The following is a 230,686-nucleotide window of genomic DNA, read 5'->3' as shown; positions in this document are numbered from 1 at the left end:
TTTACTTGTGATCCAGATAACGTTGAAAAGTTAATTGCAAAGGTTCTTGAAGAAATTGAAAAAATCAAGATTGAAGGAGCTACTAAAGAAGATATCAATAAAATTAAAGAAGCAGAACTAGCTAATACAAAAGAATACTTAGAGATGAATAGTTACTGGATATATAAACTGAGAGAAATGCATGAGTATGGCTTAAAACAAGAATCTATTTTAGATTACGAAACAAATATTAATAAAATTGACTCTAAAATGTTTCTTGATGCAGCCAACAGGTATTTCAATAAGAAAAATTATGCAGAGTTTATTTTAATACCAGAAAGTTCTAAAAAGTAATAAACTTTGTTCTAAAATATAAAGCTTTAAGATTAAAAAAGGCTTGTAAGCTTAAAAGTTCACAAGCCTTTTTGTTTTTTATAAGTACAAATTGTTTAAGAAACTCCAATAGTTGTAGCTTCTAATGTGGTTTTTAGTGCTTTCAATTATTGATTTGATATAGTATATTTTAATTATAGCTAAATAATTAAATTAACCCCTAGATAAATAGCATGTTTTGTTAGGATGACACAAAGCTATTTTAGAATAATTTACTGAATTATTTTTTTTCTATATAAAAATAAGATCTTCTATTTTGTTGATGTTCTTGTTCGGTACACTTTTTTTGATTTAGATCATTGCACTTGTTTAATAACTGTTCTTCTCCGTAACCAACAGCACTTTTAATCCTTTTTGGAGAAATGCCTCTTGATAATATATAGTCTCTTGTAGATTTGGCTCTTTTGTCTGATAATAATTTATTATATGTTTGGGATCCTCTACTATCGGTATGAGACTCAATTCTTAAACTTATATCAGGGTTGTCTTTTAAGACAGAAACGATATGTTCTAACTCGTATTCGGCGTCTTCACGAATATTATATAAATCAAAATCAAAGTAAATAGGGTTTATAATGATTTGATCATCTTTTATTAAAGATTCAAGTTGGATGTTCTCAGTAATTAATCTTTTGTTAATGTTAAGTGTTTTTGTTTTTTTTTGAGAGTTTCTATAATCTTTTTTTGAAGCAACGACCACAAAATTCTTTTCACAATCTATTTTTTCAAATAAATAACTACCATCTTTATTAGTTGTTTTAGTAAAAATGGGTTCTCCTTGTTTGTTTATAAGCTGAACGGTAGCATTGGGAATAGGGTTTCCTGTTTTTGAGTCTGAAATAACTCCTTTAATGTTTTCTTTACAATCGTATATTTTAAAACTATAAATATCATCATCTCCTTTACCTTCTTTTCTGTTGGAAGAAAAGTAACCTTGAGTATGCTTGTCGTTAATAATGAAAGCAAAATCATCAAAAGGACCATTAACAGGACTTCCTAAATTTACTGGTTTTGTATAAGAGTTACTAGTGATTTTTGCCTCAAAAACATCTAAACCTCCTAAGCCAATATGTCCATCAGAAGAAAAATATAAAACATTATCATTACCTATAAAAGGAAACATTTCTTTACTTTCTGTATTAATAGTTTTGCCCAGATTTTCAGGTTTTCCATAGATATCGTTTTCTAAAATTGCTATTTTATAAATATCGGTATCTCCGTAGCCATTTGGCATATCAGAAACAAAATAAAGTGTTTTTTCGTCAGGACTAAGGGCAGGATGTCCGCAAGAAAAACTATTACTATTAAAAGGTAGTTCTTTTATATCTCCCCAAAAATTTCCTTTTTTAGTAGCTTTATAAATTTTAAGGTGAGAAATATTATTTTTATCTCCTATTAATCGCTTGCCATCAAAGTTATCTCTGGTGAAGTAAGCTGTTTTTCCATCTTTAGAAACAACAATATTTGATTCGTGATATTTAGAGCTTAATTCTTCAAGAATGATAGGTTTACCCACATCCAAAACTTTAATGGAATCGTTATTTTGTTTTGCTTTATAAATGTTTAAATATGGTTGCTTATTCCATCGATAGAGTTTTTTACCTTTTTCTTTTTTGGGTTGGGTAGAAGAAAAATATAAGTGATTATCATAAATGTATCCACCAAAGTCTGAATAAGAAGTGTTGCTAGATAGGTTGTGGATGTTTATATATGTCTTTTCTCGATTAGAGTATTCAACAAAATAATTAGTGTTTTCTTCTAAAGCCTTCACACGACTATCGTTTTTGTTTAATTTTAATAGCCACTTGTCAGATTCTTTTATTTTACCATTAGTTTTTAAAACTTGGGCATATCTAAATATATGTTTAGGTTTAGCAGAATTTTCGTATAGTTTCATTAACTCTTGATAGTTTTTTTCTGCCATAACATATTTAAAATTAAAGTAGTAAGAATCTCCTAATCTACTTAATACAGTATAAGAATTATCTCCTTTGTTGTATATGGATTGATATAATTCAGCAGATTTTTTATAAGAAAACTCTTCAAAATATCTATTAGCAGCATACTTTCGTTGGCTATTAATGGTTATTGGTATAAATACTATTATAAGTAAAAAATGTATTGCTTTTTTCATTTTATTTATAATTTAAAAGAATCTAGGAGACTTCATTGCTAGCTCTTTGAATATTTCCCATTTAATCATTAATTCATAGGTTCCAGAATTGTAGTTGCTGTAATTAGAGGTAGTGAGGTCGTAGGCTAACCCTATGTGTAAATTTCTAGAAGCTTGAAGTCCTATCAAAGCACTAATAGAATCATCCCACCTCCAAGCTATACCTGCTGTAAATTTTTCATTGAAAAGGAAATTAGCTGATACATCTAGGGATAAAGGTGCACCATTTACAACTTTTGTTAAAAATGCGGGCTTAAACTTAATACTTTCGTTTAAATCAAATACATATCCACCAATTAAAAACAAGTGTATTCGTTCTTTTGCGACATCACCTCCATTATTAGAGTCATCATAATGATCTGTGTTAATAAAATTAGGAATAGCTGCTCCCAAATACCAGTTAGAAGTATAGTAATAAATACCAGCTCCAATAGTTGGTAAAAATCTATTAATGTTTCCAGTTAGACTTTTATCGTCTCGATCCTTAACAATACCTTTGTTCCAATCAACATTTAAATGTCTTGCTCCAAGTTTCAACCCAAAAGCTAAATTTCCCTCATCACTGGTACGAACTGTATAAGAAGCATTGATATCCAGAAAAATCTCATTGGCGGGGCCTATTCTATCGTTAGTAAGGTTAATACCTAACCCAACGCCGCTAAAGCCTAGAGGAGTATCGAAACTTAGCGTTTGAGTGTCAGGAGCACCTTCAATACCAACCCATTGAGTTCTTGCAAGAGCATTTATTATAGTGTGTCCGCTTGATCCAGCATATGCAGGGTTCACACTCATAGTGTTATACATATATTGAGTATATTGAGGGTCTTGTTGAGCATTTACATTTATTAATATTTGTATTAAGAATATTAATGTGTATAGGTGTTTTAATTTCATATTATTTTTTTTATCTATTAATGTATAACCAGCCTACTTTTGGTTTTGATCCATCACCTAAATCGATAACATAGAAATAGGTGCCTGAAGGTAATTTTTCATCAACATTAATTGTTGTTCTTCCATTAGAAGTTCCGTTAAAAACAACGTCTTTATTGTTATAGCCAGAGGCTTTGTATACAGTGTTACCCCATCTGTTGAAAATCTCAACAGTATTATTACTATATTCAGGTCTGTCTATACAAGAGATGAAGAAAATATCATTATCACCATCACTACCAGGAGTCATGATGTTATAGGGAGTACCACATGGTTTTGTGTTAGGGTCCAGATAGTCAGGAATACCATTGTCATCGGTATCAAGAGCATCGTTGGTTGTTGGGTCAGAGTCACCAGGATTTTCATCTGAAGTATTAATACCATCGTTGTCATCATCAATATCTTGAAAATCTGGAATACCATCTCCATCATTATCAGGAATGTCTACAGGGGTACCTCCGTTATCTGTGTCATAAGTATCATCCAAACCATCTCCATCTGAGTCATTTCCAGAAGGAAGGCTATCAGGTATCCCATCACTATTATCGTCATTTCCTTCAATAACATCTGGAACTCCATCATTATCACTATCAGTATCAAGACTATCAGGTATACCGTCTTCATCAGTATCTATGTTGCCATCTCCTTCATCGGTATCTAAAATTCCATCATTGTCATCATCAATGTCGGTAATATCAGGAATTCCATCATTATCAGAGTCTAGTAAACTGTATGAATGAGTATCAGTAGCAGAAGCAGTATTTCCAGCAGTATCAGTAGTAGTAACACTTGCTTCTACAGTCGTATCTGTATCAGCTGCTAAGTCTGATCCTGGAACATTGATGCTGTAGTTTCCACTGGCGTCTATCGTTCCTGTATAGGTATTCCCATTGATTATTAAGGTTACAGTATCACCCGTATTAAAGTCACCAGTTACAGTTCCAGTCACAGGGATGTCAGTTCCAGCTTCTACTGCGTCAATGATATTGTCTGGAGTGATGTCATCAATAACAATAGAAAGGGTAGGAGCTGTGGTATCTACATTATACAGGTGAGTATCAGTGGCTGAAGCAGTATTTCCAGCAGTATCAGTAGTAGTAACGCTTGCTTCTACAGTCATGTCTGAGTCAGCTGCTAAGTCTGAGCCTGAAACATTTATGCTGTAGTTTCCACTAGCGTCTACCGTTCCTGTATAGGTATTTCCATTGATTATCAAGGTTACAGTGTCACCCGTATTAAAGTCACCAGTTACAGTTCCAGTCACAGGGATGTTAGTTCCAGCTTCTACTGCGTCAATGATATTGTCTGGAGTGATGTCATCAATAACAATAGAAAGGGTAGGAGCTGTGGTATCTACATTATACAGGTGAGTATCAGTAGCAGAAGCAGTATTTCCAGCAGTATCAGTAGTAGTAACACTTGCTTCTACAGTCGTATCTGTATCAGCTGCTAAGTCTGATCCTGGTACATTTATACTGTAGTTTCCACTGGCGTCTACCGTTCCTGTATAGGTATTCCCATTGATTATTAAGGTTACAGTATCACCCGTATTAAAGTCACCAGTTACAGTTCCAGTCACAGGGATGTCAGTTCCAGCTTCTACTGCGTCAATGATATTGTCTGGAGTGATGTCATCAATAACAATAGAAAGGGTAGGAGCTGTGGTATCTACATTATACAGGTGAGTATCAGTGGCTGAAGTAGTATTTCCAGCAGTATCAGTAGTAGTAACACTTGCTTCTACTGTCGTGTCTGTGTCAGCGGCTAAGTCTGACCCTGGTACATTGATGCTGTAGTTTCCACTGGCATCTACGGTACCGGTGTAGTTGTTTCCATTGATTACTAAGGTTACCGTGTCGCCGGTATTAAAATCTCCGCCTACTGTTCCGGTGACTGCAATGGTTGTTCCTGCTTCTGTTGCATTGACAATGTTGTCTGCCGTGATGTTGTCTACACTTATGGTAGGAACTGGAGCGGTCGTGTCTACATTATAAACATGATTCGTGTTTGCACTTCCTGCATTCCCCGATCCGTCTGTTGTCGCTACACTTGCTTCTACTGTCGTGTCTGCATCGGCTGCTAAGTCTGACCCTGGTACATTGATGCTGTAGTTTCCACTGGCATCTACGGTACCGGTGTAGTTGTTTCCATTGATTACTAAGGTTACCGTGTCGCCGGTATTGAAATCTCCGCCTACCGTTCCAGTGACTGCAATGGTTGTTCCTGCTTCTGTTGCATTGACTATGTTGTCTGCCGTGATGTTGTCTACACTTATGGTAGGAACTGGAGCGGTCGTGTCTACATTATAAACATGATTCGTGTTTGCACTTCCTGCATTCCCCGATCCGTCTGTTGTCGCTACACTTGCTTCTACTGTCGTGTCTGTGTCAGCAGCTAAGTCTGACCCTGGTACATTGATGCTGTAGTTTCCACTGGCATCTACGGTACCGGTGTAGTTGTTTCCATTGATTACTAAGGTTACCGTGTCGCCGGTATTGAAATCTCCGCCTACTGTTCCAGTGACTGCAATGGTTGTTCCTGCTTCTGTTGCATTGACTATGTTGTCTGCCGTGATGTTGTCTACACTTATGGTAGGAACTGGAGCGGTCGTGTCTACATTATAAACATGATTCGTGTTTGCACTTCCTGCATTCCCCGATCCGTCTGTTGTCGCTACACTTGCTTCTACTGTCGTGTCTGTGTCAGCAGCTAAGTCTGACCCTGGTACATTGATGCTGTAGTTTCCACTGGCATCTACGGTACCAGTGTAGTTGTTTCCATTGATTACTAAGGTTACCGTGTCGCCGGTATTGAAATCTCCGCCTACCGTTCCAGTGACTGCAATGGTTGTTCCTGCTTCTGTTGCATTGACTATGTTGTCTGCCGTGATGTTGTCTACACTTATGGTAGGAACTGGAGCGGTCGTGTCTACATTATAAACATGATTCGTGTTTGCACTTCCTGCATTCCCCGATCCGTCTGTTGTCGCTACACTTGCTTCTACTGTCGTGTCTGTGTCAGCAGCTAAGTCTGACCCTGGTACATTGATGCTGTAGTTTCCACTGGCATCTACGGTACCAGTGTAGTTGTTTCCATTGATTACTAAGGTTACCGTGTCGCCGGTATTGAAATCTCCGCCTATCGTTCCAGTGACTGCAATGGTTGTTCCTGCTTCTGTTGCATTGACTATGTTGTCTGCCGTGATGTTGTCTACACTTATGGTAGGAACAGGAGCGGTCGTGTCTACATTATAAACATGATTCGTGTTTGCACTTCCTGCATTCCCCGATCCGTCTGTTGTCGCTACACTTGCTTCTACTGTCGTGTCTGTGTCAGCAGCTAAGTCTGACCCTGGTACATTGATGCTGTAGTTTCCACTGGCATCTACGGTACCAGTGTAGTTGTTTCCATTGATTACTAAGGTTACCGTGTCGCCGGTATTGAAATCTCCGCCTATCGTTCCAGTGACTGCAATGGTTGTTCCTGCTTCTGTTGCATTGACTATGTTGTCTGCCGTGATGTTGTCTACACTTATGGTAGGAACAGGAGCGGTCGTGTCTACATTATAAACATGATTCGTGTTTGCACTTCCTGCATTCCCCGATCCGTCTGTTGTCGCTACACTTGCTTCTACTGTCGTGTCTGTGTCAGCAGCTAAGTCTGACCCTGGTACATTGATGCTGTAGTTTCCACTGGCATCTACGGTACCAGTGTAGTTGTTTCCATTGATTACTAAGGTTACCGTGTCGCCGGTATTGAAATCTCCGCCTACCGTTCCAGTGACTGCAATGGTTGTTCCTGCTTCTGTTGCATTGACTATGTTGTCTGCCGTGATGTTGTCTACACTTATGGTAGGAACTGGAGCGGTCGTGTCTACATTATAAGCATGGGTCGTGTTGGTGGAGCAAGTTGCATATGAAAGGAAACTAGCCTCTACTGTCGTGTCTGCATCGGCTGCTAAGTCTGATCCTGGAACATTGATGCTGTAGTTTCCACTACCGTCTACCGTTCCGGTATAGCTATTTCCGTTGATTGTTAGGGTTACGGTGTCTCCTGTATTGAAATCTCCGCCTACGGTTCCGGTGACTGCAATAGTGCTTCCTGCTTCTGAGGCATTGACAATGTTGTCTGCAGTAATATCATTTATAGTTAAGCTAACTACTCCTCCTACGGTAATGGTTGCTGTAGCAGAAGTAGCTTCAGTACAGGCACCACTTTGTACGATTGCACGGTATTGCGTGGTGGTGGTAAGGTTGGTTGCTGTTAAGGTCGTGGTGGTATTTGCAATATCGGTATCAGTGGTAAAGTTATCGGTAGAACTTTCCCAACGGATGATATTTCCTGTCTGTCCACTTAGGGTCAGTGTTGTTGAATTGGTTCCGGTACACACATTGGTACTTCCCGCAATGCTTCCTCCCACCGAAGTCGGATCTACAGTAATGGTTGCTGTAGCAGAAGTAGCTTCAGTACAGGCACCACTTTGTACGATTGCACGGTATTGCGTGGTGGTGGTAAGGTTGGTTGCTGTTAAGGTCGTGGTGGTATTTGCAATATCGGTATCAGTGGTAAAGTTATCGGTAGAACTTTCCCAACGGATGATATTTCCTGTCTGTCCACTTAGGGTCAGTGTTGTTGAATTGGTTCCGGTACACACATTGGTACTTCCCGCAATGCTTCCTCCCACCGAAGTCGGATCTACAGTAATGGTTGCTGTAGCAGAAGTAGCTTCAGTACAGGCACCACTTTGTACGATTGCACGGTATTGCGTGGTGGTGGTAAGGTTGGTTGCTGTTAAGGTCGTGGTGGTATTTGCAATATCGGTATCAGTGGTAAAGTTATCGGTAGAACTTTCCCAACGGATGATATTTCCTGTCTGTCCACTTAGGGTCAGTGTTGTTGAATTGGTTCCGGTACACACATTGGTACTTCCCGCAATGCTTCCTCCCACCGAAGTCGGATCTACAGTAATGGTTGCTGTAGCAGAAGTAGCTTCAGTACAGGCACCACTTTGTACGATTGCACGGTATTGCGTGGTGGTGGTAAGGTTGGTTGCTGTTAAGGTCGTGGTGGTATTTGCAATATCGGTATCAGTGGTAAAGTTATCGGTAGAACTTTCCCAACGGATGATATTTCCTGTCTGTCCACTTAGGGTCAGTGTTGTTGAATTGGTTCCGGTACACACATTGGTACTTCCCGCAATGCTTCCTCCCACCGAAGTCGGATCTACAGTAATGGTTGCTGTAGCAGAAGTAGCTTCAGTACAGGCACCACTTTGTACGATTGCACGGTATTGCGTGGTGGTGGTAAGGTTGGTTGCTGTTAAGGTCGTGGTGGTATTTGCAATATCGGTATCAGTGGTAAAGTTATCGGTAGAACTTTCCCAACGGATGATATTTCCTGTCTGTCCACTTAGGGTCAGTGTTGTTGAATTGGTTCCGGTACACACATTGGTACTTCCCGCAATGCTTCCTCCCACCGAAGTCGGATCTACAGTAATGGTTGCTGTAGCAGAAGTAGCTTCAGTACAGGCACCACTTTGTACGATTGCACGGTATTGCGTGGTGGTGGTAAGGTTGGTTGCTGTTAAGGTCGTGGTGGTATTTGCAATATCGGTATCAGTGGTAAAGTTATCGGTAGAACTTTCCCAACGGATGATATTTCCTGTCTGTCCACTTAGGGTCAGTGTTGTTGAATTGGTTCCGGTACACACATTGGTACTTCCCGCAATGCTTCCTCCCACCGAAGTCGGATCTACAGTAATGGTTGCTGTAGCAGAAGTAGCTTCAGTACAGGCACCACTTTGTACGATTGCACGGTATTGCGTGGTGGTGGTAAGGTTGGTTGCTGTTAAGGTCGTGGTGGTATTTGCAATATCGGTATCAGTGGTAAAGTTATCGGTAGAACTTTCCCAACGGATGATATTTCCTGTCTGTCCACTTAGGGTCAGTGTTGTTGAATTGGTTCCGGTACACACATTGGTACTTCCCGCAATGCTTCCTCCCACCGAAGTCGGATCTACAGTAATGGTTGCTGTAGCAGAAGTAGCTTCAGTACAGGCACCACTTTGTACGATTGCACGGTATTGCGTGGTGGTGGTAAGGTTGGTTGCTGTTAAGGTCGTGGTGGTATTTGCAATATCGGTATCAGTGGTAAAGTTATCGGTAGAACTTTCCCAACGGATGATATTTCCTGTCTGTCCACTTAGGGTCAGTGTTGTTGAATTGGTTCCGGTACACACATTGGTACTTCCCGCAATGCTTCCTCCCACCGAAGTCGGATCTACAGTAATGGTTGCTGTAGCAGAAGTAGCTTCAGTACAGGCACCACTTTGTACGATTGCACGGTATTGCGTGGTGGTGGTAAGGTTGGTTGCTGTTAAGGTCGTGGTGGTATTTGCAATATCGGTATCAGTGGTAAAGTTATCGGTAGAACTTTCCCAACGGATGATATTTCCTGTCTGTCCACTTAGGGTCAGTGTTGTTGAATTGGTTCCGGTACACACATTGGTACTTCCCGCAATGCTTCCTCCCACCGAAGTCGGATCTACAGTAATGGTTGCTGTAGCAGAAGTAGCTTCAGTACAGGCACCACTTTGTACGATTGCACGGTATTGCGTGGTGGTGGTAAGGTTGGTTGCTGTTAAGGTCGTGGTGGTATTTGCAATATCGGTATCAGTGGTAAAGTTATCGGTAGAACTTTCCCAACGGATGATATTTCCTGTCTGTCCACTTAGGGTCAGTGTTGTTGAATTGGTTCCGGTACACACATTGGTACTTCCCGCAATGCTTCCTCCCACCGAAGTCGGATCTACAGTAATGGTTGCTGTAGCAGAAGTAGCTTCAGTACAGGCACCACTTTGTACGATTGCACGGTATTGCGTGGTGGTGGTAAGGTTGGTTGCTGTTAAGGTCGTGGTGGTATTTGCAATATCGGTATCAGTGGTAAAGTTATCGGTAGAACTTTCCCAACGGATGATATTTCCTGTCTGTCCACTTAGGGTCAGTGTTGTTGAATTGGTTCCGGTACACACATTGGTACTTCCCGCAATGCTTCCTCCCACCGAAGTCGGATCTACAGTAATGGTTGCTGTAGCAGAAGTAGCTTCAGTACAGGCACCACTTTGTACGATTGCACGGTATTGCGTGGTGGTGGTAAGGTTGGTTGCTGTTAAGGTCGTGGTGGTATTTGCAATATCGGTATCAGTGGTAAAGTTATCGGTAGAACTTTCCCAACGGATGATATTTCCTGTCTGTCCACTTAGGGTCAGTGTTGTTGAATTGGTTCCGGTACACACATTGGTACTTCCCGCAATGCTTCCTCCCACCGAAGTCGGATCTACAGTAATGGTTGCTGTAGCAGAAGTAGCTTCAGTACAGGCACCACTTTGTACGATTGCACGGTATTGCGTGGTGGTGGTAAGGTTGGTTGCTGTTAAGGTCGTGGTGGTATTTGCAATATCGGTATCAGTGGTAAAGTTATCGGTAGAACTTTCCCAACGGATGATATTTCCTGTCTGTCCACTTAGGGTCAGTGTTGTTGAATTGGTTCCGGTACACACATTGGTACTTCCCGCAATGCTTCCTCCCACCGAAGTCGGATCTACAGTAATGGTTGCTGTAGCAGAAGTAGCTTCAGTACAGGCACCACTTTGTACGATTGCACGGTATTGCGTGGTGGTGGTAAGGTTGGTTGCTGTTAAGGTCGTGGTGGTATTTGCAATATCGGTATCAGTGGTAAAGTTATCGGTAGAACTTTCCCAACGGATGATATTTCCTGTCTGTCCACTTAGGGTCAGTGTTGTTGAATTGGTTCCGGTACACACATTGGTACTTCCCGCAATGCTTCCTCCCACCGAAGTCGGATCTACAGTAATGGTTGCTGTAGCAGAAGTAGCTTCAGTACAGGCACCACTTTGTACGATTGCACGGTATTGCGTGGTGGTGGTAAGGTTGGTTGCTGTTAAGGTCGTGGTGGTATTTGCAATATCGGTATCAGTGGTAAAGTTATCGGTAGAACTTTCCCAACGGATGATATTTCCTGTCTGTCCACTTAGGGTCAGTGTTGTTGAATTGGTTCCGGTACACACATTGGTACTTCCCGCAATGCTTCCTCCCACTGAAGTCGGATCTACAGTAATGGTTGCTGTAGCAGAAGTCGCTTCAGTACAGGCACCACTTTGTACGATTGCACGGTATTGCGTGGTGGTGGTAAGGTTGGTTGCTGTTAAGGTCGTGGTGGTATTTGCAATATCGGTATCAGTGGTAAAGTTATCGGTAGAACTTTCCCAACGGATGATATTTCCTGTCTGTCCACTTAGGGTCAGTGTTGTTGAATTGGTTCCGGTACACACATTGGTACTTCCCGCAATGCTTCCTCCCACCGAAGTCGGATCTACAGTAATGGTTGCTGTAGCAGAAGTAGCTTCAGTACAGGCACCACTTTGTACGATTGCACGGTATTGCGTGGTGGTGGTAAGGTTGGTTGCTGTTAAGGTCGTGGTGGTATTTGCAATATCGGTATCAGTGGTAAAGTTATCGGTAGAACTTTCCCAACGGATGATATTTCCTGTCTGTCCACTTAGGGTCAGTGTTGTTGAATTGGTTCCGGTACACACATTGGTACTTCCCGCAATGCTTCCTCCCACTGAAGTCGGATCTACAGTAATGGTTGCTGTAGCAGAAGTCGCTTCAGTACAGGCACCACTTTGTACGATTGCACGGTATTGCGTGGTGGTGGTAAGGTTGGTTGCTGTTAAGGTCGTGGTGGTATTTGCAATATCGGTATCAGTGGTAAAGTTATCGGTAGAACTTTCCCAACGGATGATATTTCCTGTCTGTCCACTTAGGGTCAGTGTTGTTGAATTGGTTCCGGTACACACATTGGTACTTCCCGCAATGCTTCCTCCCACCGAAGTAGGGATAATTGTAAGGGATGCTTCATCTGAAGCTAAAGTCTGACAGGTGTTAAGTGTACTTGTTACTATTAACCTATATTTATTATTGGAAGCTGTTATTGGTGGATTGGTTAAGGTTAATGCAGGGGTAGTTGCATTGCTATATATTCCTCCATTAGATATACTATTCCAAGCTCCGACACCTCCTACTTGCTCTAGCCATTGATATACCAATCCAGTTGTAGTACTTGTACTACCACTGTAATCCGGATTTGTTCCTGGGGCGGTTCCTGTATAAGTAGTTGTACTTAAAGAGCTTGCTGCGGCTGTAAAAGTAACATTGCTCCCTAAACATATAGTACTATCACTTGGTTGTGTGTCCATTTGTATTTGAGTAGCAACAATTTCATTACCTGTGGTCTCTTGTCCTTGATCACCTCCTATATCTGATGCTCCAGAAGCATTTACAAGGTTAGGAACTCCATTGCTATCGATACTTCCTTGAGCTGCTATATCTATTCTTCCATTTCCGTCTAACTGACCAGAAGAAACATTTTCACTTGCTTCTACTGCATCAAAGCACCCATCATTATCACTATCTAAATCTAAATGATTCGGAATTCCATCATTGTCGGAATCTAAAAAACCGCCACATATTAGAGCTAAGTTGATAGGAGATTTTGTATTTCCAGATTTTAGATCAAGTTTTAGCGATGTTGTGGTTGTTTTAATTTCCCAAGCTTCAGATGCTGAAATAGCACCTAAGGCATCAAAGTTCAAAATGCCACCAGAGTTAGAATTAATCATTAAATCACCATTTGGGTCGGCTACAGTAAATTCTCCTGTTGAAGTTAATTCCCAAGTATCCCCTGTATCAAAATTTCCAGTTATACCAATTTCATGCTTTAGAGAAACTGTTACTGGGGATGAAAAAGTAAAAGTTGCTGTTCCTCCTTGAGTGATTAAGATATCTCCATTAGCATTACCTTCGTCTACTGTACCTGTTGTAGTAATTGTTACATCTATTATTTTTTCTGTATCTTGATCAAAATAACTTCCAGAGGTTAAGGTAGTTCCAATTCCTGTTAAATCTAATGGGGTTCCTGCGCAAGCTAATGATTCTTCTGTGTCTAATATTCCATCATTATCATCATCTAAATCTAGCCTATCGGCTATTCCATCACCATCAGGGTCTGTCCCTGATCCATTAATAGTAATTACTAAATTAGCTGTATCTGAAGACACTCCGTCGGAAATTTCATAAAAAAATGTATCTGTTAATGTTTGACCTACGAGTAAGCCTGCTACTGCTGGGTTTGATGTATCAACAATATATTCATAACTTCCATCTGGATTCATTATTATTGACCCGTAAGTTCCAGGGTATAAAATATTTAAATTTCCGGCATTTAGGTTACCTAATGTAGTACCAAGTCTTATGGTGGTAACAGAGCCAGAACCTTGCCAGTAAATATCTGAAACACCAGCAATTTGTCCAAGAGGGTCAGGATCTGTAACATTAGGTCCATAATTATAGCTTAATCTTAATTGATTAATTGGCTGTTCAAAAAAAACATTGATATTTCCTGTAGCATCACTAGGTATTGCGCTACCTATTCCATAAAAAGTATTACTTCCTGAGTTAATTACTCCACCTGTTGTAACAAATTTATAAGTTGAATTTATACCATCTAAATTACCTTCAATTTTTATTTGATCTTGCCAAGAACTTCCTTGTGAAAAATCAATATCTGTTAGTAAGAAACCTAAATTAAAAACAGGTTGATCAAAATCTATAACTAAAACAGTGTCATCAGTTGGGTTAGTTGTTCCGTCTATATTATATATTAAATAACCTGTATGACCTCCGTTGGTAGTATAATCTACTGTTTGGTTAAAGGATGTACCAAATCCTCCAGGGTCTAAAGTAGTAAAAGAAAGCCCCACGCCACCAATAGTTTTTGTTTTTCCATTTACTGTTTCTCCATTTGTAAAATTGCTTTCCCAAACTAAAGTAGATAAGCCTCGATCTACGGTATCAGAGCCCCCAGTTCCAGGATCGGTTATTACATTACCTGTGGCACTTGCATCGATAAAAGCAGTTAAAGAATCTGTGTTATCTATTGCGTCAGGGGCTTCATCTACTCCGTTAATTGTTATGGTTAATATACCATAATCTTTTATACCAATGGCATCAGCTACAGTATAAGAAATAATATCATCTAAACTCTCTCCGTTTCTTAAACCTGTAACAGAAGCATTTGTTTCATCTACATCATAAGTATAAGTACCATTTGCTTGTATTGTAATGTCTCCATATAAAGTAGTATAAGTGTTGTTAACAGCTGAAGGATAGACGTCTACTTCTGTTACCGATATGGCAGTAGAGCCAGAGTCATTAGTAAGAACATTACCTGTAATAGTTCCAGTAGAATTAGCAAGAATACTATCAGCTTCATCTACAACTGTTGGGGGAGTAGTGTAGATTCTTATAATGGTTTGTGCTGAGGTAGAATCTCCATTTGTATCAAAAATGGTAACATCCATTGTGCGTACCCCATCTGTATATGGGCTTTGCAAGTCTCCATAAAACAAGGTGGATAAAAACGTTTCAAACTCAGAATTAGAGATAGGATTTCCAGAGGTTTCTACAATATTAAATGTTGTGTTTGTTAGTTGTGTAATTTGTATTGTTGAACTCCCTATAGTATAGGTAAATGGACCAGATACCGGTAATTGTAACCATAATAAATCAAAACCACCGCCATTATTAATAGCTAACAATTCACCAAAAGGAGTATCAACAATTCCAGAAAAACTTATTGTTGCACTTAAAACACCTGTATCTGTTGTTACTTTTGGATCTACAGTTACAGGGAAAATGTTTGATGTTGTTGGCTGTAGTTGGAAATCATAATTATTTCCTGGTGTTATAGAGTTTAAATCTAAAGTTGGTGTAGCCATCATCATCATACTAAAAGTAGATGAAAAGGATCTTTGATTTAAATTACTATTAGTTATTTTTTTTGTTAAAAAAGAACTACTTATAGGGTTAACTAGATTGTTTGATGAGGATAATTTTGTGTCTTGAGGTGGTTTATAGGATAAGGTTTTGTTGAGATTACTTCTTTTTAATTCTTCTTTTATGATTACTTGCGAACTAAGGCTAATAGTAAATGTTAAGAAAATTATATATAATATGCTTTTATATACACTATAGTGAGGGTGTTTATTTTTCATATAAAGCTTTTTTTGTTTAAAGTGGAGGGTTATGCAGGATTGTAATTACATGTTACTTAATATATGAATTAAATAACATAGTAAACTTTATTAACTATATTGATAATGTAATCTATGTATAAATAGAATATAAAAACAAACTAAATAGTTAGTTGTTTTTTATACTTAGTTAATTGTGGCTCATAATTATGTGAAAATTGTATGAGGATATTTAGAATCAATCTCACAAACTTCATTGAAAGAATTGAGAAGATTTAGTAAATATGTTTTTTTCTTTTTTGAAAGCCTAATAGTTTTCTCTTTTCTAAAGGTAGGTAGTTGAATTTTCCAAAGAAGAAGAATTATAGGATTTAAGATAAATCTTATAATGCTAAAATTTTGATAATAAATGTGTTTCATGTTGGGAGACTTGATTTTGTTTATATATTATGATAATGTTATGTCATCTTTTATTTTATTTAATAGACAATTAAGAGAATAGAAATTTTTTAAAATACCAGTATAAATATATAAAAAATAATTTAACATTTTTTTATGTTTAAATATTTTTTGCATAGAATAGTGGTTTGTTAATTAAAGGAGTGGGAAAGGTGAGGATAGACTTTTAATTATTTTTTTCATTATTATGAAATAAGAGATGTTCTTAAATCGTAAAACTATTTTTAAGAAAATTGTTGTAGGAGTCATATTATAATAATGTTAATGCGCAAAATAAATGAGGCTCGATAAAATTAAAAAGAAGATGAGAATTAGTTATGTATCTAAATATTTTAGTTTAAGCTATTCTATTCAGTTGGTCATTTTTTTTAGAATTGGGAGGTACTTATTGGATAGTATTTTGAGTTTTTACCCATGACTTAGCTTTTTAGTGATTGAAGGCTATTCCTATATTTTTTGTAGGAACAACACTAAGGATAGTTACCAATCAATTATCTCCAAAAACGAATTTAACACTAACAAGAGTTAGTTGTATGGGAAGCTTAACTGATTGTTTTTAGTTGTAAAAAATACTTTTCATAAGCTCGCAAATGGAGAAAAAAAATAAAAGTATTAGATTAGATTTCTAGAGCTTTGTGTTAATCATAATAATTTAAATACCTTTAGCAGAAAAAGATACTTTTATTTTGATAACTACACTACTTATAATTTTATATGTAGCTATTATTGCTACAGTTGCTGTTATTATTATTAATACCTCAACACCACCAAAAGCAATAGCTTATCTATTTTTGCTGATTCTGTTTCCTGTAGGAGGTATTATTATTTATTTAATGGTTGGAATAAACCATAGAACGTATAAGTTATATAATAAAAAGTTAGAAGTAGACAAAAACATTTTCTTCGACCTTAAAGAGAAGCTAAAAAAGTATAATGAAAAAATACTATCAACGTCTAAAAGCCATTTAGGACATTTTTATAATCTGACGAAGTTTATACATAAAGAAAATATTTTAACTAGTAATAACAAAGTTAATTTACTAATAAACGGGGAACGTAAGTTTCCAGAAGTTATAAAAGTATTAAAAGCTGCAAAAAATCATATACATATAGAATATTATATTTTTCAAAATGATACTATTGGTAAGCAAATAGGAGATGTTTTAAAAGAAAAGGCTAAAGAAGGAGTTAAAGTACGTTTTATTTATGATGATTTTGGAAGTAAAGATATTCGTAAATCGTTTGTGAAGTCTTTAATTGATAGTGGGGTGGAGGCGTACCCTTTTTATAAAATTAAATGGTTATTGTTAGCTAATAGAATTAATTACCGAAATCATAGAAAAATTATTGTTATAGATGGTAAAGTTGGTTTTGTAGGAGGTGTTAATGTTTCTGAAAGGTATATTAATCCTAATAAATTTAATTGTTACTGGAGAGATACACATATTAAAATAGAAGGACTCGCTGTTTTAAACTTACAACGAGTTTTTTTAGCGGATTGGAATTTTTGTGCTAATCAAAATGTTATTATAGAGGAAGAGCTTTTTCCAGCGGGAGATCAAGTAAAAACAAATGAACATAAGCAATTAGTTCAAGTAATTTCTAGTGGACCAGATTCTGATCATCCAGACATTATGTATGCTCTTATTCAAGCAATTTTATTGTCAAAAAAAGAAATCTTAATCACAACCCCTTATTTTGTCCCGAGAACTTCTTTTTTAGATGCTCTTAAAATAGCTAGTTTGAGTGGGGTTAAAATAAAACTATTGGTACCAAGTATTTCAGATTCGAAATTAGTTAATGCAGTGTCAAATTCTTTCTATAAAGAAGTGTTAGAAATAGGAGTGGAGGTGTATAGATATAAAAAAGGATTTGTGCACGCGAAAACAATTGTATTTGATGAGTTAGTTTCTTCTGTAGGAACAGCAAATTTAGATGAACGTAGTTTTGATTTAAATTTTGAAATTAACGCATTAGTTTATGATAAAGATTTTGCAAGTCAGTTGAAAAATGCTTTTATGGAAGATTTAAAAAACAGTGAGAAAATAGACTTACATCAATGGAATAATAGACCTGTTTTAATACGTTTTACAGAGAGATTAGCTAGATTGTTAGCTCCTATTTTGTAGTTAAGTTACAAAAGAGTAACGATAAAACTCCTTAAGGAAAAGAAGTTTTATCGTTATTTATTCTTCAAAAAGAGCTTTTTTGAGTTATTCTTTAATTATAAACATGGATCTACGATTCAGTTGATGTTCGTCTTCACTACACTTAGTTTGGTTATTACATTTGTTAATAAGTTTTGATTCTCCATATCCTTTTGCACTTAGCCTTGTTATATCAATTCCTTTTTTAAGAAACCAATCTAATGTAGCTTGTGCTCTATTTTCAGATAATCTTGAATTGTAAGAATCATTACCTCTAGAGTCTGTATGTGATTCTATATGAATTTTTAAAGTAGGATATTCTTTTAATGCGGCCAAAATTTTAGCCAGTTCAATTTCTGCATCAGGGCGAATATTAGATTTGTCGTAATCAAAATAAATAGGTTGTAACGTTAACTTACACCCTAAATCATTTGGAGGGCAAGGGTCAGAAAGCTCTAAAGCTAAAGGCATGTTTAGTTTAATAGGCATTTTAATAGTTTTTGGGTTGCTAGGGGTTTCTATAACTTTTTCTTTCGGAAAATATTCCTTTTTCTTTGCCCTTAGGGTATATTGTTCTTGGCAATCCAATAAGAAAGAAAAAGTAGCATCATTACCTACAGTCATTGTTTTTACTTCCTTGTTGTTACTATCTATTAAAGTAACTTCTGTATTTGGAATTAGTTCACCAGTTTTTTTATCAATCACAGGTCCTTGAATGGTGATTTCACAACGTTCCCAAATTTGATAAATATCGTCACTTTTACTACCTTCTTTACCATCACGATTAGATGTAAAATACCCTATTCTATCTTCTTTTATAATGAAGCCAAAATCGTCTTTTGAGCTATTTATAGGTTCTCCAAAAGTAGATATTTCACCATGAGAATCTTTTGTTAGTTTTGTAACAAAAATATCTAAACCTCCCATACCTGATGAATGCCCATCACTAGAAAAATACAAATCGTTATCGTCACTTACAAAAGGGAAAGTTTCCCTTTCAACAGTGTTAATCTTGTTACCAAGGTTTATAGGATTTGTATAAATGTCTTCTCCTAAAATTTTGACATACCAAATATCGGACATTCCTAAGCTACCAGGCATATCTGATGAAAAGTAGAGTTTGTCTTCTTCAGGGTTAAGGGCTGGATGTCCAACAGAGTAATTATCGTTGTTAAAAGGAAGTTCTTGTATACTTCCCCAAGTATTACCTTTTTTAGTTGCTTTATATATTTTGAGTCTAACAACATGATTTTTATCTTTTTTCTTTTTACCATTTAAATAATTATTCCTAGTAAAATACATAGTGTTTCCATCTTTTGTAAAAATAGCGGTAGATTCATGGTAAGGTGAGTTAATACTTCTGTTAAAAGCTTTTACTTTACCAAAGTTCATATCCTTATCTAAAGGAACTTGATATAAGTTAAGAAAAGGTTGCTTATCCCATCCAGCAAGCTCAGTAGGATGTTCTTTTGATAAAGTTGGATCTTTTCTGCTTGAAGCAAAAACAATATTATTGCCATAAAAGGCTGGACCAAAATCTGAATACTCTGTATTGACAGGAATTTTCTCTATTTCAAAAAGTTTATCCTGAACCCCTTTTTTAAATAAAGTGTCAGCAACATTTCTATAGGATTCTAAAGGGATGGCTTTACCTCCTTTTAATCTGTAAATTTCCATGAGCTTTTCAGCCTCTTCAGGTTGATTAATGCTTTTTAAGCATTGAGCTGCTCTAAAATAATCAACTGTAAGGGCTTCATTTGGAAATCGGTCTATTAAATTGTAGTACCATTTTGCAGCACTTGAATAATTACTATTAAAATAGTACGTATTTCCCAGTTTTCTATAAATTTCAGCTGATCCATAGTCTTCTTCAACGACCTTTAAATAGATTTTTTGTGCATCTATAAAATCATACGTATTGTATTTGATGTTTGCCTTTTCAACTAGTGCAATTTGAGTAAAAGCGTTTGTATTTGTTAAGGCAGTTAAAAAATAGAATATTAAATAATGCTTTTTCATGATATTAAGAGTTTAAAAGAATCTTGGTGTTAGTATACGTTCAGGGTTATTAAAGATGTCAAATCTTAAAAAGAATTCATAAGAACCATTACTATGGTCTTCGATATCTGTAGTTTGAAAATCATATCCCATTCCTAAGAATAACTGATTAGTTATTTGAAACCCTGCCATGGCGCTAATTGCAGCATCCCATCGATAAGAGGCTCCAAGGGTAAATTTATTGTTGAACAGAAAATTTGCAGATAAATCGGCTTGCAGAGGAGATCCATTAACCCACTTAAACATAGTTGCAGGTTTGAGTTTTAGGTTTTCACTAATATCAAAAACATAACCCGCTATAAAGAAGTAATGTAAACGTTCTATGGCTATGGCATCTTCATTGTTGTTATTGACGCTATCTGAATTATAATGTTTTGAATTGAAAAAATTAGGTACTGATAATCCAAGATAGAGTCTGTCGTTATTATAGTAAATACCTGCACCTATTTGAGGTTGTACTTTTTTATCAATGTTTTCTGCAAATTGCCAATCGTTTTCATCATATATGTTTAGTTTTGAGTAATCTACGTCTAGTATACTCAGTCCTCCTTTAATACCAAACGATATTCTTGAACGACCTGATAAAAGTAATGAGTATGCATAATCTATTGTAATACCTGTTTCGTTAGAAGGACCTATTTTATCATTAATAATAGAAAGTCCTATTGCGTTTCGTTTTAAGGTACCCAAAGGCATATTAAAAGTAAAAGTTCCGGTATTTGGAGCTCCATCAAATCCAGCCCATTGTGTTCTGTATAGTAACCCTAAACCAAGAGCATTTTTTGAACCAATATAACCCGGGTTTACAACTTGGGTGTTATACATGTATTGTGTATACTGTGGGTCTTGTTGAGAAAAACACACATTTACACTAATAATTATTAATAGTAATATAGAATAATGTTTCATTAGGTTTAGTGGTTTTTAGTTTCTTTTTAGATATAAATATCCTTTATCAGTCATGGCTTCTTGATCGGAGTTCCATCGTGTTAGTATATAGAAATAGGTACCTGTGGGTAGTTTTTGATCTTTACTAACTGTTGTACGTCCTTCAGAGATTCCTCTAAATAAATTTCCGTTAATTCCATAAGCATCAGTTTGATAAACTAAAACACCCCATCTATTAAAAACTTTTAAATTATTGTTAGGATAATTTTCAATACCATTAATGCGGAAGAAATCATTAGCCCCGTCTTCATCTGGAGAAACAGCATTAAAAATTTCAAAAGGAATTTCTTCGACGGGTAGGTCTGTTATTGTAGGATCATCTGGATCACCATCATTATCAATATCAATATCGTCTAAGTTGTTTGGATCGTCAGAAGTATCAGTTACAGAACCTCCTGAAGAGTCTTCAGCTGTAACCAATGCTTGATTGGTAACAGACTCGTTTGTTAAGTCTTGTTCAGTTATAACATAAATAGCAGTAAAGGTTGTACTATCAACTTCGCCAGGCAATAGTTGAGGAATGGTGCTACCGTTAATTGTAATTCCAGGTAAGTTATCTTGTAAAGTAATATTATATAAAACTGAATCTCCAGTATTGTATATGATAAAACTATATGTTATGGTTTCTCCAACATTAGCATATCCATTTCCATTAGCATCATTAAAGGTGCTTACTTTTTCAAGAGAAATACTGTTATTAGGTTGACACAATGTAGTTTGGGTTTGATCGTCTTCAAGAATACTATTGTCATCAGATAAATCACTTACATTGTTACCACTAATACTTGTACCTGTAACAGTTGCTTGATTACTAACTGAACCATTATCAATATCAGATTGTGTAATAGTGTAACTAGCAGAATAACTCCATGTTTCATTTATATCAAGTTGGTTGTTGCTATTGATATCACCTGAGGCAAGGGTAATTGTCCCGCCTAACATTGGGTCGGTTAGAATCATGTTGGTAATAGTAGTGTTTCCTGTGTTTGTAAGAGCGAAATTATAGGTTATTGTTTCTCCTACATCGCTACAACCATCATTGTCCTCATCATTGAAAGTAGCAGTTTTAATTAAGGCAATTCCATCAGACTGACATAGATTGGTTTGTGTTTGATCATCTTCAAGAGTACTATTATCATCAGACAAATCACTTACATTGTTACCACTAATACTTGTACCCGTAACAGTTGCTTGATTGGTTACTGAACCATTATCAATATTTGCTTGAGTAATTGTGTAATTGGCAGTATAACTCCAAGATTCATTAATATCAAGTTCATTATCGTTATCAGTATCCCCTGAAGCAAGGATAATTGTACCACCCAACATTGAGTCAGTAAGAACTACATTGGTAATGGTAGTGTTTCCTGTGTTTGTAAGGGTAAAACTATAGGTAATGGTTTCTCCGACATCGCTACATCCATCTGTGTTTTCATCATTGAAAGTAGCCGTTTTAATAAGAGCAATACCATCTGATTGACACAGTGTAGTTTGTGTTTGGCCATCTTCAAGTATACTATCATTATCAGATAAGTCGCTTACATTGTTGCCGCTAATACTTGTACCCGTAACTGTTGCTTGATTGGTCACTGAACCATTATCAATATTTGCTTGAGTAATGGTGTAATTAGCAGAATAACTCCAAGTTTCATTAATGTCAAGTTGGTTGTCACTATCGGTATCGCCTGAGGCAAGAGTAATTGTACCACCAAGCATTGGATCAGTAAGAACTACATTGGTAATAGTAGTGTTTCCTGTGTTTGTAAGGGTAAAACTATAGGTAATGGTTTCTCCGATATCGCTACATCCATCTGTGTTTTCGTCATTGAAAGTAGCTGTCTTAATAAGTGCAATACTATCGGATTGACACATTGTAGTTTGTGTTGGGTCGTCTTCAAGCACACTATCATTATCAGATAAGTCTGTAACAACGACAGCTTGCGATGACTCTCCGCTTGCGGTAGCTTGATTCGTAATTGACCCATTATCAATATTGGTTTGAGTTATGGCATAATCAGCTGTATAAATCCATATTTCACCTACATCAAGTGTGTTGTTTGTGTTCAGGTCTCCTGAATTTAGTGTAACAGGTCCGCCTAATAAAGGATCATTTACAGTTACATTAATTAAACCAGTATTACCTTGATTTGTAACCGTCATTGTGTAGGTTATTGTTTCTCCGACATTGCTACAACCATCTGAGTTTTCATCATTAAAAGTGGCTGTTTTAACAATAGCAATGTCTGGTGCTTGACATAAATCAATCGTAGTGATATCATCTTCCAGGATACTATTGTCATCAGATTGATCACTAACTGTACCTCCAGAAAGAGTACTAGCTTGCACTGTAGCTTGATTTTGTACAAAAGTGTTTGTAATATCTAGCGGAGTAACAATATAAGAACCTGTATATATCCAAATTTCATCAACATCTAACTCATTGTCAGAGTCAGTATCTCCTGAGCTGTAAGAAACTGTAAGTAAAGGGTCGGTTACAACTATTGAGTTTAGTGTTGTGTTTCCTGTATTTATAACAGAAAGGGTAAAAGTTATTGTTTCTCCGTTATCGCTACAACCATCACCATTTTCATCATTAATGGTTCCTTGCTTAATAAGTGCAATACCTTCATTTTGACATAAATTGGTTACTGTAGGGTCGTCTTCTAGAGTACTGTCGTCATCAGACAAGTCGCTTACGTTAGTTCCTCCTGTACTTACCCCTGTTACAGTGGCTTGACCAGTAACAGAGCCATTGTCAATATCGTCTTGAGTGATAATATAGTCTAGTGAGTATACCCATGTTTCGTCAACATCTAGTTCATTATCACCATCAGTATCACCAGAGTTTAATGTTAAAGGGGAAGGAGAAATAGGGTCTGTTAATTCAACGTTTGTAATACTAACATTCCCTGTATTGGTTACGGTATACGTATATGTAATTGTTTCGCCTGGATTTGAGCATCCGTCACTATCTGTGTCATTAAAAACACCTTCTTTCAATAAAGCAATACCAGCTTGTTGACAAAAAGTTGAGTTAGTAGCATCTATATATCCACCATAAACTTCGATTGAATTTACAGCGGCAACTAATGAGTTTACTGTTAATTGAATTTCGTCAAAACCTGTGCTAGTATCAAAAGCTACAACATAAAAACTATCTGTGCTAGTTGGAGTAATATTTACTAAACCCAGAGCTTCAAGAGCGAGTAGGTTGTTTGCTGTTTGTTGCTCTTGTTGAACGCCATCAAGATAAGTTGTAATTGTGAGTGTGTTCAATAAATCTGCCTGAAGTAAGTCGTTTGTATCTCTAATTATAAAACCTGCTTGTGTACCAGCAGGGTAATCAACAAGTACATCTTGAACTGAAATTGAAGCGCTTCCAGCTACACCAGCCATAATATTTATGAGTGCATAATCAGAATTGTCTTCAGATATAATATTTACGGCATTATCAACTTCGCAAGCGATACAAGCAACACCGTCGGTTCCTGTATTTTCGTTGTTAATAATAACCGAACTACTAGGATTTGATATTACGTAAGGTTCATCACAGTTAATCGTTCCTGGACAGAAAGATTGAAGTACCATTCCATAAACTCTGGTACTACCTAGGTTTAAAGAAAGAGTTTGTGTCATAGAAAGTTGTACTTCATCAAAAGGAGCGGTAGTAATAAACCCTAATCGTACAGATTCACTTCCCGTTAATAATAAACCAGAATAAATTGGGAGCAATTCGGTTGTGCCTGTTTTAGATTCAACAAGTGTTCCATCTAAATAGGTTGAAATGGTTATAGCATCAAACAATTGAGTGTTTAAAAGTGTAGTATTTTCAATGTCAAAACCAGCAAAAGTATTTGCGGTGTAATCGGTAATTTCATTTTTATAGGCTATAGTAGCTGTACCTGCAACACCTGCTAATAAATCTATAGAAGCATAGTTTGAAGTATCAGAATCAATAGCATTATTTGTGTTGTTAACACTTCCTAGTGTTAAAAGCCCTCCAGTTCCTGTGTGTTCTTCTACAGCTCTTACAGGAAAGTTTGGTTTAGTAAGTTGGGTAGCGGTATTACAAGCTAACTCAGGTCCTTCACAAAATCTATTAGTTACGGCAGCATAAACATTAGTTGTTGAAGCAACTCCTGCTAAACTTGAAATAGAGATTTCAACAGCATCATAATTCATAGAGGTGTAAAAGCCGACATAAAATTGATCTTGACCTAAAATAGGACTGTCTAAAGCAAGTAAAGAAGTACTTGTGTTAGTTTCTTGTTGTACACCGTCAAGATAGGTTGTTATGGTAATAGCATTTAAAAGATCAGCTTGAAGAATGGAAATGTTTTCTATTAAGAAACCTGCATAACCACCTGATTCGATAAACTCGCTAGCTGTATTATCAGTTACAGTTAATGTATGTGTTACTCCAAGACCAATAAGTGTTGATACAGAAGCAAAGTTAGAAGGATCTGTGTCTATAATGTTGCTAGCATCTGAAATGCCACAACCTACTACACAGAGTCCAGAAGTGTTTTCATCTACTGTTAAATCTGTAAAATTATCATTTGTTACTGCTACAGGATTTTCTGTATTACAGGGAACAGGGTATTGTACTCCGTCTGTATAAATAATATACTCTGCTGTTGATTGACATCCGCTAGCATCTGTTACTGTTACATTATAGCTTCCTTGAGTTAATCCAGAAATAGAGGAAGATGTTTGGTCTCCGGGGCTCCATAGATAAGTGTAAGGAGGTGTTCCTCCAGATACGGATAAAGAAATGCTTCCATCTGAAGCTCCGATAGAGGTTTCTTTTGTTGTGTTACCTAATATTTTTATGGAATTGTCTACATAACTACCATAAACCTCAATGCTATTAATAGTAGCAGCGAGTGAACTAACTGTAAGTTGAATTTCATCATATTCAAGTGAAGTAGAAAAGCCAACCAAATAAAAACCATTAGTTGTAGAAGGAGTTATATTTATTAAACCTAATGCTTCGAGAGCTAGTAAATTGTTTCCAGATTGTGTTTCTTGTACTGAACCATCTAAATAAGTTGTTATAGTTAGAGAATTTAATAAATCTAATTGTAAAAGGTCATTTGTATCCCTAATAACAAAACCAGCAGCGCTTCCAGAAGGAAAATTACTTAGAACATTTTCAACTGAAATAGAAGCTGTACTTGCAACACCAGCAGTTACATTTATCATAGCAAAGTCAGATTCACTTTCGCTAATAACATTTGTTGCGTTATCTACTTCACAAGCTACACAAGCTACTCCGTTTACACCAGTGTTTGTGTTATTAATTATTACAGGTTGAGAAGGATTGTTTAATAATGTAGCAGTATCACAGTTTAAATTCCCTTCGCTAAAAGCCTCTAATATAAGACCATAAACTCGAGTACTCCCTAAGTCTAAAGTAAGAGTTTGTTGAATGGATAATTGAGCTTCATCAAAAGGTAATGAAGTAACAAAACCTACTTGAGAGCGTTCAGTACCAGTAAATAATAAACCACTGTCTACCGATAATAATTCAGAGCTACCTGTTTTTACTTCCTGTTGAACACCATCTAAATAAGTTGTTATGGTAATTCCATCAAGTAGTTCAAGATTTAAAACAGAAGCATTTTCAATGTCAAAGCCTACATACGTTTGTGCAGGATAATTTGTCAGCTCATCTTTTATAGACATACTTCCAGTAGCTATAACACCTAAAGTAAAATCAATACTAGTGTATGAGTTGCTATTAGAGTCTACCGCAGCATTAGTATTGGTTACGCTACCAACATTTAAAACACCTCCCATTCCAGTATGTTCGTCAACTACACGAGCAGGAAAATCAGGTTTATTAATCAAAGTAGGAGTATTGGGTTCTAAATTAGGGCCAACACAAAAACTATTAGTAACCGGATAATAAATATTAGTACTAGAAGCAATACCTGCTAAACTAGCTATTGAAACTTCAATGCTATCGTAGTCTAAAGTAGTGTAAAACCCCACGTAGAATTGATCATTATTTAATAGAGAACTACCAAGTGTTACTAACGAAGCTCCTGAATTAGTTTCTTGAGGAACACCGTTTAGGTAGGTTCTTATGGTAATAGCTCCTAGTAAATCTATTTGAGCAACAGAGCCATTTTCTATTAAAAAACCGGCATAGCTTCCTCCTTCAAAAAATTCATCCGTGGTATTATCTGTTACTGTTATTGTATGAGTTACACCTAAACCTAAAAGTGTAGAAATAGTAGTGTAGTTTGAAAGATTTGTGTCTGTCAAATTGTTGAGGTTTGAAATACCGCAACCCAATAAACAAAGTCCATTAGTATTTTCAGTTACAGTTAAATCAGTGAAACTAGATGAAGAGATAGCAATAGGAGCATCGGTATTACAGGGAACAGTAATGGGAGGAGAATAATTAATATTATTATTACTCGAATTTTCTTTTTTGACAAAAGAGGATAATACTAAGAGCAATAATATTAATTCAACAAATTTGAATCTTTTATAATTTTTTAGTAAGAGTAAATACGTTAGAGTAATTCTTTTCATAATAGTTGACTAGTTAGGTGTTATAAATAACTATCAAGCTTTAATTAGTGGTTGGTAAGCAAGGATAGTATTATGCGATTTGTAGTTTAGTAAACATGTTTAGTTTTTATTTACTAATACAACAAATAGTAATTCAGGTTTTTTTATAGAGCTATTAATAATTCTAAATAATAATTACTTATGAATTTCAGGTTAATGAAAATCTTAAAAGTAACTGTATAGTTAATTATTAGTATAGCAGTATGTGGAATATGGATTAAGGAAAAACTAATAGTTTAATTATAGCTAACCTTTTGAATAAGAAAAAAAATAAATAATCATAACACGAGAGACTTAAATTAAAAATAGCTTAAACATATTCTCAGTAAAACTTAAAAAAGCTTACCTAGTTTACAACAGTTAATAATGCATTATTAACAGTCAACAGTATTTTAACTTTAAGGGGAGAAAAAATTATAACTTTTAATTACATCATAATAAATTTCTTTTAGATCTTTTGTGAAGATAGTGAAAAAAAATATTATAAACAAAAGAAAGAGAGTTTGTTAGTAGCTTTTGTAAGCTTTGAAAATAGAGATGATAGAATAAAGGAAAGTGTATTAAGAATGTATTAACATTTTTTTAACTTCGATTAGTTCGGTTTGTTCCGAACTGAAGTTATTTTTGCATGCAAATTTTTTATGGAGATGAATCAAGTAGAAAAGAAAAAATGTGAATTGGTAGAGAAATTGGGAATTTTTTTAGAAAAAAAAGAACAGTTAGCCCCAGTTGCAGCAAGAATACTTTCACATATTATTTTAACAGGAAAACAAGGAGCAACCTTTGAAGATTTAGTATCTGGTCTTTGTGCTAGTAAAAGCACAATTTCAACACACCTTAATCATTTACAAGGTTTAAAACAAGTAAGTTACTTTACAAAAACAGGCGATAGAAAAAAATACTTTATTCTAAATAGCGATACAATGCTAAAAGGAATAAGTAATATGATAGAAGAGTGGGAAGGAGAAAAAGAACTACACATAGAAGTTAAAGAATACAAAGAAGACATTAACAAAACTCTAAAAGAAGAAGATAGATTTGATCTTGATTTCCACGATAGTTTTATTGAGTTTTTAGATGGAGCAATTGCGTCTGTAACTAAATTAAAAGAAAAAATTATAAACCACAAACAATAACTATATATACATAAAATGAAATATCAACACATATACGGTATTGCTATTCTTAGCATTGTTGCATTATTTTTTACAAGTTGTGAAAAACAACAACAAAAACAACAACAAATGCCAACGCTACCTTTTCCAGTAGTAAAGGTTGCAAAAAAATCAATAACAAATTACCAACAATATCCTGTAACTATTGAAGGAGAAGTAAATAGTGAAATAAGACCTAAAGTTTCTGGATATGTAAAAAACGTTTTGGTAAAAGAAGGTCAAAAGGTTAAACAAGGACAATTGTTGTTTAAGTTAGAAACGCAATCATTAAGTCAAGATGCTGAAGCGGCAAAAGCAGTTGTAAACACAGCACAAGTAGAAGTTAATAAGCTAAAACCATTAGTAGAAAAAAATATTATTAGTCCAGTACAATTAGAAACGGCAAAAGCTAATTTGGCACAGGCTAAAAGTACATATAATAGTGTTATAGCTAATATTAACTACGCAAATATAAAAAGTCCTGTAAACGGGTTTGTAGGTTCAATTAATTATAGAAAAGGTGCTTTGGTAAGTGCACAAAGTGCAATGCCACTTACAAAAGTAGCTTCTATAAAAAATGTATATGCATATTTTTCTATGAATGAAAAAGAGTTTTTAAACTTTATCTCTTCCGCTGAAGGAGAGACAATGGATGAGAAAATAAAAAAGTTACCACCAGTAAAATTATTATTAGCTAATGGTAAAGAGTATGAGCAAACAGGAGCCATTGAAACCATTGCTGGTGATATAAATCAGCAAACAGGAACTATCAGTTTTAGAGCAAAATTTGATAATAAAGCAGGTTTGCTACGTAATGGAAGTAGTGGTACAATTTTAATACCTCAAGAGCATAATGATGCGTTGGTTATACCATCAGAATCTACATTTGAGCGTCAAGGTAAGGTATATGTTTATATCGTAAATAATGATTCTTTGGCAGAAAAAACTATTGAAGTTGAAGCCCAAATAGGAAAGCTTTATGTAGTAAAATCAGGGTTAACAACAGAACAAACAATCTTAGCTAAAGGCTTAAATAAAGTTCGATCTGGAGCAAAAATAAAACCTATTCCTACGCCTTTAGATAGCATAGTAAATTCATTCGATACGGTATTTAAATAATTAATAAAACCAGTTATGTTACAAAAATTTATAGAGCGTCCGGTACTCTCTACAGTAATTTCTATTATTATAGTAATATTAGGAGTACTGTCATTAACACAATTACCGGTAACGCAATATCCAGATATTGCACCACCAACGGTGCAGGTTACTGCTTCTTATCCAGGAGCTAGTGCCGAAACAATTTTAGAAAGTGTTATTGTTCCTATAGAAGAACAAATAAACGGAGTAGAAGGAATGACCTACATGACTTCTACTGCAAGTAATACAGGTACAGCAAGTATTCAAGTTTTCTTTGAACAGGGATATGATCCAGATATTGCAGCTGTAAACGTACAAAACAGAGTCGCTAGAGCCAATGCGTTATTACCTTCTGAGGTAACAAGAGCAGGAGTTATTACAGCAAAACAACAAAACTCAGCATTATTATATGCTGCAGTTTACTCTACAAATCCTGAGTATGATGATGTTTTTATTCAAAATTACTTAAATATAAACGTAAAACCAGAATTACAACGTGTATCAGGGGTAGGAGCAGTAAACGTGTTTGGGGCAAAAGACTATTCGATGCGAGTGTGGTTAGACCCAGCAAAAATGGCATCTTATAAGTTAGAACCTAGAGAAGTAATTGCAGCGATTAATGAACAAAGTTTAGAGGCAGCAGCTGGGTCTTTAGGACAAAACTCAGGAGAGTCTTTTGAATATGTAATTAAATATAAAGGACGATACAAAACTGCAAAAGAATACGAAAACGTTGTTGTAAAAGCTCTAGGGAATGGGCAGTTTTTACGTGTTAAAGATGTAGCAAAAGTAGAGCTAGATGCATTTTCATATTCGTCATTATCACGTACAAACGGGAATCCAGCACTTAACTTTGGTGTTTTTCAAACACCTGGATCTAATGCACAAGAAATTATTGAAAACATCTATGTAAAACTAGAAGATTTAAAGAAAGATTTTCCTGAAGGATTAGATTACATTATTAATTATGATACCAATAAATTCTTAACAGCATCTGTAAACAAAGTAAAAAGTACTTTAATAGAAGCCTTTTTGTTAGTGTTTGTAGTAGTATTTATCTTCTTACAAGATTTTAAGTCTACCTTAATACCCGCAATAGCGGTTCCAGTATCAATTATTGGTACCTTCTTTTTCTTAAATCTATTTGGGTACTCTATCAACTTATTAACCCTATTCGCTTTAATTTTAGCAATTGGAATTGTGGTAGATGATGCTATTGTAGTAGTAGAGGCGGTGCATGCTAAACTGGAAGATGGAGCAGAAAGTGCAAAAAAAGCATCAATTTCAGCGATGAGTGAAATCAGTGGTGCTATTGTGTCTATTACGTTAGTAATGGTGGCGGTTTTTGTACCAATTACGTTTATACAAGGTCCATCAGGAGTATTCTATGAGCAATTTGGGGTAACACTAATGGTTGCTATTTTAATTTCAGCAGTAAACGCACTAACACTAACACCAGCTTTAAGCGCATTACTATTAAAACCACATAACGATACTCACAAGAAAAAAGGACTATTACAGCGATTTTATGATGCATTTAATGCAGGATTTAATGCGGTAACTAATAAATATACTAAATCTTTAGGGTTTTTAGTAAAGCACAAATGGGTAACAGCAGGTATTTTAGGGTTAAGTGTTTTGGCTATTGTATGGGCAAGTAATACGATACCTACAGGATTTGTACCTTCGGAAGATAGAGGTGTAGTCTTTATGAATGCTGAATTACCTGCAGGTTCTTCTTTAGATAGATCGTATAAAGTAACAGAAAAGTTATATGAAAGTATTAAAGAAATAGAAGGAATCAAAGGGGCATCGTTTATTAGTGGAAGAAACTTTTTCTCAGGAGAAGGAAGTTCGTACGCAATGGGCTTTATTATTCTGGAAGATTGGAGTGAAAGAGAAAGTGATGCTGAATCAGTTAAAAGTATAGTAGGTCAACTTTTTGGTAAAGCAGCTATGATACCAGATGCAAACATTATTTTCTTTACCCCACCAAGTGTACCAGGTTTTGGTAGTGCAGACGGTTTTGAAATGAGATTACTAGATCGTGCAGCCAAACCATTAACAGAAATGGATGCAACAGCCAAACAATTTGTTGGTTTGTTAAATCAACAACCAGAAATAGCGTTTGCTTCTAACTCTTTTGACACTGGATTCCCTCAGTTAGAACTAGATATAAATGTAGAAAGAGCTAAAGAAGCAGGAGTATCAACAAGTGCTATCCTTTCAGCTTTACAAGGATATATTGGAGGAAATTATGCAGCTGACTTTAGTAGATTTGGAAAACAATTTAGAGTTTTCGTACAATCGTTGCCTGAAGACAGAATAAATGAAGAAAGCTTAAATAGCATGTTTATAAAAACACCAAGTGGAGAAATGACACCAATCTCTCAATTTGTTAGTTTAGAACGTGTATATGGACCACAAACAGTTAATCGTTTCAACCTGTTCAATTCAGTAACAGTAAATGGAGGAATCACACCAGGATTCAGTACAGGAGACGCAATTACTAAAATAAATAGTTTAGCAGAAAATAATTTACCAGAAGGATATAGTGTTGCTTATTCTGGAATCACTAGAGAAGAGATAGCATCATCAGGACAATCTACCATTATTTTTATGATTAGTATTCTGTTTGTGTATTTCTTATTAGCAGCACAATACGAGAGTTATCTATTACCACTATCAGTAATTTTATCATTACCAATTGGGGTAGCAGGAGCATATTATACAACATATTTAGCAGGGTTAGAAAATAACATCTATTTCCAAATAGCTTTAATTATGTTACTAGGATTGTTGGCTAAGAATGCGATTCTTATTGTAGAGTTCGCAATACAGCGTCGTAAGCAAGGAAATAGCTTATACGATGCTGCTATTGAGGGAGCAAAAGTACGTTTAAGACCTATTTTAATGACTTCTTTTGCCTTTATTCTAGGGTTATTACCATTAGTGTTAGCAAAAGGAGTAGGAGCTGAAGGGAATAATTCTATCGGTACCGGTGCTGCAGGAGGATTATTAATTGGTACTTTAATAGGGGTATTTGTTATTCCTGTATTATTTGTAATATTCCAATGGTTACAAGAAAAAGTATCAAGTAAACCAGCTGTTGTTGAAATTAAAGAAGATTAATTATGAAATTTATTTTAAATAAAACTTTGGTTGTAGTCATTATGGCTACAACCCTACAAAGTTGTTTCGTAGCGAAGGATTATGTGCGACCTGAGTTAAAAGAAACAGAACATTTGTATAGAACAGATAATTTACCAAAAGACAGTATCTCAATGGCAGATGTGTCTTGGAAAGATATGTTTACTGATGCTCATTTGAAAGAATACATTGATGAAGGACTTCAGAATAACTTAGATATCCGTGTAGCCATACAACAAATGGCTGCTGCTGAAGCTTACATGAAACAAGGTAAAGCAGGGTATTTACCTACTTTAAGTGTAGGAGCAAAAGCTACACATCAAGAATTAGCAAAAAACAGTCAGTTTGGATCTTTTTTTAATGGTAGTATAGATCAATATGAAATTACAGGAAACCTTTCTTGGGAAGCTGATATATGGGGTAAAATACGAAGTAATAAACGAGCAGGAAAAGCAGCATATTTACAAAGTGTAGCTGCTCACCAAGCAGTAAAAACTCAATTAGTTTCAGCAATAGCAACTACCTATTATCAGTTAGTAGCTTTAGATGCTCAATTAGAAATTACTGAACAAACTATTGAAACCAGAGAGAGTAGTGTAAATACTATTAAAGCTTTAAAAGAAGCAGGTCAGGTTAATCAAGTAGCTGTAGACCAAAATATAGCACAATATAACAATGCAAAAGCGTTAAAGGTAGATTTAGAAGCTTCTATTTTTAAAACAGAAAATGCCTTAAACTTGCTATTAGGAAGAACATCAGTAGTTGTTAAAAGAAGTAAACTTTCACAACAAGAGTTAGATGTTACTATAAAACTAGGTGTTCCTACTATTTTGTTAAGAAACAGGCCAGATGTAATGGCTGCTGAATATGGATTAATTAATGCTTTTGAAATGACAAATGTTGCTAAAAGTAATTTCTATCCATCGTTAACTTTAACTGCAACAGGTGGTTTTCAGAGTTTAGATTTAGATGAATTACTAAGTACCAATTCCTTATTTGCTAATATTATAGGAGGCTTAACACAGCCTATCTTTAATCAAAGAAAAATAAAAACGCAGCACGATGTAGCTAAGGCACAACAAGAACAAGCATTGTTAAGTTTCAAAAAGACTTTGTTAACAGCAGGGAATGAGGTTTCAAATGCACTTTTCGATTATAATGCTGAAACCGAGAAGTTTGAATACAGACAAAATGAGGTTGAAGCTTTACGAAGAGCAGAAACTAACTCTGAGGAATTGTTAAAAAATGGGTATGCAAATTATCTTGATTTATTAACAGCAAGAGAAAGAGTTTTGAACGCAGAAATAAACGTTATAAATAACAAATTAAATCAATTATTAAGTACAGTAAATATATATAAAGCTTTAGGAGGAGGATGGAAATAAAGTAGGGTTGATTATGAATAATAGGGAAAAACTTATCAATGTTGCAAAAGAAAAATTTATAGCATTTGGTAGTAAGCATACTACAATGGATGAAATAGCTGAGTTACTTGGAATTTCAAAAAAAACTATTTATGCATGCTTTTCTTCAAAAGAAGAATTGATAATTGAAAGTATCAAAGAATTAATAAATGAATTTAAAATTGATATAGAACCTATTTTAAAATCTGATAAATCAGCATTAAATAAAATAATAGAAATATATGAGGTAATTTTTAAATACGTAATAAAGTTTAAACCTTCTTTTATTTTTGGATTAAAAAAATACTATCCCAATGCCTATGATGCCTATATAGAAGTAACGAAGAATGTTGTATCTAAAGATGTGATAAATTTACTAGAAGAGGCTAAAGTAAACGGAGAAATAAGGAAAGATGTAGATCTTGAGCTATTTAGTAAATTGTATCTAAGTAATTTAGAAGGGAGATTGTTTAATGCTGACAACTTATTTAAAAATTACCCAAGAGAAGTCTTACTTGAATATATGATTATAAATAATTTAAACTCTTTAAAGCCTAGCAAATAAGAACATAAATTTTTGTGGTTTTTGATGAAAAGTGTCGTGTAGTATGTTATCATATCTACAAGACACTTTTTTGTATTGAAAAAATGATTTATAGATGGAAAAAGAAAAAGTATTTTTGACGTATTTTTGTAATAAAGTAACAGAAATTGTTAAAAAAAATAACTACATATTTATTACTTAGTATTACAACTTTGTTTTATAGCCAGGATAAAACAGGATTGCAGTTCTTAAATATTCAAAAAAAAGCAGAGAATTATTTAGAAAAACTACAAGAAAATTATACAGAAGGAAATTATAAGCTTCATAAAATTTATAGTGACTCTTTATACAATATATCTAAAAAGAATAACCTGAAAGCATTACAAGTAAAAGCAATGGTTAACCAGGCAATAAGCTTAAACATGCAAACAAAATATGTAGAAGGTATAGCACTGTATAAAGAGGCATTAGCTATTGCTAAAACGATACCAGAAAGCAAACAAGCTGAAACTGTTGTGTTAGTTAACTTAGGAAATATATATAATAATGTAGAACTTTATGAAAAGAGTATAGAAACCATGAAGATGGTGTTAAAGCAAGCAGCCTATACTGAAAAACCAAAGTTAATAAAAATGGCTGCGTTGAACGGATTATCGATAAGTTATTCAGCTTTAAATAAAGAAGAAAAATCATTACTATATGCAGAACAAGTAAAAGAAATAGGAGAAGAAACAGGTAATGAAAATATCATTTTAACATCCTTAAACCATATTAGTAGTTCCTATTATAAATTAGGAGCGTATCAAAAATCTATTGAAACAGCAAACAAAGCAACAAAATACAAGTCTTTTGAGAAAAATACTAGGGTAAAAGCATGGCTTTTAGTTAATTTAGGAGTCGCAAATTTAAAACTAGAGTTTTATAGTGAAGCAGAAAAATACTTAAAACAAGCGTTAAGCATAGCTTCTGAAAAAAGTATAGAAGAAATTGAAATGATATGTTATGAAAACTTGACTACGATATATCAAAAATTAAACAAAACGACAGCTTACTTAAATACAGAAAAGAAATATAATGAGAGTCGAATAAATTTTCTTAAGAATCAAAAAAAAGCGATAACAGAAGAGCTAAAGGCAGAAATTAAAGCAAAAGAAGAAACTATTTCAGCACAAGAAAATACAGAAGCTTTACTCTCAGACCAACAAAAAACAACCTTGTGGTTTAGTGTGTTATGTATGATTGGTTTAGGTGGGTTATTTTGGATTTATATAAAAAAGAATGAAGAAGAAAGTGCTATTGAAGAAATAAAAGAGCAAACAAAAGAAGTAAAAGTAATCCAAGAAAAATATAAAAATTCTTCATTATCAAAAGAAGATAGAAGCTCTTACAAACAAAAAATATTAAAGGAAATTGAAGAAGAAAAAATATACTTAAACCATAACTTAACTCAAGCAAGTTTTGCTAAAAAATTATCACTAAGCAGTCATCATTTGTCTGAAGTGTTTTCGTTTGAATTTGACAAGAATTTTTATCAACTCATCAATTCATATCGAATTAAAGAAGCCAAGAAAATGTTACAATTATCTACAAGCAAAGACCACAAAATACTCGCTGTTGCTTACGATTCTGGTTTTAAAAGTAAAACTACTTTCAACCGTGTGTTTAAAGAACAAACAGGTTATACCCCATCAGAGTATCGAAAAAAACTAATAAATTAGGTTCCACTCTATAGAATGATACTTCTATAACAATCAACGGTTATATCTTGCGCCTCATTACTTAATATAAACGATATTATTAAGTAATACTTAGCTTTTATTTTATATATGAAGATTCAGTTTGAGTTGGTAATATCACCAAACAAACAACACCTATCAAACCAATATTTAATGGCTGGGTAGTTCTTACTTTATGTAGTATGTAAAAAAGCTTGATTAAAATAGAAGTGTTAAAAATTATATTAAAAAGAATGAAGGCATTAATAGGTAAATTTTTAAGAAGTGGTTTAGTAGTACTTTTTTTAATTTTAAGTAGTCAATTGTTTTCGCAGTCGTTCACTTCTTTATGGAACACGGCAAATATTAGTACTGGCTCTTCTGGAGTTAATGAAATAAGCATCCCAACGAATTCAGCTTACACGTATTCATACACCGTTGATTGGGGTGATGGAAATATTGATTCAAACGTAACAGGAGACATTACCCATACTTATGCCGCACAAGGAACTTATACCGTAAGCATTAGCGGAACGTTTCCTGCAATTTATTTTAATAATACTGGAGACGTTGACAAAATTATCGAAATCTTGTCTTGGGGTACTATTCAATGGCAAAGTATGGAAAGCGCATTTTATGGATGTTCAAATCTAAATTTTGATGCTATTACTCCACCAAATTTAAGTCAAGCTACTAGCCTACAAAATGCTTTTAGAGATTGCTCATTGTTTAATGGTATTATGAATAATTGGGATGTAAGCACCATAACTAATATTTCAGGGTTATTTATGAATTGCGAAATTTTTAATAGACCTTTAGATCAATGGGACACATCTAGTATAATAGACATGTCTTACACTTTTTATAATGCAAGGGAATTCAACGAACCATTAGATAACTGGAACACATCAGCAGTAACTACTTTAGAAAACTTTTTATATAGAGCCCGTAAGTTCAATCAAAATATTAATAACTGGAATGTAGTTAATGTTGTTAATATGGAAGGAGCCTTTTACGATACAAGTGCATATAATCAGCCAATGAATAATTGGAATGTTGGTAATGTTATTAATATGAGTAACACTTTTAAAGATTCTAGCTTTAATAGTCCAATAGATAACTGGGATGTAAGTAGTGTTATAACAATGGCGGGAATGTTTAGTCAATCTAAATTCAATCAACCCATAAATAGTTGGAATGTTAGTAATGTAACAAACATGTCTAAGCTATTTTTTAGAAACAGAACCTTTAATCAACCTTTAAATAACTGGGATGTAAGTAATGTTACAAATATGTCAGGTATGTTTGATGGATGGGCTTGGGGAGCAGTTTTTAATCAACCTATAGGTAATTGGGATGTAAGTAATGTTACTGATATGAGCTATATGTTTCGAGATAACTCAGGTTTTAATCAACTTTTAGGCAGCTGGGATGTGAGTAATGTTGTTACGATGAGAGGAATGTTTGAAGGCGCCACTGTTTTTAATCGAGATATTAGTTTGTGGAATGTTAGCAAGGTTACCAATGTAGAAAGTATGTTTGAAAGAACAGAAGCTTTCAATCAACCATTGAATACTTGGGATGTGAGCAATATTACTAATATACGCAACATATTTCAACGAGCAGAAGCTTTTAACCAACCTTTAAATACTTGGGATGTAAGTAATATCACTGATTTTCAATATATGTTTGATAGAGCTACGTCCTTTAACCAAGATATAAGCAGTTGGCAAACAGGAAATGCTAGAAACATGTCTTATATGTTTAATCAAGCTACTTCATTTAACCAAGACATAGGAGTCTGGGATATATCTAGTGTTACAAACATGACAAACATGTTATCGAATAGCGGTATTTCTCAAGAAAACTATGATAATATTCTTATAGCTTGGAATGCTCAAACAGTTCAAAATAATGTTGATTTAGGGGTGACGAATCTAAATTATTGTGATGCATTAAACCAAAGACAAAGTTTAATTGATAATAACGGGTGGACTATATCAGGAGATATTGTAAACTGTTCTTATGTATTATGTACTCAAATAACAATGCCGCAAGCAGGTGACACGCAAGTGCCTGCAAACAGTGATATTCGTTGGAATCCAGCTCCTAATGCTACAGGATATAGAATTAGTGTAAGAAGAGAAAACGGAGCGACTTCACAGGTTATATATAATAATGAAGATGTAGGAAATGTTGTAGGAGTGGACTTTACCAATGAATTTATAGCAGGAGATACTGTATATGTAACAGTTGTTCCGTATAACGATGAAGGACCAGCTACAGGTTGCCAAGAAATTAGTTTTACAGTAATAGAAAGTTGGGTAAATAGCCCAGATGCATTCAAGCTTACTTATGACACAAGCATACAAGTATTAAGTTATACTAGTCCTACGAATCAATTAGAAATAGAAACAAATTCAGGCTACCCACACTATCTTACTTATAACTATTCTATAGATTGGGGAGATGGACAGTACAATCATAATGTAACAGGGAATATTACACACACATATCTTACCCCAGGTATTTATACCGTAAGTATTATAGGCGTTTTTCCTTCTCCTAAGCATGAGTATGTAGGTGATTCTCATAAATTATTATTTATAGACCAGTGGGGTAATCAAGTTTGGGAAAGTATGAACGAAGCTTTTTATGGTTGTGGAAATATGGAGTACAATGCTACAGATATTCCTAATCTTAGCAATGTAATAGATATGGAAAGAATGTTTAGCTCATGTAGAAAATTTAATGGAAACATAAATAATTGGAATGTAGGTAGTGTAACTAACATGCGTGGTATGTTTAGTGGAACTTCAATTTATAACCAACCACTTAATAATTGGGATGTAAGTAATGTTACTGATATGAATTATATGTTTGGTGGAGCTTTAGAGTTTAATCAAGACATAGGAAATTGGAACACAGGAAATGTTGCAGATATGGGAGGTATGTTTCAAAATGCAGAAGTATTTGATCAGAACCTTAATAACTGGAATGTAAGTAGTGTTACAGATATGAGTAGCATGTTTGAAAGAGCAGAAGCATTTAACCAACCACTTAATAATTGGGATGTAAGTAATGTTACCAATATGTCTGAAATGTTTAATGGTTTTATTTCAAACATGGCTTTTAACCAAAATATTGATAATTGGAATGTAAGTAATGTTACAGATATGTCTGAAATGTTCCAGAGATGTGTTGATTTTAACCAACCTTTAAACTCTTGGAATGTAGGTGCTGTTACAAACATGACTTCGATGTTTGAAAGCGCATATGTATTCGATCAACCATTAGGTAATTGGAACGTATCTAAGGTTACTAACATGGAGAGCATGTTTCAAAGCGCTAGAGACTTTAACCAGAATATAAATAGTTGGAATGTAACCAATGTAACGAACATGAGTTTAATGTTTTACAATGCTCAAATGTTTAACCAACCATTAAATTCTTGGGATGTAAACTCAGTAGTTAATATGTCAGGTATGTTCCGAAGAGCAGAAGCATTTAATCAGCCATTAAACTCTTGGGATGTAAGTGCTGTTGCTAACATGAGTCAAATGTTTCAAGAAGCCACAGTTTTTAATCAACCATTAAATTCTTGGAATGTAAGTTCAGTAACCTTAATGCCTTCGATGTTTGAAGAAGCTGTTGCTTTTAATAGTCCGTTAGAAAACTGGAATGTTTCTGTAGTAACAAACTTTGAAGCAATGTTTAAGAATGCAGAAATATTTAACCAACCCTTAGGGAATTGGAATACAGGCGAAGCACAAACAATGGCTGAAATGTTTCATGGAGCGTCTGCATTTAATCAAGATATTAATAATTGGAATGTATCTTTTGTAACCACTATGCAAGAAATGTTTCGAGGAGCAACGTCTTTTAATAGACCATTAGATTCTTGGAATGTAGCATCGCTAACTAATATGCAAGGCATGTTTCAAACAGCAATAGCTTTTGATGGTGCTATTGGAAGTTGGAATATTAGGAGAGTAACCACCATGCAAGACATGTTTAATGGTGCAATAAACTTTAATCAACCAATGAATAATTGGAGGCCAACAGCAGTAACGAACATGGATAGAATGTTTCAAGGTGCAAGTTTGTTTAATCAACCTTTAAACCAATGGTTATTAAATACGTTATCGATGAACGCTATGTTTAATAACGCTACAGTTTTTAATCAAGATTTAGGTGATTGGAATATTAGTGGTGTAACTAACATGCAGAACATGCTAGATAATACAGCTCTTACTAGAGTAAATTACGACAATACGCTTATTGCATGGTCTGAACAAACACTAACACCTGGAATAAATATAGGAGCTAACACTCTTCCCTATTGTGATGCTGTAGAAGAAAGACAATTAATGATTGATAATTTTGGATGGTCTTTTACAGGTGATGTCTTAGATTGTCCTATTCCAGAATGTACACAGTTAATAGCGCCTTTAAATGGAGCAACAGATGTTCCTGTAAATACAAATTTAACTTGGGAATCTGTTTTGTATGCACGTGAGTATGCTTTAACAATTAGAATTGAACCATCTGGAACCATAATAAATGAAACTGTTGTAAATGCCACCACTTATGAATTTGCTACAGATTTTTCAGGAGGAGAAACAGTTCATGTTACTATTGTACCTTCAAACGAAAATGGAGATGCAGTAGGATCTTGTGCAGAAGAAAGCTTTACGGTGTCTACAACTCCATCAACAGTACCAGATTGTACCAGCTTAACCTTACCACTTGCTGGTGGTACAGATATATCTGTAAGTACAAACTTAGAATGGAATGTTATAAGTAATGCAGATGGATACAGGCTTACAGTAGGAACTACTTCAGGTGGAATAGATATTCTTAATAGTATTGATGTAGGTAATAGTACAACATACGATTTACCTGTAGATTTACCAGAAGACACCGATATTTTTGTAACTATAACTCCTTATAACGATAAAGGAGATGCAACAAGTTGTGGAGAAGAGTCTTTTAAAACAGAGTTTATTCCAGTAGTACCTAGTTGTACAAGTTTAGTGAATCCTATAAATGGATCAACGAATGTTCCGTTGAATACTGATATTTCTTGGAATGAAATTACAGAAGCAACCGGGTATTTAGTAAGTGTAGGAACTACTCAAGGAGGGATAGAGGTTATGAATAGTATTGATGTAGGAAACATAACAACTTATAGTTTTACTCAAGACTTACAAGCAAATAGAATACATTATGTTCGTATAATTCCATACAATGATGTAGGAGACGCTACAGGTTGTGTAGAAGAAAGTTTTACTACTGGAGATGCAGTGGTAAGTGTACCAAACTGTACCACAATAACAGTTCCAAGTAACGGAGCAACGAATGTTAGTGTTAGTACAGGAATTACTTGGAACGCAGTAGCTGATACAGATGGGTATTATATATCAATCGGAACAACCTCAGGCGGAACTGATATTGTGAACAACGAATCAGTAGTAGGAACGAGCTATACTTTAGCTAGTGATTTACCAGAGAACACGACAATTTATGTATCAGTAATTCCATACAATTCGGTAGGAAGTGCTACAGGGTGTTCAGAAATTAGCTTTACTACTGAAATAGTACCAACCGCACCGAATTGTACCACAGTCACAGTTCCAACCAATGGAACAACAAATGTTAGTGTTAGTACAGGAATTAGTTGGGATGCAGTAGCAGATGCTGACGGATATTACCTATCAATTGGAACAACTTCAGGCGGAACTGATATTGTAAACAACGAATCAGTAGTAGGAACGAGCTATACTTTAGCTAGTAATTTACCAGAGAATACAACAATTTATGTATCGGTAATTTCATACAATTCGGTAGGAAGTGCTACAGGATGTTCTGAAATTAGCTTTACTACGGAAATAGTACCAACCACACCGAGTTGTACCACAATTACAGTTCCAAGTGATGGAGGAACTAATGTAGCAGTCGATACAAATATTACTTGGAACGCAGTAGCTGATACAGATGGGTTTTATATATCAATCGGAACAACCTCAGGCGGAACTGATATTGTGAACAACGAATCAGTAGTAGGAACGAGCTATACTTTAGCTAGTAATTTACCAGAGAACACGACAATTTATGTATCGGTAATTCCATACAATTCGGTAGGAAGTGCTACAGGATGTTCTGAAATTAGCTTTACTACAGAAATAGTACCAACCTCACCAAATTGTACAACAATAACAGTTCCAAGTAATGGAGCAACGAATGTTAGTGTTAGTACAGGAATTAGTTGGGATGCAGTAGTAGATGCCGATGGATATTATGTATCAATCGGAACAACCTCTGGTGGAACCGATATTGTAAACAACGAATCAGTAGTAGGAACGAGCTATACTTTAGCTAGTAATTTACCAGAGAATACAACAATTTATGTATCGGTAATTCCATACAATTCGGTAGGAAGTGCTACAGGATGTTCTGAAATTAGTTTTACTACGGAAATAGTACCAACCACACCGAGTTGTACCACAATTACAGTTCCAAGTGATGGAGGAACTAATGTAGCAGTCGATACAAATATTACTTGGGACGCAGTAGCTGATACAGATGGGTATTACCTGTCAATTGGAACAACTTCAGGTGGAACCGATATTGTAAACAATGAGCTAGTGATAGGAACAACATACAATCCTACGAGCGATTTACCAGAGAATACAACAATTTATGTATCAGTATTACCATATAAGTCGGGGGGCTTAGCAACGGGCTGTGGTGAAGTTCGTTTTACCACAGAAACCGTTGCAATTATACCAAACTGCACCACAATCACAGTTCCAACTAATAAAGCAACAAATGTTAGTGTTAGTACTGGAATTACTTGGGACACTGTTTCAGATGCCGATGGGTATTACCTGTCAATTGGAACAACTTCAGGTGGAACCGATATTGTAAACAACGAGTCAGTAACAGGAACGAATTATACTTTAACTAGTGATTTACCAGAGAACACCATAGTTTATGTATTAGTAACTCCATACAACTCGCTAGGAAGTGCTAATGGGTGTTCTGAAATTAGTTTTAGAACTGAAGCAAGCTTAGTAGGGGAAACCAAATACGGTTTTTCTCCAAATGGTGATGGAGTAAATGACTTTTGGGAAATAAAGGGAATTGAAGAACATCCTAATAATATAGTAACTGTTTTTAATAGGTGGGGAGATATGGTTTTTCAGATGAAAGAATATGATAATCAATTTAATGTTTTTAGAGGCGTAGCCAATAAGCTAACGGGTATGGGAGGTGATAAGTTACCAGCAGGGACATACTTTTTCAGTATAAAAATTTCAACAGAGGGGAAATCAAAAGAAACAAAAGGGTTTTTAGTTTTAAAAAGATAAGATGAAAGAGATAAGGAACTATATTTTACTGTTTATTTTTATGATGGTACTTCAAAATAATTGGGGACAACAAACAGCTTTGTATCCAGAGTATAATTATAATCCGTTTATTATAAACTCTGCCTATACGGGAATGTCTGATGGAGCAGAAATTACACTTAGTAATTATGGCTATATAAATAGTATTGAAGGAAGCCCCAGAACATTGTCATTAAGCTTTCATACTCCGATTGCAAGAAAAAAAATGGGGATAGGTGGGGCTATTGTACGAGATAAAATAGGGGTAAGTACTTATACAAATGCGTATGCTTCATATTCATATAAAATATTTTTTGATACGGAGATTGATAGACCTTATTGGCAACATTATAACGAACATGTAATATCGTTTGGACTAACAGCAGGAGTTCAACAGTTTCATGAAAATCTGTTAGAGCTAGGAATTACTGATGATATAGAGTTTTCAGAAAACATGAATGTAACGGTACCAACTGTAGGTATTGGATTTTTATACAATCATGCAGATTTTTATGCAGGAGTTTCACTGCCAAATCTTTTAGGAGATAAATTAGCATCAAGAGATGATTTAGATATATCAAATCCTGTTTATGGTTATTTCGGATATCGTTTTTTTACCAATCGATTTGAGGAAGTAATGATTAAACCTAGTGTTTTTTTGAAATATGAAGGGGGAGCACCTATGCAGATTGACGCAAATGTTGCTGTTAACTATAAAAACAAATTTGAAATCGGTACGGGCTATAGAAGTAGTTCCTCAATTAATTTTTTAGCAGGTATTTATGCTCTAAAAAACTTAAAGTTTGTGTACTTCTACAATGCAGCATTTAGTGATTCTGTGTTAGGAAACAGTCATGGGGTTATCCTTTCGTATGTTTTTGAGAAAAAGCGCAGGTATTAAAAAGGAATGTTGGAATTACCTAAAGCTCCAATTTTTATAATTAGCAGAAGCCTCTAGTTGGTTTTCAATAGTATCAGGTAATTCAGGGAAGAAATCAATACCTGTCTTTTGTTCTAATTCATCGATAGAAACTACAAAGTCAGATAGAGGTTTATTACTTTCCTTATGGGGAAGTAAAAAGGCAATGGCTTTAATTTCAGGTTGAGTATAATCTAGTAAAACCTTATAAAAATAATTAGGAACACTTACTTTTTCCTTTCCTATAGTTTTCAAATTAGGTTCTAAAACACCACCAGTAACAACATACAAGTGATTATATTTTTTAGCCCAATAACGAGTTTTTTGCTCTAGTTTATTCCAAATACCAGCATTAAACTCATGGTTTTGAGGAGAAATGTTTGAAGTGTAAAAAGTTTCATCATGAGCACTTTTAGAGGCACGTCTATCACCAGCAGGACATAAATGTCCTTTGTCATAACCAGATCTTTTATAATTCCTCCAATCTGCAGATTTTGTCTTCACCTTGGGGTCTACAATAAAAAATGGACGCTTACGATTGGTATAAGCAATATCACTTTTATCTAAAGGATAAGCAACCCATTCAGCTTGCTCGTGTTTTTCGCTATATGATAACTGGTAGCCATTATGTTTTATAATGACTCCAGTTGTTGAGGTAGGAAAGTAATTGAAGTTATTAGTTTTATTACTGGCTGTTTCTGTTGTAGGTTCAGAAAAGTTCTTAGCTTCTTCTTTTTGTTGTAACCAATAACCTACAAGTAAAGCAACAATGGTAATAACAACCTTTATTTTCCTTGAAGTACTCATTTAATTACTTAAAACGATTTCTTTAAAGTCTTCAGTTTTTTCAACTTCGTTAAAAATCTCTTGAAATTTAACAGGAGGTACTGTTAATTTACGCTTAACCAAGTCTAACCAAGCACCATAAACAGTGATAATTGCAGAAAGTTTACCTGCTTGATTAAAAACTTCATGTTGAATTTTCCAACGTTCACCTTTTCCGGATAAACCAGTAACTTTTAAGTTTACAGTTATGTCTTCTCCCATGTGTATTTCACGTAAAAACTTGGTGTTTTCTTCAAATAAAATAGGACCAACTTTTTCCTTAGTAAAATCTTGAACAGTTACATTATGCTCTTTAAAAAAACGTAAACGTAATTCAGCAGCGTAATCATTGTATGCGGTATGGCGCATGTGTATGTTGGCATCAAAATCTGCCCATCTTGTTTTAAACTCAACACTAAAACTCATATCAAAAAAATTTAAGAAAGCGAATTTACAAATTTTAAGCTTTCACATCTAAAGCATCACGAAGTGTATTTCCAATTAACATAAATGCCATTACTAAACTCATAATTGCTAATCCTGGAATCAATGCTAAAAATGGTTTGCCCAAAATGATATAATTATAATGATTTTTAATCATAGCACCCCAAGAGGGAGTAGGAGGTTGGGCTCCAATACCTAAAAAACTCAGTCCGCTTTCAATTAAAATAGCAGCTGCAAAATTTGCGGCGGAAATTACAATTATAGGAGCTAAAATATTAGGTAAAATATGTTTGAAAATAATTCTAAAATCAGAAAAACCTAAAGCTTTGGCAGCTTCCACATATTGCTGCTGTTTAGTAGTGATTACTTGACCCCGAACTACACGAGCAACCTCTACCCACATAGTTAAACCCACTGCAATAAAAACTTGCCAAAAACCTTTACCCAAAGCCAAAGTAATAGCGATTACTAATAAAAGTGTTGGAATGGACCAAGTGATATTGATAACCCACATAATAAAATCATCAATTTTTCCACCAAAATAGCCAGCAATAGCGCCAATAGGAATTCCTATTAAAAGCGAAATAAACACAGCTATAAATCCAATAAAAAATGAAATTCTAGCACCAATCAACAACCTGCTTAATAAATCACGACCATATTTATCAGTTCCTAAATAAAATGTTTTTTGTTGAATGTATTGTTTATAGGAAACAGGAAGTTCTTTGGGTAAACCATCGGAATATTTAATAATCTCTAATTGATTGTTTTTAACAGAAAATGATTTTATAGGTATTTCTGTTGCTGAATGTTGTTTTCCCATCATAAAAACAGAAAACCACGATTGTTGATTTTTTACTTCTGAAGGAATGCTTAATAGTTGCACAGAAAAACCAGGAGGTTTCGAGTGAATTTCTAAATGCATTTGATTAGCAGAGTTGCTGTTGTCTGGAGCTAAAACATAGCAAAAAACAGCAATAAATCCACATAAAATAATATACCCAAAACTAAACATACCTGTTTTACTACGTTTAAATTTTTGGATGGCTATTTGCCATAAAGATGTACCTGTATTATTATTCACTCTTTTGTATTTCTTTCAAGTTATTGATATCAATACTTGATGGATTTTGAAAAACTTCCAAATCAAAATATTTTACAGAAGCTAAAATATGATCAAAAATGTTCGCCATAACACGTTCGTAATCTACCCAATTTTTTTCTCTACTAAAGGCATAAATTTCTAGTGGAATTCCGTTAGGAGTTGGCTCTAACTGACGAGACATTAACAACATATCTTGATTTATTTTTGGATGATTTTCAATGTATTTATCCAAGTAAATTCTAAAAGACCCAAAATTGGTTAAGTTTCTACCGTTTAATATTACAGATTTGTCAATATTGTTTTCTTCGTTGTATTTTTTTACTTCCTTGCTACTTTTTTCAATATAGTCAGAAATTAACTCAATCTTTTTAAAGCGCTCAATATCTTCATCGGTAAGAAAGTGAATGCTATTTATTTTAATTAAAATTGATCGTTTTATACGTCTACCACCTGAAGTATTCATTGTTCTCCAGTTCTTAAAAGAATCGGATGTTAAATAATACGTAGGAATGCTAGATATTGTATTATCAAAATTTCTAATAATTACAGAGGTAAGGTTAATTTCAACTACATCACCATCAGCGCCATATTTTTCCATGGTAATCCAATCTCCAATTCTAACAGTATCATTTACTGCTACTTGAATGCTTGATACAAAACCAAGAATGGTATCCTTAAAAATTAATAATAATACTGCTGAAAAAGCACCTAATGCAGTTAAGAATCTAATTAAAGGTTTTCCAGTTAATACAGAAAAAGATGATATAGCAGCAATAAGCCACATGATTACCATGAAAATTTGCACATAGCTCTCTAAGGGTTTGTCTTTGAAAGCATTTGTGGTACGAAGAAAATCTTTAACACTTAGTAGAATACTACGTATAAACCAAATAATAGCAAAAATAATGGCAATAGTAGCAATACGTTCAGCGTAGGTAAACAGGTTAGGGAAATCGACTAAAATATCTTTTAAAAAATTAAAAACAATAGTAAGAATAACAATTCTTGAAAGGTTTAAAAAGGTTTTGTTTTTAATAAGCATATCATCAAAACTAGTTGATGTTTTTGCTGCCATTTTATTAACTGTTCTTTTTCCAACGTATCTAAAAACTTTGAATAAGATATAACCTAAAATTCCAAACACAATAAGATTTGCAAATAAATTTAGGTATGTAGCTAATGTTTCTGAAAGTGAAAGCTGTTCTTTAAAAATTTTATAAAAAAACTTGTTTAACATAAAGTAATATTCGTTTAAAATTTGCTGATTTCTTCACCTATTTGTAAGTCAAATTTTTTTCTAAACCAATATATAACAACATACAAAACAGGAGTGTCAAGAGCTGCTATAATGACTTTAAATAAAAAACCGCTAAGTAAAAGGCTACCAAAAATACTCCAAGGAAGTATTTTAAAAGAACTCAATAAAAATAATACGGTAAAAGTATCTATAAATTGTGACAAAAAGGTAGAAAAATTATTGCGAAGCCATAAATGTTTTCCTTTAGTTAATTTTTTCCAAAAATGAAAAATTCGAATGTCTATAAACTGAGCAGCTAAGTAAGCTAGCATAGAAGCTAGTACAGCAAAAGGAGAAAGCCCAAAAACTTTGGTAAAAGTTTCGTCGCCAATGGGAGAGTTATTAATTGCAGGAGCATAATCAGCTACTAAAATAATTAACATAGAAAAAAAGGAAGCAAAAATTCCTGCTACAACAACTCTGTTGGCCTTTTTCTTACCATAAATTTCAGAAAGAATATCTGTAATTAAAAAAGTAATAGGATATGGAAGTATTCCAACAGATACTTCAAAACGAAATAAATTAAAGGGGTCCCAATAAAAAAACTTCTGAAAAATAAGGTTTGAAGTTACAAGAGAGGCTATAAATAACGAAGCTAAAACTAGGTAAATAAGTTGTGCTTGAGATTTTTGTTGTACAGTCATAAAACGAAGATAGTAATTTTAAAAGTTGTATGTTTGCAAGGTTAAATAAACAACAAAACAAACAAATGAAAGCGTATATTTTTCCAGGTCAAGGAGCACAATTTACAGGAATGGGGTTAGACTTATATGAAAACTCTCCATTAGCTCAAGAACTTTTTGAAAAAGCAAATAATATATTAGGTTTTAGTATTACTGACGTAATGTTTGAAGGTAGTGCTGAAGAATTAAAACAAACCAAAGTAACACAACCAGCTATTTTTTTACACTCAGTAATTTTAGCTAAGGTTTTAGGAGACGATTTTAAACCAGAAATGGTTGCTGGTCACTCTTTAGGAGAATTATCAGCGTTAGTAGCTAATGGTGTATTGTCTTTTGAAGATGGATTAAAATTAGTTTCTAAGCGTGCTTTAGCAATGCAAAAAGCATGTGAAATTCAACCATCTACTATGGCAGCTGTGTTAGGATTAGAAGATGTTGTAGTTGAAGAAGTTTGTGCTTCGATTGATGGAGTTGTGGTAGCAGCAAACTATAATTGTCCAGGACAATTAGTAATCTCTGGAGAAATTGAAGCTGTTGAAAAAGCTTGTGAAGTATTAAAAGAAAAAGGCGCTAAAAGGGCATTACTTTTACCTGTAGGAGGAGCATTTCATTCACCAATGATGGAACCAGCTCGTGAGGAGTTAGCTGCAGCTATTGAAGAAACTACATTTAACGAACCTATGTGTCCAGTATACCAAAATGTGGTAGCGAAAGCAGTAACTAACCCTGCTGAAATTAAAGAAAACTTAATAGCGCAATTAACAGCGCCAGTAAGATGGACACAATGTGTGCAGGCAATGATAGCTGATGGTGGTACTGAGTTTGTTGAAGTTGGTCCTGGTAAAGTATTACAGGGATTAATGCGTAAAATTGATAGAAGTGTAGCTGCTAGTGGTGCTTCTTTAGCATAAATAGTAAAAACAGATAGTATAGAAAATCCCGTTCTTTTGGAACGGGATTTTTGTTTTTTGAAAAAGAAAATTGTTATCTAGCTAAAACACAATCTTCACAATCTTTAACTTCACCATAATAGGTTTCTCTGTATTTGTGTACCGTTTCCAGAGGTATAATATTTAAAAACATTTTTTTAATGTAGGTAACATTAGTATGAAGTTTACCCATTTTTCTTGAAAATCGTTTTTCCAAACGTGTTTCTCTTTTAATTTTAATCAATTTCATTATTCTAGTATCATTTAATTAGAGTACAAAGCTAATAAGCTTAAAGCGTGATGTCAATTAATAATCGTTAAAACATTAAAAATCAACTAATAAATATGTGTTGTTAAATTTAGAGTGTATTATTTTAAGAATATGATAATAGGAAGTAGAAACAATTTACAAATTAGAGGTGTAAAAAGCTGTTTTTTGCTAAAATGAATAAAAAATCACTCAAAAATGATTAAAAACAACCAAAAATGAGTGATTTTTTGTCTTTTTATATAAGAAATCTTAGCTTCTGATATCTAAGGTTTGGGATATTTGTGCTTTTTTTGGAGCTAAAAGAATTAAATAAATTAATAAGATTACTCCTAACAATAAAAAATCAGGTTTTAAAATTAAAATCAAAAAACAAGCACCTTCAATAATAGCCCATCTAGCTATAGAAGCAGACTGATAAATAGCAAGTTTCTCTTCATTACTAGCATCTTTTTGAATGTTTCTCAACATGTTTTTAAAGATGAAGTTACTAGCAACATAAGCTATTGCAGGAATAAATGCATAGAACAAAGATGAGTCATCAATCACCATGTCAAACATGGTCTTGAAATTACCTAAAAATGTAAAAGCAAGAGTAATTCCAGCAATTAAGGCAAGGTGAATAATTTTTAAAGTTTTAATTTTTTGATTCATAAGATTTCAATCCAAGTTATTGAATAAAATCATTCACAGTTTTAGTAATAAACGCTAGCTGCTCTTCATCTAATTCTGTATGCATTGGCAATGAAATAACTTCATCTATTAATTGATTGGTAACAGTGAAGTCATCTTCATTATATCTATCATCTTGATATGCTTTTTGAGCATGTAACGGAACAGGATAATAAATAGCATTTGGAATTCCGTTATCTAATAAATGTTGGTGTAACTCATTACGTTTTCCGTTAGTAATTCTCAATGTATACTGATGGAAAACATGCGTTGTAAAATCGCTAATAGTTGGTGTGATAATATTTGGGTTGTTAGTAAATGCGTTTGAATAATATTCAGCAGCTTTTCTGCGGGCATCACAATAGCTATCTAATAAAGGTAACTTAGCTTTTAATACAGCCGCTTGAATAGAATCTAAACGAGAGTTTACTCCAACTACATCATGGTAGTAGCGTTTGTACATTCCGTGATTAACCATTCCGCGAAGTGTATGTGCTAATTCATCATCATTGGTAAAAATAGCTCCACCATCACCATAGCAACCTAAGTTTTTAGAAGGGAAGAAAGATGTTGTTCCCACATTTCCAATAGTTCCAGCTTTTTTCTTAATTCCGTTAGAAAAAGTATAATCTGCTCCAATAGCTTGAGCATTATCTTCTATTACTAATAAGTTATGTTCTTTAGCAATTTCTAAAATAGCTTCCATATTAGCACATTGTCCGAATAAATGAACAGGAACAATAGCTTTTGTTTTAGGGGTAATTACCTTTTTTAGAGCTTCAATGTCAATATTAAAAGTATCAGGTTCAACATCAACTAAAACAGGAGTTAATTTTAATAAACCTATAACCTCAACAGTTGCAGCAAATGTAAAATCAGCTGTAATCACCTCGTCACCTGGCTCTAAACCTAAGCCCATCATAGCTATTTGTAACGCATCAGTACCGTTAGCACACGGAATTACATGTTTAACGCCTAAATAACTCTCTAAATCAACTTGAAAATCACGAACATAAGGTCCGTTAATATATGCTGAAGAATTTAAAACTTCTTGAATAGAAGCATCAACCGTATCTTTAATTTTTTGATATTGACTTTGTAAGTCAACCATTTGAATTTTTCTCATTTTGACATGATTTTATAAACATCAAAAATACAAACTATCTTTGATTGTTACGAGGTCTTTAGGCAAAATAATATCTATTAATAATTCAAAATTTAATAGATATATTTAAAACAAGAAAGACGAAGTATCGTTATTTTTACCAAAGATTATTAATTAATGAAAGAATCTAAACGTAAAATAGCTTTTAAGGTTTTAGTGGGTTATGCTACCCTAGCGGTTTTAGCGGTTATTTCAGGAATCTTGTTGTTTTCTGAAATAAAAACATACATAGAGATACAAAAACAAGGAGTTTCTGATAGGAATAATATTATACAAACAGGAGGGTTAATTGCTGATATATATGAAAATGAAAATTTAGGGAGAGCCGCCATTCAGTTAAATTCTTATAAACGATATAATGAATATGTTACCGAGAATAAATTATTGTTGAAAAAAATTGACTCACTTAACTTCATAGCAAAAGACGTATCTAAAACATTTATTTTAGACAGTGTTAAGCTGGTTTTAAATAAAAAACGAAAAAACATAACAAGTTTAAGAAGGTTAAACCAAAGGAATGCTTCGGAAAAATCAATAGATGAGGCTATAGACAAGCTAGGGTCTATAGATTCTTTATTAGGCAAAGGTTCAGTAAAAGATCTTGTAGATAATCCAGATGTTTTTAATAAGAAAACAGGATTAAGTTTAGAAAAGTATTTACGCCTGTTTGATAATGAAGAAGAAGGAGAAGAGAAGCCTGTTAATGTTGAAGAACAAAAGAAAATTGACTCATTAGTTTCTGCATCTAAAGAAATACTTCAAAAAGCGCAGAGAGAAACAGTTATTAAACGTAGATTTTTGAGAATAAAAGAGAGAGAATTAATTGAAAATGATATTATAATTTCAAGAAAATTACGAGAGGTTTTAAATGTACTAGAAAAAGATGTTATTGTTAATGCTAACATAGCTCATAAAAAACATGAAGAAACGTTAGAACGTAGTAGAAACATAATTCTATTAGCAGCTGGAGTAGGTTTTGTAATAATTATACTTTTTTCAATAATAATTTTAAATGATTTTTGGAGAAGTCAGCATTACAGGCAAGAACTGGAAAGTGCAAATGCAGTAACCTCGTCACTTTTAAAAAGTAGAGAGCAGTTAATATCTATGGTAAGTCATGATTTAAGAACTCCTTTAAGCACAATTACCGGTTTTAGCGAGTTATTACAAAAATCAATTACTAGTACTAAAGAGAAAAATTATGTGGTGCATATACAAAATGCATCGGTTTACATGGGACAGCTTGTCGGCGATCTTTTAGAGTTTTCTAAATTAGAGAATAGTAAAATAACTATTGAAACTATTCCTTTTGATTTAAAAAGAAATATAGAGGAAGTAGCTAATAGCGCTAAAAGCCTTGTTCAAAATAAACCAATTTCAATAAATGTAAATCATGATGAAAATATAAATTCATTAATTGTTAGTGATCCTTTTAGAATAAAACAAATACTATATAATTTAGTAACTAACGCATGTAAGTTTACAAAAGAAGGTTCAATAACAATAAAAAGTAAGTTAAGAAGCGTAAAAGAAAAAAAATATATAGAGATTAGAGTGATTGATACTGGAGTTGGAATTGGAAAAGATGAACAAGAAAAAGTTTTTAAAGAATTTACGCAAGCACATGAAAAAGAGAATAGGCAAAATGGATTTGGGTTAGGTTTGACCATTTCTAGAAGACTAGCAGAACTTTTGGGAGGATCTTTAACTTTACAAAGTAGTTTAGGAAAAGGCAGTATATTTTCGTTGTTCGTGCCTATTACTTTTGCTGAAGAAAAATTAAATATAAAAGAGATAAGTTCACAAAATAAAAGCCTTAATATTAATGCTATAATAGTTGAGGATGATGCTTCTTTGAGAATACTTTTGAAAAATGTTTTAGAAGAATTAGGAATAGTGGTAACTTCTTTTAGTAATGCGCAAGAGGCACTAAGTAGAATAGATAATATTATCTATGATTTAGTGCTTACAGATATACAACTTCCTAAAATGAATGGTATTCATTTTATGGAAACCTTAAAAAAACACAAATCTTACAAAGGTCAGCCCATTATAGCAATGACAGGGAGAGCAAATTTATCGGAGAATGAATATGTTAAAAATGGTTTTTCAGATGCCATAATAAAACCATTTCACGCTAAAAAATTGGAAGAAATTTTACAGCGATTTTTTGATTTCAAAGCCCAGGAAAAAGATGTGGTTATTAGTAAGATTGACAACGAAATAACAACAAATAGCTTTGATATTACTTCCTTGAAAACATTTTTGAATAATGACGAAGTAGAGATAAAGAAAATATTAAAATCTTTTTTAAAAGATACCGAAGATAACTTATTGCTATTAAAAGAGTTGATTGATAACAATGATGCGAAGGGGGTTAATGACGTTAGTCATAAAATGTTGGGAATGTTTAGGCAATTAAAAGCTACTAGGTTAATAACTTTTTTAGAAGAATTTGAGGTTAGTAAAGAGATAAATAAAACCTCATGGAAAGATTTTGAAAAAGAATTAGAAATCTTTTTAGTAGAAATAAAAAAGTATCTTAACTAATATTATGCTCTTTCAGTTTATTATACAAAGTCTTTCTAGTAATATTTAAAAGCTTTGCAGCTTTAGTTTTGTTGTTTTTAGCCTCATGTAAAGCCCTAATAATAAGTTTTTTTTCATTTTCCTTGGTAGAAAATTCATTAGGGATGCTGTATTGATCTTCAGTGTTTTTTAATTCTTCAGGCAACACTTCTTTTTCTATAATTTCTGTCTGAGATAAAAGTGTAGCTCTTTTGATAACATTAGATAACTCTCGTAAGTTCCCTGGCCAGTTATATTGTTGAAATAAAGTTAGTACTTCATGAGAAAAGCCAACGATTGATTTATTGAGTTGTTTGTTGGCTTTTTCTAAAAAGAAATCGGCATAAAGAATTAAATCGTCTTTTCTATCATTTAGATTAGGGACTTTAATAGAAAACTCATTTAAACGATGGTATAAATCTTCTCTAAAATTACCATTTTCAACAGCTGATAATAAATCTTCATTAGTGGCAGTAATTAAACGAATATCTACCATAATTTCCTTACTGCTTCCCACAGGTTTAATCTTTCTTTCTTGTAAAGCACGTAAAAGTTGTACCTGACTTTCGTAATTTAAATTTCCAACTTCATCTAAAAAAAGAGTACCTCCATTCGCTGCTTCAAAATGCCCTATTTTATCATTTATAGCTCCTGTAAATGATCCTTTTTGATGTCCAAAAAATTCACTTGAGGCAATCTCTTTAGGTATAGCTCCGCAATCCACGGCAATAAAAGGCTTATCTTTACGTAAGCTTTGAGTATGAATTGTACTAGCTACAACTTCTTTACCTGTGCCACTTTCACCTGTAATAAGAACAGACATGTCAGTTGGAGCTACTAAATGGATGTGTTCATAAAGGCTTTTAGAAGCTGCGCTTATACCGGTAACGATATGAGAATTAGAAACTTTTTTATCTTCTTTTTTAGGTTCAGTAATTTGTTCGGTTTTAACTTCCAGAGCATTATTAATTACTTCTAAAACTTCATCAGGATTAAAAGGTTTAGAAATATAATCAAAAGCACCTTGTTTCATAGCTTGAACGGCTGTTGATACTTCAGCATAACTCGTCATTAAAACAACAGGGATGTCGCTATCAGTGTTTTTACTTTGCTTTAATAAATCAATACCATTACCGTCAGGAAGGCGTAAATCAGTAAAAATCAAATTATATGAATTTTCTTTCAATAGAGTAGAGGCATTTTTAATTGTATAACTAACCTCGACAACATATTTGTGTCGTTCTAAAAAATGTTTTAACATGTTAGAAAATGTAACATCGTCTTCTACCAATAAGATATTTTTCATAAAAAAGGTTGCTCTAAATTGTTCAGATAAAAATTCTCTGTAAAAATAAAAAGAGCGTTTTATATGAAAACGCTCTTTTGCTAATAAAATTGAGGAGGGAAATAAAAAAATTACTTTTTAGTATTGTTTACTTCTTTTTCATTTAACAAATTACCTTCTTTATCAATGTAAATAGTCTTCTTGGTGCTTCCTTCACTAACCTCTAGTTTGTACTGCTCTTTTTCATTAATAAAAGCTTTACTTAAGGTAGCCTTAGGGAAACTTTCTTTAATAGAATTAACCAACGCTGCTGGTAATTTATCTAAAGATATTTCTTGGAATCCATCAGCCACAACTGTGTGAATTGGAGTAATAGGTGTAAGAGTGTTGTTTACTGTTGCGTAAGTTGAAACACCTGTTAAAATTGCTACTGCTAAGATTAATTTTTTCATGATATTAAGTTTTTAAGTTATAATTATTAATTGTTGTAATACTACAAGGGAAATTTATGTGTTTACTTTACTTCTTTAGCGTCTAACCAGTTTCCGTCTTTGTCGGCGAAAACGGTTTTGTTACCATTTTCTAAAGAAATTTCTAACTTGTATTGTTCTTTACTGTTTACAAAAGCTTTTCCTAGTGTACCTTTAGGAAAACTCTCTTTTACAGCATTCACTACAGCTGAAGGTAATTTATCTAAAGATATTTCTTGAAATCCGTTCTCTACAACTGTATGAATTGGAGTAATAGGTGTAAGAGTGTTATTTACTGTTGCATAAGTTGAAACACCTGTTAAAATTGCTACTGCTAAGATTAATTTTTTCATGATATTAAGTTTTTAAGTTATAATTATTAATTGTTGTAATACTACAAGGGAAATTTATGTGTTTACTTTACCTCTTTAGCGTCTAACCAGTTTCCGTCTTTGTCGGCGAAAACGGTTTTGTTGCCATTTTCTAAAGAAATTTCTAACTTGTATTGTTCTTTACTGTTTACAAAAGCTTTTCCTAGTGTACCTTTAGGAAAACTCTCTTTTACAGCATTCACTACAGCTGAAGGTAATTTATCTAAAGATATTTCTTGAAATCCGTTCTCTACAACTGTATGAATTGGAGTAATAGGTGTAAGAGTGTTATTTACTGTTGCATAAGTTGAAACACCTGTTAAAATTGCTACTGCTAAGATTAATTTTTTCATGATATTAAGTTTTTAAGTTATAATTATTAATTGTTGTAATACTACAAGGGAAATTTATGTGTTTACTTTACCTCTTTAGCGTCTAACCAGTTTCCGTCTTTGTCGGCGAAAACGGTTTTGTTGCCATTTTCTAAAGAAATTTCTAACTTGTATTGTTCTTTACTGTTTACAAAAGCTTTTCCTAGTGTACCTTTAGGAAAACTCTCTTTTACAGCATTCACTACAGCTGAAGGTAATTTATCTAAAGATATTTCTTGAAATCCGTTCTCTACAACTGTATGAATTGGAGTAATAGGTGTAAGAGTGTTATTTACTGTTGCATAAGTTGAAACACCTGTTAAAATTGCTACTGCTAAGATTAATTTTTTCATGATATTAAGTTTTTAAGTTATAATTATTAATTGTTGTAATACTACAAGGGAAATTTATGTGTTTACTTTACCTCTTTAGCGTCTAACCAGTTTCCGTCTTTGTCGGCGAAAACGGTTTTGTTGCCATTTTCTAAAGAAATTTCTAACTTGTATTGTTCTTTACTGTTTACAAAAGCTTTTCCTAGTGTACCTTTAGGGAAACTCTCTTTTACAGCATTCACTACAGCTGAAGGTAACTTATCTAAAGATATTTCTTGAAATCCGTTCTTTACAACTGTATGAGTTGGAGTAATAGGTGTAAGAGTATTATTTACTGTTGCATAAGTTGAAGCTCCTGCTAAAATCGCTACTGCTAAAATTAAATTTTTCATGATATTAAGTTTTTAAGTTATTTACATATTTGTTTATTGTATAGAAATAAATATGCCATCGACTTTAATTAAACCTTTAAAAACTTTAACGTGTTGATTTTTAATAGTATATTGTTTTTTTAGGTTTGGGCAGATAATAGCTTTATGTGTAAAAAGTGTATAAGTAAAGAGTAGAAGTGTGTAAAAATTACACTATTTACCCAAAAAGAGGAACAATAAATAAATCTGTTATCTTTGAAGAAAATCATCCCTAATGAAGTTATTAAAAAAGTCTTTAAAAATTGTTTTACTACTTTTAGTGTTATTAAGTGTTGGAATTTGGCTATTTACAAAAACTCTGCATCCAACTTATAAAGGAGAGTTAGAACTTAACTCAATTTCAGATAAAGTTACAGTGTATTATGATGAGGTTGGAGTACCGCATATCAACGCGCAAAATCAACTAGATGCTTATACTGCTTTAGGATATGTACATGCACAAGATAGATTGTGGCAAATGGAGCTTATCAGAAGAATTTCAGCTGGAAGATTAGCAGAAGTTTTTGGAAAAGATTTGGTAAGAGTCGATAAATTTTTCTCTGGATTAGGAATTGAAGAAGCTGCTGAAAAAACAATTCAAGAATTAGATAAAAATTCAGAAACGTATAAATTAACGGAAGCATATTTAAATGGGGTTAATCAGTTCATAGAAGAAGGAGCAACGCCCTTAGAATTTTATTTAGTAGGATTGGATAAAGAAAATTATACAATTAAAGATGTGTATAATGTTTTTGGTTATATGGCATTTAGTTTTGCAATTGCCCATAAAACTGATCCGTTGTTAACTGAAGTAAAAGAAAAGTTAGGTGAGTCTTATGTAAATGAGTTGTTGAATTCTTTCGATAAAAATTTAACACTGAATAAGACAACTAATAAAGGTACAATTAAAGCAGAGATGTCTATAGCGGTAAGCAAGATTGTAGATCAGTTGCCAGTTGCACCTTTTATAGGAAGTAACTCTTGGGTAATTGCACCACCTAAAGCCAAAAACGGTAAGGTAATTTTAGCGAACGATCCACATATCGCATTTTCTCAACCATCTGTTTGGTATCAAAATCATATAAAAACTCCAGACTTTGAAATCTACGGATTTAATCTGGCTTTGATGCCATTTCCGTTGTTAGGACACAATAAAGAGTATGCTTACGGATTAACAATGTTAGCAAATGACGATTTGAACTTTTATATAGAAGAAAACAATCCAGAAAATTCAATGGAGTACAAAACACCTAATGGATACCAGAAATATGAGTTATGGGACAAACGTATAAAGGTTAAAGGAGGAAAAGATACTACATATCAAGTGAAAGTTAGTAAACATGGCCCGATTATGAACGGATTAATAGAGCATGTAACAGATGAAAGACCAATTGCAATGAACTGGATTTATACGCAACTGCCTAATCAATTATTAGAAGCATCACATAAAATGTCGCATGCAAATTCGTTACAAGACTTTAAAACAGGAACCGCCAAAATTCATGCACCAGGATTAAATGTAATGTATGGAGATAAGAAAGGGAATGTAGGTTGGTTTGCATCGGCTAAATTATATCAATTAAGAGATAGTTTGTCTTCTAAAACGTACTTAAACGGAGCTTCTGGTAAGGATGAAATTGTAGAATATTTAGATTTTAAAGATAATCCGCAAGCGGAAAATCCTAGTTGGAATTATGTGTATTCAGCAAATAATCAACCTGATTCTGTGAGAGGTAAGTTATATCCGGGATATTACCAACCAGAAGATAGAGCAAAACGAATTGTTCAGTTATTAGAATCTAAAAACGATTTTACGAAAGAGGATGTAGCTGAAATGATTTATGATGTAACCTCACCTGTAGTTCCAGAAATTGGGAGAGAATTGTTAGCAAGTGTAGATAAGTCGTCACTATCTCCTTCAGCTAAAAAAGCATATTCAGTGTTAGAAAAGTGGGATGGAGAGTATTTAAAAACCAACGTAGCTCCGACTATTTATAATCGATTTTTGTATGAATTTTTAACTGCTACTTATAAAGATGAGTTAGGAGATAGCTTTCAGTTGTTTATTGATACGCAATTACAAGATCAAGTATTAGCACAACAAGCTAAAAGAGAGCAATCGGTTTGGTGGGATAATATTTTAACAATAAATAAAGTTGAAACTAGAAATGAAATAATTACCATAGCTTTTCAAAAATCCATCACATTTTTACAAAATCAATTAGGAGAGAATGTAGATAATTGGACGTGGAATCGCGTAATTTCAGTGGAATACGAACACGCTATTGGTAAAGCGGGAGGTTTGTTGCGTAAGTTTTTCAATGTAGGTCCGTTTGAAACTATTGGAGGAAATGAGGTGATTAACAACCAGATTTTTAAATTGGATAGTACAGGGGTATATAAAATCCATGGAGGACCTTCAACACGTAGAGTCATTGATTTTTCTGATGTAGAGAATAGCATTGCGATTTTACCTACAGGACAATCAGGAAATGTGTTTAGTCCATATTACAAAGACCAAGCACAAAAATATGTAGATGGTGAGTTTGTAAAAATGAGCCTTAATGAGACAGCTATAAAGAAGAGCGCAAATAAGTTGGTGTTTTTACCGAAGTAAAGAGTAAGTGTAGATTAGAAAATAAGAAAATATTATTATAAAAAAGGAAAAGAGGCTTAAGCCTCTTTTCCTTTTTTATAATATAAGAATCTTGTTAAGCAACACATGTTCCATTAGAGCATGTTCCTGATCTTAAAACATATCCGTAACCATCACTGGCAGGTACAGCCATATTGGCGCATTGACTATTAAAAGAACAGCCGCAAGAAGGGTCATATTGAGTTTCATTTAGATTGTCACAATATTCATCATAGTGGCGTGGGTAAGTTAATCCTCCTTTTATTTGTTTTTGATCAGCTTTGTTTAAAACTTTACCTAAGGTTAAAATTGATTTTTTCATTTTCAAAATAATTTAAATTTTTATATATTCCTTGAACATTTAAAGACACTCAAGGTCTATGTCTGTTTTTTATTTCAATAGATGTGAAAAAATAAACGAACTAACTTTTAATTAGAATTAATTATCTTGGGAACAAAGAAATATCATAGTTAGTTATAGTCAATTTTTACAGCTTTTTAATTTTTTTTGAATTTAATAGGAAACTAATATAATAAAAATTACTTTCTGTAACAGGTAAGATTTAAAACTTTGTTTTTGAAAAGTTATTAAGCTAAAAACGTATAGCTTTTTAATTTTTTCGTAATAAATCGTTAAGCTAATTTCTTCTTGAAGGTGGTTGATTTAATAGAAGAGGATATTAAAATTTGTTATAACACTCATAAAATAATGAGAAATTGGTTTATTTCTGGGTTAAACCTCTTTATAAACCTCCTCAAAAGGAATTCTAAAACGTTCTCCATATACACCTTCTGGTTTACGAATACCACAAGAAACAATCATATTAATTTCTGCACCAAAAGGTAGTTCTAGCAAACGTTTTACACGCCAAGTATCAGAGCCTTCCATAGGGCAGGTGTCGTAACCTTCAGCAGCCATAGAGAGCATGAATGTTTGTGCTGCCAATCCGCAAGTTTTGTGAGCTACAATGCGCATATCACTATTACGAACTTCACGGTAAATAGGTCGGAAAAGTCCAACAAAAAGAATCATTAAGTATTTAAGATAACCAACAATTCCGAAGATGTCAAAGTAGGTAAACGGAATTAATTTTCCGTAGTAGTTACGCGCTACTTTTTCTCTACTTCGTTGTTCTGATTTCGGATTGTTTTTACCAAAAACTTCATCCATAAAAGCTAAGTTAGCTTTGGATCTTTTACGCCACAAATCTTTACGAGTCACAAAAACCACTAGTTGCTGAGCAGTTTTAGCTGCATTTTGATTAAAGCATAATGGAGCCATTTTTTTTATAATTTCTTTATCAGTGATATGATAAAACTCCCACAGTTGCATGTTGCTACTGGTAGGAGCTAAAATAGCTTGCTCTAAACATTTTTTTACAACAGCAGTGTCTATCGGTTTTTTAGGGTCATATACTCTTACTGAACGACGGTATTTAACTGCTTCGGATACGGTTTTTTCACTCATTTATATAGGTGTCTTGATTCTTGTGTCTATTTGTCTTTTATCTAATTTATCCTAGTTTCATTAAGGTTTTTAATTGCTTTAATTTTCCTTTGTATGGAGCATATCGAGTAGGAACATCTAACCAAGTTCCGCGAGAAACCACTCCTTTATGATGAGAAAACGTATCAAAAGTTTTTTTTCCATGGTAACTGCCTATACCGCTTTCACCAACGCCACCAAAAGGTAACCTATGATTAGCAAAATGTACAGTGGTATCGTTTATGGTTCCACCTCCAAATGAATAACGTTGAATCATTTTTTTAGTAAATGAATTTCTATTGGTAAACACATATAAAGCCAGAGGTTTGTCGTATTTAGTAGTGATTTTTTCAATGTCAGCTTCATTTTCGTAAGAGATTAGCGGGAAAATAGGTCCGAAAATCTCACCTTTCATGACTTCACTATCTAAATCAGGTTCGTCAATTAATGTAGGAGCAATGTAGCGATCGTCTCTATCAGTTTGTCCGCCAATCACACACTTTTCATTTTCTAGCATCAAAGCTAAACGATCAAAATTACGAGTGTTAACAATACGTGGAAAATCTGGAGAGTTTTGAGGGTTTTTTCCGTAAGTTCTAAAAATTTCATCTTTAAATTGTTGTATAAATTGCTCTTTTACTGATTTGTGTATCAATAAATAATCAGGAGCAATACAAGTTTGCCCACCGTTAATGAATTTTCCCCAAACCAAACGTTTTGCAGTCAATTTAATATTGGCAGTTTCGTCAACAATACATGGACTTTTTCCTCCAAGTTCTAGGGTAACAGGAGTTAAATTATTAGCAGCTGCTTTGGCGACAATTTTACCAACAGGAACACTGCCTGTAAAGAAAATATAATCCCAACGTTGCGCTAGCAATTCTGTAGAAACATCGATACCACCTTCAACCACAGCTACATGGTTTTTATCAAATACAGCTTCAATAATTTCTTTGGTAATTTTACTTGTATGCGGTGTCAGTTCCGAAGGTTTCAATACTACAGTGTTACCTGCTGCAATAGCACCTAATAATGGTGCGAATGCTAGTTGATACGGGTAATTCCAAGGAGCAATGATAAGTACAGTTCCGTAAGGTTCTTTATAAATTTTTGCAGAGGACGGAAAATTTAGTAACGACGGTAATACACGTTGAGGTTTACTCCAAGAGTGTATATTTTTTATGGCCATTTTTAATTCAGCCGAAACAATAGAAGTTTCGGTCATTACTGCTTCGTATTCTGGTTTTTTAAAGTCATCATGTAGTGCTTTTATGATGTCTTTTTCTCTTGCAACAAGTTCTTTTTGTAATCTTTTTAAGGTACTTTTTCTAAAAGAAATATCTTTGGTTTGTTGAGTAGCAAAATAGTTTTTTTGCGACTGAACTAATTCGGGAATATTCATAAGCTATAAGTCTTGTATTTTTTTATTCATTATTGAAAACCATAATGGAGGAACCAAGGCTACCAGCATCATACCCGGGTATCCTGTTGGCATTTGTGGGCTTTCTGGTAATGATTTTAAGAGCTGATAATGTTTGCTTCCGTTATAGTGATGGTCGGAGTGACGGGATAAATTAAACAACATTAACATACCAATTCTGTGATCAGAATTCCATGAATGCGTTCTTTTTACACGCTCATAACGACCTTTTTCATTCTGTTTACGTAGTAGTCCATAATGTTCTATATAGTTTACAGTTTCAAGTAATAAAATTCCAAAAACAGCAGCGGTGATAAAAGCTAGTAATGCTTTTAATCCGAATAAAAAGAAAATACCAGCTAATAAAAGAATGTTACAGAGTGTGTAAATGAGCATTCTATTTTGTAAGTGAAACCAGCTTCTTTCTGAATTTTTTAAACGTGTATTTTCCACTTCCCAAGCTTGATAATAGCTTTGAAAATGAGAACGAATCCAAAACAGGTAAACAATTTCATTTCTTCTTGCAGTTGCGGCGTCTTTTGGAGTGGCTACATTAAAATGATGTCCTGCATTATGGTAGGGTAGAAAGTGGGTGTCTAATGAAGTTAGTAGTAAAATTTCTCCTAAAAGCTCATCAAAACGGTTGTTTCTATGTCCTAACTCATGCCCAACATTAATACCAATAACGCCACATAGCAAGCCCATAGCTGAGATTTTTCCTATATATTCTAAGATAGTTAATTGTGTGTCTTTCATTATCCATAAAAACCACACTAGGAAAACTAATTGAATAGGTACCATTGCGTATAGAATATAGGTGTAGAGTCTATTTTCTTTTTCTTGCGCTTCTTGTTCTTTATTGAAATTATTTTTATCAGGTTTAAAAAGTAATTCGAGAAGAGGAACTAAGCCGAAGAAAACAAGTAAAGGTAAAAGTGTTAACCATCCCATATTTGTAAACGAAATGTAAACAGTGATAGGGAGTGTTAAAATCGTTAAAAATTTAAGAGCTTTCATCTTGGGTGAAATTTGTCTAAATATACAAATTACAAACAAGCATCCCAAACGGGGTCAGAAGGAGTTGGAGCGGTAACCTTAATAGGTTCTTTGCTAACAGGGTGTGTAAATTGAATTTTTCGAGCATGTAAATGAATACTTCCGTCTTTGTTGCTTCTTTTAGCACCGTATTTTAAATCTCCTTTTATAGTAGAGCCAATGTTAGAAAGCTGTACGCGAATTTGATGGTGACGTCCAGTTTCCAAGTCGACCTCTAATAATGAATAATTATCTAGTTTTTTAAGCGTTTTGTAGTGAAGTATAGCTTTTTTACTTCCGTTAACCTCTTTAGTGTAAGCGGTCGATTTGTTATTTTTTGGATTCTTTTTTAAGTAATTTGTTAAGGTATCGGTTGCTTTTTTAGGTTGCTGTTGAACCACTGCCCAGTATGTTTTTTTAATGGTTTTGTCACGTAACATTTTATTTAGTCGTTCTAAGGCTTTTGAAGTACGTGCGTAGATAACGATACCTGTAGTAGGGCGATCTAGCCTGTGAACGGTTCCTAAAAATACGTTTCCAGGTTTGTTGTATTTATCTTTAATGTATTCTTTAACAACATCTAAAAGTGGTTTGTCGCCTGTTTTGTCACCTTGCACTATATCACCAGCCCGCTTATTAATCACTATAATGTGATTGTCTTCATGTAAAACTTGTAAGTTTTCTTTTGTAGAGTGCATTATTAATACTTCCCTTAAGGTATGGTGAAAATTATTTAAAATTCTCCGCTACATCTTCGTTAACTTGATCAATAAAGTTTAAAAACTCATCTCGCCCCATTCCTGTAGAAGATGAGGTAACAAAAGAAATTGGTAATTCCTCCCAGTAATTTAATAATTTCTTTTTGTAAGTGGTAATTTGTTTGTTGAGTTTAGAGCTCCCTAGTTTATCAGCTTTGGTAAAAACAATACAAAACGGAATGCGGTTTTCACCTAAAAACTGCATGAATTCCAAATCTATTTTTTGTGGATCGTGGCGAGAATCGATTAAAACAAAAGTACAAACCAGCTGTTCACGTTCTTTAAAATAGTTTTCAATAAAAAATTGAAAAATTTGACGCTTTTTTTTAGAAACCTGTGCATAACCATATCCAGGAAGATCTACTAAAAACCATTCGTTATTAATTTTAAAATGGTTAATAAGTTGTGTCTTCCCTGGTTTACCAGAGGTTTTTGCCAAATCTTTACGCTCCATCAACATATTGATTAATGAAGATTTTCCGACATTTGATCGACCTATAAAAGCGTACTCAGGTATTCTGTCTTTAGGAGCCTTGGTAACATTGCTGTTACTCATTACAAATTCAGCAGATTTTATTTTCATACTATAATTAAGCTAGTTTAGCTGTTATATTTCGCGTTTAGAAAGCCACCCTTCTAAAATTTTATTAAATTCTTCTGGTGTTTCCATCATAGCTGCATGTCCGCATTTGTCAATCCAGAATAAATCGGCATCAGGTAAAAGTTTTTTGAAGTCTTCAGCAACTTCAGGTGGAGTAACACTGTCTTGTTTTCCCCAAATTAAACAGGTAGGTTGTTTCATGTTGGGTAAATCTTTAGCCATGTTATGACGAATGGCACTTTTAGCAATAGCTAGTGTTCTAATCAAGGTATTTCTATCATTTATAACATCGTACACTTGATCAACAAGTTCGTCTGTAGCAATGGCTTTATCATAAAAAACATCTTGTGCTTTTTTTCTAACAAACTCCTTGTCACCTCTTTTAGGATAGCTATCTCCCATTGAGTTTTCGTATAATCCAGAACTACCTGTTAAAACTAATGCTTTAACATCTTCAGAATAATGTTTTGTATAGTATAAAGCTATATGTCCGCCTAGAGAATTTCCTAGTAGAGTAACATTTTTAAGCCCTTTATACTCTATGAAATCATGTAAAAACTTGGCTAAATTTTTTACATTAGTTTTAAGGAGGGGTAATGTGTATAAGGGTAACTCTGGTATAAAAACTTGATATCCTTTTTTTGAAAGATGATTAAAAGTGGAACCAAAATTACTAAGAGCTCCCATTAACCCGTGAAGAATGATAATTGGGCTTCCTTCTCCTGCTTCAGCATATGTAAATTTGTCTTCTTTCTTTAAAAATTCAGTCATATATGTTTTTGATTTGACTTAACCACAAATGTAGTTCTTTTTTATCACTTTTTCATTTTTATTATTTACTGTGTAGGCGAGTCTTTTAAGTGGTTTATTTTGAGTTTTTTATCTCCAGAAGTAAAACTTATCAACAAAGTGGTAAAAAGTGGTAAAAAGTGGTAAATATTTTTTATTTTTGATGCAAACTATAGATTCTTTACGTGGTAAGTTTAATTGGAACATATGAGTGCAAGGTAGATGCTAAAGGGAGGTTGATGATGTCGTCAGCGTTCAAGAAGCAATTGTCTTCTGTGTTGCAAGAAGGGTTTGTGATTAAACGTTCTGTTTTTCAGTCTTGTCTGGAGTTGTATCCAATGCAAGAATGGAATCTGGTAATGGCAAAAATCAATAAACTAAATCGATTTGTAAAGAAAAATAATGATTTTATCAGAAGGTTTACTGCCGGTGTGAAAATGGTGGATGTAGATGCTTCAGGGAGGGTCTTGATTCCGAAAGATTTATGTCAGTTTGCGGGTATTGAAAAGCAAGTGGTGCTCTCTTCTGCAGTGAATATTATTGAAATTTGGGATAAGGATAAGTACGAAAAAGTAATTGATGATGCTGTTGTTGATTTTGCTGAGTTAGCAGAAGAAGTAATGGGTAATACGGAAGTAGATGAGTTATCATAATCCAGTTTTATTGAAAGAAAGTGTTGATGCGCTTAGTATAAAGGAAGATGGAGTTTATGTGGATGTTACCTTTGGAGGAGGGGGGCATTCTAGAGAAATATTAAGTCGATTAGGTGAAAAAGGAAGATTGTTTGCCTTTGATCAAGATCCTGATGCGCAACAAAATAAAATTGACGATCCACGTTTTGTGTTGATTGGAGAGAATTTTCGATTCATATCGAGGTTTTTGCGCTTTTATGGTGTTAGGAAAGTAGATGGGGTGCTGGCTGATTTAGGAGTGTCTTCACATCAGTTTGATGAAGCGGAAAGAGGTTTTTCTACTCGTTTTGATGCAGATTTGGATATGCGAATGGATCAGAAATCTGAATTATCAGGAAAAAAAATAATCAATACCTATAGTGAGGAAGATTTGGCGGATGTGTTGTTTTTGTATGGGGAATTGCGGAATGCGCGAACCTTGGCGAAAACTATTGTTGAGGCAAGAGTTGATAGAGAAATTAAAACGAGCTTTGAGTTAAAAGAAGTGTTGCAAAAATTTCTTCCGAAAGCAAAAGAACATAAAATACTAGCGCAAATTTTTCAAGCAATACGAATAGAAGTGAATCAGGAGTTGGAGGTGTTGAAAGAATTTTTGCAGCAAATCCCAGACTTGTTAAATGAAGAAGGTAGATTGAGTGTGATTTCATATCATTCTTTAGAAGATAGGTTGGTGAAACGATTTATAAGGACCGGATTGTTTAGTGGTGAACCAGAAAAAGATTTTTATGGTAATACCAGTGAACCACTTAAAAAAGTTGGTAAAATGATTGTGCCAACAAAAGAGGAGATAAAAGAAAATAATAGAGCACGTAGTGCGAAACTAAGAATAGCAACATTAAAGTAATGTCAATAGTAAGAAAGGGTATATACGATCTTTTAAGAGGTAGTTTTCTTACGGATGAAAGCTCGTTTAAGAATTGGCGAATTTTGATTTTTACAGTTGTTTTACTATTAGTGATGATCTATAGTTCGCATAGTGCCGATGCAAAAGTGGTGCAAATAGCAGTGCTTAATAAGAAGAAAAGAGAGTTGCGGGCTGAAGATGTGGACACGAGTACTCAATTAATGCGAATGAAGTTAGAGAGTAGTATTCGAGATAAAGTAAAAAACAAAGGGTTGTACCCTGCAAAAAAACCGCCCCAAAAAATAAAAGTAACATATAATAAAGAGTAATATAAAATGGTAGTAAAAAAAGGCATATTAAACAAACTCTACGTGATTGTTGTTTTAATGACGCTTTTCTTTGTAGTTATCATTTTTAGACTTTTTAAACTTCAATATGTAGAAGGAGATAAGTATAGGAATCTTTCTGAAGAAGAAACAGTTAAAAACGATACTATTTTTGCAAATAGGGGAAATGTGTATGCGGCAGATGGAAATTTGTTAGCAACCTCTATGTCAAAATTTACCATTCGAATGGATGTGGTGGCGGTAGATTCTGAGATTTTTGAAAAAAATATCCGAGCACTTTCTGAGTCGCTTTCTGGATTGTTAGGGAAATCAGCTAGTTACTATCAAAAGAAGTTGCGTAATGCAAAAAAACGTAGAAACCGATATTTGTTAATAGCCCGTAATGTAGGATATAATGATTATGTGAAAATGAAAAGCTTTCCCATTTTTAATAGAGGGGTGTATCGAGGAGGCTTTATCGCGGAACAAAAAACAGTGAGAGTTCACCCAATAGGAAAAATAGCTGAACGTACAATTGGTTACGATGATTACAGAGGTGGGGCAGGAATTGAAGGTGCTTTTGCGGATTATATGCAAGGTGAAAACGGTTGGCGTTTAAAACAAAAGATAGCTAAAGGGCAATGGAAGCCTATTAATGATGTAAATGAGAAGGAGCCTGTAGATGGAAGTGATGTAATTACTACAATAGATGTAAACGTTCAAGATATAACGCATCATGCTCTGTTAAGACAGATGGAGTATTTTGAAGCAGATCATGGTTGTGCTGTAGTGATGGAAGTGGAAACAGGAGAGATTAAAGCGATTTCTAATTTAGGGAGGACTTCTAAAGGAAGGTATTACGAAAAAAGAAACTATGCTGTTTGGGAGAGTCACGAGCCTGGGTCAACTTTTAAGTTAGCTAGCTTAATGGTGGCTTTAGAAGATAAAGTTGTAGATACTTCAACTGTGGTAGATTGTGAAAAAGGAAGAATTTATATTAATAATCGTAAAGTAGAAGATAGTAAAAGAGGAGGGTACGGAAAAATATCATTAGGAAGGGTATTTGAGGTTTCTTCAAATGTTGGAATTGTGAAAACAATACAAAAGTACTACGATAAAAATCCTAAAAAATTCACGGATAGAATTAAGTCTTTTGGGTTGGATCAATTAACAGGTGTTAAAATCAAAGGAGAAGGAAAGCCTTATATACCAGAACCAACAGAGAAAAGTTGGAGCCCTATTTCATTAGAGTGGATGGCTTGGGGTTATGGGGTTTCTCTTACGCCGTTACAAACACTAGCGTTTTACAATGCAGTCGCAAATGACGGAAAGTTGGTAAAGCCATATTTTGTAAAAGAGCTAAGAGTAGGAGGTAAAGTTGAAGAAAGCTTTGGAACAGAAGTAGTAAAAGAAAAAATAGCATCACAAGAAACCTTAGATAAAGTACGAAAAGTGATGGAAAATACTATAAAATACGGAACAGGTAAAGGAATTTATTCACCAAACTTTTCTATGGCAGGAAAAACAGGAACGGCAAAAAAATACATTCCTAGAACTAAAAATGCTAAGGGAGAATATGAAGGAGGATATTATTCAAATCAAAAGTATGTGGCTTCTTTTGCAGGTTTCTTTCCCGCAGATGAACCAAAATACTCTTGCATTGTAGTAGTTCATAGTCCTAAAAAAGAAAAAGGATATTACGGGGCTACGGTTGCTGCTCCTATATTTAAAGAAATAGCTCAAAAAATTTATACGTCAACAGCAATTAATAATCAGCTTGTTTCTGATGATATTTCAGAAGAGGTTCTTGAAAGGGAGTATCAAGAATACTATCAAAAACTAAGGAAGTATAAAACAATTATGCCTAAAGTTTTAGGTATGAGTGGAATGGATGCAATTGCATTATTAGAGAATATGGGGTTAAAAGTTAAATTTTCAGGAGTAGGAAAAGTAACAGAACAGTCCATAGATAGGGGGCAAAAAGTCTCAAAAGGTGCAACGATATATTTAAAATTATCATAGTTGAAGAAATTAAAAGACATATTATATAAGGTAGTGGTAAAAGAAGTTTACGGGAACACTGATATTGATATAAGCAATATTCAGTTTGATAGTAGACAAGTGCAGGAAGAGGATGTTTTTGTAGCTCAAAAAGGAGTAACAGTGGACGGGCATCAGTTTATAGCGAAAGCAGTATCGTTGGGTGCTAAGACTGTTATCTGTGAGTCTTTACCAGAAAATAAAAATGAAGAGGTTACTTATGTTAAAGTAGAAGATTCTAATGCGGCATTAGCAATAATAGCAACAAATTATTATAACAACCCGTCAAAAAGCTTGCAGTTAGTAGGAGTAACAGGAACAAATGGTAAAACTACAATTGCAAGCTTATTGTACCAACTGTTTAAAAAAGCAGGATATAAAGTGGGGTTGTTATCAACTGTGCGAGTAATGGTTGATGAAGAAGAATATAAAGCAACACATACAACACCAAACTCACTAGCGATAAATAACTATTTATCAAAAATGGTAGAAGCTGGAGTTGATTATTGTTTTATGGAGGTAAGTTCTCATGGAATACATCAAAAACGTACTGAAGGCTTAGAGTTTGCAGGAGGAGTGTTTACAAACTTATCGCATGATCATTTAGACTACCATGAAACATTTGCAGAGTATCGGGATGTTAAAAAATCGTTTTTTGATTCATTGCCAAAATCAGCATTTGCCTTGGTGAATATTGATGATAAGAACGGGCAAATAATGTTACAAAACACAAAGGCAAATAAACAAACTTATGCATTAAAAACATTAGGAGATTTTAAAGCAAAAGTGTTAGAAAAACGTCTTTCAGGAACCTTGTTAACAATCAACGGAATAGAGGTTTGGACAAAGTTGATAGGTGAGTTCAATGCCTACAATTTATTGGCAATATATGGGGTGGCAGAGTTATTAGGACTTGAGAAAATAGAAATTTTACGAATTATAAGTGAGTTAGAAAGTGTAAGTGGACGATTTCAATATACAGTTTCAGATGATGGAGTTACGGCCATAGTAGACTATGCACATACACCTGATGCACTAAAAAATGTATTACAAACTATTAACGACATCCGAACAGGAAATGAAACTGTGATTACAGTTGTAGGTTGTGGTGGAGATAGAGATACAACAAAGCGTCCTAAAATGGCATTAATTGCTTCTCAGTTGAGTGATCAAGCTATTTTTACTTCAGATAATCCTAGGACAGAAGACCCTCAATCGATAATTGATGAAATGGAAACTGGAGTTGCGGCAGAAAACTATAAAAAAACACTATCAATTGTAGACCGAAGACAGGCTATAAAAACAGCTTGTAAGCTAGCAACTTCAGGAGATATTGTACTTATTGCAGGAAAAGGTCATGAAACCTACCAGGAAATAAATGGTGTTAGGCATCATTTTGATGATTTAGAAGAAGTAACCAACTATTTTAATCAACTAAAAAAACACTAACGAATGCTGTATTATTTATTTCAATATTTAGAAAGTGAATTTAGCTTAACAGGAGCAAGTGTGTTTCAATTCATCACATTTCGATCTGCAATGGCATTCATATTGTCTCTGTTGATTTCAACCATTTTTGGTAAAAAAATCATTAACTACTTAAGAAGGCAGCAAGTAGGTGAAACAGTAAGAGATTTAGGTTTAGATGGTCAAGTACAAAAAGCAGGAACACCAACTATGGGAGGTGTAATTATAATCCTTGCAACATTAATTCCTGTGTTATTTTTAGCAAAGCTAGAAAATATATATATCGTTATTTTATTGATTACGACTGTTTGGATGGGGCTTATTGGTTTTGCGGATGATTATATAAAAGTGTTTAAAAAAGATAAAGCGGGATTAAAAGGAAAGTTCAAAGTTTTAGGACAAGTAGGATTAGGTATAATCGTAGGTTCTATGCTGTATTTTCACCAAGATGTAACCATCAAAGAACAACTGCCTACTTCAGAACAAGTTGCGCAAGTAGATGGTAAAAAGAAAGTGTTTGGTGAGGCTCATAAATCGACAAAAACAACAGTTCCTTTTTTAAAGAATAACGAGTTAGATTATGCAAAAGCATTAAGCTTCTTAGGAGATGGATATGAAAAATATGGATGGATAATCTTCATTTTTGTTACCGTTTTTATCGTTACAGGAGTTTCGAACGGTGCGAATTTAACAGATGGTATTGATGGATTAGCGGCAGGTTCATCAGCAATTATGGTAATAACGCTGGCAATTTTTGCATGGGTATCTGGTAACATCATTTTTGCAGACTATTTAGATGTAATGTACATTCCGAAGTCTGGAGAAATGACTGTTTTCATTTTAGCGTTTGCAGGAGCTTTAATCGGTTTTCTATGGTATAATACCTATCCGGCACAAGTGTTTATGGGAGATACTGGAAGTTTAACTATTGGAGGTATCATAGCTGTAATAGCTATTGCCATAAGGAAAGAATTGTTACTGCCAGTTTTGGCTGGAATATTTGTAGTCGAGAATTTATCGGTAATACTACAAGTTTCATGGTTTAAGTACACAAAGAAGAAGTTTGGAGAAGGAAGACGAATATTTAAAATGTCTCCTCTACATCATCATTATCAAAAACTAAACTATCACGAAAGTAAAATTGTAGTACGCTTTTGGATTGTAGGAATTTTATTAGCGGTATTTACCATAGTAACATTGAAGTTAAGATAAAGGAGACTTTGGAGTTGTGATTTAAGATATAAGACTGAATGAAAGAACAGATTAAAAATAGAACTAAACAATTTGCTATTGATTGTTGGAGGTTATGTAAAGAGTATCCTAAAACAAGAGAATTTGATGCATATTGTAGACAATTGATAAGATGTTCTAGTTCGGTTGGAGCTAATTATAGAGCTGCTTGTAGGGCAAAATCTTCAGCTGACTTTATTCATAAATTAAAAATTGTTGAAGAAGAAGTAGATGAAAGTATGTTTTTTTTAGAGGTTTTTATGTCAATCCATGAAAATAATCAAGAAGAATTGAAAAGGTTGCATAATGAGGCAAACGAGTTGATTTCAATTATTGTAGCTTCTATAAAAACAGTTAAAAGTAAATCATCAATCAATAAATCTAAAATCATTAATTAAAAATGAAAAGATTAGTTGTGCTTGGTGGAGGAGAAAGTGGTGTAGGAACAGCGCTTTTAGGGAAGCAAAAAGGATATGAGGTTTTTGTTTCAGATAAAGGAGGTATAGCAAAGCGGTATAAAAAAGTTCTTTTACATAACTCAATCGATTTTGAAGAAAATCAGCATACAGAAGATAAAATTCTAAATGCTGATGTGGTAATGAAAAGCCCTGGAATTCCAGAGAAAGTTACACTTGTGCAAAAGTTGGTTTCAAAAGGAGTTAAAGTGATTTCAGAGATAGAATTCGCTGCTCAGTTTACAGAAGCAACTATTGTGGGAATTACAGGCTCAAACGGAAAAACAACCACAACCATGCTGGTACATTATGTGTTAAAAAAAGCAGGTTTAAATGTGGGAGTTGGAGGGAATATAGGTGATAGCTTCGCTGAACAAGTGGTTGAAGATAAGTATGACGAATATGTATTGGAATTAAGCAGTTTTCAGTTAGATGGAATTGAAAATTTTAAACCACATATTGCAATAATCACCAATATAACACCAGATCATTTAGATCGATATGAATATGAATTTGATAACTATATAAACTCAAAATTCAGAATTACAAAAAATCAAACGAAAGATGATTTTTTAATATATGATGCTGATGACGAAGCAATTCAAAATTGGTTAAAAAATAACAAAACAGAAGCAACGCTAGTGCCATTTTCAATGGAAAAAGAATTAGAGTACGGGGCTTTTTTAAGACAAGACACGATAATAATGAAATTTAATACAGAAGAAAAATTAATGAAGGTTTCTGAGCTAACATTACAAGGAAAGCATAACACTAAAAATGCAATGGCTACATCAATGGCAGCAAGGTTATTGAAAGTAAGAAAAGAAACAATTGCAGAAAGTTTGTCTGATTTTGAAGGAGTAGAACATCGTTTAGAAAAAGTGCAAAAAGTAAATGGAATTGAATTCATTAACGATAGTAAAGCTACAAATGTAAATGCGGTCTTTTATGCGTTGGAGTGTATGGACAATCCAACAGTTTGGATTGTAGGAGGGGTTGATAAAGGAAATGATTATACAGATTTACTACCTTTAGTAAGAGAAAAAGTAAAAGCAATAGTTTGTTTAGGGTTAGATAACCAAAAAATCATAGACACTTTTGCGAATGTAGTAGATGTTATGGTAGAAACTGCTGGAGCAGAAGAAGCAGTAAAAGTAGCTTATAAAATAGCGCAAAAAGGAGATACAGTATTGTTGTCACCAGCATGTGCAAGTTTTGATTTATTTGATAGCTATGAAGATAGAGGAAGAAAATTTAAAGAAGCTGTAAGAAATATATAAAGTACACTAAAGATTGATGAAAAACATCTTTCGACATATTAAAGGAGACCGAGCCATTTGGGCTATAGTTGCGATGTTGGCAATATTTTCATTTATGCCAATATACAGTGCAAGTACCAATTTGGTATACGTAGTAGGAAATGGATCTACCTTAGGGCATTTAGTAAAACATATTGTATTATTAATTACAGGTTTTGCAGTCATTTATGGAGTACATAAAATACCATATAGATATTTTAGTGGAGGTTCTGTATTAATGCTTCCTGTAGTTGTTTTACTGCTGGTTTTTACCTTAGCACAAGGAACTACCATTGGAGGAGCAAATGCAAGTAGATGGATTCGTATTCCGTTTGTAGGTATTGGATTTCAAACCTCTACATTGGCAGGTTTGGTATTGATGGTATATGTTGCTCGATACTTGGCAAAAAATAAAGAAAAAGTAATTTCTTTTAAGGAAAGTTTGTTGCAGTTATGGCTTCCAGTAGGTTTAGTATTGGTGTTAATATTGCCAGCAAACTTCTCAACGACAGCCATGGTGTTTTTTATGATTTTAATGGTCTCGTTTATTGGAGGATATCCACTAAAATATATAGGATATATATTAGGAATAGGACTTTTTGCTTTTCTGTTTTTTATCTTAGTAGCTAAAGCATTTCCAGATGCAATGCCCAATCGTGTAAACACATGGAAAAGTAGAATTGAAAGCTTTTCTCAGTCTGATGGTGAAGAAGATTACCAAGTAGAAAAAGCCAAAATAGCAATTGCAACAGGAGGAGTAATAGGAAAAGGGCCAGGGAAAAGCGTACAGAAAAACTTTTTACCACAATCCTCATCCGATTTTATCTATGCAATTATAGTTGAAGAATACGGTTTTGCTGGAGCGATAGTGGTAATATTTATTTATTTCTTGTTGCTTTTCAGAATCTTAATAACTGCCAAAAAGGCTACAACCATATTTGCGACTTTATTAGTTGTAGGTGTGGGAATTCCCATTGTTTTTCAAGCAATGATTAACATGGCGGTAGCAGTGAATATTTTACCAGTAACAGGACAAACACTCCCGCTAATTAGTAGTGGAGGTACCTCAATTTGGATGACATGTTTCGCATTAGGAATGATTTTAAGCGTAAGTGCTTCTAAAAACGAAACTGAAGAAACAATTTTAGATGATAACCCTTTAGATATTTTACATGAAACGCTGGACTAAAAATACAGATGTATGGGTAGGAACTATTATGAGCGTTACATACAACACTGTTAACATAAAAAAGACTGTATGAAACAATCGATTAATATCATAATAAGTGGTGGAGGTACAGGAGGTCATATTTATCCTGCAATAGCAATTGCTAACGAAGTAAAAGTTCGTTATCCAGAAGCTAACATTTTGTTCGTAGGAGCAAAAGATAAAATGGAAATGGAAAAAGTTCCACAAGCAGGATATGAAATCAAAGGATTGTGGATTTCAGGAATCCAAAGAAAACTAACTTTAAAGAACTTAGTGTTTCCTTTTAAACTCTTAAGTAGTTTATGGAAAGCATATAGAATTATACGAAAATTTAAACCAGATGTTGCTGTGGGTACTGGAGGCTTTGCAAGTGGACCAACGTTAATGATTGCTAATAGAAGAGGGATACCGACCTTAATTCAAGAACAAAACTCGTACCCAGGAATAACAAATAGATTGTTAGGAAAAAAAGCGCAGAAAATATGTGTTGCATATGATAATTTAGAACGCTTTTTCTCTGAAGATAAAATAATAAAAACGGGAAATCCAGTTCGTCAAGATTTACTATTTATTCATACGAAAATAGAAGAAGGAAAAGAGTTTTTTGAATTAGATACATCAAAAAAGACAATTTTAATATTAGGAGGAAGTCTTGGTGCTCGTAAAATAAATCAGTTGGTAGAAGAAAATTTAGACTTCTTCAAAAAACAAGGAGTTCAATTGATATGGCAATGTGGTAAGCTGTATTATGAAGAATATAAAAAGTATGATGAATTAGAAAATGTTCAAGTGCATCAGTTTTTGAATAGAATGGATTTAGCCTATGCAGCTGCAGATTTCATCGTGTCGAGAGCAGGAGCAAGTTCAGTATCGGAATTATGTATAGTAGGGAAGCCAACTATTTTTATTCCATCACCAAATGTGGCAGAAGATCATCAAACAAAAAATGCAAAATCTATTGCCGACAAACATGGGGCTCTAGTAGTTAAAGAGAGTGAATTAGATACTTTTCCTGTCGTATTAGAAACTTTATTAAAAGACAAAGGGAAACAAGAAAGTTTAAGTGAAAACATTAACGAGTTAGCGTTGCCAAATGCAACAAGTAATATCGTTAACGAAATAGAAAAATTAATTAGTTAGTGAATTTAAAAACGATACATAACGTTTATTTTATTGGTATTGGCGGAATAGGAATGAGTGCCTTAGCTCGCTATTTCTCTGTCAATGGAAAATTAGTTGCAGGCTACGATAAAACACCAACACCTATCACTAAAGGTTTAGAAGAAATAGAAATTGAAGTAAGTTTTGAAGATGAAGTAAAGAATATTCCAATTTCATTTTTATATAAAGAAAAAACATTGGTGGTATATACACCAGCAGTTCCTAAAAATCACTTACAATTAAATTATTTTAAAGACAACGGATATACCGTCTTGAAAAGAGCAGAAGTGTTGGGAGAAATTACAAAGAATACTTTTTGTTTGGCTGTAGCAGGAACGCATGGAAAAACAACAACTTCTTCAATTTTAGGACACATTATGCAACCAGAGAAAGCAACTTCGTTTTTAGGAGGTATTGCAGAAAACTATGATTCTAATTTAATTTTAGGAGAAGATAGGATCTCTGTTGTTGAAGCCGATGAATTTGACCGTTCGTTTTTAAAATTATCACCCAATATTGCTTGTGTAACCTCTATGGATGCTGATCATTTAGATATCTATGGAGAAAACGAATTCTTACAACAATCATTTAGAGATTTTGCAAGCAAAGTTTCTGATACTTTAATTGTCGCAAAAGGGTTGCCTTTAAAAGGTTTAACATATGCTGTTAATGAAGAAGCAGATTACAAAGCTTATAATGTAAAAATAGAAGAAGGTAAATATGTTTTTGATGTAAAAACACCAACATCGGAAATTAAAAATGTAGCATTTCATTTACCAGGAAATCATAACATGATGAATGCTTTAGCAGCATTAGCTATTGCAGATGTGTATGGAGTGTCTTTAGAGAAAGTTAAAAAGCAATTAGGAAGTTTTAAAGGAGTACAACGTAGGTTTTCGTATAAGATAAAAACAGAAGATGTTGTGCTAATTGACGATTATGCGCATCATCCTACTGAAATAAAAGCAGTAGCGCAATCTGTTAGAGAAATGTATCCCAAAGAAAAGGTATTAGCTGTATTTCAACCACACTTGTTTAGTAGAACAAGGGATTTTGCAGATGATTTTGCTAAAGCATTATCGTTGTTTGATGAAGTGTTGTTATTAGATATTTATCCAGCAAGAGAATTACCGATAAAAGGAGTTACCTCAAGTTGGTTATTAGAGAAAATAACCATTGAAGCTAAAAAACTAATCTCTAAAGAAAAATTAAGTGACGAAATTATAAAGTCAGAGTCAAAAATTATAGTAATGTTGGGAGCAGGGGATATTGGTTTATTAGTTAATAAGGTAAAAAACAAATTAGAAGAAAAATATAAAAAATAGAATGAAAAAATTAGCAACATTTTTATCTTTTTTCTTGCTGCTGATGTTTTTGATGTTTTTGTATGGTTTTACAACTAATAGAAATGGATCAAAAAAAGTAAAAAGCACGGTAGTAGAGTTTGCTGCTGGAGATAATAACTTTTTGACACACAGTATGGTTGATAAAATGTTAATACAAAATGATGAATTTGTTAAAAACCAACCAAAAAGATTGGTAGATTTACATTTTCTAGAAACTAATGTTTCGGCGAACCCGTATGTTGAAAAAATAGCTGTGTTTTTAACCATAGATGGGGTGTTAAAAACTACCATAAAACAACGAACACCGATAGCTAGAATTGTTGATAAATACAAATCTTTTTATGTTGATAAGTATGGGGTTAAAATTCCGTTATCTACAAATTTTTCAGCAAGAGTACCATTAGTTTTAGGAGTGAGGGAGCCAGAAGAAATCAAAGAATTAACAACGTTAATAAAAACCATAAATAGTAGTAGTTTTTTTGCTAAAGAAATTATTGCTATAGAAAGAGACGCCCAAAGCGAATATACATTTACAGTTCGTAGTGGTGACTATAAGATAATTTTTGGAGAGTTAATAGATGCCTCAATAAAGTTTAAAAAGCTAACAGCATTTTATAACAAAGCATTTACAGACAAAACCATTAATAATTACAAAGCTATAAATGTAAAATACCACAACCAAGTTGTGTGCACAAAACAAAATCAAGATGGAGAACAATAAAATAGCAGTTGGTTTAGATATTGGTACAACCAAGATTGTTGCCATGATTGGTCGTAAAAACGAATACGGTAAGCTTGAAGTTTTAGGTATTGGTAAAGCGAAAAGTTTAGGTGTAAAAAGAGGTGTAGTCAATAATATTACGCAAACAATTCAATCTATTCAGCAAGCAGCTGAAGAGGCAGAAAGTATTTCGGGATATAAAATAGAAAATGTTGTTGTAGGTATTGCTGGACAACATATACGTAGTTTACATCATAGCGACTATATAACTAGAGAAAAATCAGAAGAGGTAATTGACAGAACTGATATAGAAAATTTAGTGAGTCAGGTACACAAATTGGTTATGTTACCTGGTGAAGAAATTATTCATGTATTACCACAAGAATTCAAGGTAGATAGTCAGCCAGATATCAAAGAACCTATAGGAATGTATGGAGGAAGGTTAGAAGCTAATTTCCATGTTGTAGTAGGTCAAGTATCTTCCATTCGAAATGTAGGAAGGTGTATTAAAAGTGCAGGTTTAACTCTCTCAGATATTACACTTGAACCACTAGCCTCAGCTTCGGCAGTGCTTAGTCAAGAAGAAAAAGAAGCTGGAGTAGCACTAATTGATATAGGTGGCGGAACTACAGATTTAGCAATATTTAAAGATGGAATTATTCGTCATACAGCAGTTATTCCCTTTGGAGGTAATGTTATTACAGAAGATATTAAAGAAGGTTGTTCAATAATTGAAAAACAGGCAGAATTATTAAAAATAAAGTTTGGTTCAGCATGGCCCGGAGAAAACAAAGAAACAGAAATTGTTTCGATTCCAGGGTTAAGAGGAAGAGAACCTAAAGAAATTACACTTAAAAATTTATCAAAAATAATTCACGCAAGAGTTCAAGAAATAATTGAACACGTATATCTAGAAATTAAGAACTACGGACACGAAACTCAAAAAGGAAAATTAATTGCAGGTATTGTATTAACAGGAGGTGGAGCTCAATTAAAACATTTACGTCAGTTGGTAGAATATATTACTGGAATGGACGTTCGTATTGGATATCCTAATGAACATTTAGCTGGAGATTCTGATGAAGTATTATCGAGTCCAGCATTTGCAACAGCTGTAGGATTGTTAATGGAAGGTTTACAAAAAGAAGCAGAAGAAAAAGTAGTTATTGAAGAAACACCAGAGGTGTTAGTAGAAGAAACTATTGAGGAAGAAAAAGAAATTATAGAAGAAGTTCAAGAAGAGAAGGAACATAAAGCGAAAAAACCTAAATCTTTTTTTGATAAGTTCACAGAACGATTCAAAGAATTTTTAGATAACGCAGAGTAATTAGTATATATAAGAATACTCCTAATTAATCCCCTAAAAAGGAGTGTAAAATTGAATAAGAATTAATAAAAAAGAAAAGTTATTATGAGCGCAGAATTTGATAACATTTCATTCGACATGCCAAAAACACAATCGAATGCCATTAAAGTAATTGGTGTTGGTGGGGGAGGAAGCAATGCTGTAAACCACATGTATAGTAAACAAATTCACGGAGTAGATTTTGTAATTTGTAATACAGATGCACAAGCATTAGAAAACAGTCCTATACCTAATAAGGTTCAATTAGGAGCACACTTAACTTCTGGTTTAGGTGCAGGTGCTAATCCAGAAATTGGAGCACAAGCAGCGGCTGAAAGTATACAGGAAATTCAACAAATGTTGAGTACACATACCAAAATGGTGTTTATCACCGCAGGTATGGGAGGAGGTACGGGTACAGGAGCAGCTCCTATTATAGCAAAAATAGCTAAAGATATGGATATTTTAACGGTAGGAATCGTTACGATGCCATTTCAATTTGAAGGACGAATGCGCTCAAAACAAGCTCAAAAAGGAATTGATGATTTACGTGATAATGTAGATTCATTAATTGTTATCAATAATAATAAACTGCGCGAAGTTTATGGTAACTTAGGTTTTAAAGCAGGTTTTTCTAAGGCAGATGAAGTATTAGCAACAGCAGCCAAGGGTATAGCAGAGGTAATTACCCATCATTATAAGCAAAACATCGATTTACACGATGCTAAAACAGTACTATCAAACAGTGGTACAGCAATTATGGGATCTGCAAAAGAAACAGGAGCAAACAGAGCTAAAAATGCTATTGTAAAAGCATTAGACTCTCCTTTGTTGAACGATAATAAAATTACAGGAGCTAAAAATGTATTACTATTAATCGTTTCGGGAGGAAATGAAGTTACGCTAGATGAAATAGGAGAAATTAATGATTATATTCAGGATGAAGCAGGTTATGATGCCAATATTATTATGGGTATTGGAGAAGATGAATCATTAGAAGACGGAATAGCTGTAACCGTTGTAGCTACGGGTTTTGCTGCTGATCAGCAAGGGAATATAACCAATACTGAGGTGAAAAAAATAGTTCATACTTTAGAAGATGAACAAAAGGCAACTTATAATTTTGGAGATCAACAAGTACAAACTTCTACACCAATTAATGAGCCTATAAAAAACAAGCCATCAAATAAAGTTATTCATGTTTTAGAGGAAGAAAAAGTTGAACCAAGAGCTGAAATTATTCCAACAACACAAGCAATAAAAAATATAGATGTTACATACGATGAAATTGAAATAGAAACAGTTTCTGAAGACGATTTCATTATTACTAATATAGCCGAACCTAAAGTAGAAGAAAGAGAAGTAAAAGAGCAATCAACACAACAAGACTTGTTGTTTGATTTACCATTAAATTCTTATGAAGAAATAAAACCAGCATCTCATCTAGTTGAAACGTCTAACGAGATTAAAAATATCGAAGTAGAAGCTGAAGAAGTAAAGTACCATAAGGTTGAAAAGCGCTATGTATTAGATGACTTCAGTGCACAACCAACAATTGGTAAAAGCTCTACTCCGATAATTAAAGACCAAGTAGAAGAGGAGTTACAATTTGAGGTAAAATCTCAAACACAAGAAAAAATTAATAATATAAACACTACAAGTGAAGAAGTTTCTCCGTTAGATTTAACAATTTCTGAATTGCAGAAAAGAGCTAAGGAAAGAAGAGAGAAAATGAAGGGTTTTAATTATAAATTTAATGATCAGGTTAGTAAAAATATAGATGAAATAGAACGTCAACCAGCATATAAAAGATTAGGAGTTGATATTGAAGCAGGATCAGATATTAGTAAATCAGATACAGCATTGAATACAGATAATAACGATTTATTACGTTCTAATAATTCGTTTTTACACGATAATGTAGATTAATAAAAGAATAACACTTATTTTTAAAATCCCGATTTATCGGGATTTTTTAATACTTTAAAATATAAAAATATGAGTTTGCAAAAGCAGGTAATGGATAAAATGAAAGAAGCTATGAAGTCTAAAGACACGGTAGCTTTAACGGCTTTAAGAGCATTAAAGTCAGCTTTTATGTTAGCAAATACCGAAGCGGGAGCAGGAGAGCTTACAGAAGCAGAAGAATTAAAAATTATTCAAAAGCAGGTAAAACAACGTAAAGATAGTGCTACTGTGTTTACAGAACAAGGACGTAATGATTTGGCTGAACCTGAATTAGCTGAAGCGGCTATTTTAGAACAATTTTTACCTGAAGCTTTAAGTGAAGAAGAAATTGGAAATATTGTAGAGAAAACTATTGCAGATGTTGGTGCTGAAGGAATGAAAGATATGGGAAAAGTAATGGGAATTGTATCGAAGCAATTAGCAGGACAAGCAGATGGGAAAACAATTTCAGCAATTGTAAAAGCTAAATTGGCATAACAATTATTTTATAGACTCAGTAGTTCAACTGGATAGAACATCAGATTTCGGCTCTGAGGGTTGGGGGTTCGAGTCCTCTCTGGGTCACTAAAAATAGAAAAGAGATTGTTATAGTAACAATCTCTTTTTGATAAAAACAATCTTTTTATGAGAACAAAGTTTAGTTTTTACCTACTATGTTTTAATACTTATCCCAAAATATTTTAGTAGTCATTAAATCTCCTCCTATTTTTGCTGAAGCAGTCTCATAATTCGTTTTGTTAAGTGTTGCTTCTAAATGAGAATAGATATTCCTAACAGGTACTTTGCCATCTGCTTCAGATACAGCATTATCAGGAGCTTTTATGTTTGGAAAGTCCAGTCTACGATATTCAGTCCAAGCTTCAAAGCCTCTATTATAATAAGATATCCATAATTGATACGCGATTTTTTCTTTTGTGCTACCAGACGCAGTATTAAAAGAAACATCAGGTCTATTTAAGTAGTTTTGCTTATCTAAAGAACTTACATTCCAATAGTCCATGCTAGCTTCAATTCCTTGCATATAATAGGTGGCACTTGTTCCTCCAACATCAAAACCTCTATTAGCAGCATCAGCTAATAAAAATGATGTTTCAGCAAAATCAAACAAAACACCAGGCAAAGAAGGATCTCTAAATATTTCAATATTTGTATTAGATGTATTTTGATACCCACCTCCACTGGGACCTATTGCGTATGGATAACCAACATATTCTCCATTTATTTTTGAATTAGAATTAAAAAAAATATCTCTTCTAGGGTCTTTTTTTGAATTTAACTCATCTACTAAAAACTTTGTTGGAACATAATGATTTTCAGTTGTAAGAGCTAGAAAAATAGGATTCCTTTGACCAGAGACAGAATAATATTGTAATAGTGCATTTTCAGAATTATTAGATATTACTCCAGATTTAAAGGCGCTTTCAATTAAATCTTTAGCATCAGAGTTAAGTTCAGGTATATCTGCTAAATGAAGTCCTAACTTTAGCTTAATACTGTTAGCTAGTTTTTTCCATAGATTAACATTTCCTCCATAAATTAAATCTCCAGAAGAAAAACTAGATTCATTCGTGTTTAGCTGATTAATGGCTTTGTTAAGACGATCTGCTAAGCTTAAATAAATTTCTTGAGCATCATCGTATTTAGGTTTTGGATATTTTACAAAATCTAAAGCTTCAGTATATGGTACATCACCATATAAATCAACAAGTGTTTGAAAAACGGCAATCATTTGTATTTCTACAATAGCAATTTTGTTTTGCTTTTCAGCTTCTTTGTTAGGTGTTACATTTTGTGATATTATTATCTCTTTTGCGTTTTTAAAATCAGTTAAAACATCTCTATAAAGTAGATTCCAGAAACCTGTACCAATATTTCTTTTTGTTTGATTATATCTGTCTTCATCAACAAATTCGGTATTAGTCCAATACTGAACATATTTTCTGAAATTATTAGAGTTAGGGTTTGTATTTGTTAAGAAATACATGTAGCTCACTTGAGATTGCGTCATAAGAGCTTCAGGTAATACAGTTTCATACCCTTTAGTGTCAGTATTTAGGTTTTCAATATCATTACAAGAAGAAAATAATAAAGTTATTCCTAATCCTAATATTACAGTTCTTTTTATTTTATCGACTATTTTCATATCTATTAAAATTGAGCTTTTATGTTAAAACTATATTCTTTAGTAGTAGGTAATACACCTGTTTGGAAACCTTGTAGGTTACCAGAAGAAGCACCAGCTTCAGGGTCTGCATATGGTAAATTTTTATGTATTATCCATAAGTTGCTACCACTTGCTGTAAAAGAAAGGCTATTGAGAAAAGTGTTTTTTAAAAATTTCTTAGGAAGATTGTAACTAAAAGAAACTTCTCTTAATTTAACAAAAGAAGCATCATATACATACCCCTCATCTGGGGTATTTGCACCTAAATCATAATCAACAGGAACAATTTTGGTATTTCTAGTGCCATCTGAAAGCACTCCATCTAATATAATTCCTCCACTATTTTCATCGTTTGTAACAGAGTTTCTTTTAGGGTTTCCTAAGTGATTATTTCCAACACTACTTTGGTAAATACCAGTTTGTGCTCCGTATTTTTGATCTAAAGACCATACATCTCCTCCTTTTTTAACGTCTATTAAAAAACTAAAAGAAAAATCTTTGTATTTGAACTTATTGTTTATACCACCAATCCAATCAGGATTTATGTCGCCTATGATTTTACTGTTTTCAATATCGTAGTAGCCGTTTTCTTTTATAGCTTTTTGATTGTTAATGTATTTGAATCCTGAGCTAACCATTTGTCCAACAGGTTTACCTACTTCTGCAACTAGAGACACTCCTTGAAATCTTCCAATTTCAAAACGACTATCATTTTCATTAAGGCTAATAACTTTATTTTTGTTGGTAGACCAATTAATTTGAGATTCCCATGTGAAATTATCTGTTTTTATAGGGGTAGCATTTAAGCTGACTTCAATACCCTTATTTTCGACATTACCAGCGTTAACCCATGCAGATGTACTTCCTGTAGCTCCCGTTACACCAACAGACATTATTTGATCTGTAGTGTTGGTTTTGTATAATGAAAGATCTAACCCCAATTTATTATTAAACATTTTTGTTTCTAGACCAATTTCATAACCTTTAGTTTTTTCGCTTCTTAAGTTTGGGTTTTTTCTGCTGTTTTCTGTGGAAAATTGTATAGCATCTCCAAAGTTTGAATATTTAATATACTGAGAGTTAAGTACAGCAAAAGGAGCATCGTTACCTGTTTCAGCATAATTAAGGCGCAGTTTTCCAAATGAAAGCCAGTTAGCTTTCAAGTGTTTGCTAAAGATATATGTAGCAGTTAGAGAAGGATAATTATAAACATTATTTTCTTTAGGTAAAGTAGAAGACTGATCAACTCTGTAGGTAGCTTCTAAAAAATAAGTATCATAAAAGCTCAAAGAAGCGTTTGTATAAATACTATTAGTACCAATTGATGATATAGACTCAGATAAAGGGTCTGGATTTTGAACAGAATTGTTTATGGCGTAGATGTTAGGTATAACTAAGCCGCCTTTTGTAATAGCGTAAGTATAATTGCTTTTTGTTCTTCTTACGTTTCCTCCTAATAATGCAGTGAAACTTATATTGTTGGTAATTTTTCCTTGAGCATTAAAAATTAAATCTAAGTTGAACTCCCTAAAGTTTTTATCAAATCTAGAGTATTGCCCTTTAAGTTCAGGTTGTCTTTTAGAGCCAACAGCTATTGTTTCTTCTTGAGTTTGATTATAAGAATCAATACCACCTCTTCCGGTAACACTTAACCAGTCTTTTATTTCAGTTGTTAAACTAAAATTACCGAAAAAGCGGTTTCTTCTTATACTTCCTATATTATTCTTTCTTTGAAAATAAGGATTGTCATGAAATGCAACATTTAAATCGTAAGGTCCATATACACTCCAAGTTGTGTTTAGTTGTGTTTCTTTATAAGCTGTTTTTAAATCAGCAAAGTCAACACTAGAAGAGTACCATTGTCTTACACTACTGAGGTAATTGTTACCACCAGCACCATATCCAGTTTCATTAAGACCTCTACCATGGGTTTTATTGTAGTTAGCAGATGCAGTAACAGTAGTTTTATTACTTAGCTTATAGCTTCCTGATAAGTTAAAATTATCTCTTTTGTAACTACTGTTTGGTAATATTCCTTGATTTAAATCATATTTAGAATAACTAAAACGAAAACTTCCAACTTCATTATTACCAGAAATAGAAATGTTATTGTTAAAAGTAATACTTTTTGTGTAAAAGCTATTAGCATCATTTTTAGTAGCCGTCCATGGTGTTGCTTTACCGTAGGTAGAAAGTTCAGGAAAAAAAGAGTTCCACCTGTATACTAATAAATTAGGGTCGTAAGCAGGCCCCCATGAAGCATCATCTGTAGGCTCATAAGGGTGAGAACCACTGCCTAAATCGATATTTCTTGAAGGGTCTGAAAAAGAATTCCACCAACCACTACCATATTCTTTTTGATATTTAGGTAAGGTTTTAAAATCTACAGCTCCAATTGTTACGCCACTATTAATTGTAATACCTAAACCCTTACTTTTTCCTCCTTTTTTAGTGGTAATTATAATAACACCGTTTGTAGCTCTTGAACCATATAAAGCAGAAGCAGCAGCTCCTTTTAATACATTCATAGTTTCAATATCATCAGGATTGATGTCAGCCACAGCATTACCAAAGTCATATCCTCCTGTGTTACCTCCGCTTTTTTGATCAGCAGTATTTGTGTTATCATTATTTAACGGGACTCCGTCAACTACCCAAAGAGCTTGGTTGTTACCAGTTAAAGATGTTGTTCCTCTTATAATTACATTGGTGGATCCTCCAATATTACCATTTCGTCTAATTTGTACTCCAGATATTTTACCAGAAATAGAATTAGCTATGTTTCCTGAATTTACCTTAGTTAGGTCGTTTCCTTTGATTTCCTGTGTAGCGTATCCTAAAGATTTTTTTTCTCTTTTTATACCTAAAGCTGTAACAACTACTTCATCTAAAACATTTTCGTTTGTAGACATAGTTACACTTATCACGTTAGAGGATCCAACTGTTTTTTCAATAGTTGTCATTCCTACAAAACTAAATATTAAGATATCATTTTCTTTAGCCTTGATAGAGTAGTTACCATCAAAGTCTGTTTCTGTACCTTTTGTGGTACCCTTAATGAGTATACTTACCCCTGGAAGCCCCCCGGATTCATCTGAAACTACCCCAGATACTGTTTTTTCTTGAGCAATTACAATTGATGTAACAAGAAAGAACAGTAGTAACAATTTTGTTTTCATATTTTTTAAAAAAATTAAGTTTATTTTGTAAATAAATAAAAAACAAATTGTTATTATTGTTGTTTTGTTAATATAGTATTGTTATTAGTTATAATAGTTTAAGTTTTGTTCTTTTTAATGTTTTTTTAATTGTTTTTTACTTTAAGATGTTGTTTTTTAGAACCTATTACTGTTTTGGAGTTTTTTAATCTTGTTTTATTTAATAAATAGTATAGAGGTTACTATTTTGTATTTATTCTAATTATAGAAGTTAATAAGAATGTAGATAGGTTTATTAATTTAGTATAAGGAATCAATACTAGTTAAATGTTCTCTTAAAATATTTTCCTTAATTTCTACTGAATTTTTAATTGTATAATAATTATTATAATAAATTAGTTGTAGCGTTATGGAGAGTAATAAGTGTTTCTTTGTTGAATAATTTTAACTGTTTTTTAGGGTTTATATTTTTTGTTTGCTTATTTCAGAAGCTGTTTTATTGAAAAAAAATATTAACTCTGTCATAAAACTCTCTAATGTTGGATATCTATCTCTATTATTATCATATCTTTCTAGTTCTTTGACTAGCTCATGAGTCCATAAAAAACCGCTATTTAATTGCTCATTCAATTCGTTTTCGATTGTTTTTTTATCATAATTATGGTCCTTCATATATTTAATAACAGTCGCTCTAACCAACGCTTCATCATACATAGTTTTCCAATTACCATATGCTTGTTTATTCATTTTATCTTTTACTTTATCAAAGATGATTGTCCCGCTTTCTTGTAGTTCAGAGCGGTGCTTTTCTATAATATGATTTACAAATGAGTGATTGAATTCATGTAAAATAGTTGGAAAATAATCGTTCACTTCATATTTAGGCATACCTAAGTTATCAACACTCCACGTTCCCATTATAGCATAGATCACCTCATTTCCACCCGGATAAATTATTTTTGGACCATAGCTCGCTCCTCCATTTCCCAAGGCATTTATAATTTTAAATTCTCCTTTTGGGTCTTCTCCATAAAATTTTTGATACCATTCTAGGTCTAAATTTTGATAAACTTTTTTAAATCTATTTGATGCAGCTTTGTAGAGTTCTTTATTGTTATTAAAAAAAGTTTCACAGTCGGCATCAATATAAAATTCATTTAACAGTTTTAAAAACTGTGTAGAGCCTTCTTTACTCCATGGTCTTTCTAGTGATTTATTTGAAAAAGGCACTATCATAGCTTTTGTATTTTGAGGTTCAGTTATATGTATAGCCATACTCATAACTGAACTAAAACCAATTCCTTTTTCATGTAATTCACTTTTTACATACTTAATTAAATCGTGACTTTTAAATTTCTCAAAATGATTTTGAATGCTTTCAACATACTTAGGAAAAAGATTTTGACTATATTCATGGCTGTCTGCAAGCCTAAAAACAATGCTTAATAACTCTATACGTTTATCTACTTTTGGTTCTTTTAGTATTGTTTCTTTTTGTTCGCTTACTTTTTTTTTCTCTTGAGAACAAGCACTTAAAGTGATTAAAATCAAGAATATTCCTATTATTTGTTTCATCTTTTGTTTCAATATCTAATCTTAATGAGTTATTGTTTTGCTTTTGAGGGATACTACCCTCGGCAATACTTTTTTATGAAAATGCTTAGAACTGGCCAAAACTAGACTATAATATACATAACATGCCCATCAGTATATGGGCATGTTTTCTTATTTGGTTTATATTGATAATTTTGTTCTAACAGCCCTTTTAAAAACTGGTCGCTATTTTAGATGTTTTAGAAAAACCAAGGTTGTATAACCCCGGTTTTAATGAACACAACTTTTACAAAATATATCTTTACTCCTCTATCCTACGCAGCGAGTGCCAGTTGGTTATAATAACAGAAGTAGCGGGAGCATCTGAATCACTTATAATTCCGTACGGAAAGTTTAATTGTGCAGTATTCCCACTTCCATCCGTATTTCCACGACCATTACCACCGGCAACGGTAACCAGTTCTAACCGTGAGGTTCCAAACCCGCCACCACCGCTGGTAACGACGGATGTCACTTTTCGGATAGCATGGTTGCCTCTGTCAGCAATATACAAATCCGTTATGCCAGAACCACCTATCGTTATTTGCTGGGGGCTATTTAATTTTCCTGTATTGACAGCTCCGTCTTGAAACCCAAAGCTATTTGGATCACCAGCATGTAAACGTACCGTTACACCTCCATTAATAGTTCGGATTACATGGTTACCATTATCACTAACATAGAATGTTCCTCTAGTATCTACTGTAATATCTACAGGGTTATTAAATCGTGCCTCGGCTATTCGGTCGCCATTTACATAACCAGCATTGCCAGGGCTGCCTGCATAAGTGGTGACGACCGCGCTTGGTGTAATTCTTCTAATGGTATGGTTGCCAGAATCGGCCACATAGATATCACTGCCCGAAAAGCACAGCCCACTTGGATTGGAAAAAGAGGCAGCCGTACCTGTGGCATCCACATTGCCAAAATTGCCAGATCCTGCAAATGTAGTTACCTCTCCTGCTGGGGTAATTTTTCTAATGACATTGTTCCCTGTGTCCGCTACATAAACCGTTCCATGGCTATCAACAATAATATCTCTGGGGGCATTGAACATAGCAGCCGAACCATTGCCGTCTGCAAAGCCTTGGGTAGAACCAGCAAAGGTTGTTACTTCTAGCGTATTTCTGTTTATTCTTCTAATCCTATGGTTCATTTCATCTGCCACATAATACAACCCTCCATGTTCTGCAATACCTCCTGGTGAATTAAAAAGGGCATTAATACCGTCCCTATCGCCAGAGCTACCACTGGTAGATCCTGAGAAAGTACTTACAGTGGCACTGCTTCCGTTTTCATCTACATCGGTTACTTTTATTGTAAATGTTTCTTCGGTAAATAAGGCTTTATCATCTGTAACTCTTACGGTAATGGTATGAGAAGTATTTGTTTCGTAATCTAATGATTTACCTGTTTTTAACGTGATTTTTCCCTGATTGTCAATTTCAAAAAGTTGATCAGGGTCTGAGGTAATACTGTAATTAATAACATCATTTTCAGGATCAACAGCAACTATTTCAGCAATAATATCATCATCATTTATATTTTCTGCCACGTCATTAACAAAGGAGCTGTCGGTAATAGCTGGAGCCTCATTTACATCTGTAATATTTATAGTGATTGTTGCTGTACTGGTGTAAACTCCATCACTAACAGTTATCTTTAGTTCATGTTTGTTCTTAGATTCAAAATCAAGAGACTTTCCCGTAGCCAACTGTAGCTTTCCTTCATTTGTAGAGGTGAATGTAAAAAGACTATTGTCATCAAGAGTAAAAGTGATTGTGTCATTATTAGGGTCTGAGGCAATTACAGTTGCTAAGGTAACCCCTGTAGTCGCATCTTCTGAAACCTCAAAACTTTGATCGTTAATTTTTGGGGCTTCATTTTCAACTACATCGGTGACATTGATGGTCATAGTGGCAGAAGCTTTGTCTTTACCATCACTTACTTCAACCGTAATTTCGTGTTTGGTTTGGGTTTCATAGTCTAAACTTTTGTTAGCAGCAATGCTTAGTTCTCCAGAAACATTAACAGCAAATAAGTTGTTGTCATTTTTAGTAATTTTAAATGTTAAGTCGTCTTTATTAACATCGGTAGCAGTAATAATACCTATTTTGGTGTTAGCTGCTTTATCTTCTGCTACGGCGAAGCTTTGTGCTTTAATTACAGGAGGTGTATTTTGTGGTTCATCGTCTTTACTACAAGAAATAAGCTGAATAGCAATAAAGCTTAGTAATATCCCTTTTTTAAATAATTTCATTTTGATCTTTTTTTAATTAATAGTACAAGAGTACTTTTATATGTAGATATTTTAAAAAAACAGTTTACGAAGAGTAAATTGAGTTTGTAAATTGAAAATGTAAATTCAAGATAAACCATGAACCCCCTAAAAATCAATTGATTTTTAGGGGGCATGTTTTATGAAAGACGATTACTAATTTGCTATTCGTACAATAAATTCTTTAATTTTTTTTTGAGACATTGCTTTTACTTTTGTGTAATTTTTACTATAAAAATTACTGTATGCAAAGTTAGTCCAATCTGCATCTTGCTTATTGGCTGCCATTACCATAACAAAACTTTCTTTATCATATGAAATTAAAAAAAGACCAATATTATTATAAAAAACTGGCCTGTTCAGCTCTTTACTTTCTGCTTCTTGATATTTGTAAATTGCAGGGATACATTTTTTACAAGCAGCTACGGCTACTGTTTTTGTAGTACCTAATAAGCTATATTGAAAAAACTTAGTTTTGGTTTGCTTATTTCCAACAGTTCTTTCTCCTTCAAGTAAATGATAAAGACCATTAATATTTTTAGTAGGTACTTCATTTTGAGTATAGACTGTAATGGGGAATATAAATACGAGAATATAGTTGAAAAATTTCATGTTATTTTACGATTACTGACCTTTCGCAGCCAGAATTAGCATTGTACAATTGTAAACCCGAACCACCACTATTTGGATTAAATTTATAAGAATAACTGTAAGAACAATTAAATTTAGAAGAGCTATTGGCTCTTATAGTGGTTGAGTTTTTACTACCCGCTTTAAAAACATAAATATCTTTACCAGTTCGGTTTATAAAAGTTACGGTTGTTAAAGCATTTCCCTCATCCATAGCTTTCATACGAGCTTGATGCTCTTTCAATTTTTTGTATTCAGGAGTGGCTCTGATAGAATCATTGTAACGTTTTATTTCATCAGCATCCATTTTTTTTGCTTTTTTAATAGCGCCTATTTTAGCTTTGTCTTTTGCTGTTAAAGGTATTGCTTGCTTTTTTTTCATAGCAACTACATAGTCGTTAAACTTTTTATCGAGGTTTAAAGATGTAAGATATTTGTAAGTAGGTGAAGAAGGGACTGATGAGTTTCTGGCTGATTTAATTTTAGCTTTCATTCTAGAAAGGAACCCTCCCTTTTTCTTTTTAGGAGTTTTAGCTGTAGCTTTTCTGTCTTTTACAAGCACATAAACCGAAGTTACATTTTCCATACTAGGGGCACTTCCGTCGTATATTTTTCTTAATTCAAATAGTAAATCATCAATTACCATATAACCTTTTTTTGTATAACCGTGTTTTATACTCATAGGATACACATAATTGTCTATGGTGCCATAATCACTTAGTTCGGTTTCACGAAAAGCTCGTTTGTTTTCACTAATAAATCTAGCTTCAAAACCAACAGGAATGCCCGATGGGGTGCGCTCTAATTCAATTTTAACAGGCAGATAGTCTGTATTAAAATTATAAGTACCATCGCCTTTAGCTACTAAACCACCAAAACCTTGGTAGGTAGCTCCATCTCCATTGTTTTCTAGTGCTTCAAAAAGAGTTTGTTGTGCTTGTATTGTTATTGTTAACAAAGTTAATACACTTAGTAAGAATATTTTTTTCATCTATTATTTTATTATATTGATTTTCTGATAAGGACTGTATCTTAATTCACCTGTTGTAAAACCTTTTAATCTTAAAAAGTAATTCCCTGTACTTGGAATATAGGTTGAAAAATTTGAAGTAATAAAAGAGTATGCCCAGGTGTTTCCTGATAAGAAACGAGTAGTAGCAACTTCTCCTAATTTATTTAAACTTAAATCATATATTTCCATACTTATGGTTAAGTTGTTAGCAATAGCAGAAGCTGCAGATGATCCAAAGTGAAAATCGAATTGCTGACGGGTACTTAAACCTAATTCGGTTAATACTGTTGAGGTTGAAGTTCTATTGCTTAGGAAAAAGAAGTGATATAAAAAATCATCTTCATCTCCATCAACCATAATATAAGGTCTGTTAGGTGAAGTAGGAGGTATGCTTATTTCTAATTCTGTGTTACTTTCTTTTTCTACAATAAAAGCTTTGTAAATGTCTGTTTTAGCTTTAAAATGTTCTTTTATAAAATTTAAGATACTAATATTTGCATTAGCATCATCAACTTTTGAAAACTCAAGAGGTAATGTATATTCTTGTTTTAATACATCTCCTTTAATTTTTATTTCATAATTGTAATCACTATTATATCCTTCAACCGAAACTTCTGAAACCCAAAAATTATTAATTACATCTCCTAAATCATAAATGAAATAGGTGTCTTTGAAGTTAGCAAACGTTTTTGTGAAATAGGCTTTTGTGATACTTTTGTTTTTAGGAGTATCAACTACATTGTCATCATTATTTCCACATGATATTAATTGTAGTCCAATCATTAAAATAAATAATCTTTCTTTTAAACTTTTCATTTTTACTATTTTTTAGTATTAGATATGCAATAGTAGTTGTAAAGGATTATTTTGTAAGAAAATGTTTTGTGAACAGCAAAAAGAGTTTATGAATAGTTTTTTACAAGCAGGTAAAAAGCGATGTTAATTTAGAATAGATACTTAAAAGGCATGGTTACAATTACTCTTGTGCCATTAGGATTGTTGTTTTTATAAATATCTTCAATAACAAAACCTATTTTAGTAACATATTGTTTTTGAAAAATTTCTAAACGTTTTTTTATGGAGTTCAACGCAAAAGATTCATGACGGTTTCCTTGGCGGAGATTAATTTCTTTACTTTTCTTTCTTCCAATACCGTTATCAGTAATAATACATTGTAAGGTGTTTTCTGATAGATTGAAGGTGATGTCTAGTTTTTTTTCTCCTTCTTTATGTAGTAAACCATGTACTAAAGCATTTTCAATAAAAGGTTGAATTAATAAAGAAGGAACTTCTAATTCTTCATGAGAATCGTAGGTAATGGTGTAGTTAAAGTCATCACCAAAACGAAGTTTTTCTAGTTGGAGATATACATTTAAAAATTCTAACTCTTTTTCTATAGGAATAAAATCTTGATTTGTATAGTTTAAGGTGCTTCGTATAAGTTTAGCAAATAATACAATATAGTCGTAGGAAGCATCAGTGTCTTGTTGTAAAACTAAATCTTGAATAGAGTTTAACGCATTAAAAATAAAATGCGGATTCATTTGTGAACGCAAAGCAGTTAAATTAATAGCGATCAGTTCTTTTTCTAAAGATATTTTTTCAAGTTGGGCAATGCGCTCTTTTTCCTTTTTTAGCATTGCTTGTTTAAAGTATAAAATAGTAGCTCCTAAAATAATAGAAACAATTAATAAGATAAACCATAACGTTTTCCAAAATGGTTTTTTAATAAAAAAGTGTAGCTCTTTTATTTCATAGTTAGTACTTGTACTATTTAAAAATGGGTGTACTTGAAAGGTGTATTCACCCGCGGGTAAACTATTGTATTTTATTGAGTTTTCACCAATAGCTGTAGTTAACCAAGCATCGTTATATCCTTTTAAACGATATTTATACGTTCCTTTTTGGTTAAACAAAAAACCATTAACATTAAAATTTATTCTTATTGCGTTTTGATTATACCTTAAGGTATAATTTGAAGTAATTAGGGTGTCTTTTTCATTAATTTCTATAGCACTAAAATATACTTTAGGATGTAATGTTTTAAAAGCATTGTTTTTATCAATGGAAAATAACCCTTTGTCAGATGAGAAATAGATTTTGTTACCAATTATTTCAATACTAGAAATATTGTATGATTTAATACCGTCTCGCTTGGTAAGTGTTTTGAATTTGTGGGTGAGGATATCGAGTTTTTGAATACTGTTTACACCTACAATCCATAGATTATTTTGGTCAGCTTTAATTTTTTCAATAATATTTGAGGTTAAGCCATTTCGTGTGGTATAATGTCGAATTACTTTGCCATTTTTAATTCCCAAAAGGCCATTTTTAAATGTGGCAACCCAAATAATACCATTAGCGGTTTGGGTTATCGATTTACTATAGATGGGTTTTTTATTGTTTACAATTATTTGTTTGTTCCAAAGGCTATCATATACAGCTAATTCGTCAACAAAGGCAACATAAACTTGGTGTTTTATTTCGTCATAAAAAGAATCGTAAGTTCTTTTATTTGTTGAAATAAATTTTTCTTTACCGTTGTAATTAGCATTTTTTAATAAAACAACTTTGTTATGGTTGGTATATAGTAAATCGTTGTGAGCTAAGAATGAAAAACTTTTTGCAGCATCAAAAAATCTAGTTTTTTCAAGGGTTAAATTTTTATAATCTAAAATATAACTTCTAAACCCCTTACTAAGGTAAATTTTTTGCTGATTAGGGTTGTATTTTAGTTTAGATAATTTTCCTTCGTTAACAGGTAAATTAATAGTTTTAGAAGTATGGGAGTTGGTATTATAAAAAATAACATTTCCACGGTTACTCCCCATAACCAAGGTACTATCGTTTATTTTGTCTAATGTTTTTATATTTTCCTCTTTTAGAGGAATATTACAGGTTTCTATATGAATATTTGGAATAATATAAACACCATTATTTAAACTAGTAAGCCAATAATTATTGTCTTTATCTCTAATGATTTTGGTAATGTGTTTGTCTGTTAAAAATCTTTTTTTTAGTTGAAAAGCAGCGTTTTTGAAAGCAAAAACCCATACTCCTTGATTTGTTGCTATCCAAGTTTCATCGTTATGCTCAAAAATAGTATAGAGCTTTATTTTTTCAAGAGATTTTAGCCCTTTTACAGATTCTAATTTTTTTTGAGAGAAGTTTAATTTATAAAAGCTGTTTTTTTTGTTTCTTATTTGGGAGTATATGTAAGTTGAGCTTGTTTTAAAGATAATAGACTTTCCCAAACTTATAGCGTTACCTTTTTTTCCTTTATAAGGAAGATTGGTTTCTATTAGTGAAGTTATACTGTTGTCTTTGTTTATTGAAATAATAGAATCGATGGCTCCTGAATAAATCGTATTGTTAAAAGAAAACGGAGTTCCAAAACCTTTTTTAGTAGTATGTTGTTGTATTATTTGTTTAGTTTTTAAATCTATTTTGTAGATCGTTTTTACAGTAAAAACCCATAAAAAATCATTTCGTATTACAAAATCACCCAGTTCACCATTTAAATAACCACTTAAGTCTTTAAATAAATGTAGCTCATCGTTTTGGGTATAGAAAAACTGACCAGAAATATTATTGCACCAAATTCGTCCTAAGTTATCTTCTTGAGTATTAAATACAGAAGCTCCACGTTGTAAAGGATTACTATAGTTTTTAAAGGTTTTACCATCGTATCTATACAATCCTTTGTTTGCACATAGCCATATAAAACCTTTACGATCTTCATGAATGTTATAGAATTCATTATCGGGAAGTTTATTTTTTTCAGATAATTGTATAAATACAGGATCTTGTGCTTTTGTTGCTATTGAAGTACAAAGAATAAGTAATAAAAGAAAATACTTTATTAAAAGAAATGATGGTTTATGACTAAATACTACTTTCAAAGCTACTTATTCTTGATCTAGAAATTTTAGCAGTAATAGCTCCATTATCTAGAGTGAGGTTTAAAGTTGTTTTGTTTAAAAACTCAATGTAAGTTAAATTAACAATCCACGCTCTATGAGAACGGAAGAAAGAAGGCTCTTCAGACAGTGTGTTTTCGAAAAATTTTAAATTTTTACTAGCGATAATAGTTGTTTTATTCACAACGTGTATTTTACTATAAGCTCCGTCAGCTTCAATAGCAACAATGTCTGTTAAATTAAGAATATGTCTATTCCCTAATTCAGGGATAACAATTTTTTTATAGTTTTTATCTTTTATAGTTTTAAGAAGTGCTTGATAGTCAACTAGCGAAGCTTCTTGATGTAGTTTATGCTCTAGTTTTTTAAGAGCTATATCTAGTTTATTTCTGTCAATAGGTTTTACTAAATAATCAATAGCATTTAACTCAAAAGCTTTAATAGCATAGTGATCATATGCAGTAACAAAGATAATTTCAAATGATATAACATCAAAAAACCTTGCGATTTCATAGCCCGCATAATTAGGCATCTGTACATCTAAAAACACCACATTGGGTTGTAGTTCTTTTATTTTTTGAACACCAGACTCTAAGTTATTACAAGAATCGAGAACAGTAATATTGATAGATGCTCTCTCTAGTAAGTTAGATAAAACATTTCTAGCACTTTGTTCATCATCAATAAGGATTGCTCTAATTTCATCCATAAAAACAAATATAGGGATAGTACGTTATATAATTATCAGTATTTTACGAAAGAAAAAATGGGTTTATGAGAAAGAATTAAATAGTAGGAAGAAGGTTTGTTACTAAACTATAAATAGAAATTTGTTGCTGTAATTATGGAGCATTTTTTTGAAGCTCCAGAAGATTTACAACAACAATTCCCACAATTGTGTAAAAAAAATCAACTTATGTTGAATTATTCTATAGAATAAATTAATCTTTTACTTTAAAAACCTTGGTTAAAATATCATCTAGTAAACACCATTTGGTTAATGATGATTGTAATAAGTTGGCTCCTACAAACGCAGTGAACCATAACCAATTACTATTTACTTTAATTGCTAGGATTAAACTAATAAGTATAAAAGTTCCAGCAATACCACGTACAATTCTATTTTTCATGTTATTTATAATTTTTACGTTCAATTAAATAATATACCAAAGGCACTACCAACAAGGTAAGTACTGTAGCTGTAATGGTTCCTCCCATTAAAGAGATGGCTAACCCTTGAAAAATAGGGTCGAATAAGATTACAAATGCGCCAATAACTACCGTACCTGCTGTTAATAGGATAGGAGTGGTACGTACTGCACCAGCTTCAATCACAGCTTGCTTTAGCGGAACTCCTTCTGCTAAACGTAAGTTGACAAAGTCAATAAGTAAGACGGAGTTTCGTACCATAATTCCTGCGAGGGCAATCATTCCAATAAATGAAGTTGCAGTAAAGTAAGCATCCATCATCCAGTGTCCTAAAATAATTCCTACCATTGATAAGGGAATGGCAACCATCATTACTATTGGAGCTTTAAAGTTTTGGAACCATCCTACAATTAACATATAAATAATGATGATAACTCCTAAAAAGGCAATTCCTAAATCTCTAAACACCTCTAAGGTAATTTGCCATTCACCATCCCATTTTACGGTGTAATCATCTTCAAAATCGGGTTGTTTAATGTATAATTCGTTCAATTTATATCCCTTTGGAAGTGGAATTTCTTTCAACTTTTCTTCCATTCCTAAAATAGCATAGGCAGGACTTTCTAGCTCACCAGCCATATCAGCCATAACATATACTACACGTTTTTGATTCTTTCTGTAAATACTTTTTGCACTGTTTTTTTCTTCCACAGAAACTAAATCACTTATAGAAACTAGGTTGCCATGTTGCGATTTAATTTGTAACTGAGCAATATCTTGCACAGAAGACTTCTCTTTTTCATCCAAAGCAAACACAATTCCTACTTGATTAGAGGCGTCTTCATCATACAAGGTTGAAACTGCTTTGTTGGATAATGCCATGTTTAACGTATAAGCAATTTGCTGAGGTGCTACACCGTATAGCATCGCTTTTTCTTTGTCAATTACAAACTCATATTCAGTTTGATTGTCTTCTACCATCCAATCGATATCTACTACATCGGTTGTATTGTGTAAGATATTTTGAACTTCGTTGGCAATTTCAATTTGCTTTTCATAATCTGGACCGTACACTTCTGCAACAATAGTTGATAATACAGGAGGTCCAGGTGGAACTTCTACTAATTTTACATTGGCATTAAATTTAGCTGCAATAGCTTGAATTTCTGGTCTGAACAATTTTGCAATATCATGACTTTGTTCACTTCTATCATGTTTATCAGTTAAGTTAACTTGAATATCCGCCATATTGCTACCCCCGCGTAAGTCGTAATGACGAACCAATCCGTTAAAGGTAATTGGAGCAGAGGTACCTACATAACTTTGGTAGTTTACCACTTCTGGTCGTGTAGCTAGGTATTGTGCAATTTCTTTAGTTACCGCATCGGTACGTTCTAAAGTAGTACCTTCAGGCATGTCAATGACTACTTGAAATTCGTTTTTGTTATCAAAAGGCAACATTTTTACAGCGACTGATTTGGTAAAGAATAACGACATAGAACCTAGCAGTAGAGCAATAGTGATTCCTAAGAATGCCCAACGTTTGGTTTTATTTTCAATAAGCGGACGCTCGAACTTCTCATATAATTTATAGATTAGCGTGCTTTGCATTGCTTTGGTTTCGTTTCCTTCAAAGGTTTCTTCAGTATCGTGCTTGTCTTTTTCACGTAAGAAAATATATCCTAAATATGGAGTAATCGTTAGGGCAACAAATAGTGATAAAATCATAGCGATAGAAGCTCCAATTGGCATCGGACTCATATAAGGTCCCATCAATCCAGAAACGAATGCCATGGGTAATACCGAAGCAATTACGGTAAAGGTGGCTAATATAGTTGGGTTTCCTACTTCATTAATAGCGTACAAGGCAGCTTGCTTAAACGGTAGTCGCTTCATTTTAAAATGCCTGTGCATATTTTCAGCAATAATAATGGAGTCATCTACCACAATACCCGTTACGAATACCAAGGCGAACAAGGTAATTCGGTTTAAGGTATAATCTAACATGTAGTAACTTAGTAAGGTAAGTGCAAAGGTGATGGGAACCGATAAGAATACCACTAAACCACCACGCCAACCCATGGCTAACATTACCACTAAGGTTACAGCGATAATTGCACCGATTAAGTGTAATAATAATTCTGATACTTTTTGTGATGCTGTTTCACCATAGTTACGGGTAATTTCAACATGTACATCATTAGGAATTAAGTTGGTACGTAAATGATCAACCTTCGCTAAAATTACATCGGCAATTTGCATAGCATCCGCTCCTTTTCGTTTTGCTACCGAAATGGTTACTGCTGGGTATTCTGATTGATACGTTGAAACATTACTACTTGCTTGTCCATAACCAAAACTTACATAGTTTTTAGGAATTTCTGGTCCGTCTAGTACGTTCGCAACTTGTTTTAAATAAATCGGTTGATTTTGTTGTACACCAACCACTAAGTTTTTAACATCTTCAGCAGATTGTAAAAACTTTCCTGTAGTTACTAAAAACTCGGTATCGTTTTTATCATAACTCCCCGCACTTAGCTGCTGATTGCTGGCTTTTAACATTTCAGTAACCGATAGAAAGTCTAATCCACTTGCAGCTAATTTATCTTTGTCTACTACCACACGAACCTCACGATTTCTACCTCCAATTTTTTGAGTAATCGCAACATCGTTTACTTTTTCAATTTCGTTAGTAAGCTCTTGTGCGAGTTGCTTTAACTGATAATCGTCGTAGTTTTCACTCCATAATGTCAACCCTAACATAGGTACATCGTCAATCGCGCGTGTTTTTACCAAAGGCATCGTAACACCTTTCGGCATTTGATCCATATGTTTGTTAATCTCATTGTATAGTTTTACAAACGAGCGCTCTATGTCTTCACCAACATAAAACTGAACAATCACCATTCCTTGTTCTTTCATTGAAGTAGAGTATACGTACTCTATTCCTTTGATGTTCGAAATTATTTTTTCTAAGGGTTTGATAACTCTCGATTCTACTTCTGTAGGGCTCGCACCTGGATATCCTACAAAGATGTCAGCCATAGGCACATCAATCTGTGGTTCTTCTTCTCTCGGAATAAAAAAAGAACTATACACACCAATTACCATAAACACGACCATTAATAGTATGGTAAGTTTAGAGCCTATAAACCCTTTGGCTATTTTTCCTGCTATACCTTCTTTCATTTTGATTTATATTTTTTTGGGCGTTTTAACGGGCTATTCGCTATATCTTTTTACTTGTTCTCGATAGATCCTTCGACTTCGCTCAGGACACTCGAACTGACGTAAAAAGGATGTCGCTTCTATCCCTAACGCAACTTTCAACTATGATTTATAATTTAGTTTTACAACTAACTGAAAACTGTTTATTGGTAACTGCTTACTGTACACTTATTTTCGCTCCGTTGTATAGTTTACCTTCAGAAGAAACGATATAACTTTCATCGGCTGATAAACCTGATAAAACTTCTACTTGATCTCCAAAGGTTCTTCCTAAGCGTAACCAACGTAACACAGCAGTATTACTTTGACTTACCGTATAAATTCCTGATAGTTGTCCTTTGTGTACTAAAGCTTCTGACGGAATTAAAACCATGTCAGTACTTTTTTGTGTTTTTTCAACAGGAAACTGAACCGTAGCAAACATTCCTGATAACAATTTTACATCGGTTTTATCTAGGTTAATTTTAACTAAGTATTGTCCCCCTGTATTTTTGGCGGAGGTACTTACTTCCGATATTTTTCCAGTAACCGTTTTGTTTATTGATTTGATAGCTACATCAACCTTTGTGTCTTTTTTAATTTGAGAAATGTCACTTTCTGGTACTAACGCAGTTACTTCAAAACCGCCTTTTCCTTCAACAGATATTAAAGGCATCCCAGGATTAGCCATCGCACCTTTATCGATAAATTTGTTGGTTACCACTCCTGAAAATGGGGCTCTGATATTCGTATAAGCAAACTGAGAATTGATTTCGTTTCTTAGCTGTTTAGCAGCTTCTAAATTCGCTTTGGCAACATTGTAATGAACAGTGATATCATCAAACTCTTTTTGAGAAGCGCTATTTTGTTCAAATAAGTTTTTAAAGCGATTGTAATCTTTTTCAGCGCTTGAAAATCCTGCTTGTGCTTTAATTACATTAGCTTCTGCTTGTGCTTTTTTAGCTTGTAAATCGCTGTTATTGATTGATACTAATAATTGACCTTTATTTACCTTATCACCAACTTTTACATGTATGTTGGTTACATAACCCATCATACGAGTACTTAATTCAGCACTGTTGGTAGCTGCTACTTTTCCGCTTGCTGTTATAAACGGATTGTTATCATTAGCCGTTACTTTAGCAACTTTTACAGCTACTGTTGGTTTGTTGTTATTGTTTGTTGTTTCTTTTTTATCACAGCTTACTACTAAAAGTGATATGGCAAGGGCGATTGTATATATAGCTTTCATTTGTTCGTTTTTACTATTGATTATTTTTTAGTTTACTACCTCAAAGTAAACCTACGAGGTATCTAAAGGAAATTGATTTTAAAAAATCGACACAAGTGTCGGAGCGTTTTAAATCTCTCTTAGTGAGTTAAAAAATCTAAATAAGCTTTGGTATAGTTATATTGATATACAGTTTGGTAATATTCTAATTGTTTTTGAGCGTATTGTGTTTCAGCGATTAATAAATCGGATGTTTTTTCTAGTCCTTCTTTAAATCTGTTTTTTCTGATTCTTAAGGCTTCTTCCGATTGTTGTAAGGCTAATTCGGTTAACTTTAATTGTTCCTCTGCATCGTTTAATAATCGTTTAGTGTTGTTTAACTCTAATTGACTTTTAGATTTGTACTGCTCGTATTCTAATCTTGATTTTTCATACTGAGCTTTGCTTTTTTGTGCTTTTCCGTAGCGTTTAGAACCTTTGAAAATATCCCAAGTTAATTGTGCTCCTACTACGTAACCATTTGCATCAACATTGAAAATTTTATCATCGTACAATTCGTAACTACCAAAAGCATTTAAGCGTGGAAGAAAATCCATTTTATCCGCTTTGTGCATTTTTTGATAGGCTTCAGAAGCTAATTCCATTGCTTTAATATCTGAACGATTTTCAGAAATAGTAATGTCAGCAACTTGATTCGTTAAGTGTACTTGTAAACTATCTGAGGATTCATAAATGTTGTTTTGTTTTTCATTCATTAAAAAAGACAAGTAGTTAGAAACATTTAGTACATTGCTTTTTGCTGTTTGTAATTGATTTTTTACTTCGGTAACTCGAACTTTAACGGCTAATACATCAGCACGTTGTAAATACCCTTGTTTAAAGCTATTTTCTGCCATTTGTTGATTAGCTTCCGCAGCTTTTAAGGCTTTTTCTAATACCGAAACTCCCTTGTGAGCTAATTGCAATTGCATGTAGGCTTTTTCAACTTCTAACAATAAATATTCTTGAGTACGTTGCGTCTGCAAGTTGGTTGCTTCCATTTTAGTTTTAGCGGCTTTACGTTGGTAAATACCGTCTAAGTTCACTAAAGGTTGTTGTACTTCAATTTTAGTAGCAAAGTTTTGTGTTCGTTTCGGATTGTTTAATAAATCTGGATTAAAATCTGCTTGCGTTAAAATTTCTTGATTCAATTTACTACCAAATGCCATTAATGGATTGGTAGTTACAATTCCTGTATGAGAAGCAGTAATATTTGGCAAGAACACAGCGTTGGTCTGCTTGTAATCGGCACGTGCTTGCTGATAGTTTTGTTCAGCTATTCTTAAAGAGGTATTATTTTCCTGAACTCTTTTCAAAACTTCACCTTTTGAAATGGAAATTTTAGTTTGAGCTAGGGTAGTAGCAGATATAAAAAGTGCTACCATAAATAAACTTATATATGATGTTTTCATTTTTACTGTTTTATAACAGCAAATTTAGTGGCAACATATACGGTAGTCAGTAACTTTAGTTACACAGGGTATGTTTTTTAGTAAAGAGGATATGTAGAATATATAAAATAGAATATACTAATGTTCACCATAGTCTACATCATCCATTTTTCCTTTAAAGACTTTATACTGAATAATAAAATAAACAACTACTAGGATTGCAGCTATAAAAAACCAATTTAAACCTACGGACAAACCATACTCGTTAGCAGCTACATTATAAATTGTTAAATCGGGATTTATGTTATTGGTTGAAGGTAAAACTTTAGGGAAAATTGAAGCGACTGTAGTTGCCAAACCTCCTAATAAAAACAAAGAAGAATATAAAAACCCAGTGATGTGTTTTTTGTGCTTTTTTACGTTGAATAAACCAAATAACCCTACAAAAGTTAGCAGAGGGAAAATCCATAAAAAAGGATGCTCTATGAAATTATGAAATGGTTTAGGCTCTATAACATGCCAAGCGATTAATGAAATAATTACTAAACCTAATAAAACAAAAGAAAGAGTAAAAACAACCTTTTTTAGTTGGTTGTTAATACTAGCATTAGTTTTGAAAATAACCCAATTGGCACCATGGATAGTTAGTGATACAACTGCAATAATTCCCAGAAGTAAAGTAAACCAGTCAATAACTCCAAGTGTTTCAGAGTGAGGAGAGAATTCCGAATTCCATAAAGGGAGGAAAAAGTAATGTGCTTCATGAGTAGAAACACCATCTACTACATTTCCTAGATTAACACCACGTACCACATTTCCTAATGCAACTCCAAAAAATAAGGCGAGAAGCAAACTTGCAATCCCAAAAGCTTTGTCCCAAATACTTTCCCATATCCTATTATGTATTTGTCCGCGAAGTTCTAATCCAATAGCTCTAAAAATTAGTAACCATAAAACCATCATTAAAGGAAGATAAAAACCACTAAATGAAGAAGCATATAAAGTAGGGAAAGCAAAAAATAAGACACCACCCGCAGCGATTAACCATACTTCGTTCGCATCCCAAAAAGGACCTATTGCTTTTACGACTTTCTTTTTATCTTCTTCTTTTTTAGCAAAGAATAAGTGAATAATTCCTGCTCCAAAATCATAACCATCTAAAATAACATAAATGGTTAACATCGTAACTAATACTATATACCAAAAAAGTTCCATAATTTAATGTGTTGTTTGAGGTCCTTTGTTAATGATTTTTCCTACTAAAATTAGAAATAACATTCCTAATAGTAAGTATAAACCTATAAACCCTAAAAGAGTAAATAAAGTGTTTCCTGAAGATACTGTAGGAGATGCTCCAGCGGATGTTCGTAATAAGTTATAAACTAACCAAGGTTGGCGTCCTAATTCAGCAGTATACCAGCCGGTAGTATTGGCAATATATGGAAATGGAATCATGAAGAGTAAAGACCATAAAATCAATTTTGTTTGATATAATTTTTTTCTGAATAACTGTATAATGCTAGCTAACATTAATGCAATAAAAATAGTTCCTAAACCTACCATTATATGATATGCATAATATAGTCCAGGTATATTTGTTGGGTAGTTTTTTTCATCAAATTCATTGAGTCCTTTAATCTCAGCATTCCATTCTTGGTAGGTTAAAAAGCTTAAGATGTTAGGGACGGCTATTTTATTGTCTAGTTTTTTCTCCAGCATATTTGGTTGTCCAATCAGCACTATTTCAGAGCCTCCTTTTTCTGTTTCAAATATACCCTCCATAGCAGCAAAGGTTGTAGGCTGATATTTGACAACATTTTTAGCGGCTAAATCGCCTGTAGGAAAAGCAACTAAGATAGATGCTATAACTCCAAAAACAACTCCAGTTTTTAAAAATAATTTTCCAAATTCTACGTGTTTTTTATTTAAAAGATAAAGAGCTCCAATGCCAGCTACTACGAAAGAACTCGTTACCAAGGAAGCAGCCTGATTGTGCAAATAAGAAGGCCATAACCATGGGTTTGAGAACAAGGCTGAAAAGTTATTTAGTACAAATTTACCATTGGCTAGTATTTCATATCCTACAGGATTTTGCATCCAAGAATGTGTAGCTATAATTAGAAAACCACTCGCCCAAGAGCCTAAAAAGACAAGGAATCCAGTTAAAAAATGAAGCTTATGTCCTAGTTTTTTCTCTCCAAATAAAAACAGCCCTAAAAAGGAAGATTCTAAAAAGAAAGAAAACATTCCTTCCATAGCTAATGTTTGACCTATAATACCACCAGTAAGCTCGGAGAACTTAGCCCAGTTAGTTCCAAATTGAAATTCCATAGGTATTCCAGTGACAACTCCCATAGCAAAATTTAAAGCAAAAATTTTCATCCAAAACTTAGCAGCATCGTTGTATTTTTCAATTTTAGTCCTTAAAAATTTCCATTTGAAAAAAACTATCATTAACGATAGTCCCATTGTTAATTGTGGAAATAAGTAGTGAAAAGTAATAGTGAAAGCAAACTGCATTCTATCATAAAAGAGCATGTCTTCCATACCGAAGATTGTTTATGAGGTTATTAAATAAGAACGTTTTTTTAGTAGCAATAAGGTGGAATAAAAATAATGATATTATTTCACATGACTATTAATAATTTGAATCAAATCATCCTTGTGTAACATCCCAGATTGTCTCCATAATAGCTTCCTTTCTTTAAAAAGCATAAAGGTAGGAACTCCCTTAATTTGGTAGGTATTGGCTATTTGTTGATTTTTATCAACGTCTATTTTTAAAATAATAACATTTTCTCCTAAATCTTTTTTTACTTCTTTTAATATAGGAGCCATCATTTTACATGGACCGCACCATTCGGCAAAGAAATCAATCAAAACAGGTTTTTTACCTTTAATTATTTCAGAAAATTTACCCATCGTTTTTTACTATAAAGGTAAAACGATTCTCTTGTAATAAATGTAACTTAAGTTACAGGGTTAAAGTTCTAACACTTTAACTTGATTTCTATTTAGTTCTATTTTATCTTTTTTTTCTAAAGCTTTTAAAAGTCTTGAAATAACTACTCTAGAAGTGTGTAAATCGTTAGCTATTTGTTGGTGTGTTACGCTAATTGTTTCATTTTGATTCACTAAGGCTTTGTCTTTTAGGTATTTTAATAAACGTTCATCCATGTTTAGAAAAGCAATAGTATCAATAGCATCAATAAACTCTTGTAATCTGCTGTGATAACTATGTAAGATGAATTCTTGCCAGCTTTTATATTTACTAAGCCATTCACTCATTTTTTGTTTAGGAATCATTAATAGCTTTACATCAGTTTCAGCCACGGCTTTAATTTTACTTTTAGTCTGTCCCATACAACACGAAAGTGTCATAGCGCAAGTATCACCTTTTTCAATATAATATAAGACTAAGTCGTCTCCCTCTTTATCTTCACGCAAAATTTTTATAGCACCACTTAATAACAAAGGAATAGAAGTAATGTAGCTTCCAATATCAATAATAACTTCATTGGCTTTAAATTCTTTAGCTATTGCAACATCAGTTATTTCTTTTAATAATGCTTCTTCAAATAAATAACCGTAGTATTTCTGTAAATCTTCTATCAAGATAAAATGTTTTTGTAAAAATAGTTAAATAATTACATTTTAGATAGAAATAAAATAGATGATAATCTATGATTTTAATCAGGTTTATACTTGTTTTTATTACTGAAATTTGAAGTAGATAATAACACAAAACTTTACTAAAATGAAAAAAAGAACACCAGTTTCAGTTATAATGACTAAAGATGTAATTACATTAAGTAGTACTGATGATTTAATGACAGCAGAAAAAATATTTAAAAAAGAACATATAAGACATATTCCGGTAGTTAGCGGAAATGAAATAAAAGGAATGTTAAGTTATACAGACCTTTTACGAATAAGTTTTGCAGATGCAATTGATGAAAATGAAACTGACGTTGATACTGTGGTGTACAATATGTTTACAATAGATCAAGTAATGGCAAAAAACTTAGAAACTGTAAATTCTAGTACTACAATTAAAGAGGTAGCAGAAATTCTAGCTAAAAAAGAGTTTCATGCTTTGCCAGTTGTTGATGATAATGAATTAGTCGGGATTGTAACTACCACGGATTTAATTTATTACTTATTAGAGCAGTTTTAGCTTTTTCTTCAATATAAGCCGTGTGAAAAGTTTAATTTTACGATAAAACCATACTTTTATTATGGTTTTTTGTGAGTTAAATTGTTTTCTAGAATTTATTTTTGAGAAACTTAAAACACTTTATTATGTTTAAAAACATTTCAAACCTAGGTATTGCTTTAAATAAAGCAGAACAAAAATCAATTAATGGAGGATGGATTTACGTTTTGTGTCATAGCTGTGAACCACTTCCTCGAGGCTATGTTTGTATGAATGATGTTATTTGTGGGGGAGAATAAGTTAACCTCAAAAAAGATTACATTAATATTGACTATATTATATTTATAGTACCTTTTAAGGGATTAAAGGGCTGTTAAATCAAAAGCGTACTTAGATTCGTTTCTAAATACGCTTTGACTTTTAATTTATAATAGTTTTTAAATTTTCAATTGTTTCGGTTGGGTTGTCACTTTTGAAAACAAAACTGCCAGCAACTAATACATTAGCACCTACCTCTACAAGTTTATTAGCGTTTTGATCAGTTACACCACCATCAATTTCAATTAGAGTAGAAGCTTCACTAAATTCAATTAAGTTCTTTAACTGTTGAATTTTTTTGTACGTATTTTCAATGAATGATTGCCCTCCAAACCCAGGGTTAACACTCATAATACAAACCACATCTAAGTCCTTTATAATATCTTCTAAAACTGCAATTGGTGTATGCGGATTTAAAGCTACTCCTGCTTTCATACCAGCTGCTTTTATTGCTTGAACTGTTCTGTGTAAATGTGTACAAGCCTCGTAATGTACTGTTAAAATGTCGGCGCCTAAATCAGCAAAAGTTTGAATGTAACGATCAGGATCTACAATCATTAAGTGCACATCAATAATTTTATTAGCGTGTTTTGTAATTGATTTTAAAACAGGCATTCCAAAAGAAATATTTGGTACAAAAACACCGTCCATAATGTCAATATGAAACCAATCTGCTTTACTATCATTTACCATTTCAACATCACGTTGAAGATTTCCAAAATCAGCCGCTAAAATTGATGGGGCTACAAGTTTTTCCATTAATATATAAGTTGTTGTGTTGTTATTATGTGCAAATATAGTTAAAACTAAGGGCATTAAAATGAAAAAGAAAGCTCTCAAATTAGAGAGCTTTCATTCATTAATCAAAAAACGAATAGTTACGATAACTATTTGTTGTTGTTTATGTTATTAACCTAAGTAAGTCATTAAAATCTTACTACGAGATGTGTGTTTTAATCTTCTGATGGCTTTTTCTTTGATTTGACGTACACGTTCACGTGTTAAATCAAATGTTTCACCTATTTCTTCTAAAGTCATTGGTTGATGCTCTCCTAAACCAAAGTATAATTTTACAACATCAGCCTCACGTGGAGTTAATGTTTCTAGTGCGCGGTTAATTTCAATACGTAAAGATTCATGTAATAATGTTTTGTCAGGGTTTGGTGATTCACCTGAGTTTAATACATCATATAAATTAGAATCTTCACCTTCAATCAAAGGAGCATCCATTGATACATGACGTCCAGAGTTTTTCATAGACTCTTTAACATCATTAACAGTCATGTCTAGTTTCTTAGCAATTTCCTCAGCACTTGGTGGGCGCTCATTTTCTTGCTCTAAGAAAGCATACATTTTATTAATTTTATTAATAGAACCAATTTTGTTTAAAGGTAGGCGAACAATACGAGATTGTTCAGCTAATGCTTGTAAAATAGATTGACGAATCCACCATACTGCATAAGAGATGAATTTAAAACCACGAGTTTCATCAAAACGTTTAGCGGCTTTAATTAAACCTAAATTTCCTTCATTAATTAAATCAGGAAGTGTTAATCCTTGATTTTGGTATTGTTTTGCAACCGATACCACAAAACGTAAGTTAGCCTTGGTTAGTTTTTCAAGAGCTCTTTGGTCACCAGCTTTAATTCTTTGCGCTAATTCTACTTCTTCATCAGCAGTAATTAAATCTACTTTTCCAATTTCTTGTAAGTATTTGTCTAAAGAGGCTGTTTCTCTGTTGGTAACCTGTTTTGTAATTTTAAGTTGTCTCATCTACTTCAAATATATTTTTAATTTATCAATCACTCTGCATTAACTTATACGTAAGAGGTTGCAATAATGTTACAAAATTTTTGTGTTTCTTAAAAAAAATCGTCTATTTGTTAAATAAATGTTAAAACGAATTGTATTAATGTTTTTTAAAGTGACCATACTATTAAAGTAGTGTCTAAATTTATTCGTAACTAAGAAGGAAAAACTAACTATACTGCCCCTTGGAGAGTATTGATGTAAAGAAAATAAACGACGAAGATTTGGTTCGTAAAATAGTAGAAAAAAATGATACTCATTTGTTTGCTGTTTTATACGACCGTTACGCAGGTGTGGTGTATAATAAGTGTTATAGTTTTTCTAAAAGTAAAGAAGAGGCACAAGATTTAACACACGATGTTTTTATACGATTATTTGTTAAATTGAGAACTTTTAAAGGAAAATCTAAATTCTCTACTTGGTTGTATTCTTTTACGTATAATTTTTGTGTTAATTACGTGCAAAGAAACAAAGAGAAAAAAAAAGAAAAAGTTACCTTAGTAACTGATGAAATAAGAGAAGAAAGCAATATTGATGATATTGAAGACGCTACACTATTTGAATTAAAATCAGATAAACTAGCTAAAGCACTTGAAATAATTTCTCCTTCAGAGAAAATGATCTTGTTAATGAAGTATCAGGATGATATGAGTATTAAAGATATTTCTATAGGTTTAGATTTAGGAGAAAGTGCAGTTAAGATGCGATTGAAAAGGGCTAAAGATAAAGTAGTGAAAGCGTATAACGAACTGTAATAAATTATGGATAATCCATTTAAACAAATATTACATAACGAGGAGTTACCGGAAGTGCTAAAAGATAAAGTGCTTAATGATGTAGCAATGATAAAGCTATCAATTGATATAGCAGATTTATTTGTTGTGAAATATCCGAGTACTATTGTAGATTTGCTTAGTAGCAGTTCGCATAACAAAAACGAATCTAAAAAAGATTAAAAACTAAATTTTAACTACTCTAACTACAAAAAATTATGATTACTCTACAAATAGATATTTTAGCCCCCTTTTTAAATCTTTTTCAAGACATAGCTAAAACATTACCAACTGTAGCGATGTTTATTCTTTTTGTAATTGTTTCTTGGCTGGCAATAAAAGTATTTCTATATATCGTTAGAAAGGCTTTATCAAAAACTAAAATAGATGAATGGTCTAAAAAACTCAACAAAACAGAGATTTTTGGGAACAGTACCATTAATATTGTTTTAACTAATGTGATTTTAGCTGTTTTAAAGTGGTTTTTAATTTTCATTTTTGTAATGGTTGGGGCAGAGGTATTTGGTATGAATGTCGTTTCTGATGGGATAAAAAGCTTTTTTGCTTATTTGCCAAAACTACTAACAGCAGTAGGTATTTTTGTGGCAGGTGCATATTTAGGAACAATGGTAAAAAAAGCCATTCAAACCATGTTTAAGTCTCTTGAAATTTCAGGTGGAAATTTAGTAGGAAATATTGCTTTTTATTTAATTGTAATATTTTTATCTATAACAGCTCTTGATCAAGCAGGTGTAGACACATCAGTAATAAAAAGTAATTTAACATTACTAATAGGTTCTGTACTACTAGCGTTTACTTTAGCTTTTGGTTTTGGAGCTAGAGATGCTGTTGCTAGATTACTTTTTGGCTATTATTCAAGAAAGAATATATCAATAGGAGAAAAAGTTATAATAGATGAAGTAGAAGGTGTTGTTGTGGCAATAGATAATATTTGTATTACGATTAATACAGATACAGGAAAGGTTATATTACCAATTAAAAATGTAGTTGACAATAAAATAGTTATAAAAAATAATAAAAATTAACATTTTTTTATATCTTTGAAAACGCTAAAAACAATGTTTTTAACAGTACGATAGATTTCGGGGGACTTCTATCCGATTGATAAAGAGAAATCTTTATGAAAAGCCGCTTTTTGCGGCTTTTTTTATTTTAAAATTTAAATAAATCATTTACATCTATTGTGTTTTTGAATAAATTATTAAATAATTTATAAAATAAGTGACCAAATAAAATTTTTTGTGTCTAAATAATAAAGAGTAATAGGATTTCGGGGGACTTCATATTATTTTTAAACTTAAAAAGGCTTTCTAATTTAGAAAGCCTTTTTTTATTGTGAATATATGTTTAAGAAATCTTATTCAAAAGCTAAGTGCAAAAACACTCCTCTAGTTCCTAAGAAATTAATTGGGTCTGTCCATTGACTAGGAGATTTGTTATCGTATATAGCCTCATTATTTATGGCAAAAACCCCTCTTATAGAAGGTGAGAATTTAAAATAACTTAAGTAAAAATCAACACCAATACCTACTTCGTACATGAAATTAGTGGTTGATGTTCTAAATTCTCCAGCAAAATTATCATCACTGTTTTTTTCATTACTTGAAAAGTTATGATCGTATGAAACTCCTCCAATTACATAAGGTCTCATATTATTAAGCCTGTTTGTGCTAAATTTTAACAGCAGTGGTAAGTGTAAGTATGTGGCTCCAACCTCACGTGTTTTTTCGTTTTCTGCTCCAGGTATATGTTTAAAACGTAATGTTTTGGTGTTAGACATTAAACCAGGTTCAAAACGTAGGTTAATATTATTATGTAACCTTAAGTCAGCAATTAAACCTACATTAAAACCAATAGAGGACTCTACTTCGATTTCAGCATTATCAAAATCACTTGGAGCATAAGAAATTTTATAACCATTATTATTAGCTCCTAAGTAAAAACCATAGTGAAAAAGAGGTTTGTCAAAACTAGGAAGTTTCAATATTTTTTCTTTTTGCGCTTGTGTGGAAAACGACGTTACTAAAATTCCGAAAAGTAAAAGCTTTTTTAACATATTATTTTAAAGCGGTATAAATTGATGCAACACCAAACGTTACAGGTATATTCTTTGCATTCTTAAACCCGTTTTTTTGTAAAATATTGTTGAAAGCCTTTCCAAAAGGGAAGGAATTTGCTGTTTTTGATAAATAAGAGTAAGCAACCTTATCTTTTGAAAAGAGTTTACCAATAATAGGTAAAATATAATTAGTATACAATTTATATCCTTGTTTGAAAGGAAACTTGGTTGGATTTGAGGTTTCTAATACAACAAACTTACCTCCAGGTTTTAATACACGTAATATTTCGGTTAAGCCTTTATCTAAGTTTTCAAAGTTTCTAACACCAAAAGAAACAGTAATTGCATCAAAGGTATTATCAGGAAAAGGAATGTTTTCACTATCTCCAACAATCATTTTAATTTTATTAGATAAATCAGCCTTGGCTATTTTATGTCTTCCTACTTGTAGCATTCCTTCAGAAATATCTAACCCTACAATTCTTTCAGGGTTTAATTTAGACATCATTAAGGCTAAATCACCTGTACCAGTAGCAATATCTAAAATTTGTTGAGGTTTATTTTCTCCTACTAATTTTACCACTTTTTTACGCCAGCTAACATCAATTCCTAAAGAAATTACACGGTTTAAGCCGTCGTAATCTTCAGAAATATTGTCAAACATTTGAGCTACTTGCTCTTTCTTTCCTAATTCAGAATCTTTATATGGTTTAATCTTTTCAGACATATGTTTTTGTTAGGTTTACGGTAAATTACCCATTAATGGCAACTACTTCATTAATTTGATTAGGTAACATTTCTTTAAGCATAGTTTCAATACCGTTTTTTAATGTTACTGTTGATGATGGACAGCCACTACAAGCTCCTTGTAAAATAACGCTTACTCTTTTGCTATTAGCATCATATGCTTGAAAAGCAATATTACCACCATCAGAGGCTACGGCAGGCTTTATATATTCATCCAAAATATCAACAATTTTAGCTTCAGTATCAGTTAAATTCTCTTTAGGAACTTCAACGTTTTGCTTAGTTTGCTGTTTTGGTAATTCAGATATAATTTTTTTGCCTTCCTGTATATAACTACGAATAAAAGTACGTACTTCTTGGTATACTTCATTCCAATCAATCATGTCGTATTTGGTGATTGAAATGTAGTTTTCAGAAATAAAAATCTCTTTTACAAAAGGAAAACTAAATAATGCTTGTGCTAAAGGAGAAGATTTGCTTGCTTCTTCAATATTTGTATACTCAACATCAGTTTGTGTTAAAGCTTTGTTGGTTCCGAATTTCATTACAGCAGGGTTTGGTGTAACTTCAGCATATACTTCAACAGCATCTTTTTTGGTAGTTTCTTCTTTTACTACAGAATTACCATCTTGGATGTAAGCTTCTATTTGCTCGCGAACCTCTTCTTCAACATCGCTCCATTCAACAATATCGTATCGTTGAATAGCAATGAAGTTAGCTGTAACTAATACCTTCTTTACAAAAGGAAGATAAAATAGCTGTTGTGCTAACGGAGAGTTTTTAGCCTCGTCTATATTATTATATTCATAACTACCACCGTTTACTAATATTTTGTTACTAACAAATTTTAGAATGGTTTCGTTATTAGTTTCTTGTATGTTTATTTTTATTGAACTCATAAGTTGTAAATAAGAAGCAAAATTACGGTAAAAAACTGAGATATGTATATATAAAAAGTCCTGCTATAGCAGGACTTTTTATATATGTTTTTTATGAATTATAAACTAAAAGTAATTGTTCCAGAGATTCTAGAAGTATCGGTTGTTAATTCAATAGGATCTACATTTACAGCAGTTGAGTTATAAATATGGTACGGACTGTTGTTTTCTGAGTTAGTATATGATAAATCAAACTTAACGTTTCCGAAATTATAACCAAGTCCTAATGAAAATCCAGAAATATTATCACCGTCTAGAGCATTTTTATAAGGGCTTTCTTCATAATGATAACCACCACGAACACTCATTTTGTCAAAACGCCACTCAGTACCAATGTTTAAGGAATGAGTACCTTTGAAATCATTATCAAAGTTTTGATTAGTTTCTATAAAATAAGGGGCGTTCTCTCTATATTTTGTGCCACTGTAATCTTTATAAGTATAGTCAGCACTTATTAAACCCTGTTTACCAAAAACAAATGCTGCACTGGCTGTAAGTTTACTTGGTGTTCTTAGTCTGAAAATGTTTGAGTTAAATTCTTCGCCACTGTTAACATCGGTATTTTGGTTTGTTGCTGAAATTTCAGTGTAACCTATCCAATCATCATATCTAGAGTCATTCGGGTCGAAGACGTTTAAGTTGCTGTCTTCAAAAACTTCATTATACCATGTTGGAGTCTCATAAGCTAACCCGAAACGGAAGCTTTGATTTACTTTGTAAATAAAACCAGCACTAAAAGATACTCCGCTACCTTCAAAGTAACTATCTTGAACATTAAAAGCGTTTAATGTGTTACCATTATTATCTTCATTAACTTCTCTAAGTTCTGTAACTTGACCAAAGCTTAAGTTATGAAACTTTATACTAGCTCCTGCATATAATTTGTTTAGATGTACAGCAGAGAATCCCATCTCAAAAATGCTACTCTCTCCGTAGGTAGAATTAAAAAAACGTTGTTCTTGTCCATTGTCGTACTGATTGGTAATATCATCAGGATGTTCATTGAATAATGCCTGACCACTATTACCTTGTGAAGAAAACAAACCTTCAAAATCACTTTTTAATCTATAGTTAAAGGTTAATGCAAAACGGTTCCAGTCAGAGTTATGAGCAGAGTCAAAAGATAAAATACCACCAGCTTGGGTAATGTTAAAAAAATCATCTTCTGTTTCTGTTGTGTTTCCGTAATACTTAGCTGTATATGTAGTGTTTCTATTACCTAAAGTTACCCCAAAAGTACTTTTAATGGCAACGGCACTACCAGCTGGGTTAATACCAAAAGAAGATATGTCTCCACCTAATGCTCCAAAGGCTCCACTCATTGCTTCAAAACGAGCAGTTCCATAATTATTGTCTCTTGAAAATAAGATTCCTAAATCATTGTAGCCCAAAGATTGCGAGTAGGCAGTATACGTACTAGCGATAATTATCGCGAAAGTTAAAATTCTTTTCATTTTTTCATTAATTCGTTAAAACTTATCTTGAAATTTTGATGCAAGATTATCTTCTAGAGCTTCTTGATGAGCTTCTGTTACTTCCTCTTGAGCTTCTGGTAGAAGAAGAACTTCTTGTACTTCTTGATGGAGCAGAGTAACTACGAGAATTTCTAGAAGGTTTTGAATAACTTTTAGAGTTTCTTGGAGAATACGACTTTCTAACAGATCTATTAGAATATTGGTTTCTCTTGGTATAGCTTCTAGAGTTTCTAACTGATGAAGATTTACGAACACCGTCATTATTGGAAGCTCTATGATTTCTAGTAGAATATTCTCTTGAACTCCTTGTTGAGCGAGGCGTACTTCTATAACTACGGGTAGATCTACTACCGTTAGAATTATAACTTCTTGTTCTAGTTGATCGTTTTATACTTCTATTGTTAGAGTTGCTGCCTCTTCTGGTATTATAGCTTCTCGTGTTTCTTGTAGAACGAGTATTTCTGTTGTTACGATAAGTTCTACTATTACTTCTTCTGTAAACATCAGAAGAACGTCTAGAAGTGGTAGTTCCTCTACGACCTGTAGTATAACCTCTTCTAGAAGTTGTTGCAGTTCTGTGACTTCTATAGTAGTTGGCACCTCTGTAAGGACGTCTATAATAGCGATTATTATAGTATCTATATGGTCTGTAATGGTTGTACCTGTAATACGGAGAGTTCCAGTAAGAGTTATAGAAACCTCCTCCTAAACCTACATAAAACCCAGAGTTCCAGTGGTAAGGGTGCCAGTGAGAGTTATATGCCCAACCACCATAGTAACGAGGCCCCCACCAAGGTCTGTAATAATCATAGCCATAATTCCAATACCAATCGTTGTAATAACCCCATCTTGGATAAGTATTAATATTTATAACTACATCATTATTGTCAGAATAACCCCATGGTTCATTACCATTGTATGTAATTCTTGTTTCAGGTTCTTCTTCATAAATAATATCTTCATCATTATAAGAATCATCGTTTTCAGACTTATAATTTTCTATATCAGTAAAAATATCAGTACCATTTAAAGCGTCTAAACGTTCCACTTCTTTGGTAAAATAATTTTCTTGATATTTATCATATGCACGATCATCAGTAACAACTACTTTACTTTGTGGTTGTTCTATTTCATCAGCATAAATACCGTCATCACTACCAGTAACCGTTTGCGCAGAACCACAAGATATAAAGGTAGCTGCTATCAAAAATGATAAGGTATAAAAAGAGAGTTTGGTTTTGGTGTAATGTAGCTTCATGACTTTTTATTTTATGTTAAAGTAAATTGTTTTTTTATGAGCTGCAAAAAATTAGTTCTTTGTTGGGCTTGTTACCTTTTTAATGTAGTTTTGCAGATACAATTTACGCATAAAAAATAACAATATTTATGCCAAACTTTTGATTATGAGCAAACATTTAACAAAAAGAGCCGAAGATTACTCTAAATGGTATAACGAATTGATTGTAAAAGCTGATTTAGCTGAGAATTCAGCAGTAAGAGGTTGCATGGTAATTAAGCCCTACGGATTTGCAATTTGGGAGAACATGCAAAAAGAATTAGATAGAATGTTTAAAGAAACAGGACATCAAAATGCTTATTTTCCTCTTTTTGTGCCCAAAAGTTTGTTTGAAGCAGAAGAAAAGAATGCTGAAGGATTTGCAAAAGAATGTGCGGTAGTTACACATTACCGATTACAAAATGACCCAGATAATGAAGGAAAGCTACGTGTAGATCCTGAGGCTAAATTGGAAGAAGAGTTAGTCGTTCGACCGACATCTGAAGCAATTATTTGGAATACTTATAAAGGATGGATTCAATCACACAGAGATTTACCATTGCTAGTAAATCAATGGGCAAATGTTGTAAGATGGGAAATGCGTACACGTTTATTCTTACGTACTGCTGAGTTTTTATGGCAAGAAGGTCACACAGCACATGCAACAAAGGCAGAAGCAATAGCTGAAGCAAAGCAAATGCAAGAGGTGTATGCAACTTTTGCTGAGAACTTTATGGCAATGCCTGTTGTTAAAGGAGCTAAAAGTGAGAGTGAACGTTTTGCTGGGGCAGATGATACCTTAACAATAGAAGCTTTAATGCAAGATGGTAAAGCATTACAAGCTGGAACTTCACACTTTTTAGGGCAAAATTTTGCTAAGGCATTTGACGTAAAGTATACCTCGAAAGAAGGAAAACAAGAATATGTATGGGCTACTTCTTGGGGGGTATCAACACGTTTAATAGGTGGATTGATAATGACACACTCTGATGATGCTGGTTTAGTACTACCTCCAAAGCTAGCGCCAATTCAAGTTGTAATTGTACCTATATATAAAGGAGAGGAACAATTAAATGCTATTTCTGAAAAAGTAGATGTAATTGTAAAAGAATTACGAGCTAAAGGAATATCAGTAAAATTTGACGATAGAGACACTTTTAGACCAGGTGCTAAGTTTGCTGAGTATGAATTAAAAGGTGTTCCCGTACGAGTTGCAATGGGAAAAAGAGATTTAGAAAATGGAACAGTAGAAGTAGCGCGTCGTGATACTTTTGAGAAACAAACAGTCTCTAGAGATGAGGTGGTAGATATTGTAGCTAATTTATTAGAAGAAATTCAAAAGAACTTATATAATAGAGCATTAATTTACAGAAACGATCATATTACGGAAGTAAACTCTTTTGAAGAGTTTAAAGATGTGATAGAAAATAAAGGAGGGTTTGTATCAGCACATTGGGATGGTACAATTGAAACAGAAGATAAGATAAAGGAGTTAACAAAAGCTACAATAAGATGTATTCCTAATGATGTAAAAGAAGAGAATGGAGTATGTGTGTTAACAGGAAAACCATCAACAAAAAGAGTATTTTTTGCAAAAGCATATTAAAAAAATAAAAAAAAGCTTTGTGTAATAAAAAACAGTTTTTATATTTGCACCCGCAATCGCAAAAAGATTGTTTTGGTCCGTTCGTCTAGGGGTTAGGACGCCAGGTTTTCATCCTGGTAACACGGGTTCGATTCCCGTACGGACTACAAGTTCTTTTTATTTGTTTTTTTTTGAAATAAATAAAATAAAAATAAATTTAGTTGCAGATAACAAAAATAATTGTATATTTGCACCCGCAATCAGAACGATTGTTTTGGTCCGTTCGTCTAGGGGTTAGGACGCCAGGTTTTCATCCTGGTAACACGGGTTCGATTCCCGTACGGACTACAAGTTTTTTATAAACAATTAACGTATTAATAGAATGGCAAATCATAAGTCAGCATTAAAGAGAATTAGAAGTAACGAAGCAAAGCGCTTAAGAAATAAGTATCAGCATAAAACAACTCGTAATGCTGTTAGGAAATTAAGAGCTACTGAAGATAAGAAGGAAGCAGAAGGAATGTTTTCGACTGTTGTGTCTATGTTAGATAAGTTAGCAAAGAACAACATTATTCATAAGAATAAAGCAGCAAATTTAAAGTCTAAATTGGCTAAGCATATTGCCGCTTTATAAGAGTTTTAAGGTTAGTTAATAGTTAAACGCTTCGATATTTTTATCGAAGCGTTTTTATTTTATATTAAATACAAAGAGCCATTTAGTAGCACTCACAATTATTGTGTTTATACAAAGATTGTTATTAATTTATAAAGGAAGAATTTTGTTTTTTTACCTCTCTACATTATGTTTTTAACGCTTTTATTTTAGTGTTAAAAGATTTAGTCCTAGCATTAGGTAATCCTATTTATAAAATTATAATTAATAATTATCGTATTTGCTATGGAGTGGTAATCCTTGATGTGGTAAACAAGTGCTTTTAAAAAAGTAACTAATTCTATTTTTCTATGAGTTCCCTATACTACAAAATCCTAATTCTGATGCACGATTTATTAAGATGATCTCTTCTATCTATCGTTAGTCCCTAATATGTAAATAAACACGCTTACACGAAAAGTGAAAGTTTGAATTATGACTTCTTTATTGGAACCGTTTGAAATAAGTTTTTCAAAGGAAAGTTATTTTGGAATATCATTCTTCTCCTCAAAATAAAGGAGAAGTACATTTTTGTTTATTTTATGTTATCAATGTTGGTTCAGATAAGAGAACCTATAATCTATCAATTGTATGAATCCAATAAAGTCAGTTTTGAAATAAAAATAATGTTATAAATCCAAGTCCACAACAACTTTTGAGATCCATTATTTGACTTTTATTCTTTAAGTAAGTAAAAAGGACTACAATTTCTCTTTTTAATGTTTAAAAAGATGGTTTTAATTTGTTTACCAATCATATTTTTTATGAGCATCTAAACGAATGAAAATGAATAGAAGTAAGGTGAATCCCCATAAAGATGATCCTCCATAACTAAAAAAGGGTAGTGGTATTCCTACAGTAGGTAGTAGCCCTATTACCATGCCAATATTAACAATAATATGAAAAAAGAAAATAGAAGCTACACTATAGCCATATATTCTTGCAAATTTATTAGTTTGTGTTTCTGATAAGTAGATTATCCTATAGAGCAAAAACATAAATAAAACTATGACAAGAGAACTCCCTAAAAAGCCCCATTCTTCACCAACGGTACTATATATATAATCTGTGTGCTGTTCAGGAACAAAGTTGCCTTGAGTTCTATCTCCCTGCAAAAAGCCTTTTCCAGAAAAACCACCAGAACTAATTGTTTTTTCAGATTGATAAGAGTTATAGCCAATACCTTTGTTGTCTTGTATTTTTCCTAATAAAATATCAAACCTGTCTTTTTGATGTTGACCTAATATATTATTATAAGTATAACTAATTCCCAAAATAAAAAAAATAGAAAAAAGGTAAGAACCAATTATTTTTATAACATTGAAGCGAAAAAATCGCTTATTTCTATAGATTCCATAAAAAACAACAAGTGTTATTACAAGTAAACATGAAATAAGAACCCACTTTGCTCCAAAATATATAGTTAGTAAGAATAGAATTATAGAAATTGTTCCGAATAATATATATGCTAACGTAAGCCCTTCTCTGTTTAAAACAAAAAAGAAAGCGAAATATATTAGTACGGATCCCATGTCGGGTTGTAATGCGATGAAAAAAGCTGGTAAAAAGATAATTATAAAAGCTTTGGCCTGATTTTTTATTAGTTTAAGATTGTATTGACGATCACTCATTAGCTTAGCCAATGCTAGTGCGGTAAAAGCTTTTGCAAATTCAGAAGGTTGCAATCCTATACCTCCAAAATTATACCAAGAAGTAGCCCCATTAATTTTTTTACCAAATACAAGTACTCCAGCTAATAAAACCAGAGAAAAAATGTACATAACACTGGAAAATTGTTCGTAAAACTTTGAATTAAAAAAAAGGATGAAGATGATAACTGGCAAACTAAGTCCTATAAAAATTAATTGTTTGCCATATTTTGTAGAAAAGTCAAAAATTTCTCTCGATTCTTCTGTAGAAGATGCAGCATAGATATTAACCCATCCAAAACCAACTAATAGTATATAGAGAAAAACAAGTAGCCAGTCGACTCCAGCAAAAATATTATTTCGTTCCTGTCGCAATAGTATCGCTTTTTTGAATTAATAATTGATTGTCATATCTTTCTTGAAGACTTAGGTTAATCATACGGTTTTCAAGATGTTTTCTTGATATAGATTTGTTTAAGTATTTTTCAATTAGTAAGCTGGTAATAGGGGCCGCAATTGTAGATCCATATCCTCCGTTTTCTACAAAAATAGCTATGGCTATTTTGGGGTTTTCTTTTGGAGCAAAGGCTATAAAAATAGAGTGATCTGTTAACTGAACTTTTTTCTTATTTACTCTAATAAAGTTTTCAACCGTTCCTGTTTTCCCACAAATATCTATTCCCTTAACTTGACTATATCTAGCTGTACCTCTGGTAAATGTTTCATACATTGCCTCAATAGCAATAGGGAAATGTTCAGGGGAAACTGTTGTTTTTCTAGGAGTTGTATATATTGAATCAAGATTAGGTTTATCTTCAATTTTCTTAACAATATGAGGGGTGTAAAAATAGCCCTTGTTAGCAATAGCTGCAGTCATGTTTGCTAACTGAATAGGTGTGGTTTCTACCTCACCTTGTCCAATGGCATTTGAAATTGTTGTAGTAGCTCCCCATCTAAAATCGTAACTTCTGTCGTAAAATCTTCCATTTGGTATTCTTCCTTTTTGACCAGAAGGAAGATCGTAACCTAAATAGTTACCTAACCCAAAGCTTTTTGCATGTTCACTCCAAGCATTAGTTCCTATTGTTGGGTTTTCATAGTTGTCTATAATTTTCCTGTAGGTGTTAGCAAAATAAGTATTACAAGATTTAGCAATAGCAGTTTTTAGACGTACAGGTCGTCCAACAATTCTACAGTGGCATCCCATAAAAGCATTTGGTCGTTTACCGTAGCGATATCCGTGATTACAATAAAAGCCTGAGTTTTCATCAATCACACCTTCTTGTAAGCCAATTAAACCGGTTAGGATTTTGAAAGGCGAACCAGGAGCATACATTGCTTGCAGCCCTCTATCAAAAGTTGGCATGTTTATACTGTCGTTAAAAAGTTTTACAGAGTTAGGAGAGCGTTGCCTTCCAACTAATAAATTCGGGTCATATGAAGGAGCGGTTACTAATGCTAAAATCTCGCCTGTTTGAGGTTCTATTGCAACAATACCTCCTCTTTTTCCAGACATTAATAATTCTCCATATTGTTGTAACTCACTATCAATAGTTAATGTTAAATCTTTACCAGCTACAGCAAGTGTGTCATATTTTCCATCTTTATAAGAACCAGTAATTTTATTTAGGTTATTTCTTTTAAAGTATTTTCTCCCTTTAATACCTCTTAATTCTTTCTCATATTGTTTTTCAACACCAAGCTTACCAATTAATTCTCCTTGTTCGTAGTAATCACTATTCTTAGCTACATATTCGTTTACCTCGCTAATAAATCCGAGTACATTGGCTGCAGATTTTATAGGATAGTTTCGGATAATACGTTTTTGTATATAGAATCCTTTATACTTAGGTAGTTTCTCTTGTAAAAAAGCATAGTCTTCTTTGGCTAGTTGTTTTAGAAATACCGAAGGAAGCCATCGCGCATAGTTTTCAGCTTTTTTAAAACGTTTTATAAAATCTTCCTTGTCGATTTTTAAAAGAGAGCAGAATTCTAAAGTGTCTAAAGGTTCTACTTCTTTGGGAGTAATCATTACATCGTAAGATAATTGATTAGCGACTAACAATTTTCCATTACGATCATAAATATAACCACGTTCAGGATAATCGTATTCAATTTTTATGGTAGCACTATTGGTTAGGCTTTGTTCACCTCCGTGTACTACTTGTAATTGAAATAGTCGACAGATATAAACAATTCCAATAAGAGTAATTAAAAATATAAGTAAGAAACTTCTTTTCATGTGAGTTTTTTCCTAAATATAAAACTTCCTAAAAAATACAACAGTAACGTAAAAACACTAGAAAAAAGTGTATTGATAAGCACATTTGAAATGTTATAAAAGCTAAAGTTAGTTAAACTAAATAAAATGAAGTGGTGAACTAATGTTAAAATTGCTGTATAATTAAATACTTTATCAAAAGATTCATGTCTTAGGTTAAAGAGCAGATAATCTGATGATGTTTTTTTGAAAACAGCCTTAAAAACAAATAGACGGATATAAGCCATAAATACAGTAGAAAAAGCATGAATTCCGCCAGAGTTAGAAAAAGCATCTACACATAAACCTAATAAAAAAGCTACTAATAAAAGAGAAAACCTGTTTTCTTTAATAGGGAATAAAAAAATAAAAACAATATAAATGTAAGGGTTTACATAGCCTAAAAATAAAATATTATTTAGAATCAACACTTGTAGTAACAAGAGGAAAACGAATAAAAATATTAAGTATACTGTTTTATTCATTGTTATTTTCTACAGTTTTTATTTCTTTTTTATTTAGGTTGGTTATTATATAAACATGACTTAAGTTAGACATATCGTTAAAGAGTTTAATGTTTATACTATTAACCGCAGATAATTCTTCAGGTACTTTTACGACTGTTCCAATAGGTATCCCGTTTGGAAAAATGGTAGATCTTCCTCCAGTAACTACAGTATCACCTTTTTTAAAAGCTGCCTGACGTGGAATGTCGGTTAGTTGTACAATATTGTAATCCTTACCGTCCCATGTTAATGTACCGTAATGATTGTTATTTTTAAACTTAGCGTTGATATTGCTTTTTGAATTTAAAATAGATTGTACTCTAGCAAATTTATTAGAAACATTGTCAGTAATACCAATAACCCCTTTGCTATTTATTACTCCCATTTCTTGAAAAACATTATAATTTTTACCTCTGTTAATTGTTAAAAAGTTGTCAGCTTTGTGAAAAGAGTTCTTAATTATTTTTCCAGAAATGTAGTTGAAATTTTGATAGAGATTTATTGTATCTATTATCTGATTAGCAGAAACACTATCAAGATAAGTGTTAATTTTTTCTAATTTATTTTTTAACGCTAAGTTTTCTTCAACAAGTACAGAGTTTGTTTCTTTTAAGTTAAGATACTCCGATATGTTAGATGATTTTTGATATAGCCCACCTGTAATGAAATTAGTAGAGCTAATAAATTTACTTTTATGAAAAGAATGGTTGTTAATGATTAATGCAACAGCTATAACTTCTAGGAATAGAAAAAATAAGAAATACTTATACTTCTGTAAGAAATAAATAAGCTGTTGCATAAATAATCATTCAAATTTATTTGATTAATACAGTTTTGTATTTTTCTAAATTTTTAAGTGCAATACCTGTTCCTCGAACTACAGCACGTAACGGGTCTTCAGCAACATATACTGGTAAATCTGTTTTTCTAGATAAACGCTTATCTAAACCTCTAAGCATTGATCCACCCCCAGCTAAATAAATACCTGTATTGTAAATATCAGCAGCTAATTCAGGAGGTGTTTTAGATAGTGTTTCCATTACGGCATCTTCAATACGTAAAATTGATTTATCTAGAGCTTTTGCAATTTCACGATAAGAAACTTGTATTTGTTTAGGCTTTCCACTTAATAAATCACGTCCTTGAACCATCATGTCTTCAGGAGGTGTGTCTAAATCTTCTGTAGCTGAACCTATTTGTAGTTTTATTTTTTCGGCAGTAGTTTCCCCAACATATAAATTGTGTTGCGTACGCATGTAATACATAATATCGCTGGTAAATAAATCTCCAGCAACTTTTACTGATTGATCACAGACAATACCAGCTAGTGCTATAACAGCAATTTCAGTTGTACCACCACCTATATCAATAATCATGTTTCCTTTAGGCTCCATTATATCAACACCAACACCAATAGCTGCTGCCATTGGTTCGTAAATCAAATAGATTTCCTTAGCATTCATGTGACGACCAGAATCAATAACTGCTCGTTTTTCAACTTCAGTAATTCCAGAAGGAATACAAATTACCATTCGTAATGATGGTGGAAATAATCTCTTTTTTATAGCAGGAATTTGTTTTACAAATTCCTTGATCATTTCTTCAGAAGCTTGAAAATCAGCAATTACACCGTCTTTTAAGGGGCGTATAGTTTTGATGTTTTCATGGATTTTTCCTTGCATTCTACTGGCTTCGTGACCTGTAGCGATAATTTTACCAGTGAGCCTATTTCTAGCAACAATAGAGGGGTTGTCAATAACTACCTTACCATTGTGGATTATAAGTGTATTTGCAGTACCTAAATCTACTGCAATATCTTCTGTCATGAAATCGAAAAAACCCATAAAGATTTCGTTATTTATATTTAATTTTAATGTATTCTCACAAATCTAATAAAAATCTGTGGGTATTTTACACTCAATATAATTAATGTTTAAAATGTCTAGTTCCAGTAAAAACCATTGCTACATTATTATCATTACAATAATCAATACTTAATTGGTCTTTAATAGATCCCCCTGGTTGAATTACACTTTTTATACCTGCTTTATCTGCTATTTCTACACAGTCAGGAAAAGGGAAAAAAGCATCACTAGCCATAACAGCTCCGTTTAAGTCAAAGTTAAAACTATTAGCTTTTTCAATAGCTTGTCTTAAAGCATCAACTCTACTTGTTTGACCTGTTCCCCCAGCTAATAATTGCTTGTCCTTTACTAAAATAATAGTATTAGACTTAGTGTTTTTACATAGTTTAGATGCAAATAACAAATCCTCTAACTCATTTTCTGATGGTTTATTGTTAGTAGGGTAAGTTAAATCATCTAATTTGTCTGTAATATAATCTTTATCTTGAACTAATACTCCGTTTAAAGCAGTTCTAACTGTTTGTTTAGGTAATTCAATTTCTTTTTGAATCAATATTACTCGATTCTTTTTACCTTTTAAAATTTCTAAAGCATCAGCATCATAAGCAGGAGCAATAACTACTTCACAGAATAATTTGTGAATTTCTTCGGCAGTGGCTTTATCAATTTTCGTGTTAGAAATTAAAATCCCTCCAAACGCAGAAACAGGGTCACCAGCTAAAGCGTCTATATAAGCTTGATGAATTGTTTTACGTTGAGCAAAACCACATGCATTGTTATGTTTTAAAATAGCAAATGTTGGATCTTCACCTTTAAACTCTTCTATTAAATTAACAGCAGCATCAACATCTAATAAGTTATTATAGCTTAATTCTTTTCCATGTAGCTTATCAAACATAGCATCTAAATCGCCAAAGAAAAAACCTTTTTGATGAGGGTTTTCTCCATAACGTAATACTTTAGATGTAGTTTCACTAGCTTTATATACAACTTCATCTTCATTGAAATAATTGAAAATGGCAGTGTCATAATGAGAGGAGATATTAAAAGCCTTAGCAGCAAACTTTTTTCTATCGTTTAACGAAGTTTCTCCGTTGCTTTCTGAAATAATAGTTAAGAAATCTTCATATTGTTCCATTGAAGAAATAATAACAGTGTCTTTAAAGTTTTTTGCAGCTGCACGGATTAACGAAATCCCACCGATATCAATTTTTTCAATAATATCTTGCTCTGAAGCTCCAGAAGCAACTGTTTTTTCAAAAGGGTATAAATCTACAATTACTAAATCTAACTGAGGAATGTTATATTCTTCCATCTCAGTAATATCGCCTTCGTGATCTTGTCTGTTTAAGATGCCGCCAAAAACTTTAGGGTGTAACGTTTTTACTCTTCCTCCTAAGATAGAAGGATACGAAGTAACATCTTCTACAGGTACTACATTAACACCTAAGTCTTTGATGAATTTTTCAGTACCTCCCGTAGAGTATATAGTAACACCTAGATTATTAAGTTTTTTAACAATAGGCTCTAATCCGTCTTTGTGAAAAACAGAAATTAACGCTGATTTAATAGTTTTTATATTGTTCATTATTGTTGTGTTGTTAAGCTTGCAAAGCTAGTAAAAGAGTAGTCGACACACAATATTTTTTTAGCTTTTAAGATTGAAAACACCACCAAAAATATTCTTTGGTGGTGTTTTAATACAACAAAACTATAAATATAAATTACTCTGCTGTTTCTAAGAAGTTTCGAAACCAGATTGTGAATTTTTCTATTAAAGATTGTTGAGATTTTGAACGAGCATTAGCACTGCCTAATGCTGCATAAGAAGGATGTTCTCTATTGCTCATATTTAAGGGGATTAATGGGGTTGTTTAAAATCACATCAAATAAAGTAAAAAAAAACTTAATAATCAAGTGATTATAAAATAATTATACAAAATTAGCTATTTTTTTGCAAATATATTCCAATAAATCTTCGTCGTTTTTAGTAAAAGGGTTAACAGTATGAGAGTCAATATCTATTTGACCGATGTTTTCGCCGTTTACAAAGATGGGAATTACAATTTCAGATTTTACTTTCCAACCACATGAAATATAATTGTCTTGTTCACTAACATCTTGTACAACAAAGTTTTTATTGCTAACTGCTACTTGTCCACAAATACCTTTTCCAAAAGGGATGATTGTGTGTTCTGTAGGTTCACCGTTAAATTGAGCTAGTTTTAACTCGTTTTTATCACCATTTTTAAAGTAAAAACCAACCCAGTCATAGTAAGAGATTTCTGAAGCTAAATAATCGCAGATTTGTTGTAGTTTTTCTTCTTTAGAAGAATTATTACCAACTATTAAGTCTATATTGTTTTTTAGTTCTTGTATGTTCATGAAAATATTTTTTATCTTATTCGTAAAGAGTGCTTAAAGCTTACAAAAATAGTTGTAAGGATTGTGATAAAAAACTGAATTTTATTTTTTATAGCTTAGACAAGAGGTTTTAAGTGTTTTTTTTGTGAAAGACGATACAATTTCAAAAAGAATGAGTTTAAAGTTATGTGATAGCTAAAATATTTTCAATAAAAAAAGCAAAGGTTAAAAACCTTTGCTTTTTTATTTTTCTCTGTAGTATAAAATTACTGTTGAACGTATTCACTATGCCAAACAGCATCTTCAGGACCATCTCCTTTGTGTCCATCTAGTTGGATAACAAAGCTTTTAGCAGGAAAATAAGGAGTGATATGAATATCTAATAAAACACGGTCTTTTTGATTTTGATCTTGTTCTATTTTTATAACCTTAAAACGCTCAATTAGCTTAGTAGGTCCTTGAATATCGTCTAAGAATTTAACTATTTGGCGACGTAAATCAGCCTCAGTTCTAGAGCTCCAGTTTTCAAAAGCTCTTCTATTTAAAAAGTCAAATAAAACCTTTGTTATGTGATCGAATACTCTTACAACAGAGTAAGTTTGTAAACCTAAGTTGTCTCCGTTAAATAAAGTCTTGGCTGAAAAAGCCATTACTTTACTATATTCGTTAACCATAGGAACAAGTCCCATTTTTTCAATTTCTGAAATTTCACTCTTTTTAAGATCGAATCGTACACTTTCTACCTCATTAATACCTCCAAATTTTTTACCTGCTACTACTTGAGACATTAATGTGTGATATATTTTACCAGCCAAAGCAGAAGATGGCGGAACGTATAGGTTGTCTTCTTCACCCACGGCATCTTCTTTTTTTCTTCCTAGTAGCCAGTTACAAGTCATTAAAGTGTTTGATTTGTGAATTTCGCCACCAGAGTGATTTGCATTTGAGAACATGTCAACAATGTCGTCAGGTGTTTCAAGATCTTGGAAGTCTGTTAATAAAACAGCTTTGTTGTCATGTGCTATTTTAGACCATTTGTCTAAGACTACGTTAGATCCTAAATAACCAGGAACTACTAATATAGAGTAGTTGTCTTTTAAATCTAATCTATCAAAGTTTTGTTTAAACTCATTTGATACATAGTCTATAAAAAGAGGATTTTCTAAATCTTTTAATTGACTTAAATCGGCATTTAAGATGGTGATGTTTTTTACTTTGTCTTTTTCGGTGTTTTTGTAGAATAAAGCTACTGATCTATAAGAGGTTTCTAGTTCTTTTGTTTTTTCTAAGGTTTTCTTAAGATTGTAATTTAAAACACTTTCTATGCTGGTAGATTTTTCTTTTGCAGTATCACACATTGATTCGATACTGTCACTACTTTTAAGAATTTCTAACCAAACAGAAAGTCTGTTTTTTAAGTTTTTTCTTTCTCCTTTCCACTGCTCGTCGTTTAAAAATAGACTTTTTCTAGCTTTTCTTTTTGGGTTCAAGTTAGAGTAACCATCAACGATGTTTTCGATAAAAGAGAAACCACCGTACTCTTTTATGCCATCAATAGCGTTAGCTACTTCTTGACTAGGGGATTGTTGTTTAACTACTTCCGATTGCTGCGTTTTTACTTTTGTAGACATAGCTAATTATGTTTTTTTTGGTTTTATTGTTCGGCTTGCTCGATTTCTTTAATTGACTCTTCTAAAATTTTGATAAAGGTATCTTTTGTTTCAGGGTTACTAAGTGCTTTCATTAGCGCTCTGTTAGAAGATAGTTGTCTTGAAATTCTTAGATACTGGTCTTTTTCTATATCTAGCTTATTTAAAAAAGAGCTATTAGCCTTAATGTTCTCAACATTAAAATCACCTAAATTGTTGAAATTTAAAGATTCTTTAACGTCGGCGCCATTTTCATCGGTGTGTTCAAGATTCACTGAAGGTGAAAACTTCTCGAATACAGCTTCGATTGTGTCTAAACCATAGATAGCTTCGGGGGTTGCAGGAGCTTCGTCGGTAAGTTTTTGGATTAATAAAGTTTTGTTGGAAGAAATGTTTGCGATTGATTCATTAGCATCAACTTTAACTTCATTGCCTCCAATTCCGTAATTGTACATTGCCATAATAATTTTTTTTATTCTGCTACGAATCTATTAAATATTTGATAAAAAAAATTATTTTTACAGAAAAAAATTAAGGAAAAATGAATTATTTGAAGATCCCCCTAGACTTTTCCAGTATAACAAAAAGAAATAAAGAAAATAATAGATTGGGGTGTACACTTGAAGAATCCATAGCTCAACACCTCATGATAATTGCTACTTCAAAACAAGGTGAGGTTTTTGGAAGACCGAATTATGGTTCCGATATTTGGGATTTAGAATTTAACCAATTGGTTAAAATTAATAAATGGGAAGAAAAAGTTAAAGATTCTTTATATTATGCCTTTGTTGAGTATGAGCCAAGACTCAAGGATATTAGAGTTAGTGTAAGGTTATCTGAAATAGATGATGATGCTGAGACTACGGATGTTCATGTAAGAAGAAAAGCAGAAATTAAAGTATTTGGTACAATTATAGAAACCGATGCGCCATTTAATTTTGCTACACTTTTTTACATTAGTCCTTTATCACAATAAAAAAAATAAAAATAGCAATGAGAGACGAATATTTTATGAAAATTAAAAATCGAATGCTATTGCGTTCGATGGAATTATGGGGCATTAAAGATAAAAGGAGTGTAGATCCTATTTTAGACTTGCTTTTACATACTTTTGCTTATGAAATATCAAAATTACACCAACAAATAGATGTTTCAGATAAAGAATTATTAGATAGGTTATCCAGAATTTTGGTAAGTAACAAGTGGTCCTTACCATCACCTTCACATGCTTTATTAAAAGCTCAGCCGGAAGACGATACGACACAATTAAATGTTTCAGATCATTTTTATTGCTCAAAGAGAAGATTTGGAGAAGATAAGTTAGATGTTTTTTTTACTCCAATTATTACAAAAAAGCTAATAAATGCATCTGTTAAATATTTAGGGTACGATGATAAGTTGTTGGTTTGTGAAAACCGATTTGGTAACATGGAGGATGCTCTTTATTTATCTGAAGAAAAGAAAATTAAAGATTACGAACTTTGGTTTGGTGTTGAAATTTTAGATGATTTATTGGAAGAAACTAATAATCTATCTCTTTGTTTTATACTAAAAGATACTTCGCTTTTACCTTTTTTAAAAACAATGAAGGTGTATGATGTTGATGAGAATGAAATGTTTCTAGATAAGGAAGTTTTAATAAATAACAACAAAGAAGTTCACTACTTTGAAGATGTAATTTCTTTTTATGAAGACTGTTTTTATACTTTAAATTTAAATGAGTCTTGTAGACAACAAAAAACAATAAATGAATTATTTGGAGAGCAAACTGATTTTTTTATTGAGCCTGAAGATTTAGATAAAAAGCTTTTATGGTTTAAAGTAAAGTTACCAGAAGTTTTTTCTAGAGAGAAACTACAAGGAATAGAGGTAAGTTTAAATACTTTTCCAGTAGTTAACAGAAAGTTAGAGTATAAACAACATAACTTTAGAAAAAATGGAAGGATCTTATCGGTACTGAGTGAAGGTGAAAACTACTTTTTAAATATAGAAAGTTTAAGTGATGATAAAGGAAATAGTTATAGTAACGTTATAGAAAACTCTACAGAAAGTCTTGAAGGGGGTTATTCTCTCTACTTTGGAGACATAGGAAGGTTTGATACAAGAAGTGCTAAGATGATGTTAAGTAAAACTTCTCAAACTGTAAGAGAAGAAGGTAGTGCTTTTTCTGCAATAGGGTATGATATTATTCAAGCATATTTAGATGATTTGCATGAAAAACTAGATGAGATTGATAAGAAAATTCATTTAGAATTTGGTGAGGTTAATGCAAATAATAACAAAACATTTTTGTTAACCTATCCACATAAAGATGCCTTTAATTATGAATTTCAGTATTGGTTAACTAATGCAAATCACGCAAATAATATTAATACTAGTTATACTTTTAATCAGTATAGAACAGGTAAGTTTATTGATAGTAAAATAAAACTCAAAACAGATACAATAGGTGGGCATATAAGAAAAGAGGAGCACGACAAAATAAATGGACTGCGCTATGGGTTACTTACTAGAGAAAGAATTGTAACTAGAGAAGATGTTAAAAGTTTTATAAACAATAAAATAGGGCATTTTGTTGAGAGCCTTTCTATAAAAGATGGTGTTGCAATATCAAAAGAAAAGAAAAAAGGATTAATTAGAACTACAGATATATACATAAAAACTAAGAGAGAGTTAATTTCTGAAGAAAAACAAAACCTTTTCAGTTATTATCTTGAAAAAGAATTAGAAAAAAGATCAATATCAAATATAACATATAAAGTATTTTTTATAAAAAAATGATAGAAAAAGATTACAGTTCAAGTGCTTTATCAAGCATAAAAAGAGCTAAAAGTATTGCTTACAGAGAAAATCAAAGTACCTATGGTGTTAGTCATTTAATAACATCGCTAATTAATGAACCAACTGGTTTAGAAGAGATTATTGATAGCATGGGTAAAGATGCTAACTATATTCTTGAGTGGTTTGAGGTAATGAAAGAAATGTATAAGTCAACTCCGCTAAAAGCTTCTGGAGATGTAAATCCAGACCATGAAGTTGCTAAGGTTTTCGAAGAGTCTGAACGTTCAAAAATTAAATTAGGAACGGAAAATATTGATGCCTTATGTATTTTTACAGCAGTTGTAAGAGAGGGAGTTGTGTATTCTGGACAACAAATAGAAACATTAGGTATAACAGAACAAGATATTTTAAATCATTACAATGCTAATACTCCTACTTTTTTAGAATCAAATGTTAAGGAAAATATTTCTGCAATAAGTTCCTATATCGAAGACCTTCAAACAGAAGAGGTAATACAAAAAGGAAACTTAATCTTAGGTAGAGAAAAAGAAGTTCGATTGATTTTAGAAAATTTTGAAAGATCAGAAAGCAAGGGAGTTATTTTAGTAGGAGATTCAGGCATAGGAAAAACAGCAACAGTAAACTACTTTGTAAGAGAATTGAGTAATAGTACAGATGAGTATTTGAAAAGTCACTTAGTATTCAAACTCAATGTCCCAAAATTATTAGCAGGAGCAAGCTCTGAAAATGATGTAAATAAGAAAATATCAGAACTATTTGAGAAATTAGAGTCTATTGATGCTCCTTCCATATTAGTTATTGATGATCTTCATGTATTGCTTGAAAACGCATCAGGAAAAACCAATGCTATTGTTAATATTTTAAACGCTCAATTAAGTGAAGGGCGTATTAATATGATTTTTACAATTAATTCAGATTCATACAGGAAAAATCTTGAAAGACACCCTATAGATGGTAAGTTAGAAATATTGAAGCTAGAGGAATTAGGTAGCCTAGAGATGTTAAAGTGTTTACATAGACATAAAAAAAGGTTGGAACTACATTTTGATATTAAAATTTCAGATAGAGCAATTGAGGAATCTATACATCTTTCAAAAAGGTATTTTAAGGAAAAGAAGTTACCTTATGGTGCAATAGATTTAATAGATAAAACTGTGGCAGCTGTAAAGATGAGCAACGCTACGGTATTAACAGAGGTTAGAAAAATAGAAAAAGAGTTTAATGAAGTTAAGGACTCGGAAAAGTTTGAATTTTCAGATTTACAATTAATCTATAATACCATTTACAGAAAAGTTAGTGTAATTCAAACCTCAAAAGTAACCAAGTCATTTAATTTAGTATCTGATAATCCAGATTTACAAGAAGAAATATCTAAGGTAGATGAATTCTTATCTATGCTAAAAGAGCTAGCTAAGACTCCAATCGATACTGTAAGTGAAATAGATATTGAAGCTGTTGTTTCTGAAATTACAGGTATTCCTTTAGGAAAAATTCAAACAGAAGAAAAAGAACGTCTTTTAAATATAGATAAAAAGTTACAAGAAAGAGTTAAAGGGCAGTCAAACGCTATTCAAACACTCTCTGATGCTATTATTGAATCGCGAAGTGGACTTAGTAACCCTAAACAACCAATTGGTTCTTTCTTCTTTTTAGGGCCTACTGGAACAGGAAAAACTGAATTAACTAAATCATTAGCAGAGTTACTATTTGATGATGAAACAGCAATGATTCGTTTTGATATGTCTGAATTTAAAGAGGAACATTCAGCAGCACTACTTTATGGAGCTCCTCCGGGTTATGTAGGATATGAAGAAGGAGGGATGTTAGTAACAAAAATTAGACAGCGTCCATATTCAGTAGTTTTATTTGATGAAATTGAAAAAGCTCACAGTTCTGTGTATGATGTTTTTCTACAATTAATGGATGAAGGAGTAATTCATGATAAATTAGGAAGAGAAGGAGATTTCTCTAATGCGATTGTCATTTTTACATCTAACATAGGTAGTCAATGGATTGCTGAGCAAATAACAGGAGGAAAAATTCCGACCTCAAATGAGTTAATAGAGGTAATGGCACAACACTTTAGACCAGAATTTTTAGGGAGGTTAACAGAAGTAGTTCCATTTGCGCCAATAAATCAAAAAGTAGCACAAGATATTTTAGTAATACACTTTAATAAACTAAGAAAGCAATTAGAACAACAAAAACAAATAGTGTTAGATATTTCTGATGAAGCTTTAGAGTTCTTGTCAAAAAAAGGATTTTCTCAAAAGTATGGAGCTAGACCCATTGCAGGAGTTGTAAGAACATACGTGAAAAAGATAATATCTAAAATGATAGTTTCTGAACAGGTAAATAAAGGAGATCATGTACTATTAGATTATAAAAACAATAATCTTGTATGGGAGCTAGTGTAAATGAAAATGATACCGTTATAGACGAGCTTGTTCGTAATATGACATCTAATTTTATAGGTGAGGTTTTTATTGAAGAATTAGAGTTTTTATTAAAAAAAGATGTCTCAGAAGTATTAATTGTGAAAAATCACGGTATGAATACTAGAGCTCAATCTAAAGATGTTTTGTCTATTAATTCAAATTTTATTGCTAAAGACACAGGGTTTGAAGAGAACTTAGTAGTAAATTTAAGTAGAAATAGTATATATCATCAGTTACCAGAAATATTATTTTACCCTCTTTCCTTAGGGGTTAATTCAGATAATAAGAAAGAAGTAGTTGATACAATTCGTAGAAATAGGGAAAAAGAAAAAGGAGATATTAATTTTTTTACACTATTTGATACAGAAATATTTAAAGAAAGAGTTAGGATTAATAATAGAAGCTTAAACTTTTTTTCAGACAAAAAATCAAAACAAAACCTATTAAATATTTTTAAACAAATTATAGGTTTTGATATAGAAATATCAGATGAGTCATTGTATAAACTATTTCTTAATTTATGTAAGTCTGAGTTTTTTAAAGAGAATTTAGTCGAGTTAGAAAAACTAATACAAATTGTTTTAGGCTTAAAAGTAGAGCTTAGTTATATACCTTGTGCTATAAAAGAATCTCCTTTTTTAAGTTTAGGAGATGCTGTTTTAGGAGTTGATCTGGGTTTAAGTGGTGAGGTTTATAGTGAGATAGATGATGTTAAAGTAGTTGTGGTATTAGAAAAAGAAGTAGAAAACTTTAAAGTTTTAGAAAAAAGTGTTTTACAAATAAAGGAAGTGTTAAACTTCTTTTTAATTTCCTCAAGAAAAATTCATATCACTTATAAAACAAACTCTGATCAATCTTTTGTTTTGTCAGAAAGATTTTTAGGGTATGATTCATATTTAACTAAATAAGAAAAGAAAAAGTTATGAACATAATAATAGTATATTTTTTAAAATTTCTTTTAGCACCATTAATAGCTATTGTTTCTTTAATGGTATTAAATAACATAGTAAAAGCAAAAAAATCGTTTAATATAAAAAAGGCAATAGTCTTGGTTTTATTGCTAACTATAGTTCTAGTAGCCCCAGTTTTAATTAGTTTATTAAAATATGAATTTGTTTGGGTAGGGTTGATACTCACAGTTTTGTGTTATCTTTTTATAGGTGTGTTTTTCATGCTTTTTCAAAATACAAAGTTTTACAAATCTATAGGCCTAGATAATAAATTCCATACACTATTTTTTGCTTTTATAGTAATGCTTCTTTCAGGGTGGCTGTATTATCTAATTTTTGAAAAAATAAGTAATTTACCTTACGCACTTTGGGCAATGTTATCAATAATTTGGTTTGTGTTACCATTACTATACACAATGTCTTTAGAATACTTTTTAAACATATCAAAACCATTTTATAAAGCCTGGAATGTTTCAGATAATGGAGTTAGTGATATGTATTGGGATAATGTAGACGTTTTTAAATTAATACAAGTAACAGTAAAAATTAAAAGAAATCCAGAAGATAAAAACTACAGTTCTTTTTCAGTAAAGTTACCCATGGAGGTATCAGTAGGTATGTGGTTTAATCGATTTATAGAAGATCAAAACTTTAGATTTCCTGATAGAATGATTGATACTTATTTGGAGGGAGAGCCAATTGGTTGGATTTTTTACACAAACAAATGGTTTAATTTTCCTCTTTTTACAAAAGTCTTAGACGCTGAAAAAGACGGGAAGTTTAATAAAATAAGGAATAAACAAACTATATATATAAGAAGAACTGCATTAAACACCATTGAAGATGAATAAGAAAAATAATAAAATGAATTACTTACCAATAAATTGGACTGACGGAGTAAAAATATCTGCAGAACATTTTTTTAAAAATTATAACAACACAATTGAAACCATAAAAGACTACAATTCGGTTTCTCTTAAAAATTATGAATATGGATTAGTTGATGGAGGAACTAATTTTGAAAACCTACAATTAGATGTTTTAAACGATGGAGATAACTCTTTAGTAATAAAACTGAAATCTTGTAACGCCATCACAGAAAAAGGATACAGGATTATGTATCACCGAGATTTGTATGGGGCAAATTCACCATCAGTAACATTAAAAACATCTGATTTTGATAAAACAGAAAGCGAAGAATTTTATATAATGCTTTCGCTATCTCCATTTGAGTATTTACCAGTAGGTATTCCAGACCCTGAAGTTATACCTTTACATCATCCTAATGTATTACCTAAATTAGAACTACATACACTTCCAGTTTCAAAAATTAATACTAGCTTTTTAAAAGAACACTTTTTGGTTATAGGAAAGGTGTTATGGACAAATGGATTGTTTTCTATTGATGAAAGTTATGTGCCTCCTGTTGTTAATTTAACATCTAATGAAAGGTTAGAAGGATTTGGAAAAGGGTTATTACAAATGCTTATTAAGTCTAAAAACTATTCGATTAAAATTTTCAAAAAAAATAATGGGCAAAAAAGCAGTAATAAATTAGTAGCCAATACCTTTTCAATTTGCAGTAAACTGCAAGAGTACTACAGTGATAATATTTTTAATTTAGAAAATATTTCTACTAGTAGATCACCTATGTATTTGGTTGATAGATTAGTGGTGTTAGCAAATAAGCTTTCTATTTGCTTGAGTATTATGGATGATAAAGAGAAAGAGCAATTACTACAATATTATTATCAATGGACAGACATTAAGCCTTCTGTTTTCCTTGATGCAATAGTTGATGCTGTAAACGTTAAGTACAACCATATTGAGATAGCAGAAACGTTTGATGTGCTAAATAGGTTTGTAGTTATGTTGGAGCGCGTATTTAAAAAGATGAGTGAACTAGAGTATATAGGACAAAGAAAAGATAATATCGTAATTAATGAAGAGTCTGGAGCGCAATTCAATAGAAATAGAGGTAAAAATAGTACTTGGAGTATAATTGATTAATATAAATTTCTTATGAAAGCTTTAAATCACAAAGAAAGGAGAAAACAAATACTTAAGTTTTTTGCATCATTCTCTTTAACAGCAGTAGTCGTATTCTTTTGTTTATATGTAACTTTAATTATAGCAGAAAAAGGAGTTGTTTTAATTGAGAGTAAACAATCTCATTACAATGAAGTTTTTAAAAAACAAGCTATGTTAAATTTTAAAATGGAAGAGCTTTTTAAAAACCTATATAGTTTAAAAAATAAAAGAAGGAATATTGGAGAGTATAGGCAAATGCAGAAGATTATAACTAACACCAGAGTAGAAATAAGACAAAGTATAGATAGTACAAAAAAAGAAAACAACTATTACAAAATTTACGGTGAGTTTTTGTCTGAAATAAGGAATATACAATCACTTCTTGAAAATTATAACAAAGAAGTTAATACAAGAGAAGCCAATAAAGAACAATTAGAAAAGTGCAGAGAGAAATATAAAGATTTAAATAAAAATTTAAATAAAGAGTAAGCTATGGATAAACATGAGATTTTTTGGGAAAAAATAAGGTTTTCTCTTTTGTTTATAATAATTTCTACAGTAGTGTTTATAATACTAACTAAATTTATATTTAAAGTGCCTGTAGTAGAAAGTAAAGAGCTGCTAAATAGTATTGACGCTTCAGAAGAAATTTTTGATATTCAGGAAGAATACACAAAAAAAATAAAAAATACACATAAAAAAATTCAAGAAATACCTTTTGATGTTATTCAAATTCAGGTATTAGACGAGTTAGATAAGGAAATTCAACAATACAAAAAAATTTATAGAGATAACGATATGAATAATAGATATATATTCGGAGTTCAATCATCAAAAACGCTTAAAATGTTTTTCGATTTGAGTGAAGAATACAATGCTTTAAAAAGGAATAATAAAGTTCTGAAAGAAAATCTAGAAGAATGTAAAGCTAATATTTAAATAAAAGAATATGTCTAATAAATTTAAATTATCAGCTTTAATTTTTATAGCTTTATTAGTATTAATACTGGCCATATTTGCACCTTATAAATCAAGACTCAGTAATTTAGATTTTTACGTGTCTGAATCTAATAGTAACTACCAGTTTGAAGTTGGTGAAAAACTGTTTTTCCTTTTAAATGATACGAGTTTAGTTAAAGGAAGAAAAGTGGTGTGGCATATGGGAAATGGAGATTCTATAGTAAAACCAGGAAATATCGATTATAAATACCGTAAAGAAGGTAAGTATTTAGTATCAATAAAAATAAATGATAAGTTTACTGTTTCAAAACAAATAGGTATAGTTTCTTTACCAAAACTATCACCTAGAGACTCTTTGGTAACATTGCATGGCGTTGATGAAGGTTATGTAGGAGAAGAATTAGTGTTTTTTACCGAGGGAAAAGGAATAAATACCTGGTATTGGGAGTTTGGAGAAACAGGTACAGTTGATGCTTATGAAGAACAAGTAATTTACAGATATAGTAAACCAGGAGACTACAGGGTAAAACTTCAAACAAATACATTAAAATACCCAATATTTCATAATATAAAGATTTTACCAAGATTTGAAAAAGTTGAGGAATTAGAAAAAGTAGACTCTTTAGGGGTTGTGCAAAATGATATTAGAAAAAGACTTCAAGCAATAGCAGATAGCAAGGTTACAGATAGAGGAACTTTTTATAAAAACTTAAATTATATAAAAAATAACTATACATGTAATCAAGCAGAAGACATACTTGTAATTGTTAATGGAGGAAGGTATAATGACTTTTTTAGTTACTGCCAAGGTTTACACTATTTAGAAAATAAGAAAAGAAGCAAAATAATTATAAATAAAGTTGAAATAGATACAATTAAATGTTTCAAAAGATTAAATGTAACACAAAGTTTACTAAGATAATAATGCAAAAAAAAATAACACTTTTTATTTTTTTGCTGTTGCTATATTCCTTCCCTATTGTATCACAAACTATAGGGAAATATGAGAAAGTAAAAGAAGTAAAAACTGATAGGTTTAACTATCTAAAAAAAGCAAAAACGAAGCACGATGCTTCGTTAAAAATGGTCTTTTCAGATAGAGAGGAAAACTCTTTTTATAAAGGACCATATGTGCAAGAAAAGTTTAAGAAAAAAGGATTACTTACTCCGTTGTATGTAATTGATGAAAAAGAAAATTCGTATGAAGTAGTAGTAGCCAACCCAGATCAAATAGGAAAGCCCAAAGGATTGTTTTCTATGTTCTATGGAGATAAGTTTAACTTTAAAGATTCAGAGCAAGTAGAATATTTAGGATGGATTCCTGCAAGTAATGTAATAGAGTATAATCATTCGTTTTTAGAAACATGTAATAATAAACCTATAAAATATAAGGTAGGAACAGATAAAACGTTACGACTTTTTGATTTGAAACCACATATGGAAGTAGACTCTGTAAATGTGTTTAAAGATCCCTTTTTTAGAACAAAGTCAAACAAAAAGTTAGTGTCTAATCAAATTGTATACCCTTATAAGTATGATGAAAAAGGGAAAGCAGTATTTGTGTCAGATAAACCCGTTTTAAAAGACTCTATTTCTCAAACAGTAGGTTGGATACCATCAAACTTAATTACACGTATTGGACAAAGTCAAGTATATGTTATAAATGACACTGATAGTTTATTGGCAGTTAGTAATAAAGATACAATTCAACTTACAGGTGAAGATGTATTGTCTAAATACTTATATACAGGATATAAAAACTTAAAAACAGATGTTACTAAAGACTTGATAGCTCCAGTACATGTTTGGAATCATGATAAAAATAAACTTATTAATGTAAAAGGAAATAGCTTTTATACAAAAGAAATAAAATTTATGAAAGAGGAGTCGAAGGTAGTAAACTTCCATTTTATTTCTAAAAATGAGGAAAGCGAACATCTAAAAAAAATATTGAACTCATTACAAAGTTTATACATAACCTTATTTCAAGAACCTACTGAAGCTCAATACAGTTTTTCTGCAATTTTAGTCGATAAAAAAGGAACAGCAATATTAGAAAAAACAAGCTCTTTTTCAGAGTGGATTAGCTTTGTTGAATCTTTTATAGAAAGTAATCAAAACAATTTAGCTGTAGAATACGTTGAAAAAACAATGTCTATTCCCAAAGCAGTAAATTATGTAATAGATAATTTTTCAGATGAAAATAAGCGTTTTGAAAACAATTTCTTCATCATTGCTTCAAGCAAAGAAAACACGAATGATATTAAAAGGCAAAAAGATACTTTTTTTGAAAAAATAGCTAAAAAATCACCTAAAATTATTTTTGCACAATTAGACAATAATCAAAGTGTAAGATCTCAGAATTATATATTAGGAAGCAAAGAGTTTTTGTATAAAACAGGGATATATTATAATGAATTTATCAAGAATTTTATTGTGGATAATGAAATTATAGTAGAAAACAATATCCTAAAAAAGATACCTGCTGATGAAGATAATATTTATGTGTACGATGCTCCAGATAATAGCCTTTTTAATGGAGGCGTTATTTTTCCAAGAATAGAAAGTTCATTAACTCCTCTATCTTTAGAAAAAGCGATAGATACTGTTTTAAAAAGATCTACATTAACAAATAATAAGCTTATATCCTCGTTAAATTACTTTAATAAAAAACTAGGAGTTTTAAGAAGTGAACCAAGCACAACGATAAAAACAAGATATAAAGAGTTAAATACAGACAGCTTACGTCTTTTTCAATTAAGCAGAAACAATTTACATGAAGTATTGTACCAAAAAGTATCATTACTTAACGATAGTATAATAAAAAAAGGCTATGTCTTAGATAAAGATGAAATTATAGAATTAATAGAAAATTATCGCAGCACATTTCCTCAAATGGCAAAACCCATTACAAGAAAAAAGCGAAGAGTAATAAAACGATTGTACCAAAAACAAATAAAAATATTAAACAAAGCTGCCTATAGATATGTTTTAAGTAGAAAAGCAACAATAGCAGATTTATTTTACTTTAAATCAGGAATTCCTTTAAATCATGAAGGATATTACTGTTTAGGAATATATAAATTGCCAAGAAAAAGAGTAGGAAAAAATGGTTTTGAAAAGTTTTATTTTCAACAATATGAAAAAATAGATAAATTAGAAGAATTATTTTTAAAAAATAAGTTGCAAAAAGTAGAAGAAGGTTATAGAAGTGAAGTGTACTTCATACCTTTAGAACTATTGCCCTAGTTAATAGCTAGGAAGAACCCGAAAATTGCCTAAAAATGAATGTTAAAGCAAAGCTATTTGTATGTGGAGAAGAACGAGAACTTTTCAATACAAATTTAAATTACAATCGACTTATTGATTGGAACGGAAAACCTACCTCTGCCTTAATGGGAGGAACCATCTCGGTTACATTTGAATCGCAAATGTATGATGATAGTTTTTTAGAGTGGATAATCGCAGACAGAACCGAAAACAAAAAAATACCATATCCTTTTGACTTATATCAGTTAAGAGACGGTAAAATTGTTTTTTATCAAGATGATTATGACGGATTAGAAATTTTTGAATACAACTTTCAAGATGGTACACTCATCAATTACCATGAAAAGTTTTGTAATCAGTCAGGTATGCAGGTAACTCTGACCATATCTCCAGCAATGCAAGACTACCGATTTTTTAACAACTCTAGCTGGAGTAAAAAAAGTACCACACGCTATATAAAACACTGGCAAGAAAGTTTTATACCAATAAAAGAAGCTACACCATATAAAGCTAAAGAAGATACAACACCACGCTTTACCTGTTATTATACCGACCTTGAAGGTAATAAACAAGCAGAGCCACATACAGGAGAAGAAGTGTACTTAGTATTGAAAACAGAAAATGCTATAGGACAAACAATAGATATTGATTTAAGTAACCACACCAAAGATTTTGTATACAACGATAAGGTTATAGAAAACGATATTATAAAAGATTTTAAGGTAACTAGTAGTGAACATAAATTGAAGTTACGTGTAGTTGTTCAACAAGAAGGAGAAAGAGAAACAATACAAAATTAATTAGCTATGGCAACATTAACCGTAAAACCAAGTAATACTCTGAAAATTAAAACCCAACGAGTAAAAAAAGCTTATTTGGCAAAAAAAGAGATTAAAGGTACTGAGAAAACAGGAGAAACTGAAAGTTATACTTTCAAAGGGAGCAATAATACAAGTACAAAAGCTCGTAAGGAAAAGATAGCAACAATTATTTATAAAAACATTAAGGGAGGTTTACAAAAAAAGGAACAGCAAACAACAGTTGCTCACATAGTAGAGGTACTTAAAAAAGACTCATATACAAAAGGAGATTGTATTGATATTCCTTTAATTCTGCCAAAAATAGAGTTTACAAAACTAGCTAATGCTAATTTAGGAGATGATGTGTATATGGTAGTTGAAACCGAAAATATGGCTAATAAACGCATAAAGTTAAGTTTAAAACAAGCCGAAAAAAATTGTTTAGTAGAAAAAGATAGTTCTATTGTTTTACAACAGGATGGTAAAAAAACTAGTGTTGTAGAAACGTATGTAAGCAGATTTGCAGAGCAAAATAAAAAGAACATATCAAATGCCGAAGATTTTAGAAACTTCGCTATAGACGCAGTTACACTATCACCTAAGGATGAGAAAGATCAGAAAAAATACAGAGAAGCTCTAAATAAAACAACAGATAAAAAAACGAAGCTGTTTATGGTTGTAGATGCAGAACCAGTAGGAGCTTCTTGGAAAGAAGTTTTTTATGATGAGGTATTTGACTTAACACCAAACCAATGGTATTATGGTGAAGAAAATTGGTTTGAGTTGAAAAGTAAAAGTGTAGTAGAAATAGGAGTTTATCATACAGGACATATTGATAAAGTAGAGTTGAAAGATGCTGAAAAAGTAAAATATGTTTATTATGATAAGGATGGAAAGAAACATAATCTAAAAGATGTTTATGATATAATTCAAGTAGAAGAATATAAAAATGGAAAAGCGTTAGAATCTGTACCAACAGGGTTCACGAAAGAAGAAACCATAAGTAAAGGACGTAAAAAGTATACGTATACTGATAAAGTGGTTGTCAAAGGGACAAAAGGTGAAGAAAAAGGGAAAATTAGAAAATATATAAAAACAGGGAAGAAAACGCCATTAATTCAAATAGGTAGTAAAAATTATACAGGACAAAAATTACCTATTCAATTTAAATTAATGTCCGATAGTACTAGACCTTATATTCACCCAAATGCTTTTGCTTGTGTATTAGGTGCAATAGCTAATGTAGGTTATAAAGACATTACAATGATTGGTTTTACAAGTAAAGATAATCACGGCTTTCCAAGTACAACACATGTAAATGGGTTACACGGAGATTTTAGGTATTTACGTAATGATAAAACAGGAGCAAGTCTTCACATTAATAATGACGAAGGGGCTAAAGAATTAGATGTAACTCGTCAAGAAAAAATGATTGATGCTTTCCATAAGTTTGGATGGAAAAGATTTTATAGTGTTTATTATACCTTAAACAAGGTAAAAAAAATATTAAAATTATCTGACAATATGCCACCACATCACCATCATTTACATACAAGATTATTTACTCCTAAATATAAAAAGTAATGAATATTTCAAATACTATAAAAATAATAATTATTTTATTAATAATCTCTTGCCAAAAAAAATCTGGAGAAACTAGATTAATTCCAGATGTTAAGACTCAAAAAGTATACTTTAAGAAAGTAATGTCTAAAATAAATAAAGCTAAAAATTCTGTTTTTTATCAACCAAATGGAGGAGAAAGAATTGAATCTGATTCAACAGTAACATTTGTTGAAATACACGAAGATTTAAATGATAGTTTTCAGTACTCTATAAGAGAACTAGAATACATAGTAGTTAATAACTATAGTGATAACGAATACTCTTCAAAGTTTTTCATTACCAATAAAGATTCTATTCTATTAGTGGTTAAAACTTCTGATGTTAAAAATAAAATACAGAAAGATACTTTTCTCTTTAAAGAAAATAAATTGTATTTCTGGAAAAATAAACAAGTAACACAAAAAGAAATGTTAGAAAAAGAAAAAGAGATTTTAGCTATTAAACGAGAAATAGACAGTGTTCTAAAAGATTAGAAATTTATGTATGATTTTGCATGATATTGTTTGATTATGGGTAGACTAGTTGGGTTGAGGTAAGTGAATTAATTATTTCTTTTAAGATATTTTTAAAAAGAAAAACTGTAGAAGAAAAAAGAATAGATAATGTTAAAATAGTTATTACTGATGAAATTAATTAAGATACTTATATTACTTTTTTTATTTTCTTGCTGCTCAAATGCTCAAAATCATTGTAAATTGAATGATGTTATTGATGATTTTTTGAATACAGAGGTGCCTTATTCTGAAGATGAAACAAGTGTTGATTTAACAGATGTGTTTACAAATAACACAGTACCATATATAGGTTTTATTGGAGAAAGTAAGAGAAAAATAGATTTTTTTATTACTTTGATTAAGCGTGATACAATCAATAATAATCGCTATCTAATAGAAGGGCAAACAAAGGTTTACTCTGAAATTACAAGGAATTTTAAAGGAGAACTCTTATTAGAAAAACAATACAAATTTTCTAAAAAACTAGACGAGGAAGTATCTTATTCTGATATAATTTTAAAACAAGGTTTTTCAATATTGACTTATGAATTGAAAGAAGATAATAATTTAGATAATAGAGGTGTTTTTAAGGGGAAGCTAATGGTTTCATGGTATCAAGACACTGATAATAATATAAATTATGATGATACTTTAGATTATATACCAAGTTATGCTAACTGTTATTTTTTTGGAAGTTGGATAAATAAAGATAAAAATGAAAAGATATTAACAGCATGGAGTCATTACAGAATACCATGCTCGGGAGATTTAGATATTGGGGCAGCCGAGTTTTCACCTAACCCAAAATATTACAATCAAGGGTGGAAATTGTATTCTTCAGAAGAGGAAACTATAAATCCAAATAGTGAGTTTGCTAAAATTGTAGATAAAGACGGTTATGTAAATATGCGTGAAAAAAATAATACTACGTCTAAAATACTTTCTCAAATCCAGTCTGGTAAATTAGTTGAAATTTTAGAACAAAAAGATGAATGGTGGCTTGTTCTTTATGATAACAAAAAAGGTTATATTCATAAAAGTAGGTTGCGTTTGGTTAAGTAAAAAACGAAAAATAACTTACAGATTATTAGTTGTTCATTGCTTAAATTAAATTCAATATATCCTTAGGAAGAAGAAAAACAAAAAAATACAGAGAAGCTTTAAATAAAACAACTGATAAAAAAACGAGGTTGTTTATGGTTGTTGATGCAGAACCCAAGAACCAAAATTGGTTTGAAGTGCAATATGAAGAAGTGGTTGATAATAGGCCGAATCTTTGGTATCATGGTGATGGTAATTGGTTTGAATTTTCTGGAACAAAAGTGTACAAAAAGGGAGATAAAGGGAAAGAAGTCCAAGAAATAAATATTCGTTTAGCTGGTTTTGGGGGGAATGTTCCTGATGAAAATTTACAGATAGGACAGTGAGAATGGTTAAACAGTTTCAAAAGGACTATATGGAAATTGAACCAACAGGTATAGTTGAATCTAAAACATTAGAAGCTATAAAAAAATTCGGAAAAGAGTTTGATATACCATTTAATAAAACTAAATGTCCATGTGGTACGTGTGATGGTTATGGTAAGGGGCTTTACCCTGAACAGAAGCAGTCGTCTAGTATACTTGAGAAAAAAAGAAAATATGAGTATCCAGGAATTCATAGGACTTTATTTTGGACATTAAAGGCGACTCTTTTTTACTTAAAACACGATGATTATTCTAATTATAATTTAAAGTTTGGAAAAGTATCTTCAGGATATAGATGTCATCAAGATAACAAAAATCACAAGAGAAGATCAACAAATCATATGGGTAAGGCGTTAGATATACACTTTTATAAATCGGATAATACCATATCTACAGAGGCTAATTGTGATAAAGTAAGAAAAATAATGAAAGATAAGTCAGGAGCTCAATTACGTTGGAGTGGAAAAAATAAATTTTCACTAGAGCCTAGTACTAAAGATAGAATAGGTAGAGAATTTATTGCAACTACATGGGTGCATTTTGATGTTCGTAATTTTGAGTTAAAATATCTGAAGGATAAGTTTTTTATAAAATCAAAAAAAGATATAACGAATGAAATTATTTAAGGTTTTAATTATTAGTTTACTGTCTGTTGTACTGTTAAATTGTAGGAATTCAGAAACAAAGGAAGGAAGTATTGACAAAGAAGATGTTGAGTTAAATAAACAAAGTGATGTAAAAGTAGAAGATACGTCTATTCAACAACAAGGTACGTCAGAACAATTGCCATATTTTCAAATTAACAATGATGATGCAATTCCATTAGATGAGGATAAAATAAAAATAGAATTGGAGGATTACCATTCTGATAATGATTTTAAGATCATTGTTAAAAGCAATGAATTTTCTGTACTTGTTTTATTTTCATATTATGATTTTGGAAATTATGATGAATATATAGTAACGTTAGATAATCAAGGTAAGCAACTTTCTAAGTTATTAGTGTATTACAATACTGCTCCTGATGGTAATGTAGAGAAGTATGAGTATTCTGATTATTATTTGTTTAAAAAATCTCTGGATTTAGATGTATTTAAAGTTTCAGTAGTAGAAAATTTAGAAACTCAGCAAGTTTTGAAAAAAGATACTATAAAGACTTCTTACAAAATAAATAAAAAAGGAGTAATAGAAAAAAAATAGATATTTAATTGTTTATAATCGTTTTAGTTTTGAATTGGTTTTAAAGTACGATTTTATATTTAATGATAAATTATCTGAGATAATAATAGATAAAATAAAAGAAAATTGGCTGTTATTAGATGAAGAAGGAGAAATAATAGGAGAAAGAGATACTCCAAAAGTAAAAAAAGAAACTTATAGAATTAGTAGTTCAGGATTCATTAAGTAAAATAGCAAAAATAAAAGCAGACAATGACTTAACCAGTGATACTATTTATGTAGGAAAAACTTTAAGTATTGGTTCACAACCTAAAAAAGAAAAAATAGGAGATAAAGTGACTTTTAAGAGTTTAAAGTCAGCAAATTTAGGTGATGAAGTCTATATAGTCGTAAAAACATCAAACTTGTCAAATAAAAAAATATGGTTGAATGTTAAACAAGGAAAGGCTGAGGAAATGAAGTTAGAAACTGAAGAAAAAGGTTTAATGTTACGGCATGAGAAAGGTACAAATACATTAGCTGAAGGACTTGTAGGAGCATATGCAAAAGATAGTAAAATCACCAATAAAGATGATTTTAAAGATTGGGCAATATTTAAAGTTACGTTAGGAGGTAAAGATACCAAAAGAGAAAAAGAAGAGTTAGATAAGCTTAAGGATAAAAAGGCATTTATGTACTTATTAGTTGATGCCCACACTCCTAATGGTATAAAAGTAGTATATAATGGAACGAATCCAGATAAAGATGGAGAACCAGACCAACGTACAACGCCTAACCGTTGGTTAGATATGGATGGTAAGTGGTTTGAGTTGGGGAAGAAACAAAGAGCTCCCTGGATGGAGTTTGCAGAACAAGAATATGAAACCTTTAAAGGTATAAATGAAAATAAATCACCATTAAAAGAACGAATCAAAGATTATTATCATAAAAGTACAACATTAGGGAAGTCGCATTACGGAAAGAAAACAGAGTGGACAGATGTAGTATCATGGTGTGCTTCTTTTGTAAATTGGTGCTTTGAACAAACTAAAAACTATAAAGGAACTAATGAAAGTAAAGGAGGAAGTTATAATTCATTAGCCTTTGATTGGATACCAAAAAATTGGGAGAATGGAGAAAAATGCGAAGCTTTTTATGGAGCAGTAATAACATTAAAGTATTCCCATACAGCTTTTATAGTTGGTAAAAACACAAAAAAGAATAAGTATGTTTATTTAGGAGGGAACCAAGGAGGTAAGAGTTCAGGAGAACAACAGATTAGGTATGGTACTGTGACTATTGGTAAAGAAAAATCGATATCAAAACCCAAAAATTATAAAGTCACAGATGAAGAAAAAAAGCTTAAAGAAATGACTGTAAATGCAGATGGTTCATTTAAAACAACAAGATAAATATATTATGAAATACCTATTGTTAATTTTGATTTTTACATTTTTTTCTTGTGGAAAGAAAGGAAAAGAGACTATAGAAGTTAAAACTTCAAAACAAGTTGAAATAGAAAGTTCTATCGAAAGAAAAACAAATAAGAATAATTCAGATTGTTTTCAAAGTAAGGATAGTGTAAAAATATCTTCTCTTTTGCTAAAATTTAGTAAAGAATATTTAAAAAAGGATATGTCTGAATACTTATCTGAAAATTACATAGAAACATTTGAAAAGTTTCCCAATGAACTTTTTGAACAGGCTTTAAAAAATGATGCTAAGCCAACCTTTGAAATAAAAGAAGATGATGTTGACTGTAACCTATTACCCGTTTATTATAATTATATGATTAAGATTATAGATGATGGAGAAGAATATTCTAGTGAAAGCACATTGATTTTTTATTTTATTAAAACAAAAGAGGGAGAGATTTTATTGGAAGGTATGGGGGCAGCTGGTTAATTAATAGTATGTATCTGTGTATAATAAAAACAGAAATATATGAGTTTTTTTAAAAAAAGAAAATGAGAAATAAAAATATTTACTCTAATTCTATTAGTTTTTATAATTAGTTGTAAAAAGAACATATCAAATGCCGAAGATTTTAGAAACTTCGCGATAGACGCAGTTACACTATCACCTAAGGATGAGAAAGATCAGAAAAAATACAGAGAAGCTCTAAATAAAACAACAGATAAAAAAACGAAGCTGTTTATGGTTGTAGATGCAGAGCCTGAAAATCAAAATTGGTTTGAAGTAAAATACGAAGAGTTTTTTGATAACCGTCCTAATCTTTGGTATTATGGGGAAGGTAAATGGTTTGAGTTAATAAATCAAAATATCATAAATATTTATCATACGGGAGAAATAAGTAAACTAGATTTTAAAGGATTGAAAGAAGTGAGTTATATCTATCATGATAAAGAAGGAGGCAAACATAGTTTAGGGAACTTTGATGTTATTGAGTCTCAAAGGTGGGTTGATGGGACAAAACATGAGTGGAAAACAAAGAAAGGAGGAGAATGGAAAAAAGTGACAATAGGGGCAAGAACTCGTTATTATAAAAAAGATGGAAATTTAAAAAATCCGTTAATAACCCCTTTTAAAGGTAGCCCGAAGGTTTTTAAATACTCAGATTCAAAAAATATCAATTTTGCTTTATATGAAGATACTTCAAGAGAGTATTTCAATCCAGAGGCTTTTGCTACTTTAATAGGAGCGTTGGCAGATGTTAATTATGTAGATGTTGTTTCTAATGGTTCAGTTGCAACAGATGGTACGGGAGCTTATAGTGTTAGCCACTTTAATGGGTTTAATATGGATTTTAAATATTTAAGAAAAGATAAGAAAAGGGCTAAAATAGATAAAGATTCAAAAGGGAATAAAATTCCAGTAATTTATGTAAATAATAAAGATTTAGATATTGAAAGACAAAATACTTTTTTAGATGCTTTACATAAGTTTGGATGGGGGGATACCATTAAAAATCTATCAAATAAAACACATGAAAATAAAGATTTGAATCATTGTAAGTCAGATAAACATCATAAAGATCACTTACATATTCAAGGGGTTAAAATAAAATATAAAAAATGATGAAAAGTATATTTATTCTTTCGCTTCTTTTTTTAACACAATGTACTACCAATGTAAATAAAAAAGAAGATAAAGGGAACGCTAATAAAGAGGAAGTAAAGAAAAGTGGTAATAAAAGTTTTGCTTATAAAGTAAAGTTTATAGAAAATAAAATTTTTGAAAATAACTGTGATAAAGATATTGTAGAAGAGCAAAATACTATTAAAAATATTGAATACTATATTCAATTAAATACTGATAGTTTAAATGTTTTAAGTCCTGATGAAGATAGATTATTATATAAAACAACAATAGAAAAAATTAATAGTTCAACTAAAAAGTACCAGCCTTCTTATTATTATTTTTTGTTAGAAAATAAAGATGAAGACATTAAAAGGACTTTTTTTTCAGAGAACTATCTATATGAAAGAGTAAAATCTAATTATAAAGAGATTGACTTTTTTATACTGTTAAATAAAATATTTGATGAAACTATAGAAGGAGACATTAGCCCTATAGGTTACAATTTAGAATTACTCACTTATAATAACATTCAGAATAAATTAATAGATAGAGTAAGGTTAATTACATCTGGGATTGGGTTAGAGGATGTTTCTTATCATGAGTGTTTTACAATAGATTCTAATAATATTATTGTTTATAGTTATAATTCAATGGAGGATGAATCTATATTTATAAGAAGAGAAATAATGTTAAAAGAAGATGGAATGTTTCATGAAAATAAAGCAAAAGTAGAAGTTTCCAACTAGGAGAGGAATTAGAGTCTTGAATATTTTAGATTAGTAAAAAACTAAAATAGATTTCAATATGAAATACACTAAATTAATTATTCTATTACTTTTTATAAGTTGTAAAATAACAACAAAACAAGATGCTGATGTAGTACAAGAAAAAAAGGAGATACAATCAGTAAATGTAGAGGGAAATAATCATAATGATACAGAAGAAGATACTTCAGAAAGTATAGAGAATGTAAAAAAACTAGAGTTTGATATTAAAGAGGTTTTGAACGAAGATATGATAGGACTATCTCTAGATGAGGAAGAGAAAGAGGTGTTAAAAAAATATACGTATGATGTTTCAGGAGCCTGTTATTCATGTGATATAGCTAATGTTAAATTTAGTAACAAAGAAGTAATTTTAACTAATATTTGTGAAGATTCGAAGGAAAAAAAATTCGAGGTAGAAAGTATTGTTAAAAAAGGGAAAACATATGAAATACTTTTTATTCAAGAAAACAAAAGAATAAAGTTATTTATAACTAAAGTAGAAGAAGTTCCAATTTATAATTTTGAGTTAGATGCTAATTTTCAAGAAATAGAAGATTTTAAAATCAATAAATTTTATATAACAAAAAAAGAATTAGAAAAACTAGAGATTCATGATTGTGGAGATTTTGAAGGATAAATAAAACTATTTTCTAATAGCTTTTGTAAAAATGATAAGGCATACTTAAAAGAAAGTAATGATAACTCTGTAAAAGTGTATTATGATGGAACAAAAATTACCTCTGGATATTAAAAAAAACTGAGGTAACAATACTGCAAGATTAGTTTTTGCTGAGGTGAACCATTGTAATTAGTTGCTAAACTTTAATCTCTTTACTTCTTACATAAGTATATTATTAGTAATTACTGTCAGTCAATATAAAAAACTTACTACTTTTGCTTAACTGCTAAAAAAGAAAGGATAAATCTAACATTCTTATATTTTGAAGAAGAAAAAAGAGCTACTATAAAATTACAATATGGTAGTAATCAAATTAAAATTTAATACAACTCTTTCTTCATTATAATTATAAACGTGTTAGTAGCAGTTTTTCAATTAAATTTATATGTATGATTTTTAAACTGATATTTAGAAAAAAATTAAAAGAATTAAAAAAGAAAGAACAAGGAATAGAGCTAGAAAGAAACCGTTTAAAGAAAGTTAAGTATTTATTAGATGAACGAGTAGGTAAAGAAGTAAAATGTGTAATAGAAACAACTAATAAAGGTGTAGAAGTGTTAGTAGCAATAAACTCTAAAGAAAACGAAATAGAAGTTTTTGATATTGATACTATGAACACGCCTCCAGTTAAAGAATCTGGGTTATGGGTGAAGATGTGGGACAAAATGAGAAGTAAAGAAGTTTTTTTACAAGATAGAAATGGAAAAAACAAGGGCTTCGAAGAAGTTGCAATGATGCATTTATTTAACTTGATTGATAAAGCCACAAAAGAAAAAGTTAGTTGGAAAGTAAAAGATATTAAAGATTATAATGATAAAGATAAACTCATTACTTTATATGAAAATATGGGGTTTAAAATAAAACACTTTTCAAAAGCCCAATAACTTTAAAGAGCGTAAAGTCAATTTAATCAGTAGTAGTCTTTGTTTAGCTAAGATTGTTAAGGTTTCTTGAGAAAATACTTTAAGAAAAGTAACAATTTATTTACATAAAAATTTGGTAGTAAGAAAACTATAGTATAAATTTACACCACACAAGGCAATATTTGTTATCTTCTTTCTTCTTTTAGAATGGCGCCAAAAATAAAAAAAGAGAAGGTTTTATATTGTTTAAAGCTTTCTCTTTTTTTATTGAGAAAGCTCTAAAAAGTATTTTAAAATTAATTATTAAACCCAAAAAAAAGAAACTATGGGATCATTTAGAGCAAGTTTCGAATTCGCAGGAAAAGAATTCGACGTATTAGAAGCTGAGTACAGCTTAAACAGAAACACAGACACAAAAGGTAAGCCATCTTCAAGTGTAAACGGAGGAAGAGTTACTTTAACTATTGAATCAACATCAGATACTTCTGTTATCGAGGCAATGGTGAATAGCCAGTTTAAGTCTGTAGATGGAAAAATTGTTTTCAAGAAAACAGATGAAGATTCAAAAATGAAAGAAGTAGAATTTAAAAACGCTTACATCGTTTACTTCAAAGAAGAATTAGATGTAAACAACGAAATTCCAATGAAATTAACAGTTACTTTCTCAGCTGAAGAATTATTAATTGGTAACGCAAACTTAGATAACCGTTGGCCAGTAGCTTAATGAGAAGGACTAAATAACATTTAGTTTTATATAATTTATTTATTAAAGACCTTCTCTTTATTACAAAGGAAGGTCTTTTTTTGTTTAAAAAATAGCATTGAAAATTATTCTAACAAAGAAAAAATACCCCCATGCATAAGATAAAAGAAGAAGCATTAGATAAACAAATTACTATAGATGGTAATTTTGTAAAGAGCTATAAAACAATTACAATAAACCAATTCTTATACCAGCACCATACTTTTGAAGTCGTGGTAGACATAGAAACTGTAGAAGAAGCAGGAAGTTACACCTTGGAAAAATCAAAAGAATGGTTAGGAAAACAATTAACAACTAACGTTTCTGGTAAAGCATTTATAGGTGTTGTGTTAGATGTGTCAATGCGCCATAATGAAATAGGTTTACACGGTGAATTAATACTTAAAGGATTATCTCAAACAGTTTTACTAGAAAATGGAAAACAACAGAAATCTTGGCTAGAAAAAGATTTGGCAAGTATTATTTCAGAGATCATGGATACTACCGCTATAAAAAACAAGATTAATCCAGCATACACTTCAGTAATTCCTTACCAATGCCAATACGCAGAGAGCGATTATAAGTACCTACAAAGATTAGCATATCAGTATAATGAATGGTTTTATTTTGATGGAGTAGACGTTATTTTTGGAAAGCCAGAATCACAAGGTCAAAAACCAATAGAGCTAGAATATAGTAAAGACTTAAAAGAGCTACAAATAAAAACGAAAACGTATAATCCTACTTTAGCAACTTATAGTTACGATTCATTAAATGATCAGTTTTTTGAAGGAGATTTAAAAGTAACTAACGAAGGATTAAACGATTTAGCAAATACAGCACTTAAAGCATCAGAACAAGTTTATAAAGAAGTAAAAGACTTTGGTGTAAGTGATGTGTTTTTACAAGACAAATCATCATTAGATGAGTATTTACAAAAACGATTACAAGGGTTAAGTGCAGGAGGTAATGTGCTTAAAGCAAGTGGAGGAGCAAAAGGACTAAGTTTAGGGAGCGTAATTAAAGTAAGTGCAGCAAAGTATGACGAAGGAAAATATACTGTAAAACAGTATGGAGAATATATTATAACACAAATAAGCCACTTTGCAGATGTAGGAGGAGCATATTCTAATACTTTTGAGGCAATTCCAGCAAACACAAAAAGCTTACCATTAAACGAAAACATAGCACCAGCTGTAGCTAATAATCAAGTAGCGAAGGTAGTAAGTAATAAAGACCCAGAAAGTAAAGGACGTGTACAAGTTCAGTTTTACTGGCAAGAAGCTATTGGAGCAAAAACAGATTTTATTCGTGTAATGACCCCAGATGCAGGGAGCAGTGATCTTACTAAAACTAATAGAGGTTTTGTTTTTATTCCAGAAGTAGGAGACCAAGTAATGGTAGGTTTTGAGCATAACGACCCTAACCGTCCCTTTGTAATGGGAAGTATGTTTACAGGTAAAAATGGAGCAGGTGGAGATGAAGAAAATGTAAGAAAGAGTATTATTACGCGAGGTGGACACACTATTGAGTTAGATGACACAAAAGATAAAGAGAAAATAACCATAAAAGACAAAGACGGAAGTATCATAACCTTTGATACTAAAGAAAAATCATTGTTTGTTCAGTCTGCTGAAACTATGGAGTTTTCTGCAAAAAATGTAAAAATAATTGCTGAAGAAAATATCGAACTACAAGCAAAAGGAGAAATAAAAACAGCATCAGAAAAAGACACTTCAATCTTATCTCAAGGAGCAATTAAAGCTCAGGCAGATAAAGACGCTAGTATTACAAGTAGTGCAAATGTAGCCATTGAAGCAAGTAGTAAAGCTACCATTAAAGGGCAAAACACAACTATTGAAGGTCAAGTGGCAGCCGAGTTAAAAGGACAACAAACAAAAGTACAAGGGCAAATGACTGTTGTACAAGGAGCAAGCGGTAAGTTTGATATAATGTAATCTTTTTAAAAACTAAAATATATGCCAGGACCAGTAGCAACAGTAGGTAGTATGCATGCATGTCCTATGTGTAGTGGAACAACCCCTCATGTTGGAGGACCAATAGCACAAGGAGAAGCAAATGTATTAGCCAATGGTAAACCCGTAGCCACCATAGGTAGCATGTGTACCTGTGTAGGACCACCAGATACCATAGCACAAGGATTTCCTAATATTTTAATTAACGGAAAACCCGTAGCATGTTTGGGAGACCTAACAGCTCACGGAGGAACAATAACAGCAGGAGAAGCTAATATTATAGTGGGTAGTGCTGCGCCAGTTCCATCGGTTAATATGCCAGTAAATAAAATACCATTTCCTAAAATTAGTATTGTAGATAGATTGGCTCACAATAGTAAAATAAAAGAAGCGGAAGAAAATCAAGAAAAGCTAAAAGAAGAAGAGCAAGGAGAACCGCGAATTTATAATTTACAATGGCTAAAAGAGAAGAATATAATACGGAAGTCAAAAGTGTTAAAAGAAGTAACACTTCGAGCTTATGTGTATAATATACCAGAAGGAGAAAGTATTACGTTTAAAGTAAAGAAACCTGTTGAAACTACTGATGAAAATGGTAGTACAACCACAAATGAAGAAGAAGTGGTTGAACTAACAGGTACGGTACAAGATAAAAAAGTAGAAGTTACTTGGGAAGTTGAAGATGCTTCGGAAGAAAAGGAAAGTACCAATAATGAAGGTAGTAATTCAAATTCTAATACAAAAGAAGCGTGTAATTCAACACCATCACCTAGTAATCTAATAGTACCAGCTTCTGAAGAAGAAAAAAAAGACCGTTTTGTTGAAGTAGAAAAAGGAGAGGTTAAAAAAGGTAGTTGGATTATAGAAGAAGGAAACACAATTATTGTTAATAGGAATGGAAATAGAGCATATGATTGGGAGTATGCAGATGCTCCCAGTGAAGCTAAAATGAAGAAAAATGGGATGTCAGATCATGATATTTTTAATGTGAAGTTAACAAAATCTTACCCAGAAGCATATTTAAAAGCAGAAATGAAAGTTACTCTTTGGTTGTTTTCTGATCTGGAAGATGGTTTTGGAGAAAATGGAATACAATTAGCTAATCACTTTTTTTCTGGAGGAGGAAAAGATTTTGAATTTAATCAAAATTCAAACCCTTCAAAAGAAATACGTGATTCAAAAAGGTTTAAGTCTTTTTTGTCATCTTTAAAAAAGGAACTTAAAGAGAAATATAATAAAGATGGTGTTATAGATAATGATTCTACAAAGAATACATCTTATAAAATAAAAACTTCACTTCCTTACTATGGAGTATCATCATCATTAAACCCAAATATGAATGAAGCAGCAACATTTATTGGAGGTATTCAAGGTTGTTTGGCAAAATATAGAGTGTTAAAAAATGAAAAGACCAATGAAGTAAAAGTTGAAATAGATAGGGTGATATTTCTTGATACTTTTGGAGCAGGATGGGAAGATGGAGGAGCTAATGGTATGGCTAAGCAATGGGTGCCAGGTTTGGTGGCAATGTTCTGTTTACAACATTTTAAAAATGTAAATAATCCTGAAAAGTATAGACCTTTTACAGTGTTTGTAGATATTAAACCTTCGGAATCATGAATTTAATTTTTCTTTCTCTAGTTGTTATTGTTGTAATTTTCATTCTTTTTTTTATTAAAAAAAAGAAGTCAATAAAAATCGTACTGTCTCTTTTGTTACTTTCAACTGCTTTTTGGGTATATCTTTTAAGTGAGAGGGAAGTAAAAAATAAAAACTCAACTTTTGAAATAAAACATGTTACAATAAATGATTATTATGCAGATTATGTATTTAACTTTAAAGGCAACTCTGATCAAATAGAAAGCATGTTTAATTATGTTTATGATGACATAAAAAATAGAAAACTAAAACAAAAAAAGAAAGTCCAAGAGAAGATTATATCGGGAAGTGCAATGGCGGATAAGTCAGCTAAAAATGTAGTTAATAAAGCTTCAGTAACTAAAGAAGAAATAGAATCAAGCTTTTTTGATTATGAGCTTTTAAGGCCTGTTGAAAATGCAAACCCCAATGATAGAGAGAACTTAATATTTAAGTTTATAATAGATAAGGAAAAAGGAGATATAGAAAGTATTATATCAAAATTTACGAATACGGAGATAAAAAAAGAGGAGTATAAAATTGAATCAGTAAATGATACTTTATCTAACATATATTTAGAAGATACATTATTAAATTATAATTCATTTTCTAAAAGCTTAGAGTTGGCAAAAAAGAACAAATCTCACTTTACTTCGAATATTTACAATTACGATGTTTTATGCAAAAACAAATTTATTTTCAGAATAAAATATTTTGAAAGAGGAAAACATCTTAAAGTACTTTTTAAAAACAAAAATTAAAAAATGGCTAACGATATTTTAGAAAAAAACCAACTAACAGAATATAATGAGGTAGTTGCTAGGTATTTTTTTGAATGTACAGGAGGTGGTGTTACGGAACCTGTAAAGAGTCCAGAAAAAGAAGCTTTAAAACCGGGTATTCGTTTACATTTTTTACGTTATGGTTTATTTGATAGGAATTCAGAAAACCAAACAGAAGAAGATGTAAATGCACCTAAATATAACGATCCGAGAATAACCAAAGGTGTTTTAATACAAGATGATAAAGCAGTATGTAAAAATGTAGCTACTTGTAATTCTAATACCCAGAATACAAATGCAGCAGAAAACAGTACGCTTGAGTTAGAAGAAGTAGAGGTGTTGTCACTAAAAGAATTGCCTCAAATTAATAATTTTTATGTAGCCCGAACTGCTCTAAATAAAGGATATATTTATCTAATTAACGATGAAGATCAAGACGATTACCACGAACTATATGTTGATGAAAGTGGACAGCTACAGCATATTATATGGGCATACAACAAAGATGAAAAAGGAAACTATAAAGATATTCGAAAACCATCTGGAGACAAGAGTGAATATAAGTTAATAATAGAACCAGGAAAAAAATATTGGGTAGCATACTCTCCTGTACAATGGAGTAGAGATTATCATAATGAGCTGAATACGGATGCTAATAAGCGTAAAGAACGTATGAAGTTGATAGACTGTAGTGGTATAAAAAAAGGAGAAGAAGAAAAACATGAAAATGTTATACCATTTACAAACGTAAGAGCAACGTTTCCTGGTAATCATCCAAGGGCAGGTGCACTTGAAAAAATGCTAGATTCAATATTATCAGATGAAAAGAAGCAAGATGAAAAAGGAGATAATGAGGTTTTTGAAGATATGTTTGTTACGTTGCACGACCCTGTAGGTTGTGCAAATGATGTAGGAGTAGAGTTAGCTGATAAAATAGCAGATTTAGAAGCTTTAGTAGAGTCGTTAGGTACTGGTAAAGACCCTGTTGAAATAAAAAAAGATATTCTTGAAGGAAAACCAAAACAAGAAATAAAGAAAGGTTCAAGAGAGGAACAAATATCTACATTATTAGCAACAGCATTAACAACCTATCAATTAGTGTATAATGATAAAGAAATGATTACCGATTATGATGGAGGAGAAAGTGGTAGTGGACCAAAATTTACAGGCATAAACATTGGGGCAACTCCAATGATATATTGGGATGGCAATGGTATCTTGCAACAAAAATTAATAGACATACTAGCTGTAAAAGAACGTAAAAAAATACGTGAATCAATTGTGAGTTATCGACACGATTTTACAATTATTTTAGGTAGTGATTATTATACGCAATATTTTGAAGATTTTAATGAAAATGGTTTTATAGGACTGTTAGAAGGAAAGCATATTACTACATCTCATATGCGTTTATTAAGTATTGCTCCAGGGGGTATAGATCATTATCTAGACTTAAAAAAACATCGTGATAACTACAAAGGAGAACTGAAAAATAAAAACAAAGAAGCTAAAGAATTCTACATAAAATACGTAAAAGGGAGTAATAAAAAAGTACACGAAGTTTTAGAAAAAGAGTTAAATCTCGATTTTTTTGATGAAAATGAAAATGTTTTAAATAACAGTTTGTTAACTGATTTAGCTAACAAAGTAGCAGGACATGTTAGTAATGGTTTAGAAGCTTATGTAGGGCTTAGTAATGCAAAAAAAATAAACTTAAACCTTACTTTTGATAGACTCAAGGTGCTTACGCATAAAGGCAAACCAGTTTTTCAAACACGAACAAGAACTCTTGAGGCTTTATTAAAACAAAATGGAGCTACTTTAGATGAAAGTGTAAAGTTGGTAGACTTTAAAAAAGGACATCGAATAGCTAAAATATTAGATGTTGAAGAAATATACTTGGTAAATGAGTATAACCCCAAAGGAAAAAACACCTTAAATGTACCAGCAGAAATACCAGCAAAAAAAACAAAAGCTCAAGTACAAGGAGCCCAACGGGTATTAAACAATATTCATTTTGCGAAAGGCTTATATTACTTACAAATTTTAAATATATCTTCTGCAACTTATCAGGTGTATGATAGTCCTTCTGCAAAAAGTCTTGTAAATTTAGTAGGTATTGGAACGGAGTTGACAGGAGCCTTTTTTAATGTAAAAAGAGTAAACGCAATAGCATTAAATAGAGAAAGCAAGGTGGTTAGTAGCCTTAGTAATAGAGCAAGACTTTTTAATAAGGTAGGAGCAGGGTTTACAGCAGCTGTATGTTTTTGGGAGGCTATTGATGCTTTTAGTGACAACGATAACGATGCGGCTTTTATGTGGGTAGGCGCAGGGGCGTTGTTTACAACGGGTATCTTTGTGTCAGGACCCGTAGGTTGGGTCATTGGTGGGGTAGCCATAGGTTTGGTGTACTTAGCAAATTACTTTAAAGATACACCACTTGAGCGATATTTTAAGCATTATTGGTTAAGTGATAGGGTTGCTTTATCAAGAAATAATAATGAAACTCCTTGGCAATATATCAACAGGGTGTATGAAAATCGCAGCGCATTAATAAAAGATAGAGAAGAATATAAAGATTGGAAAGATTTACGTGTTTGTCATCAACAATTATTAGATTTAATGGTGTGCAGTGCAATGTTTGTAAAAGAAATTAAATTAAGTTCAGAAAGGGTAATTAGTATAGGTGGAGAAGATGGTAGAGCTGGTGCTTCTTTTGCTACAAGCGATGTAAGTAAGCTAACCATACAAACAAGTTTTCGCCAATTTTTGTGGTTTAAAGACCAATTGCAGTACAAAGTTTTTTTGGTTAATACTAGAACAGGAAGTTATGAAGAAATAGCTGAAGAAGAATTAAGAGGAGAAGTTAATTTAGAAGAAGATAACAAAGGTAAAATAATAGCCACAAATACCACTATTAATATCCCTAACAGAGTTCACAGAAAAAGACATAACAATCAAACTACTATTTTTCAGTTGTTGTTTATTTGTAAGTTAACAATAGATGAAGAAACAAATAAGTATTACCCTCATACGTATGTGGGGGAGGAACGTTATATGGGAATAAAAATAAAACTGTTTGAAAGTAAGGTTACAGGCACTAAAAATATGGATGGTTTGTTATTTAAACCGCAACCAACAGAATATAAAGGGTTTTATTATAAAAATGTAAAGGTGGATACGCTTAACAATTTATTAGTGTGGGCAAAAGATCTGATATTGAATATATAATTTATGGCAAAAATTAAAAAAAGGTACGGTAAATGGGGTGGATATTTAGAGAAGCTTATTTATGAAAAACCGAAACGAAAGGTAGAAAAAGAGAAAGTAAACGATCCTGATTATTATGTAAGAGTAGATAATCAGTTTTTTATAATGAATAATGGTCTTATTGGTGATATATATATATATATAGGGATAGCTCTTATGATTTTAATATCATTATTTATTTTACTTCGTGAGTTTAAAGGAGTAGCTCATAATATTCTTTTCTATATTTTTTTTTATTGCTTAGGAGCTTTTTTTATAGCCTATCATTATACCCGTCCCAAAAAAGAGCTAGTATTAAATCGTTTAGAAGGGCTTATAACTATACCGAATACATTATATTTTAAACCATATACAATGCCTTTTCAAGACGCTTTAGCAGCATGGTCAGTAAAAAATTCTGGTATCAACCCTACAGGTCCAAGTTTATCTCTTTTTCACCCAAATGGGTTTACAAGTACAGATGTTATGGGGCATGAAATAATAGAAGATTGGAGTTTTATAGTTTGGTTTATGGATAAAAATAGACCGTTACCACCAGGAAGTGCTTTTGACGAGTACAGACAAGCGGATTTTGAACGAAGAAAAGCAGCAGGTTTTCCTATGCCTTTATACCCAAGTAGTATACCAACACCCGAAGCTACGCCAGAACAACAAGCAGAACGTAAACGTATTGGAGGATGGTAAAATATTATAGAGTCCTATCATGAAAGAGAAATTTCAATACAAATAAAGCTCTGGTATTGAATATATAATTTATGGCAAAAATTAAAAAAAGATACGGTAAATGGGGTGGATATTTAGAGAAGCTTATTTATGAAAAACCGAAAAGAAAGGTAGAAAAAGAAAAGGTAAACGATCCTGATTATTACGTAAGAGTAGATAATCAGTTTTTTATAATGAATAATGGTCTTATTGGTAATGTATATATATATACAGGATTGGCAGGGTATTTCTTTGTGTTATTTACTGTTGTAGTAAGGCTATTTTTCAATAAGAGTCTTAGTTTTATTTTCTTGTTTTTATTATTTTTGTTAGGTACTTTTTTTATAGTATATCATTATACTCGCCCCAAAAAAGAGCTAGTATTATATCGTTTAGAAGGGCTTATAACTATACCAAACACATTATATTTTAAACCATATACAATGCCTTTTCAAGACGCTTTAGCAGCATGGTCAGTAAAAAATTCTGGTATCAACCCTACAGGTCCAAGTTTGTCTCTTCTTCACCCAAATGGGTTTACAAGTACAGATGTTATGGGACATGAAGTAATAGAAGATTGGAGTTTTATAGTTTGGTACATGGATAAAAATAGACCGTTACCACCAGGAAGTGCTTTTGATGAGTACAGACAAGCGGATTTTGAACGAAGAAAAGCAGCAGGTTTTCCTATGCCTTTATACCCAAGTAGTATACCAACACCCGAAGCTACGCCAGAACAACAAGCAGAACGTAAACGTATTGGAGGATGGTAGATTTTACCCGAAAAATAACCCATGAAGATTATAAAAACCCAGAAAAACTAAAAAAATATTACCATCGAGTTGTAAAAAAAATACATACAAAACCAAGAAATTTTAAGAAAAGAAATTACAAGAAATCACAATATAGATTAGTAGATGATAATTTTGTAGCTAGTAAATCTGGAAGTATAGCTACTCCTCAAATAGGTGGGGGTGTGTCTTTGTTATTATTATTAGGAACATTATGGTATCTTATCAGAGATGGATTGAATAATGAAATTTTATTTTTTATGATATTATCAGCTTTTTTAACTATCTTTTTTGTAATCTATGGTTTTACAATGCCTAAAAAGGAACATATTTTAAATCGTAAAGATGGTTTAATCACGATGACAGGCTTTTTTTGGCAAAAAAATATCACGATGCTATTTGAAAAAGTAGAGTTTGCCTATAGCACTGGTGGTGAAGATGGTGTAGGTGGATTTATGTTACAAACTATTCGCCCAAATAAGTGGAAAACATTTGATATTTATACAATATTTGGAGGAGATTGTTATGAGGACATGTCTTTTATAACATGGTATATGGATAAAAACCGTCCACTACCTCCTGGAGATGCTTTTGATCCATATCGACAGCAAGACTTTGAACGAAGAAAAGCTGAGAGGTTTCCTAAGCCTTTGTACCCAAGCAAAATATCAACGCCAGAGGCTACTAAAGAACAACAAGCAGAACGTAAACGTATAGGTGGATGGTAAAGAGATAAAATTAAGTAAGCTATGTTATGAGTTATTGTTTTACAAATAATTTTTAAAAGAGTAAAAGCCTAAGGTTATGAAATGTAAAGTTTTAAAAATTTGTACCTTTGCAAGGCATGAAGAAACATTTTTCTAAAATAACAGCTATAACCTTAGCACTAACGGTGTTGCTATCTACATTCTCTTTTAATGTAGAAAAACATTTTTGTGGTGATTTTTTAGTAGCTGTTTCTTATGTAGGAAGTGTAGCTAGCTGTGATGATGTAGAAGAGGATAGCTGTGAGAGTAAAATAAAAGAGCCATCGTGTTGTAAAGACGATGTAGAGCTTATAAAAGGGCAAACTCAAATTCAGAAATCGTCTGTAGAAAAAATAACCTTTATAAAGGTTGCTACAGCGGTTACTTCATATGTTTTTAACAGTCTGTTATTTCAAGACTTAGAAAAACAAATTATTCCACATAAACAGTATGTACCACCTAAGTTATTTTTTGACATACAGGTGCTTCACGAAGTCTTTATCATATGATTTACAATTCTTACTAAAAAAATAAGAATTGTATAATATAGTATGATGAAATAAATAATGAAAAAAAACTTCATAATCAGTATTTTTTTACTGATTTCTCTATCACTTTTTGCTCAAAAAGAGTTAAAAGGAGTAATAAAAGATAATAATAATTTAGAAATATTTGGGGCGAATGTATATTGGTTAAACACAAATACAGGAACGACCACCAATGAAACAGGAACTTTTAGTATTCCGTATAAAAAGGAGTATAAAAAATTAATAATAAGTTTTGTTGGTTATAAGACAGATACAATAAATGTTAGCAGTACAAAACCAATCAATCACTATTTAACAGAAAGTAATACGTTAAATGAGGTTGCAGTTTCTGCAAAAAAAAGTTCAACACAAAGGTCGTATTTACAAACACAAAACTTGGTAACTATTAATAGTGATGAGTTGTTAAAAGCCGCTTGTTGTAATCTGTCAGAAAGTTTTGAAACCAATCCGTCAATAGATGTTAATTTTTCTGATGCGTTAACAGGTACAAAACAAATTCAAATGTTAGGATTAACAAGTCCATATTTGTTAATTACCCAAGAAAATATTCCCTCAATTAGAGGAGCTGCACAAGCATTCGGATTAACATTTACACCTGGGACTTGGGTTGAAAGTATTCAAATAACAAAAGGAGCAGGAAGTGTTGTAAATGGTTTCGAAAGTATTTCGGGACAAATAAATACGGAGCTAGTAAAACCATCTACTAATCATAAGTTTTACCTTAATGCTTATGGAGCTTTGGGAGGAAGGTTAGAGTTCAATACCCATTTCAATCAAAAAGTGAGCGAAAAGTGGCAAACAGGGTTGTATGTACATGGAAACTATAGAGGAGAAAAATTTGATAAAAACAAGGATAACTTTTTAGACAACCCATTAGCAGAACAAATTAATGTGATGAATCGTTGGCAATATACCGATGCCGAAAAAGGTTGGGTAAGTTTTATCAATTTTAGGTATTTAGACGATTCAAAACAAGTAGGAGAAGTTGGTTTTGACCCAGAAGTAGATAAAGGATCAAATACTGTTTGGGGAAGCGAAATTAAAACTAAACGTTTTGATACTTCTGTAAAAGTAGGTTATGTGTTTCCTGATATGCCATTTCAAAATATGGGCTTTCAAGCAGCATATAGTAACCACAAACAAGATTCGTATTTTGGATTGAGAGATTACAACATTCAGCATCATAGCTTTTATAGCAGTTTTGTGTTTAGCTCTATTATTGGAGATACTCGTAATAAGTTTAAAACTGGTGCTAGCCTTACGTATGACAATTACGAAGAGTTTGTTAGTGAGCTGCTGTCCCCTAATTTTAATAGAAAAGAGAATTCTGTAGGAGCTTTTTTTGAATATGCTTATGACAATGCAGATAATCTTAGTGTTACAGCAGGCGTTCGATTAGACCATCATAACTTGTTAGGGACTTTTGTAACACCAAGATTGCACATGCGTTATGTTCCTTGGGAAAGAGGAGTATTAAGAGCTTCTGTAGGAAGAGGAAAACGAAGCGCGAATATTTTTGCAGAGAATCAACAATTTTTTGCTTCATCACGAGCAATTACTATTGAAAGTTCAGGTGGAAATATTTATGGCTTAGACCCAGAAGAGGCTTGGAATTACGGAGTATCGTTTTTACAAGGATATAAACTATTTGGTAGAAAAGGAGATGTAACATTCGATTTTTATCAAACAAATTTTTCAAATCAGGTAGTAGTCGATTGGGAAAATCCACAAGAAATTTCTTTTTATAATTTAGAAGGAAAGAGTAACGCAAATAGTTTCCAGATAGAAATGAATCAAAATATAATCCCTTATTTTAATACTCGATTCTCTTATAAGTTTTACGATGTTTCTACTGATTATAAATCAGGAAACTTAGCGAAAGCTTTACAAGCTAAACATCGTTTTTTTGCCAATGTATCTTACGAAACTAAAACAGAAAAAAGCGATGCCAGTTGGAAGTTTGATGTAACCTATAACTGGATAGGAGAGCAACGACTACCTAATACAAACAACCAGTTACCAACATATTCAGATAGCTATAACTTATTAAACACGCAAATAACAAAAGTGTTTTCAAAAAAGTTTGAAATGTATGCTGGGGCTGAAAATATTACAAATTACAAACAAAAAAATCCTATACTGGGAAGTGATAATCCATTTGGTGCAAATTTTGATACTACTATTGTATATGCACCAGTTTTTGGAAGTAACTTCTATGCAGGGTTACGATTTAAAATAGATTAATTCAATAAATTAAAAATCAAGAACACATGAAAAATATATTTTTATTAGCAGTTGTTTTATTATTAAGCACATCAACATTTGCTCAGAAGAAGAATGCAAAAGTATCTTTTGAAGTAGACGGTGTTTGTATGATGTGTAAGCAGCGTATAGAAAAAGCAGCGTTAAAAACTAAAGGAGTGAAATTTGCAAAATGGGATGTGAATACTCACGAGTTAAGTTTAATTATTGATGAACGCAAAACAAGTACAGAAACAGTTAAAAAAACTATTGCTGGTGTAGGTCATGACACAAAAGAGTTTAAAGCAACAAAAGAAGCTTATGATAATTTACATGAATGTTGTAAATATCGTGATAAAGAAGTGCAAGAAGATCATAAAAAACCAAAGAAGTAATAAAAAAATCCCGAGTATTAACTCGGGATTTTTATGTTATAACATTTGTAAAGTGTTAATTTCTTGTTGTGTCAATTCACGCCATCTACCACGAGGTAAATTCTTTTTAGTTAAACCAGCAAAAATAACACGATCTAATTTTTTTACATGATATCCATAATGTTCAAAAATTTTACGAACAATACGGTTTCTACCAGAGTGAATTTCAATACCTACCTCAGTTTTCTTTTCACCCTCTACGTAAGAAACGGCATCAATAAAAACTTTTCTTCCCTCAATAATTACATCACCACGTAATTTTTCTAAATCAGCAATGGTTAATTTTTTATCTAAAGAAGCATGGTATAATTTACGAACGTTATGCTTAGGGTGCGTTAATTTTTTTGCTAATTCACCGTCGTTAGTAAATAATAATAAACCAGTAGTATTTCTATCTAATCTTCCAACAGGGTAAATTCGTTCTCTAGTGGCGTTTCCTACTAATTCCATTACAGTTTTACGACCACGGTCATCTTCCATAGTAGTAATGTAATTTTTAGGTTTGTTTAATAAAACGTAACGTTTCTGTTCCATAGAAATTAAAGTTCCATCAAAACGAACTTCATCAGTAGGCTGCACTTTGTAACCCATTTCCGTAACTAATTTCCCGTTTACAGAAACACTTCCGTGTTCAATATACGTATCTGCTTCTCTACGAGAACAAATTCCTGAATTAGAGATAAATTTGTTCAAGCGAATTCCTGTATCCTCAGTTTTTTTCTGAGTAGGTTTATTGCTTTTTGGTTTTCTGAAATCTTTTTTGAATTGATTTTTTCCTTGAGGATTGCTGTTACGTCCAGCTTGTCGTCCTCTCGACGAGTTTTTTGAATTCATAATTAAATTTTAAAAGTTTGCAAATTTACGGTAATTATTTGGTTTTTAATCTAAAACCTCAACTACTTTATCTACAATTAAAGATTTATCGATAAATAACAAGCTAAAGACTCCTATTAATAACAAGACCTTTAAAATGTTGTGAGCTAATCTATATTGATTGTTTTTTGTTGATTCCCATGTGTAAAAACCAACAAATATTAAGGTAATGGCAGCTAAATAAAAATAATATTTCATGTATTCTATAGCAGGGTAGTTAAATAAAACTCCAATAGGTACTAAAGTTAATACCATTAATAAAATAATTAGCTTTTTAGTATTTCGTTCTCCATATTTTACAGGGAAGGTGTTGTAATTATTAGCAATCGCTCCTTTAATATTTTCTAAATCCTTCATAAGTTCTCGAATCATGATGACTAGAAAAAGAAAGATTGCGTGTATGAAAATTACTTTTGAAAAATTTTTGTAGTGTACAAAAATTACAAAAAAAGGAAGTATGGTTAATACTGTGGCTGTTATTAATCCTATTAGTGGATGTTTTTTTAGTTTATGAGAGTAAAACCAAATGCCAAATATATATACAGAGAAAAAGAATGCTGCTCGCCATGAAACTAACCATCCGAAGAAAAAACCAATAAAATTTAGTGTAAAATATAACGTTAGTTTTGTTTCTTGCTTTACATAAGAATCTAAGCCTGTTTTTATAGGTCTGTTAATAATATCAGCTTTTTTATCGTAAAAATTATTGATGATATATCCGGAAGCAACTACACAAACGGTAGCAATAACTAAATAAAGTAAATGCCAATCAAAAACTACAGGTTTAACTGATTTTGCATCAGAGAAAATAAAAATAGCAGCCAAATATTGGGCTGCTATTAATACTAGAATGTTATAACCTCTTATGACAGATAAAAGGCTAAATATTTTTAAGAAAAATGTATTGTTTTTAAATGTACTCATAGTAGCATTTTAAAAGCGATACACTAATTCTAATTTATAATCTTTTAAACTGTTTTTTGCTTTTTCGTAATCTTCAGTAAATCCTAAGATGTAACCTCCACCACCAGAACCACAAAGCTTTAAATAGTAATCGTTGGTTTGTATACCTTTTTCCCATACTTTATGAAAAGCAGTAGGAATCATAGGTTTAAAGTTAGCTAATACTACTTTTGATAGTTTTTTCACGTTACCAAATAACGATTTTACGTTTCCTTGTAAAAAGTCTTCAATACAAGCATCTGTATGTGTTGCGAACTCTTCGCTAATCATTTTTCTGAAACCTTCGTTTTTCATCTTGTTCATAAAGATGTTTACCATTGGTTCAGTCTCCCCAATTTGCTCAGAATCTAATAAGAAAACAGCTCCTTTTCCTTCTTTTTGAGAAGGGATTCCTGCTGGTTCAATATGTTCTTTTGAATTGATTAAGATAGGTAAACTTAAATAAGAGTTTAAAGGATCTAACCCAGAGCTTTTTCCATGGAAAAAAGACTCCATCAATGAAAAAATTTGTTTTAAAGTTAAAAGCTTGTCTCTCGTTAGGTTTTCTAAAATTGTAATTTTATCATTAGCGTACTTATCGTAAATAGAAGCTACTAAAGCGCCAGAACTTCCAACTCCGTACCCTTGAGGTATTGAAGAATCGAAATACATTCCGTTATCAATATCACTTTTCAAAGAATCTAAATCAAAAGATACTAATTCAGAATTTAAGTTAGTCAAATAACTATAAAACTTCGCTAAGCTTTGATTTGACTTCTCAGCTTCTCCAGTTAAGTTTTTTGCAGATTTTAACGCTCCTTTATAAGAACTAAAAGGTATTGCTAATCCTTTAGAGTCTTTGATAATTCCATACTCTCCAAAGAGTAATATTTTTGCGTAAAATAAGGGTCCTTTCATAGGTGTTTTAATTACGGTGCAAACATACAAGTAAAACTACTAGTTTACAAACTAGTACACGTTTTTGTAAAAAGTTTTCCAAACGCCCACTTTTTCGTTATCGCGGTATTTACCTTTTGTTTCTATTTTACCATTCTTATAAAAAGTTTTCCATATACCTTCTCTTTCACCTTCTTCATACTTTCCTTCCTCTTTTAACTCACCAGATTCATAGTATACCTTTCGAATTCCGTGAAGTTTTCCATTTTTGTAATTGGCTCTATGAAAAGGTTTGCCATTGGTATGGTAATATAGTACCAAACCATCAAATTCTTCTTGGTTAGGAGTTTTCACAGTACTAAAACCCTCCATTTGTACTTGACCATTTTTGTAGTAATCTACAATCCAAAAGCCGTCATTCATTCTTTTAGGAGCAGGTCTATAAAACTCATGCTCTCCTTTAGTTGTTTCTTGCCAGTTTTTATCAAACCAAATAGTATCTTGTGCATTGACTGAATTGGTTATAAAACCAATAAAAAGGGCAATTATTAATGTTGAAGTTTTCATAATAGTAGGGAATTTAGGTTAAAATAGGTCTCGCGCCAAAACCCACACTATCACAAATATAATGATTTTTTTGGCAGTATGCAGCTAAATTATTCTTAATAAATACTTCAATCTCAGTCTTTTCCGAATTAGGGTATAATACATGTACATTCGCGCCTGCATCTAAGGTAAAGCAAACATTGCTATCATTTTCTTGTCTGTATTCCCATATTTTATTGATGATTTCTAACGTGTTCGGTTTCATTAAAATGAAATATGGACTACTTGTTAACATCATTGCATGTAATGTTAAAGCTTCGCTTTCAACAAGGTCAATAAATGCTTTAATATCTCCATTTTGAAGGATTTTTGAAAGTTTTTCTAAGTTTTCATTGGCCTGATTAAAACGATTTTCAGCATACGGATGATTATGCATTAAATTGTGACCAACTGTACTTGAAACTTGCTTTTCACCTTTATCAACTAATAAAATAGTATCCTGGTAGTCTTCAAAAATAGGATGAATTTTATAAGGGAATTTTGTGCCGAATAAATCTGAACTTCCTTTAATCTCAGGATGATTTCCCCAAACGACTAATGGCCCTTCAATACTTCTACTAGCACTTCCTGATCCTAAACGAGCTAAAAAAGAAGCCTTTTTATTAATATATTCATCAGTTAAATTTGGATTTAATTCTTTTTCCAAATTCATTAAACACATAGCAATAGCACTCATTCCACTTGCAGAAGAAGCAATACCACTACTGTGTGGAAATGAATTTTCAGAAGAAATAACCATGTTATACTCTAAAATATAGGTACAGTATTTTTGTATTCTTTCAAAGAATTTGGCTATTTTAGGTTTAAAATCATCTTTCTTTTTTCCTTCAAAGTACAATTCAAATTCTACTTGGTTTTTTGGTAATGTCTTTGTGAATTCAATTTTTGTAGTTGTATGGCAATTATTCAATGTAAAGCTTATTGAGGCATTTTTAGGAATTTGAGGTTCGCTTTTTCCCCAGTATTTTACCAAAGCAATATTACTAGGTGTCTGCCATGTAACGGTTAAGTTATCTACTTTTTTATCTTGAGAAAGAAATAAGAAATCTGATGTATTCAACGTGTAAAAAATTTGCTGTAAAGATAGAACTTCGCTTACACTTGTGCTAATTTTTGTAAAACGCTTTCTTTATAGCTTCTGCTTATTGAGATTACTTTTTTAGTAACTTCAATATATTCATTAGTATATGAGGAAATTTTAGAAACTGAAACAATGTAAGAACGATGTACTCTTATAAAACAATCACTTGGTAATATGGCTTCAAAATTACTAATGGTTTCTCTAGTAACTATAGTATTTCGTCTCAAGTTTTAGCGCCAGCATTTGGATTGTTGAGGGCTATTCGATATTATCTTGTTGTGGAAAAGAGATAGCTAATCTAGATTTTTGATTAGTTAATCCTTTTAATACCTATTTCTAACATAGAAATGGGTATTTTTGTTGTATGAGAAAAATTAAACTGATTTGGGACTTTAAAGGTCCTGATGGATTGGAAACAGCAAAACATCACTGTATACATTTAAAAGAATTTACGCAGATAGATGGTTTGCCGTATCATGAAGTAAATTTTGTATCTTTAAACGAAATGCATACCATCGCTTTTATTGTGGTTGATGAGGAATATATGAAAACCTTTAGAGATGCATTGAAACCTCATAGAGGAGAATTAGCATAATATAACACAAAAAAATAGATCTATGTTTTTAATTAATGCCTTAGCAAAACCAAAAAAATCTTCTGAACATTATGATCAAGTTATAGGAGCTTACGTAAGCTTGTATATTGATTATAAAGATATTGAAGGAGCTATGCGATTAGCGAAATTTTATATCAAAAATGAAGATTGGAAAGTAGTAGAAATAGAAGACGAATATTTTACGTTAGATTCTGTGGATGATGTAGAAGATAATGAGCAAAAAGAATTGTATGAAGAAGCTGTAGAGTATGGATACTCTATTATTTTTAATTGCTACGAAGAAGAAGGAGAAGACGAAGATTAAAAAAAGGATGTCATTTCGAACGGAGTGAGAAACCTCAATTATTTTCGTTCGAAATGATATTTTATTTATTCAGCAATTGCATTAGCACAAATAAAACCACCTGTCCAAGCATTTTGAAAGTTGAAGCCACCAGTAACGGCATCAATATTTAATACTTCACCTACAAAAAACAAGTTTTTGTGTTTTTTACTTTCAAAACGTTTAAAGTTAATTTCTTTTAAGTCTACACCGCCAGCAGTAACAAACTCCTCTTTAAAAGTAGTACGTCCATTTGCATTGAATAATCCTTTGGTTAACTGATCTGCTAAGTTTTGAAGTTGCTTATTGCTCAAATCAGCCCAGTTTTGGTTGTTTTTTATTTCTGAAGCCATTACCAAACGTTCCCATAATCGGCGAGGAATATCACTAAATGGAGATTTTAAACTAACTTGTTTTTTAGTTTGTGATTTTTTTAACTCTTGTAATGTTGAAAAAACTGAATCGGTATCTTGTCCTAACCAATTTACCAGTACGTTATATTGATAGTTTTTATCAGCTAAAATACGAGCACCAAAAGCGGATAATTTTAAAATAGCAGGACCACTCAAGCCCCAATGGGTAATTAGTAACGGACCAGAATTTTCTAAATTTGTTCCAACAAGTGTAACTTCTGCATTTGGAACTGATATTCCGCCTAAATCAATAATTCGCTTGTCTTTTATATTGAAAGTAAATAAGGAAGGAACAGGTTCAATAATTGTATGATTTAACGTTTTACATAAATCCCATACTTTTTTACTACTTCCTGCGGAAACCACTACGAAATCAGCTTCAAAATCTTGATTTTTTGTGTTGATAATCCATTTCTCATTTTGTTGATAAATGGAGTTTACACCATGGTTTTTTAACACGCTAATTCCAAGGTTATCAACAGCGTTTTGAAAACAATCTATAATAGCTTGTGAGGTGTTTGCTTCTGGAAATACTCGATTATCTTCTTCTATTTTTAAGGGAACTCCGCGATTTTCAAACCATTCAAAAGTATCACCTGTCATAAATTTATGAAAAGGACCCAATAATTCTTTTTCGCCTCTAGGGTAGAATTTTGTTAGTTCTTTAGGTTCAAAACAAGCATGTGTAACATTGCAACGACCTCCACCAGAAATTTTTACTTTTTGTAAAACCTCTTTTCCTTTCTCAAGAATAGTAATGTCCAATTCTGGATTGAGTTCTTTTGCATTAATTGCAGTAAAATAACCTGCGGCTCCACCACCAATAATAATAACTTTTTTCATCTTTTTTATGTCAGTTCGAGTAATTTTTCAGTAGAAATTGTATCGAGAACTTTTTTAAATCATTTCGATACAAATTTATTTCATTCTTCAATAAATTCACTCGATGTAACAGGCTTAATTTTATAAAATCATTTCTTTATAGGTGAGGATAGTATTGAATCCTTTTTGTTGAAAATAGCTTGTAGTATCTTCATTTCCTGTAGCTAAAATAAAATCACCACCCCAAGCGCCTAAACTTTTTACTTCACCAAAATAGTCAGAAAATAACCTTTGTTTTACAGTGTCTTGTTTTATAATTGAACTAATGATTTGCTCATGCTCAATAATGATTTTTTCTAAATCTATAGAAGTGTTGGCTTTTAAAAACTCTTGAGTTAAATTGTCAATTTCAGGGATTAAGACTTTAGCTTCTTCTTTGTGTTTTTTATAGTGAGCAATTCCTTCTCTGCTATTTTGTTTTTGGTTCAAATGCACAAAAAATAATTCTTCAGAAAAATGTGGATTGAAATTTACTTCTTCAATATAAGGTTGTTTTTCTTCTAGTTTATATAGAATCGGAGTGTTATGTTTTGCACAAGCGATATCGTAACCACTTCCAGAAAAAGCGTTCCAAAGTAAGGTAAACGGATTTACATTTGCCCAAGTAGCTATATTATTAATTAAGGTTGAGGAACTTCCTAATCCCCAGTTTTGAGGAAATGTTAGATTTGTCTTTACAACGAAACCGTTTTCAGTAGTTAGAAATTCAGGATTTAAACGTTTCGCTTCTTGTAAAATATCACGTAGTGTTTCAGCAATAAACTCAGCACTTCCTTCTTTATCAGAATTAAACGTAGCTGAGGTTAAGCGTAGTTTGGGTAAATCAAAAGAAGCCTCGAACCAACATTCTCCAGTATGCGTAAAACTTCCCCAGATAAGTTGTGATTCTTTAATTGGTTCAACAATTAAGTCTTGTCCAAACTTAGTAGGAACAGCTAACGATGTTGCACCATCTAAAACAACATATTCTCCAGTGAGTAATAATTTTCCGTTAGAATAGTGTCGCATTATACCAGTCCGAATTGTTTAAAGTGATGTGTAAAATGTTTTACTTGGAATTTTTTCCAATATTCATAATCTAGCTCTCCAAAAAATGGATGTACAACTGTTCGGTTTGGATTTTCATTAAAAACAGTTTCGAAGTGCTGCACTTGCTCAATCAAATCAATAACAGCTTCGTTTATAGAACTAAACTTTAACGGAGTTGGAGCTTCTGATAAAAATGGAGCTTTAAATCCAGTTTGTAACTCATTATCAGAATTTAAAAATGGTTTTCTTCTAGCTGATTTCTCATCAGAAACATAGGTGTCAACCTTCCAGTTTCCATTCGCTATTTGAGTAACCAAGCTTAAATGTTCTACCATGTGTTGTCCACTCATTTTACCAAACAAAGGTTTTGCATCGGCTTTTAAACTTAAAAGAGTATCACGTACTTCTTCTTCATTTAAAAAGTCTATCCATTGTACTTTTGGCTTACGAAGCTCATTTAGTTTTTCAACCACGGCACTATGAGAAGCTGTTCTGTCTTCAAAATAGGAGGCTACAATTTCTTTTTCTTCATTGGTAGCTTTGTGTTGATTTAAAATGTTCATCAAGTGCATTTTCATATGCCCATGTTGAATTCCTTTGGTTGTTAAAGCACGCAAAGCAGCAAAATTTTGAGCTAAACCAGCAGCAGCAATAATTTGCATTAAAGTGCGAGCACTAGGTTTTTGCATCATATCTAACGATAATTTTGCCATTGGGTGTAAGGCAGTTAATCCCCCCACAGTTCCTAATGCTAAAGGAATTTCAATCCAAAATCTAAAAATTCCGTCTTTTACTTCACAGTGAGTTAAGCTTTTGTATTGTCCGTCTTTTGAAGCATACGCATGTGCACCCGCTTCAATAGCTCTAAAATCGTTTCCAGTAGCTAATACAACAGCATCTATTCCGTTCATAATACCTTTGTTGTGCGTAACTGCACGGTACGGTTCTACCTCTGCAATTTTAACAGCTTGTTCAAACTTTTGAGCAAACTTCTCAGGATTCTTCCCGCCCAATTCGGCTACTTTACAGCTTACTTCTGCTCTAACTAAACATTCAGGAACGTAGTTAGAAAGAATGCTCATAACTATTTCAATATCATCTTTTCTAAAAGTCTTTGCAATAGCTTCTAAGCAAGAATTAATAAAGTTAGCCCCCATACTATCTTTTGTTTCAAACGTAACATGTAATTGATAGTAGTTTGCAAGCTTATCTGTTTTATCAACTAGTTGAATATCTAATATTCCGCCACCACGTTTTTCCATGTTTTTGGTAATGGATGCGGTAGCTGCGTATAATTCTGTTTTTTGTTGATTAAAATAGGTTTCTAACTCTTTTTTGTTACCAGCATACATAAAATGTACCTGACCAATTTTTGTAGTAGAAATTACTTCTGTTTTAAATCCTCCACGAGTACTCCAAAACTTGGCAACTAAAGAAGCAGCAGCAACAACAGAGCTTTCTTCAACCACCATTGGTATTACATAACTGCGTCCGTTAATAATAAAGTTAGGAGCAATGCCGTAAGGCATATAAAAATTAGAAATAGTATTTTCAATAAAATCATCATGCAATTGTTGTAACTTCTCGTCTACATTCCAATATTGCGTAATAGTTTGTATAATTTCTGGTTGATTGTTAAAGTAAGTTTTAGCCAACCAGTCTATTTTTTCTTCTTTGGTAAGTTTAGAAAAACCAGAGATCGTTTTAGACATTCTCAATTCATTTTTGATGGCTCAAAGATACGTGAATCATGTTAAAATGCTTGTGTTATTTGGTTTTTATGATTTTTTTGAGCGGGTTTTTGGCTATTTTTCCGTAAACTTGGCAAACTTTTTAGATAAACAACAACTTAACATGAAGAAATTATTATTATTGTTTATAGGGATATCTTCGCTAGTACAAGCTCAAAAAAAAGATATTTCTTTAGAGGATATATGGCGAAAAGGCACATTTAGAGCCGATTATATGAACTCTTTAAATTCTATGAATGGAGATTTTTATTCGTTATTAAATTATGAGAATGGAAGTTCTACTGTAGATAAATACAGTTATGAAACTTTAGAAAAAGTTGCAACGATTGTTGATAGTAAAGATTTAGCTGGATTGAAATATTTTCAATCATATAGTTTTAATAATGATGAGACCAAATTAATTTTAGGAACGAACTTTAAGCAAATTTTTCGTCATTCATATTTAGGTACTTATTATGTGTATGATATTGCTAAAAAATCATTAGACTTAATTGGTACAGATATTCAAGAACCAACTTTTTCTCCTGATAGTAAAAAAATAGCATACGCTAAAGACAACAATTTATTTATTAAAGATTATTCAGATGCCAATGTGGTAATTCAAATTACCAATAGTGGTAAAAAGAACGAAATCATTAACGGTATTACTGATTGGGTTTATGAAGAAGAGTTTGGTTTTGTAAAAGCTTTTGAATGGAGTAAAGACAGTAAAAATTTAGCATATTTACGTTTTGATGAAAGTAAAGTTAAAACTTTTTCAATGGACGTATATGGAAAAGAAAAATACCCAACACAACATGTATTCAAATACCCAAAGGCAGGTGAAGAAAATGCTAAAGTAGCTTTACGTATATTTTCATTAGAAACGAATAAAACTGCAGAAATTAGAGTAGGAGATTATGAATATATTCCTAGAATTAACTGGACAAACAATCCAAACATATTAGCTGTTAGAACATTGAACCGTCATCAAAATGATTTAAAAATGTATTTTGTTGATGCAACTACTTTTAATAGTTCTGTAGTTTTAAATGAAACAGATAAAGCATATGTAGATATAACAGATGACCTAACTTTTTTAGACGATAATAGCTTTATTTGGACAAGTGAAAAAGATGGATACAACCATATTTACCACTATGATAAAGATGGTAAGTTATTGAATCAAGTAACGAAAGGAAATTGGGAAGTTACTTCTTACTACGGATATAATGCTGATAAGAAAACTATTTATTACCAATCAGTAGAAAACGGTTCTATTAATAGAGGAGTGTATAGCATTTCTTTAGACGGTAACAACAAAAAGCTATTGAGTAACTCTACAGGAACAAACAACGCTGCTTTTAGTAAAAACATGCACTATTTCATCAATACTTTTTCTGATGCAAATACACCACCAGTGTATACGCTAAGAAATGATGAAGGTAAGGTGTTAAAAACTATAAAAGATAACGCAGCTTTAAAAGAAACTATTGCAGGATATAATTTAAGTGAAAAAGAGTTTTCTACTATTAATGTTAACGGTAACGACTTAAATATGTACACTATTAAGCCTGCAAACTTTGATGTAAATAAAAAGTATCCAGTTTTAATGTATCAATATTCAGGGCCAGGTTCTCAAAATGTAAAAAATAGTTGGAATGGTTCAAATGATTATTGGCATCAAATGTTAGCACAAAACGGATATATTGTTGTTTGTGTTGATGGTAGAGGAACAGGTTTTAAAGGTCGTGATTTTAAGAAAGTTACTTATATGAACTTGGTGAAGTATGAAACTGAAGACCAAATTTCGGTGGCTAAAGAGTTAGCAAAGTTACCATATGTTGACGCGAATAGAATTGGTATTTGGGGATGGTCATTCGGTGGTCATATGAGTACGAACTGTTTATTAAAAGGAAATGATGTATTTGCAGCAGCTATCGCTGTGGCACCAGTTACTACATGGCGTTTTTACGATACAATTTATACAGAACGCTACATGCGTACACCAGAGGAAAATCCAGCAGGGTATGATGATAACTCGCCATTGAATTATCCAGAATTATTAAAAGGAAAATATTTACTAATTCACGGAACAGGTGATGATAATGTACATGTTCAAAATGCTTATAGAATGGCAGAGGCTTTAATTCAGGCAAATAAGCAATTTGAGTGGGGAATGTATCCGGACAAGAATCATGGTATTTATGGAGGTAATACACGTTTACACTTGTATACTAAAATGACTAACTTTATTAAAAACAACTTATAAAATTCGACAACTATGAGTACAGTTAAACAAACAAACCAAAGTGAGTTTTTGGGGCATCCCAAAGGACTTTATGTATTATTCTTCGTAGAAATGTGGGAGCGTTTTTCATACTATGGTATGAGAGCTATTCTAACACTTTTTTTAGCAGCACCTGTTCTTTTAGGTAATCCACAATCAGGTTATGGTTGGTCTAACGCAGAAACGCTATCATTTTACGGAACATATACAATGTTTGTTTATTTAATGTCTATTCCTGGAGGTTGGATTGCTGATAAATTTATTGGCCAGAAAAAAGCCGTTATGCTTGGTGGATTGTTACTATGTATAGGACACGGTATTTTGGCAATTGATGCTCAATGGGCATTCTTTACTGGACTGATACTAATTGTAATTGGTGTAGGTTTTTTAAAGCCGAACATTTCAACAATGGTTGGAGGACTTTATAAAAAAGGAGATGATAGAAGAGATAAAGGGTTTTATATTTTTTATATAGGAATTAACCTTGGCGCTTTTTTAGGAGCTTTAATTGTAGGGGCAGTAGCTGCTAAATGGGGATGGCATTATGGTTTTGGATTAGCAGGTATAGGAATGGCTTTAGGCCAAGTGGTATACATGTTTGGTTTAAAATACTTAGAAGGCGTAGGTGACTTTTTAGGAAAACAAGATTCTCCAGATAAAGATTTAATGAAGAAACCTCTTACTGCAGTAGAGAAAGATAGAATGTTAGTTATGTTTTTATCTTTCTTAATTATCATTGTTTTCTGGGGAGCGTTTGAGCAAGCTGGAGGTTTAATGAGTTTATATACAGAACAGAAAACAGATAGAGCACTTTCTTTTTCATTACCACTTATAGGAAATGAAGTTCCTGCAGCTGTTTTTCAATCAATAAATGCATTTTTCATCATTACACTAGGAACTTTAGTGGCTAACTTCTGGTACAAGTGGGGTAAAAAAGGTAAAGAATCATCTTCCTTATTTAAAATGGCTATAGGAGTTATTATTATGGCTTTTGGTTTTTTCTTTATGAGTAAAGCTAGCATGGAAGTGGTTATGGATGGAGATAAAATAGTAGAAAAATCAGCAATGATATGGTTGGTGTTAGCATACCTATTTCATACAGTTGGAGAACTATGTGCTTCACCAGTAGCATTGTCATTTATTACTAAATTAGCGCCAATTAAGTACGCCTCATTCATGATGGGAGCTTATTTCGCAGCAACAGGTTTAGGAAATAAAGTAGCTGGTTTTGTAGGTGAACTTTCAGAAGGGGCAGGAGAATTCCAAGTGTTTACTGGAATTGCTATATTTTGTACAGTTTTTGGATTGTTAATTTTAGCAATTTTAAAACCTCTGAAGCGTTTAACTCATGGAGCAGAAGAGTTTAATAAAACTTCGCAAGAAGAGGCTGAAGGATTTGAGTTGGCAGAAAAGAACTAAAAAAAACTAAAACTTGAATTACGCTTTTATCTATGCGTTATTCAGGTTTTAAGTTTATTATAAATTATATTATTTATGAGTGAAACATCAAACGATTTTTTTAAATCAAAAGTATTAGGGCATCCATCAGGGTTGTTTGTGCTATTTTTTACAGAAATGTGGGAGCGCTTTTCTTTTTACGGAATGCGTGTTTTATTAGTTAACTTCTTAACAGCAGCAGCTATTGGAACTAACCCTGGTTGGGAATGGTCAGCAGAAAATGCAGGTGCTTTATTTGGTACTTATGCAATGTTATTGTATTTAACCCCAATTTTAGGAGGAATTTTAGCAGACAAATTAACAGGATATCGTTGGGCAGTTGTTATAGGCTCTATTATTATGACACTTGGTCACGCTGCTATGGCTATTGAAACTGAGTTTTGGTTGTATGTAGGTTTAGCTTTATTAGTAATTGGTACAGGTTTCTTTAAACCTAATATGACATCTATTATTTCTGAGATGTATAAAGACTTACCAGAAAAAAAAGATGGAGCATATACTATATTTTATATGGGAGTTAATGCAGGAGCTTTCTTTGGAATGATGTTGTGTGGATATTTAGCTGAAAAGATAGGTTGGTCTTGGGGGTTCGGTTTAGCAGGAATTTTCATGTTATTAGGTACTTTACAGTTTTGGTTAGCAAAACCATTATTTGGAACTATAGGAGATGTTCCTTCAAAAGAAGAAAATAATGTTGTTGAAACTTCTGGTTTAAACTCAAAAGAAGAAGATAAAAGAAATCCTTTTACAGGTTTAGATAAAATATTAATTGTAATTTCCTCTGTTATAGGTTTAGGTTACGCTATTAACGATCCTTTGTCAAAAATTGGAGGTATAGATGTTTTTGGAGCTCTTAAAATAGGAAATTTTGAAGGACAATATGTAGCTGTACTGTTTGGGTTAATAGTATTTTTAGTTTTAACTATTTCTCGTATATCTCGTTATGCTAAGGTTGTACGAGATAGAATGATTGCTGTAATTATATTTGCTTTTTTTACTGTTTTCTTCTGGATGAGTTTCGAACAAGGAGCTTCTTCTTTAGTGCTTTTTGCTCGTGATAATGTTGATAGAGTTTTAACAGGTAATGCACAAACAATTTTTAATATTGTAAATACACTATTAACTGTAATTCCGTTAGCTATTATTACTTGGGTACTAATTTTATTAGGAAAAGAAACAGGAAAAAGAATTCCTGTATCCAACTTTGTATTAGCAATATGTTTTCTGGGAGTTTGGGCATTGGTAGGTTGGATGTTATATCGTGAGTTTTCAGCAGAAGCTTCTGAAATAACGGTATCATGGTTTTCAATATTAAACTCATTTTTTATTATAGCCTTTGCTAATTTCTTTTCTAAATGGTGGGATTCAAAATACAACCCGTCTGCAGCTGTAAAGTATGGATTAGGACTAATTATAATGGCAGTAGGTTTTGGGTTGTTAGCATTTGGATCTTATGGAATAACCGATGGTGTTAAAGTGAGTATGATATGGTTAATATTAGCATATTTGTTTCATACCTTAGGGGAGTTATGTCTTTCTCCAGTAGGTTTATCATATGTATCTAAATTAGTACCTGCAAGAATGATTGCATTTATGTTTGGTATGTGGTATTTAGCAATAGCAATAGGAAATAAAGCAGCAGCTGTTTTAGGAGGTCAAATAGAAAACATAACAAAAGAATATAGCCTATCAACATTCTTTTTAATTTTCACAATAGTTCCAACATTAGCAGGATTGTTAGTAATAGCTTTAAATCCGTTAATTAAAAAACTAATGCATGGAGTTAAATAACTCTAAATAAAAGTTAAAACAATATTTTTAGAACCTGTCAATTTTAAATATTGGCAGGTTTTTTTGTAATTTTGGAACACTTATTGAGACTTAAAGAGTATGAAAAAAATAATATTAATAGTAGTTTTAACCTTTATTTCATATGGAGTAAAGGCACAAGACAAGGTAAATTGGTTAAGCTTTGAAGAAGCGATGGAAATGAGTGAGAAAGACCCTAAACCAATTTTAGTAGATATTTACACCGATTGGTGTGGTTGGTGTAAAAAGATGGATAAAACCACTTACAAAAACAAAGTAATTGTTGAGTATATCAATACACACTATTACCCAGTAAAGTTAAACGGAGAAGCTAAACATGATATTACATTTCAAGGAAAAACCTTTAAATACCAGTCTCAGGGAAGAAGAGGTTATCACGAGTTAGCGGCTGCTATTATGAAAGGACAATTAAGTTATCCTTCAACAGCTTTTTTTAATACTGATAAGCAATTATTACAAAACGTACCTGGCTACTTAGAAGAAAAAAGATTTGAGAAAATACTGGCGTATTTTAACAAAGATAATTATAAAAATACACCTTGGACAGAGTTTGAAAAAAACTTTAAAAGTGCCATGTAAAAACTTATTCTTTTATAATATAAGCACCATTTTGACCAGTATACCAAAATGGTGTTTTTTGTTTATAACAAGTTTCTTTCCACCCGTTAATGTACGATTTGTAATTACTTCCATCAGCAATGATTTGCTTTGGTTTTAGCCAATAAATAAGTCTGCTTAAATTTATTTTTGGGTTATTTTTTAAAACCACTATTGGGTTTTTAAGTTTTTTTATTTGATACATCCCTAAACTATCTACAATTAAAATTTGTTTGTTACTGAAAGAAGCAATGAATGATATCGAATCAATATTTTTAGAAATAATGCCTTGAGCAACTCTGTAAGATTGTAAAATTTTTTCTTGCAGAAGAATAGAGTCATTTAGTGAACTAAAAATGTTAAGCTCGTTCCTGTTTCTTTCTCCTAAAATTGAATACCTACTTTTATGAAATACAATAAATTCACTTTTGTTTACTCGCTGGCTTTTTTCATATAAATAAACCCCTTGTAAAATAATAGTTGAAGTTAGAAAGAGTACAATATTATTATAGGTTTTACGAAACCAAAGTTGAAATAAGAAAATAATGAATATGTACCAAGCTATCATTGCTTCAAAAGACATAGAAAGTTCTTTCAATAAAAACACTTCTTGTTTCGAAACCCAACTAACAAAATAATTCATCAAAGAAATAATTGATCCATATATATTCGCCAAGAATTGAGGCAATATATTAAACGTTGCTAGTATAATAATTACAATTCCACCAAACAAAATTGTACCTAAAAAAGGAATGATAATTAAGTTAGATAGGATAAACAACCCTGGAAACTGATGAAAGTAATACAAGCTAATTGGTAAAATTCCTGCTTGTGCAGCTATAGAAACTGTAAATAATTGCCAACCTTTGTCGAGAAATCGTAATTTAGGTGTCCAAATACTGTAAAGTAAAGGTTGTACCCAAACAATACCAAAAACTGCTAAATAACTTAATTGAAACCCAACATCAAATAAAAACATCGGTTTTATTAAAAGTAAAAATAGCATGGAGCTTATTAAAGAAAATTCAATAATCTTTTTTCGTTTAAAGGATAACCCGATAGCTACAAAAGTAAACATAGTTACTGCTCTAACTACCGAAGCAGATAAACCAGCTATAAAAGCAAATGACCAAAGTAGGAAGATAACACAAACGGTTTTAATGATTGTTCCATACGGAAGGTTTTCTAAAGGTTTGAGTAGATAGGAGAGTAGTAATAATAAAATTCCTACGTGGAGTCCTGAAATGGCAAGAATATGAATAGCGCCTGCGTTGGTGTAGCTTTCTAATAACTCTTTTGAAATTTCTTGACGTTGACCAAGCAATAGAGCATTAATCACAGCAAATTCATCATTTGTAAAATGATACTTTTTTAAGGAAGCTTGTATTTTACCTCTAATATGAGCAGATAAACTGATTAAAGAAAGCTTTGAGTTTTCAAGTTTTTTGAATTGATGATCATCTATAAATACTTGATGATAAACATACTGTTTTGCTAAATACTGTTTGTAATCAAATTGATGTGGATTTAACGGCGGAATTAATTCTTTAAAAGGAGTTTTGATAAATATTCGATTACCCACCTTTAATATAGGTGATAAACTGTCCTTTTGAATATTTAGAAGAATATATCCAGTGGTTTTAGTAGAATCTACTTGTGAAACTTTAACTACATATTTTGTATAGTAGTTCCCTGGTTTTAATACTTTTTGTACATCAAGTATATAAGTAGAATTCTTAGTTAATTGATGTTTATAATGGCTTACATAATTCTTTGGATTGTGAATATAGGTGGTGCTAACCCCGATAAAAACAAAGAACAATAATGTGACTATACTAAAAGCTTTTCGCGCTTGAGTTCTTTTTAAGAAATAAAGAATGACAAGAAACCCTATTAAAGAATAAAACAAGTATATAAAATTATACAGCCATATCTGTGTATAAAACTGAAGAGTTATTCCAATAATAAGGCACACCAAAAAGTGAGAAGGAGGGTATTCTAAAATTTTTTTCATAGCTCTCTAAAGTTATGAAAAAAAAATGAGTGTAAGAGTTTAATTGATTTTCTTCGTTAAGAGTACCTTCAGGAGATGTTTAAAGTTTAGATTGTTGTAGTTTTAATTTTCTATTATCAAATTTATCTACTAAAATAGAATTAAAACCAAACAAAAAAGCAATCTCAAACGAGATTGCTTTTTAATTATATTCAGTTTTAGAAATAACCTATACGATTTCTACAAACAAACCTTCGGCTGTTTTTTCAACTTTAGCAAGACTGTTTTTAGTTAGTCCTTTAATAGTTTTGTCCCACTTTTTATTAGACAAACCACTTTGAGATTTTAAATCATTTAAATCTATTTTTTCAGCTTTTTCTAATAAAGCTAATACAGCTTTTTCATCGTCGTTTAATTCAACTGTAGGAGCTTTCTTCTCAGGTTTCATTTGTGGGAAGAATAACACTTCTTGAATTGAAGGATTGTTCGTTAAATACATAATTAAACGGTCCATTCCAATTCCTAATCCAGAAGTAGGAGGCATACCATATTCTAACGCACGTAAGAAGTCTTGATCGATAAATTCACCAGCTTCATCATCACCACGCGCAGCTAACTTTAACTGAGCTTCAAAACGTTCACGTTGATCGATAGGGTCGTTTAATTCAGAGTATGCATTGGCAATTTCTTTACCACATACCATTAACTCAAAACGCTCGGTTAATTCAGGATTGTCACGGTGTTCTTTACACAATGGAGACATTTCTTTTGGATAATCGGTAATAAATGTTGGTTGAATGTAGTTTCCTTCACATTTTTCACCAAAAATCTCATCAATTAATTTTCCTTTACCCATGGTGTCATCTACCTCGATACCCATGTCTTGAGCAGCTTTACGAATTTCATCTTCCGATTTTCCGTTGATGTCAAAACCAGTAAAGTGTTTGATAGAATCTGCCATCGTAACACGTGCATACGGAGCTTTAAAATCTACCTTATGCTCTCCAAAAGTAGCTTCCGTAGTTCCGTTTACAGCTAAAGCACAGTGCTCTAATAATTTTTCGGTGAACTCCATCATCCAGTTGTAGTCTTTGTAAGCTACATAAATTTCCATTGCCGTAAATTCTGGGTTGTGAGTTCTGTCCATTCCTTCATTACGGAAGTTTTTAGAAAACTCATACACACCGTCAAAACCACCAACAATCAAACGCTTTAAGTATAACTCATTTGCAATACGCATGTACAACGGAATGTCTAATGCGTTGTGATGTGTAATAAATGGTCTTGCAGCAGCCCCACCAGGGATTGGTTGTAAAATAGGTGTTTCTACTTCAAAATAACCAGCATCATTAAAAAACTGACGCATGGCATTGAATAACTTTGTACGTTTTACGAATACTTCTTTTACTTGTGGGTTTACCACTAAATCAGCATAACGTTGACGGTAACGCATCTCAGGATCAGTAAAACCATCAAAGGTATTTCCTTCAGCGTCTACTTTAGGTAATGGTAATGGCTTTAAAGACTTACTTAATAATTTAAAATCTTTTACCATCACGGTGATTTCTCCAACTTGAGTTTTAAACAACTCTCCTTCAATACCTACAAAATCACCAATATCTAATAACTTTTTGTATACTTCGTTGTACAAAGTTTTGTCCTCACCAGTACAAATTTCATCTCTGTTAAAGTATACTTGAATACGTCCTTCACTATCTTGCAATTCAGCAAAAGAAGCTTTTCCTTGAATACGACGAGACATTAACCTACCAGCAATAACTACCTTCTTACCTTCCTTAAACTCCTGTTTAATCTGTTTGGAATTTGAATTGAATGGAAATAAATCTGCTGGATATGGATTGATACCCAGTTCACGTAATTTTGATAGTTTTTCTCTACGTACAACTTCTTGTTCTGATAATTGCATTGACTTAATTTTTAAGTAATTTTAATTTAAAGGTGCAAAGATACAATCAATTACAAAATTAGACAACGGTAGTATCACATAGATTTTATAAAAAAGTTATTTTTTATTTGTGAGTTTCTAAAAAGAATGTATATTTGCAGGCTGTCTAATTTTAAAAGGACAGCATTTAGTTGTGTTGTTAGATACTTTAAATAGTATCATGGTTTTGTTAACCAATGGAAAGCTTCCCTTAGATGGGTTGCTTTTTTTTTGCATTTTATTTACGTTTATTTTGAAGCTATTTCCCGCTTTCCGCACTCGCTCTCTTCGAGGAGCTTAAACAAATGCTTTAATCTGGGGATTAAGTGTAATTGCTAACTTCTTAAATAATGAATACCTGTCATTCCAAACGAGGTACGAGGAGGAATCTCATGATTGGAAGTAAAAAGCTAAATATAGCGAGCTTATTCCTAAAAGAAAGCACCTTTATACTCCCAAAACTTAACAAAAAATAGCACTAAGAATACCATAGAAATTGAAAACTTAATGGTTGCAGAAGCTAAAAAACCTAAAAAAGCACCAAATGATGCCTTGATTGCTCTGTTAGTGTCTTTGCTATCATAAATCAATTCACCAACCAAAGCACCTACAAAAGCGCCAATTAAAATTCCGAAAGGAATAGGAGAGAGTAGTCCAATAATTAATCCGATAGTAGTGCCATATACTCCATATTTGGTGCCGCCAAAACGTTTAGTTCCCATAGCAGGGATAAAGTAGTCAAGAAAAAAGATAATGACAGCAATAGCTAAAGTGATTCCCAAAAATGTCCAGTTTTGAGGAACAGCTTTTGTTAAATGTAATAATAACAAACCTACCCAGCTAGTAATAGGACCTGGTAATACTGGTAAAAATGAACCAATAATTCCTAAACATGCAAATACAAAACCGAGTATTACTAAAAATATATCCATTAACTTTTTTATTGATAAGACGAAGATATAAAAGCTTTGTTACATATTTATCAACTAAAAAAATAGTTTAAACTAATTTTTTAGTTATATTTGTTTCAGAAATATTTATAAAAAGATATCATGAGTAAACAATTAACGAAGGCAGAAGAGCAAATAATGCAGGTATTATGGAAGTTAAAAAAAGCTTCAGTAAAAGAAGTAATAACTGAATTACCTGAGCCAAAACCAGCATATAATACTGTCTCAACTATTATAAGGATTTTGGAGACCAAAGAGTTTGTGGGGCACGAGTCAAAAGGTAGGGGATATATTTACTATCCATTGGTAGAAAAGTCTGAGTATAGTAATGAGAGTTTACATAAGTTAATGAACGGCTATTTTGGAGGTTCGTTCAAGAGCATGGTGTCGTTTTTTATGAAAGAAAACAAAATGGATATTCAAGAACTAGAGAGTATTTTAAAAGAGGTGAATAAAAATAAAAAGTCATGATAAATTATATCATTCAAGTTGTATTATTCCAGGTGCTTTTTGTGGCGGTGTATGATTTCTTTTTAAGTAAAGAAACTTTCTTTAACAAAAATAGATGGTACTTGTTAAGTACTGCACTGCTTTCTTTTGTGTTGCCTTTGTTTAAAATTTCAACAGTTCAAAAAGCAGTACCGCAAGAATATTACACTTTGTTGCCAGAGGTAGTGTTGTCACCTCAAAAAGTGATTGAAAAAGCGGCATGGTATCAATCTTTCAATTATTTAGATGTACTATTTTGGATTGGGTGTTTATTGTTTTTTGTAGTGTTTTTAGTGAAGTTAGAACGGATTATTCGATTAGTTTTACAATATGGCGTTGCTAGAAAAGAAAATTATAAGTTGGTTTTATTGCCAAAAGAAACAAAGGCGTTTTCATTCTTCAATTATATTTTTTTAGGAAAGGATATTCCATCGTCAAAACAAGAAAAAATTATTCAGCACGAATTAGTACATAGCGAACAGAAACACACATTAGATTTGTTGTTTTTTGAGTTTTTGAAAATAATTATGTGGTTTAATCCAATGGTGTATGTGTATCAGAATCGTATATCGTTAGTTCATGAATATATTTCAGATGCTGTAGCCAGCAAATCAGATAAAAAAGAAAATTATATCAACCATTTACTCGCTGATATTTTTCAGGTCGAGCATATTTCATTCATTAATCAATTTTACAAACATTCATTAATCAAAAAACGAATTATTATGATGACGAAAACACAATCAAAAAAAGTAAAACAACTAAAGTATTTGCTGCTAATTCCATTATTAGGAAGCATGATTTTATATACTGCGTGCTCAAGTGTAAAACTTAGTGAGAAGAGAAGTAAGAATATTACAAAAGAAAACATGAGTGAAGTGGAAGATGTACCATTTTCTAGTTTGGATAAAGCTCCAACATTTCCTGGTTGTGAAGAAGGTGATAGAAAATGTTTTAATTTAAGTATGATGAAGTTTGTGAAAAAGAATTTTAATGTAAAGTTAGCAGATTCAATAAAGGAGATTTCTGGAAAAAAAAGAATCTATGCTTTGTTTAAAATAGGAATAGATGGGAGAGTATTTGGTTTTAAAGTTCGTGCACCGCATCCAGAGTTAAAAACACACACAATTGATATGCTAAAAAAATTACCTCAAATGAAACCAGGAGAAAAGAATGGTAAAATTGTAAGAACTGGGTTTGTATTGCCTATCACATTTTAATGTATAATTAACTATATTGCCAGCTTAGATAACTTATGAATAACACCAAAAATAGAAACGTGAGAAATAAAATTTTACTTATTGTTTTTGTAATAGGAATTTTAAAAGTCGAGGCACAAGTTTCGACTTTTAAAACTATTGATAGTTTAGTGAATATAGGACGTTACCAAACAGCATTAAAAAAGTTACATGAGTTAGATACTACTTTTCAATCAACCTCAAAAGTAGCATCTATTTACGCTTCAATTGATGATTATAAAAAAGCTTCTATATATTACGAAAAAGCATTGGAGTTAAAAGATGATTATTCAGTAAAAATAAAGTTAGCAAAAGCTTATAAAAAAGAGAATAAACTACAAAAAGCTATTGATGTTTATGAAGGTATTATAAATGATGATGCTGAAAATTTACTCATTAAGTATCAATTAGGAAAATTGTATACACAAACCAAGCAACCTGCAAAAGCAATCGATACTTTTAAAAATATCATTAAACAAGATAGTACAAGTGCAAATTATTATTACCGATTGGGAGTTGCTTATGGAATGTTAAAAAAAAGAAATCTAAAAATAAATAGTTTTTTAGAAGCTTATAAAAATGATACAACTCACATTAAGTCTATTCACCACTTAGCATTAGCCTACACTTCATTAAGAGATAAAGATTCAGCAAACATTTTTATAAATAAAGGTTTGGTAGTGAACCCAAATCATATGAACTTAAATAAGTTGAAAATTAATAATTTATATAGAGAAGAGAAGTTTACTGAAGCCATTCAATATTTACAAAGAATAGATACTATAGCGCCCAACGAACATTACACACAGAAAATGCTAGGGCGTTGTTTTTTCAATCTAAAGAAATATGACGAAGCAAAAAAGTACTTTAATAAAGCTATAAGAATTGATAGATCAGATTTTAAAGCGTATACCTATTTAGGAGACATCAATTTTGAAAAGAAAAAGTTTTATAAAGCTCAGCTAGATTATATGGTGGCAACTTTTGCGGGTAAAGAGCCTCGAGATGTTGAGTACTATCAATTAGCTAGAGTGTACGAAAAATTAGGAAACCCAAAAGAAGGGGTAAAGTCTTATAAAAGAGCTTTTGAAGAGAATAGAAAAAATTATAAAGCCTTGTACCAACTAGCTAAAACTAGTGAAGATTATTATAAGGATAAACGAATAGCTTATAAACATTACAAAAACTACGTAAATCGTTTTGAAAGAAAAGATTCAGTTTTAACCAAATATGCAAAAGAGAGAATAAAAGAAATTAAAAAGTACTATTTCTTACAAGGAGAGATTTTACAATAGTATTTAATTTTGTATATTCATCTTAAAATCAATAAGATGAATTCTCGTTGTGTAGCTTTTTTATTTTGTGCTTTACTATATTCTTCTTGCGACTTCTTTTCATATTTAAAAAAAGATAACTCACAAGTTGTAGATACAGTAGTTGACTTTACAAAAGTAGATGAGTACCCTGCTTTTAATAAATGTAAAGATCTACTTGATAAAGCAAAAGCGAATTGTTTTAGAAAAGAAATTCATAAAAGAATAACGACGAGTTTACAGCAACATAATTTTGTTACTAAAAATAGTTTAGATGAAGAAGTTTTAATTGATATTCTAATTAATAAAGAAGGGAAATTTGTTTTAACTGAGGTTACTGCTTCTAGTGTTGTTATGACTCAATTACCAGAATTAGATAGTATAATAAAGTTGGCAATAGAAAAATTACCAAGAATTGCTCCCGCTACCAAAAGAGAAATTCCAGTAGTAACAAAGTACCAATTACCTATTAAAATTAAAACAGAATAGTAAACTATAGCTTTAAAAGTTCTTCAACAAAATCACGACTATTAGATAAACGAGGAATTTTATGTTGTCCACCTAATTTTCCTTTTTTCTTCATCCAGTCATAAAACAGGCCTTCACGAGCTTGATGTATCTTAGGCATTGCTAAAGTCATATTATTATAACGCTTAGCTTCATAGTCAGAGTTGCAGCTTTTTAAAGCTTCGTCTAATTCTTCAGTAAAAAAGGTAAGGTTTTCAGGAGCTTTTTTAAATTCAATAACCCATTCATGGGCTCCATTTTCTTTACCATTCATAAAAATAGGACCAACGGTATATTCTTTAATTTCACAGTTGGTTTTATCGCTCGCTACTTTTAAAGCATCCTCAGCGTTTTCAATAATTAACTCTTCTCCAAAAACATTGATATGATGCTTAGTACGTCCAGTAATTTTTATACGATAAGGATTGGTTGAGGTAAACTTAACAGTATCTCCTATTAAGTAACGCCATAAACCACCATTTGTGGTAATAATAATAGCATAATTAATGCCTTTTTTTACTTCAGAAAGAGGAATTGCTTTAGAATTTTCTCCGTTGTATTCGCTCATTGGAATAAACTCGTAAAAAATTCCGTAGTCTAACATTAACAACATTTCGTCAGAATCATTTCGGTCTTGAATAGCAAAAAAACCTTCTGATGCATTATAGGTTTCATAATATTTAAAATCGTCTCTTGGAATGAGTTTCTTATACTGCTCTCTATACGGGTTAAAGTTTATTCCTCCATGAAAATAAACCTCCAAATTAGGCCAAACTTCTAAAATATTATCCTTTCCTGTTTTTTCTAATACTCTATTTAATAAAACTAACATCCAAGAAGGAACACCAACTAAGCTTGTAATATTTTCATGAATGGTTTCGTTAATAATAGCTTCCATTTTTGTTTCCCACTCACTCATTAAAGCAGTTTCTTGCTTTGGAGCTGAGCTAAAATCTGCCCAAAAAGGCATGTTTTCAATAATTATAGCCGATAAATCACCAAAATAACTGTTGTTGTCTTCGTATACAGCAGAACTACCACCTAAACGGAGTCCTTTACCAGTGAAAAGCTTTGCGTTTTCATTGTTATTGATATATAAGCATAACATATCTTTTCCTGCTTTAAAGTGACAATATTCAATAGCTTCATCACTTACAGGAATAAATTTACTTTTTGCATTGGTAGTACCACTTGATTTGGCAAACCAACGTATAGGTGTAGGCCAAAATAAATTTTGCTCTCCTTTTCTACAACGCTCAATAAGTGGTTCAATACTTTCATAACGTTGAATGGGAACGTTGTTGGCAAAGTCAGTATAACTTTTAATTGAAGAAAAGTTTTGTTGTTTCCCAAATTCAGTGTTTTTAGCAGCAGTTACAAGCTTTAGTAGTAGCTCGTTTTGAACATCAATAGGATACTTTAAAAACAACTCTACTTGATGTTTACGCTTTTTTAAGAACCAAGAGATGATTGAATTTATAAATGGAAACGTCATAGATTAACTATTAATTCAATTTTTTTACTGTAATTTTGTGAAGCTAAATGTAACAAAATTTAAGACATGCAGTACCAAGGAGTTTTAAAAAAAATGCCTACCGAGAATTTAAACACAGTTCAATACTATTTAGATATGGGAGTGGATTTTTTGAATATGAATCAGTTATTGAATAAAGAATTAACCTTAAGTTTTGTTACTTACGAGTGTTTAAACTGTCATTTAGAAAAGAAAATATACCGTCAAGGATTTTGTAAAAAATGCTTTTTTGAAATTCCAACTGCAGGAGATTGGATTATGCGTCCTGAATTGAGTAAAGCACACTTAGGAGAAGAAGATAGAGATTTGGAGTATGAAAAAAGGGTACAGCTACAGCCACATATTGTGTATTTAGCAAACTCAAGTAATGTAAAGGTTGGAGTGACAAGAAAGCAACAAGTACCCACTCGTTGGATAGATCAAGGAGCGCATGAAGCTATTGAAATAGTAGAGGTGCCGAATCGTTATTTAGCAGGAATTACCGAGGTAGCTTTAAAAGAGCATGTAGCGGATAAAACGAATTGGAGAACCATGTTGAAGAATGATATTAAAGATGAAAACTTGGTAGAGTGGCGTGAGCGATTACAAGAGTTTATTCCTGATGAAGCGAAAGAATATTATATAGTTAATAATACTGAAACGAATATTAATTTTCCTGTTGAAAAGTTCCCTAAAAAGCCTAAAAGTTTGAATTTAGAGAAAGAAGGAACGTATACAGGTAAATTGGTGGGAATTAAAGGACAGTACTTAATTTTTGAGGATGAAACAGTGTTTAATGTTCGTTCTAATGAAGGATTGGTGGTTAAAATTGGGCTATTATAATAGTTCAATTTCTTTCTGAATATTTTTTCGTGCTGTTTCCTCAAACTTTTGGTAAAAGTATTCTGTTTTGAATATATTTTTCATTGTTAAAAAATGCAGTAAAGCTTTTTTACGACCTGAATTATAGATTATATTAGGATAAATAGCGTATTCTTTTCGAACATTTTTATAATATTGAGTATATACTTCCCAGCTTTGACCTAAGATAGATAAATCAGCATCTGTAAAGTAGTTAGTGTCTGAATTTTCAGATGTTTTATGAGATTTAGTAGCTAAAATCTGTGAAAAACAATTTTCTATAACTTTATTGGGAATTGAAAGTTGATTCATTCTTTTTACAGCTAACTCAGCACTTTTTTCTTCATTGTTGTTTTTTAAAGAATTATAGATAACATCGTGATAAAACAGTGTGAATAGAATTGTGTTCCAACTACTTATTTTGGTTCTTATAGGAGTTAATTGAAAAAGTAAATTTTCAAGATGTTCTAATGTGTGATAATGTCTTTTTTTACTGGTATAATACTCTTCTATTTCTTGCCACAATAAAATATTGAAGCTATTATCGTTTGAGTAAGTAGCCAATAAGTTTAAAAAAGTGTTCTTTAACATAAAATGAGTAGAAAAAAAAGGGTTCATTCGAACCCTTTTTTTAATGTTTTACAGCTACATGATTATCGTTCATTTTCAACTCGCTAAGAACGTTTAGCGCTTCATTTACATAAATATCTTTCTGAAGGTTTTTATGCCATGCAACTCTTTTTTCTTCTAAAACAGTATCCTTTTTAAATAAATTTAACTCATATTTAGGAGAGACAAAAGTTAGATGAGAATCAAATTTAAAAATATCTTTAAACTGTTCTCCTTCTTTTGTTTTAGCTTCGCTTTCCTTTTTAAAAGCATCATAGTTTAAAGAATAGACTCTTTCGTCTTGATTTTTCTTTAACCATTTAGCATAGTCATTTATTTTATTAAACTTTTCGTTATTCATTACACGTTGTTTACTGTTGTATACTACATCAGCAAAGTTACTGTATGAATTCGTAGCAGTATATTTTGCTTGTTGTACCTTATCCCAAGGCAAAGCACCGTCTAAATCACGTTCTCCAAAGTCCATATAACTATATCGGGTAGGTAAAGAAATATCAGAATAAACTCCTTCAATTTGAGTAGAACCACCATTAATTCTATAGAACTTTTGAATGGTCATTTTTAAAGCACCTAAATCGTTAGGATATTGTTCATAAAAACGGTTTATAGGTAATACATTTTGTACAGTTCCCTTACCGTAAGTTTGTTTACCACCAATAATAACACCACGTTTATAATCTTGCATTGCAGCAGCAAAAATTTCAGAAGCTGAAGCAGAAAATTCATTTACCATTACTACTAAAGGCCCTTCCCATTGAATTTTTGGATCAGTATCAACTTTTACTAAAGGATCTTCACCACGATATTTTACTTGAACAATTGGTCCTTTGTTAATGAATAAACCACCAATTTCAATAGCTGTTTTTAAAGACCCACCACCGTTGTCACGCAAATCAACAATTAAACCTTGAACATCTTCTTCTTTTAAACGCTCAATTTCTTTTTCCATGTCTTTAGCAGCATCTCTACGGCTTAAGTCATTAAAATCTATATAAAACCTAGGAAGATTAATAATCCCATACTTTTTGCCATTCTTTTCAACAATACTTGATTTTACAAAAGTTTCTTCAAGCTCAACTACATCTCTAATAATTGGAATTACTTTAATAGAACCATCAATCTTTTTCTTTACAGTTAAACGTACCTCAGTTCCTTTTTTTCCTTTGATAAATTTTATGGCATCATCTAAACGCATTCCAACAATATCTAAAGGCTCTTCATCACCTTGTGCAACTTTTAAAATAATATCGTCAGCTTCTAATTCACCTTGTTTCCATGCTGGACCTCCAGAAATTAATTCAACAATATGGGTGTAAATTCCTTTTTTTTGCAAACGAGCTCCAATACCTTCTAATTTACCAGACATCTCTTGATCAAAACGTGTTTTAATTCGAGGAGACATATAGGTTGTATGTGGATCAAAACCGCTTACTACACTGTTTAAAAAAGTAGAATACCAATCAGAGTTCTCAAGTTCACCGATACGCATATATAAATCGTCCATATTTTTTAGGACTTTCTTTCTTGCTTCAGCCTCTAGTTCTTTAAAGCTTTTCTTTTTAAAACTTTTATCCTTTTTAGCTTTTTCGTTTTGCTGGTTTTCGGCGTCTTCAATGTTACTTAAAATAGATAGTTTTAATTGCTTTCTCCAGTAATTCATTAATTCAGTTTCGTTTTTAGCATACGGAACCTTATCATAATCAACATCAATAACCTCTTTCTTTTTATAATTAAAAGGTTGTTTTAATAAGGAACGATAGGTCTTTTTACCAGACTCCATCTTTTCTAAAAAGCGTTGATACACCAATTTGTAAAAATCAATATTTGAGTCTCTTAATTGATTGTCTATTTGATATTTATATTGAGAGAATTCTTTTAAATCTTCTTGAGTAAAATAACGTTTATTAGGATCAAGTCCATCGATAAATGTGTTATATACATGTTCGGAAAAGTCATCATTTAATTTTTTTTGAACGTAATGATATCGACTTAAAATATTTTTTAAAACGTAAACAATTACACGATCTTTTTCTGGATCGTTGTTAGGAACTGTATTAGAACTAACAGAATTAGAAAATAAAAGTGTGATTGCTAAAAATGGTATAATAAACTTCGTCTTCATAAAATCTTCTGTCTTTTTAATTTGTGTTGAGTCGTTGTGTTGCTAAGCTACTAAAATAATGCCAATTTTTTAGCATTATTACTTTTTATAAATGCCTCTAAAAACTTCTTGAGTCTTTTTATGGTCTTCATTTAGAAGATTCCAAACTTGAGTTACAGAACCATCTTTGTTTTTTGTCCAAGTAACTTGATTGTAATAATTGCCTTTATCTTTTTTTATAAGATCACTTTTTAAAATCATAGAATTATCTTTAAAACTACCTTTTAAAACTAATGAAAAACCAGTGTTATCAATCCAAACCTGATTCCAAGTATTATCTTTTTTATTGTAATAATTGTAGCTAGTCCCTTTATTTTTGGATGTTTTTGAATCCCAATTTTCTTGAATAGCACAGGCATTAGGCGTTTTTATAACATTATTGTGACCAATTAATTTTCCTTCAGTGTTATAAACATTCCAATTTCCGACCCAAAAATCAAATTGGGTATAACCTATTTCGTTACATGGTATTGTGGGGGCGTTTTGTGCTGAAATAATTGAAAAAAAAGAAGAAATTATAAAAATAGTTACATAAACAATAATCCGTACCATAATGCTTGGGTTTGATTACCACAATTTTACACATAAAATGAACCAATTTGTCTTTACAAAATGTTAAAAAAAGAATCCATTTTTTATATTACATTTGTTGTAAAACTTACTTACTATGCAAGATAGACCTTTGATTTTAGTTACGAATGATGACGGAATTACGGCTCCTGGTATTCGTATGTTGATTGAAATTATGAATAAAATAGGGGATGTAGTGGTGGTGGCTCCTGATAGCCCACAAAGTGGAATGGGGCATGCTATTACGGTGAATAATGTGTTACATTGTAACCCTATAACCATTGATGAAGGTCCACAAATAGAGTACAGTTGTTCTGGTACGCCTGCAGATTGTGTTAAAATGGCAAAAAATGAAATCTTAAATCGTACACCAGATTTATGTGTTTCAGGAATTAATCACGGATCCAATTCATCCATCAATGTAATTTATTCAGGAACGATGAGTGCTGCTGTTGAAGCAGGTATTGAAGGGATTCCAGCAATAGGTTTTTCTTTATTAGATTTTGATTGGCATGCTGATTTTAGAGCTGCACGTAAGTTTATAGAAAAAATAGCGTTAAATGTTTTATTAAACGGATTACCTGACGGGGTAATTTTAAATGTAAACATTCCGAAGTTGAAAGAAGACGAAATTAAAGGAGTTCGTATATGTAGACAAGCGAATGGTTATTGGAAAGAAACGTTTGATAAACGTAAAAGTCCGTTTGGCAAAGAGTACTATTGGCTTTCAGGAGAGTTTATTAATAGAGATAAAGGACAAGATACTGATATTTGGGCGTTAGAAAATGGTTTTATATCGGTAGTGCCTGTTCAATTTGATATGACAGCACATCACGCAATTCAAAAGTTACATACATGGGACATATAAAAAAAGAAATACTAATAGGAATCATAGTCTCATTGTTGGCAACAACTTGTGGCTTCTTTGTTTATTTAGAGTACATTTCAGAACTTAGTATTTCAGAAACGATTTCTAAAATAAGAGAAGGAGGGGTATTAGGTTCTGTAATAGCTCTGGCAGCAATACCTAACTTATTTGTTTTTTGGGTGTTTTTAAAGAAAAAACAAGATTACAGAGCAAGAGGAGTGTTAATAACTACAATTGCTGTAGCTTTATTAACAGCATATTTAAAGTTTTTCTAATTTTAATACATGAAATATTACATTCTTGTAGGTGAGGCTTCAGGTGATTTGCACGGAGCTAATTTGATGAAGGCCTTGTTAAAGGAAGATCCGAAAGCTGACATTCGTTTTTGGGGAGGTGACCTAATGCAAGAAGTTGGCGGTACACTTGTTAAGCATTATAAAGAGCGTGCTTTTATGGGCTTTGTTGAGGTGTTGATGAATTTACGAAAGATTTTAGGAATGATTTCTTTTTGTAAAAAAGATATTGCTCAATTTAATCCTGATGTAATAGTTTTTATTGATAACTCAGGTTTTAACCTTCGTATAGCTAAGTGGGCAAGAAAGCAAGGTTTTAGAACCAATTATTATATATCACCTCAAGTTTGGGCAAGTAGAGCAGGTAGAGTAAAAGATATTAAACGAGATATCGACCAAATGTTTGTAATTCTCCCATTTGAAAAAGAGTTTTACAAAAAGTATGATTATAATGTTCGCTTTGTGGGTCATCCTTTAATCGATGGAATTGCAGGAAGAGAGCAAGTTTCTATCGAAAAGTTTAGAAAAGAACACGACCTTGGACATAAGGAGGTTATAGCACTGTTACCAGGAAGTAGAAAGCAGGAAATAACAAAAATGTTATCAGTAATGCTTTCATTGGTAAAAGATTTTCCACAATATCAGTTTGTAGTGGCAGGAGCACCAAGTCAATCGTATGAGTTTTATAAAGAAATTATTGGAGATGCCAATGTAAAATTCATTAATAATAAAACGTATGACTTGTTAAGTATTTCACATGCTGCTTTGGTTGCGTCAGGTACAGCAACACTAGAGGCAGCTTTGTTTAAAGTACCTCAGGTAGTGTGTTATAAAGGAAGTAATATTTCTTATCAAATAGCTAAGCGAATAATAACATTAAAATATATATCGTTAGTAAATTTAATAATGGATAGAGAAGTGGTAAAAGAGTTGATACAAAATGATTTTACCAAAAAAAAATTACAGTACGAATTAACACGTATTTTAGAATTAGAACATCGCCAGAAATTATTTTTGTCATATTTTGATTTAGAACAAAAATTAGGAGGAAAAGGAGCTTCTGAAAAAACAGCGAAGTTGATTGTTGCAGGAGTGAAAAAATAAAAAAGCATGATAAAAAAAATCTTATTTATATGTATAGTATCATTTTTAATGATTTCTTGTGGATCATCAAAAAATGTAAGTACTACATACCAAACAAGAACAAAAAAAGTAGCAAAAGTTAAGAAAAACACACAATTAGCAACAACTAAATCATCAAGCAAAATTACAGTTGCAGATAAAATAGTATGGACAGCAGTTACTTATAAAGGTGTGCCATATCGTTTTGGAGGAATGACGAAAAGAGGAATGGATTGTTCAGGATTGATTTTTACTTCGTTTAAACAACGAAACATGCCTATCGCAAGAACGTCTCACCAAATGTATTTACAAGGAGAAAATATTTCTTTACGAGAAGTTCAAAGAGGAGATTTACTGTTTTTTAAAACCTCAAGAAAAAGAGGAAAAGTAAATCATGTAGGGTTGGTAACTTCTGTAGATAATGGAGATATTCGTTTTATACATTCAACTACATCACGAGGAGTAATAGTAACCTCGCTACATGAGAATTATTGGAAACGAGCTTTTATTAAAGCAAAACGGGTGTTGTAAAATGTTAAGAAATCAAATATAGTTTTTAGCATAAAAATAACCTTTAGTTAAAGATAAAAATAATTTAATACTTTTGGAGAACCCTCTTAAATCTCTATAAAGTAAATGAAAATATTAGATGTAGTAATAATTGAAGATGAAGATTTAGCAGCAACTTCTTTAGAAAACTTATTGCAGAAAAGTCCTTATCCAATTTCTGTAAAAAAGCGGTTGGAAAGTGTAGAAGATTCAATTCTTTGGCTTAAAGAAAACACTTGCGATTTAATTTTAAGCGATATTCACCTTGGAGATGGTTATAGCTTTGAAATTTTTGAAAGATTGAAAATTTCAATTCCTATTATTTTTACAACAGCTTTTGATGAGTATGCCATCAAATCATTTCAGTTTTTTGCCATAGATTATTTATTAAAACCCTACAGTGAAGAGCTACTTAATAAAGCCATAGAAAAATATGTAAACCTTAATGAGAATAAAGGATACACTGATAAGCTTGAGCAATTATTGTTACAAATGAACAATAAAATAAAGCATCAAAAAGAAAAAGAACGCTTTTTGGTGTCAAAAGGAAGTTTATCTATTTCTATTAAAAGAGAGGAAGTCGCTTATTTTATGGCACAAGGAAAGTACTTGTTCTTGTTTACTTTTGATAACGAAAGTTACCTTTATGATGGAACAATTTCTAGTTTAGAAGAAGAACTATCTGAAAAATACTTTTTCAAGATTAATAGAAAATATATTATTCAACATTCAGCGATTAATAATATATCAAAATATAGTAATAATCGTATAAAAATAGAATTACAACCAAACTTAAATGTAGAAGAGATGCTTTTAGTGAGTGCTCAAAGAATTAAAGAGTTTAAAAAATGGTTGGATAATTAGTTCTTATGAAGTTTCCATTAAAAAAAAGAAAACATCAATACTACCTGCTGGTAAGTGTATCGTTAATAATATTATTTTTTATTGGATACGAATTAATAACAAATAAAATTACGTCAGAAGCAGAGAGGTTAGTAGAAGAAGCAACAACTCAAAACGTAAGAGAGAAGAAAGGAATATTACAATTTGATTTTAACGAGTTTGATAAGTTTATTTCAGGAGCAGAAAAGATTATAGATAACAGTACTGTATTAAAGAGAGAGCAACTTAAAAATCGATTGGTTTTTAATAGCGAGCTAGCTTTTTCTGAGGAAATTATTGATGCTAGTTTTATTTATTTTTTTAAAGAAAATGAGGCCGTATATACTTCTTTTTTAGGAGAAAAAAAACTAGAAAAAGAAATCCTACACGGGATTAGAAAATTAAAAAAAGAAAATCAGGTTTTTGAAGTAGTATCAACACAAAAAGATACTACGTATTACCAGAAAATTATTGTAAGAAAACAATCAGACAATACTACAATAGTATACGGCTACAGTATTAATTTATTAAAATATTGGAATTATTTTTCACAAAAATATAGTGTTTATGGAGGGTATGTTATTGTAACAGACAAAACAGGTGTTTGTATGTTGCATCCAGATACTAATTACATTGGAAAATATGAAAAGACATTTTTTAATACTATTTCACCCCAAAATATAATTAAAAAAACGAAGAGTAATGAATTGAAAAATAATGGGCCAATAAAAGTAACAGTAAAATCAGAGTATTTAAACCTAGAAGTGGTAAGATATTATGATGTGTTACAAGTAGGTAACTCTGAGTTAATTTTAATAACAAGTTTCCCTTTAAATATTTCAATCAGAGAATCTGTTAACGATATTAAACAATATTTATTATGGATGAGTTTGTTGGCATTACTAACCTTTATGTTAATATTAGCTTTTTCTCGAGGTCAACTAAGGAGTCAATATTTAAAAACGCTTCAGTACGAACAAGAAAGAAAACGATTGGCTATTAGTAACGAGCAATATCAACAAAAAAACGCACGATTACAATTAAGTCAATTACGAAAAAAGCTGAATCCTCATTTTCTATTCAACACCCTAAATTCTTTACATGTTTTAATAGGAGTAGATAAAAAAATGTCTCAGCAATTTGTATTAAAACTTTCAGAGGTATATAGGTATTTGTTAAAAGAAAGAGAAGCAAACTTGGCTACAGTAAAAGATGAATTACATTTTTTAGAGCAATACTTCTTTTTGCAAAAAATTAGATTTAGTAATAGTATAAATCTATCTGTTGTAGATAATAGTGGAGGAAAAGCTTTATCAAAAAAAATTCCTTTTTTAGCATTAGAAACATTGGTTGAGAATGCTATTAAACATAATGAAATAACAAAAAAAAATCCTCTTTTTATTAAAGTTTTAATTGAAGAAGACCAGATAATAGTAAGTAACAATTATAATCCAAGAAAAAATAAGAAAGAAGCAAGTTATAGCGTAGGCTTAGGGTATTTAAGTAATTTCTACGCATTTTATAACGTAAAATCATTTAAGACAGAGGTTTTTAATGAAGATTTTAAATGTTATATGCCTTTGTTGTCAAAATAATAAAATTCACTCCTTTATAAAGTAACTTCACTCTCATTTAGTTTTAATCAAACATCTTCATTTCTACATTTGGTTTCTTCTTAATAACAACATAATTTATGAAGGGGCATTCTCAAATGAAGAACATTAATTTAAAAGTACTTAGTTTATTCTTGGTGTTTTTTACCACAATGGTAGCAGCACAAAAGAAAGAAGAAGAAAAAACAGATACTATTAAAAGTACTAGTAAAGTTTCGTACAAGAAATTACAAAAAGAGGGAAACAAAAAAGAGGGACTGTTTAATATTTACAGATTAAAAGAAGACATCTACTTTGAAATCCCAGATTCATTGCTTTCAAAAGATTTTTTAATAGTAAATAAAATATCTCAAGTTCCTTATGAATTTAATGGGTACGGATTGAACAAGGGTATGGCCTATGAAACTAAATTAATTAGGTTTTATAAAGATACCTTATTAAATAAAGTGTGGGTAAAAACAATTAATCCAAGAGTAACTTCTCCAAAAAATAATGCAATAACTCGTTCAGTACGTAATAATTTTGGAGAGTCTATTATAGAAGGTTTTAAAATAGAGTCGGAAAATGAGAAAAAAACATCTGCGTTTATAAAGGTAAATAGAATTTTTAATGGCGAAGATAAGAGTTTTAATGATTTATTTTCTAATCTAGGTTTACTACTAAGTGTAAAAACAAAACTATCTAAAATAGATGAGTTAAAAACTTTTTCTAAAAATATTGTAGTAAAATCGCTTTTTACTACTTCTGTAAAAGAAGGTAACAGACCAGTTTTACAGCAATCAATTGGAGTTACAACCAATATAGTTTTGTTACCAACAAATATAATGAAACCACGTTTTGGAGATAAAAGAATAGGATATTTTAGTAAACCTATGGATTATTATTCTGATAGTCAGCATGAAGTAGAACATCGTGAATTAATTACACGTTGGAGACTTGAGCCCAAAAAGAAAGATGTAGAGAAATATAAAAAAGGAGAATTAGTAACACCAAAAAAGCAAATTGTTTATTATATAGACCCAGCAACACCAAAAAAATGGGTGCCATACATAAAAAATGGAGTATATGATTGGAATAAAGCTTTTGAGCAGGCTGGGTTTAAAAACGCAGTAGTTGTAAAAGAGGTTACTAAAGAAGATAAAGATTTTGATATTGATGATGTTCGCTATTCGGTAATTACCTACGTGGCATCAGAAAGACAAAATGCTATGGGACCTTCTATAGTTGATCCAAGAAGTGGAGAAATTTTAGAATCAGATATTATTTGGTGGCATAATTTAATGAAAGGATTACACCAATGGATTCGCGTTCAAACCGGACCTATAAACCCAGAAGCAAGAGCTAATATTTTTTCTGATAAAATAATGGGAGAATCTATTAGATTTGTATCTTCTCATGAAGTGGGGCATACTTTTGGATTAAAACATAATATGGGGGCTTCTTTTAGTTATCCAGTAGACTCGTTAAGGTCAGCTAGTTTTACCAAGAAAATGGGAGGTACAGCACCATCTATTATGGATTATGCTCGTTATAATTATGTAGCCCAACCAGGTGATAATGTAACCGAAATTAGTCCAAAAATAGGAGTGTATGATAAGTATGCAATCAACTGGGGATATCGTTGGTTAGATATAAAAACACCTCATGAAGAGTTGCCCATATTAAATCAATGGATACGAAAGCATGAAAACGATCCAATGTATTTTTATGGTCCACAACAAAGAAATATTATAGATCCAAGATCTCAAAGTGAAGATTTAGGAGATGATGCTGTGAAAGCAAGTAAGTATGGGTTAGAGAACTTAAGAAGAATAGTTCCAAACATTATTAAATGGACGTATGAAGAAGGAGAAGATTATTATAAGGCAGCAAAGCTTTATAAAGCGGTGATTGATCAATGGCAACTATACAGCGGACATGTAATGGCAAACATAGGGGGTATATATATAAATAACACAATACATGGAGATGGTAAAAACACTTTCGTTCCAGTACCAACCAAAATACAAAAAGAAGCACTCGATTATATCATAAAAGAAACAATTTTACCACAAAAATGGTTGTTTGCTCCAGATCTTATACACAAAGTATATCCAGTAAGAGACGCTCCTGATGGTGAACGTTTTTACTCTCCAATTTCCATGCACCGTGCTTATCAAACAAATATGATTTATCGTTTAATCGAAACAGATAGATTAATGCGAATTATTGAGAACAAAGTACTGGCTTCAGACAAAAATGATGTGTTTACAGAAGAGTACTTATTCAATGAACTTTTCGAGGCTATTTTTAAGAAAACGATTAATAACAAACCTATAGATATGTTTGATCGTATGACCCAGAAAAATTACGTGGATGTATTAACAGTAGATAGAAATATATTATTAAAGAAAACTAAAGAAACAAACTTAAAAAGTAAGAACTTCAAAAATGTACATTTCTCTTATATACCAAGGGTATCAGACGTAGGTTCAAACAAGAGAGCTGAATTAGAAAGAATCTTAAAATTATTAAAAAGAAAAAGAAAGAAAGGGGACAAGGCTACTCAAAATCACTACAATGATTTAATAGCTAGAATTGAATATAATTTGAATAATTAAGATGATGAACAAAAAAATAATTTACTTACTGCTTCTTATACCATTTTCGGTTTTTGCACAAAACACAAAAACGATTAGTGGAACGGTAATAGACGAAGCTAGAAATGAAACTTTACCGGGGGTTAGTATCTACGCTTCAACCAAAGTAATTGGTAACAAAACGAATATAGAAGGAGTTATTCAAGCTTCAATGATTGGAACAACTACTGATTTCGACGGAAATTTCTCTTTTAAAGCACCAAAGGAAACAAAATATATTATAATATCATATATAGGTTTTGAAACAGAGAAAATAAATGTAGAAAATAGAAGTACAGATATGATAATAACACTAAAAGAAAAGGAAGAGCTTTTAGGGGAAGTTATCGTAACAGGTTATCAAAAAATAGAGAAACGTAAAATTACGTCGTCGTTTGCAAAAATTAAAACAGATGATGTTAAAAGAGCAGGAACAGCTAATATTGATCAGATGCTTTCTGGAGAAATTTCAGGAGTACTTGTTCAACCAACTAGTGGCGCTCCTGGTGCACCCGCTAAAATTCAAATTAGAGGTACTTCAACTTTAAACGGTTCTTCTGATCCTTTGTGGGTTTTAGATGGAATTCCTTTACAAGGGAATGATATCCCTAAAGATTTTAGAGATAAAGATAATATTGATAACTTAAAATCTTTTCCAATTGCAGGAATCAATCCTGAAGATATTGAAGAAATAACAGTTTTAAAAGACGCCTCTGCAACCTCTATTTATGGAGCAAGAGCTGCAAACGGAGTAATTGTAATTACGACTAAAAAAGGTAAAGAGGGGAATATGAGGATAAACTTTAATGCGAGCACATTCTTAACTTTACGTCCTGATTTTGATAGGTTAAACTTGATGAATGCTTCTGAGAAAGTAGATTTTGAATTAGGTTTAGCTCGTAGATCAGACTTAACTTATCAAAGTGAAAGAGGAGAAGTTTCTCGTATTTTACAGGCCTATGGAGAATATAATAATTTCCAAAATAATGGTTTTTCAAGTATAAATCCGCTAGCTCAGAATGCAATTAATAGCTTAAGAAACAAAGATATTAATTGGGGGAATGAGTTGTATCAAGCAGCAATAAATCAACAATACGGATTAACACTTTCAGGTGGAAGTGAAAAATCAAGATATTATTTCTCTTTAGGATATTTTGATGAAGAAGGAACAACAAAAGGTACTGGTTTAAACAGGTATAATCTTACGTTTAAAAATGACTATGATGTAAATGATAAACTAAATGTAGGAGTGTCTGTTTTTGCAAGTAGAAATAAAAGCACATCATATATTACTGGTGCAGATGCATACACTAACCCAGCAAATTACTCAAGAAGAGTAAACCCTTATTTCACTCCATACAACGCAGATGGAGGTTATAATTATGACCCAGACTTGATTGAAAGATCAGATTTAAATTTAAAATACAATCCATTAGAAGAAAGACAAAATACAAATCAAGAGTTAACATCTTATTCTATTAAACCAATAATTGATCTTACATATAAGTTTGATAATGCTTTAACATTATATACTCAATTAGGTATGCAGTTTGACTTTGATCAAACTGAAAAATTTGGAGATAAAAACAGTTACTACACTAGAAAATATAGATTTGGCTCTAGATACCAAGATGAAGACGGTAACGATGCCTTTTTTATGCCAGAAGGAGGTATTAATCAAAACTGGAATAGTGATGCTTTTCAATATAATTGGAAAACAACATTAAATTATAACACTTCTATAAATAATATTCATGAAGTTGATGTAATGTTAGGTACCGAGTTTAGAGAGGATAAACGAACTGAAATTCATACAAAAGGATTTGGTTTTAATACAAATACTTTAAGAACTATACCTATAACAGACGAAAGAGCTTTAGGAAATGAATTGTTTAACCCATATAAGAAAACAATTAATGAAAATGCTTACGCTTCTTTCTTCGGAACAGCTTCTTACACTTATGATAGAAAGTATACAGTATTTGGAAGTTTACGATATGATGGATCAAACTTATTTGGAGTAAATCCAGAGTTTAGGTACTTACCATTATGGTCTGTTGCGGGTTCTTGGAATGTAGCTAGAGAAAGCTTTTTTGATATAGATGCTGTTAATGAGTTTAAAATAAGAGGTTCATACGGGGTACAAGGAAATATAGACAAATCAACATCTCCTTTTGTAGTAGGGAATTATAAAGATGAAACTATTTTACCAGGGAATTCTGAACAAGGAATTAATGTAATATCTGCCCCTAACAAAGATTTACGTTGGGAAAAAACAATCTCATCAAATGTAGGGTTTGACTTAGGCTTATTTAATAATAGATTATACGTTTCAGCAGATTATTATTATCGTAAAAGTTCAGATTTAATAGGATTACAATCTATACCACTAGAATCTGGCTTTAATTTTATTAATACCAATTGGGCAACATTAAGTAATAAAGGTATTGAATTAGCAATAAACTCTAGAAATATTATAAAAGATGATTTTAAATGGAGTACAAGTTTTAACATATCACATAATAAAAATAAAGTAGAAAAGATTCAAATTAGAGATAATGAATTAAAACCTTCTTTATTAGGATACGGAGTAAATGCAGTTTTTGCAATAAAAACAGCAGGTTTAGATAGTAATGGTTTGCCTCTTTTTTGGAAAGATGGAAAAAAAGTAACCGCAGTAGATTTTTATAATCTATCAGAAGGGGTTGATGGAAGCCAGTTAACAGAAGAAGAGCATAGAAATCTATATACGTATGTAGGTAACGGAGATCCTGAATTTAGTGGAGGTTTCATAAATAAATTTCAATACAAAGATTTTAGTTTAAGTGTTGCAACCAATTTTAACATAAACCAAACTATAAAACGAACACCTTCGTATCATCCAACGCAAATAAGCCCAACATATAACTATAATAAAGAAGTCTTAAAAGCAGGGACAGGAAGTTACCCAGCTTTTATAGGAAGTACAACACCAGGTTTTGAAACAGATTTAGTGTATAGTTGGTATCATACTTACGATACAGGTAATACATACAGAGATTTAGATATTTGGGTAGATAAAATTTCGTACATAAGAATTAATAGTATAAAGTTTGGATACAATGTACCAAGCAGATATTTAGAAAGTATGAATGTTTCAAGATTAAGCTTTAACCTAGAAGGAAGAAATTTATTTGTTTTCGGAACAGATTATGACGGATATTTTGATCCAGAAACCTTTGGTAGTCCATATTCTCAACCAATACCAAAAATTATTTCTTTTGGATTTAATCTTTCTTTTTAAAAAATACAGTAATGAAAAAACATATATACATATTATTAATTAGTATAGTAAGCATCGTTTCTTGTGATGATTACTTAGATATAGAACCGGTAGGACAAGTAATACCAAAATCGGTTGAAGATTACCGAAGCTTTTTAACAACAGCTTATGCAACAGAAAAAAACAACCATATATTAACTACTTATAGAGCAGATGAACTACAGTTAAGCAAAAGCTCTGTAGGTTCAGAGCAGTATGAAGATATTTATTTATGGAATGATGCGAGTGCATCACCATTAACAACACCTTTTTCGTATGCTAGTTTTTATAAAATAATTTTTCATGCAAACCATGTTATAGAAAAAGAAACAGAAATTACTGGAGATGCAACAGCAATTACCCAATTAGTTGGGGAAGCTTACGCTTTACGAGCACTACAATATTTTCAGTTAATTAATTTGTATGCAAAGGCATACGATACAACAACAGCAAGTAATGACAATGGAGTTCCTATAGTTACTAAATATAACTTAGACCAAAAGTATGACATTCAATCAGTAGAAGAAGTATATACGCAAATACTAAGTGATCTTTCTAATGCCGAAGCACGTTTAAATATAGAACAGCAAGCTTCTGGTTTTAACTATAGATTTTCAAAAATTGCCTTAAAAAGCTTAAAAGCTAGAGTGTATTTGTATAAAAAAGAATGGCAAAAAGCTATTGACGTAAGTAAAGAAGCCTTAGCTATAAAAAATACAATACAAGACTTAAATTCAGATAGTTCAATAATGCCTTCAGAATTTAGTTCTGTAGAATCTATTTTAGCATTAGATCAAGTGTCGTCTTTTGACATAGCAAGTAATGCTGCGGTTTCTGATCAATTTTTAAATAAATATGATAGAATAAACGATTTAAGATTTAATATTTACTTTAAGAAAGACGGAACAGTTTACAGAGCTGCTAAAACAGCAGACCTTAAGTATAAATCAACCTTCAGAGTAGCTGAACTATACTTAACCTTAGCAGAAGCATATACACAATTAAACGAATTAACATTTGCAAAAGAGCAACTGTTAGTATTAGTAAAGAACAGGTATACACCAGCTAAAGTTATAACTTATACCACTTATATTAATTCATTAACAAAGCAACAGTTATATGAAGAAATATTAGACGAGCGTGCACGTGAATTTGCAATTGAGGGGCAACGTTGGAATGACTTAAAAAGAACTACACAACCTGAAATAACAAAGTGGTACGAAGGAAAAAATTATACCCTAAATAAAAATGACAGTAGGTATGTCGTTCAGTTTCCAAACGATGCTAAGATAAATAACCCAAATTTTTAAGATAAAAATATCCGGCAAGTATCAAACGGATAAAAATAAATTGATACTTAATTACTAATTATTTAAATATTTACATTATGAAAAAAGTTTTCCCTTTTTTGTCTTTAATTATTGCACTTGTAATAGTAAGCTGCTCTAGTGATGATAACGATAAAGTAGTACAATCATCTTTAAACAGTATTACAAGTTTTAAAATAAACTTTGAAGGCTTAAGTGAAGATGATGTTATATACGATTTAGGAAATAACATTACAATAAGTGTTCCTTTTAAAACAGATATTACAGGTTTAGTTCCTAATATTACCATATCAGATAAAGCTACTATTTCACCAGCCTCAGGAGAAGCGGTAAATTTTGTTGACGGTGAAGCAATGCCTTTTACTGTTACTGCAGAAAATGGTGATGAGAAAGTATACAATGTTACTATTAATATTCGTGGAGAAGTAGGTAGTGGTTCTAAAATAAAGACTTTCCTTTTTAAAGACGATTATAGCGAGAGTTTAACTACTTATACATATGATGATGTATCTAACTTTATTAAGTCATATGAAATTGAAGAAGGTGGAGCAACTACAACGTACACATTGGTATATGATGATAAAAACCAAGTAATAGAAGTTAAAACTGATACGAAAAGTACAATTTACACTTACAATGATGCAGGTTTAATTGCAAGCGCTATTGAAAAAAAAGATGGTAAAGAGGTTTATACTTATACCTACACTTATGATTCTGATAATAGATTAGAAAAGAAGGTAAGGGTAAACAAAGAAAATGATAAAATAACTAATACAAGTTATGTATACAACAAAGAAGGAAATGTAAAGTCTCAAACTATTGGAACTGAAACATTGGAAAACACTTATGATGATAAAAATAATCCTTTTAAAGGTGTTTACCCATCAGCTTTTTCAAAGATAAATATAGGAATAGGGTTAGATGCAGTAAACGTAAACAACCCAACACAAGGTAGTTTTTCAAGTGATACACCTGTAACGTACACATATAACACAGATAACTATCCTGTAACAGCGTCATATGTAGTATTTGGATTCATTAACACTGACATTACGTACACTTATTTTGATTAATTGATTATTCCCCTAGTTAAGCACTCTTAGAATTTATTTTAAGGGTGTTTTTTTATGCAAATTTATAATGAATAAAGTAACCATATTATTAATAGCTATTTTATTAGTAACTTGTAAAACAAGTGCTATAAAAAATGAAGACATAGTTCTAGAATTAACTAAAGAAGAACAGCTAAATAAATTATATCAAGAAAAAATAAAACCTTTGTTTAGTTCATATATTGATATAAAAATACCTAATGAATTTAGGATAGATAAGAACGACAACTCTATTAATGCTGGAGCAGCAGATAATTATATTGAAGTAAGTCAAGGATTAGTAGATTATGATAAAGATTATATAAAAGTTTATGTACTATCTCACGAGATAGGTCACATCGTAACACTTAATCAAGCAAAAAAGTTTAAATTGGGTTCACAAATACCTTCTGGGATTGAAACAAATGATTATAAAAAAGCAGAGTATTTAGCAGACTTAATTGCGATACATTTAATGCTAACCCAAGAGAAAACTTTAGGAGAAGAATTAAAACAGAATTTAGAAGTAGTTCAATCTTTATTAGGGCCAGAAATATTTACACATCCAAGTGCTGTAGATAGAGTAGAGCTAATGAATTTGTATATTGAAAAAAGCTCTAAAGAAGATCCTAAAGTAGCTTTTAAAGAAATTTTTGAAAAGGTATGGAATGTGGATTAAAACAAAAGCGCCCCATAGGGCGCTTTTGTTACTTTCTTATTAACTCAATTCCTTAATTCAACATTTGCCACAATTTATCCTTGAGCTCCATTAAGCCTTGTTGAGCTACAGATGAAATAAATAACGCTTCAATGCCTTCTGGTAATTCTTGTTTAATTTCTTCTTTCAATTCGTCGTCTAGCATATCTGATTTTGATATAGCTAATAAACGGTCTTTATCCAATAATTCAGGATTGTGTTTGCGAAGCTCATTCAATAAAATTTCATACTCCTTTTTTATATCCTCGCTATCAGCAGGAATTAAAAAGAGTAGGGTAGAGTTACGTTCTATATGACGTAAAAAGTGATGCCCTAAACCTTTTCCCTCAGCAGCTCCTTCAATAATCCCAGGAATATCTGCCATTACAAAACTTTGATGATTACGATATTCCACAATACCTAAATTAGGTTTTAGGGTTGTAAATGCATAATCAGCAATTTTAGGTTTGGCGGCAGTAATAACAGATAATAAAGTTGATTTTCCTGCATTAGGGAAACCAACTAAACCAACATCAGCTAAAATTTTTAATTCAATACGATACCAACCTTCTTGTCCGTCAATACCTGGCTGTGCATAACGAGGAGTTTGATTGGTTGATGACTTAAAATGCCAGTTACCACGACCACCTTTACCACCTTCTAATAAGATGATTTCTTGTTCGTCTTCAATAACTTCATGTAAAATTTCGTCAGTATCAGCATCACGGATAATAGTTCCTAATGGAACAGGAATGATAACATCAGCACCATCATGTCCAGTACTTCTACTGCTACTACCATCACCACCGTGTTCAGCTCTAAAATGACGTTTAAATTTTAAATGGAAAAGTGTCCACATATTTTTATCGCCACGTAATATAATGTGACCACCTCGACCACCGTCACCACCATCAGGTCCACCTTTCGCAATGTATTTTTCGCGATGTAAGTGTGCAGATCCACGACCACCTTTACCTGATGATGCGTAGATTTTAATATAGTCGACAAAATTTCCTTCAGTCATTGTTCGTTGTTTATTTGTTGAATTGTTAAAAAGCGATTTAATCGTTATTATTTTAACAATTAAACAAGTGTTTGTTATAGTGTATCAAATACGTCTGATAAACGTTGTGTAATTTCTTCAATAGAGCCAACTCCGTTTACTCCGTAGTAGTTGTTTTGTGTTTGGTAATAGTCTTTTAAAACAGCTGTTTTAGTGTTGTATTCATTAAAACGATTACGGATTTTATTTTCATCCATATCATCAGAACGACCACTAGTTTTTCCTCTTTCTAAGATACGTTCAACTAATAAGTCTTCTGGTACTTCTAAAGCAACCATTCCGTTAATACGTTCGCCTTTTTCAGATAAAAAAGTATCTAAAGCTTTTGCTTGAGATTCTGTACGAGGAAATCCATCAAAAATAAATCCTGCAGAATCTGCATTTTTGTTAACCTCTTCTTTCAACATATTAATGGTAACTTCATCAGGAACTAAATCTCCAGCATCAATATATGTTTTTGCTAATAATCCTAATTCAGTTTTATTTTTAATATTAAATCGGAATACATCTCCTGTTGAAATGTGTACTAAATTGTATTTTTCTTTTAAAACTTCTGCTTGAGTACCTTTTCCTGCACCTGGAGGACCGAATAATACGATGTTTTTCATTTTTGGTGGTGTTGTTAATTGATAAATAGCAGGCAAGTTTCTACCATAACCTTTGTAATCTAATCCGTAACCTACAATAAATTTATCTTCAATACTTTTTCCAATATAATTTATATGTAGCTCTTTACGATAGACATCAGGCTTGTAAAAAAGTGTTACTATTTTTAGTTCTTTTAATTTTTTTGTTTTAAAGATTTCATAAATCTCTTGAAGGGTTGTGCCAGTATCAATAATATCTTCTAAAATAATAACGGTACGACCAGATAAATCTTCATTAAGACCAATTAAGCTCTTTACATTTTCTGTTGAAGAAGTGCCTTGGTAAGAAGACAATTTAACAAAACTAATTTCACAGTTTCCTTTATATTCACGTAAAAAATCGGCAGTAAAAACAAAGCACCCGTTTAAAATTCCTATGAAAATAGGAACTTCATCAGAAGGTAAATCTTTTCTTACTTGCTCAGCTAAAGAACTAACAATATTAGAAATTTCATCAGCTGAAATGAATTCTTTAAAATATAAATCGTGGAGTTTTGTAATTTTCATCAGATTGCAAAGATAGTTGCTTGATATTAAATGAAAAAACCGTTTTGAAGTTTATTCAAAACGGTTTTATGTATGTTTTTATTTAAGTTACTTGTTTTCTTCTTTTTTAGAAACGTCAAACATAATTGGCGTTGCAACAAATAAAGAAGAATAAGTACCTACTACCACACCTACGATTAATGCGAACATAAATCCTTTAATACTGTCCCCTCCAAAGAAGAAGATAGCTAACATTACAAGTAATGTTGTTAAAGAGGTGTTGATAGTCCTTCCTAATGTACTGTTTAATGCTTTGTTTACTAAACTAGCAGTAACAGAGTTTTTGCCTTCTGTAAACTCTCTAATTCTATCAAAAATTACCACAGTATCATTTAATGAGTATCCTACTACTGTTAAAATTGCTGCGATGAATGATTGACCAATTTCCATATCAAATGGCATGAATTTGTATAGTAAAGAGAATACACCTAATACTACTAACACATCATGAAAAACAGCTACTACCGCACCAATAGAGTATGCCATTTTTCTAAAACGTAATAAGATGTATAAGAAAACTACGATTAACGATCCTAAAACTGCCCATAAAGCTGATTGCTTAATATCATCTGCAATAGTAGGTTCTACCTTAATGTAGCTCATAATTCCGTTTCCTGCTTTTTCAAAACCAGGTTTAAAGTTTTCGTAAGAAGTGTCTCCTAAGTATGGTTTTAATCCTTGATATAAAGCGTTTTGAACTTGTTCATCTACATTAGTACCTTCTTCATCAATTTTGAAGGCAGTAGTAATTTTTAATTGGTGATCAGAACCAAAAGTTTTTACTTCTGGAGCTGTACCAAATACTTCTTTCAGCTGCTCTGATACCTCATTACCTTTCATGGCTTCGTCAAAACGTACCACATAAGAACGTCCTCCTTTAAAGTCTACCCCTTGCTTTAAACCTACAGTAAAAATAGAAGCTAAGCCTACTACGATAAAGAATCCTGAAATTATATAAGCTATCTTACGCTTTTGTAAGAATTCAATATTAATATTTTTAAACCAGTTTTTAGAGAAACCAGTATTAAAAGGTAACTTAGTTCCTTTTTCAACAGCACCGTCAATAAATAAACGAGTAATGAATACAGCTGTAAATAAAGAAGTAGCAATACCTATCATCAGTGTTAAAGCAAAACCTTTAATTGGTCCTGTACCGAAAGTGTATAAAATAATACCAGTTAATAAAGTAGTAATGTTAGCATCAATAATTGCAGATAATGCTCCTTTAATACTAAATCCTTCATCTACTGATTCACCTAAGTTTTTTCCACCGTTTAAGGCTTCTTTAATTCTTTCAAAAATAATTACGTTTGCATCTACTGACATACCTATGGTTAAGATAATACCAGCAATACCAGGTAAGGTTAATACTGAATTAAATGAAGCTAAAATTCCAAAAATAAATAAGATGTTAACTACTAAAGCAATGTTAGCATAAATACCAGCTCTACCGTAGTATAAGAACATCCAAACCAACACTAAAATAATAGCTAACCCGAATGACCACATACTTGCATCAATAGACTCTTTACCTAATGATGGTCCAACTACTTCAGCTTGAATAATACGAGCAGGAGCAGGTAGTTTACCAGCTTTTAAAACTGTTGCAATATCTTGTGCCTCAGTTACTGTCATGGTTCCTCCTGAAATTTGAGTACTACCACCAGTAATAGCTGCATTTACAACAGGAGCAGTATATACGTAGTTGTCTAATACCACAGCAACGAACTTACCAATATTTTCGCTAGTCATTTTTGCCCATTGCTTAGTACCGGAACCATTCATTAACATGGATACTACAGGTTTACTCAATTGATCGTATTCTTGTTTAGCATCTGCAATTACATCACCACCAATAGGAGCTTTATCTTTTCGGTTAGATTTTATTGCATACAAACCAATAATCTCTGTTCCATCAGCTCCAGCTTGAGTTTTGTAATCCCATAAAAACTTTGTATATTTTAAGTTGTTAGGTAATAAAGCTCTTACCTCCTTGTTCTGTAAGAAACTATTTACTTTCGCAGTATCTTGAACTCTAGCTTGTGCAACTAACGAGCTTACTTGTTGTGGACTCTTAGCTACATTAGGGTATAAGTAAGTAAATAAGTTCTTTTGAGTTTCAACTTTTGTAGAATCAGCAGATTCACCCAATAAATCATCAATATCATTGTCTGCCTTAGCAGTATCTTTCACTTGTTCAGTTGCAGAATCATCTTTTAACATTTCAGCAACTTTAGCGTTTGCTGTAAAGAAAAAGTTTTGAACATCTGCATTCGTGTGTACTTCCCAAAACTGTAATTCAGCAGTACTTTGTAATAGTTTTTCTACACGATCAATATCTTTAGCACCTGGTAATTCTACTTGAATTCTACCAGAGTTTCCAATACGTTGAATGTTCGGTTGTACAACTCCAAATTTATCAATACGGCTACGTAATACTTCAAAAGCAGTGTTGATAGAAGTGTTTATTTCTTCTTGTAAAGTCGATTTAACCTGCTCGTTTGTTTTGTTGAAGTCTATTTTATCACGTAAAGCCTTTGTTCCAAAAATGCTAGGGTCACTTAATTTAATACTACCATTACTTAATTTTTCGAACTCGTTGTAGAATAAATCTAAGTAATTCTCTTGGCTATCTTTTTGAGCTTCATCAGCATTCGTTAATGCTTGCTTAAAAGTTGTGTTTTGAGAATCGTCAGACAATCCGATTAAGATATCTTTTACTGATACCTGTAAAATTGCGTTAATACCCCCTTTTAAATCAAGACCAAGGTTCATCTCCTTGTTTCTGATATCATTGTAAGAGTACTTTGCAAATCCTAAATTTACTATCTCTTTGTTAGCTACGCTATCTAAGTATTTTCGTTCATATCTTGCTAGAGCTCTACCGTTGTTATCACTAACATTAGCTTTAGCATATTGTTTCGCACTATCTTCTACCTTATTGGCAAAGAATGTAAACGATAACTGATAAATACTCACTAGACCAAAAAGTATAGCAAATAATTTAATTAATCCTTTGTTTTGCATTGTAAATAATTTAAATCGACTTTATTTTAAAAACGTGCAAATATAGCGTTTCGTTAAAAGAAAAGCCAATTCTTTTATCATATTTATGTGATTAGATAATAAATAGGGAATATTTGCTAACAAATGTCAGTTTTTAGGGGGATTATATTACGTATATTTACCTATTTTTTAGCAAAATAAATAACTTAAAAATTTTAAATAATTCGCCATGGCGCATTTAACAGATATCGAAATTGCTCAAGCAAAAGAATTACAACATATTAAACATATAGCAAGTAAATTAAAAATTAAAGAAGATGATTTAGAAATGTATGGGAAATACAAAGCTAAATTACCTTTAAGTTTAATAAACGAAGAGAAAGTAAAAGAAAATAACTTAGTGTTGGTAACAGCACTAACACCTACGCCAGCAGGTGAAGGAAAAACAACTGTTTCTATAGGTTTAACAGAAGGATTAAATAAAATAGAAAAACAGGCAACTGTAGTATTGAGAGAACCATCATTAGGACCTGTTTTTGGAATTAAAGGAGGGGCAGCTGGAGGTGGACATTCGCAAGTTGTACCAATGGAGGATATAAACTTACATTTTACTGGAGATTTCAACGCTATAGAGAAAGCAAATAATTTACTGTCAGCTTTAATAGATAACAATTTACAGAGCAGCACTGATAATTTAAATATCGATCCTCGTACGATTTTATGGAAACGCGTGATTGATATGAACGATCGTTCGTTACGTCAAATTACAATTGGTTTAGGAGGAACGGCAAATGGAATACCACGCGAAGATGGATTCAACATTACACCAGCATCAGAAGTAATGGCTATTCTTTGTATGGCAACTTCTTTTGATGATTTAAAAGAACGCTTAGGGAGTATTTTTATTGGGTTCACTTTTGATAAAAAGCCAGTTTTTGCACGTGATTTAAAAGCACAAGATGCAATGGCTATTTTATTAAAAGATGCAGTAAAACCAAATTTAGTACAAACCTTAGAAGAAAATCCGGCAATTATTCATGGTGGACCTTTTGCAAATATAGCACAAGGTACTAATACAATTATTGCAACTAAAATGGGGTTGTCGTTATCAAATTATGTAGTAACAGAAGCTGGTTTTGGAGCTGATTTAGGAGCAGAAAAGTTTCTAAATATAAAATCACAATATGCAGGGTTAAATCCTAAATGTGTGGTTCTAGTTGCTACTATTAGAGCATTGCGCCACCATGGAGGATCATCAAAAGAAGAATACAATAGCCCAAGATTAGAGCGTGTACAAAACGGATTTAAAAACCTAGAAAAGCATATAGAGAATATTAGAAAATTTAATATTGAACCTGTAGTAGCTATCAATTCTTTTATTTCAGACACTGAGGAAGAAGTTAATTATGTGATTGATGCTTGTGCTAGTTTAGGTGTACAAGCAGTTGTTTCAGAAGGATGGGCAAAAGGAGGTGAAGGAACTAAAAAATTAGCTGAGGCTGTTGTTGATGTAGTTGAAAACAAAGCTACCCAATACAAACCGTTGTACGATTGGAAAAGTCCTGTAAAAGAAAAAATAGAAAAGATTGCCAAAGAAATTTATGGAGCAGATGCTGTAACCTATGATAAAAAAGCTGAGTTAAACTTGCGAAGAATTGATCGTTTAGGTTTTAATGACTTTGCTGTTTGTATGGCAAAAACTCAAAAGTCATTTTCAGATAATGATAAGTTAATTGGAAGACCAGAGGGGTTTACAGTAAATGTTAGAGAAATAGAAATAGCAGCAGGAGCACAATTTATAATTCCAATTTTAGGAAAAATGATGCGTATGCCTGGGTTACCCGCAACTCCAGCATCAGAAAATATGACAATAGATAACAAAGGGCTAATTTCTGGTTTGTCATAGGTGTTTTTTACGTTTATAACTTAAATGTGTTTTCATGTTAAAAGAGAGCCAAGTTTTAAAAAGTAATAATAGTTATTAATAAATAAGTCCCGAGTTTGTTTATCACTCGGGACTTAATTTATTAAAAGATTATTCGACAATAAGATTATTTAATTTTATGTTTTTTAGAGCTTGTAAACTCCCCTCTATAGAGTTTAAATCCCCTTTTAAATTATATTTTTTACCTTTTATATTAACAAGTATACCAATGCTGTTAATCTTACTTTCTTTGATTGTTTGGTAAACTTGATAAGTAACACCCTTGTTTTTAAAAGCTAAGGTGTCTTTTGTTTTATTGAGTCTGAAATTGTAATCTCCTCCGATCAATTCAATAGGGAATGAGAATTCTACAGTTCCATCAGGTTTAATCAAAGCGTAATTAAGAGCTAATCCATTCATGCTAAATAGAACAGCCCGTTTCTTGTTTTTAATAAGATTAAATGATAATATTTTAGAAAGCCCATCATATTTTAAATCTAGTGTTTTAGTGGTTTTGGTATTTTTTTTATTTCCGTTCCATTTTGTTATAGTAGTCGAATAAAAAGGAGTAAAAGCAGCATTTTCTTCTACAATTAAAATAGGAGTAGGTATATTGTTTACTACTTTAAAAGTTGAATATTGATGCCAGCAACAACCACTTTTAGTAATGGTATGAATGGTTTTTGTTTTGTCATCCGTTTGAAACATACCACAATATTCTTGTGCTAATCGAGTAAACTCAGGGCTAAATGTTAGTTTGTTGTTAATTTCTAGATAAATTTTAAAAGACGGTCCATGATAGCAGCTAAACTGTCCATCCATGATAGCTAAGTCTTTAACACCATCGAAATTAAAGTCTTTATAAATTAAAATACTTTGTTTTCCATATGGAATGTTTAACATACTTGTTTTAACAACTCCAGAGGTTTCTAACTCAAAAGTTAATTCATCAGAGTGTATTTCTATAATTTTTGTATTTGTTTTAGATTCGTAAACAGCAATACTTCCTTTTTTGAAAATTTCATTTTCATAACCTTTTTCAATAACCAAGAGTCCTTTATATCTTTCTGAAAAACCTATGATCTCGTAATGAGTTTGACCAAATATCTTTAGAAAAGTAAATATAAACAGTAGCGTGAAATTCTTTTTCATGAAGTAAACTATTGGGATGTTAATTCTAAATGATGTTCCATAAAACAAAAAATATATTAAGAATGAAGGAAAATAAATATAAAAAAGAAATCCTTTGGTTACTGGATAATTTACCAAAGGATTGTTTTATTTTATAATAAAAATATTTTTATGTTAATTCACACCACGTTGTTTGTTAATTTCGTCTTGTAATTGTCTACGTAATTTTTGTTCTTTTTCAATGGTCTTTTTTTTGTATTGTTCAAATTCCTCTTCAGTTTCAGTTAATAAACTTTTTGTTTCTTTAGTAACTACATTACTGTTATTAAACCTGTATATGAAGAAAGCTAAGGCAGCAAGTAAAACAAAAATAATACCCCATACTATAGAGTTGTAGGTGGATTTGTTTAAAGGAATTCCAACAAAAGAAATAGCATCTTCCTTATCAATAGAAGTAACTAAATCTTTGTTTAGTGTATCTATCTTAGTTTGTAATTCAACAATACTTTTTTGTTGTTCATCTATTTTTACCTGTTTAGCAGCAGCATCTGTTTTAATAACCTTTATACTGTCTAAAATACTATTTTGTAGTCTTAAGTATTCATTTTTTTTTACGACCTTATAAATTTGGTAGTTGTTTGATTTCTTATAAAGTTCTTTAAACTGGTTTTCAACCGTATTAGGTTGGTCAGGAGAACTGGTTTGAGCTATAATACTTTGAGATAAAATAAAGATGAATACTATTTTTAAAAATTTCATGATACTGATATTTTAGTTCAATTGATGAATACATATGGTTTAAAAAAACCCAAACGTTAAGGTTTGGGTTTTTAGTATAAGCAAGGTTATGAAACTTATTTTACTTTTTCTACAATGGCCTTAAAAGCTTCTGGATTGTTCATAGCTAAATCAGCTAAAACCTTACGGTTTAATTCGATATTATTAGCTTTAACTTTACCCATAAACTGTGAGTAAGACATTCCGAACTGACGAGCTCCAGCGTTGATACGTTGAATCCATAAAGAACGGAAGTTTCTCTTATTGTTTTTACGGTCACGGTATGCATAAAGCATTCCTTTTTCAACCGCATTCTTTGCTACTGTATAAACGTTTTTACGACGTCCAAAGTAACCTTTTGCTTGCTTCAAGATTTTTTTTCTTCTATTTCTTGAAGCTACTGAATTTACTGATCTTGGCATAATTCAAATGTGTTTTTGTAGTAGGCGACTTACTTAAAAGTTCTTTAAAGAGCCCAACTCCATGGTTAATAATTAAATTCCCTGAGCTAACAATTATTTTAAAACTAATTGTTGCTTAATGTTTGCTTCATCAGATTTATGTACTAATGTAGCATGTGTTAATGCAAGCTTACGTTTTTTAGACTTTTTTGTTAAAATGTGGCTTTTAAACGCGTGCTTTCTTTTGATTTTTCCAGTACCAGTTAACTTGAAACGTTTTTTAGCACTAGATTTTGTTTTAATTTTAGGCATCTTTGTTTTTAGTTTTATCTTGCTTATATTATTGTATGTATTATTTACCTTTTTTAGGAGCAATAAACATAATCATACGTTTTCCTTCTAGTTTCGGCATTTGTTCTACCTTACCGTATTCTTCTAATTCTTGAGCTAATTTTAATAGTAAAATTTGTCCTTGTTCTTTAAATACAATCGAACGCCCTTTGAAGAATACAAAAGCTTTTAATTTAGCTCCATCTTGTAAGAACTTAATCGCATGCTTCTTTTTGAATTCGTAATCATGTTCGTCAGTTTGAGGTCCGAAACGAATTTCCTTAACGGTAACTTTAGTTGCTTTAGCTTTTAAAGCTTTTTCACGTTTCTTTTGCTCATATAAGAACTTTTTGTAATCAATAACTTTACAAACAGGAGGAACAGCTTTAGGTGAAATTTCAACTAAATCTAATTCTAACTCTCGTGCAATCTCTTTAGCTTTAGCTAATGGATATACACCTACTTCCACGTTATCGCCTACAAGACGAACTTCATCAACATGTCTAATTTTTTCATTAATTCTATGTTGATCTTCTTTAATTACTCTCGCGGGTCTTCTACCGCCTTTTCTTCTAATTGCTATGACTTATAAATTTTAAATTACTATCTATTTTTTTAACTACCAAAAGGAACTAATGTCTTACTAACTTCTTTCTGTATTAGAGAAATAAACTCCTCTATAGTAAATGTTCCTAAATCACCTTCACCATGTTTTCTTACAGACACTGTGCCATCTTTTTCTTCTTGTTCACCAACAATAACCATAAAAGGTATTTTGCTAACTTCGGCATCACGTATCTTTCTTCCTGTCTTCTCGTTACGGTTATCAACGAGGGCGCGAATTTCGGAATTTTCTAACAAAGTTAAAACTTTTTCGGTATATTTTTGATATTTCTCGCTGATTGGCAGTACAATAACTTGCTCTGGGGTTAGCCAAAGAGGGAAATTACCACCTGTGTGCTCCAATAAAACAGCAATAAAACGCTCCATAGAACCAAATGGTGCACGGTGAATCATTACTGGGCGGTGTAATTGATTGTCAGCACCTTTGTAATGTAAATCAAAACGTTCAGGTAGGTTGTAATCGACTTGAATAGTACCTAATTGCCAACTTCTACCTAAAGCATCTTTTACCATAAAGTCTAACTTGGGACCATAAAAAGCAGCTTCACCTTCTTCAACAACATAATCTAACCCTTTGTCTTTTGCCGCATTAATGATTGCTTGCTCAGCTTTTTCCCAGTTTTCAACTGAACCAATATATTTATCAAGGTTAGCCATATCTCTAATAGATACCTGAGCAGTAAAATCTTCAAAACCTAAAGACCCGAACACGTATAGTACTAAATCAATTACATTTTTAAACTCTTCATCTAATTGTTCAGGTGTACAGAATATGTGTGCATCATCTTGAGTAAAACCACGAACACGAGTTAAACCATGTAACTCACCACTCTGTTCATATCTATATACAGTACCAAATTCAGCAAAACGTTTAGGTAAATCTTTATATGAATAAGGTTTGTGATTGTACACCTCACAGTGATGTGGACAGTTCATAGGTTTTAGCAAAAACTCCTCGTCTTCTTTTGGAGTAGTAATAGGTTGAAAACTATCTTCACCATATTTAGCATAGTGTCCAGAGGTAACATATAGTTCTTTCTGACCAATGTGAGGAGTCATAACCATTTCGTACCCTGCTTTCTTTTGAGCAGCTTTTAAGAAATCTTCTAAACGACCACGTAAAGCAGCGCCTTTAGGTAACCATAACGGTAAACCTTGTCCTACTTTTTGAGAAAAAGTAAAAAGTTCTAGCTCTTTACCAAGTTTTCTATGGTCACGCTTTTTAGCTTCTTCAAGTAGTTCTAAATATTGTTTTAACTCTTTTTGTTTAGGGAAAGAAATTCCATAGACACGAGTTAACTGGTTGTTCTTTTCGTCACCGCGCCAATAAGCACCAGCAACATTCATAATTTTTACTGCTTTAATAATTCCTGTGTTCGGAATATGTCCTCCACGGCATAAGTCAGTAAAATCACTGTGATCACAAAAAGTAATATCACCATCTTCTAAACCTTCAATAAGTTCTACCTTATATTGGTTGTTTTGTGCTTTATAGTAGGCTAAAGCATCAGCTTTAGAAATAGAGCGCATTTTAAACTCAGCTTTTTCCCGAGCACGCTCTAAAAATTTCTTTTCTATTTTATCAAAGTCTTTTTCAGAAATAGTATCTTCTCCAAAATCAACATCATAATAAAAACCATTCTCAATAGCAGGTCCAATAGTTAATTTTGCATTTGGATAAAAATCTTGAATAGCTTGTGCTAATACGTGAGCAGAGGAATGCCAAAAAGCTTTCTTTCCTGCTGCGTCATTAAAGGTATATAAAACTAACGAGCCGTCTGTGGTAAGTGGGGTGGTGGTTTCAATGGTGTCTCCTTCAAAACTTGCAGAAATAACATTTCTAGCTAAACCTTCACTAATACTTTTAGCAACATCCATTGGAGTGCTGTTCTTTTCAAATTCTTTGACGCTCCCGTCAGGTAATGTAATTTTAATCATTATATATATGTGTTATGTATAATTTCCTTACAAGTGGAAATTTTGAATCGCAAAGATATTGTAAAAGCATTTTGTAAGCAATATATAATAATTAAAGATTATAAGATTAATTTTATAAGCACAATAATTTTAGAGAGCTAATGTTTTTTAAAATGAAATAATTACTTTTAGTTTTTTTAGCGTTTGTTTTTTAGATATGTTTTTTGATTTTTTTAAAAATAAAGGTAAGCTTGAACCATTTGAAATAAAAAATAGTAGTGCAGTCTTACTCTTAATGGCTCCTGGGTTGTATGTTTATTCTGTTTTAATTTTTTATTTTAATAAAAAAGCAATAGAACTCCCTGGTTTAAGAGAAACCTTCGCTGTTGTTTTTTTTATAGCAGGAATAATACCTCTTGTGAAAAAGGAGTGGGCTGAAAAATACTATGGCTATGTAGTTTTTTTAGTGCTATTTTTATTTCAACATTACCTTATATATACAACAAAGGTAAATGATTTTTCAATAGATTATTTGTTAGGAACTTTTATTGTGATGTTTGGAGCTATACTAATTTTAAACAATAGAGGTTTTATAATGATTTTTAGTGTTTTCCAGTTATTGCATTTAACTTATTGGGGTTTCACATCAAATATAAATATTGTATTAGAATCTGCTATATTAATATCCACTTCTACTATTTTTATTTTTTCAACAATTATTTTAAATGGTCATGTAAGATATCGAAAACAATTACAAGAAATAAATTTGTCATTAGAAAATAGAGTAAAAGAAAGAACAAAAGACTTAGAAATTAGAGCAAAAGAATTGTCAGAAAAGAACGAAGATTTAGAAGAGTTTGCCTATGTAGTATCACATGACTTAAAAACCCCTTTAGGGAATTTACATGCTTTGTCAGAATGGATGTTGGAGAGTAATGTAAATGATTCAGGAAAAAATGAACACATCAATATGCTTCGAATGATGAAAGATCAAGTAGAGCAGATAGATTTATTAATTAATGGTATCCTTGATTATTCCTTAAAAGGGAATGAAATGGAGGTAAAGAAAGAAATAAAAGTAAATAATATTGTAGAGCAAATAATAGAATTGAATTCCGTTCCTAATTGTATTATAGAAATAAAGAATAAACTACCAATAATAGAGTATAATGAAACTGAGATAATCCAAGTGTTTGAAAACTTAATAGAGAACGCGATTAAGCACAACGATAAAGAATATATATGTATAGAAATAGGAAGCAAAGAAGAAGATAAAGAATATGTTTTTATGTAAAAGACAATGGTCCGGGGATAGAAGAAAAAAATCATAAAAAAATTTTTAATCTTTTTCAAAAGCTAGAAGAAACATCTTCTTTTCAATCTATAGGGCTGGGGTTGGCTTTGGTTAAGAAGATATTGAAGAGAAGAGGAGGACGTATATGGTTGAATAACGAAGAGGGGCAAGGAACTATATTTTACTTTTCGGTCATGAAAAAATAAAGGACGTGAGTGTAACTAATTATATAATAACGTATTAAAAAATATTTAAAAAAAAGGTTTAAAAATTGCTTGTTAAGTGGGGAAAGGTATCTATATTTGCACCCGCCAACGGAGAAGCGCTAAGTTTTAAAGTTAGCAAAAGTTCATAGAGATAGGTTTAAGATATTTAAAGAAAAGGTTAAAAAATAGTTTAACAAATTCTTGTTTATTAGGAAATAAAGTGAGTATCTTTGCAGTCCGAATTTTAGGGAAGCAGTTCATTAAAATAGTGTAGCAAATCAAACGAAAAAAACTTTAAAAAAAGTTTTGTCAGATTAAAAAGAGTTTGTAGTTTTGCATCCGCTTTCACAAAGCGGCACGATCACAGAAATTTTGGAAGACGATAAGTTACTAGTTCGAGTCTAGTGTTTCTACAAGAGGATGAGTCGTAAGATAAGTAAAAACTTGTCATTGGTGACTCGCCACAAGTTCATTGAAAATATTGAAATTGACAGCGTAATTAAAGAGTAGAATTACCGGTAGTAGTTTAAGAGATTAAGCTATTATAAAATTCTTTTGGAACTTAACATTAATAATATTAAAGATTATACAATGAAGAGTTTGATCCTGGCTCAGGATGAACGCTAGCGGCAGGCTTAACACATGCAAGTCGAGGGGCAGCGAATCTAGCTTGCTAGATGTCGGCGACCGGCGAACGGGTGCGTAACGCGTATAGAATCTGCCTTGTACAGGAGGATAGCCTTTAGAAATGAAGATTAATACTCCATAATGTTTAGAGGTGGCATCATTTTTAAATTAAAGATTTATTGGTACAAGATGACTATGCGTCCTATTAGCTAGATGGTAAGGTAACGGCTTACCATGGCAACGATAGGTAGGGGGTCTGAGAGGATTATCCCCCACACTGGTACTGAGACACGGACCAGACTCCTACGGGAGGCAGCAGTGAGGAATATTGGTCAATGGAGGCAACTCTGAACCAGCCATGCCGCGTGCAGGAAGACTGCCCTATGGGTTGTAAACTGCTTTTATACAGGAAGAAACAGAACTACGTGTAGTTCCTTGACGGTACTGTAAGAATAAGCACCGGCTAACTCCGTGCCAGCAGCCGCGGTAATACGGAGGGTGCAAGCGTTATCCGGAATCATTGGGTTTAAAGGGTCCGCAGGCGGTCAATTAAGTCAGAGGTGAAATCCCATAGCTTAACTATGGAACTGCCTTTGATACTGGTTGACTTGAGTTATACGGAAGTAGATAGAATAAGTAGTGTAGCGGTGAAATGCATAGATATTACTTAGAATACCGATTGCGAAGGCAGTCTACTACGTATATACTGACGCTCATGGACGAAAGCGTGGGGAGCGAACAGGATTAGATACCCTGGTAGTCCACGCCGTAAACGATGGACACTAGTTGTTGGGATTTGTCTCAGTGACTAAGCGAAAGTGATAAGTGTCCCACCTGGGGAGTACGATCGCAAGATTGAAACTCAAAGGAATTGACGGGGGCCCGCACAAGCGGTGGAGCATGTGGTTTAATTCGATGATACGCGAGGAACCTTACCAGGGCTTAAATGTAGAGTGACAGGGGTAGAGATACCTTTTTCTTCGGACACTTTACAAGGTGCTGCATGGTTGTCGTCAGCTCGTGCCGTGAGGTGTCAGGTTAAGTCCTATAACGAGCGCAACCCTTATCGTTAGTTGCTAGCAGGTAAAGCTGAGGACTCTAGCGAGACTGCCGGTGCAAACCGTGAGGAAGGTGGGGATGACGTCAAATCATCACGGCCCTTACGTCCTGGGCTACACACGTGCTACAATGGTATGGACAATGAGCAGCCACAACGCGAGTTGGAGCGAATCTATAAACCATATCACAGTTCGGATCGGAGTCTGCAACTCGACTCCGTGAAGCTGGAATCGCTAGTAATCGGATATCAGCCATGATCCGGTGAATACGTTCCCGGGCCTTGTACACACCGCCCGTCAAGCCATGGAAGCTGGGGGTGCCTGAAGTCGGTTACCGCAAGGAGCTGCCTAGGGTAAAACTGGTAACTAGGGCTAAGTCGTAACAAGGTAGCCGTACCGGAAGGTGCGGCTGGAACACCTCCTTTCTAGAGAAAGATGGTGAGTTACAATAGAGGTTAGTTTTACTCTTTGCTGTTAATTTTAAAAAAATAGACTAAGATCTTAAAAAGGAGATAATTTTTAGATGTTTGATATTAATATCTAAGCTGTCTAAGACAGTCTCGTAGCTCAGCTGGTTAGAGCGCTACACTGATAATGTAGAGGTCGGCAGTTCGAGTCTGCCCGAGACTACAATTTTAAGACTAAGTACAGGAAATTCTAGAAGTTGGGATTCACAATTCATAATTCTGAATTCATAATTTTGAATTTGCAATTGGGGGATTAGCTCAGCTGGCTAGAGCGCTTGCCTTGCACGCAAGAGGTCATCGGTTCGACTCCGATATTCTCCACTGGGCAATGCCCAGAGATAATAATAATTATTATTTCTGAGAGTATTGCAGGCAGATTGTAACTAACAAGTTTAATTACTTGTCAGTGGCGACTCGCCACAACGTTCATTGACATATTGGTAAAATGATATCGTAAAGAATCAAGATAGAGAGTTAGATAATATCTAACAACATATTTTTATAAGAACAAGAATTATAAAGAGCTCGTTGTAGTAGAGATACTACAGCAAAAAGTACAATAAGCTAAATAAGGGCGTATGGAGGATGCCTAGGCTTTCAGAGGCGAAGAAGGACGCGATAAGCTGCGATAAGCTACGGGGAGAAGCACATATTTTATGATCCGTAGATTTCCGAATGGGGCAACCCGTCATGTTGAAGACATGTCACACCTTCGGGTGAGCAAACGTGGTGAACTGAAACATCTAAGTAACCATAGGAAGAGAAAACAAAAGTGATTCCGTTAGTAGTGGCGAGCGAACGCGGATTAGCCCAAACCAATGTTGTTACGGCAATATTGGGGTTGTAGGGCTGCGACATTAGAATCTAAGAGAACTGGAATCGTTTGGAAAGACGAACCGCAGAGAGTGATAGTCTCGTACAGGTAATCGAAGAGGATATAGCAGTACCCTGAGTAGTGCGGGACACGTGTAATCCTGTATGAATCCACCGGGACCATCCGGTAAGGCTAAATACTCCTGAAAGACCGATAGTGAACTAGTACCGTGAGGGAAAGGTGAAAAGAACCCTAAGTAAGGGAGTGAAAGAGAACCTGAAACCGTACGCCTACAAGCGGTCGAAGCACATTTACTGTGTGACGGCGTGCCTTTTGCATAATGAGCCTACGAGTTACTGTTGCTAGCAAGGTTAAAGATTTAAGGTCTGGAGCCGAAGCGAAAGCGAGTCTGAATAGGGCGATTATAGTTAGTAGTAGTAGACGCGAAACCGAGTGATCTACCCATGGGCAGGTTGAAGCTGTGGTAACACACAGTGGAGGACCGAACCAGTTGACGTTGAAAAGTCTTTGGATGACCTGTGGGTAGGGGTGAAAGGCCAATCAAACTCGGAAATAGCTCGTACTCCCCGAAATGCATTTAGGTGCAGCGTTGAATAAAAGTTTTATAGAGGTAGAGCTACTGATTGGATGCGGGGGCTTCACCGCCTACCAATTCCTGACAAACTCCGAATGCTATAAAATGTTTTTCAGCAGTGAGGGCATGGGTGCTAAGGTCCATGTCCGAGAGGGAAAGAACCCAGACCATCAGCTAAGGTCCCCAAATATATGTTAAGTTGAAAAAACGAGGTTTGACTGCCCAGACAGCTAGGATGTTGGCTTGGAAGCAGCCATTCATTTAAAGAGTGCGTAACAGCTCACTAGTCGAGCGGTCGAGCATGGATAATAATCGGGCATAAACATATTACCGAAGCTATGGACTTTTAAAAGTGGTAGGGGAGCATTCTATATGTGCTGAAGGTGTGCTGTGAGGCATGCTGGAACGTATAGAAAAGAAAATGTAGGCATAAGTAACGATAAAGGGGGCGAGAAACCCCCTCACCGAAAGACTAAGGTTTCCTCAGCGATGCTAATCAGCTGAGGGTTAGTCGGGACCTAAGGCGAATCCGAAGGGAGTAGTCGATGGACAACAGGTTAATATTCCTGTACTTCTTATAATTGCGATGGGGTGACGGAGTACTGAAAGCACCGCGAACTGACGGAATAGTTCGTTGAAACATTTAGGTATTAGACTGGTAGGCAAATCCGCTGGTTTAGCTGAAGTGTGATAGTACCACAAGTCTTCGGATGCGTGGATAGTGTGCCTAAAAACTTCCAAGAAAAACCTCTAAGCTTCAGGTTATAAGAACCCGTACCGTAAACCGACACAGGTAGTTGGGATGAGAATTCTAAGGTGCTCGAGAGATTCATGGCTAAGGAACTA

General features: G+C 32.2%; 182 protein-coding genes, 5 tRNA genes and 2 rRNA genes (2 of these 189 only partly in view). 103 read left to right on the top strand and 86 right to left on the bottom strand.

What is annotated here, in order from left to right:
* On the top strand, nt 1-333 hold the final stretch of the coding sequence (locus tag D6200_RS08860; RefSeq protein WP_073182612.1) for a M16 family metallopeptidase. 2,481 nt of this gene lie to the left of the window's left edge; only the last 333 of its 2,814 coding nucleotides appear in the window; the start codon falls outside the window, past its left edge; its stop codon occupies nt 331-333.
* A 259-nt stretch (nt 334-592) separates the two neighbouring features.
* On the opposite strand, the gene D6200_RS08855 is transcribed toward D6200_RS08860, so the two are convergent.
* From D6200_RS08855 to D6200_RS08845, 3 genes are read right to left on the bottom strand one after another with little or no spacing between them, the layout of a single operon-like run.
* On the bottom strand, nt 593-2,506 hold the full coding sequence (locus D6200_RS08855) for an OmpA family protein (protein ID WP_073182615.1): 1,914 nt from the start codon (nt 2,504-2,506) through the stop codon (nt 593-595).
* Nucleotides 2,507-2,518: 12 nt separating this feature from the next.
* Nucleotides 2,519-3,439: a PorP/SprF family type IX secretion system membrane protein gene (locus tag D6200_RS08850; protein ID WP_073182617.1), complete on the bottom strand. Its 921-nt coding sequence runs from the start codon at nt 3,437-3,439 to the stop codon at nt 2,519-2,521.
* A 10-nt stretch (nt 3,440-3,449) separates the two neighbouring features.
* On the bottom strand, nt 3,450-15,611 hold the full coding sequence (locus D6200_RS08845; protein ID WP_125064406.1) for an Ig-like domain-containing protein: 12,162 nt from the start codon (nt 15,609-15,611) through the stop codon (nt 3,450-3,452).
* 1,124 nt (nt 15,612-16,735) lie between these two features.
* On the opposite strand from D6200_RS08845, the gene cls reads away from it, so the two are divergent.
* Entirely contained in the window at nt 16,736-18,178 is a 1,443-nt protein-coding gene (cls, locus tag D6200_RS08840; RefSeq protein WP_240627169.1) for a cardiolipin synthase, read from the top strand.
* An 84-nt stretch (nt 18,179-18,262) separates the two neighbouring features.
* Here cls and D6200_RS08835 read toward each other — a convergent pair whose 3' ends face one another.
* Genes D6200_RS08835 through D6200_RS08825 form a run of 3 tightly spaced genes read right to left on the bottom strand, consistent with a single transcriptional unit; the run spans nt 18,263 to nt 27,475 of the window.
* Nucleotides 18,263-20,215: an OmpA family protein gene (locus tag D6200_RS08835; RefSeq protein WP_073184197.1), complete on the bottom strand. Its 1,953-nt coding sequence runs from the start codon at nt 20,213-20,215 to the stop codon at nt 18,263-18,265.
* Between the two features lie 12 nt (nt 20,216-20,227).
* Nucleotides 20,228-21,163, bottom strand: coding sequence for a PorP/SprF family type IX secretion system membrane protein (locus D6200_RS08830; RefSeq protein WP_047790750.1), 936 nt, complete (start codon nt 21,161-21,163; stop codon nt 20,228-20,230).
* A gap of 15 nt (nt 21,164-21,178) precedes the next feature.
* Nucleotides 21,179-27,475, bottom strand: a complete 6,297-nt coding sequence (locus tag D6200_RS08825; RefSeq protein ID WP_073184199.1) for a DUF7507 domain-containing protein — start codon at nt 27,473-27,475, stop codon at nt 21,179-21,181.
* A 4-nt stretch (nt 27,476-27,479) separates the two neighbouring features.
* On the opposite strand from D6200_RS08825, the gene D6200_RS15515 reads away from it, so the two are divergent.
* The 9 genes from D6200_RS15515 (at nt 27,480) to D6200_RS08785 (ending at nt 45,185) form a co-directional block, all read left to right on the top strand.
* Nucleotides 27,480-27,614: a hypothetical protein gene (locus D6200_RS15515; RefSeq protein WP_262509482.1), complete on the top strand. Its 135-nt coding sequence runs from the start codon at nt 27,480-27,482 to the stop codon at nt 27,612-27,614.
* 820 nt (nt 27,615-28,434) lie between these two features.
* The gene (locus D6200_RS08820; RefSeq protein WP_047790747.1) at nt 28,435-28,923 is read left to right on the top strand and encodes a GbsR/MarR family transcriptional regulator; all 489 of its coding nucleotides are present in this window, start codon (nt 28,435-28,437) and stop codon (nt 28,921-28,923) included.
* Nucleotides 28,924-28,938: 15 nt separating this feature from the next.
* Nucleotides 28,939-30,060 carry an efflux RND transporter periplasmic adaptor subunit gene (locus D6200_RS08815; RefSeq protein ID WP_047790746.1) on the top strand — a complete coding sequence of 374 codons (1,122 nt, stop codon included), beginning with the start codon at nt 28,939-28,941 and terminating at the stop codon, nt 30,058-30,060.
* 15 nt (nt 30,061-30,075) lie between these two features.
* Nucleotides 30,076-33,213 (top strand): efflux RND transporter permease subunit, encoded by a 3,138-nt coding sequence (locus D6200_RS08810; RefSeq protein ID WP_047790745.1) that lies wholly within the window; start codon nt 30,076-30,078, stop codon nt 33,211-33,213.
* Nucleotides 33,214-33,215: 2 nt separating this feature from the next.
* On the top strand, nt 33,216-34,616 hold the full coding sequence (locus D6200_RS08805; RefSeq protein ID WP_047790744.1) for an efflux transporter outer membrane subunit: 1,401 nt from the start codon (nt 33,216-33,218) through the stop codon (nt 34,614-34,616).
* Nucleotides 34,617-34,629: 13 nt separating this feature from the next.
* Complete coding sequence (locus D6200_RS08800) at nt 34,630-35,199, top strand: TetR/AcrR family transcriptional regulator (RefSeq protein WP_073184201.1); 570 nt, start codon at nt 34,630-34,632, stop codon at nt 35,197-35,199.
* Nucleotides 35,200-35,345: 146 nt separating this feature from the next.
* Nucleotides 35,346-36,896, top strand: a complete 1,551-nt coding sequence (locus D6200_RS08795; protein ID WP_073184204.1) for an AraC family transcriptional regulator — start codon at nt 35,346-35,348, stop codon at nt 36,894-36,896.
* Nucleotides 36,897-37,147: 251 nt separating this feature from the next.
* Complete coding sequence (locus D6200_RS08790) at nt 37,148-44,266, top strand: BspA family leucine-rich repeat surface protein (RefSeq protein WP_125064405.1); 7,119 nt, start codon at nt 37,148-37,150, stop codon at nt 44,264-44,266.
* A 1-nt stretch (nt 44,267) separates the two neighbouring features.
* A complete protein-coding gene (locus tag D6200_RS08785) occupies nt 44,268-45,185 on the top strand; it encodes a PorP/SprF family type IX secretion system membrane protein (protein ID WP_073184208.1) in 918 nt (305 codons plus the stop codon).
* Nucleotides 45,186-45,200: 15 nt separating this feature from the next.
* Here the strand turns inward: D6200_RS08785 and D6200_RS08780 are convergent, their stop codons facing one another.
* From D6200_RS08780 to D6200_RS08760, 5 genes are read right to left on the bottom strand one after another with little or no spacing between them, the layout of a single operon-like run.
* Nucleotides 45,201-46,010: a DNA/RNA non-specific endonuclease gene (locus D6200_RS08780; protein ID WP_073184210.1), complete on the bottom strand. Its 810-nt coding sequence runs from the start codon at nt 46,008-46,010 to the stop codon at nt 45,201-45,203.
* The gene (locus tag D6200_RS08775) at nt 46,011-46,454 is read right to left on the bottom strand and encodes an acyl-CoA thioesterase (protein WP_047790796.1); all 444 of its coding nucleotides are present in this window, start codon (nt 46,452-46,454) and stop codon (nt 46,011-46,013) included.
* A gap of 34 nt (nt 46,455-46,488) precedes the next feature.
* A complete protein-coding gene (locus D6200_RS08770) occupies nt 46,489-47,556 on the bottom strand; it encodes an ABC transporter permease (protein ID WP_073184212.1) in 1,068 nt (355 codons plus the stop codon).
* The gene (locus tag D6200_RS08765) at nt 47,549-48,814 is read right to left on the bottom strand and encodes a mechanosensitive ion channel family protein (protein WP_073184214.1); all 1,266 of its coding nucleotides are present in this window, start codon (nt 48,812-48,814) and stop codon (nt 47,549-47,551) included. The genes D6200_RS08770 and D6200_RS08765 overlap by 8 nt, the downstream gene beginning before the upstream one ends.
* A 14-nt stretch (nt 48,815-48,828) precedes the next feature.
* On the bottom strand, nt 48,829-49,518 hold the full coding sequence (locus D6200_RS08760) for a queuosine precursor transporter (RefSeq protein ID WP_073184216.1): 690 nt from the start codon (nt 49,516-49,518) through the stop codon (nt 48,829-48,831).
* A 65-nt stretch (nt 49,519-49,583) separates the two neighbouring features.
* Here D6200_RS08760 and fabD point away from each other — a divergent pair, with 65 nt between their 5' ends.
* Nucleotides 49,584-50,468 carry an ACP S-malonyltransferase gene (gene fabD / locus D6200_RS08755; RefSeq protein ID WP_073184424.1) on the top strand — a complete coding sequence of 295 codons (885 nt, stop codon included), beginning with the start codon at nt 49,584-49,586 and terminating at the stop codon, nt 50,466-50,468.
* A 73-nt stretch (nt 50,469-50,541) separates the two neighbouring features.
* Here fabD and D6200_RS08750 read toward each other — a convergent pair whose 3' ends face one another.
* From D6200_RS08750 to D6200_RS08740, 3 genes are all read right to left on the bottom strand, one after another.
* Nucleotides 50,542-50,736 carry a hypothetical protein gene (locus D6200_RS08750; RefSeq protein ID WP_073184218.1) on the bottom strand — a complete coding sequence of 65 codons (195 nt, stop codon included), beginning with the start codon at nt 50,734-50,736 and terminating at the stop codon, nt 50,542-50,544.
* Between the two features lie 270 nt (nt 50,737-51,006).
* Nucleotides 51,007-51,408 (bottom strand): hypothetical protein, encoded by a 402-nt coding sequence (locus D6200_RS08745; protein ID WP_073184231.1) that lies wholly within the window; start codon nt 51,406-51,408, stop codon nt 51,007-51,009.
* A gap of 16 nt (nt 51,409-51,424) precedes the next feature.
* Nucleotides 51,425-52,552: a DegT/DnrJ/EryC1/StrS family aminotransferase gene (locus D6200_RS08740; RefSeq protein ID WP_073184233.1), complete on the bottom strand. Its 1,128-nt coding sequence runs from the start codon at nt 52,550-52,552 to the stop codon at nt 51,425-51,427.
* A gap of 156 nt (nt 52,553-52,708) precedes the next feature.
* Here D6200_RS08740 and D6200_RS08735 point away from each other — a divergent pair, with 156 nt between their 5' ends.
* The gene (locus D6200_RS08735) at nt 52,709-55,141 is read left to right on the top strand and encodes an ATP-binding protein (protein WP_073184235.1); all 2,433 of its coding nucleotides are present in this window, start codon (nt 52,709-52,711) and stop codon (nt 55,139-55,141) included.
* Here the strand turns inward: D6200_RS08735 and D6200_RS08730 are convergent.
* The 6 genes from D6200_RS08730 to D6200_RS08705 form a co-directional block, all read right to left on the bottom strand.
* Nucleotides 55,134-56,465: a sigma-54-dependent transcriptional regulator gene (locus tag D6200_RS08730; protein WP_073184237.1), complete on the bottom strand. Its 1,332-nt coding sequence runs from the start codon at nt 56,463-56,465 to the stop codon at nt 55,134-55,136. The genes D6200_RS08735 and D6200_RS08730 overlap by 8 nt on opposite strands.
* A gap of 110 nt (nt 56,466-56,575) precedes the next feature.
* Nucleotides 56,576-56,896: a hypothetical protein gene (locus D6200_RS08725; protein WP_047790858.1), complete on the bottom strand. Its 321-nt coding sequence runs from the start codon at nt 56,894-56,896 to the stop codon at nt 56,576-56,578.
* Between the two features lie 62 nt (nt 56,897-56,958).
* Nucleotides 56,959-57,267, bottom strand: a complete 309-nt coding sequence (locus tag D6200_RS08720; protein WP_073184239.1) for a hypothetical protein — start codon at nt 57,265-57,267, stop codon at nt 56,959-56,961.
* A 62-nt stretch (nt 57,268-57,329) separates the two neighbouring features.
* Nucleotides 57,330-57,638: a hypothetical protein gene (locus D6200_RS08715; RefSeq protein ID WP_073184239.1), complete on the bottom strand. Its 309-nt coding sequence runs from the start codon at nt 57,636-57,638 to the stop codon at nt 57,330-57,332.
* A 62-nt stretch (nt 57,639-57,700) separates the two neighbouring features.
* On the bottom strand, nt 57,701-58,009 hold the full coding sequence (locus D6200_RS08710; protein WP_073184239.1) for a hypothetical protein: 309 nt from the start codon (nt 58,007-58,009) through the stop codon (nt 57,701-57,703).
* Between the two features lie 62 nt (nt 58,010-58,071).
* Nucleotides 58,072-58,380 carry a hypothetical protein gene (locus D6200_RS08705; RefSeq protein WP_073184241.1) on the bottom strand — a complete coding sequence of 103 codons (309 nt, stop codon included), beginning with the start codon at nt 58,378-58,380 and terminating at the stop codon, nt 58,072-58,074.
* Between the two features lie 253 nt (nt 58,381-58,633).
* Here D6200_RS08705 and D6200_RS08700 point away from each other — a divergent pair, with 253 nt between their 5' ends.
* Complete coding sequence (locus D6200_RS08700; protein ID WP_073184244.1) at nt 58,634-61,015, top strand: penicillin acylase family protein; 2,382 nt, start codon at nt 58,634-58,636, stop codon at nt 61,013-61,015.
* 94 nt (nt 61,016-61,109) lie between these two features.
* Here D6200_RS08700 and D6200_RS08695 read toward each other — a convergent pair whose 3' ends face one another.
* The 7 genes from D6200_RS08695 to D6200_RS08665 all read right to left on the bottom strand — a co-directional run bounded on the left by D6200_RS08695 (nt 61,110) and on the right by D6200_RS08665 (nt 67,104).
* Nucleotides 61,110-61,355, bottom strand: coding sequence for a hypothetical protein (locus D6200_RS08695; RefSeq protein WP_073184246.1), 246 nt, complete (start codon nt 61,353-61,355; stop codon nt 61,110-61,112).
* Between the two features lie 411 nt (nt 61,356-61,766).
* Complete coding sequence (locus D6200_RS08690; RefSeq protein WP_073184248.1) at nt 61,767-62,501, bottom strand: nitroreductase family protein; 735 nt, start codon at nt 62,499-62,501, stop codon at nt 61,767-61,769.
* A gap of 46 nt (nt 62,502-62,547) precedes the next feature.
* Nucleotides 62,548-63,921, bottom strand: a complete 1,374-nt coding sequence (locus D6200_RS08685; RefSeq protein WP_073184250.1) for an aldehyde dehydrogenase — start codon at nt 63,919-63,921, stop codon at nt 62,548-62,550.
* Between the two features lie 3 nt (nt 63,922-63,924).
* Complete coding sequence (locus D6200_RS08680) at nt 63,925-64,956, bottom strand: alkane 1-monooxygenase (protein WP_047790356.1); 1,032 nt, start codon at nt 64,954-64,956, stop codon at nt 63,925-63,927.
* Nucleotides 64,957-64,985: 29 nt separating this feature from the next.
* Nucleotides 64,986-65,672, bottom strand: a complete 687-nt coding sequence (locus tag D6200_RS08675; RefSeq protein WP_073184252.1) for an RluA family pseudouridine synthase — start codon at nt 65,670-65,672, stop codon at nt 64,986-64,988.
* A 31-nt stretch (nt 65,673-65,703) separates the two neighbouring features.
* The gene (gene yihA, locus D6200_RS08670) at nt 65,704-66,315 is read right to left on the bottom strand and encodes a ribosome biogenesis GTP-binding protein YihA/YsxC (protein WP_073184254.1); all 612 of its coding nucleotides are present in this window, start codon (nt 66,313-66,315) and stop codon (nt 65,704-65,706) included.
* A 24-nt stretch (nt 66,316-66,339) separates the two neighbouring features.
* Nucleotides 66,340-67,104, bottom strand: a complete 765-nt coding sequence (locus D6200_RS08665) for an alpha/beta fold hydrolase (RefSeq protein ID WP_073184256.1) — start codon at nt 67,102-67,104, stop codon at nt 66,340-66,342.
* A gap of 203 nt (nt 67,105-67,307) precedes the next feature.
* Here D6200_RS08665 and mraZ point away from each other — a divergent pair, with 203 nt between their 5' ends.
* From mraZ to D6200_RS08585, 16 genes are all read left to right on the top strand, one after another.
* Nucleotides 67,308-67,775, top strand: coding sequence for a division/cell wall cluster transcriptional repressor MraZ (mraZ, locus tag D6200_RS08660; RefSeq protein ID WP_073184258.1), 468 nt, complete (start codon nt 67,308-67,310; stop codon nt 67,773-67,775).
* Complete coding sequence (gene rsmH, locus D6200_RS08655) at nt 67,762-68,658, top strand: 16S rRNA (cytosine(1402)-N(4))-methyltransferase RsmH (protein WP_073184260.1); 897 nt, start codon at nt 67,762-67,764, stop codon at nt 68,656-68,658. The genes mraZ and rsmH overlap by 14 nt, the downstream gene beginning before the upstream one ends.
* A complete protein-coding gene (locus D6200_RS08650) occupies nt 68,658-68,987 on the top strand; it encodes an FtsL-like putative cell division protein (RefSeq protein WP_047790362.1) in 330 nt (109 codons plus the stop codon). The genes rsmH and D6200_RS08650 overlap by 1 nt, the downstream gene beginning before the upstream one ends.
* Before the next feature lie 6 nt (nt 68,988-68,993).
* Nucleotides 68,994-71,006 carry a penicillin-binding protein gene (locus tag D6200_RS08645; protein ID WP_239178689.1) on the top strand — a complete coding sequence of 671 codons (2,013 nt, stop codon included), beginning with the start codon at nt 68,994-68,996 and terminating at the stop codon, nt 71,004-71,006.
* Nucleotides 71,007-72,473 (top strand): UDP-N-acetylmuramoyl-L-alanyl-D-glutamate--2,6-diaminopimelate ligase, encoded by a 1,467-nt coding sequence (locus D6200_RS08640; protein ID WP_073184265.1) that lies wholly within the window; start codon nt 71,007-71,009, stop codon nt 72,471-72,473. It abuts the gene before it with no gap.
* Between the two features lie 3 nt (nt 72,474-72,476).
* Entirely contained in the window at nt 72,477-73,703 is a 1,227-nt protein-coding gene (gene mraY, locus D6200_RS08635) for a phospho-N-acetylmuramoyl-pentapeptide-transferase (protein WP_047790365.1), read from the top strand.
* A gap of 38 nt (nt 73,704-73,741) precedes the next feature.
* Entirely contained in the window at nt 73,742-74,119 is a 378-nt protein-coding gene (locus tag D6200_RS08630; RefSeq protein WP_073184268.1) for a four helix bundle protein, read from the top strand.
* Between the two features lie 2 nt (nt 74,120-74,121).
* Entirely contained in the window at nt 74,122-75,456 is a 1,335-nt protein-coding gene (gene murD / locus D6200_RS08625) for a UDP-N-acetylmuramoyl-L-alanine--D-glutamate ligase (RefSeq protein WP_073184270.1), read from the top strand.
* Between the two features lie 16 nt (nt 75,457-75,472).
* Complete coding sequence (locus D6200_RS08620; protein ID WP_073184272.1) at nt 75,473-76,663, top strand: FtsW/RodA/SpoVE family cell cycle protein; 1,191 nt, start codon at nt 75,473-75,475, stop codon at nt 76,661-76,663.
* Nucleotides 76,664-76,732: 69 nt separating this feature from the next.
* Nucleotides 76,733-77,824, top strand: a complete 1,092-nt coding sequence (murG, locus tag D6200_RS08615) for an undecaprenyldiphospho-muramoylpentapeptide beta-N-acetylglucosaminyltransferase (RefSeq protein ID WP_073184274.1) — start codon at nt 76,733-76,735, stop codon at nt 77,822-77,824.
* Nucleotides 77,824-79,170: a UDP-N-acetylmuramate--L-alanine ligase gene (murC, locus tag D6200_RS08610; RefSeq protein ID WP_073184277.1), complete on the top strand. Its 1,347-nt coding sequence runs from the start codon at nt 77,824-77,826 to the stop codon at nt 79,168-79,170. Before murG ends, murC begins: the two co-directional genes overlap by 1 nt.
* A 1-nt stretch (nt 79,171) precedes the next feature.
* Nucleotides 79,172-79,912 carry a cell division protein FtsQ/DivIB gene (locus D6200_RS08605; protein ID WP_047790371.1) on the top strand — a complete coding sequence of 247 codons (741 nt, stop codon included), beginning with the start codon at nt 79,172-79,174 and terminating at the stop codon, nt 79,910-79,912.
* Nucleotides 79,899-81,239, top strand: a complete 1,341-nt coding sequence (gene ftsA / locus D6200_RS08600) for a cell division protein FtsA (protein ID WP_047790372.1) — start codon at nt 79,899-79,901, stop codon at nt 81,237-81,239. The genes D6200_RS08605 and ftsA overlap by 14 nt, the downstream gene beginning before the upstream one ends.
* An 84-nt stretch (nt 81,240-81,323) precedes the next feature.
* Complete coding sequence (ftsZ, locus tag D6200_RS08595; protein WP_047790373.1) at nt 81,324-83,186, top strand: cell division protein FtsZ; 1,863 nt, start codon at nt 81,324-81,326, stop codon at nt 83,184-83,186.
* Between the two features lie 69 nt (nt 83,187-83,255).
* Nucleotides 83,256-83,702 (top strand): GatB/YqeY domain-containing protein, encoded by a 447-nt coding sequence (locus D6200_RS08590; RefSeq protein WP_073184279.1) that lies wholly within the window; start codon nt 83,256-83,258, stop codon nt 83,700-83,702.
* 13 nt (nt 83,703-83,715) lie between these two features.
* Nucleotides 83,716-83,789 (top strand) — tRNA-Arg (locus D6200_RS08585).
* A 94-nt stretch (nt 83,790-83,883) separates the two neighbouring features.
* On the opposite strand, the gene D6200_RS08580 is transcribed toward D6200_RS08585, so the two are convergent.
* From D6200_RS08580 to D6200_RS08500, 17 genes are all read right to left on the bottom strand, one after another.
* A complete protein-coding gene (locus tag D6200_RS08580; protein ID WP_083574834.1) occupies nt 83,884-85,368 on the bottom strand; it encodes a SusD/RagB family nutrient-binding outer membrane lipoprotein in 1,485 nt (494 codons plus the stop codon).
* A gap of 5 nt (nt 85,369-85,373) precedes the next feature.
* On the bottom strand, nt 85,374-88,568 hold the full coding sequence (locus D6200_RS08575) for a SusC/RagA family TonB-linked outer membrane protein (RefSeq protein WP_073184282.1): 3,195 nt from the start codon (nt 88,566-88,568) through the stop codon (nt 85,374-85,376).
* 441 nt (nt 88,569-89,009) lie between these two features.
* A complete protein-coding gene (locus D6200_RS08570; protein WP_073184285.1) occupies nt 89,010-90,122 on the bottom strand; it encodes a DUF4932 domain-containing protein in 1,113 nt (370 codons plus the stop codon).
* Nucleotides 90,123-90,402: 280 nt separating this feature from the next.
* Nucleotides 90,403-92,400, bottom strand: coding sequence for a cadherin domain-containing protein (locus D6200_RS08565; RefSeq protein ID WP_073184287.1), 1,998 nt, complete (start codon nt 92,398-92,400; stop codon nt 90,403-90,405).
* 174 nt (nt 92,401-92,574) lie between these two features.
* On the bottom strand, nt 92,575-93,030 hold the full coding sequence (locus D6200_RS08560; RefSeq protein WP_047790376.1) for a hypothetical protein: 456 nt from the start codon (nt 93,028-93,030) through the stop codon (nt 92,575-92,577).
* Between the two features lies 1 nt (nt 93,031).
* A complete protein-coding gene (locus D6200_RS08555) occupies nt 93,032-94,039 on the bottom strand; it encodes a hypothetical protein (protein WP_047790377.1) in 1,008 nt (335 codons plus the stop codon).
* A gap of 3 nt (nt 94,040-94,042) precedes the next feature.
* Entirely contained in the window at nt 94,043-94,876 is an 834-nt protein-coding gene (locus D6200_RS08550; protein WP_073184290.1) for a hypothetical protein, read from the bottom strand.
* A gap of 128 nt (nt 94,877-95,004) precedes the next feature.
* A complete protein-coding gene (locus D6200_RS08545; protein ID WP_073184293.1) occupies nt 95,005-97,962 on the bottom strand; it encodes a sensor histidine kinase in 2,958 nt (985 codons plus the stop codon).
* Nucleotides 97,946-98,689: a LytR/AlgR family response regulator transcription factor gene (locus D6200_RS08540; RefSeq protein ID WP_083574835.1), complete on the bottom strand. Its 744-nt coding sequence runs from the start codon at nt 98,687-98,689 to the stop codon at nt 97,946-97,948. Before D6200_RS08540 ends, D6200_RS08545 begins: the two co-directional genes overlap by 17 nt.
* A gap of 232 nt (nt 98,690-98,921) precedes the next feature.
* A complete protein-coding gene (locus tag D6200_RS08535; RefSeq protein ID WP_073184428.1) occupies nt 98,922-99,110 on the bottom strand; it encodes a YgaP family membrane protein in 189 nt (62 codons plus the stop codon).
* Between the two features lies 1 nt (nt 99,111).
* Nucleotides 99,112-102,318 (bottom strand): efflux RND transporter permease subunit, encoded by a 3,207-nt coding sequence (locus D6200_RS08530; protein ID WP_073184296.1) that lies wholly within the window; start codon nt 102,316-102,318, stop codon nt 99,112-99,114.
* 196 nt (nt 102,319-102,514) lie between these two features.
* Nucleotides 102,515-103,588, bottom strand: a complete 1,074-nt coding sequence (locus tag D6200_RS08525) for an efflux RND transporter periplasmic adaptor subunit (protein WP_073184298.1) — start codon at nt 103,586-103,588, stop codon at nt 102,515-102,517.
* Nucleotides 103,589-103,707: 119 nt separating this feature from the next.
* Nucleotides 103,708-105,018: a TolC family protein gene (locus D6200_RS08520; protein WP_073184300.1), complete on the bottom strand. Its 1,311-nt coding sequence runs from the start codon at nt 105,016-105,018 to the stop codon at nt 103,708-103,710.
* 117 nt (nt 105,019-105,135) lie between these two features.
* The gene (cydB, locus tag D6200_RS08515; RefSeq protein WP_073184303.1) at nt 105,136-106,212 is read right to left on the bottom strand and encodes a cytochrome d ubiquinol oxidase subunit II; all 1,077 of its coding nucleotides are present in this window, start codon (nt 106,210-106,212) and stop codon (nt 105,136-105,138) included.
* Between the two features lie 3 nt (nt 106,213-106,215).
* Complete coding sequence (locus tag D6200_RS08510; protein WP_073184305.1) at nt 106,216-107,544, bottom strand: cytochrome ubiquinol oxidase subunit I; 1,329 nt, start codon at nt 107,542-107,544, stop codon at nt 106,216-106,218.
* Nucleotides 107,545-107,619: 75 nt separating this feature from the next.
* Complete coding sequence (gene trxA / locus D6200_RS08505) at nt 107,620-107,919, bottom strand: thioredoxin (protein ID WP_073184308.1); 300 nt, start codon at nt 107,917-107,919, stop codon at nt 107,620-107,622.
* Between the two features lie 60 nt (nt 107,920-107,979).
* Nucleotides 107,980-108,612, bottom strand: a complete 633-nt coding sequence (locus D6200_RS08500; RefSeq protein WP_047790387.1) for a Crp/Fnr family transcriptional regulator — start codon at nt 108,610-108,612, stop codon at nt 107,980-107,982.
* 142 nt (nt 108,613-108,754) lie between these two features.
* Here D6200_RS08500 and D6200_RS08495 point away from each other — a divergent pair, with 142 nt between their 5' ends.
* Nucleotides 108,755-109,174, top strand: a complete 420-nt coding sequence (locus D6200_RS08495) for a CBS domain-containing protein (protein WP_047790388.1) — start codon at nt 108,755-108,757, stop codon at nt 109,172-109,174.
* A gap of 125 nt (nt 109,175-109,299) precedes the next feature.
* Nucleotides 109,300-109,452 (top strand): hypothetical protein, encoded by a 153-nt coding sequence (locus tag D6200_RS15305; protein ID WP_156167105.1) that lies wholly within the window; start codon nt 109,300-109,302, stop codon nt 109,450-109,452.
* Nucleotides 109,453-109,573: 121 nt separating this feature from the next.
* Here D6200_RS15305 and rpe read toward each other — a convergent pair whose 3' ends face one another.
* Together rpe and D6200_RS08485 are read right to left on the bottom strand one after the other, a co-directional pair.
* On the bottom strand, nt 109,574-110,230 hold the full coding sequence (gene rpe / locus D6200_RS08490) for a ribulose-phosphate 3-epimerase (protein ID WP_073184311.1): 657 nt from the start codon (nt 110,228-110,230) through the stop codon (nt 109,574-109,576).
* Nucleotides 110,231-110,380: 150 nt separating this feature from the next.
* Nucleotides 110,381-111,244, bottom strand: coding sequence for a sigma-70 family RNA polymerase sigma factor (locus D6200_RS08485; RefSeq protein WP_028891227.1), 864 nt, complete (start codon nt 111,242-111,244; stop codon nt 110,381-110,383).
* A gap of 221 nt (nt 111,245-111,465) precedes the next feature.
* On the opposite strand from D6200_RS08485, the gene D6200_RS08480 reads away from it, so the two are divergent.
* Genes D6200_RS08480 through D6200_RS08470 form a run of 3 tightly spaced genes read left to right on the top strand, consistent with a single transcriptional unit; the run spans nt 111,466 to nt 113,099 of the window.
* Nucleotides 111,466-112,035 (top strand): RNA polymerase sigma factor, encoded by a 570-nt coding sequence (locus tag D6200_RS08480; protein ID WP_047790390.1) that lies wholly within the window; start codon nt 111,466-111,468, stop codon nt 112,033-112,035.
* Nucleotides 112,036-112,041: 6 nt separating this feature from the next.
* On the top strand, nt 112,042-112,236 hold the full coding sequence (locus tag D6200_RS08475) for a hypothetical protein (RefSeq protein WP_047790391.1): 195 nt from the start codon (nt 112,042-112,044) through the stop codon (nt 112,234-112,236).
* A gap of 35 nt (nt 112,237-112,271) precedes the next feature.
* Nucleotides 112,272-113,099 carry a mechanosensitive ion channel family protein gene (locus D6200_RS08470; RefSeq protein ID WP_047790392.1) on the top strand — a complete coding sequence of 276 codons (828 nt, stop codon included), beginning with the start codon at nt 112,272-112,274 and terminating at the stop codon, nt 113,097-113,099.
* Between the two features lie 332 nt (nt 113,100-113,431).
* Here D6200_RS08470 and porT read toward each other — a convergent pair whose 3' ends face one another.
* From porT to D6200_RS08445, 5 genes are all read right to left on the bottom strand, one after another.
* Entirely contained in the window at nt 113,432-114,130 is a 699-nt protein-coding gene (gene porT / locus D6200_RS08465) for a type IX secretion/gliding motility protein PorT/SprT (protein WP_047790393.1), read from the bottom strand.
* Nucleotide 114,131: 1 nt separating this feature from the next.
* Nucleotides 114,132-114,860, bottom strand: coding sequence for a bifunctional demethylmenaquinone methyltransferase/2-methoxy-6-polyprenyl-1,4-benzoquinol methylase UbiE (gene ubiE / locus D6200_RS08460; RefSeq protein ID WP_047790394.1), 729 nt, complete (start codon nt 114,858-114,860; stop codon nt 114,132-114,134).
* Between the two features lie 25 nt (nt 114,861-114,885).
* Nucleotides 114,886-115,779 (bottom strand): NifU family protein, encoded by an 894-nt coding sequence (locus tag D6200_RS08455; RefSeq protein WP_073184314.1) that lies wholly within the window; start codon nt 115,777-115,779, stop codon nt 114,886-114,888.
* Between the two features lie 98 nt (nt 115,780-115,877).
* Nucleotides 115,878-117,272, bottom strand: coding sequence for an OmpP1/FadL family transporter (locus D6200_RS08450; RefSeq protein WP_047790396.1), 1,395 nt, complete (start codon nt 117,270-117,272; stop codon nt 115,878-115,880).
* A 46-nt stretch (nt 117,273-117,318) separates the two neighbouring features.
* Entirely contained in the window at nt 117,319-118,551 is a 1,233-nt protein-coding gene (locus D6200_RS08445) for a hypothetical protein (RefSeq protein WP_073184316.1), read from the bottom strand.
* A 145-nt stretch (nt 118,552-118,696) separates the two neighbouring features.
* Here D6200_RS08445 and proS point away from each other — a divergent pair, with 145 nt between their 5' ends.
* The 4 genes from proS to rpsT all read left to right on the top strand — a co-directional run bounded on the left by proS (nt 118,697) and on the right by rpsT (nt 120,788).
* Nucleotides 118,697-120,175, top strand: a complete 1,479-nt coding sequence (gene proS, locus D6200_RS08440; RefSeq protein ID WP_073184319.1) for a proline--tRNA ligase — start codon at nt 118,697-118,699, stop codon at nt 120,173-120,175.
* 74 nt (nt 120,176-120,249) lie between these two features.
* Nucleotides 120,250-120,321, top strand: a tRNA-Glu gene (locus D6200_RS08435).
* A 109-nt stretch (nt 120,322-120,430) separates the two neighbouring features.
* Nucleotides 120,431-120,502 (top strand) — tRNA-Glu (locus D6200_RS08430).
* Nucleotides 120,503-120,536: 34 nt separating this feature from the next.
* The gene (gene rpsT / locus D6200_RS08425; protein WP_073184321.1) at nt 120,537-120,788 is read left to right on the top strand and encodes a 30S ribosomal protein S20; all 252 of its coding nucleotides are present in this window, start codon (nt 120,537-120,539) and stop codon (nt 120,786-120,788) included.
* A 764-nt stretch (nt 120,789-121,552) separates the two neighbouring features.
* Here the strand turns inward: rpsT and rodA are convergent.
* The 10 genes from rodA to D6200_RS08380 form a co-directional block, all read right to left on the bottom strand.
* Nucleotides 121,553-122,830, bottom strand: coding sequence for a rod shape-determining protein RodA (rodA, locus tag D6200_RS08420; protein ID WP_047790399.1), 1,278 nt, complete (start codon nt 122,828-122,830; stop codon nt 121,553-121,555).
* On the bottom strand, nt 122,811-124,697 hold the full coding sequence (gene mrdA / locus D6200_RS08415) for a penicillin-binding protein 2 (protein ID WP_073184324.1): 1,887 nt from the start codon (nt 124,695-124,697) through the stop codon (nt 122,811-122,813). The genes rodA and mrdA overlap by 20 nt, the downstream gene beginning before the upstream one ends.
* Entirely contained in the window at nt 124,694-125,200 is a 507-nt protein-coding gene (gene mreD / locus D6200_RS08410; protein ID WP_047790401.1) for a rod shape-determining protein MreD, read from the bottom strand. The genes mrdA and mreD overlap by 4 nt, the downstream gene beginning before the upstream one ends.
* Complete coding sequence (mreC, locus tag D6200_RS08405; protein WP_073184325.1) at nt 125,193-126,020, bottom strand: rod shape-determining protein MreC; 828 nt, start codon at nt 126,018-126,020, stop codon at nt 125,193-125,195. Before mreC ends, mreD begins: the two co-directional genes overlap by 8 nt.
* 16 nt (nt 126,021-126,036) lie before the next feature.
* Nucleotides 126,037-127,065 carry a rod shape-determining protein gene (locus D6200_RS08400; RefSeq protein WP_073184327.1) on the bottom strand — a complete coding sequence of 343 codons (1,029 nt, stop codon included), beginning with the start codon at nt 127,063-127,065 and terminating at the stop codon, nt 126,037-126,039.
* A gap of 82 nt (nt 127,066-127,147) precedes the next feature.
* Complete coding sequence (purH, locus tag D6200_RS08395; protein WP_073184329.1) at nt 127,148-128,674, bottom strand: bifunctional phosphoribosylaminoimidazolecarboxamide formyltransferase/IMP cyclohydrolase; 1,527 nt, start codon at nt 128,672-128,674, stop codon at nt 127,148-127,150.
* A 136-nt stretch (nt 128,675-128,810) separates the two neighbouring features.
* Nucleotides 128,811-128,936, bottom strand: coding sequence for a hypothetical protein (locus tag D6200_RS15510; protein ID WP_255724779.1), 126 nt, complete (start codon nt 128,934-128,936; stop codon nt 128,811-128,813).
* An 82-nt stretch (nt 128,937-129,018) separates the two neighbouring features.
* Nucleotides 129,019-129,471: a GAF domain-containing protein gene (locus D6200_RS08390; protein ID WP_073184331.1), complete on the bottom strand. Its 453-nt coding sequence runs from the start codon at nt 129,469-129,471 to the stop codon at nt 129,019-129,021.
* A gap of 245 nt (nt 129,472-129,716) precedes the next feature.
* Nucleotides 129,717-131,081 (bottom strand): DUF5458 family protein, encoded by a 1,365-nt coding sequence (locus D6200_RS08385; protein ID WP_047790406.1) that lies wholly within the window; start codon nt 131,079-131,081, stop codon nt 129,717-129,719.
* A gap of 23 nt (nt 131,082-131,104) precedes the next feature.
* Nucleotides 131,105-131,560 carry a hypothetical protein gene (locus D6200_RS08380; RefSeq protein WP_047790407.1) on the bottom strand — a complete coding sequence of 152 codons (456 nt, stop codon included), beginning with the start codon at nt 131,558-131,560 and terminating at the stop codon, nt 131,105-131,107.
* Between the two features lie 80 nt (nt 131,561-131,640).
* On the opposite strand from D6200_RS08380, the gene D6200_RS08375 reads away from it, so the two are divergent.
* The 35 genes from D6200_RS08375 (at nt 131,641) to D6200_RS08210 (ending at nt 168,276) form a co-directional block, all read left to right on the top strand.
* Nucleotides 131,641-132,075 carry a GPW/gp25 family protein gene (locus D6200_RS08375; RefSeq protein ID WP_047790408.1) on the top strand — a complete coding sequence of 145 codons (435 nt, stop codon included), beginning with the start codon at nt 131,641-131,643 and terminating at the stop codon, nt 132,073-132,075.
* A 17-nt stretch (nt 132,076-132,092) separates the two neighbouring features.
* Nucleotides 132,093-133,880, top strand: a complete 1,788-nt coding sequence (locus D6200_RS08370) for a type VI secretion system baseplate subunit TssF (RefSeq protein ID WP_125064404.1) — start codon at nt 132,093-132,095, stop codon at nt 133,878-133,880.
* Nucleotides 133,877-136,318 (top strand): AAA family ATPase, encoded by a 2,442-nt coding sequence (locus D6200_RS08365; protein WP_073184335.1) that lies wholly within the window; start codon nt 133,877-133,879, stop codon nt 136,316-136,318. The genes D6200_RS08370 and D6200_RS08365 overlap by 4 nt, the downstream gene beginning before the upstream one ends.
* Nucleotides 136,303-137,247, top strand: coding sequence for a hypothetical protein (locus D6200_RS08360; protein ID WP_073184337.1), 945 nt, complete (start codon nt 136,303-136,305; stop codon nt 137,245-137,247). Before D6200_RS08365 ends, D6200_RS08360 begins: the two co-directional genes overlap by 16 nt.
* 14 nt (nt 137,248-137,261) lie before the next feature.
* The gene (locus tag D6200_RS08355) at nt 137,262-138,140 is read left to right on the top strand and encodes a TssN family type VI secretion system protein (protein ID WP_047790412.1); all 879 of its coding nucleotides are present in this window, start codon (nt 137,262-137,264) and stop codon (nt 138,138-138,140) included.
* On the top strand, nt 138,133-139,299 hold the full coding sequence (locus D6200_RS08350; protein WP_047790413.1) for a hypothetical protein: 1,167 nt from the start codon (nt 138,133-138,135) through the stop codon (nt 139,297-139,299). Before D6200_RS08355 ends, D6200_RS08350 begins: the two co-directional genes overlap by 8 nt.
* 12 nt (nt 139,300-139,311) lie before the next feature.
* On the top strand, nt 139,312-139,809 hold the full coding sequence (gene tssO, locus D6200_RS08345; protein WP_047790414.1) for a type VI secretion system TssO: 498 nt from the start codon (nt 139,312-139,314) through the stop codon (nt 139,807-139,809).
* Between the two features lie 3 nt (nt 139,810-139,812).
* Nucleotides 139,813-140,259 carry a type VI secretion system TssO gene (tssO, locus tag D6200_RS08340; RefSeq protein ID WP_047790415.1) on the top strand — a complete coding sequence of 149 codons (447 nt, stop codon included), beginning with the start codon at nt 139,813-139,815 and terminating at the stop codon, nt 140,257-140,259.
* 10 nt (nt 140,260-140,269) lie between these two features.
* A complete protein-coding gene (locus tag D6200_RS08335; RefSeq protein ID WP_073184339.1) occupies nt 140,270-141,202 on the top strand; it encodes a PKD domain-containing protein in 933 nt (310 codons plus the stop codon).
* Nucleotides 141,203-141,204: 2 nt separating this feature from the next.
* Nucleotides 141,205-143,529, top strand: a complete 2,325-nt coding sequence (gene tssR, locus D6200_RS08330) for a type VI secretion system protein TssR domain-containing protein (protein ID WP_125064402.1) — start codon at nt 141,205-141,207, stop codon at nt 143,527-143,529.
* Between the two features lie 35 nt (nt 143,530-143,564).
* Nucleotides 143,565-144,350, top strand: coding sequence for a type VI secretion system tube protein TssD (gene tssD, locus D6200_RS08325; RefSeq protein WP_073184343.1), 786 nt, complete (start codon nt 143,565-143,567; stop codon nt 144,348-144,350).
* Between the two features lie 6 nt (nt 144,351-144,356).
* Nucleotides 144,357-145,934, top strand: coding sequence for a hypothetical protein (locus D6200_RS08320; RefSeq protein WP_073184346.1), 1,578 nt, complete (start codon nt 144,357-144,359; stop codon nt 145,932-145,934).
* A complete protein-coding gene (locus D6200_RS08315) occupies nt 145,934-146,449 on the top strand; it encodes a hypothetical protein (protein ID WP_073184348.1) in 516 nt (171 codons plus the stop codon). Before D6200_RS08320 ends, D6200_RS08315 begins: the two co-directional genes overlap by 1 nt.
* A 150-nt stretch (nt 146,450-146,599) precedes the next feature.
* A complete protein-coding gene (locus D6200_RS08310) occupies nt 146,600-147,532 on the top strand; it encodes an SH3 domain-containing protein (RefSeq protein WP_083574836.1) in 933 nt (310 codons plus the stop codon).
* A 134-nt stretch (nt 147,533-147,666) separates the two neighbouring features.
* Entirely contained in the window at nt 147,667-147,897 is a 231-nt protein-coding gene (locus tag D6200_RS08305; protein WP_073184352.1) for a hypothetical protein, read from the top strand.
* 29 nt (nt 147,898-147,926) lie between these two features.
* Entirely contained in the window at nt 147,927-148,562 is a 636-nt protein-coding gene (locus D6200_RS08300) for a hypothetical protein (protein ID WP_125064401.1), read from the top strand.
* Nucleotides 148,549-149,136 carry a hypothetical protein gene (locus tag D6200_RS08295; protein WP_047790424.1) on the top strand — a complete coding sequence of 196 codons (588 nt, stop codon included), beginning with the start codon at nt 148,549-148,551 and terminating at the stop codon, nt 149,134-149,136. The genes D6200_RS08300 and D6200_RS08295 overlap by 14 nt, the downstream gene beginning before the upstream one ends.
* Nucleotides 149,137-149,170: 34 nt before the next feature.
* On the top strand, nt 149,171-149,344 hold the full coding sequence (locus tag D6200_RS15300) for a hypothetical protein (RefSeq protein WP_156167114.1): 174 nt from the start codon (nt 149,171-149,173) through the stop codon (nt 149,342-149,344).
* Between the two features lie 175 nt (nt 149,345-149,519).
* Nucleotides 149,520-150,506 (top strand): C40 family peptidase, encoded by a 987-nt coding sequence (locus D6200_RS08290; RefSeq protein WP_143157141.1) that lies wholly within the window; start codon nt 149,520-149,522, stop codon nt 150,504-150,506.
* On the top strand, nt 150,481-150,999 hold the full coding sequence (locus tag D6200_RS08285) for a hypothetical protein (RefSeq protein ID WP_073184356.1): 519 nt from the start codon (nt 150,481-150,483) through the stop codon (nt 150,997-150,999). Before D6200_RS08290 ends, D6200_RS08285 begins: the two co-directional genes overlap by 26 nt.
* A 252-nt stretch (nt 151,000-151,251) precedes the next feature.
* Entirely contained in the window at nt 151,252-152,133 is an 882-nt protein-coding gene (locus D6200_RS08280) for a hypothetical protein (protein WP_073184358.1), read from the top strand.
* The gene (locus D6200_RS08275; protein WP_125064400.1) at nt 152,130-152,882 is read left to right on the top strand and encodes a hypothetical protein; all 753 of its coding nucleotides are present in this window, start codon (nt 152,130-152,132) and stop codon (nt 152,880-152,882) included. The genes D6200_RS08280 and D6200_RS08275 overlap by 4 nt, the downstream gene beginning before the upstream one ends.
* Before the next feature lie 58 nt (nt 152,883-152,940).
* On the top strand, nt 152,941-153,540 hold the full coding sequence (locus D6200_RS08270) for a hypothetical protein (RefSeq protein WP_073184362.1): 600 nt from the start codon (nt 152,941-152,943) through the stop codon (nt 153,538-153,540).
* Nucleotides 153,541-153,971: 431 nt separating this feature from the next.
* Nucleotides 153,972-154,466, top strand: coding sequence for a hypothetical protein (locus tag D6200_RS08265; protein WP_073184364.1), 495 nt, complete (start codon nt 153,972-153,974; stop codon nt 154,464-154,466).
* Between the two features lie 304 nt (nt 154,467-154,770).
* Nucleotides 154,771-155,169, top strand: coding sequence for a type VI secretion system tube protein TssD (gene tssD / locus D6200_RS08260; RefSeq protein WP_073184365.1), 399 nt, complete (start codon nt 154,771-154,773; stop codon nt 155,167-155,169).
* A gap of 131 nt (nt 155,170-155,300) precedes the next feature.
* Entirely contained in the window at nt 155,301-157,145 is a 1,845-nt protein-coding gene (locus D6200_RS08255; RefSeq protein WP_073184366.1) for a type VI secretion system Vgr family protein, read from the top strand.
* Nucleotides 157,146-157,166: 21 nt separating this feature from the next.
* Entirely contained in the window at nt 157,167-158,783 is a 1,617-nt protein-coding gene (locus D6200_RS15550) for a PAAR domain-containing protein (RefSeq protein WP_073184367.1), read from the top strand.
* Nucleotides 158,780-159,562 carry a hypothetical protein gene (locus D6200_RS08245; RefSeq protein ID WP_073184368.1) on the top strand — a complete coding sequence of 261 codons (783 nt, stop codon included), beginning with the start codon at nt 158,780-158,782 and terminating at the stop codon, nt 159,560-159,562. Before D6200_RS15550 ends, D6200_RS08245 begins: the two co-directional genes overlap by 4 nt.
* 3 nt (nt 159,563-159,565) lie before the next feature.
* Nucleotides 159,566-162,814, top strand: a complete 3,249-nt coding sequence (locus tag D6200_RS08240) for a toxin VasX (RefSeq protein WP_073184369.1) — start codon at nt 159,566-159,568, stop codon at nt 162,812-162,814.
* Nucleotides 162,815-162,817: 3 nt separating this feature from the next.
* The gene (locus tag D6200_RS08235) at nt 162,818-163,537 is read left to right on the top strand and encodes a hypothetical protein (protein ID WP_073184370.1); all 720 of its coding nucleotides are present in this window, start codon (nt 162,818-162,820) and stop codon (nt 163,535-163,537) included.
* Nucleotides 163,538-163,608: 71 nt separating this feature from the next.
* Nucleotides 163,609-164,328 carry a hypothetical protein gene (locus D6200_RS08230; RefSeq protein WP_073184371.1) on the top strand — a complete coding sequence of 240 codons (720 nt, stop codon included), beginning with the start codon at nt 163,609-163,611 and terminating at the stop codon, nt 164,326-164,328.
* Nucleotides 164,322-165,074: a hypothetical protein gene (locus D6200_RS08225; RefSeq protein WP_073184372.1), complete on the top strand. Its 753-nt coding sequence runs from the start codon at nt 164,322-164,324 to the stop codon at nt 165,072-165,074. Before D6200_RS08230 ends, D6200_RS08225 begins: the two co-directional genes overlap by 7 nt.
* Before the next feature lie 116 nt (nt 165,075-165,190).
* Entirely contained in the window at nt 165,191-165,601 is a 411-nt protein-coding gene (locus tag D6200_RS08220) for an HYC_CC_PP family protein (RefSeq protein WP_073184373.1), read from the top strand.
* 57 nt (nt 165,602-165,658) lie between these two features.
* Nucleotides 165,659-167,884: a TonB-dependent receptor gene (locus tag D6200_RS08215; protein WP_073184375.1), complete on the top strand. Its 2,226-nt coding sequence runs from the start codon at nt 165,659-165,661 to the stop codon at nt 167,882-167,884.
* Nucleotides 167,885-167,910: 26 nt separating this feature from the next.
* Nucleotides 167,911-168,276 (top strand): heavy-metal-associated domain-containing protein, encoded by a 366-nt coding sequence (locus D6200_RS08210; protein WP_047790554.1) that lies wholly within the window; start codon nt 167,911-167,913, stop codon nt 168,274-168,276.
* A 36-nt stretch (nt 168,277-168,312) separates the two neighbouring features.
* On the opposite strand, the gene D6200_RS08205 is transcribed toward D6200_RS08210, so the two are convergent.
* The 6 genes from D6200_RS08205 to D6200_RS08180 are packed head-to-tail and all read right to left on the bottom strand — an operon-like array spanning nt 168,313 to nt 172,941.
* A complete protein-coding gene (locus D6200_RS08205; RefSeq protein ID WP_047790553.1) occupies nt 168,313-169,149 on the bottom strand; it encodes a pseudouridine synthase in 837 nt (278 codons plus the stop codon).
* A 45-nt stretch (nt 169,150-169,194) separates the two neighbouring features.
* Nucleotides 169,195-170,112 carry a geranylgeranylglycerol-phosphate geranylgeranyltransferase gene (locus D6200_RS08200; protein ID WP_047790552.1) on the bottom strand — a complete coding sequence of 306 codons (918 nt, stop codon included), beginning with the start codon at nt 170,110-170,112 and terminating at the stop codon, nt 169,195-169,197.
* 9 nt (nt 170,113-170,121) lie between these two features.
* Nucleotides 170,122-171,048: a mevalonate kinase family protein gene (locus tag D6200_RS08195; protein ID WP_047790551.1), complete on the bottom strand. Its 927-nt coding sequence runs from the start codon at nt 171,046-171,048 to the stop codon at nt 170,122-170,124.
* Nucleotides 171,049-171,099: 51 nt separating this feature from the next.
* A complete protein-coding gene (locus tag D6200_RS08190; protein ID WP_053056775.1) occupies nt 171,100-171,594 on the bottom strand; it encodes a toxin-antitoxin system YwqK family antitoxin in 495 nt (164 codons plus the stop codon).
* Nucleotides 171,595-171,607: 13 nt separating this feature from the next.
* Nucleotides 171,608-172,693 (bottom strand): diphosphomevalonate/mevalonate 3,5-bisphosphate decarboxylase family protein, encoded by a 1,086-nt coding sequence (locus D6200_RS08185; protein WP_073184379.1) that lies wholly within the window; start codon nt 172,691-172,693, stop codon nt 171,608-171,610.
* Between the two features lie 35 nt (nt 172,694-172,728).
* Nucleotides 172,729-172,941 carry a LytTR family DNA-binding domain-containing protein gene (locus tag D6200_RS08180; protein WP_073184381.1) on the bottom strand — a complete coding sequence of 71 codons (213 nt, stop codon included), beginning with the start codon at nt 172,939-172,941 and terminating at the stop codon, nt 172,729-172,731.
* Nucleotides 172,942-173,078: 137 nt separating this feature from the next.
* Between D6200_RS08180 and D6200_RS08175 the strand changes: the two genes are divergently transcribed.
* The gene (locus tag D6200_RS08175; RefSeq protein WP_047790549.1) at nt 173,079-173,309 is read left to right on the top strand and encodes a hypothetical protein; all 231 of its coding nucleotides are present in this window, start codon (nt 173,079-173,081) and stop codon (nt 173,307-173,309) included.
* A 22-nt stretch (nt 173,310-173,331) separates the two neighbouring features.
* Complete coding sequence (locus tag D6200_RS08170; RefSeq protein WP_047790548.1) at nt 173,332-173,634, top strand: hypothetical protein; 303 nt, start codon at nt 173,332-173,334, stop codon at nt 173,632-173,634.
* A 65-nt stretch (nt 173,635-173,699) separates the two neighbouring features.
* Here D6200_RS08170 and D6200_RS08165 read toward each other — a convergent pair whose 3' ends face one another.
* The 3 genes from D6200_RS08165 to D6200_RS08155 form a co-directional block, all read right to left on the bottom strand.
* Nucleotides 173,700-174,908 (bottom strand): BaiN/RdsA family NAD(P)/FAD-dependent oxidoreductase, encoded by a 1,209-nt coding sequence (locus D6200_RS08165; protein WP_073184383.1) that lies wholly within the window; start codon nt 174,906-174,908, stop codon nt 173,700-173,702.
* Nucleotides 174,909-175,028: 120 nt separating this feature from the next.
* A complete protein-coding gene (locus D6200_RS08160; RefSeq protein WP_073184385.1) occupies nt 175,029-175,955 on the bottom strand; it encodes a GYDIA family GHMP kinase in 927 nt (308 codons plus the stop codon).
* The gene (locus D6200_RS08155) at nt 175,955-177,688 is read right to left on the bottom strand and encodes a hydroxymethylglutaryl-CoA reductase, degradative (protein WP_073184387.1); all 1,734 of its coding nucleotides are present in this window, start codon (nt 177,686-177,688) and stop codon (nt 175,955-175,957) included. Before D6200_RS08155 ends, D6200_RS08160 begins: the two co-directional genes overlap by 1 nt.
* Nucleotides 177,689-177,830: 142 nt before the next feature.
* On the opposite strand from D6200_RS08155, the gene D6200_RS08150 reads away from it, so the two are divergent.
* From D6200_RS08150 to D6200_RS08135, 4 genes are all read left to right on the top strand, one after another.
* Complete coding sequence (locus D6200_RS08150; protein ID WP_073184430.1) at nt 177,831-179,978, top strand: S9 family peptidase; 2,148 nt, start codon at nt 177,831-177,833, stop codon at nt 179,976-179,978.
* Nucleotides 179,979-179,990: 12 nt separating this feature from the next.
* Entirely contained in the window at nt 179,991-181,415 is a 1,425-nt protein-coding gene (locus D6200_RS08145) for a peptide MFS transporter (RefSeq protein WP_073184388.1), read from the top strand.
* 75 nt (nt 181,416-181,490) lie between these two features.
* Complete coding sequence (locus tag D6200_RS08140) at nt 181,491-183,245, top strand: peptide MFS transporter (protein ID WP_073184389.1); 1,755 nt, start codon at nt 181,491-181,493, stop codon at nt 183,243-183,245.
* Between the two features lie 99 nt (nt 183,246-183,344).
* Nucleotides 183,345-183,863 (top strand): thioredoxin family protein, encoded by a 519-nt coding sequence (locus tag D6200_RS08135; protein ID WP_047790542.1) that lies wholly within the window; start codon nt 183,345-183,347, stop codon nt 183,861-183,863.
* Nucleotides 183,864-183,867: 4 nt separating this feature from the next.
* Here the strand turns inward: D6200_RS08135 and D6200_RS08130 are convergent, their stop codons facing one another.
* From D6200_RS08130 to D6200_RS08120, 3 genes are all read right to left on the bottom strand, one after another.
* Nucleotides 183,868-185,895, bottom strand: a complete 2,028-nt coding sequence (locus tag D6200_RS08130) for a ComEC/Rec2 family competence protein (RefSeq protein ID WP_073184390.1) — start codon at nt 185,893-185,895, stop codon at nt 183,868-183,870.
* Between the two features lie 208 nt (nt 185,896-186,103).
* A complete protein-coding gene (lysS, locus tag D6200_RS08125) occupies nt 186,104-187,801 on the bottom strand; it encodes a lysine--tRNA ligase (RefSeq protein WP_073184391.1) in 1,698 nt (565 codons plus the stop codon).
* Between the two features lie 449 nt (nt 187,802-188,250).
* Complete coding sequence (locus tag D6200_RS08120) at nt 188,251-188,751, bottom strand: DUF456 domain-containing protein (RefSeq protein WP_047790539.1); 501 nt, start codon at nt 188,749-188,751, stop codon at nt 188,251-188,253.
* Between the two features lie 120 nt (nt 188,752-188,871).
* Here D6200_RS08120 and D6200_RS08115 point away from each other — a divergent pair, with 120 nt between their 5' ends.
* From D6200_RS08115 to D6200_RS08100, 4 genes are read left to right on the top strand one after another with little or no spacing between them, the layout of a single operon-like run.
* Complete coding sequence (locus tag D6200_RS08115) at nt 188,872-189,240, top strand: BlaI/MecI/CopY family transcriptional regulator (RefSeq protein WP_073184392.1); 369 nt, start codon at nt 188,872-188,874, stop codon at nt 189,238-189,240.
* Nucleotides 189,237-190,478: a M56 family metallopeptidase gene (locus D6200_RS08110; protein ID WP_073184393.1), complete on the top strand. Its 1,242-nt coding sequence runs from the start codon at nt 189,237-189,239 to the stop codon at nt 190,476-190,478. The genes D6200_RS08115 and D6200_RS08110 overlap by 4 nt, the downstream gene beginning before the upstream one ends.
* 59 nt (nt 190,479-190,537) lie before the next feature.
* Nucleotides 190,538-191,791: a tetratricopeptide repeat protein gene (locus D6200_RS08105; RefSeq protein ID WP_073184432.1), complete on the top strand. Its 1,254-nt coding sequence runs from the start codon at nt 190,538-190,540 to the stop codon at nt 191,789-191,791.
* Nucleotides 191,792-191,827: 36 nt separating this feature from the next.
* Nucleotides 191,828-192,298 carry a hypothetical protein gene (locus D6200_RS08100; RefSeq protein ID WP_073184394.1) on the top strand — a complete coding sequence of 157 codons (471 nt, stop codon included), beginning with the start codon at nt 191,828-191,830 and terminating at the stop codon, nt 192,296-192,298.
* 4 nt (nt 192,299-192,302) lie between these two features.
* Here D6200_RS08100 and D6200_RS08095 read toward each other — a convergent pair whose 3' ends face one another.
* On the bottom strand, nt 192,303-193,811 hold the full coding sequence (locus tag D6200_RS08095) for a GH3 auxin-responsive promoter family protein (protein ID WP_047790535.1): 1,509 nt from the start codon (nt 193,809-193,811) through the stop codon (nt 192,303-192,305).
* A gap of 66 nt (nt 193,812-193,877) precedes the next feature.
* Here D6200_RS08095 and D6200_RS08090 point away from each other — a divergent pair, with 66 nt between their 5' ends.
* Nucleotides 193,878-194,672 carry a DUF2797 domain-containing protein gene (locus tag D6200_RS08090; RefSeq protein ID WP_073184395.1) on the top strand — a complete coding sequence of 265 codons (795 nt, stop codon included), beginning with the start codon at nt 193,878-193,880 and terminating at the stop codon, nt 194,670-194,672.
* Here the strand turns inward: D6200_RS08090 and D6200_RS08085 are convergent.
* The 3 genes from D6200_RS08085 to D6200_RS08075 form a co-directional block, all read right to left on the bottom strand.
* Nucleotides 194,667-195,308 (bottom strand): HD domain-containing protein, encoded by a 642-nt coding sequence (locus D6200_RS08085; protein WP_073184396.1) that lies wholly within the window; start codon nt 195,306-195,308, stop codon nt 194,667-194,669. The two genes, D6200_RS08090 and D6200_RS08085, sit on opposite strands and share 6 nt — an antisense overlap.
* Nucleotides 195,309-195,321: 13 nt before the next feature.
* A complete protein-coding gene (locus D6200_RS08080) occupies nt 195,322-197,442 on the bottom strand; it encodes a carboxy terminal-processing peptidase (protein ID WP_047790532.1) in 2,121 nt (706 codons plus the stop codon).
* A 78-nt stretch (nt 197,443-197,520) separates the two neighbouring features.
* The gene (locus D6200_RS08075) at nt 197,521-198,033 is read right to left on the bottom strand and encodes a hypothetical protein (protein WP_053056772.1); all 513 of its coding nucleotides are present in this window, start codon (nt 198,031-198,033) and stop codon (nt 197,521-197,523) included.
* Nucleotides 198,034-198,148: 115 nt separating this feature from the next.
* On the opposite strand from D6200_RS08075, the gene surE reads away from it, so the two are divergent.
* The 11 genes from surE (at nt 198,149) to D6200_RS08020 (ending at nt 212,395) form a co-directional block, all read left to right on the top strand.
* The gene (gene surE / locus D6200_RS08070; protein WP_047790531.1) at nt 198,149-198,919 is read left to right on the top strand and encodes a 5'/3'-nucleotidase SurE; all 771 of its coding nucleotides are present in this window, start codon (nt 198,149-198,151) and stop codon (nt 198,917-198,919) included.
* Nucleotides 198,907-199,194 (top strand): hypothetical protein, encoded by a 288-nt coding sequence (locus D6200_RS08065; RefSeq protein WP_073184398.1) that lies wholly within the window; start codon nt 198,907-198,909, stop codon nt 199,192-199,194. The genes surE and D6200_RS08065 overlap by 13 nt, the downstream gene beginning before the upstream one ends.
* A 9-nt stretch (nt 199,195-199,203) precedes the next feature.
* Nucleotides 199,204-200,316: a lipid-A-disaccharide synthase gene (lpxB, locus tag D6200_RS08060; RefSeq protein WP_073184400.1), complete on the top strand. Its 1,113-nt coding sequence runs from the start codon at nt 199,204-199,206 to the stop codon at nt 200,314-200,316.
* 6 nt (nt 200,317-200,322) lie between these two features.
* Nucleotides 200,323-200,865 carry a C40 family peptidase gene (locus D6200_RS08055; RefSeq protein WP_073184402.1) on the top strand — a complete coding sequence of 181 codons (543 nt, stop codon included), beginning with the start codon at nt 200,323-200,325 and terminating at the stop codon, nt 200,863-200,865.
* Nucleotides 200,866-200,970: 105 nt separating this feature from the next.
* Nucleotides 200,971-201,747 (top strand): LytR/AlgR family response regulator transcription factor, encoded by a 777-nt coding sequence (locus D6200_RS08050; protein ID WP_073184404.1) that lies wholly within the window; start codon nt 200,971-200,973, stop codon nt 201,745-201,747.
* Between the two features lie 5 nt (nt 201,748-201,752).
* Nucleotides 201,753-203,360 (top strand): sensor histidine kinase, encoded by a 1,608-nt coding sequence (locus D6200_RS08045; protein WP_073184406.1) that lies wholly within the window; start codon nt 201,753-201,755, stop codon nt 203,358-203,360.
* 98 nt (nt 203,361-203,458) lie between these two features.
* Nucleotides 203,459-205,978, top strand: coding sequence for a zinc-dependent metalloprotease (locus D6200_RS08040; RefSeq protein ID WP_073184408.1), 2,520 nt, complete (start codon nt 203,459-203,461; stop codon nt 205,976-205,978).
* A gap of 1 nt (nt 205,979) precedes the next feature.
* Nucleotides 205,980-209,279, top strand: a complete 3,300-nt coding sequence (locus D6200_RS08035) for a SusC/RagA family TonB-linked outer membrane protein (RefSeq protein ID WP_317039792.1) — start codon at nt 205,980-205,982, stop codon at nt 209,277-209,279.
* Nucleotides 209,280-209,290: 11 nt separating this feature from the next.
* Nucleotides 209,291-210,607: a RagB/SusD family nutrient uptake outer membrane protein gene (locus tag D6200_RS08030; protein ID WP_073184410.1), complete on the top strand. Its 1,317-nt coding sequence runs from the start codon at nt 209,291-209,293 to the stop codon at nt 210,605-210,607.
* 77 nt (nt 210,608-210,684) lie between these two features.
* The gene (locus D6200_RS08025; protein WP_073184412.1) at nt 210,685-211,698 is read left to right on the top strand and encodes a hypothetical protein; all 1,014 of its coding nucleotides are present in this window, start codon (nt 210,685-210,687) and stop codon (nt 211,696-211,698) included.
* A gap of 67 nt (nt 211,699-211,765) precedes the next feature.
* A complete protein-coding gene (locus D6200_RS08020) occupies nt 211,766-212,395 on the top strand; it encodes a M48 family metalloprotease (RefSeq protein ID WP_073184414.1) in 630 nt (209 codons plus the stop codon).
* 52 nt (nt 212,396-212,447) lie between these two features.
* On the opposite strand, the gene obgE is transcribed toward D6200_RS08020, so the two are convergent.
* The 3 genes from obgE to secDF form a co-directional block, all read right to left on the bottom strand.
* Complete coding sequence (obgE, locus tag D6200_RS08015; RefSeq protein WP_073184416.1) at nt 212,448-213,437, bottom strand: GTPase ObgE; 990 nt, start codon at nt 213,435-213,437, stop codon at nt 212,448-212,450.
* A 74-nt stretch (nt 213,438-213,511) separates the two neighbouring features.
* On the bottom strand, nt 213,512-214,630 hold the full coding sequence (locus D6200_RS08010; RefSeq protein ID WP_073184417.1) for an adenylate kinase: 1,119 nt from the start codon (nt 214,628-214,630) through the stop codon (nt 213,512-213,514).
* 87 nt (nt 214,631-214,717) lie between these two features.
* Nucleotides 214,718-217,696, bottom strand: coding sequence for a protein translocase subunit SecDF (secDF, locus tag D6200_RS08005; RefSeq protein WP_073184418.1), 2,979 nt, complete (start codon nt 217,694-217,696; stop codon nt 214,718-214,720).
* A 208-nt stretch (nt 217,697-217,904) separates the two neighbouring features.
* Here secDF and D6200_RS08000 point away from each other — a divergent pair, with 208 nt between their 5' ends.
* Entirely contained in the window at nt 217,905-219,581 is a 1,677-nt protein-coding gene (locus D6200_RS08000; protein WP_073184419.1) for a formate--tetrahydrofolate ligase, read from the top strand.
* Nucleotides 219,582-219,710: 129 nt separating this feature from the next.
* Here D6200_RS08000 and D6200_RS07995 read toward each other — a convergent pair whose 3' ends face one another.
* From D6200_RS07995 to thrS, 6 genes are all read right to left on the bottom strand, one after another.
* A complete protein-coding gene (locus D6200_RS07995; RefSeq protein WP_073184420.1) occupies nt 219,711-220,751 on the bottom strand; it encodes an XAC2610-related protein in 1,041 nt (346 codons plus the stop codon).
* A 153-nt stretch (nt 220,752-220,904) separates the two neighbouring features.
* Entirely contained in the window at nt 220,905-221,489 is a 585-nt protein-coding gene (locus tag D6200_RS07990) for a hypothetical protein (protein ID WP_047790516.1), read from the bottom strand.
* Between the two features lie 95 nt (nt 221,490-221,584).
* Nucleotides 221,585-221,929: a 50S ribosomal protein L20 gene (gene rplT, locus D6200_RS07985; RefSeq protein ID WP_028891166.1), complete on the bottom strand. Its 345-nt coding sequence runs from the start codon at nt 221,927-221,929 to the stop codon at nt 221,585-221,587.
* A gap of 93 nt (nt 221,930-222,022) precedes the next feature.
* Nucleotides 222,023-222,220 carry a 50S ribosomal protein L35 gene (gene rpmI, locus D6200_RS07980; RefSeq protein ID WP_047790515.1) on the bottom strand — a complete coding sequence of 66 codons (198 nt, stop codon included), beginning with the start codon at nt 222,218-222,220 and terminating at the stop codon, nt 222,023-222,025.
* A gap of 40 nt (nt 222,221-222,260) precedes the next feature.
* The gene (infC, locus tag D6200_RS07975; RefSeq protein ID WP_073184421.1) at nt 222,261-222,779 is read right to left on the bottom strand and encodes a translation initiation factor IF-3; all 519 of its coding nucleotides are present in this window, start codon (nt 222,777-222,779) and stop codon (nt 222,261-222,263) included.
* 74 nt (nt 222,780-222,853) lie between these two features.
* Entirely contained in the window at nt 222,854-224,800 is a 1,947-nt protein-coding gene (thrS, locus tag D6200_RS07970; protein WP_047790513.1) for a threonine--tRNA ligase, read from the bottom strand.
* Nucleotides 224,801-224,996: 196 nt separating this feature from the next.
* Here thrS and D6200_RS07965 point away from each other — a divergent pair, with 196 nt between their 5' ends.
* From D6200_RS07965 to D6200_RS07940, 6 genes are all read left to right on the top strand, one after another.
* Nucleotides 224,997-226,073 (top strand): sensor histidine kinase, encoded by a 1,077-nt coding sequence (locus D6200_RS07965; protein WP_073184422.1) that lies wholly within the window; start codon nt 224,997-224,999, stop codon nt 226,071-226,073.
* Nucleotides 226,058-226,279 carry an ATP-binding protein gene (locus D6200_RS15570; protein ID WP_083574838.1) on the top strand — a complete coding sequence of 74 codons (222 nt, stop codon included), beginning with the start codon at nt 226,058-226,060 and terminating at the stop codon, nt 226,277-226,279. Before D6200_RS07965 ends, D6200_RS15570 begins: the two co-directional genes overlap by 16 nt.
* A 588-nt stretch (nt 226,280-226,867) precedes the next feature.
* A 16S ribosomal RNA gene (locus D6200_RS07955) occupies nt 226,868-228,389 on the top strand.
* 131 nt (nt 228,390-228,520) lie between these two features.
* Nucleotides 228,521-228,594: transfer RNA gene (locus D6200_RS07950), tRNA-Ile, on the top strand.
* Between the two features lie 84 nt (nt 228,595-228,678).
* Nucleotides 228,679-228,752: transfer RNA gene (locus tag D6200_RS07945), tRNA-Ala, on the top strand.
* A 236-nt stretch (nt 228,753-228,988) separates the two neighbouring features.
* Nucleotides 228,989-230,686 (top strand): 23S ribosomal RNA (locus D6200_RS07940); it runs 1,175 nt beyond the window's last position.
* The 16S and 23S rRNA genes sit together here with 2 tRNA genes alongside, the layout of an rRNA operon.

The sequence above is a fragment of the Tenacibaculum mesophilum genome (assembly GCF_003867075.1).
GTDB lineage: Bacteria > Bacteroidota > Bacteroidia > Flavobacteriales > Flavobacteriaceae > Polaribacter > Polaribacter mesophilus.
The sequence above is the reverse complement of the archived record's forward strand: the minus strand, read 5'-3'. Positions and strand labels throughout refer to the sequence as shown.

Excerpts from the sequence above, each read along its gene's own strand:
- D6200_RS08855 (WP_073182615.1), bottom strand. The coding sequence starts at position 2,506 with ATGAAAAAAGCAATACATTTTTTACTTATAATAGTATTTATACCAATA.
- D6200_RS08850 (WP_073182617.1), bottom strand. The coding sequence starts at position 3,439 with ATGAAATTAAAACACCTATACACATTAATATTCTTAATACAAATATTA.
- D6200_RS08845 (WP_125064406.1), bottom strand. The coding sequence starts at position 15,611 with ATGAAAAATAAACACCCTCACTATAGTGTATATAAAAGCATATTATAT.
- D6200_RS08835 (WP_073184197.1), bottom strand. The coding sequence starts at position 20,215 with ATGAAAAAGCATTATTTAATATTCTATTTTTTAACTGCCTTAACAAAT.
- D6200_RS08830 (WP_047790750.1), bottom strand. The coding sequence starts at position 21,163 with ATGAAACATTATTCTATATTACTATTAATAATTATTAGTGTAAATGTG.
- D6200_RS08820 (WP_047790747.1), top strand. The coding sequence starts at position 28,435 with ATGAATCAAGTAGAAAAGAAAAAATGTGAATTGGTAGAGAAATTGGGA.
- D6200_RS08815 (WP_047790746.1), top strand. The coding sequence starts at position 28,939 with ATGAAATATCAACACATATACGGTATTGCTATTCTTAGCATTGTTGCA.
- D6200_RS08810 (WP_047790745.1), top strand. The coding sequence starts at position 30,076 with ATGTTACAAAAATTTATAGAGCGTCCGGTACTCTCTACAGTAATTTCT.
- D6200_RS08805 (WP_047790744.1), top strand. The coding sequence starts at position 33,216 with ATGAAATTTATTTTAAATAAAACTTTGGTTGTAGTCATTATGGCTACA.
- D6200_RS08800 (WP_073184201.1), top strand. The coding sequence starts at position 34,630 with ATGAATAATAGGGAAAAACTTATCAATGTTGCAAAAGAAAAATTTATA.
- D6200_RS08790 (WP_125064405.1), top strand. The coding sequence starts at position 37,148 with ATGAAGGCATTAATAGGTAAATTTTTAAGAAGTGGTTTAGTAGTACTT.
- D6200_RS08785 (WP_073184208.1), top strand. The coding sequence starts at position 44,268 with ATGAAAGAGATAAGGAACTATATTTTACTGTTTATTTTTATGATGGTA.
- D6200_RS08780 (WP_073184210.1), bottom strand. The coding sequence starts at position 46,010 with ATGAGTACTTCAAGGAAAATAAAGGTTGTTATTACCATTGTTGCTTTA.
- D6200_RS08775 (WP_047790796.1), bottom strand. The coding sequence starts at position 46,454 with ATGAGTTTTAGTGTTGAGTTTAAAACAAGATGGGCAGATTTTGATGCC.
- D6200_RS08765 (WP_073184214.1), bottom strand. The coding sequence starts at position 48,814 with ATGTTAAACAAGTTTTTTTATAAAATTTTTAAAGAACAGCTTTCACTT.
- D6200_RS08760 (WP_073184216.1), bottom strand. The coding sequence starts at position 49,518 with ATGACTGTACAACAAAAATCTCAAGCACAACTTATTTACCTAGTTTTA.
- fabD (WP_073184424.1), top strand. The coding sequence starts at position 49,584 with ATGAAAGCGTATATTTTTCCAGGTCAAGGAGCACAATTTACAGGAATG.
- D6200_RS08750 (WP_073184218.1), bottom strand. The coding sequence starts at position 50,736 with ATGAAATTGATTAAAATTAAAAGAGAAACACGTTTGGAAAAACGATTT.
- D6200_RS08745 (WP_073184231.1), bottom strand. The coding sequence starts at position 51,408 with ATGAATCAAAAAATTAAAACTTTAAAAATTATTCACCTTGCCTTAATT.
- D6200_RS08740 (WP_073184233.1), bottom strand. The coding sequence starts at position 52,552 with ATGAGAAAAATTCAAATGGTTGACTTACAAAGTCAATATCAAAAAATT.
- D6200_RS08735 (WP_073184235.1), top strand. The coding sequence starts at position 52,709 with ATGAAAGAATCTAAACGTAAAATAGCTTTTAAGGTTTTAGTGGGTTAT.
- D6200_RS08730 (WP_073184237.1), bottom strand. The coding sequence starts at position 56,465 with ATGAAAAATATCTTATTGGTAGAAGACGATGTTACATTTTCTAACATG.
- D6200_RS08725 (WP_047790858.1), bottom strand. The coding sequence starts at position 56,896 with ATGAAAAAATTAATCTTAGCAGTAGCAATTTTAACAGGTGTTTCAACT.
- D6200_RS08720 (WP_073184239.1), bottom strand. The coding sequence starts at position 57,267 with ATGAAAAAATTAATCTTAGCAGTAGCAATTTTAACAGGTGTTTCAACT.
- D6200_RS08715 (WP_073184239.1), bottom strand. The coding sequence starts at position 57,638 with ATGAAAAAATTAATCTTAGCAGTAGCAATTTTAACAGGTGTTTCAACT.
- D6200_RS08710 (WP_073184239.1), bottom strand. The coding sequence starts at position 58,009 with ATGAAAAAATTAATCTTAGCAGTAGCAATTTTAACAGGTGTTTCAACT.
- D6200_RS08705 (WP_073184241.1), bottom strand. The coding sequence starts at position 58,380 with ATGAAAAATTTAATTTTAGCAGTAGCGATTTTAGCAGGAGCTTCAACT.
- D6200_RS08700 (WP_073184244.1), top strand. The coding sequence starts at position 58,634 with ATGAAGTTATTAAAAAAGTCTTTAAAAATTGTTTTACTACTTTTAGTG.
- D6200_RS08695 (WP_073184246.1), bottom strand. The coding sequence starts at position 61,355 with ATGAAAAAATCAATTTTAACCTTAGGTAAAGTTTTAAACAAAGCTGAT.
- D6200_RS08690 (WP_073184248.1), bottom strand. The coding sequence starts at position 62,501 with ATGAGTGAAAAAACCGTATCCGAAGCAGTTAAATACCGTCGTTCAGTA.
- D6200_RS08685 (WP_073184250.1), bottom strand. The coding sequence starts at position 63,921 with ATGAATATTCCCGAATTAGTTCAGTCGCAAAAAAACTATTTTGCTACT.
- D6200_RS08680 (WP_047790356.1), bottom strand. The coding sequence starts at position 64,956 with ATGAAAGCTCTTAAATTTTTAACGATTTTAACACTCCCTATCACTGTT.
- D6200_RS08675 (WP_073184252.1), bottom strand. The coding sequence starts at position 65,672 with ATGCACTCTACAAAAGAAAACTTACAAGTTTTACATGAAGACAATCAC.
- yihA (WP_073184254.1), bottom strand. The coding sequence starts at position 66,315 with ATGAAAATAAAATCTGCTGAATTTGTAATGAGTAACAGCAATGTTACC.
- D6200_RS08665 (WP_073184256.1), bottom strand. The coding sequence starts at position 67,104 with ATGACTGAATTTTTAAAGAAAGAAGACAAATTTACATATGCTGAAGCA.
- rsmH (WP_073184260.1), top strand. The coding sequence starts at position 67,762 with ATGAGTTATCATAATCCAGTTTTATTGAAAGAAAGTGTTGATGCGCTT.
- D6200_RS08650 (WP_047790362.1), top strand. The coding sequence starts at position 68,658 with ATGTCAATAGTAAGAAAGGGTATATACGATCTTTTAAGAGGTAGTTTT.
- D6200_RS08645 (WP_239178689.1), top strand. The coding sequence starts at position 68,994 with ATGGTAGTAAAAAAAGGCATATTAAACAAACTCTACGTGATTGTTGTT.
- mraY (WP_047790365.1), top strand. The coding sequence starts at position 72,477 with ATGCTGTATTATTTATTTCAATATTTAGAAAGTGAATTTAGCTTAACA.
- D6200_RS08630 (WP_073184268.1), top strand. The coding sequence starts at position 73,742 with ATGAAAGAACAGATTAAAAATAGAACTAAACAATTTGCTATTGATTGT.
- murD (WP_073184270.1), top strand. The coding sequence starts at position 74,122 with ATGAAAAGATTAGTTGTGCTTGGTGGAGGAGAAAGTGGTGTAGGAACA.
- D6200_RS08620 (WP_073184272.1), top strand. The coding sequence starts at position 75,473 with ATGAAAAACATCTTTCGACATATTAAAGGAGACCGAGCCATTTGGGCT.
- murG (WP_073184274.1), top strand. The coding sequence starts at position 76,733 with ATGAAACAATCGATTAATATCATAATAAGTGGTGGAGGTACAGGAGGT.
- D6200_RS08605 (WP_047790371.1), top strand. The coding sequence starts at position 79,172 with ATGAAAAAATTAGCAACATTTTTATCTTTTTTCTTGCTGCTGATGTTT.
- ftsA (WP_047790372.1), top strand. The coding sequence starts at position 79,899 with ATGGAGAACAATAAAATAGCAGTTGGTTTAGATATTGGTACAACCAAG.
- ftsZ (WP_047790373.1), top strand. The coding sequence starts at position 81,324 with ATGAGCGCAGAATTTGATAACATTTCATTCGACATGCCAAAAACACAA.
- D6200_RS08590 (WP_073184279.1), top strand. The coding sequence starts at position 83,256 with ATGAGTTTGCAAAAGCAGGTAATGGATAAAATGAAAGAAGCTATGAAG.
- D6200_RS08580 (WP_083574834.1), bottom strand. The coding sequence starts at position 85,368 with ATGAAAATAGTCGATAAAATAAAAAGAACTGTAATATTAGGATTAGGA.
- D6200_RS08575 (WP_073184282.1), bottom strand. The coding sequence starts at position 88,568 with ATGAAAACAAAATTGTTACTACTGTTCTTTCTTGTTACATCAATTGTA.
- D6200_RS08570 (WP_073184285.1), bottom strand. The coding sequence starts at position 90,122 with ATGAAACAAATAATAGGAATATTCTTGATTTTAATCACTTTAAGTGCT.
- D6200_RS08565 (WP_073184287.1), bottom strand. The coding sequence starts at position 92,400 with ATGAAATTATTTAAAAAAGGGATATTACTAAGCTTTATTGCTATTCAG.
- D6200_RS08560 (WP_047790376.1), bottom strand. The coding sequence starts at position 93,030 with ATGAAATTTTTCAACTATATTCTCGTATTTATATTCCCCATTACAGTC.
- D6200_RS08555 (WP_047790377.1), bottom strand. The coding sequence starts at position 94,039 with ATGAAAAAAATATTCTTACTAAGTGTATTAACTTTGTTAACAATAACA.
- D6200_RS08550 (WP_073184290.1), bottom strand. The coding sequence starts at position 94,876 with ATGAAAAGTTTAAAAGAAAGATTATTTATTTTAATGATTGGACTACAA.
- D6200_RS08540 (WP_083574835.1), bottom strand. The coding sequence starts at position 98,689 with ATGGATGAAATTAGAGCAATCCTTATTGATGATGAACAAAGTGCTAGA.
- D6200_RS08535 (WP_073184428.1), bottom strand. The coding sequence starts at position 99,110 with ATGAAAAATAGAATTGTACGTGGTATTGCTGGAACTTTTATACTTATT.
- D6200_RS08530 (WP_073184296.1), bottom strand. The coding sequence starts at position 102,318 with ATGAAAGAAGGTATAGCAGGAAAAATAGCCAAAGGGTTTATAGGCTCT.
- D6200_RS08525 (WP_073184298.1), bottom strand. The coding sequence starts at position 103,588 with ATGAAAGCTATATATACAATCGCCCTTGCCATATCACTTTTAGTAGTA.
- D6200_RS08520 (WP_073184300.1), bottom strand. The coding sequence starts at position 105,018 with ATGAAAACATCATATATAAGTTTATTTATGGTAGCACTTTTTATATCT.
- cydB (WP_073184303.1), bottom strand. The coding sequence starts at position 106,212 with ATGGAACTTTTTTGGTATATAGTATTAGTTACGATGTTAACCATTTAT.
- D6200_RS08510 (WP_073184305.1), bottom strand. The coding sequence starts at position 107,544 with ATGGAAGACATGCTCTTTTATGATAGAATGCAGTTTGCTTTCACTATT.
- trxA (WP_073184308.1), bottom strand. The coding sequence starts at position 107,919 with ATGGGTAAATTTTCTGAAATAATTAAAGGTAAAAAACCTGTTTTGATT.
- D6200_RS08495 (WP_047790388.1), top strand. The coding sequence starts at position 108,755 with ATGAAAAAAAGAACACCAGTTTCAGTTATAATGACTAAAGATGTAATT.
- D6200_RS15305 (WP_156167105.1), top strand. The coding sequence starts at position 109,300 with ATGTTTAAAAACATTTCAAACCTAGGTATTGCTTTAAATAAAGCAGAA.
- rpe (WP_073184311.1), bottom strand. The coding sequence starts at position 110,230 with ATGGAAAAACTTGTAGCCCCATCAATTTTAGCGGCTGATTTTGGAAAT.
- D6200_RS08485 (WP_028891227.1), bottom strand. The coding sequence starts at position 111,244 with ATGAGACAACTTAAAATTACAAAACAGGTTACCAACAGAGAAACAGCC.
- D6200_RS08475 (WP_047790391.1), top strand. The coding sequence starts at position 112,042 with ATGGATAATCCATTTAAACAAATATTACATAACGAGGAGTTACCGGAA.
- D6200_RS08470 (WP_047790392.1), top strand. The coding sequence starts at position 112,272 with ATGATTACTCTACAAATAGATATTTTAGCCCCCTTTTTAAATCTTTTT.
- porT (WP_047790393.1), bottom strand. The coding sequence starts at position 114,130 with ATGTTAAAAAAGCTTTTACTTTTCGGAATTTTAGTAACGTCGTTTTCC.
- ubiE (WP_047790394.1), bottom strand. The coding sequence starts at position 114,860 with ATGTCTGAAAAGATTAAACCATATAAAGATTCTGAATTAGGAAAGAAA.
- D6200_RS08455 (WP_073184314.1), bottom strand. The coding sequence starts at position 115,779 with ATGAGTTCAATAAAAATAAACATACAAGAAACTAATAACGAAACCATT.
- D6200_RS08450 (WP_047790396.1), bottom strand. The coding sequence starts at position 117,272 with ATGAAAAGAATTTTAACTTTCGCGATAATTATCGCTAGTACGTATACT.
- D6200_RS08445 (WP_073184316.1), bottom strand. The coding sequence starts at position 118,551 with ATGAAGCTACATTACACCAAAACCAAACTCTCTTTTTATACCTTATCA.
- proS (WP_073184319.1), top strand. The coding sequence starts at position 118,697 with ATGAGCAAACATTTAACAAAAAGAGCCGAAGATTACTCTAAATGGTAT.
- rpsT (WP_073184321.1), top strand. The coding sequence starts at position 120,537 with ATGGCAAATCATAAGTCAGCATTAAAGAGAATTAGAAGTAACGAAGCA.
- mrdA (WP_073184324.1), bottom strand. The coding sequence starts at position 124,697 with ATGAAAAGAAGTTTCTTACTTATATTTTTAATTACTCTTATTGGAATT.
- mreD (WP_047790401.1), bottom strand. The coding sequence starts at position 125,200 with ATGAATAAAACAGTATACTTAATATTTTTATTCGTTTTCCTCTTGTTA.
- mreC (WP_073184325.1), bottom strand. The coding sequence starts at position 126,020 with ATGCAACAGCTTATTTATTTCTTACAGAAGTATAAGTATTTCTTATTT.
- D6200_RS08400 (WP_073184327.1), bottom strand. The coding sequence starts at position 127,065 with ATGGGTTTTTTCGATTTCATGACAGAAGATATTGCAGTAGATTTAGGT.
- purH (WP_073184329.1), bottom strand. The coding sequence starts at position 128,674 with ATGAACAATATAAAAACTATTAAATCAGCGTTAATTTCTGTTTTTCAC.
- D6200_RS15510 (WP_255724779.1), bottom strand. The coding sequence starts at position 128,936 with ATGAGCAATAGAGAACATCCTTCTTATGCAGCATTAGGCAGTGCTAAT.
- D6200_RS08390 (WP_073184331.1), bottom strand. The coding sequence starts at position 129,471 with ATGAACATACAAGAACTAAAAAACAATATAGACTTAATAGTTGGTAAT.
- D6200_RS08385 (WP_047790406.1), bottom strand. The coding sequence starts at position 131,081 with ATGTCTACAAAAGTAAAAACGCAGCAATCGGAAGTAGTTAAACAACAA.
- D6200_RS08380 (WP_047790407.1), bottom strand. The coding sequence starts at position 131,560 with ATGGCAATGTACAATTACGGAATTGGAGGCAATGAAGTTAAAGTTGAT.
- D6200_RS08375 (WP_047790408.1), top strand. The coding sequence starts at position 131,641 with ATGAATTATTTGAAGATCCCCCTAGACTTTTCCAGTATAACAAAAAGA.
- D6200_RS08370 (WP_125064404.1), top strand. The coding sequence starts at position 132,093 with ATGAGAGACGAATATTTTATGAAAATTAAAAATCGAATGCTATTGCGT.
- D6200_RS08365 (WP_073184335.1), top strand. The coding sequence starts at position 133,877 with ATGATAGAAAAAGATTACAGTTCAAGTGCTTTATCAAGCATAAAAAGA.
- D6200_RS08360 (WP_073184337.1), top strand. The coding sequence starts at position 136,303 with ATGGGAGCTAGTGTAAATGAAAATGATACCGTTATAGACGAGCTTGTT.
- D6200_RS08355 (WP_047790412.1), top strand. The coding sequence starts at position 137,262 with ATGAACATAATAATAGTATATTTTTTAAAATTTCTTTTAGCACCATTA.
- D6200_RS08350 (WP_047790413.1), top strand. The coding sequence starts at position 138,133 with ATGAATAAGAAAAATAATAAAATGAATTACTTACCAATAAATTGGACT.
- tssO (WP_047790414.1), top strand. The coding sequence starts at position 139,312 with ATGAAAGCTTTAAATCACAAAGAAAGGAGAAAACAAATACTTAAGTTT.
- tssO (WP_047790415.1), top strand. The coding sequence starts at position 139,813 with ATGGATAAACATGAGATTTTTTGGGAAAAAATAAGGTTTTCTCTTTTG.
- D6200_RS08335 (WP_073184339.1), top strand. The coding sequence starts at position 140,270 with ATGTCTAATAAATTTAAATTATCAGCTTTAATTTTTATAGCTTTATTA.
- tssR (WP_125064402.1), top strand. The coding sequence starts at position 141,205 with ATGCAAAAAAAAATAACACTTTTTATTTTTTTGCTGTTGCTATATTCC.
- tssD (WP_073184343.1), top strand. The coding sequence starts at position 143,565 with ATGAATGTTAAAGCAAAGCTATTTGTATGTGGAGAAGAACGAGAACTT.
- D6200_RS08320 (WP_073184346.1), top strand. The coding sequence starts at position 144,357 with ATGGCAACATTAACCGTAAAACCAAGTAATACTCTGAAAATTAAAACC.
- D6200_RS08315 (WP_073184348.1), top strand. The coding sequence starts at position 145,934 with ATGAATATTTCAAATACTATAAAAATAATAATTATTTTATTAATAATC.
- D6200_RS08310 (WP_083574836.1), top strand. The coding sequence starts at position 146,600 with ATGAAATTAATTAAGATACTTATATTACTTTTTTTATTTTCTTGCTGC.
- D6200_RS08305 (WP_073184352.1), top strand. The coding sequence starts at position 147,667 with ATGGTTGTTGATGCAGAACCCAAGAACCAAAATTGGTTTGAAGTGCAA.
- D6200_RS08300 (WP_125064401.1), top strand. The coding sequence starts at position 147,927 with ATGGAAATTGAACCAACAGGTATAGTTGAATCTAAAACATTAGAAGCT.
- D6200_RS08295 (WP_047790424.1), top strand. The coding sequence starts at position 148,549 with ATGAAATTATTTAAGGTTTTAATTATTAGTTTACTGTCTGTTGTACTG.
- D6200_RS08285 (WP_073184356.1), top strand. The coding sequence starts at position 150,481 with ATGGTTCATTTAAAACAACAAGATAAATATATTATGAAATACCTATTG.
- D6200_RS08280 (WP_073184358.1), top strand. The coding sequence starts at position 151,252 with ATGGTTGTAGATGCAGAGCCTGAAAATCAAAATTGGTTTGAAGTAAAA.
- D6200_RS08275 (WP_125064400.1), top strand. The coding sequence starts at position 152,130 with ATGATGAAAAGTATATTTATTCTTTCGCTTCTTTTTTTAACACAATGT.
- D6200_RS08270 (WP_073184362.1), top strand. The coding sequence starts at position 152,941 with ATGAAATACACTAAATTAATTATTCTATTACTTTTTATAAGTTGTAAA.
- D6200_RS08265 (WP_073184364.1), top strand. The coding sequence starts at position 153,972 with ATGATTTTTAAACTGATATTTAGAAAAAAATTAAAAGAATTAAAAAAG.
- tssD (WP_073184365.1), top strand. The coding sequence starts at position 154,771 with ATGGGATCATTTAGAGCAAGTTTCGAATTCGCAGGAAAAGAATTCGAC.
- D6200_RS08255 (WP_073184366.1), top strand. The coding sequence starts at position 155,301 with ATGCATAAGATAAAAGAAGAAGCATTAGATAAACAAATTACTATAGAT.
- D6200_RS15550 (WP_073184367.1), top strand. The coding sequence starts at position 157,167 with ATGCCAGGACCAGTAGCAACAGTAGGTAGTATGCATGCATGTCCTATG.
- D6200_RS08245 (WP_073184368.1), top strand. The coding sequence starts at position 158,780 with ATGAATTTAATTTTTCTTTCTCTAGTTGTTATTGTTGTAATTTTCATT.
- D6200_RS08240 (WP_073184369.1), top strand. The coding sequence starts at position 159,566 with ATGGCTAACGATATTTTAGAAAAAAACCAACTAACAGAATATAATGAG.
- D6200_RS08235 (WP_073184370.1), top strand. The coding sequence starts at position 162,818 with ATGGCAAAAATTAAAAAAAGGTACGGTAAATGGGGTGGATATTTAGAG.
- D6200_RS08230 (WP_073184371.1), top strand. The coding sequence starts at position 163,609 with ATGGCAAAAATTAAAAAAAGATACGGTAAATGGGGTGGATATTTAGAG.
- D6200_RS08225 (WP_073184372.1), top strand. The coding sequence starts at position 164,322 with ATGGTAGATTTTACCCGAAAAATAACCCATGAAGATTATAAAAACCCA.
- D6200_RS08220 (WP_073184373.1), top strand. The coding sequence starts at position 165,191 with ATGAAGAAACATTTTTCTAAAATAACAGCTATAACCTTAGCACTAACG.
- D6200_RS08215 (WP_073184375.1), top strand. The coding sequence starts at position 165,659 with ATGAAAAAAAACTTCATAATCAGTATTTTTTTACTGATTTCTCTATCA.
- D6200_RS08210 (WP_047790554.1), top strand. The coding sequence starts at position 167,911 with ATGAAAAATATATTTTTATTAGCAGTTGTTTTATTATTAAGCACATCA.
- D6200_RS08205 (WP_047790553.1), bottom strand. The coding sequence starts at position 169,149 with ATGAATTCAAAAAACTCGTCGAGAGGACGACAAGCTGGACGTAACAGC.
- D6200_RS08200 (WP_047790552.1), bottom strand. The coding sequence starts at position 170,112 with ATGAGTACATTTAAAAACAATACATTTTTCTTAAAAATATTTAGCCTT.
- D6200_RS08195 (WP_047790551.1), bottom strand. The coding sequence starts at position 171,048 with ATGAAAGGACCCTTATTTTACGCAAAAATATTACTCTTTGGAGAGTAT.
- D6200_RS08190 (WP_053056775.1), bottom strand. The coding sequence starts at position 171,594 with ATGAAAACTTCAACATTAATAATTGCCCTTTTTATTGGTTTTATAACC.
- D6200_RS08175 (WP_047790549.1), top strand. The coding sequence starts at position 173,079 with ATGAGAAAAATTAAACTGATTTGGGACTTTAAAGGTCCTGATGGATTG.
- D6200_RS08170 (WP_047790548.1), top strand. The coding sequence starts at position 173,332 with ATGTTTTTAATTAATGCCTTAGCAAAACCAAAAAAATCTTCTGAACAT.
- D6200_RS08165 (WP_073184383.1), bottom strand. The coding sequence starts at position 174,908 with ATGAAAAAAGTTATTATTATTGGTGGTGGAGCCGCAGGTTATTTTACT.
- D6200_RS08160 (WP_073184385.1), bottom strand. The coding sequence starts at position 175,955 with ATGCGACACTATTCTAACGGAAAATTATTACTCACTGGAGAATATGTT.
- D6200_RS08155 (WP_073184387.1), bottom strand. The coding sequence starts at position 177,688 with ATGTCTAAAACGATCTCTGGTTTTTCTAAACTTACCAAAGAAGAAAAA.
- D6200_RS08150 (WP_073184430.1), top strand. The coding sequence starts at position 177,831 with ATGAAGAAATTATTATTATTGTTTATAGGGATATCTTCGCTAGTACAA.
- D6200_RS08145 (WP_073184388.1), top strand. The coding sequence starts at position 179,991 with ATGAGTACAGTTAAACAAACAAACCAAAGTGAGTTTTTGGGGCATCCC.
- D6200_RS08140 (WP_073184389.1), top strand. The coding sequence starts at position 181,491 with ATGAGTGAAACATCAAACGATTTTTTTAAATCAAAAGTATTAGGGCAT.
- D6200_RS08135 (WP_047790542.1), top strand. The coding sequence starts at position 183,345 with ATGAAAAAAATAATATTAATAGTAGTTTTAACCTTTATTTCATATGGA.
- D6200_RS08130 (WP_073184390.1), bottom strand. The coding sequence starts at position 185,895 with ATGAAAAAAATTTTAGAATACCCTCCTTCTCACTTTTTGGTGTGCCTT.
- lysS (WP_073184391.1), bottom strand. The coding sequence starts at position 187,801 with ATGCAATTATCAGAACAAGAAGTTGTACGTAGAGAAAAACTATCAAAA.
- D6200_RS08120 (WP_047790539.1), bottom strand. The coding sequence starts at position 188,751 with ATGGATATATTTTTAGTAATACTCGGTTTTGTATTTGCATGTTTAGGA.
- D6200_RS08115 (WP_073184392.1), top strand. The coding sequence starts at position 188,872 with ATGAGTAAACAATTAACGAAGGCAGAAGAGCAAATAATGCAGGTATTA.
- D6200_RS08110 (WP_073184393.1), top strand. The coding sequence starts at position 189,237 with ATGATAAATTATATCATTCAAGTTGTATTATTCCAGGTGCTTTTTGTG.
- D6200_RS08100 (WP_073184394.1), top strand. The coding sequence starts at position 191,828 with ATGAATTCTCGTTGTGTAGCTTTTTTATTTTGTGCTTTACTATATTCT.
- D6200_RS08095 (WP_047790535.1), bottom strand. The coding sequence starts at position 193,811 with ATGACGTTTCCATTTATAAATTCAATCATCTCTTGGTTCTTAAAAAAG.
- D6200_RS08090 (WP_073184395.1), top strand. The coding sequence starts at position 193,878 with ATGCAGTACCAAGGAGTTTTAAAAAAAATGCCTACCGAGAATTTAAAC.
- D6200_RS08085 (WP_073184396.1), bottom strand. The coding sequence starts at position 195,308 with ATGAACCCTTTTTTTTCTACTCATTTTATGTTAAAGAACACTTTTTTA.
- D6200_RS08080 (WP_047790532.1), bottom strand. The coding sequence starts at position 197,442 with ATGAAGACGAAGTTTATTATACCATTTTTAGCAATCACACTTTTATTT.
- D6200_RS08075 (WP_053056772.1), bottom strand. The coding sequence starts at position 198,033 with ATGGTACGGATTATTGTTTATGTAACTATTTTTATAATTTCTTCTTTT.
- surE (WP_047790531.1), top strand. The coding sequence starts at position 198,149 with ATGCAAGATAGACCTTTGATTTTAGTTACGAATGATGACGGAATTACG.
- D6200_RS08065 (WP_073184398.1), top strand. The coding sequence starts at position 198,907 with ATGGGACATATAAAAAAAGAAATACTAATAGGAATCATAGTCTCATTG.
- lpxB (WP_073184400.1), top strand. The coding sequence starts at position 199,204 with ATGAAATATTACATTCTTGTAGGTGAGGCTTCAGGTGATTTGCACGGA.
- D6200_RS08055 (WP_073184402.1), top strand. The coding sequence starts at position 200,323 with ATGATAAAAAAAATCTTATTTATATGTATAGTATCATTTTTAATGATT.
- D6200_RS08050 (WP_073184404.1), top strand. The coding sequence starts at position 200,971 with ATGAAAATATTAGATGTAGTAATAATTGAAGATGAAGATTTAGCAGCA.
- D6200_RS08045 (WP_073184406.1), top strand. The coding sequence starts at position 201,753 with ATGAAGTTTCCATTAAAAAAAAGAAAACATCAATACTACCTGCTGGTA.
- D6200_RS08040 (WP_073184408.1), top strand. The coding sequence starts at position 203,459 with ATGAAGGGGCATTCTCAAATGAAGAACATTAATTTAAAAGTACTTAGT.
- D6200_RS08035 (WP_317039792.1), top strand. The coding sequence starts at position 205,980 with ATGATGAACAAAAAAATAATTTACTTACTGCTTCTTATACCATTTTCG.
- D6200_RS08030 (WP_073184410.1), top strand. The coding sequence starts at position 209,291 with ATGAAAAAACATATATACATATTATTAATTAGTATAGTAAGCATCGTT.
- D6200_RS08025 (WP_073184412.1), top strand. The coding sequence starts at position 210,685 with ATGAAAAAAGTTTTCCCTTTTTTGTCTTTAATTATTGCACTTGTAATA.
- D6200_RS08020 (WP_073184414.1), top strand. The coding sequence starts at position 211,766 with ATGAATAAAGTAACCATATTATTAATAGCTATTTTATTAGTAACTTGT.
- obgE (WP_073184416.1), bottom strand. The coding sequence starts at position 213,437 with ATGACTGAAGGAAATTTTGTCGACTATATTAAAATCTACGCATCATCA.
- D6200_RS08010 (WP_073184417.1), bottom strand. The coding sequence starts at position 214,630 with ATGAAAATTACAAAACTCCACGATTTATATTTTAAAGAATTCATTTCA.
- secDF (WP_073184418.1), bottom strand. The coding sequence starts at position 217,696 with ATGCAAAACAAAGGATTAATTAAATTATTTGCTATACTTTTTGGTCTA.
- D6200_RS08000 (WP_073184419.1), top strand. The coding sequence starts at position 217,905 with ATGGCGCATTTAACAGATATCGAAATTGCTCAAGCAAAAGAATTACAA.
- D6200_RS07995 (WP_073184420.1), bottom strand. The coding sequence starts at position 220,751 with ATGAAAAAGAATTTCACGCTACTGTTTATATTTACTTTTCTAAAGATA.
- D6200_RS07990 (WP_047790516.1), bottom strand. The coding sequence starts at position 221,489 with ATGAAATTTTTAAAAATAGTATTCATCTTTATTTTATCTCAAAGTATT.
- rplT (WP_028891166.1), bottom strand. The coding sequence starts at position 221,929 with ATGCCAAGATCAGTAAATTCAGTAGCTTCAAGAAATAGAAGAAAAAAA.
- rpmI (WP_047790515.1), bottom strand. The coding sequence starts at position 222,220 with ATGCCTAAAATTAAAACAAAATCTAGTGCTAAAAAACGTTTCAAGTTA.
- thrS (WP_047790513.1), bottom strand. The coding sequence starts at position 224,800 with ATGATTAAAATTACATTACCTGACGGGAGCGTCAAAGAATTTGAAAAG.
- D6200_RS07965 (WP_073184422.1), top strand. The coding sequence starts at position 224,997 with ATGTTTTTTGATTTTTTTAAAAATAAAGGTAAGCTTGAACCATTTGAA.